Here is a 226,352-nt window from a genome sequence, read left to right as displayed (position 1 = left end):
TTTGTTCAGTTCGCTATTTTCCGCGCCCTGGTCGAACATCACCGCCACGACGGCAACGGCGCCTTGAGCGCTTTTATGTACCAGATGCATCTCCATCGCATAGTGCTTACCGTGAACGGTGTTTTCGCTCGGGGCATGAAAATGGAACTGCTGAAGGGTAAATGGCGTACCGTCAATCGTAACGGTATCCGCTGTTGTGGTCTTTAACCCCGCCTGGATAGTGTGACCATTGTTGATGAGCGTAATGGGGCCATCGATGTAGTGCGTATCCAGCGGTGAAAGGTGTGTCTTAAACGTGGTATCGATGTTAATAGGGGATTGATTCATACCATTTTGACAGGTTTTGTACTCCTCATTGAGCGCCCCCCAGTGTTCCGGCGAACCTTCGCCTTCATAGCTCCAGTGGGAAGCGAAAACCGTCACGGGCATCATGCTTAACGCCAGTAATGCCGCCTTGCCTAAAGTTGTTTTCATATCATTCGTCCAATGAATAAATTTATGATTTTATTGGTAACTACAATACGTTACCGCATCATCTTATTCTCATTGAGCGAATGATTTTGTACAGAAAACGCGAAAAGCGGTGGCCTGCGATGAGGCCACAGGGAGATTACTTTTTATAACCGGTGATCCGGCACCATTCCTCTTTCTCCACGACGGGATCGAGGTTAAAGAGATCAGCGTACGCTTCACAAACGCTTTCCGCCTGGCTGGCAAGGATGCCGGAAAGCCCCAGCAGACCGCCTGTAACCGGCAGCACGCTGATAAGCGGAGCCAGTTCGCGTAATGGGCCAGCCAGAATGTTTGCGACCACCACATCGGCTTTCATCGCCTCTGGCTGATCTTTAGGCAGATAGAGTTCCAGGCGTTCAGAAACCCCGTTACGCTCGGCATTATCGCGGCTGGCCTGAATGGCCTGCGGGTCGATATCAATACCGATAGCTTTCGCGGCGCCCAGCTTTAATGCCGCAATGGCCAGAATGCCTGAGCCGCAGCCAAAATCGATTATCGTTTTGCCCGCGAGATCGAGGCCATCCAGCCACTGCAGGCACATCGCCGTGGTGGGATGCGTACCGGTACCAAACGCCAGGCCCGGGTCGAGCATTACGTTAACGGCGTTTTCATCCGGCACATCGCGCCAGCTCGGGCAGATCCACAGGCGTTTACCGAAGCACATAGGGTGGAAGTTATCCATCCATTCGCGCTCCCAGTCCTTGTCTTCCAGTTGTTCGATTTTATGCACGAAACCGGCACCCAGCAGCGGATTCTGCTCCAGCACCGCGATCACTTCTTTCATATCGGTCTCGGCGTCAAACAGGCCGATAACGTCAGTATCGCCCCACAGACGGGTTTCGCCCGGCAGAGGTTCGAATACCGGCGTGTCGTGCGTATCCTGGAAAGTAATGGAAACGGAACCCGCTTCCATTAACGCATCGCTCAGCTCTTCCGCGTTCGCGCCGGTAGTGTTCAGTTTCAGTTGGATCCATGGCATGGCAAAACTCTTTATTTATCAGTAGTCAATATGGCGGCTTGCGGGGCGGAGGTACCGAACCGGTTTCCGACCAGGAAAGCCAATAAGCTTAACAGCAACGCGGGCACTATCGGATGGAAGCCCAGGTACTGCAGATTAAAAGTGGCGAGTATGGCATAGAGTACGCCGCCGGCGATCATCGCGCTCAACGCCCCTTTCGCGTTCGCGCGTTCCCAGTACAGGCCCAGCACCAGCGGCCATAAGAACACGGCCTCCAGGCCGCCGAACGCCAGCAGGTTGAGCCAGATAATCATCTCAGGCGGACGCCAGGCTGCCAGCAGCAGTAAAGCGCCCAGCAGCAAGGTGATCGTTGCCGACATCCGCTTCAACCGGGCTTCATTTGTTATCTGCGCGGGGCGCAGATTCAGATACAGATCTTTAATGATCGTAGCGGAACTTTGCAGCAGCTGGGCGTTGATCGTCGACATAATGGCGGCCATCGGTGCGGCGAGGAAGATCCCGGCGGCAAAGGGCGGCAATACTTTCACCATGAGCGTCGGGATGACCAGATCCGGCACCGTCAGATCCGGGATCACCGCCCGGCCTAACGCACCCGCAAGATGCATCCCAAACATCAGGATCGCCACCACGATGGTGCCAATGATAATTCCCCGGTGCACCGCTTTGCTGTCTTTATAGGAGATGCAGCGAACGGCGGTGTGCGGGAGGCCAATCACCCCGAAGCAGACCAGCACCCAGAAGGAGGTCATAAAGGTGGGGGAAAGAATGTCATCAGCCCCCTGCGGGGAAACCAGCTTAGGATCGATGGTTTGCAGGGTGTCTACCGCATTATGTAGCCCGCCAGCCGCATGAACGACGCCAACCAGCAGGACGATAGTGCCGACCAGCATCACCATTCCCTGGAGCGTGTCGTTGAGGACGCTGGCACGAAAACCGCCGAACGCGGTATAGAGCGCGATACTCACGCCAAAAATCAGCAGACCGGTTTCGTAGGGAATACCCGCTGCGGTTTCCAGCAACCGCGCCCCGCCGATGAACTGCACCGTCATTGCCCCAACAAACGCCACCAGAAGGCTCAGGCTCGCGAGCCAGACCAGCAGACGGCTTTGGTAGCGGGCAAAGAGCATATCGTTCAGGGTTACGGCATTATAGCGGCGCGCCAGAATGGCGAATTTTTTACCCAAAATCCCCAGCGAAAGCCAGATCGCCGGAAGTTGGATCATCGCCAGAAGCACCCAGCCGAGGCCATATTTATAGGCCGCGCCGGGGCCGCCTATAAACGAACTGGCGCTGATATAGGTAGCGGTAAGCGTCATGGCTAATACAATGCCGCCCATCGAGCGGCTGCCGAGGAAATATTCGTTCAGGAAGGAACCCGTTGTGCGCTTACGCATTGCATAGATGGAGAGAGCAAATACCACCAGCAGGTAGGCGATAAGCGGCAGTATGACTTCAAGCTGCATCGTCATCCTCCAGAGGAATATCGCGATAGATAACTTTTACCATCGCCCAGCACAGCAGAATAAACACCAGCGGTACCAGCAGGCAGGCCATTTCGAACCAGTGCGGCAGGCCGGTTAGGCCAATACCGACGCCCGGCAGATAGGCGGCAGCCAGCCAGGCCGCAAGGTAGAGAAGGGTTAGCCACAGCGCCCAGCGCGCCTCTTTATGGGCCTGAACAAAGCGTTTGTCCATTTTTTGTCCCTTGAGGATGAAGAAAGCGGGGATTGTACCGCATGGAAAAGAGGAGAGGAGAGAAAAAGAAAAAAGGCCGGATTATCCGGCCTTTTGCAGCGATGGCAGAATTACTTCTCCTGCAATCCGAGTTTTTTCTCCAGATAGTGGATATTGGTGCCACCATTCTGGAAATGCTCGTCGTTCATGATGCGAATCTGCAGATCAACGTTGGTTTTGATGCCATCGATAATCAGCTCCTGCAGCGCATTTTTCATGCGGGCAATCGCGACATCACGGTTTTCGCCATAGCAGATCAGCTTACCGATCATTGAGTCATAGTACGGAGGCACGGTGTAGCCCGCGTAGATATGAGACTCCCAGCGCACGCCAAAACCGCCTGGCGCGTGGAAGCGGGTAATTTTACCCGGGCTCGGCAGGAAGGTGTTCGGGTCTTCGGCGTTGATACGGCATTCCACCGCATGGCCTTTAACCACAACTTCTTCCTGCTTGATGGACAGCGGCTGGCCGGCTGCGATGCGCAGCTGCTCTTTAATCAGGTCGACGCCGGTGATCATTTCGGTTACCGGGTGTTCAACCTGAATACGGGTGTTCATTTCGATGAAATAGAACTCGCCGTTTTCGAACAGGAACTCAAAAGTACCCGCGCCGCGATAGCCGATATCGACGCACGCTTTGGAGCAACGCTCGCCGATATAGCGACGCAGTTCCGGCGTAATGCCCGGCGCTGGCGCCTCTTCGACCACTTTCTGGTGACGACGCTGCATGGAGCAGTCGCGCTCAGCCAGATAGATAGCGTTACCCTGACCGTCAGCCAGTACCTGGATCTCGATGTGACGAGGATTCTCCAGGTATTTCTCCATATACACCATGTCGTTGTTAAACGCGGCTTTGGCTTCCGCTTTGGTCATGGAGATGGATTGCGCCAGCTCAGCATCGCTGCGCACAACGCGCATACCGCGACCGCCGCCGCCGCCGGAGGCTTTGATAATCACCGGGTAGCCAATGCGTTTTGCATGGGCGCGGTTAACGTCCATATCTTCGCCCAGCGGGCCATCAGAGCCCGGTACGGTCGGAACGCCCGCTTTCTTCATCGCGGTGATAGCAGATACTTTGTCGCCCATCAGGCGGATTGTGTCAGCTTTCGGACCGATAAAGATAAAGCCGGAACGCTCAACCTGCTCAGCGAAGTTTGCGTTTTCGGACAGGAATCCGTAACCCGGGTGAATAGCCACCGCGCCGGTGATTTCAGCAGCGCTGATAATCGCCGGGATATTGAGGTAGCTTTTTACGGACGGAGCCGGGCCGATACAGACCGTCTCATCCGCTAACAATACGTGTTTTAAATCGCGATCCGCCGTTGAGTGCACAGCAACGGTCTTGATGCCCAGTTCTTTACAGGCACGCAGGATACGCAATGCAATCTCGCCGCGGTTGGCGATAACAATTTTATCCAGCATGTTCGCCTCGTTATTCGATGACGACCAGTGGCTCGTCAAATTCTACCGGTTGACCACTTTCGACCAGAATGGCTTTCACCACGCCGGATTTATCGGCTTCGATCTGGTTCATCATTTTCATGGCTTCAACGATGCACAGGGTATCGCCCGCGTTAACTTTCTGACCGATTTCGATGAAGGCTTTCGCGTCCGGGCTCGGGGTGCGGTAGAAAGTACCAACCATTGGGGAACGTACGATGTGGCCACTGATTTCCGCTGCCGCAGGGGCTTCCATTGCTGGCGTTGCCGCAGAGGCGACTGCGTTAGACAGAGCTGGCTGTTGCTGCATCATCGGTGCGGCGTAAGCCTGTTGCATCACCGGGAAACCTGCGTTTGGCGCGGCACGGCTGATGCGTACAGACTCTTCGCCTTCAGAAATTTCCAGTTCGGAGATGCCTGATTCTTCAACCAGCTCGATCAGTTTTTTAATCTTACGAATATCCATGAGTGGGTTCCGTACTCTTTGTTTAGTGTGATTGTGACAGGCGTGTTAGCACCGTCTGTAAAGCATATGAATTACTGCTGTTGCAAGACGCCGCGCTTCTTCAGAAGCCGACAGGTTAAGCCTCCGATGCTCGAAAGCAAAAAGCGAAACTTATCAGCCAATATGCGGCTATCTTCTGCCATTCTCGGGTAAAAAACAAAATATACCTTCGATGCGCGATTGTCACCTTTTCGGGATTCAAAAAGCCCGTCAGGAAAACCGAAGTCGCACATTATAACGATTTCGTAGCATTTGGCAGCTAAATACTGGTCTTATCAGGGAAGATTATCAACCGCTATCGTGTAAAGAGTGGCGGTTGATAAAAGAACTGCGGGAAACTGCACATATCCGGAATTAGCGCCACCACTGGCGGAACTTCTTGTATCGCCATGCTAAAAGCAGGATCGCCAGCAGCGCATAAATTAGCGGTTGGGGGGATAAAATCTTCACCGACCACAGGTAGTGAATGGGGGCAAGGATCGCGACAACATAGACGAAGTTATGCAATGTTTGCCAGCGACGACCCAATCTTCGCTGCATCGCTTGCGTTGACGTCGCCGCCAGCGCCAGCAAAATCAGCCAGCTGATTAACCCCAGCGTCAGATAAGGGCGGGTGAGGACTTCTGTACCCAATAGCGCCAGATTGTTAATCCCAAGTTCGAGCAGCGTATAGCTGGTCAAATGCAGCGTAGCCCAGGCAAAGCACCATAAACCAAGTAAGCGCCGGGTGCGTATCAATAACGGCTGTTTAGCGTAGCGCGCCAGCAGCGAAACAAGCAAGGTAGCCAGCAGGAATTTAAGAGCCATCCTACCGGTAAAGTGCTGGATATCCTTTGCCGGGTCGGCGCTGAAATACCCCTGATGTCCGGCCCAGAACAGCCAGACAACGGGTAAAAAGCCGGCCAGATGGAGAAGCACTTTCAGCCAGGTAATCTGCTTTACAGTCAGCCGCACTAGTAATTCTCCCGCAAATTCAGGCCCCGGTAGAGCGATGCTACTTCGTCAGCATAGCCGTTGAAGAGCAGTGTTGGCTGGCGTTTGACGTCAAGTACGCCGCCTGCGCCGATAAAGCGCTCAGTTGCCTGTGACCAGCGGGGGTGATCGACATGCGGATTGACGTTGGCGTAGAAGCCATACTCCTCAGGTCCGGCGAGGTTCCAGGTCGTGGGGGGACGTTCACGCGTCAGTTCGATACTGACGATAGACTTAATCCCTTTAAAACCGTACTTCCAGGGCACGGTGAGTCGGACCGGCGCACCGTTTTGCGGAGGCAGCGCTTTGCCATACACGCCTACGCTAAGCAGCGTCAGAGGATGCATGGCCTCGTCGAGCCGCAGTCCTTCGACATAGGGATACGCCAGCCCGCCGCCGATAAAACGGTCTTTTTGACCCGGCATCTGCTCAGGCGCATAAAGCGTTTTAAACGCGACGTAGCGCGCATTGCTGGTGGGCTCGACCAGCGATAACAATTTATGCAGCGGGAAGCCGACCCAGGGAATCACCATCGACCAGGCTTCGACGCAGCGCATCCGGTAAATTCGCTCTTCCAGCGGAAATCGGCTGGTCAGGTCGTCATGATCGAGCGTAAGGGGTTTTGCCACTTCGCCGCCAATCGTCAGCGTCCAGGGATCAGTGCGCAGGCTTCCGGCATTGGCCGCCGGATCGGCTTTATCCAGGCCGAACTCATAAAAGTTGTTGTAGCCTGACACCTTATCTTCCGGCGTGAGCGTGAGAGTGTTTTGCCATTGCGCCGGTTTATCGAACGTCAGCGCTTTACCTGCCGGTGCCGGCGGGCGGTCGTTGCCTTTAAACCAATCCAGCAGGTCAGCTTGGGCGGAGGGGGAGAGGGAAAGGGCGGTCGCGCTAATTCCCAGCATTTTCAGGACCTGGCGACGCTGCAGCATAAAAACGGATTCTGCCGTTACGTCGGCTTCCGTCAGTTTTTTGGATTTCATGGCATCCTCCGTCGTGCGTTTTTCTTAGCATGACGGAGGCGGAGCGTTATTGCGAATATGTCACGAAAAATTGCAGATTAGACGATTTTAACCAGCGTGCGCCCCTGAATCTTATTGGTCATGATCTTATCGGCGAATTCAGGGGCTTCGGCGAGGGAGATTTCCGTTGCGCTTTGCGCATAGAAGGATTCCGGCAGATCGCGCACCAGACGCTGCCAGGCCTCGGCCCGGCGCGCGGCTGGCGTCATTACCGAATCAACGCCCTGCAGACGCACGTTACGCAGAATAAACGGCATCACGGTCGTGGGCAGGGCAAAGCCGCCTGCCAGACCGCAGGCCGCCACACAGCCGCCGTAGTTCATCTGCGCCAGCAATTTTGCCAGCACCTTATCGCCAACGGTATCAACGGCACCGGCCCACTGCTGTTTTTCCAGCGGGCGGGTTTCGGCGAACTCATCGCGGCTAAGAATGCGCTGCGCGCCGAGGTTTTTAAGATATTCATGGGTGCTTTCGCGCCCGGAAACCGCCGCCACCTTGTACCCGAGATGATGCAGCAAAGCGACCGCGGTGCTGCCGACGCCGCCGCTGGCCCCGGTGACCACGACCTCGCCATCTTCCGGACGAACCCCGGCGTCTTCCAGTGCCATCACGCACAGCATCGCGGTGAAACCGGCGGTCCCAATGATCATGGCCTTACGACCATCCAGGCCTTGCGGCATCGCCACCAGCCAGTCGCCTTTAACGCAAGCGCGCTCCGCAAGGCCGCCCCAGTGGTTTTCACCCACGCCCCATCCTGTCAGCAGCACCTGCTGGCCGGCGTGGAAACGCGGATCCTCGCTACTGTGGACAAAACCGGCAAAATCGATGCCAGGAATCATCGGAAAGTTGCGGATAATTTTTCCTTTACCGGTGATGGCCAGCGCATCTTTATAGTTCAGGCTGGACCAGTGGATATCCACTGTCACATCGCCCTGCGGCAGCTGGCTGGCGTCAATGGTTTGCACCGAAGAGAGAGTTTTGCCATCCTGCTGTTCTAAGATTAAAGCCTGCATACGCCGGTCCTCATAGGTTGGATGATTGGAAAATTTTTTCTGCAGACTATACTCGCTAACGGCATTATTACACCGACGTAACGCAATAAATTGCCAGATGCGCCAGCTTTGATAGTATGCGTCGCTCTTTAGAAAGTTAGTGCTTACTTTAGTTTAGGCGCCAGCACAGGAGCCCGGATGTTTATCGGGTAGTCATTCACACGCGGAGTTAACACAGGGATGCGATTAACGACGAAATTCTCAGCGTTTGTCACGTTACTCACCAGCCTGACGATCTTTGTCACGCTGATTGGCGCTTCGCTGAGTTTTTATAACGGTATTCAGCTAAAAATGACCAACCGCGTTCAGGCGGTGGCGACCATGCTGGATAACCGTCTGGTCTCTATGTCTTTTGACCAGATTGAACCGCAGATGGATGAGCTGATGACGCCGATCGACGCGACGCGCGTTGACTTTCAGCTTAATGGCAAATCGGTCTATAGCCATTCCCGCACCGATAACTATCGTCCTTTAGGTAGCAGCAATCAGTTTCGCGATATCACGGTACCGTCGCTCAAGCAGCCCGGTATGGCAATCCATCTGGTGTACCTGGATCCGATGGCCAGTTACTTCCGTTCACTGCACATCACCGCGCCGCTCTCCATTGCCATTGGTTTTATGGTGCTGATTATCTTTTTTTCCGTGCGCTGGATCCGTCGCCAGCTGGCGGGCCAGGAGCTACTGGAACTTCGCACTGCGCGTATTCTAAATGGCGAACGCGGACCGCAGGTTCGAGGGTCGGTACACGAGTGGCCAGCGAATACCAGTAGCGCGCTGGATTTGCTGCTATCCGAACTTCAGTTCGCCAGCGATCAGCGAAGCCGCATGGATACCCTGATCCGTTCCTATGTCGCGCAGGATTCAAAAACCGGGCTGAGTAACCGATTATTTTTTGATAATCAGCTGTCGACGCTGCTTGAAGATCAGGAGAAAGTGGGGTCATACGGCATCGTAATGATGATCCGCCTGCCGGATTTCGACCTGCTGCGCGATAACTGGGGACGCGCAGCGACCGAAGAGCACTACTTTACGCTGATCAACATGCTTTCCACTTTTATTATGCGCTACCCTGGCGCACTGCTGGCTCGCTACCACCGCAGCGATTTTGCCGTCCTGCTTCCGCATCGCACGTTGAAAGAGGCGGACAGCATTGCCGGGTTACTCCTGAAAGCCATGGATGCCCTGCCGCCGACGCGAATTCTCGATCGTGACGATATGATGCATATCGGGATCTGCGCTTTCCGCAGCGGACAAACGGCGGCCCAGGTAATGGAGCATGCGGAAGCGGCCACGCGTAATGCGGTGCTGCAGGGCAGCAACAGCTGGGCCGTCTATGACGATTCTCTGCCGGAGAAAGGGCGTGGCAACGTGCGCTGGCGTACGCTTATCGAGCAAATGCTTAGCCGCGGCGGCCCGCGACTTTACCAGAAACCAGCCGTCACTCGTGATGGTCGCGTACATCATCGTGAGCTAATGTGCCGTCTTTATGATGGTAAGGAAGAGGTGATTGCGGCCGAATATATGCCGATGGTGCTGCAGTTTGGCCTGGCGGAGGAGTATGACCGTTTGCAAATTACGCGATTGCTGCCGTTTTTAGGCTTTTGGCCGGAAGAAAACCTTGCGCTGCAGGTGACGGTCGAGTCCTTGATCCGCCCTCGATTCCAGCGCTGGCTGCGCGATACTTTGATGCAATGCGAAAAATCGCACCGTCGACGTATTATTTTTGAACTTGCAGAGGCGGATGTTTGTCAATATATCGGCCGCCTGCAGCCGGTTATGCGGTTGGTTAACGCTTTAGGTATTCGAATTGCCGTGGTTCAGGCCGGTTTGACGCTGGTTGGAACCAGCTGGATCAAGCAGCTCGATGTTGAAGTGATTAAGCTGCATTCGGGGTTATCGCGCAATATAGAAAAACGCAGTGAAAATCAGCTGCTGGTGCAGAGCCTGGTAGAAGCCTGTAAAGGAATGCCGGTTCAGGTTTTCGCAACCGGCGTGCTTAGCCGAAGTGAGTGGCAGGTGCTGTCTCAATGCGGTGTTACCGGTGGTCAGGGGGAATTTTTTGCCGCCTCACAGCCACTTGACACAAATGTGAAAAAATATTCGCAAAGATACTCTGTTTGATCTGCCGTTTAGCGTGATTTCACGTAGAATAATGCGCGCCATAGTGATGGGGGTGTGCTTGTCTACCTGCCGGATTGTCGCAATGTAAATGCCAGTGAATGACCTTTGACAGGTTGCAGATTCAAGCGCGGAGCGCTGCTGAAGATTTCTGCGTTGGACGGACTCAGTCAAATTTGTAACAAAGGTAACGAACTGCACTAATTTTCACCGCAGCAGATGATTTTTGCGCCTTGTCGCTGCTGCGCGTGGTTGGTAAAGTAAGCGGATTTTGTTTTCCGCCCCAGCTTTCAGGATTATCCCTTAGTATGTTAAAAAAATTTCGTGGCATGTTTTCCAATGACCTGTCCATTGACCTGGGTACCGCGAATACCCTGATTTATGTAAAAGGACAAGGCATCGTATTGAATGAGCCTTCCGTTGTGGCCATTCGTCAGGATCGTGCCGGATCGCCGAAAAGCGTCGCCGCTGTGGGTCATGAAGCGAAGCAGATGCTTGGGCGTACACCGGGCAACATTGCAGCTATTCGCCCAATGAAAGACGGCGTCATCGCCGACTTCTTCGTTACCGAAAAAATGCTCCAGCACTTTATTAAACAGGTGCACAGCAATAGCTTTATGCGTCCGAGCCCGCGCGTGCTGGTTTGCGTGCCGGTTGGTGCGACCCAGGTTGAACGTCGCGCGATTCGTGAGTCCGCACAGGGCGCTGGCGCCCGTGAAGTCTTCCTGATTGAAGAGCCAATGGCGGCTGCGATCGGCGCAGGCCTGCCGGTCTCCGAAGCAACCGGTTCAATGGTTGTGGATATCGGCGGCGGTACCACTGAAGTGGCGGTCATCTCGCTGAACGGTGTGGTTTACTCCTCCTCCGTACGTATCGGCGGCGACCGTTTTGACGAAGCCGTCATTAATTATGTCCGTCGTAACTATGGCTCCCTGATCGGCGAAGCGACCGCAGAACGCATTAAGCACGAAATCGGTTCCGCTTATCCGGGTGATGAAGTTCGCGAAATCGAAGTTCGCGGGCGTAACCTTGCTGAAGGCGTGCCGCGCGGCTTTACGCTGAACTCTAACGAAATCCTCGAAGCGCTGCAGGAGCCGTTGACCGGCATCGTCAGCGCGGTGATGGTCGCGCTGGAACAGTGCCCGCCGGAACTGGCTTCCGATATCTCCGAACGCGGAATGGTTCTGACCGGCGGCGGTGCTCTGCTTCGCAACCTTGACCGTCTGTTAATGGAAGAGACAGGAATCCCTGTCGTAGTTGCAGAAGATCCACTGACCTGCGTCGCTCGTGGCGGCGGTAAGGCACTGGAAATGATCGATATGCACGGCGGCGACTTGTTCAGCGAAGAGTAGTCAGCCTGAGATCCGGGTAGCTGGCCTACGGCTGCCCCGATCTTAACTGACACGAGAATACGCATAGCCTATGAAGCCAATTTTTAGCCGTGGCCCGTCGCTACAGATTCGCCTTATTCTGGCGGTTTTGGTGGCGCTTGGCGTGATAATCGCCGACAGCCGCCTGGGTACGTTCAGCCAAATTCGAACGTACATGGATACAGCCGTCAGCCCTTTCTACTTTGTCTCTAATGGTCCCCGGGAATTGCTGGATAGCGTTTCGCAAACGCTGGCCACCCGCGATCAGCTCGAACTGGAAAATCGCGCGCTGCGTCAGGAGTTGCTGCTCAAGAACAGCGACTTACTGATGCTGGGTCAGTACAAACAGGAGAACGCGCGTCTGCGCGAGCTGCTGGGCTCTCCGCTGCGCCAGGACGAGCAAAAAATGGTGACCCAGGTCATCTCAACGGTTAACGACCCCTATAGCGATCAGGTGGTTATCGATAAAGGCAGCGTTAACGGCGTTTATGAAGGACAGCCGGTTATCAGCGATAAAGGCGTTGTGGGTCAGGTGGTCGCGGTCGCGAAGCTGACCAGCCGCGTGCTGCTGATTTGCGATGCCACGCATGCGTTACCGATTCAGGTACTGCGTAACGATATTCGCGTCATTGCCGCAGGCAACGGTTGTACTGACGATTTACAGCTCGAACATCTGCCGGCCAATACCGATATTCGCGTCGGCGACGTGCTGGTCACTTCGGGTCTCGGCGGCCGCTTCCCTGAAGGGTATCCGGTCGGGGTAGTTTCGTCCGTTAAGCTGGATACGCAGCGTGCGTATACGGTGATTCAGGCGCGTCCGACTGCCGGTCTGCAGCGCTTGCGTTATCTGCTGCTGCTGTGGGGAGCCGATCGCAACGGCGCGAATCCGATGACGCCGGAAGAGGTTCATCGCGTAGCGAATGAACGCCTGATGCAGATGATGCCGCAGGTTCTGCCTGCGCCGGATGCGATGGGGCCGCAGATGCCCGCCCCGGCAACCGGTATGCCGCAGCAGCCTCTGCCAGCAGGAGGGCAATAGTGGCAAGTTACCGTAGCCAGGGACGCTGGGTTATCTGGCTCTCGTTTCTTATCGCACTATTGCTGCAGATTATGCCCTGGCCGGCGGACATTAGCGTCTACCGGCCAAACTGGGTATTGCTTATCCTGTTGTACTGGATCCTCGCGCTACCCCACCGGGTTAACGTTGGCACAGGCTTTGTGATGGGCGCAATCCTCGATCTCATCAGCGGGTCGACGCTTGGCGTTCGCGCACTATCATTAAGTATTGTGGCTTATCTGGTTGCGCTGAAGTATCAACTGTTCCGCAACCTGGCGCTTTGGCAACAGGCGCTGGTGGTGGTCATGTTATCCCTCTCCGTGGATATCATTGTTTTCTGGGCAGAGTTTTTAGTGATCAACGTCTCTTTCCGTCCGGAAGTGTTCTGGAGTAGTGTAGTAAACGGTGTGCTCTGGCCATGGATTTTCCTGCTGATGCGTAAAGTGCGCCAGCAGTTTGCAGTGCAATAAGGTTGATATGACGACTCTGTATCTTGCTTCAGGTTCTCCGCGTCGGCAGGAACTGCTGACACAGCTTGGCCTCGCTTTTGAGCGCGTGGTTCCCGGTATTGAGGAACAGCGTCGCCCGCAGGAGAGCGCCCAGCAGTATGTGGTCCGGCTGGCGCGCGAAAAGGCCCTGGCTGGCGTCGCGCTGGCACCGCGCGATCTCCCGGTTTTAGGCGCGGATACCATTGTCATCCTTAACGGTGAAGTGCTGGAAAAACCGCGCGATGGCGGGCACGCCGCCGAGATGCTACGCATGCTTTCCGGAAAGACTCATCAGGTGATGACCGCCGTGGCGCTGGCTGATAAGCGGCAGACGCTGGATTGCCTGGTGGTCACGGAGGTCACTTTCCGCGTGCTCTCAGGGCAGGATATCGCCGATTATGTCGCCAGCGGCGAACCTTTAGATAAAGCAGGTGCATACGGTATTCAGGGGTTGGGTGGCTGTTTCGTCAGGAAGATAAATGGCAGCTATCACGCCGTCGTTGGCTTACCGCTGGTGGAAACGTATGAGTTGCTAAGTAACTTTAACTCACTGCGTGAAGAAAAGGGATAATGATGACTGCTGAATTATTAGTTAACGTAACGCCATCAGAAACGCGCGTCGCTTATATTGATGGCGGTATTCTTCAGGAAATTCATATTGAGCGTGAAGCGCGACGCGGAATAGTAGGCAATATCTACAAGGGTCGTGTCAGTCGGGTGCTGCCAGGAATGCAGGCGGCTTTTGTAGATATTGGTCTGGATAAGGCCGCGTTTCTGCACGCTTCCGATATTATGCCGCACACCGAGTGCGTGGCGGGCGAAGAGCAAAAACAGTTCGCCGTCCGCGATATCTCCGAGCTGGTGCGCCAGGGGCAGGATTTAATGGTGCAGGTGGTGAAAGACCCCCTCGGTACCAAAGGCGCCCGCCTGACCACCGATATCACCATACCCTCTCGCTATCTGGTCTTTATGCCCGGCGCTTCGCACGTCGGCGTCTCTCAGCGTATTGAAAGCGAAGCGGAACGTGAACGCCTGAAAAAAGTGGTCTCTGAATACTGTGACGAGCAGGGCGGATTCATTATCCGTACCGCGGCGGAAGGCGTTCATGAGCAGGAGATGGCTGCTGATGCCGCCTATCTCAAGCGCGTCTGGACAAAAGTGATGGAACGCAAAAAGCGCCAGCAGACCCGATATCAAATGTACGGCGAACTGGCGCTGGCGCAGCGCGTGCTGCGTGATTTCGCCGATGCGCATCTTGACCGGATTCGCGTTGACTCCCGTCTGACTTACGAATCGCTGCTGGAGTTTACCGCCGAATATATTCCGGAGATGACCAGCAAGCTGGAGCACTACAGCGGCCGTCAGCCGATTTTCGATCTCTTTGACGTGGAAAATGAAATCCAGCGCGCTCTGGAACGCAAAGTTGAACTGAAATCAGGCGGCTATCTGATCATTGACCAAACGGAAGCGATGACCACCGTTGATATCAACACCGGGGCATTCGTCGGTCACCGTAATCTTGACGATACTATCTTTAATACCAATATTGAGGCGACCCAGGCGATTGCCCGCCAGCTGCGGCTGCGCAATCTCGGTGGGATTATCATCATCGATTTCATTGATATGAATAATGAAGATCACCGCCGTCGGGTGCTGCACTCTCTTGAGCAGGCGCTGAGCAAAGACCGGGTTAAAACCAGCATCAACGGCTTCTCCCAGCTTGGGCTGGTAGAGATGACCCGCAAGCGTACTCGCGAAAGCGTGGAGCATGTGCTGTGTAATGAGTGCCCTACCTGCCACGGTCGCGGTACGGTGAAAACGGTGGAAACGGTGTGCTATGAAATCATGCGCGAAATCGTGCGCGTGCACCATGCCTACGATTCCGACCGGTTCCTGGTCTATGCTTCTCCTGCGGTAGCGGAAACGCTGAAAGGGGAAGAGTCGCACGCGCTGGCAGAAGTCGAGATCTTTGTCGGTAAGCAGGTCAAAGTGCAAATTGAACCGCTCTATAATCAAGAGCAGTTTGATGTAGTAATGATGTAATCATCCGTTTTGCTTGCTGATGTCGGGATAAAGAGGCGGGCAAAAGGATGACGCGTAACAGGCTGACAAGGAGAGATGCGTGAGGCGACTGCCCGGGATATTACTGCTCACCGTGGCAACATTGATTGTTGTCGTCGCACTGCTGGTGAGCGGTCTGCGTCTCGTTCTGCCGCAGTTAAACAGCTGGCGTCCGCAGGTGCTGGAAAAAGTCTCCGCGATGGCCGGCGTACCGGTCGATGCTTCAAATATTGTCGCCAGTTGGCAGACTTTTGGCCCGACGCTTGATGTCCGCGATGTTAAGGCCGGCCTGAATGATGGCGGCGAGCTTTCCGCTAAACGCGTCACCCTGGCGCTCGACGTCTGGCAAAGCCTGCTGCATATGCGCTGGCAGTTTCGCGATCTGACCTTCTGGCAGCTGCAGGTTCATACCAATACCCCCATTCAAACGAATAATAGCGGTGAAGGGCTGAAAACCGACCGTATCAGCGATCTTTTCCTCCGCCAGTTCGATCATTTTATTCTTCGCGATAGCCATCTGAGCTTTCTGACCATCTCCGGCCAGCGTGCGGAGCTCACCATTCCGCAGCTTACCTGGCTGAACGGTAAAAATCGCCATCGCGCGGAGGGGCAGCTTAGCCTCAGCAGCCTGACCGGCCAGCACGGCGTGATGCAGGTGCGAATGGACCTGCGCGATGAAGACGGCCTGCTCAATAAGGGGCGCGTCTGGCTTCAGGCGGATGATATCGACGTTAAGCCGTGGCTTGGGCGCTGGATGCAGGACAACATCGCCCTGCAGAGCGCGCGGTTTAGCCTGGAAGGCTGGATGACTATCGACAAAGGCGATGTCGCCAGCGGCGATGTATGGCTCAAAAAAGGCGGCGCCAGCTGGCAGGGCGATAAAGAGAAGCACCATCTGTCGGTTGATAATCTGACGGCGCACATCTATCGCGATAATCAAAGCTGGGGCTTTCACATCCCTGATACGCGCATCTCGATGGATGACAAACCCTGGCCGCGCGGCGCGCTGTCGATGGCGTGGATCCCGGCTCAGGATGTGGGCGGAAAAAATGGTCAACGCAGCGATGAGCTGCGCATTCGCGCCAGCAACCTTAACCTTAGCGGTTTGACCGGACTGCAGCCGATGGCGGATAAACTGGCTCCATCGCTGGGCGAAATCTGGCGTACGACGCAGCCTGACGGCAAAATCAATCTTCTGGCGCTGGATATTCCGTTGCAAATGGCGGAAAAAACGCGCTTCCGGGCGGACTGGAGCGACATGTCCTGGAAGCAGTGGAAGCTGCTGCCAGGGGCTGAGCATTTTTCCGGCAACATTGCCGGGAGCGTAGAAAACGGTACTCTGCATGCCAGCATGACGCAGGCGAAAATGCCCTATGAAACGGTCTTTCGTGCGCCGCTGGAGATCGCCAAAGGCGATGCAACCCTCAGTTGGGTGAAGAATGACAAGGGTTTTATGCTCGATGGTCGCGATATTGACGTACAGGCTACCGGCGTTCGTGCCCGCGGTGGGTTCCGCTATCTGCAACCGCAGGGCGACGAACCCTGGCTCGGTATTCTGGCCGGTATCAGTACCAACGATGGCGGACAGGCCTGGCGCTACTTCCCGGAAAATCTGATGGGCAAAGCGCTGGTGGATTACCTCAGCGGAGCCATTAAAGGCGGTCAGGCCACCGATGCTACGCTGGCCTATGGCGGTAACCCGCATCTTTTCCCGTACAAGCATAATGAGGGGCAATTCCAGGTCACGGTGCCGCTCAAGAACGCCACCTTTGCCTTTCAGCCTGACTGGCCCGCGCTTACCGGGCTTAATATCGACCTTAATTTTATCAATGATGGGCTATGGATGAAGGCCGATAAGGCGATGCTCGGCAACGTGACCGCCAGCAATCTTGATGCGGTGATTCCCGACTATTCGCGAGAAAAGCTGCTGATTGATGCCGACGTTAACGGCCCGGGTAAAGAGGTTGGCCCTTATTTTAACGAGACGCCGCTGAAAGAGACGCTGGGCGCGGCGCTGGATGAGCTCCAGCTGGACGGTAATGTTAGCGCTCGCTTACATCTTGATATCCCCCTGGATGGCGAGATGACCACCGCTAAAGGTGATGTCCGGTTGAACAATAACAGCTTGTTTATCAAGCCTATTGATACCACATTGCAGAACCTGAGCGGTAAATTCAGCTTTGTAAACGGCGACCTGAAAAGCGAACCGATGAGCGCGAGCTGGTTTAATCAGCCGCTGAATCTTGATTTCTCGACCACCGAAGGCGCGAAAGCATTTCTCGTGAACGTCGGGATGAACGCCAGCTGGCAGCCTGCGCGTACCGGTTTATTGCCGAAATCCCTGGATGGCACCCTGAGCGGCAGCGTGCCCTGGGACGGAAAAGTCGCGATTGAGCTTCCGTATCGCGGTAGCGCGGCCTATAAGGTTGACCTCAACGCTGACCTGAAGAGTGTAAGTAGTCACTTACCTGCGCCGTTAGATAAGCAGGCCGGGGAGCCGTTGCCGGTAAAAATTAAGGTTGATGGCGGCTTAAGCAGTTTTAATCTGGCCGGTTCCATGGGGGCGAAGAATCATATTAATAGCCGCTGGCTGCTGGGTCATAAGCTCACCCTGGACCGCGCTATTTTAACCACGGACAGTAAAGCCGTTTCTCCGCTTCCCGAGCAGCCAGGCGTGGAGCTGAATATGCCGCCGATGGATGGCGCGCAGTGGCTGGCGCTGTTCCAGGGCGGAGCGGCGAATGACGTCAGCAGTAATCTCGTCTTCCCGGAACAGGTCACGCTGCGAACGCCGGCGTTAACGATGGCGGGCCAGAGCTGGAATAACGTTAGCCTTGTCTCCCGGCCCGATGCCGGGGGAACGAAGATTGAAGCCCAGGGGCGTGAAGTCAACGCAACCCTGACGATGCGGAAGAACGCCCCGTGGCTGGCGGCCATTCGCTATCTCTACTACAACCCAACGGCGGCGAAAAGCCGCGGGACAGAAAAAAGCAGCGCCCCGCTGGCCGATACCAACATTGATTTCCACGGCTGGCCGGACCTTCAGCTTCGCTGCGCCGAGTGCTGGCTGTGGGGGCAAAAATATGGCCGTATCGAAGGGGATTTTGATATTCGCGGCGATACCCTGACGCTGGCGAACGGACTGGTCGATACCGGTTTTGGCCGTCTGACGACCGATGGCGTATGGGTGAGCGCGCCGGCGGGCGTACGAACCTCTTTGAAAGGTAAGCTGCACGGCAATAAAACCGACGATTTCGTGAACTTCTTCGGCGTCTCCACGCCGGTAAAAGGTTCGTCGTTTGATATCGATTATGACCTGCACTGGCGTGCGCCGCCGTGGCAGCCCGACGTTGCCTCGCTTAACGGGATCCTCAAAAGCCGTCTTGGAAAAGGCGAGTTTACCGACCTCAGCACCGGTCATGCCGGCCAGCTTCTGCGATTGTTGAGCGTTGACGCGCTGCTGCGCAAGCTGCGCTTCGACTTTAGCGATACGTTCAGCGAAGGGTTCTACTTTGATTCCATTCGCAGTACGGCGTGGATTAAAGACGGCGTTCTGCATACCGACGATACGCTGGTCGATGGTCTGGAAGCGGATATCGCCATGAAGGGGTCGGTGGATCTCGTGCGTCGTCAGCTGGATATGCAGGCCGTGGTCGCGCCGGAGATTTCTGCGACCGTGGGCGTCGCCGCGGCCTTTGCCGTTAACCCGATTATCGGCGCCGCGGTCTTTGCTGCCAGTAAGGTACTGGGGCCGCTGTGGAACAAGGTCTCTATTTTGCGCTATCGCATCACCGGTCCTATCGATCAGCCGCAAATTAACGAAGTGCTGCGCCAGGCGCGGAGCGACAAAAAGCAATGATTTGACGATTGTGCGTAATTACCGCACTCTCAATAGATAGCCTTTTTTATTTCCGCCCCTGAGGCGGCAACAAACGAGTAGCAAAACGATGAGTCTGAACCTGGTAAGTGAACAATTACTGTCGGCAAACGGCCTGAATCATCAGGATCTGTTTACCATTCTTGGCCAGCTGGCCGAGCGCCGTCTGGATTACGGCGATCTCTATTTTCAGTCGAGCTATCACGAGTCCTGGGTTCTTGAAGACAGCATCATTAAAGATGGTTCGTACAATATCGACCAGGGCGTTGGCGTCCGCGCGGTGAGCGGGGAAAAAACCGGCTTTGCCTATGCTGACCAGATTAGTCGACTGGCGCTGGAACAGAGCGCACAGGCGGCCCGCACCATTGTACGCGACCATGGGGATGGTAAAGTGCATACCCTTGGCGGGGTGGAGCATCGTTCCCTCTATACCAGCATCGATCCGCTGCAAAGTATGAGCCGGGAAGAGAAGCTGGATATTTTGCGCCGGGTGGATAAAACCGCCCGCGCGGCCGATAAGCGGGTGCAGGAAGTTTCCGCCAGCCTGACCGGCGTCTACGAGTTAATTCTTGTCGCCGCCACCGACGGCACGCTGGCGGCGGACGTTCGCCCGCTGGTTCGCCTTTCCGTCAGCGTGCTGGTGGAAGAGGATGGCAAACGCGAGCGCGGCGCCAGCGGCGGCGGCGGCCGCTTTGGCTACGACTATTTCCTGGACTCGCAGGATGGCGACGTTCGCGCGGATGTTTGGGCGAGAGAAGCCGTGCGTATGGCGCTGGTCAACCTGACCGCCGTCGCGGCGCCTGCCGGGATGCTGCCGGTTGTGCTGGGCGCGGGCTGGCCTGGCGTCCTGCTGCATGAAGCCGTCGGTCACGGCCTGGAAGGTGACTTTAACCGTCGCGGGACGTCGGTATTCAGCGGCCATATGGGCGAACTGGTGGCCTCTGAGCTGTGCACCGTAGTGGATGATGGCACCATTGCTCACCGTCGCGGCTCCCTTGCCATTGATGATGAAGGCACGCCGGGCCAGTATAACGTTTTGATCGAAAACGGCATTCTCAAAGGCTATATGCAGGACAAGCTCAACGCCAGGCTGATGGGCGTGGCGCCAACCGGTAACGGTCGTCGCGAATCCTACGCGCACCTGCCTATGCCGCGTATGACCAACACCTACATGCTGGCGGGGAAATCTACGCCGCAGGAGATTATCGAATCGGTCGATTACGGCATCTACGCGCCGAACTTCGGCGGCGGTCAGGTGGATATCACCTCCGGGAAATTTGTCTTCTCCACGTCTGAAGCCTACCTGATTGAAAAAGGTAAAGTGACCAAAGCGGTGAAGGGCGCGACGCTTATCGGTTCAGGTATTGAAGCGATGCAGCAGATTTCGATGGTGGGGAACGATCTGAAGCTGGACAGCGGCGTCGGCGTTTGCGGCAAAGAGGGCCAGAGCGTACCGGTTGGCGTCGGTCAGCCAACGCTCAAAGTGGATAAACTCACCGTCGGCGGTACCGCCTGATACTTCTCAATGCGCTTTCGCCCGCGGCGAAAGCGCAAATCACCTCCGCGGAGTCGCGATGAAAGCCGCGCGTCAGCAGCAGATAGTCGAACTACTCAACCAGCATCACACCTTAACCACCGAAGCGTTGTCCCATCTGCTGCAGGTCAGTATCGAGACCATTCGTCGCGATTTGAGCGAGCTGCAGAAGCAGGGGCGTCTTCAGCGTAGCCACGGGCAGGCGCGCGTTCTCCAGCGTAACAATCACAACGGCGAGAAGCCTTTTCATAGCCGCGTGAAAAGCCATTATGCCCATAAATCTGATATCGCGCGTACGGCGCTGGCGTGGATTGATGAAGGGATGACGATCGCGCTGGATGCCAGCTCAACCTGCTGGTTTCTGGCGCGTCAGCTACCGAATATGACCCTGACGGTATTTACCAATAGCCATCCGGTCTGCGTAGAGCTGGGCCGCCGTGAGCGGATCCAGCTGATCAGCGCCGGGGGCCAGCTCCTGCGTCAGTATGGTTATTACGTTAATCCGGCGCTGTTCTCTCAGGTTAAATCGCTGGAGATCGATCTGTTTATTTTTTCCTGCGAGGGGATCGATAACGATGGCGTACTCTGGGATTCCAGCGCCAATAATGCCGCCTACAAATCGCTGCTTCTGAAACGAGCGGCACAGTCGCTATTATTAATCGATAAGAGCAAATTTGATCGTTCCGGCGAGGTGCGTATCGGCAATCTCCGCGACGTAACGCAGATTATTTCCGATGCCGGGTCCGATAATCTGTTTTTACCCTCAGTGGCGGGCTCGGGCCGCTAGCGGGCAATCCCCCGGCCGTGCATCCCCTGGTAAATCTTCGCCACCCCGACGAAATACTCAGTCAGGTAATTAATGCATACCTGTACCTTCAGCGGCAGCTTATCTTTCTCGGTATACAGCGCGTATACCGGTCGCGGATCGGACTGGTAGCTCGGCAGCAGGATCTCCAGTTCGCCGCGGTTGATCTCTTCGATCGCCCACATCAGCGGAACGTAAGCCACGCCGACGCCTGCCGTCAGCCAGCGCACCAGCGTCATCGGATCGTTGGTGACGAATCTGCCCTGAGGGATCAGCTTGGTTGAAATCCCTTCCGGAGCGATGATTTCAAATTCGTTATCCGGCCGGACGCTGTATTCCAGCCACGAGTGGCTGGCGAGATCCGCCGGTTTTTCCGGACATCCGGCGTGCTGAAGGTAGCTTTTTGCCGCGCAGAGCACCATCGGCATGGAGCCCAGGCGGCGGGAAAAGAGGCTGGAATCCTGCAGCGCTCCCACGCGAATAACCACATCCAGGCCGTCCGCAATCAGGTCCGGTGCGGGAATGCCTGTGACCAGATTGATTGAGAGACCCGGATGCTCTTTGAGCATATCGGCGGTTATGCGAGCCAGGACATTCTGTGCCATAGTTGAAGAACAGCCGATGCGCAGCGTACCGATGGGCGTATTGTTAAACGCGTACAGCTGCTCATGGACATCCTGGACTTCGAACAGCATTCGCCGACAGCCTTGATAATATATTTTTCCCGCTTCTGTTAAGCCAAGGCTGCGCGTACTGCGGTTGAGTAGCTTAACCTGCAGTTCATCTTCCAGTTTGGCTACCGTCTGGCTGATGGAAGAAACGCTCATCTGGAGCTGGCGGGCCGCGGCGGTGAATGAACCTAATTCGACCACTCTGGCAAAAACGGACATGCGTTTTAATCGTTCCATTATTCACTCTGGCTTAAAAGTGATTTAGATCACACATTATAGATAAGACCGCAATTGTTACGTTACTATATAGTTAGCTTAATAATAAACGCATCGCGCATATCACCTGTACGCTTCTTATCAAGGTCATCATGAGTCTGTTTCCTGTCATTGTGATTTTCGGCTTGTCGTTTCCGCCGATCTTCTTTGAATTGCTATTGTCGCTAGCCCTCTTCTGGCTGGTGCACCGCCTGCTGGTTCCAACGGGCATCTATGATTTTGTCTGGCACCCGGCACTGTTTAATACCGCGCTATATTGCTGCCTGTTTTATCTGATATCACGTTTGTTCGTTTGAGGTTGATGTGAAAACACTAACAAGAAATATCCTCCGTACCGCAATCACTGTGATACTGGTTATCCTTGCATTTATGGCGATTTTTCGCGCATGGGTGTATTACACCGCCTCGCCCTGGACGCGCGATGCGCGTTTTAGTGCGGATATTGTGGCCATCGCTCCCGACGTCTCCGGCCTGATTTCGCAGGTGAATATCAAGGATAACCAACTGGTTAAGAAAGACCAGGTTTTGTTCGTCATTGACCAGCCGCGTTACCAGAAGGCGTTAGCCGAGGCTGAAGCCGATGTCTCCTACTATCAGACTCTGGCGCAGGAGAAGCGCGTCGAAGCCGGCCGTCGTAACCGCCTTGGCGTCCAGGCCATGTCCAGGGAAGAGATAGACCAGGCGAATAACGTTCTGCAAACCGTTGAGCATCAATTAGCCAAAGCGACGGCAAGTCGCGACCTGGCGAAGCTTGACCTTGAACGTACGGTGATTCGCGCCCCGGCCGACGGCTGGGTGACCAACCTGAACGTTTACCGCGGCGAGTTTATCACCCGAGGCTCCACCGCGGTTGCGCTGGTGAAGCAGAATACCTTCTATGTTATGGCCTATCTTGAAGAGACCAAGCTTGAGGGCGTACGCCCCGGCTTTCGTGCTGAAATCACCCCGCTGGGAAGCGTACACACCCTCAGGGGCACCGTCGACAGCATTGCTGCAGGCGTCACCAATGCCAGCAGCAGCAGCGATTCAAAGGGGCTAGCCTCTATTGATTCTAACCTTGAATGGGTACGTCTGGCACAGCGGGTGCCGGTACGTATTCGCCTCGATCAACAGCAGGGCAATCTCTGGCCTGCGGGTACCACCGCGACGGTGGTGATTACAGGTAAAGAGGATCGTGATACCCGCCAGGCAAACTTCTTCCAGAAACTGGCGATGCGCCTGCGTGAGTTTGGTTAATCGCCATGGGGATCTTCACCATCGAACTCCGGCATCTCCGCTTCGCCGTTAAGTTAGCCTGCGCGGTGGTGCTGGCGTTATTCGTCGGTTTTCATTTTCAGCTGGAAACGCCGCGCTGGGCGGTGCTTACCGCCGCCATCGTTGCTGCCGGCCCGGCGTTTGCCGCAGGCGGGGAGCCTTACTCCGGGGCGATCCGCTATCGCGGGATGCTGCGTATCGCCGGCACCTTTATCGGCTGTATCGCCGCGCTGGCGATCATCATCCTGATGATCCGCGCCCCGCTGCTGATGGTGCTGGTATGCTGCCTGTGGGCCGGATTCTGCACCTGGATCTCCTCGCTGGTGCGGGTTGAGAACTCCTATGCCTGGGGCCTGGCGGGCTATACCGCGCTTATCATTATTATCACTATTCATGAAGAGCCGATGCTGGCGCCGCAGTTCGCCGTTGAGCGATGCAGTGAGATTGTCATCGGTATCGTCAGCGCCATTGTGGCCGACCTGCTGTTTTCTCCGCGTTCGATTAAAAAAGAGATCGACCTTGAACTGGATAATCTGCTGATCGATCACTATCGCCTGATGCAGCTTTGCGTGGCGCATGGTGATAAAGATGACGTCGATAAGGCCTGGAGCGCGCTGGTGCGTCGTACCAACGGGCTGGAAGGGATGCGTGGCAACTTGATTATGGAGTCCTCGCGATGGGCAAAAGTGAATCAGCGGCTGAAGGCGATCAATACCCTCTCTCTGACCTTAATTACTCAGGCCTGTGAAACCTATTTGATCCAGAATACCCGGCCTGAGATGGTGACGGATGATTACCGCGAGCTGTTTGCGGAACCGGTCGAGACCGTGCAGGACGTGCACCGCCAGCTAAAGCGGATGCGCCGCTTCTTGACCTGGAAGGGAGAGCACAATACGCCGGTGACGATCTACAGCTGGGTAGGCGCTGCGACGCGCTATCTGCTTTTGAAGCGGGGCGTGGTTGGCAATACCAAAATCAGCCGTATTGAAGAGGAAGTACTGCAAGGCGAAGTGGTGGTGAAGGCGGAATCCGCCGAGCGGCACCATGCGATGGTCAACTTTTGGCGTACGTCTATCTCCTGTATCCTCGGTACGCTGTTCTGGCTGTGGACCGGCTGGACTTCAGGAAGCGGGGCGATGGTCATGATTGCGGTTGTCACGGCCTTAGCGATGCGTTTACCTAATCCGCGGATGGTGGCTATCGATTTCCTCTACGGCACGCTGGCGGCGTTACCGCTGGGGGCGCTGTTTTTCCTCGTGATTATGCCCGCGACGCAGCAAAGTATGCTGCTGCTGTGTATCAGCCTGGCGGTGATGGCCTTTTTTATCGGCATCGAAGTACAAAAGCGGCGGCTGGGCTCGCTGGGGGCGCTGGCCAGCACCATTAATATTCTGGTGCTCGACAATCCGATGAAGTTTGAATTCAACCAGTTTCTTGATAGTGCCCTGGGCCAGATCGTCGGATGCTTCCTTGCGCTGATGGTGATCCTGCTGGTTCGTGATAATTCGCAGGCCCGCACTGGCCGCGTGCTGCTCAACCAGTTTGTCTCGGCGGCGGTATCATCGCTGACCACCAATACGGCGCGACGTAAAGAGAACCATCTGCCGGCCCTGTATCGTCAGCTCTTTTTGTTGCTGAATAAATTCCCTGGCGATATCGCCCGCTTTCGTCTGGCGCTGACCCTGATTATCGCGCATCAGCGTCTGCGCGATGCGCCGGTACCGATAAATGACGATCTGTCGGCCTTTCACCGGCAGCTGCGACGTACCGCGGATCGCGTCATTTCAGCCAGTAGTGATGATAAGCGCCGCTACTATTTTGCCCGCTTGCTTGATGAACTGGATATCTACCAGCAAAAATTACAGCACTGGGAAGCCTCTCCGCAGGTGACCGAGCCGGTACGAAGGCTGGTGGAGATGCTGCATAAGTACCAGCATGTGTTAACCAACAGCTAGCCGCCAGAACCGACGCCGAAGCGTCGGTTTTTTTATCGCTATACTTAACGCTCAGAGTATGAATTCCGCCGTCAGAGTGGATCTACACGCCGGGATGACCGGGCTATGAAAAGTTGCAGGTGTGGACGGGATGCGGGCAATGACTACCTATACCTTTGATTTTGATGAAATAGCTGAGCAGCAGGATTTTTATCGTGAGTTTTCTCGTACCTTTGCTTTAGCGCGTGAAAAAGTGAATAACCTGGATTCTCTGTGGGAAGCCGTGACCGCCGGGCTGTTACCCTTACCGCTGGAGATTGAGTTTATTCATTTAAGCGATAATCAGCGGCGGCGTTTCGGCGCGTTAATTCTGCTCTTTGATGAGGCGGAAGAGGAGCTGGAAGGGGAGCTGCGTTTTAATGTGCGGCAGTCATAAAAAAGCCCCCGACGGAGCGGGGGCAAGTCGTCGGATAAGACGACGAGGGTTTATTTGTACAGCTCAGCCGTAGCGTGCCAGTTATCGCCGGTACGGGCTTCAATAATACGGTAGCTGCTGGCGCCTTCTTTCTCAGCTTTCGCCGCCAGTTCCTGACGCATATCCATCGGCGCGCTGCCTACCTGAGAAACGGAAACGGTGCCCATGGACTGCAGATTTTGCGCCTGTTCGGTGTTCACTTGATTAACGGCGGCGTTTGCGCCGAAAGAGAGAACGGAAGCCAGACCCAGGGATGCGATGATAATTGCGCTTTTCATAATTTTTTCTCCAACCTTAATATTTGCAGCGGCGGGAGGCTTAATGAACCTGGGGCCGCTGGAGAGATTCTGTTTCAGTTAATGACCGACAATCGTTAAATCTTATTTATAAAGTTCAGCCGTTGCGTGCCAGTGGTCACCGGTACGTGCTTCAATAATGCGGTATGAAGAAGCACCTTCTTCTTGTGCTTTTTTGTTCAGCATTTCGTGCATATCCATCGGGGAAGAACTTACCGCGCCGACGGAAACGGTGCCGATTGCCTGACGGCCTTGAGCCTGTTCGCTGTTGATAGAGTCAGCGGCGAAGGCGCCGAAAGACAGAACGGAAAGGATACTTAATGCTGCTACAGTGGTTTTGATTTTCATGATGTTCACCTCGTCGAATCTTTTTGTTGGGGGTCTTTGTTTCGTGACCCTCATCACAAAATCAAGTATACACTAATCACTGAAAATATTAATACCTTGCTAATTGTTTTTCATGTAAATAATTACAAAGAAATGTCTTTTTTATAACATATAAGAATTAGAAATGTCTTTTCTTCGCCATGTTTGGTCATTATGGCTAATAAAATCATAACGATAGGTGAATTTGATCTTTTGTGCGCTTAAGCCGGTTTCATCACGTAAATGAATGTATAGAAGCGGAAAAACACACAAAATGTTAAAGAAATGATAATTTTTTGAAGGGGTAGCCTCTGGCGCTAGCCAGAGGGAAGGGCATCAGAGTTCCTGCTCAAACAGGACGAGAATGGCGTCATGCAGCTCTTTAACGGTAAAACCTCTGGCCGGGGTGGTAAAGATAGTGTCATCACCCGCAATGCTGCCGAGAATACCTTCGGCTTTGCCAAGGGAGTCCAGAAGCCGGGCGATCAGCTGCGCTGCGCCTGGGCTGGTATGAATAACCACGACCGAATCGTTATAATCGATATCCAGCACCAGGTTTTTTAGCGGGCTGGAGGTCGTCGGGACGCCAAGCTCGGCGGGCAGGCAGTAAACCATTTCCATTTTGGCGTTACGCGTGCGTACGGCGCCAAACTTGGTGAGCATACGTGAGACTTTCGATTGGTTGATATTATCGAAGCCTTCCTCTTGCAGGGCCTGAACGATTTCACCTTGAGAGCTGAATTTCTCTTCTTTAAGCAGCGCTTTAAACGCTTTAACCAGTTCTTCTTGTTTTGCCGAACTACGCATAAGTCACCCAATTATGGTGGTAAAAACAACATCATTATGCATAAACATGCATTTTTATGCAAATAATCCGCAGGGGAGAAGCGTAAATAATGTTATGAAGGGCGCATATTTTAGCAAAAAACCCTAATAAGGAACATGCTTTCGTCACGGCGCGCAAATTGCCACAAAAGTAAACGAAATGTTATTAAATGATGTTGTTCTGCTCAATGCGCTGGGTGTATTGTAACCAACAGTCGATCCGGTACTACGCTTTGCTGGATGGTCAGTCTCAGGGAGGAAAATGCGAAGCTGCTGCATCGCTGCGCACGACCACGCATTCTTCAGCCATAATTATTGTAATTGTTCATCTTGTGAATTAAGGTCCAGGCGACGGAGTAACGAAAGACTATTTTAACCATAATAAGGAGTTTAGGATGAAAGTTGCAGTCCTCGGCGCCGCTGGTGGAATTGGCCAGGCGCTTGCCCTACTACTTAAGACCCAACTGCCTTCAGGTTCAGAACTCTCGTTGTACGACATTGCTCCGGTAACCCCGGGCGTGGCGGTTGATCTAAGCCATATCCCTACCGATGTAAAAATCAAAGGTTTTTCCGGCGAAGACGCCACCCCTGCGCTGGAAGGCGCTGATGTGGTGCTGATATCCGCGGGCGTAGCGCGTAAGCCCGGCATGGATCGCTCCGATTTATTCAACGTTAATGCCGGTATTGTGAAAAATCTGGTACAGCAAATCGCCAAAACCTGTCCGCAGGCCTGCGTCGGGGTGATTACCAACCCGGTGAACACCACCGTGGCAATTGCCGCAGAAGTGCTGAAAAAAGCCGGTGTTTACGATAAGAACAAGCTCTTTGGCGTCACAACGCTGGATATTATCCGCTCGAATACCTTTGTTGCCGAACTGAAAGGTAAATCTTCATCAGATGTCGAGGTTCCGGTGATTGGCGGCCATTCAGGCGTGACTATCCTTCCTTTATTGTCACAAATTCCGGGCGTCAGCTTCAGCGAGCAGGAAGTGGCCGATTTGACTAAGCGCATTCAAAACGCCGGTACTGAAGTTGTGGAAGCAAAAGCCGGTGGCGGCTCAGCAACGCTCTCGATGGGACAGGCCGCCGCGCGATTCGGTCTCTCCTTGGTTCGCGCCATGCAGGGAGAGAAAGGGGTAGTGGAATGCGCCTACGTTGAAGGTGATGGTCAATATGCCCGCTTCTTCTCACAGCCGCTGCTGTTAGGCAAAAATGGCGTAGAGCAGCGTCAGTCTATCGGCACACTGAGCGCGTTTGAGCAGCAGGCGCTGGAGGGGATGCTGGATACGCTGAAGAAAGATATCGCCCTTGGCGAAGACTTTGTGAATAAATAACGTTTCATGAAAAGAAAAGCCGGAGCCTGGGTTCCGGCTTTTTTATGCCTTTCTCCCGCCCCTGAATGACTCAACCTGCTGGTAAATCTGCTAAACTCCCCGCGTCTGGAAAAGATTTATCAGCAGTTTTTGGATGGTTATATCGGTTATGTCATTCTGTATCTGAAAAAAGATCATCAGGAGTCTGCGCAAATACTCAGCATGGCATCTGTCTGCAGCAGGCCCAGCGGTTGCTCTGGCAGGGCGGCGTTCTGGGGGATAAAGGCGAGTTTGCGCTGATGACGCTGGATAACGAGCTGCGGGAGCGCCAGTTTGCGTGGCCTGACCTGCGGTCGCTGCTGGCCATAACCGGGTTTCTGGCGACATTCCCGGCCGGGCCGCTATTTGCTGATTGAAAGGTGCTCCCCTTGCGGGGAGCCTGTTAATTGGTCGCCGGATATTCCTGGACGGCGATATGCAGCGTAATTTTTTTATCATCGCGCATAATCACCACCGGAATTTCCGAGCCCGGGCGAATCTCTGCGACCTGGTCCATGGTTTCCAGGGCGGAAACGGCGGGCTTGTCGTTAACGGAAATAATCACGTCGTTGGCGCGGATACCTGCCTGGGCGGCCGGGCCTTCCGGCGCAACATCATTCACCACAATCCCCTGCAGCTGATCGATACCGCCACCGCCCTGGGCATGCATCGGCGCAATTTCGCGGCCGCTGATCCCTATATAGCCGCGAATCACGCGGCCATCGCGGATCAGCTTATCCATAATCTTGGTTGCCAGCTGGAAGGGGATCGCAAAGCCGATGCCCTCCGGCGTTTCGCCGTCGTTGCTTTTATCAAATGACAGGGTGTTGATACCCATAAGCTCGCCCAGCGAGTTCACCAGCGCGCCGCCTGAGTTACCGTGGTTGATCGACGCGTCGGTCTGCAGGAAGTTCTGGCGTCCGGTGGGGTTCAGGCCGATACGGCCGGTGGCGCTGATAATGCCCTGGGTAATGGTTTGCCCGAGGTTGTACGGGTTGCCAATCGCCAGCACGACATCACCGATATGCGGCACGCGTTTCGGATTAATCGGAATGACCGGCAGGCCGCCGCTGGCGTTGATTTTTAATACCGCCAGATCGGTGAGAGTATCGGATCCGACCAGCAGCGCTTCAAAGACCCGGCCATCCTGCAGGGCAACAATAATCTGGTCGGCATCGTTGATAACGTGCTTATTGGTCAGGATATAGCCGCGCTGATCCATGATCACGCCGGAACCGAGCGTTAGCTGGTTATGGCTGGTGCTGTTGAGGGCGCGGTTATAGACGTTCACGACCGCTGGGGCGGCGCGGCGAACGGCGGAATTATAGCTGGCGGGAGATTCATCCGCGCTATCGTACTGCGTGGTCGGCGAAAGCTGCCACTGGCGCAGCGAAGGCATAACGGCCAGCAGCAGGCCGCCGACAATCAAACCGATAAGTATCGAACGTAAAAACTTTCCAGGCATGATGCAGATATCGTTGATGGATAGACAGGGGCAGCATAACACGTCTTGTCCGGACATCGCACTGCACGCGATGCCCGGAAGGCGAGTTAACGCAGCAGCAGATAGATGCTTTCGCTGCCGCGAATGACATTCAGCGCAATCACCGTCGGTTTGCTTTCGAGCACTTTGCGCAGTTCGGCAATGGAGCGCACGCGCTCGCGGTTGAGGCCAATAATGATATCGTCTTTGTGCAGGCCCGCCTGCGCGGCCGGGCTGCCTTTATCGACATTATCAATGACGATGCCTTTGGTTCCGTCTTTCATCTGACCGTCGCTTAACGATGCGCCCTGCAGGGCCGGTGCGATAAGCTCGGCGCTGGCGGAAGAAGAGGTGCTCTTGTCCAGAGTGACTTCCACTTCAACGGGTTTTCCTTCGCGCAAGAGTCCTAGCTTCACTTTGGTGCCCGGCTCGGTCGTGGCGATGCGTGAACGCAGTTCGGCGAAGCTGTTGAGCGGTTTACCGTTGAGGCTGACGATAACGTCGCCAGATTTAATTCCCGCTTTGGCCGATCCGGAGTTTGGCAGCACCTCGCTGACGAACGCGCCGCGCTGGACGTCAAGGTTCATCGCTTTGGCGATATCCGCGCTCATTTCCATACCTTTAATACCCAGCAGGCCGCGTTTGATTTCACCAAACTGAATAAGCTGCTGGGAGAGGATTTTCGCCATATTGCTGGGGATCGCGAAGCCAATGCCGACGCTGCCCCCGCCCGGGGCCAGAATAGCGGTATTGATACCAATCAGCTCGCCGTTGAGGTTCAGCAGCGCGCCGCCGGAGTTGCCGCGGTTGATTGAGGCATCAGTCTGGATAAAGTTCTCCAGCCCCTCAAGGTTCAGGCCGCTGCGGCCAAGGGCTGAAATAATCCCTGAAGTGGCGGTCTGGCCCAGGCCAAACGGGTTACCGACGGCGACGGCGAAGTCACCAACCCGCAGCTTGTCCGAGTCGGCGATCGCGATTTGTGTCAAATTACTGGGCTTGAGGATCTGCAGCAGTGCAATATCGCTCTGTTCGTCGCTGCCGACCAGTTTGGCATCGAACTCGCGACCATCGTTAAGCTGGACGCTGATTTTCTGCGCCTGATTAATCACGTGATTATTGGTCAGCACGTAGCCTTTTGCGGCGTCAATAATGACCCCTGAGCCCAGTCCTTCAAAAGGCTGCGCCTGCTCTTGCGGCGCGTTGTCGCCAAAGTACTTCTTCAGCTCTTCCGGCATATTTTGCGCGGGTGACGCGGTACCCTCAACCTGTACGCTCACCACCGCCGGCAACACTTTCTCCAGCATCGGCGCGAGGCTTGGCAACGCGCCCTGACCGGGAACCTGTGTCGGTAAAGACGCTGCTGCCGGAGGTAAGGCGGACAACGACAACCCAATGCTTAACGCTAACGCACTCAACAGCAAAGTCGGTTTATTCATTAGTTGCTGGCTCTCGTAACCTAAGGTGTATGGGAAACGTCCCGAATGGCCCGATGTTATTGAATTTTCGACCCGCTAACAACGTGGGCAATCGTTAAATTGTAGCCGGGATGGAAGGTAGAAACGGGCGCAGAGGGTGCGCCCGGAAAATATTTTTACTGTCGTTGCCGGTTTAATCGCGCTTTACACCGCCGCGCAGCAGACCGGATGCGCCTTCAGAGTAGTCGCGCGGCATCTGGACCGGGGCCTGATCGTTACCCGCTTCGGATTCTTCCAGACGATTACGGAACGGGTTGGCGTCCGCCATGCTGTCCGGCAGCAGGTTGTTGGAGCTTTTCGCCATATGCTGATACAGCTGGCGGTAATCATGCGCCATGTTATCCAGCAGCTCTGCGCTACGGGCAAAATGGCTCACCAGCTCTTCGCGGTACTCTTCCAGCTCTGCTTTATTCTTTTCCAGTTCGAACTGCAGCGCCTGCTGTTGGCGTAATTTGCGATTGCCAAAACGCATCGCGACGGCGCCGATAATGATGCCGACAACTAGCCCAATTAGCGCGTATTCCCAGGTCATGAACATCTCCCGTTGTTTTGTGGTTCCGTAGGGTGGCTGTGAGGCTCTCCGCCTGCGCCCGATAGTGCCACTATAACCGCTAATTCCACAGAAGTGGAATCCTGGCGTATCATCACGTAGTGTAGAGCGGCCTTTTTTTCGTCAATCGTGAGCTATGGCATTACGGTTTTCAAGGAATAACAATTAGATCATGCAAAGCCTGTCCCCAACATCGCGTTACCTTTCCTCTCTCAAGGAGGGGAGCCATCAACCTGACGACGTCCAGCGAGAAGCGGTCAGCCGCCTCGATACGATTTATCAAGAACTGCAGAATAAACCTTCGGTCGCGCCGCAAACCGGCGGCGGTCTGCGGGCCAAATTTGGCAAACTGCTGGGCAAGCGCGATCCCGTTACCGAAACGGTTGCCGTTCGCGGCCTCTATATGTGGGGCGGCGTCGGCAGAGGAAAAACCTGGTTGATGGATCTGTTCTATCAAAGTCTGCCGGGAGAACGTAAACAACGTCTGCACTTTCATCGCTTTATGCTGCGGGTTCATGAAGAGTTAACGACGCTGCAGGGGCACAGCGATCCGCTGGAAATCGTCGCGGATCGCTTTAAAGCTGAAACCGATGTGCTCTGCTTCGATGAGTTTTTCGTTTCTGATATTACCGATGCGATGCTGCTGGGCGGCCTGATGAAAGCGCTGTTTGCCCGCGGCATAACCCTGGTGGCGACGTCGAATATTCCGCCTGACGAGCTGTACCGCAACGGCCTTCAGCGCGCTCGTTTCCTGCCCGCCATCGACGCCATCAAACAGCATTGCGATGTGATGAATGTCGACGCCGGTATTGATTACCGCCTGCGCACGCTAACCCAGGCGCATTTGTGGCTGTCACCGCTGAACGCTGAGACGCAGCAGCAGATGGATAAACTGTGGCTGGCGCTGGCGGGGGCGAAGCGCGAGCAGATGCCAACGCTGGAGATCAACCATCGCCCGCTGCCGACGCTGGGCGTTGAGAACCAGACGCTGGCGGCTTCCTTCGCCACGCTGTGCGTGGATGCGCGTAGCCAGCACGACTATATTGCGCTCTCGCGTCTGTTTCATACCGTGATGCTCTTTGATGTGCCGGTGATGACCGGGCTGATGGAGAGCGAGGCGCGGCGCTTTATCGCCCTGGTCGATGAGTTCTATGAACGCCACGTCAAGCTGGTGGTCAGCGCGGTGGTGCCGCTGTATGAGATCTATCAGGGCGAGAGATTAAAGTTCGAGTTCCAGCGCTGTTTGTCGCGCCTGCAGGAGATGCAGAGCGAGGAGTATCTGAAGCGGGAACACCTGGCGGGGTAAAACCGGGGACAAATCACATAAAGGGGTCGATCTTTGACCCCGACTTCTCTATAATCTTGCGACCCCACGTTACGAGAAGGTTTTTTTCCCAAAACTTTCTATGTGCCGGCATAGGCTATTCGAAGGGGTAGGTTTGCTGGACAATGTCGTGTGAACCTCAACTGACTAAACGTTTGGGTGTTCACCAACGTGTAACTTATTTATTTGGGTAAGCTTTTAATGAAAACTTTTACAGCTAAACCAGAAACCGTAAAACGCGACTGGTATGTTGTTGACGCGACCGGTAAAACTCTGGGCCGTCTGGCTTCCGAACTGGCTCTGCGCCTGCGCGGCAAGCATAAAGCGGAATATACTCCGCACGTTGATACCGGTGATTACATCATCGTTCTGAACGCAGAAAAAGTTGCTGTAACCGGCAACAAGCGCGAAGACAAAATGTACTACCACCACACCGGCCACATCGGTGGTATCAAAGAAGCGACCTTTGAAGAGATGATTGCCCGCCGTCCTGAGCGTGTGATTGAAATCGCGGTTAAAGGCATGCTGCCAAAAGGCCCGCTGGGTCGTGCTATGTACCGTAAGCTGAAAGTTTACGCGGGTAACGAGCACAACCACGCGGCACAGCAACCGCAAGTTCTTGACATCTAATCGGGATTATAGGCAATGGCTGAAAATCAATACTACGGCACCGGTCGCCGCAAAAGTTCCGCAGCTCGCGTTTTCATCAAACCGGGCAACGGTAAAATCGTTATCAACCAGCGTTCTCTGGAACAGTACTTCGGTCGTGAAACTGCCCGCATGGTAGTTCGTCAGCCGCTGGAACTGGTCGACATGGTTGAGAAATTAGATCTGTACATCACCGTTAAAGGTGGTGGTATCTCTGGTCAGGCTGGTGCGATCCGTCACGGTATCACCCGCGCTCTGATGGAGTACGATGAGTCCCTGCGTGGCGAACTGCGTAAAGCTGGCTTCGTTACTCGTGATGCTCGTCAGGTTGAACGTAAGAAAGTCGGCCTGCGTAAAGCACGTCGTCGTCCGCAGTTCTCCAAACGTTAATTGTTTTCTGCTCACGCAGAACAATTTGCGAAAAAACCCGCTTCGGCGGGTTTTTTTATGGATAAACTTGCCATTTTCCCTCTACAAACGCCCCATTATTACCACTTTTTCAGCATTTCCAGAATCCCCTCACCACAACGTCTTCAAAATCTGGTAAACTATCATCCAATTTTCTGCCCAAATGCAGGTGATTGTTCATTTTTTGTTTGGATGACGAACGAAATGAAGTCACGCAAATGGGGTTTTTACATCTGGCTGGCCATGCGTGGTCGGCAGCAGTACAAAAATTCTGAATATACCTGGAGGTTTTCATGGCTGTCGCTGCCAACAAACGTTCGGTAATGACGCTGTTTTCTGGTCCTACTGACATCTATAGCCATCAGGTCCGCATCGTGCTGGCCGAAAAAGGTGTTAGTTTTGAGATAGAGCACGTGGAGAAGGATAACCCGCCTCAGGATCTGATTGACCTCAACCCGAATCAAAGCGTACCGACGCTTGTGGATCGTGAGCTCACTCTGTGGGAATCTCGCATCATTATGGAATACCTGGATGAGCGTTTCCCGCATCCGCCGCTAATGCCGGTTTACCCGGTGGCGCGTGGGGAAAGCCGTCTGTACATGCACCGTATCGAAAAAGACTGGTATTCGTTGATGAATACCATTCAGACCGGTACCGCTGCGCAGGCTGATACTGCGCGTAAGCAGCTGCGTGAAGAGCTGCAGGCGATTGCGCCAGTATTTACCCAGAAGCCCTACTTCCTGAGCGATGAGTTCAGCCTGGTAGACTGCTATCTGGCACCGCTGCTGTGGCGTCTGCCGGTTCTCGGCGTAGAGCTGGTCGGTACTGGCGCGAAAGAGCTTAAAGGCTATATGACTCGCGTGTTTGAGCGCGACTCTTTCCTCGCTTCTTTAACTGAAGCCGAACGTGAAATGCGTCTCGGGCGGGGCTAAATGATGGATGTATCACAGCTGACGCCGCGTCGCCCGTACCTGTTACGAGCGTTCTATGAGTGGCTGCTGGATAACCAGCTGACTCCGCATCTGGTCGTCGACGTCACTCTGCCGGGCGTAATGGTCCCGATGGAGTACGCTCGCGATGGGCAAATTGTTCTCAATATTGCCCCACGTGCTGTCGGTAACCTCGAGCTGGCCAACGACGAAGTGCGTTTTAACGCGCGCTTCGGCGGCGTGCCGCGCAATGTCTCCGTGCCGATGGCGGCCGTACTGGCGGTTTACGCGCGCGAGAATGGTGCGGGAACCATGTTCGAACCAGAAGCGGCCTATGATGAAGATGTCACTAGCCTGAACGATGGCGAAGAGCTGCCTGACAGCGAAACGGTCATGTCGGTGATCGATGGCGATAAGCCGGATAATCACGGCGACGATCCGGACGATACGCCGCCTCCTCGCGGCGGACGCCCGGCGCTACGCGTTGTGAAGTGATATCAATAACAGGCCCTGCGGGGCCTGATTCATATATGAATTCATATGTGATTCAGGCAGCATTCCCTATCCCGAGCGAAGCATGCCATCAACATGCTTCGCTTTTTTTATTTTATAACTTTACTGCTAGCGTTGAGTCTCTTCTCCGTCAGGACAAAGCGTGTTTCTGCGGCGGGCTGGGCCTGCACAGATTATTTTGCTGTGCCCTATGGTCATCCAGCACAAGAGATCGGGTATCTTAGATGAAATGTGAATGTGAATTCATATTTCTCTGGTTTCATTTGTTTGAATTTAATTAAGGTGTTTCTATGATAGATATGCATTCTTATTTTACTATTGATGCTGTTTATTTATAAAGAGCAGCTTAATTAACTGACCTGTGTTTTATTTAACTTACCTTCAGTTCTTTACTATCTTCTTGTAAATATTGAATGTTTTTGGTTTTTAAAATTTTGTGGTTATTTTTTCTTGAGATTAGTCGTTCAATTAAGTAGATTAGTCGGCGGTGAAAGGGAGCTCTTTCATCATTACTTCCAATAACTAATTCTTTTCTCGATAATTATTGCCGGGATGATTAGTTTAGTGCCGATGATTTAATTGGATAAAGGATGTGCCGATATTTTAACTTATATCGGTCGTACTATACATTAAGGAAAATTGATATGTTCTCTAAAAAGTCGCTTTCTGCGCTGTGCGTTTGCGCTGCTATTGTTTCTGCTGCGGGCGCCAATGCCGCCATGGATGCCAATCTTACGGTAAAAGGAACCTTTACCCCGGCAGCATGCACTCCGGAACTAAGCAATAGTGGCGTCGTTGATTATGGCTCCATGAGCAACTCAGTTCTTGAGAAGAAAAGTAGCGGTAACTCTTTAGTTCAGCTGGGTAAAAAAACCATTACTTTAACGGTAAGCTGCGATGCGGCGACCAGCGTGGGTATTATTGCGCAGGATAACCGCGCGAGTTCTAAAGTCACGCTTTCAGATTCGGCCTATATTGCAGACTATGTACCGGGTCAGAATATGTCGAGTTCTAATCCAGTATTTGGTCTCGGCACAGTTAACAACGTGAACATTGGTGCTTACACCGTTACGGCAGCGAGGAGTGGATCAACCGCCGATGGCGCAGCAGTGGATATGATACTGAAAGATACGGATAGAGAAGGTTCCGGATGGAGGAATGCGAACGCTGGCGGGTTATATTATCCTGATAGTACCCGTATCATTACCGTTGCTGAAATCGGCAAAACGACCCCAATGCTGTTTAAAGATTTAGTCATGCCGCTGGATATTGTTTCCGCCGTTCAGGATATTAGTATTTTGGGTTCTGGAACAAAAGTTGAGCTGGATGGTAATGCCACGCTGAGTCTTGTTTATCTTTAATATTTATATTCTGTTCTTCTGAAATTGGGTCCAATAAATATATTCATAAAATTTATTGGGCCTGTTAATAAGCACCATCTCATTTTAATAAATATCACAAATATGAAAAAAACGCTGCTGTTGTCGTTATTGATATTGACGACCCGGGCCTATGCCAGCGGCATGGTGCCTGAGACATCTGTCTTACTCGTTGATGAACAAAAAGGTGAGGTGTCGATGAACCTCACCAATTCCGATTCGCATCCGTCCCTGCTCTATACCAAAGTGGTTGATTTAGCCGATAGCGATAAATCTATCCGCTTAATTGTTACACAGCCGGTAGTACGCGTAGAGCAAGGGGACACACAAAAGATCCGCTTTATACTGCAAACCTCTAAACCGCTGCAGCATGAAGAGTTTAAACGGGTCACCTTTGAAGGAATTCCGCCGAAGGAAAAGGGAAAACTGAAAACAACGGTCACAATTCGTCAGGATTTACCGGTCATTATCCATCCGGCTGGCCTGGCGGAGGAACCCGAACCGTGGAAGCATCTGGTCTGGCGCAAAAAGGACGGACAACTGGAGATCAGTAATCCAAGCGACTATGTCGTCAGGATGACGGCCATGTTTAATACTTTGCCTTCAGGTTCTCCAGGCGAGTTATCGAAAACGTATCTCCTGCCGCATACCAGCGTCAGCGTAAAATTACCTGCTAAAGCGGGAGCGGATACGAAAGTCGAGTTTTACCCGGCAAGCCGCTATGGATATAAAGGAGAGCGCTATATCACCTCGTTGCAGTGACTATGTTCAAGGATGAACGGAATGCTCAGAAAAAAGCTGTTGGCCTGTCTTATCGGGTTGGGAAGCGCTCAACTGGCGGTAGCTGAAGAGGCCAACAAGAGCGCGATAGAATTTGATAGTGAAACCTTAACGTCTTTGGGTATCGATCCGCAAATTGCGCATTATTTCTCCTCAGAAGCCAAATTCCTGCCAGGAGCGACCTCGGTTATGCTGGGCATTAACGGCAAGGATAAGGGAAATATCGTCACCCACTTTGATGATGACGGCCAGCTGTGTTTCGATAAAGCGTTTATGGAACAGGCCGGTATTCGCCAATTGGGGATCGATAGCGAGGGCTGCTATGACTATTTACAGGCCCATCCTGAAACGATCCTAAAAGCGTCGCCCGGAAAAGGGCGAATCGATCTGATATTACCGCAGGAGCAGTTAGTCAGCCAAAGTACCGACCTCAGCGGATACGACACGAGCGGTACGGCTGGGGTGCTGAATTACACCTTTTTCGCTTCGCGCAACGATTATAACGGCGGTCATTCCGAGTATTCGCAGCTGATGCTGGACGGCGGTCTGAACGTGAATACCTGGCTGCTGCGTAGCCATCAGCTATTAAGCCGTGCGAATAATCAGTTTAACAGCGAAAATTCGCAGACCTACCTGCAGCGCACCTTTACACAGATAAAAAGCACCGTCAATGCTGGTGAAATAGGCATGAATAACCCTTTACTCGACGGCACCGAGCTGTACGGCATCTCCTTTATGCCGGAGAGCGCCCTTAACGATGCCGGGAGCGGCGTGCTGGTAACAGGGATCGCCAGTACCCCGCAGGCGCGGGTTGAGATCCGCCAGCAAGGGATTATGGTGTATTCCACTTTAGTGCCTGCCGGTCCCTTTACTTTAACGGATATCTCCCTGCGCAATGCTACCAGCGATCTGACGGTGACCGTTTTCGAGACCGATGGCAGCCAGCATAGTCAGGTGGTTCCCGCATCATTGTATCGCTCCGGGCTGGGGCCTGCGGGCGGATATCAACTTTCATTAGGCCGGGTTAGCGATGCATATAGCCAGCAGCCCTGGGGAGCCAGCCTGGCTGGCGGCTGGAAGCTCAACGCCAGGCATAATTTAACTAGCGGCGCGATCGTTGCCCAGAACTACCAGGCCTTAGGAATACGCGTTGATTCCGTATTGCCGCAGGAAATGTCGCTTTCTCTTCAGATTAACCAGGCGTTCGATCGCAATAATGCGCAGCAGGGCCAGAAGTATAATCTATCGACTTCTTATGCAACACAGTCCGGTTTTGGGCTGAATGCTTCGTTGAGCAAATACTCTGAAAAGTATCGTGAGTTTTCTCAGGCCATTGATAAGAGTTTTAGCGGCACCAATAAAATGGAGTACTCATTGGGTGCGAGCTGGGGACACCCTGTTATAGGTACGATGAGCGCCAGCTTCTATGATGTAACAGGGTTCGATAGCCAAAATAATTCTCGCTACGCGACGCTTAACTGGGGAAAGAGTTTTCGCGCATTTTCTGTATCGGCAAGCTGGCAGCGCCAGCTCAGCGGCGGAAGTATTGAGCAAAGCAATGATAATCTTTTTTACCTGAACCTGAATATTCCCTTCCAGCGGCATTCGGTCAACGCTTACGCGCGCAGTGAAAAAGGGCGGAAGAGATTCGGTACCTCGGTAACGGGCACTATCAGCGATGACACCAGTTATACCCTCGGAGCCGAACGTGACCAGACCGAGAGTCGGAACAGCTTCAGCGGCGGGATAAATCAGAATCTGCATTACACGCAGCTAAGCATGAATGTGAGTACCAACGGTTCGCAGAGCCATAGCTACTCCGGAACGCTGCGCGGGGGAATGGCCGCCCACCGTCATGGCGTGACTTTTACACCGTGGGCGATTCGCGACACCTTTGCCATTGCCAGCCTGGATAAGCCGGTTTCCGGAGTGCGCATCGAGACATCGCAGGGGCCGGTGTGGACTGACTTCAGCGGTCAGGCAGTCATTCCTTCCGTTTCGGCCTGGCGAGATGCAGCCGTTGAAATCAACACCGCGACTTTGCCAAAGAATATGGATATTGGCAATGGGCTCAGAATGCTCAAGCAAGGCAGAGGGGCCGTAGGCAAAATCCGCTTTTCTACCATCACGGAGCACCGGGTGCTGCTGGATGTCACGATGGGGAACGGTGAGCCGCTGCCGAAGGGGGTCGCCGTAACGGATTCAGCGGGCAATTATTTAACGACTTCCGTCGATGACGGCGTGCTTTTTTTGAACAACCTCACAGGGAGACAAACATTGGTGGCGAAACTGGAAAAGGGAAGTTGCCGCATCTCGCTAACGCTGCCTGAAGCGCCAGACACAGATGCGTTCTATGAAAATGCCAGCGGGGTATGTCAATGATTCGTCTATGGCTGGGCCTTAGCCTGCTGGCGTTTTCCGGCGCCCTTCTGGCCGAATGCGAATTAAATAGCACGCAGCGTTCGGTGGACTATCTGCCCGTTCGCCCGGCAGAGCGCCAGCAGGCGGGAGATAAGCCTGTGGCACTTCCGGATAAGCAGTTCGTCCTGTATGTACATTGTGATAAGCCACAACGTATTCGGCTTTTCTTCGACAGCGCCTATGCACAAAACGGCAGGTTCGCACTTGGCAATCATGGGGAAATGAATATTACCGCCGGGCAAGCGGTGGCTGACGATCGCGACGTGATGCTGGTCCCTGTACGGAGCGCCGGGGCACCGATTACGGCGGAAGCAGCAAAGCGATCCCGCATTGTTCTCAATCAAGGGATCGCATTTGTACAGGGGGAGGAGATTGAAGCCAGTCAGCTCTCTGTGGTTCTGAACGTGGCTTCGATGATGGAGAGCCAGGCGATTACGGATCGCGTAACATACCGCGGGAATCTGCAGATTAGGGTGGTAACCCCATGAGGTACATCTTTGTTATATTTGCATTTTTAGTCAGTCCTATCCTTTACGCCGGCGACAACCTTAGTATTGATTTTACCGTGACCGCAGAAGCGGCGGCGTGCACGCCAACGCTGAGCCAAAACGGCATCGTCGATTTCGGTGAGCGGCATGTCGGGTCGCTATCAACGTCCGCGTTTACCCAGCTAGGCGTGCGGGATATTACCTTAACGATTACCTGCGAATCCTCCACCGGGATCGCTATTACGGCGAGAGATGCGCGATCCAGTTCCGCTATCACGGGAAAAGATACCCACGGCCATGAGGGGGTGCTGTTTCACGTCAATGGCGGCGGATACATAAGCGATAAATCACGGCTTTTTGGTCTGGGTATGGCGATGGAAAATAAACCTATTGGCAGCTATGCGATGCAAATCGATTCCGCCAATACTATCGCGATTGACGATAAAAAAGTTGCCGTTGATATTGCCGGATCGGCCAGCAAAGAGGGACCGTGGGAAGTTTCCTCACTTTTACCGCTCCCAACGGGGCAGGACTATTTCTATACCTTTGTTAAAAAAGGCTCTTCGGTACCGCAGCCAATCACGGCGGCAACGGTGCCTCTGCAGATAAGCGCATCGGTGGGAAGCCATCTCAGGAGCGGGCAAAAGGTGACGTTGGACGGCGAGGCGGTGATCAGTATTGTCTATCTCTGAATGAATAAGCTTGCGGGCTCCGGGGCCCGCAAGCTTTTTACGTTACACTTCCAGATAGTTCAGGATCCCGTCAGCCGCTTTACGGCCTTCGGCAATCGCCGTCACTACCAGATCGGAACCGCGAACGATATCGCCACCGGCGAAGATTTTCGGGTTGCTGGTCTGGAAGGCGTTGTCGCTGCCTTCCGGCGCAATCACGCGACCCTGAGAATCGAGCTCAACGCTGTGCTTCGCCAGCCATTCCATACTGTGTGGACGGAAACCAAACGCCATGACCACGGCATCGGCGGGTACCACATGCTCAGAACCAGCCACGATTTCCGCGCGACGGCGGCCTTTCGCATCCGGCTGGCCCATCTCCGTACGCGCCATCTTCACGCCGCAGACTTTACCGTTGGCATTCACTTCAATGCCCAGCGGTTGAACGTTGAACTGGAATTCCACGCCTTCTTCACGCGCGTTTTTCACTTCGCGCTTCGATCCCGGCATGTTCTCCTCATCACGGCGATAGGCGCAGATGACGTGGGTGGCGTTCTGGCGAATCGAGGTACGCACGCAGTCCATTGCGGTGTCGCCACCGCCAAGAACCACGACGCGCTTGCCTTCCATGCTAACGTACGGTTCATCTGCCGTTTCACCAAAGCCCATGATCTGCTTGGTATTGGCGATGAGGAACGGCAGCGCATCAAAGACCCCGCTGGCGTCTTCGTTTTCCAGCCCGCCGCGCATAGACTGATAGGTCCCGACGCCGAGGAACACCGCATCGTAATCTTTCAGCAGATCGTCGAGCTGTACATCGCGGCCCACTTCGATATTCAGTTTGAACTCGATGCCCATACCGGTAAAGATCTCGCGACGACGGGTCATCACCTCTTTTTCCAGCTTAAAGGCCGGAATACCAAAGGTCAGCAGGCCGCCGATTTCCGGATGGCGATCGAAGACCACCGCCTTCACGCCGTTACGGGTCAATACGTCGGCGCACGCCAGGCCCGCCGGACCCGCGCCGATGATGGCGACGGTTTTACCGGTTTGTTTCACGCCGCTAAGGTCAGGACGCCAGCCCATTTCGAACGCTTTATCGTTGATATAGCGCTCAATATTACCGATGGTTACCGCGCCGAACTCATCGTTCAGCGTGCAGGAACCTTCGCACAGGCGGTCCTGCGGGCAAACGCGCCCGCACACTTCCGGTAGGGTATTGGTCTGATGCGACAGCTCCGCAGCTTCAAAAATACGCCCTTCGTTGGCCAGCTTCAGCCAGTTCGGGATGTAGTTATGAACCGGGCACTTCCATTCGCAGTACGGGTTGCCGCAGGACAGACAGCGGTCTGCCTGCGCTTTAGCCTGGCCTTCTGAAAACGGCTCGTAAATTTCCACAAATTCAATTTTACGGATCTTCAGCGCTTTCTTTGGCGGATCAACTCGCTGTAAGTCGATAAATTGATAGACATTCTGACTCATCTTAACCCCTTACTGCGCCTGCACCCGCAGCTCAGCTGCGGAACGACTACGGTGACCCAACAGTGCTTTAACATCGCTGGACTTCGGTTTAACCAGCGCAAACTTCGCTGAGAAGGCCGGCCAGTTGGCCAGAATCTCTTCACCGCGCTGCGAACCGGTGAGCTGCACGTGCTCGGTAATTAAACCGCGCAGGTGCTCTTCATGGATGGCCAGAGAGTCAACGTCCAGAACTTCTACCAGCTCAGGGTTCACGCGTTTGCGGAAGTCGCCGTCTTCATCCAGAACGTAACCAAAGCCGCCGGTCATGCCTGCGCCAAAGTTGACGCCGGTTTTGCCCAGCACGCAGACGATACCGCCGGTCATGTATTCACAGCCATTGTCGCCAATGCCTTCGACGACGGTGATCGCACCGGAGTTACGTACCGCGAAACGCTCGCCTGCACGACCCGCAGCATACAGACGACCGCCGGTCGCACCGTACAGACAGGTGTTGCCGATAATGCTGGCTTCATGGCTACGGAAGGCCGAGCCTACCGGAGGACGGATGGCGAGCAGGCCGCCGGCCATCCCTTTACCCACATAGTCGTTCGCGTCGCCGGTCAGATGCAGCTCAACGCCGCCGGCATTCCACACGCCGAAGCTCTGACCCGCGGTACCGCTAAAGTGGGCGATAATCGGATCGGCTGCCAGGCCCTGGTCACCGTGGGTCTGGGCGATATAGCCGGACAGCGATGCGCCAACGGAGCGGTCGGTGTTGCGGATATCGAACCAGAAAGTTTTGCTCTGCTTGCTGTCAACGTACGGTTTTGCCTGCTGCAGCAGCTGAGCATTGAGTACGCCATTGTCGAATGGCGGATTGTTCTCTGTGCAGTACAGCGCTTTGCCGGGATGCGGCTCCGCGGTTTCCAGCAGCTTGCTCAGATCCAGCTTCTGCTGTTTGGCGGTAAAACCGTCCAGCTCTTTCAGCAGGTCGGTACGGCCAATCAGATCCACCAGACGCTTCACGCCCAGCTGCGCCATCAGCTCGCGCGTTTCGCGGGCGATAAATTCAAAGTAGTTGGTGACCTTAAACGGCAGACCGTGATAGTGGTTCTTACGCAGTTTGTCATCCTGGGTTGCTACGCCGGTTGCGCAGTTGTTCAGGTGGCAAATACGCAGATATTTACAGCCCAGCGCGACCATCGGGCCGGTACCGAAGCCGAAGCTCTCAGCCCCGAGGATGGCCGCTTTGATGATATCAAGGCCGGTTTTCAGACCGCCGTCCACCTGCAGACGAATTTTGTGGCGCAGCCCGTTGGCAACCAGCGCCTGCTGGGTTTCCACCAGTCCCAGTTCCCACGGACAACCCGCATACTTCACGGAAGAGAGCGGGCTGGCGCCGGTGCCGCCGTCATAGCCGGCAATGGTGATCAAATCCGCATAGGCTTTTGCTACGCCGGTGGCGATAGTCCCGACGCCCGGTTCAGAAACCAGCTTCACGGAGATCATCGCCTTCGGGTTAACCTGCTTCAGGTCGAAAATCAGCTGAGCCAGATCCTCGATAGAGTAAATATCGTGGTGCGGCGGCGGGGAGATCAGCGTTACGCCGGGTACGGAATAGCGCAGCTTAGCGATATAGGGGGTGACTTTATCACCCGGCAGCTGGCCGCCTTCGCCGGGCTTCGCGCCCTGAGCGACTTTAATCTGGATAACGTCGGCGTTAACCAGGTAAGCCGGGGTCACGCCGAAGCGGCCGGAGGCGACCTGCTTGATGCGCGACACTTTATTGGTGCCATAGCGCGCCGGGTCTTCGCCGCCTTCGCCGGAGTTGGAGTTACCGCCGATGCTGTTCATTGCTTCCGCCAGCGCTTCGTGTGCCTCCGGGCTCAGCGCGCCGATAGACATCGCCGCGGTATCGAAGCGTTTGAACAGTTCGCTGGCCGGCTCAACGTCGTCCAGGTTCACCGTGGTTCCGTCCGGCGTTACGCACAGCAGATCGCGCAGCGTTGCCGCCGGGCGCTCGTTAACCAGCTTCGCGTACTGCTGGTAATCGCTGTATTCGCCGCTTTGTACCGCTTGTTGCAGCGTGCGCACCACGTCAGGGTTATAGGCGTGATATTCGCCGCCGTGGACGTATTTCAGCAGGCCGCCCTGATCCAGCGGTTTACGCGCCAGCCAGGCACGTTTCGACAGGTTCAGCAGATCCTGCTGGAAATCCTCGAAGCCCGCGCCACCGATACGGCTGACGACGCCCTGGAAGCACAGGTCGGACACTTCGCGATGCAGACCGACCGCCTCAAACAGCTTCGAGCAGCGATAGGAGGCAATGGTCGAAATCCCCATCTTCGACATGATCTTATACAGACCTTTGTTGATGCCGTTACGATAGTTCAGCATCACCGCGCGGTACGCTTTGTCGATGGCTTTGTTATCCACCAGCTTCGCCAGGGTTTCATAGGCGAGATACGGGTAGATAGCCGTCGCGCCGAAGCCGAGCAGCACGGCAAAGTGGTGCGGATCGCGGGCGCTGGCGGTTTCGACAATAATGTTGGCATCGCAGCGCAGGCTCTTATCGACCAGTCGGGTCTGGATCGCGCCTACCGCCATCGGGGCCGGTACCGGCAGGCGGTTTTTGGCGATGTTGCGGTCAGAGAGCACCAGCAGAACGGTACCGTTGCGCACCATTTGTTCGGCTTTATCGCACAGCGCCTTCACGGTTTCAGCCAGCGTAGTTTCGGTGGTATCAAAAGTGATATCCAGGACGTCGGCGCGATAGTGCTCCTCTTCCATGGTGGTCAGCTGTTTAAAATCGGAGTACAGCAGAATCGGCGACTTGAAGCTCAGGCGGTGCGCCTGGCCTTCCGCTTCGCAGAAGACGTTCATTTCACGGCCGATGCTGGTGGCCAGCGACATGACGTGCGCTTCGCGCAGCGGGTCGATCGGCGGGTTGGTCACCTGCGCGAACTGCTGGCGGAAGTAATCGTAAATGATACGCGGCTGGCTGGAGAGCACGGCAAATGGTGTATCGTCGCCCATTGAGCCGACCGCTTCCTGGCCGTTTTCACCCAGTACGCGCAGGACGGAGTCCAGCTCTTCGGCGCTGTAGTTGAACTGTTTCTGGTAGCTGGCGAGGGTATCATCATCCAGCTGGCGGCTACCGACTTCTTCATCCGGCAGCTCTTCGAACGGCACCAGACGACGGACGTTTTTCGCCATCCACTCTTTATACGGGTGACGGCTTTTCAGATCGTTGTCGGTTTCCGCGGAGTGCAGAATTCGCCCCTCGCGGGTATCGATAACCATCAGCTCGCCCGGGCCGACGCGGCCTTTTTCAACCACTTCATCCGGCTGGTAATCCCAGATACCGACTTCTGAGGCGCAGGTGATGAGCTTGTCTTTCGTGATCACATAGCGCGCCGGACGCAGGCCGTTACGGTCGAGGTTACAGGCGGCGAAACGACCATCGGACATCACGATGCCCGCCGGGCCGTCCCACGGTTCCATATGCATGGAGTTAAAGTCAAAGAACGAACGCAGCTCAGGATCCATGTCCGGGTTGTTCTGCCAGGCTGGCGGAACCAGCAGGCGCATAGCGCGGATAATGTCCATCCCGCCCGCCAGCAGCAGCTCCAGCATGTTATCCATTGAGCTGGAGTCAGAGCCGGTTTCATTGACGAACGGCGCGGCGTCGTGGAGATCCGGGATCAGCGGCGTCTGGAACTTATAGGTACGGGCGCGGGCCCACTGGCGGTTACCGGTGATGGTGTTGATCTCGCCGTTGTGCGCCAGATAGCGGAACGGCTGCGCCAGCGGCCAGCGCGGCACGGTGTTGGTGGAAAAGCGCTGGTGGAACAGGCAGATTGCCGACTCCAGGCGTAAGTCCGCGAGGTCCAGGTAGAAGCGCGGCAGATCCGCCGGCATACACAGACCTTTATAAATGTTGACCAGGTTCGACAGGCTGCAAACGTAGAAATCTTTATCTTCCTGCAGACGCTTTTCGATACGGCGACGCGCGATGAATAAACGGCGTTCCATATCGCGCGGACGCCAGCCAGCCGGGGCGTTGACAAAGATTTGCTCAATACGAGGCAGCGAGGAGAGGGCGATTTCACCGAGAACGCCTTCATTGGTCGGCACATCGCGCCAGCCGACGATAGACAGCGTTTCGCGTTGAAGTTCTTCTTCGACGATGCGGCGCGCCGCTTTGGCCAGTTCAGGATCCTTATTAAGGAACAGCATCCCAACGGCATAATTTTTGGCTAAACGCCAGCCGCGCTCTTCCGCAACAATTCGGAAGAAACGATCGGGTTTTTGTAGCAGCAAGCCACAACCGTCGCCGGTTTTTCCATCGGCAAGAATCGCGCCGCGGTGCTGCATTCGGGCCAGTGCGTGTATAGCGGTTCGCACTACCTTGTGGCTAGGTTCGCCTTCTATGTGGGCGATCAGGCCGAAACCACAGTTATCCCTCTCAAGGGATTTATCGTACAACATATCAGTGAACCTCCCCAGGCTCTACGGGACACCCTCCGATACCGATTGCGCACGGGCACAGAAAGAGCATGGCGACGGGGTTTACACCTCGCATTCGCCCTCTTTAAATCCTTTTCGCATCGGTACACAAGTTTGAGGACTTGCTGTTAAGAGGGAATCTCAATTACTGCATAAATATGATGAGCAGAGCACTCATCCAGAAAGCTTCCAGCGGATTCCCAACTTATCGGGAATCCACACATACGTCAAATGGCAATCTTATTTATACAAAAATGTGCTATACAATACCTAATTTAATGATTTTTAAGAAAATAATGGCATTTTAAATGCCAGGGAAACGTACCGGTCGTCATAATTGAGTGTGATCTGTCTCACTATATCGACGGCGAGACATTATCCTTCTGTGCTGAATTGTTTTTTCATTGCAGTTTTTTAAACTGGTTTTTGTTTGATTTTCGGTGACTGATACTGTTTTGTGCCATGGTAAAGATAATGGCAAATCAGCGGCTATATATAAGGAAAACTCATTACCATAAGGATGAATTAAATTGCAGTTATCTTGAGTGTTTATGCAATGAGATAGGCAGCCGCGTTGACGATTGATCCAGGTCATCGCCGTCGGTAGCTAAAAATGGCAGGCTTGGCCCCTTTCTTAAGGCCGGTCTATCAGATTATGCAGTTACAAAAATTAGTCAATATGTTTGGTGGGGATCTTATGCGCCGCTATGGTGAAAAGGTTCATAAACTGACGCTGCATGGTGGATTTAGCTGCCCAAATCGCGATGGCACTATTGGTCGCGGCGGCTGTACGTTCTGTAATGTGGCCTCTTTTGCCGATGAAGAGCAGCAGCACCGCTCGATTGCTGAACAGCTGGCCCATCAGGCGCAGCGGGTGAATCGCGCAAAGCGCTATCTGGCCTATTTCCAGGCTTATACCAGCACTTTTGCCGAGGTGCAGGTGCTGCGCGCCATGTATCAGCAGGCGGTCAGCCAGGCGAATATTGTCGGGCTATGCGTAGGGACTCGCCCGGACTGCGTCCCCGGCGCGGTACTGGATCTGCTGACTGAATATCGGGAGCAGGGGTATGAAGTCTGGCTCGAGCTGGGGTTACAGACCGCGCACGATAAAACGTTGCACCGAATCAATCGCGGCCACGATTTTGCCTGCTATCAGCGTACAACCCGTCTGGCACGCGCGCGCGGCCTCAAAGTGTGTAGCCACCTTATCGTGGGCCTGCCGGGCGAAGGCCAGCGTGAATGCCTGGAGACCTTAGCGCAGGTGGTAGAGACCGGCGTAGACGGCATTAAGCTGCATCCACTTCATATTGTGAAGGGCAGTATCATGGCCAGGGCGTGGCAGGCCGGCAGGTTAAACGGTATTGCGCTGGAAGCGTATACGGTCACCGCAGGAGAGATGATTCGCCATACTCCGCCAGAAGTGATTTATCACCGTATCTCCGCCAGCGCCCGACGCCCGACGTTGCTGGCGCCGCTGTGGTGTGAGAACCGTTGGACCGGGATGGTTGAGCTGGATAAATATCTCAATGAATACGGCGTGCAGGGGTCAGCCATCGGGCGTTGCTGGATCTCTCCGGCTGCCGCCGAATAACGTCTTTTCCGCCTGACGGCTCTCCACCGTCAGGCGCGTAACTACAATCCTTCCCGCATTTTTGGCACAACTTACAGCGTCTTGCTCAGAATTGAGTATTATTGTGCGAAGTTGTCGCGAAGGAATCCCTTATGAAGCAAATCCGTATGCTGGCGCAGTATTATGTTGACCTGATGATGAAGCTGGGTCTGGTGCGCTTTTCAATGCTGCTGGCCTTTGCGCTGGTGGTGCTGGCGATCGTTGTGCAGATGGCCGTGACGATGGTGCTGCACGGCCAGGTGGAAAGTATTGATGTGATCCGCTCCATCTTCTTTGGCTTGCTGATTACCCCGTGGGCGGTCTATTTCCTGTCGGTGGTGGTTGAGCAGTTGGAAGAGTCCCGGCAGCGCCTCTCGAGGCTGGTGGAGAAACTGGAGGAGATGCGCGAGCGCGATCTCAAGCTGAATGTGCAGCTTAAGGACAACATCGCCCAGCTTAATCAGGAAATCGGCGAACGTGAAAAGGCGGAAGCGGAACGTGAAACGACGCTTGAGCAGCTGAAAATTGAGATGAAAGAGCGTGAAGAGGCGCAAATTCAGCTGGAACAGCAATCCTCCTTCTTGCGCTCCTTCCTGGATGCCTCTCCGGACCTGGTTTTCTATCGTAATGAAGATAAAGAGTTTTCTGGCTGTAACCGCGCCATGGAACTGTTGACCGGTAAAAGTGAAAAGCAGCTTATTCATTTGAAGCCACAGGATGTCTACAGCGAAGAGGTGGCGGAGAAGGTGCTGGAGACGGATGAGAAAGTCTTCCGCCATAACGTATCGCTCACCTACGAGCAGTGGCTGGATTATCCGGACGGGCGCAAGGCCTGCTTTGAAATCCGCAAAGTGCCCTATTATGACCGCGTCGGTAAGCGGCGCGGCCTGATGGGGTTTGGCCGCGATATTACGGAGCGTAAGCGCTATCAGGACGCGCTGGAGCGGGCCAGCCGTGATAAGACCACCTTTATCTCAACGATCAGCCACGAGCTGCGTACGCCGCTTAACGGCATCGTAGGCCTTAGCCGAATCCTTCTGGATACCGATCTTACCGATGAACAGGAAAGATACCTGAAAACCATCCACGTCTCAGCGGTAACGCTGGGTAATATCTTCAATGATATTATTGAGATGGATAAGATGGAGCGGCGTAAAATTCAGCTGGATAACCAGCCGGTGGACTTTACCGGCTTCCTGGCCGACCTGGAAAACCTCTCCGGCCTGCAGGCGCAGCAGAAAGGCCTGCATTTTGTGCTGGACCCCACGCTTCCGCTGCCGCATAAAGTGATCACCGACGGAACGCGTTTGCGCCAAATCTTGTGGAATCTTATTAGTAATGCCGTGAAATTTACTCCGCAAGGAGGGTATGTGAACGTCCGCGTGCGCTACGACGAAGGAGATATCCTGCACTTTGAAGTAGAAGATTCAGGGATTGGCATCCCTGAAGCGGAACAGGATAAAATTTTCGCCATGTATTACCAGGTGAAAGATAGCCAGGGCGGCAAGCCAGCGACGGGTACCGGCATCGGCCTCGCCGTATCGCGGCGGCTGGCGCGGAATATGGGCGGTGATATTTGCGTTACCAGCCTCCCGGGTAAAGGCGCGACTTTTACGCTTACCGTACACGCTCCGGCCGTAGCTGAAGAGGTCGAGGACACGCTGGCGGAAGATGAAATGCCATTACCTGCGCTGAACGTGCTGCTGGTGGAAGATATTGAGCTCAACGTGATCGTGGCGCGCTCGGTACTGGAGAAGCTGGGCAACAGCGTGGATGTGGCGATGACCGGCAAGGCTGCGCTGGAGATGTTTGTACCCGGCGAGTACGATCTGGTTCTGCTTGATATTCAGCTGCCGGATATGACTGGACTCGATATTTCTCGTCAGCTGAAACAACGCTTTGCCGCCGATGAACTCCCGCCGCTGGTGGCGCTAACCGCTAACGTGCTGAAGAACAAAAATGAGTATCTGGATGCGGGAATGGATGATGTTCTTAGTAAGCCATTATCGGTTCCGGCATTAACCGCGATCATCAAAAAATTCTGGGATGCGCCGGAAGAAGAGGAGAATGCAATGCCATCTGTAGATAGCAATAAATCGGCTTCTGTACTGGATATTCCGATGCTTGAGCAGTATATCGAACTGGTAGGACCGAAGCTGATTAATGACGGTCTGGCCGTTTTTGAAAGAATGATGCCGGGCTACCTGGCGGTCCTGGAATCCAATTTAACCGCTCGCGACCAGAAAGGCATTGTCGATGAGGGTCATAAGATTAAAGGGGCTGCGGGCTCAATCGGTTTGCGCCATATCCAGCAGCTAGGGCAGCAGATTCAAACGCCGGATTTACCTGCGTGGTCGGATAACGTGGGTGAATGGGTTGAAGAGATGAAATCAGAGTGGCAAAACGATGTCGCGGTGCTGAAAGCGTGGGTCGCGGCGGCAGATAAAAAATGACCCCGGATAAACCGGGGTGCGCGAATACTGCGCCAACACCAGGGAACTGGTCGTTACGCCAGAATCATTTGAGTGATTTTTTTTACACGGCGCAACCTGAGGATTTGGCTTACTCGCTCATTAAGATAGCAAACCTTAAATAGTTTGTTACATGAAACAGTAAAATATGTGAAGCATAGCGAGTAATTCAAAATTTTTGACTGCTTTCATAAACTTGTACTAAGGGGCTGATGTGATGAAGAAAATTGGTGTGGTGCTGAGCGGCTGCGGCGTTTATGACGGAAGTGAAATTCATGAAGCCGTCATTACCCTGCTGGCAATAGCCCGCAGCGGCGCTCAGGCCATCTGCTATGCGCCAGATAAAGTGCAAACCGATGTTATCAATCACCTGACCGGAGAAGCGCAGGCGGAAAGCCGTAATGTGCTCGTGGAAGCGGCGCGTATCGCACGCGGAGAGATTCAGCCTTTGGCCAGTGCCCGGGCGGATGCGCTGGACGCGCTGATCGTGCCCGGCGGTTTTGGTGCCGCAAAGAACCTCAGCAGCTTTGCTTCGCAGGGGAGCGAATGTGAAGTCGATCGCGATCTCAAGGCGCTGGCGCTGGCGATGCATCAGGCGGGTAAACCGTTGGGCTTTATCTGTATCGCTCCGGCACTGTTGCCGAAAATATTTGCTATTCCGCTACGCGTGACTATTGGTACCGATCTTGATACTGCCGACGCGGTTGAGGAGATGGGGGCTGAACACGTGCCTTGCCCGGTCGACGATATTGTGGTGGATGAAGACAATAAAGTGGTGACGACCCCCGCGTATATGCTGGCGCAGAACATCGCCGAAGCGGCGAGCGGCATTGAAAAACTCGTTTCTCGCGTATTGGTGCTGACGGCATGACATTTCGCTTTTCGCCGTTGCGGTTGATTAAGCGCTTTGTGCTGAGGCTGCTGTTGGCTTTTGCGGTGCTATGGGGCGGCGGGATTGCCCTGTTTAGCTTCGTACCTGTTCCTTTTTCGGCGGTGATGCTGGAGCGGCAGGTCGGCGCCTGGCTTTCAGGAGATTTTCATTACCTCGCCCATTCCGACTGGGTGGACATGGATGAAATTTCGCCGTGGATGGGGCTGGCGGTTATTGCCGCAGAAGATCAGAAATTCCCGGAACACTGGGGATTTGACGTCACGGCAATTGAGAAGGCGCTGGCGCATAATGAACGCAATGAGAACCGCATTCGCGGCGCCTCAACCCTGTCGCAACAGACGGCAAAAAACCTGTTTCTGTGGGACGGCCGCAGCTGGCTGAGAAAAGGGCTGGAGGCGGGACTGACCGTCGGCATTGAGACGGTATGGAGTAAAAAGCGGATCCTCACGGTCTATCTCAATATTGCTGAATTTGGTGAGGGGACGTTTGGCGTTGAAGCCGCGTCGCAGCGCTATTTTCACAAACCGGCCAGTAAACTGACGGCTTCCGAAGCCGCGCTGCTCGCTGCGGTGCTGCCTAACCCAATACGCTTCCGCGCCGATGCGCCATCGGGTTATGTTCGCAGCCGTCAGGCGTGGATCCTGCGCCAGATGAGGCAGTTAGGTGGGGAAGGATTTATGCAGGCGAATAAGCTGCATCGATGATTTCACGACCGGTAATCCGGAAGGCACGCTGCCACCGGGGGAATGAAAGCTAATCCTCATCAAACCCGGCGTTGAACAGCGCGATAACCGCTGCCAGCGCCTCCACTTCCTGTGGGCCGTTGGCTTCAATCTCGATCTGACGCCCTTTAGCTGAATCGAGCATCAGCAGGGCAATCACGCTATTTGCTTCCGCTTCGGTACCTTCATCATTACGCAGCAGCACCTCGGCATCATAGTTCTGCATTAATTCAAACAGCTTCATCGCCGGGCGAGCGTGCATGCCCAGCTTATTGGTGATTTCAACGGTTTGCTTAACGGTCATGATTTGCGTTTTTCCAGCGTCCGATGACGAGACTGCACGTTCTTACCGCGCGAGCGGAAGTAGTCAGCCAGCTGTTCGGCGATGTAAACCGAACGGTGTTTACCACCGGTACAACCAATGGCCACCGTCAAATAGCTGCGGTTATTGGTCTCCAGCATAGGTAACCATAGCTCAAGATAGCTGCGGGTCTGGTAGATAAAATTGTGAACTTCCGTGTGCCGGTCAAGGAAGGCGGCGACGGGCTTATCGAGGCCGGTCATGGGACGCAGCTTCGGATCCCAGTGCGGGTTCGGCAGAAAGCGCACGTCAAAAACGTAGTCGGCATCGATAGGTATACCGTGCTTAAAGCCAAAGGATTCAAACACCATCGTCAGTTCGCGCTCGCGTTTACCTAATAAACGCGTGCGCAGCATTTCTGCCAGCTCATGCACTGACATTTCTGAGGTATCGACGATCAGGTCGGCGCGGGAACGCAGAGGCTCCAGCAGGTCGCTCTCTTCATCGATGGCGCTTTCCAGCGACAGGTTTTTACTGGACAGAGGATGTAAACGACGCGTGTCGCTGTAGCGGCGAATCAGGGTGTTACGATCGGCATCCAGGAACAGCAGCTGAGGTGAAAATTCTGCGGGCAGATTTTTCATCGCCTGCTCGAAGATTTCCGGCGACTCGGGCATGTTACGCACGTCAATACTGACGGCTGCCGAGATGTTTCTGTCGGCGAGCGAGCGCGCCAGCTCGGGCAACAGCACAACCGGCAGGTTATCGACGCAGTAAAAACCCATATCTTCCAGCGCTCGCAGGGCGACGGATTTCCCCGACCCTGAACGGCCGCTGACGATCATCAGTACCATGTACCGTTTCTCCTCAGTACGAAAAAGAGTAAGGTGCGACTTCCGTTACGCCTCATTATTACTTCCCGCTTCAGTAATGATTTCATACAGCTCTTCATCACTTTGCGCAGCGCGCAGGCGGCGGCAAATAGTTTTATCTGCCAGACGTTTCGCCACCAGCGAGAGCGTATGCAGATGCGTTTTAGTTTGATCGGCCGGGACAAGAAGGGCGAACAGCAGATCGACGGGTTGATTGTCGATAGCATCGAAGGCAATTGGGGTTTCCAACTGAACAAAAACGCCTACGGCCCGCAGCGTATCCTCTTCGAGTTTACCGTGTGGGATCGCAATGCCGTTGCCAATCCCGGTACTGCCCATTTTCTCACGGGTGAGGATCGCCTCGAAGACGATCTGGGGCGGTAAGCCTAACTGCTTTGCCGCCAGCTCGCTGATGATTTCCAGCGCGCGTTTTTTGCTCTGGCAGTGAACCTGGCTACGGGTACATTCCTGGTTAAGGACGTTGCTCAGTTGTAGAGCCGAATCGTTATTTATCATAATTTCACCTGAGCTCTCCTGGCCAACCGCCTGCGGGCGGTTGGCGTAGGCTATTGCCCGGACAATTAGTGTTGTTTCAGTTTATCTTTATGTTTTGTTAGCTGTCTTGCCAGCTTATCGATAAGACCATCGATCGCTGCATACATATCCTGCCCTTCCGCACTGGCATGGATTTCACCACCGTTGACATGCAGATTGGCGTCCGCTATTTGCGTCACCTTCTCCACTTTTAACACAATGTAGACCTGGTTGATCCTGTCGAAAAACTGCTCCAGTTTGCTGAACTTCGCGGTAACGAAATCGCGCATCGCGGGGGTTATTTCAACGTTGTGTCCTGTAATGTTGAGCTGCATAGTGTCTTCCTTATCGGTTGGGTCAAACCAGCTGCTTACGCTGATTTGACGGCGGAATGGATAAAGACTCTCGGTACTTAGCAACGGTTCGCCGCGCCACCATAATACCCTGATCGGATAGCAGGGTGGTGAGCTTACTGTCACTCAATGGTTTCGCGGGGTTTTCCGCGGCGATTAATTTCTTCACCAGCGCACGAATGGCCGTCGACGAAGCTTCGCCGCCGCCTTCGGTGTTCACATGGCTGGAGAAGAAATACTTCAGCTCAAAAATACCGCGCGGACTGTGCAGGTATTTTTGCGTAGTAACGCGTGAAATGGTGGATTCATGCATTTCGACGGCCTGAGCGATGTCCGCCAGCACCATCGGTTTCATAAACTCTTCACCTTGTTCAAAAAAAGCCTGCTGCTGTTCGACAATGCAGCGGCTGACGCGCAGAAGGGTGTCGTTGCGGCTCTCCAGGCTCTTGATAAGCCAGCGCGCTTCCTGCAGGTTGCTGCGGATAAACTGGCCGTCAGCGTCATTGCGCGTACTGTTACCCATGGCGGCATAGTGCTGGTTGATCTTCAGGCGCGGAAGGCTATCTGAATTGAGCTCAACGACCCAACGATCGTTCACTTTACGCACCAGAACGTCAGGAATGACGTATTCTGGTTCGCCAGTCTGGATTGACTGGCCCGGGCGCGGATCCAGCGATTGGATCAGATTTACCGCTTCCTTTAGCACGTCTTCTTTGAGGCGGGTCACGCGCATCAGGCTACGGAAGTCGTGATTGGCAAGCAGATCAAGGTGATCGCTGATGATCAGACGAGCTTCATCAATCCACGGCGTCTCTTTGGCAAACTGTGAAAGCTGAACCAGCAGGCAATCGCGTAAATCTTTTGCCGCCACGCCGACGGGATCGAAACGCTGAATGCGCTTGAGAACCGCTTCTACTTCTTCAAGCCCGATTTCATCATCGCCAATACTTTCCACGATGTCTTCGACTGGAACGGTCAGGTAGCCAGTATCATCAACGGCATCGACGATAGAGGTCGCGATGGCGCGATCGGTATCGGTGAAGGGCGTCAGTTCAACCTGCCACATCAGATAATCCTGCAGGCTTTGCGTGGTCTCGCCCTGGTAGACGGGCAGTTCATCATCCTGGTAATCAACGCCGTTGCCTGATGGCGTTCCGGCGGTGTAAATCTCATCCCAGCTGGCATCAAGCGGCAGCTCTTCGGGCATGTCTTTCTGCTCAAGGGCATCGACGGTATCCAGAGACTCACGATCTTCGGCCTCTTTGGTTTCTACCTCATCGTGAAGATCGGTTTGCTCCAGCAACGGGTTGCTGTCCAGCGCCTGCTGGAGTTCTTGCTGGAGTTCTAACGTGGACAGCTGCAGTAGACGAATCGCCTGCTGCAGTTGTGGCGTCATGGCAAGCTGTTGGCTTAGCCTTAATTGCAAACCTTGCTTCATATTCAGGGCCAATATCTCCGGCTAAAACGTCTGTAACCTCTACCCTATCAGAGTCTGAAGTCTTCCCCAAGATACACGCGCTTAACCTGCTCGTCTTCAAGGATTTGCTGTGGCGTACCGTGAGCTATCAGGTGGCCCTGGCTGACGATATAAGCACGCTCACACACGGCCAGCGTTTCCCGGACGTTATGGTCGGTTATCAGGACGCCAAGACCGCTGTCGCGCAGGTGTTCAATAATGCGTTTGATATCAATGACGGAGATGGGGTCCACGCCGGCAAAGGGTTCATCCAGCAGGATAAATTTCGGGTTAGCGGCCAGCGCGCGGGCGATCTCGACTCGGCGGCGTTCACCACCGGAGAGCGCCTGGCCGAGGCTATCGCGCAGATGCTCAATGTGAAACTCCTCCATCAGCTCTTTCGCCCGGTCTTCACGCTGCTCGTTGCTCAGGTCGTCGCGAATCTGCAGTACCGCCATCAGGTTATCGTAAACGCTCAGGCGGCGGAATATGGAGGCCTCCTGCGGCAAATAGCCGATTCCGCGACGCGCGCGCGCGTGCAGGGGCAGCAGGCTGATGTCTTCATCATCGATGATAATGTTGCCGGCGTCGCGCGGTACGATACCAACGACCATATAGAACGTGGTGGTTTTACCGGCACCGTTCGGACCGAGCAGACCAACAATCTCGCCCGAATTCACGGTCAGGCTGACGTCTTCTACAACGCGGCGGCCTTTATAGGCTTTAGCAAGATTCTTTGCAGTTAATGTTGCCATAACGAATTACTTACCCTTCTTTGACTGATCGCTACCCTTGTCCTGCAGCTGCGAAGGAACCAGAACCGTGGTGACGCGCCCGCCTTTATTGCTGAAGGCCTGCATTTTTTGCTCTTTCACCAGGTAAGTGATTTTGTCGCCCTGGATATTGCTATCGATCTGTTCCAGATGCGCATTGCCGGTCAGGACGACAAAGTCGTTTTGCAGTTCATAATGCATTTTCGACGCGCGGCCTTTTACCGGCTTACCGTTGTCCTGCATCTGGTAGAAGGTGGCCGGGTTACCGTAGCCATCAATAACCTCTTTGCCTTTCTCTCCACCCGGACGGGTCACAACAACTTTGTCGGCGTTGATTTTGATCGTTCCCTGAGTGACAACAACATTCCCCGTAAAGGTGACGACGTTGCCCTGCATATCCAGCGACTGCTGATCGGATTCAATGTGAATCGGCTGATCGGTATCACCTGTCTTTGCCTGTGCCGACAGGCTGGCGGCCAGTAAGGCGCTGGCGAGCGCAATCTTAAGGCTGAGTTTGTTTGTTCTGAATTTCATATGAGGTTCTAACCTTTTCAATCAGCTCGGCATTTTTACTGCGCAGGTTCCCGCGCATTTTCAGGCCGCTGGAATTAAATGTTGTTCCGTACAACGTCACCATGTCATCGGAGGTAACATCCTGCGTCACCAGGTTTATCTGGGCGTTATCCGTCGTAATTTTGCGCAGTTGAGAATCCGCCGTCAGCGCATTTACCTCAACATGCCCGTAAAGATACAGCATGCGGTCATTCGTCAACTTAGCTTTATCCGCTTTGATAGACCAGGTTGGTACTTTATTGGTATCAAAGGTGGTCATCACCGGTTTTGTGAACCACGAGAGCTGCTGTTCGGAAAAATACTCCACGTGTTCCGCGATGAGCCGGTAGTTAAGCGCCCCTTCGGGGCTATACACGACGGTATCGGTATGCTCGCTGGTATACGTTGGATCGTCAGGATTGATCGCTTGCTGGGTAGTATCGTCCGTACTCGCCAGGTTCAGGCCGATCAGGATCAGCGCGACCAGCGACAGTAAAATGATAACCCAACGTCTGGTTTTACTCATATAGATTGCCCTTTGGCCTCATCCAGCTTGCCCTGCGCCAATAGTAGCAAATCGCACACTTCGCGTACCGCTCCGCGACCCCCGTTGATACGAGTAACGTAATCCGCGCGCGGGAGCAGCAACGGATGCGCATCGGCTACCGCTATGCTTAAACCCACTTCCGCCATCACCGGCCAGTCGATCAGATCGTCGCCAATATAGGCGACTTCATCCGCGCTAACGGCCAGTTTATTGAGTAGTTCACGAAACGCCAGCAGCTTATCCGACTGCCCCTGGTAGAGATGCGTAATGCCCAGCGTTTGGCAGCGATCTTCCACCAGTTTAGCGTTTCGCCCGGTAATTATCGCCACTTCAATATCTGAAGTCAGGGCGCAGCGGATACCGTAGCCGTCGCGCACGTTAAACGCCTTCAGCTCTTCGCCGTTGTTACCCATATAGATAAGACCGTCGGACAAAACGCCGTCTACATCAAGTATCAATAAACGGATCTTCGCCGCCCGGTCAAGAAAGTCCTGGCTTACCGGCCCGTAGCAGGTCGCTATCAGGGCATCAGCATTATTCATTATTTTTTCCTTACTTACACTACGCCCGCGCGCAGGAGATCGTGCATATGTATCACACCTACCAGGCGGTCGCCATCGGCAACCAGCACGCAGGTGATATGACGGGACTGCATCAGGTTCAGCGCATCAACGGCCAGCGTGCCGGGACGGATGCGGATTCCGCCTCGCGTCATCACTTCGGCAATACTGGCGTTACGCATATCAATGCCGGTATCAAATACGCGGCGCAGATCGCCATCGGTGAAGATGCCGATGATATTCATTTCATCATCGCAAATGGCGGTCATGCCTAAATTTTTGCGCGTGATTTCCAGCAACGCATCGCGGAGCGTGGCCTCCAGGCCAACGTGCGGAATTTCATCGCCGGTGTGCATGATATCATTGACCCGCAGCAGTAGCTTACGGCCCAGAGCGCCGCCAGGGTGCGATAGCGCAAAATCTTCTGCGGTAAAACCGCGGGCTTCCAGCAGCGCTACGGCAAGGGCATCGCCCATGACCAGCGCGGCGGTAGTGCTTGACGTGGGGGCCAGCCCTAACGGGCAAGCCTCTTTGGGCACCTTCACGCACAGATGAATATCCGCCGCGCGCGCCATGCTGCTTTCCGGTCGGCTGGTGATACAAATCAGCGCCACCTGCTGGCGCTTAAGCACCGGAATCAGGGCGAGGATTTCATTTGACTCGCCCGAGTTGGATAGCGCGATCACCACGTCGCATGGAGTTACCATGCCTAAATCGCCGTGCGCAGCCTCTCCGGGATGAACGAAGAAAGATGACGTTCCGGTACTGGCGAAAGTGGCTGCCATTTTTCGCCCGATATGGCCGGATTTCCCCATTCCCATCACCACAACTTTACCGGTACAGCGGAAAATGGTCTCACAGGCACGGGTAAAATCTTCATTAATGTATTGATCGAGCTGGGCCAGACCTTCACGTTCAATGTCCAGAACCTCGCGGCCTGCCCGTTGAAAGTCAAAATCCGCTGGCAAATCTATTTGCGACATAATGTTATCCTGAATCATTCAACGAAGAGCGGCGCTGTCCAGTACAGCATCGCTAACCAAAGCACAAAACCACCCAGCAGCAGGGCACCGGCAAGGCGACCGGGCTGCTGCTTACGGCGCCAGCACAGCGCGGCGAAGATCAGGCTGACCAGCAGCATGACGCCATAATCGCGGGTAAAGGCCTCGGCGGCAAAGGTGCCTGGCGCAATCAGCGCGGGGAGCCCGAGGACCAGTACAATATTAAGAATATTAGCGCCAATGATATTGCCGATAGCGATGTCATTTTCGCCTTTTCGCGCTCCGGCGATGGCCGTGGCCAGCTCGGGCAGGCTGGTGCCGATAGCGACGACCGTTAAGCCGACGGTCAGTTCGCTGATAGCAAAAAAGTTTGCCAGCACCGTGGCGTTATCGACCACCATCCGCGTAGCCATCGGCATCACAATCATCGCGACGCCCAACCAGAGCAGTGCGACGGGAAGCGAGCCTTCTCGCGGCAGCTCCGCCAGCTGTTCACGGGTCAGGCTGTCGTTACCCTGGCGTTCCGCAAGGCGGGCAATTTTAAGGGTAAACAGCAGCCATAGTATGGCCAGCGCCAGCAAAAAAAGGCCGTCTATCCGCGTAAGCTGGCCGTCGTACAGCACGAATCCTGCCAGTAAACTGACCAGCAACATTAACGGCAATTCGCGGCGCAGGATATCAGAATGCACGGTAAAAGGTTGAAACAGCGCGGTGAGGCCGAGGATCAGCAGGATATTGGTGATATTCGATCCGAGAGCGGTGCCGATCGCCAGATCGGTTTGTCCATGCAGGGAAGCGGCGGCGGAAACAATCACTTCCGGCAAACTGGTACCGATGCTGACTACCGTCATGCCAATAATCAGGGGAGGGATCCCCAGCATACGGCAGAGTATTGAAGCGGCGTAGACCAGACGATCGGCGCTGTAGACAACCAGCAATAAACCAATAATTAACAGAGCCGTCGCTAAGAGCATCTAAAGTCCTTTCTTCAGGTATAATCGTCGCCTCGCTGGCCGTCCGTAGGCAGCGTAACGAATTCTTAATTTTGACTTTATGTGTGCCAAAAGTAAAACAAATGCCAGCTTTCGCTAACCCGGGCGGGTAAGATTCTGTAAAAATGTTGGGTTTGTGGTGAAAGAAAGCGCCATGCTTAGCCCGACGGGTGTCTAGTAAGGATGATTTTATGAGCCAGAGTTCGGCGAATCTAGTCGAAGTGCGCGGTATTCGCTTCTCAAGGGGCGATCGCGTGATCTTCGATGATATCTCGCTATCGGTACCCCGCGGCAAGATCACCGCGATAATGGGGCCATCAGGGATCGGCAAAACCACCCTGTTACGTCTCATCGGCGGTCAGATCCCGCCCGATAAAGGCGAGATCCTGTTTGATGGTGAAAACGTACCGCAGATGTCGCGTTCGCGCCTGTATACCGTCCGTAAGCGTATGAGCATGCTGTTTCAGTCCGGCGCGCTGTTCACCGATCTGAATGTGTTCGATAACGTCGCTTATCCGCTGCGCGAGCATACGCGTTTGCCGGAAGCGCTGCTGCACACCACGGTGATGATGAAGCTGGAAGCCGTCGGGCTACGCGGAGCCGCGAAGCTGATGCCTTCTGAGCTTTCCGGCGGCATGGCGCGCCGTGCCGCCCTGGCGAGGGCGATTGCGCTCGAACCTGATTTAATCATGTTCGATGAGCCCTTTGTCGGGCAGGACCCCATTACGATGGGGGTGCTGGTGAAGCTGATTTCTGAACTCAATAGCACCCTGGGTGTCACCTGTATCGTGGTTTCGCATGATGTGCCGGAGGTGCTCAGCATCGCGGACTTTGCATATATTGTGGCGGACAAAAAGGTCGTAGCGCATGGGAGCGCGCAGTCACTGCGTGAAAATGCCGATCCTCGGGTTCGTCAGTTCATTGATGGTATCGCCGACGGCCCGGTGCCGTTCCGCTATCCGGCGGGGGATTATCATCATGATTTATTGGGCAAAGGGAGTTAAGCGACTCATGTTGTTAAATGCGCTAGCCGCGCTTGGGCATCGCGGTATAAAAACTATCGCGACGTTCGGGCGTGCTGGATTAATGCTCTTCAACGCGGTTGTGGGCAAGCCTGAGTTTCGCAAGCATGCACCGCTGCTGGTGCGTCAGCTGTACAACGTTGGCGTGCTATCGATGCTGATCATCATTGTATCGGGGCTGTTTATCGGTATGGTGCTGGGTCTGCAGGGCTATCTGGTGTTGACCACCTATAGCGCCGAAACCAGTCTGGGCATGCTGGTGGCGCTGTCGCTGCTGCGTGAGCTGGGGCCGGTGGTCGCCGCGCTGCTGTTTGCCGGGCGTGCCGGCTCGGCGCTGACTGCTGAAATTGGCCTGATGCGCGCAACGGAGCAGCTCTCCAGTATGGAGATGATGGCGGTCGACCCGCTTCGCCGCGTCATCTCTCCGCGTTTCTGGGCGGGGGTGATTTCACTGCCGTTGTTAACGATTATTTTTGTGGCGGTCGGCGTATGGGGCGGCTCGCTGGTTGGTGTCAGCTGGAAGGGCATCGATGGCGGCTTCTTCTGGAGCGCGATGCAAAATGCCGTTGACTGGAGGATGGATCTGGTTAACTGCCTGATTAAGAGCCTGGTTTTCGCCATTACGGTAACATGGATCGCGTTATTTAACGGTTATGACGCTATCCCCACTTCCGCCGGGATTAGCCGGGCGACGACGCGTACCGTGGTGCATGCGTCGCTGGCGGTTCTGGGGCTGGATTTTGTGCTGACTGCGCTGATGTTTGGGAATTGAGTTCATGCAAACGAGAAAAAATGAAATCTGGGTAGGGGTGTTTTTACTGGTTGCGCTGCTGGCCGCGCTGTTTGTCTGCCTGAAGGCGGCAAACGTAACCTCTTTACGTACCGAACCGACTTATCGGCTCTATGCCACTTTCGACAATATCGGCGGTCTCAAAGCGCGCTCTCCGGTGCGGATTGGCGGCGTTGTCGTTGGACGCGTGGCGGATATTACGCTCGATCCTAAGACCTACCTGCCTCGCGTCGCGCTCGATATTGATGAGCGCTACAACCATATTCCGGATACCAGCTCGCTGGCGATCCGAACTTCCGGTCTGCTGGGCGAACAGTACCTGGCGATGAACATCGGGTTTGAAGATCCTGAGCTGGGAACCACTATCCTTAAAGATGGCGGTACCATTCAGGACACCAAATCCGCAATGGTGCTGGAAGATTTGATAGGCCAGTTCCTTTATAACAGTAAAGGTAGCGACAATAAGAATTCTGGCGATGAACAGGCTGCTGGAGAGAGTCATACTGACGCTACGCCGCCAGCCGGCGCGACGCACTAATTTCAGGAGAGTTAAGATATGTTTAAACGCTTACTAATGGTCGCCATGCTGGTGATTGCACCCTTGACTGCGGCCACCGCCGCGGATCAGTCCAATCCGTACAAGCTGATGGACGAAGCGGCGCAGAAAACCTTCGATCGCCTCAAGAACGAGCAGCCGAAGATTCAGGCCAACCCGAACTACCTGCGCGATATCGTCGATCAGGAGCTGCTGCCCTATGTTCAGGTGAAATACGCCGGCGCGCTGGTGTTAGGTCGTTATTACAAAGAAGCGACCCCGGCGCAGCGTGAAGCCTATTTTGCCGCCTTCCGCGAATATCTGAAGCAGGCCTATGGCCAGGCGCTGGCGATGTATCACGGTCAGACTTATCAGATTGCCCCTGAGCAGCCTTTGGGCAGCGCGACCATTGTTCCTATCCGCGTCACCATCCTTGATCCGAATGGCCGCCCGCCGGTGCGCCTGGATTTCCAGTGGCGTAAAAATACCCAGACCGGTAACTGGCAGGCGTACGACATGATTGCGGAAGGGGTGAGCATGATCACCACTAAACAAAACGAGTGGAGCGATTTGCTGCGTACTAAAGGCGTTGATGGTCTGACGGCGCAGCTGAAGGCAAGCTCCGCGCAGCCGATTACGCTGGAACAGAAAAAATAATGACCGGGCAGCTGAGCTGGGCTCGCGATGGTGAGACGCTGGCGCTGCGCGGAGAGCTGGACCAGGACCTTCTGGTCCCGCTGTGGGAAGCGCGCGCTCAGGCGACGGATGGCGTGTCTGCCATCGACCTGAGCGCCGTGACCCGCGTGGACACCGCCGGGCTGGCGCTATTAGTGCATTTTATCGCACTGATTCGTCGGCAGGGCGGGGAGGCTAAATTGACCGGGAAGAGTGAAAATCTGCAAACCCTGGTCAGGTTGTATAACCTTCCTGCTGATATGATCCCATAACTTTTTCAGTGCCTTAGTGCTGAAGCTATTCTGAAAGCCCCATCAAACTTTTCGATGGGGCTTTTTGCTTGTTTAAGACGGCGCCACTTTCCTCTAAGATGTTGGGCTGTTTTCACTATCAGATAAATGTAGCCCATGGAAAATCATGAAATTCAGACCGTGCTGATGAACGCACTCTCCCTCCAGGAAGTCCACGTCTCTGGCGATGGCAGTCACTTTCAGGTTATTGCTGTGGGTGAGATGTTCGACGGCATGAGTCGGGTCAAGAAGCAACAGGCTATCTATGCCCCGCTGATGGAATATATTGCCGATAACCGCATCCATGCTCTGTCGATTAAAGCGTTTACTCCTCAGGAGTGGGCGCGAGACCGCAAACTTAATGGCTTATAAGCTGTGGGGATGTTCCCCGCAGCGTATGTGAATTCTTAACAGAGAACAGAATCAATGGATAAATTCCGTGTTCAGGGGCCAACTCGTCTTCAGGGCGAGGTCACCATTTCCGGCGCGAAAAACGCCGCCCTGCCAATCCTCTTTGCCGCGCTATTAGCCGAAGAGCCGATTGAGATCCAAAACGTACCGAAGCTGAAAGACATCGATACCACCATGAAACTGCTGAGCCAGCTGGGCGCGAACGTTAAGCGCAACGGCTCCGTATGGATCGATGCCGGCCCGGTCGACGTTTTCTGTGCTCCGTACGACCTCGTCAAAACCATGCGCGCGTCTATTTGGGCGCTGGGACCGCTGGTGGCGCGTTTTGGCCAGGGGCAGGTTTCTCTTCCCGGCGGCTGCGCCATCGGCGCGCGCCCCGTTGATTTACACATTACCGGCCTTGAGCAACTGGGTGCGGAAATCAAGCTGGAAGAGGGTTATGTCAAGGCATCGGTTAATGGACGTCTGAAAGGCGCGCATATTGTGATGGATAAGGTCAGCGTTGGCGCTACCGTGACCATCATGAGCGCTGCGACGCTGGCGGAAGGTACGACCGTTATCGAAAACGCCGCGCGCGAGCCGGAAATTGTCGATACCGCGAACTTTCTCAACACGCTGGGTGCGAAGATCAAAGGTCAGGGTACCGATCGTATCACCATCGAAGGCGTAGTGCGCCTCGGCGGCGGCGTCTACCGCGTTCTGCCGGATCGTATTGAAACCGGGACCTTCCTGGTGGCTGCGGCGATTTCTGGCGGTAAGATCCTGTGCCGCAATGCCCAGCCGGATACCCTTGATGCGGTTCTGGCCAAGCTACGCGACGCCGGTGCGGATATCGAAACGGGCGAAGACTGGATTAGTCTGGACATGCACGGCAATCGTCCGAAGGCCGTCAACGTGCGTACTGCCCCACACCCAGGCTTCCCGACCGACATGCAGGCTCAGTTCACCTTGCTGAATCTGGTTGCCGAGGGCACCGGCGTGATCACCGAGACGATCTTCGAAAACCGTTTCATGCATATCCCGGAACTAATCCGTATGGGCGCGCATGCGGAAATCGAGAGCAACACGGCGATTTGCCACGGCGTGAAGCAGCTTTCTGGTGCCCAGGTAATGGCGACGGATCTGCGTGCCTCAGCCAGCCTGGTACTGGCGGGCTGTATTGCGGAAGGTACGACGATTGTCGATCGTATTTACCACATTGACCGCGGCTACGAACGTATCGAAGACAAGCTTCAGGCACTTGGTGCGAATATCGAACGCGTCAAAGGCGAATAAGCCATATAAGCCTGTAGCAGCAGCCCTCTGACGTTTGTCCGGGGGCTGTTGCCTGCAACCTCGCTTTACTTGTTGTTCTTCCTTGGACGCATCATTTGCGTTCTGTCGATAAACTGATGGGTATGGGGATCGTGATAGCGCGATGGCCATATTACCCACGGATCGGTTTCCAGCGCGTTAGCAATAATCAGCTCGCCCTTGGGCCAGGGCCGGGTCAGCGCATTGGCGAGCGTTGAAGAACTTAAACCATTACGCCGCGATTCAGCTGCCAGCGACGTCCCTTTTTTGCGTAATCCGGCAATAATATCCGCCGGATGCCAGTCGATGAACTTATCCATAAATTCTCCTGGTAATAAACATGGCTGGCGTCCTTAATGGACGACAAAATGACTATACCGCGGGTTCCAGTAATGTTCTAACAAGTTCTTTTAATGGATTTGATATTAGGAATATATCAAGGGATACGGCTGGATCTGGCGTTTTTGACGCTTACTGGAACTTTCCCGCGGTTTGCGCGGGAAAGCAAGAGGAGGGGTTAGTGATCGCGTTGTACAGCGATGTGGGCAAGACCGATTAGCGCTTCACGCCACGGAGAATCGGGAAGGACCTGAAGCGCGGCAATCGCTTTGTCAGCCTCTTCCTCCGCGCGTTTTTGGGTCCATTCCAGCGAGCCGCAGGTTGCCATCGTTTCCAGTACGGCGTCGAGAAGATGACGGCCATTACCCTGCTCAATCGCCCCGCGGATCATGGCGGACTGTTCTGCGTTGCCGTGTTGCATAGCATGCAGCAGCGGAAGGGTGGGTTTGCCTTCATTCAGATCGTCACCGACGTTTTTACCCAGACGCTCACCGTCTGAACTGTAGTCAAGCAGATCGTCGATCAGCTGGAAAGCGGTACCCAGATAGCGTCCGTAATCCTGTAACGCTTTCTCTTGTTCCGCGCTGCAGTCGGCCAGAATGCCGGAGCACTGGGCCGCGGCTTCAAACAAACGTGCGGTCTTGCTGTAAATGACCCGCATGTAGTTTTCTTCAGTGATATCCGGGTCGTTAACGTTCATCAGCTGCAGGACTTCCCCTTCGGCAATGACGTTAACGGCTTCTGACATCACTTCCAGCACTCTCAATGACCCAAGGCTGGTCATCATCTGAAAGGCGCGGGTGTAGATAAAATCACCGACCAGCACGCTAGCCGCATTGCCAAAAGCGGCGTTTGCGGTGGCTTTTCCCCGGCGCATATCAGACTCATCGACGACATCATCATGCAGCAGGGTGGCGGTATGGATAAATTCGATCAGCGCGGCAATGGCGACGTGAGCGTTTCCCTGATATCCAACGGCACGCGCGGCCAGTACGGCAATCATCGGGCGAATGCGTTTACCGCCTCCGCTAACAATGTAATAGCCTAACTGATTGATAAGCTGAACATCAGAGTCGAGTTGCTCAAGAATTGTCGCATTGACGCCCGCCATATCCTGCGCGGTTAACTCATTGATTTTTTCTAAATTCATCGCAAAAGCCGGGCCAAATGTCCTGTTACCGCGTATCCGAATGGGATCACAGAAGGATTAAGATAGAATTAAAAGAAGCTATGATTGTACTGAAAAATTGCCGTAGTTAAACGCTGGAGTGAAAGTTGTGTTTTTTTTCTGCGTTGATCGCTGATCGCTCTTGTCAAAGGCTCGCGTTTTGCGTAATATTCGCGCCCTATTGTGAATATTTATAGCGCACTCTGAATCATACGAAGAGGTGCGCGGAAGCGGAGTTTTATATGTACGCGGTTTTCCAAAGTGGTGGTAAACAACACCGAGTAAGCGAAGGTCAAACCATTCGCCTGGAAAAGCTGGACATCGCAACTGGCGAAGCTGTTGAGTTCGCAGAAGTGCTGATGATCGCAAACGGTGAAGAAATTAAAATCGGCGTTCCTTTCGTTGAGGGCGGCGTAATCAAAGCTGAAGTTGTTGCACACGGTCGTGGCGAGAAAGTTAAAATCGTTAAGTTTCGTCGTCGTAAACACTACCGTAAGCAGCAGGGCCATCGTCAGTGGTTCACTGATGTGAAAATTACTGGCATCAGCGCCTAAGACCTGAGGAGAGATTTAAATGGCACATAAAAAGGCTGGCGGCTCAACTCGTAACGGTCGCGATTCAGAAGCTAAACGCCTGGGCGTTAAGCGTTTCGGTGGCGAATCCGTTCTGGCGGGTAGCATCATCGTTCGTCAACGTGGTACCAAATTCCACGCTGGCACTAACGTAGGTTGCGGTCGTGACCACACTCTGTTTGCTAAAGCAGACGGTAAAGTGAAATTCGAAGTTAAAGGCCCGAACAACCGTAAATACATCAGCATCGTTGCTGAGTAAGTTTTTCGTGGTCCGGTAACGGATTAAAGCCCCGCAACGTGTTGCGGGGCTTTTTACATTGAAACCCCGGAAAATTTTCTGCAGGGAAAACGGGCATGAAGCAGCAGGCCGGCATCGGCATTATTTTAGCGCTCACCACGGCGATGTGCTGGGGTGCCCTGCCGATAGCAATGAAGCAGGTTCTTGAAGTGATGGAACCGCCGACGGTGGTGTTTTACCGCTTTTTGATGGCAAGTATTGGTCTTGGCGCTATCCTCGCCATGAAAAGAAAACTGCCCCCGCTGCGGATTTTTCGCAAGCCGCGGTGGTTGGTACTGCTGGTCATTGCGACAGCGGGTTTGTTCGGTAACTTCATTCTGTTTAGTTCTTCCTTACAATATCTCAGCCCCACCGCTTCCCAGGTGATTGGCCAGCTGTCTCCGGTCGGCATGATGGTGGCCAGCGTTTTTGTCCTTAAAGAGAAAATGCGCGGCACTCAGGTTGTGGGAGCGCTAATGCTGGTGAGCGGTCTGGTGATGTTTTTTAACACCAGCCTGATCGAGATTTTTACCCGCCTGACGGACTACACGTGGGGGGTAATTTTCGGCGTAGGGGCGGCGACGGTGTGGGTGTGCTACGGCGTCGCGCAAAAGGTGTTATTGCGCCGTCTGGCATCACAGCAAATCCTTTTTTTGCTGTACACTTTATGTACGATATCGCTATTGCCATTAGCGAAGCCTTCGCAGGTGCTGGCATTAAGCGACTGGCAGCTGGCCTGTCTGGTTTTTTGCGGGCTCAATACCCTGGTCGGCTACGGCGCCCTGGCGGAAGCGATGGCACGCTGGCAGGCGGCGCAGGTGAGCGCGTTGATTACCTTAACGCCGCTGTTTACGCTGTTGTTTTCAGATTTATTATCACTGGCCTGGCCCGACGTTTTCGCCAGACCGCTGTTGAACCTGATGGGTTATCTCGGTGCGTTTGTCGTGGTTGCGGGCGCGATGTATTCCGCCGTCGGTCATCGTCTTTGGGGACGATGGCGTAAGCGAGAAGCGGTTGTGCCGCTCCCCCGCTCAGGCGAATGATTTACGGAGAGTAAAATGAAGTTTGTTGATGAAGCAACGATCCTGGTCGTAGCAGGCGATGGCGGCAATGGTTGCGTTAGCTTCCGCCGCGAAAAATATATCCCGAGAGGCGGCCCGGACGGCGGTGACGGCGGTGATGGCGGTGACGTCTGGCTTGAGGCGGACGAAAACCTCAACACCCTGATCGACTACCGTTTTGAGAAGTCTTTCCGCGCTGAGCGCGGGCAGAACGGTCAGAGCCGTGACTGTACCGGTAAACGCGGTAAAGACGTAACGGTGAAGGTACCGGTAGGGACTCGCGTCATCGATCAGGGCACCGGCGAGACGATGGGTGATATGACCAAGCACGGTCAACGCCTGATGGTCGCCAAAGGCGGCTGGCACGGTCTGGGTAACACCCGTTTCAAATCGTCCGTTAACCGTACTCCACGTCAAAAGACGATGGGGACGCCGGGCGATAAACGCGATCTGCAGCTGGAGCTGATGCTGCTGGCGGACGTCGGCATGCTGGGAATGCCGAATGCGGGTAAATCGACCTTTATTCGTGCCGTTTCCGCCGCGAAGCCTAAAGTCGCTGACTATCCGTTTACTACGCTGGTGCCGAGCCTCGGCGTGGTGCGTATGGACAACGAGAAGAGCTTCGTGGTGGCGGATATCCCGGGGCTGATTGAAGGCGCCGCTGAAGGCGCGGGTCTCGGTATTCGCTTCCTGAAGCACCTGGAGCGCTGTCGCGTGCTGCTGCATCTTATCGATATCGAGCCGATTGATGGTTCCGATCCGGTGGAGAACGCGCGGATTATTATCGGTGAGCTGGAAAAATACAGTGAGAAACTGGCGTCTAAGCCGCGCTGGCTGGTCTTTAACAAGATTGACCTGATGGACAAAGCTGAGGCGGAAGCGAAAGCGAAAGCTATCGCGCAGGCGCTGGGCTGGGAAGATAAGTTCTACCTGATTTCGGCGGCCAGCCAGCAGGGCGTAAAAGACCTGTGCTGGGACGTGATGACCTTTATCATCGAAAACCCGATTGTGCATGCGGAAGAAGCGAAGCCTGCCGAAAAAGTCGAGTTTATGTGGGACGACTACCACCGCCAGCAGCTTGAAGAAGCTGAAGTGGAAGATGATGAAGACTGGGATGATGATTGGGACGAAGACGACGAAGAAGGCGTTGAATTCATCTACAAACGTTAATCCTGAACAAACGAAAAGGGCCGCCAATGATGCGGCCCTTTTGCTTTAGTTGTTCTGATAGAGGTCTTTGTATAATCGGCTTTCGAACCGCACCAGTGGAATGCGGCGATTACGCTGGTCGGCCGGAGGCACGGCGTAGCCAGACAGGTATTGCACGAACGCCATCTTCTGCCCGCTGGCCGTCGTGATGAAACCGGCCAGGTTATATACCCCCTGCAGTGAGCCCGTTTTCGCCGAGACTTTGCCATCGACACCTGCCTGATGCAGGCCTGCGCGGTACTGCAGAGAACCATCATGGCCGGCCAGAGGCAGCATCGAGATAAAGTTGAGTTCATTATCGTGCTGGGCGATGTACTGCAGCACCTGCATCATCGTCGCGGGTGCGATGAGGTTATGGCGCGACAGACCTGAGCCATCGGCAATGATGGTATTCCCGAGATCGACGCCGGCCTGCTGACGTAAGATCTGCCGTACCGCATCGGAACCGGCTCGCCAGGTCCCCGGTACGCTGAAGCGAGCGTGCCCAATGGTGCGGAATACCGTATCAGCGATCATGTTGTCCGATTTTTTCAACATAATACGCAGCAGATCGTGCAGCGGCGCAGATTGTGTACTTGCCAGGACGGTACCCGGATCGTTTGCCAGCGTCTGGCGCAGCAGCGTGCCACTCCAGGTGATGTCGGCGTCGGTCAGCTCAGCTTTCAGGATCGCACCGGCGTAGCTGGCGCCATCCTGAATGGCAAAAGCCAGCGGCAGCGGCTCGCTGCGCTGAGGCAGACAGCCGGTCAGGGTGTAACGGTTCAGATCGCCGGGAACCACGTCAAGCTCACAGTACTGTGCTTCAGAAGAGCCCCGGGGCAGCGTACGCACCTGGCTGAACATGGTCACCGGGTAGTAAGACGCCACGCGAATAAACGCCAGATCGCCCGGCTTTTGCGCGCTATAGAGCGAGATGGAGAAGCAGTTCCGATCGACAATCGCCGCCGCCGGTGGGGCGCTAAAGCACTGCGTCATATCGTTCCATGGCCAGCCCGGCGCTTTGTCATGGCTGGCGAAGATGGAGGTATCGATGAGCACATTACCTTCAATTCGCTGGACGCCTGCTTTCTTCAGCGTGGCCACCATATTACGAATATCCTGACGCCTGAGGGTAGGATCGCCGCCAAAGCGCGCAATGAGGTCGCCTTTCAGGACGCCGCCATCGAGGCTACCTTTCGTTTCCAGCGTCGTGGTGAAGCGGAAGTCCGGACCCAGCTGCAGCAGCGCAGCAAGTGCGGTTATCACTTTTTGGGTGCTGGCGGGGAGCGCCATCTGCTGGCTATGGTAGTCTATCTCCGGCGTAGGGGATCCCACCTTCTGCGCCATAAAGGCAAGGTTTGCGCCCGCAGGAAGCTGATTGATGTACTCGTCAATATTCGCCGCCTGAGCGCTAAGCGCTATACCGGCAGTCAATCCGATGATAAATCTGGAAAATCGCATAATCTCGCGCTAACAACCTGAAACCAGTCCGTCATACTACGGTGCATCGCCCTGTAAAGTAAACGATGACCCATAGTGAACTTCAGGGTAAAATACGTATCAAATTGAAAATTGCTGCTGGCCTGGGGATGACTTTCCGGGTCGGTTTTCTTTTGCTCCGGCCCTGCTCAAGTCTTGACCGGCTGCGGAGCGGCGTTGTCTGCTCCATGAAGGAATGAAAAAGAGGTATAACAAATGCAAGCTATTCCGATGACCTTACGTGGCGCTGAAAAACTGCGCGAAGAACTGGATTTCCTGAAGTCCGTACGTCGTCCTGAAATCATCGCAGCCATCGCTGAGGCCCGCGAGCACGGCGATCTGAAAGAAAATGCTGAGTATCATGCTGCCCGTGAACAGCAGGGCTTCTGTGAAGGTCGCATTAAGGATATCGAAGCGAAGCTGTCGAACGCGCAGGTCATCGATATCACCAAAATGCCCAACAATGGCCGGGTGATTTTTGGTTCGACGGTCAGCGTTCTGAATCTCGATACGGATGAAGAGCAAACTTATCGTATCGTCGGCGATGACGAGGCCGATTTTAAGCAAAATCTGATTTCTGTAAACTCACCGATTGCACGTGGTTTAATCGGCAAAGAGCAGGACGATGTGGTGGTTATCCGTACACCGGGCGGGGAAGTCGAATTCGAAATTCTCAAGGTTGAGTACCTTTAATTCGAATTTAACGCTACGATGTTGATGGATTGTAAAGAAAGGAAAAAGGCCGCGTAGCGGCCTTTTATCAGCGTCCGGAGCATGGCATTTTGCTCGTCTACCCGCAGAAAACCCTCGATTTACACAAAGTTGTGTCGATAACCAGGATATTCTTAGCGTGGCAGCGAGATTTTACGCTCTTTAGTCGGGCGGTACAGAACCAGCGTTTTACCGATGACCTGTACGTTACAGGCGCCGGTTTCGCGCACGATAGCTTCCACGATCAAGGTTTTAGTTTCGCGATCTTCCGAGGCGATCTTCACCTTGATAAGTTCATGGTGCTCTAACGCTTGTTCAATCTCGGCCAGTACCCCTTCGGTCAAACCATTGTTGCCAAGCATAACTACCGGCTTGAGCGGATGTGCCAGACCTTTCAGGTGCTGTTTTTGTTTAGTACTCAGATTCATCGTATTTTTTTGCTTACGTTGGGATTGAAAACGGTTCATTCTACCGCCATCTCCCATATATCGCCAAACTACCGCGTCGATTTTTACGTCGCGAAGTACGATGAACCCGAAATGGGAATGTTAAATGACAGGTAAAAAGCGTTCTGCCAGCTCAAGTCGTTGGCTTCAGGAACACTTTAGCGATAAATATGTTCAGCAGGCACAGAAAAAGGGGTTACGTTCCCGTGCCTGGTTTAAACTTGATGAAATACAGCAAAGTGACAAGATTTTTAAACCGGGGATGACGATAGTTGACCTCGGCGCTGCACCCGGTGGCTGGTCGCAATACGCGGTTACGCAGATCGGTAACAGCGGCCGCATCATTGCTTGCGATCTTTTACCTATGGATCCAATCGTTGGTGTGGACTTCCTTCAGGGCGACTTTCGTGATGAATTAGTCCTGAAAGCGTTACTTGAGCGTGTAGGTGACAGTAAAGTACAAGTTGTCATGTCCGATATGGCGCCAAATATGTGTGGAACACCGGCGGTGGATATTCCCCGGGCCATGTATCTGGTGGAACTGGCGCTTGGAATGGCTCGTGATGTATTAGCGCCAGGTGGTAGTTTTGTAGTGAAGGTGTTCCAGGGCGAAGGCTTCGATGAGTATCTAAGAGAGATTCGCTCCCTGTTTACGAAGGTCAAAGTTCGTAAGCCGGACTCTTCTCGCGCCCGTTCGCGTGAAGTGTATATTGTAGCGACCGGGCGTAAACCATAACCGGCAGATTTCAAACGAAAGTTTGAAAGACGCTGGATATAGAGTATCCTGACGCTGTTTTTAACACAGTTGTAATATGAGGTTAATCCCTTGAGTGACATGGCGAAAAACCTAATACTCTGGCTGGTCATTGCCGTTGTGCTGATGTCAGTATTCCAGAGCTTTGGGCCCAGCGAGTCGAATGGCCGCAAGGTGGATTATTCTACCTTCCTGCAGGAGGTCAATCAGGACCAGGTTCGCGAAGCGCGTATCAACGGACGTGAGATAAACGTTACCAAGAAAGATAGTAACCGTTACACGACCTACATCCCGGTGAACGATCCTAAGCTGCTTGATAACCTTCTGACTAAAAACGTCAAGGTGGTAGGTGAGCCGCCAGAAGAGCCGAGCCTGCTGGCTTCTATCTTCATCTCCTGGTTCCCGATGCTGCTTCTTATCGGCGTCTGGATCTTCTTTATGCGCCAGATGCAGGGCGGCGGTGGCAAAGGCGCCATGTCGTTCGGTAAGAGCAAGGCGCGTATGCTGACGGAAGACCAGATCAAAACCACTTTCGCTGACGTCGCCGGTTGTGATGAAGCGAAAGAAGAAGTTGGTGAGCTGGTTGAATACCTGCGCGAGCCGAGCCGTTTCCAGAAGCTGGGCGGTAAAATTCCGAAAGGCGTCCTGATGGTCGGCCCTCCGGGGACTGGTAAAACCTTGCTGGCAAAAGCCATCGCGGGCGAAGCAAAGGTACCGTTCTTTACGATTTCCGGTTCTGACTTCGTTGAAATGTTCGTCGGTGTGGGTGCATCCCGCGTGCGCGACATGTTTGAACAAGCCAAGAAAGCGGCTCCGTGCATCATCTTTATCGATGAAATCGACGCCGTGGGCCGTCAGCGTGGCGCTGGCCTGGGCGGTGGTCACGATGAACGTGAGCAGACGCTGAACCAGATGCTGGTAGAGATGGACGGCTTCGAGGGTAACGAAGGTATCATTGTTATCGCGGCAACCAACCGTCCGGACGTTCTTGACCCTGCGCTGCTGCGTCCAGGCCGCTTTGACCGTCAGGTTGTGGTAGGTCTGCCGGATGTCCGTGGTCGCGAACAGATTCTGAAAGTGCATATGCGTCGCGTACCGCTGGCGCCGGATATCGACGCGGCAATTATCGCCCGCGGTACGCCTGGCTTCTCCGGTGCTGACCTGGCAAACCTGGTGAACGAAGCTGCGCTGTTTGCCGCTCGTGGCAACAAGCGCGTTGTATCGATGGTTGAATTCGAGAAAGCGAAAGACAAAATCATGATGGGTGCGGAACGTCGCTCCATGGTGATGACGGAAGCGCAGAAAGAGTCCACCGCGTATCATGAAGCCGGTCACGCAATTATTGGTCGCCTGGTGCCGGAACACGATCCTGTGCACAAAGTGACGATTATTCCGCGCGGTCGCGCGCTGGGTGTCACCTTCTTCCTGCCTGAAGGCGACGCGATTAGCGCCAGCCGTCAGAAGCTGGAAAGCCAAATTTCTACCCTTTACGGCGGTCGTCTGGCGGAAGAGATTATCTACGGCGTAGAGCATGTTTCTACCGGTGCGTCGAACGACATTAAAGTCGCGACCAACCTGGCGCGTAACATGGTGACCCAGTGGGGCTTCTCTGACAAACTCGGCCCGCTGCTGTATGCCGAAGAAGAAGGTGAAGTATTCCTTGGCCGCAGCGTTGCGAAAGCGAAGCATATGTCCGATGAAACGGCGCGTATTATCGACCAGGAAGTGAAGTCACTGATTGAGCGTAACTACAATCGTGCACGCCAGCTTCTGAACGATAATATGGACATCCTGCACGCGATGAAAGATGCGCTCATGAAATATGAGACCATCGACGCCCCGCAGATTGATGACCTGATGGCTCGCCGCGATGTTCGCCCGCCAGCTGGCTGGGAAGAACCGGGCTCGTCCAACAATTCTGACAACAATGGCACGCCTCGTGCGCCTCGTCCGGTCGATGAACCGCGTACGCCGAATCCGGGCAATACGATGTCAGAACAGCTGGGCGACAAATAAGTTAGCCGTTATTGATGCTGTTGTACTTTTCTAAAACCCCTGAGCGTTTGCTCCGGGGTTTTTCTTTTTCAATCTTTCTCTGACTCAGGGATTTAGCGATGAAACTTGTAGCCCAGGGCTCAACCCTCGATCTCTCTCACCCACATGTGATGGGTATTCTTAACGTTACCCCGGATTCGTTCTCTGATGGCGGAACCCACAACACGCTGGTCGAAGCCGTGAAACATGCCAACCTGATGATCAATGCCGGGGCGACTATCATTGATATCGGTGGGGAATCGACGCGTCCGGGGGCGGCAGATGTCAGCGTCGAGGAGGAGCTGGCGCGAGTCATTCCGACGGTAGAAGCGATTGCCCAGCGCTTTGAAGTCTGGATTTCCGTTGATACCTCAAAGCCGGAGGTAATCCGCGAGTCAGCGCGAGTTGGCGCGCATATTATCAATGATATCCGCTCGCTGACCGAACCGGGAGCGCTGGAGGCAGCGGCCGAAACGGGCTTGCCGGTGTGCCTGATGCATATGCAGGGTCAGCCGAAGACAATGCAGGATGCCCCGAAGTACGCGGACGTGTTTGCTGACGTTGAGCGCTTTTTTATCGAACATATTGTGCGTTGCGAACGGGCCGGTATCGCAAAAGATAAATTGTTGCTCGACCCGGGATTTGGTTTCGGTAAAAATCTTTCTCATAATTATGAACTGCTTGCCCGACTTGGAGAGTTCCATCATTTTGGTCTTCCGCTGCTGGTCGGTATGTCGCGTAAGTCGATGGTAGGTCAGTTGCTGAATGTCGGGCCGAATGAACGCCTGAATGGCAGCCTGGCTTGCGCAGTCATTGCTGCAATGCAGGGCGCGCAGATTATTCGCGTCCATGATGTCAAAGAAACGGTAGAAGCGCTGCGCGTGGTGGAAGCTACCCTGGCCGCTAAGGAAAATAAACGTTATGAGTAACCGCAAATATTTTGGTACGGATGGTATTCGTGGCCGCGTAGGTGATGCGCCAATAACGCCAGAATTTGTATTAAAGCTGGGCTGGGCAGCAGGAAAGGTGCTGGCACGCCACGGCTCACGGAAGATTATTATTGGTAAAGATACCCGTATTTCAGGGTATATGCTGGAGTCCGCGCTGGAGGCTGGCCTGGCCGCCGCGGGATTATCTGCTTCTTTTACCGGCCCGATGCCAACGCCGGCAATTGCTTATCTGACGCGCGCCTTCCGCGCGGAAGCCGGGATAGTCATTTCCGCTTCACATAATCCGTTCTATGACAACGGCATCAAATTCTTCTCTATCGAAGGTACCAAGCTTCCGGATGAAGTAGAAGAAGCCATTGAAGCCGAAATGGAAAAAGAGCTGACCTGCGTCGATTCCGCTGAACTGGGTAAAGCCAGTCGTATCGTCGACGCCGCCGGTCGCTATATCGAGTTTTGCAAAGGCACCTTTCCGAACGAGCTGAGCCTCAATGCTTTAAAGGTGGTGGTCGACTGTGCTCACGGGGCGACTTATCACATTGCGCCGAATGTTTTCCGCGAGCTGGGCGCTCAGGTTATTGCGATGGGCTGTGAGCCTGATGGCCTCAACATCAATGAAGAGGTCGGGGCGACGGATGTTCGTGCCCTGCAGGCGCGCGTGCTGGCGGAAAAAGCTGACCTGGGTATAGCTTACGATGGCGATGGCGATCGGGTCATTATGGTGGACCACGAAGGCAACAAAGTCGATGGTGACCAGATCCTCTATATCATTGCCCGTGAGGGCCTGCGTCAGGGGCTGCTGCGGGGCGGCGCCGTTGGGACGCTCATGAGCAACATGGGCCTTGAACTGGCGCTTAAACAGCTGGGCATTCCATTCGTTCGCGCGAAGGTAGGCGACCGCTATGTGCTGGAGAAACTGCAGGAGAAAGGTTGGCGCATTGGCGCAGAAAACTCCGGACATGTGATCTTACTGGATAAAACCACGACGGGGGATGGGATTGTCGCCAGCCTGCAGGTGGTGGCGGCGATGGTGCGTAACCATATGAGCCTGCACGACCTGTGCAGCGGAATGAAAATGTTCCCGCAGCTTCTGGTTAACGTTCGCTTTACTGAAGGTAGCGGCAACCCGCTGGAACATGAGCACGTAAAAGCGGTAACGGCTGAAGTGGAAGCGGCGCTGGGCAATAGGGGGCGCGTACTGCTGCGTAAATCAGGCACAGAGCCGCTGATTCGCGTTATGGTGGAAGGCGAGCATGAAGAGCAGGTGCACGAGTTTGCCCACCGTATCGCCGATGCCGTCAAAAGCGTTTAATCTCGTTGTTAAGTGACTAAAAAGGCGACGTCTGCCGCCTTTTTAGTCGATAAAAAATCGCTTTTTGCTGTTTTTTTCCGCACTTGATACAATGCGCTGAAATTGCCCTTGCGAAGGTCATTCGCTTTGGTTAGTATTCACACCCGCTTCAGTGGGAAACGTTAAAACGTCCCGCTTTATTGGTCGAAGCACTTGGTATGCGGCAAATCCGCAAGGAACAGGTTGATTATGTACGAAGCTCTTTTAGTTGTTTTCCTTATTGTGGCAATTGGCCTTGTGGGTCTGATTATGCTGCAGCAAGGTAAAGGCGCTGATATGGGAGCCTCCTTCGGAGCAGGCGCTTCCGGCACTCTGTTTGGATCCAGCGGTTCAGGTAACTTCATGACCCGTATGACTGGCATCCTGGCTGCGCTGTTCTTCATCATCAGTCTGGCGCTGGGCAATATCAACAGCAACAAGACCAATAAAGGAAGTGAGTGGGATAATCTGAGCGCGCCGAAAACTGAGCAAACTCAGCCGACCGCGCCGGCGCAGCCGAGCAGCGACATCCCGCACTGATAAGCAGTATCCGTACCGAGGTGGTGGAATTGGTAGACACGCTACCTTGAGGTGGTAGTGCCCTAACGGGCTTGTGGGTTCGAGTCCCATCCTCGGTACCAATTTCCTGAAGAAAGACGCTGAAAAGCGTCTTTTTTTGTTTTTATTTCTCCCATACGTTGTTTATTTATAAACAACACTGCGCTGGTTTAGACCCCTGCAAAATCGCTAAAGTCGTCCTCATCAATTTTTAGACGAGGTACAGTGACGCCATGCGTACTTTTCAAATAGTTATCATTGTCAGCGTATTAGGCCTGGCTGGATGTAGCCGCCATTCATCTCCAGAAACGGTTGATACCCTGAACACTATCGTTGTACCGGTGATCGTGAATTCGGAACCCGCGCAGGCGTCGGCAAAGATAGTCAGCTGTTTTCAGGATAACAGCTTGCTAATCGGCAAGCTCAGCCAGTCGCTTAAAGACAACTATTTACAGGATGCGGATAATCGAGATGTCTTTAATAAAGATGGTGAAGCGTACCAGGTCTACGCTGCGTTAACCAAACTGGAGCAAATATCTTCAATGAATGATGTCTACCGTAAAGAGAACAATATCGCGGGTTTGCAGGAGATTAATAAATTGCTGAAGTCTGTCCCTTCGGTTGCATGAAATGGGGATTGCCGATCGGCAACCCCTGATTAAACGCTTAGAAGCGGAAATTGAAGCCTGCATAGGCGCCATCCGCAAGTTTATTATCGCGATGGTTATGCTTGCCTGTCATATTGATGTAGCGATAACCCGCTTCAATGTTCATAGACTTAATGATATTCACCCTGACACCGGCATTCGCTTCGAGGTAATCATTTACGCCGCTGGACATGGAATCAGGGGAATAATAAGACTCGCCGAACAGAGTAACGAAGTCGCCAAGCGGTAGCTGCGCGCCTCCTCCGAGCGCGATCGCGTAGCCCTCATCCCCATCTTTCGGATTCAGGTATAGCGCTTTTCCGCCAGCCGTTAACAGAAACGGGCCGAGGTTAAAATTGTAACCCAGCCCTAATCCCGCTGTATCACCATCATTATCGCTGTGCGCCCAGTTACCGCTAACGGTCATGCCGGGGTGTTCCGCGCCAAAGCTTGCCGACAGATTGGTAAACGCTGAACCGGCTTCGCCGTGGAGGTTGAGGGAGGCGAAGGTGGTACTGCTGGCGCAGAGAGTCGCGATTAGCAGGATAGGCTTTGCTGTAAACATGCGCATTTTCATATTCCTTCGGGTAAAAAAATGCCCGATACGATTGTTCGGGCAAAATTAACGGGTTTCTGGATTAAGCATTTTTTCGCTGTTACCCAGCGCCGATGCTATAAAGACGGCGCAGGTATCCGCATTCTGGCCAACCGATGAATGACGCTATCAAATAATTAATTTATCCAGCTGTCGATTGACACGGACTCCCAGCATAAAAGTATTTATCGTTCGCCGTTACCCTTTATCCGTTTAAATTTAAACGATAGCGGGAGACGGCAAAAGGAGCGGGGAAGGCGTTAAAATTTCTCAGGCAGAGATGCGATGCTTTGTAAATAACCGCCGCGGGCATACTCGATATAGGCCCCTTTTTTCAAGGCCGATAGCACATTGAGAACGCTGCTACGGGAGAGGTGTGTTCGGTCCTGAATGTATTCCAGAATCGATACCCGCAGCCGGGTTTCCTCTGGTAACAGGATCATTTCCATTAAATGATTGCGAATCACGGAGTAAGTACGCTGCTGTAAGACTAAATCGTCACGATACACCAAATAAGAGGTATGATAGGCCAGCAGTCTGGTGACCTCTTCCCACATGTTGTGCTGACCGAATAGCTGCATCGCGATGTCGCTGTCAATCCGCAATATCTCTGAGTCAATTTCGGCGCGTAGACCATGGCTACGACTCGGTTGTAGCATTTCAGCCACGCCAAACAAGTGCGGTTCATATACCGTGACCATCAGTAACCTGTCCGATGAACGAAAAATGGAAAGGCCGCCTTTCTTGAAAAGATAGAGCTGGATTTTTCCTTTATGTTCCCAGCTTAGCCTTTTGCGAGCGACAACATTCAGCGGAGTGGCATGCGGTTCCAGCATGGCCATTAAACGATCGATATGGGCCTGTGGCCTGACGGGAGGCTTAATATTCATCGTGATCCTCTCGGAATAAGTATAAAGGCGTTCACCAATTATAGGCTGTGATTATCAAAAGTTTCGATATCATCAGTTATAGCAATTAATTGGTTATCTTATTTAGGATTTATTGCGAGAGTAAAAAAGCCGGCGGGTTAAGGCCGGCTGGAACGTTTTTGCGGATTATTTATCGCGATTTTCCAGGTTTTCCACCTGCGGCAGGCCAGTGGCGGAAGAGGCGGTCAACAGTCCGGACTGCGCGTAGCCAAACAGCTTATCGCGAGTATCGGTAATATCCAGGTTGCGCATCGTCAACTGGCCGATACGATCCTCAGCGGAGAACATTGAGTCACCTTTTTCCATCGTCAGACGCTCTGCTTTATAGGTCAGATTATCAGAGACGGTATTCAGGATGGAGTAGTCGTTGCCGCGACGCAGTTCAAGCGTCACTTCGCCGGTAATTTGGCTTGCTACCCAGCGCTGCAGGCCGTCGCGCAGCATCAGCGCCTGGGAATCGAACCAGCGCCCTTGATACAGCAGACGACCCAGCTGACGACCGTGCGCGTGGTATTGCTCAATGGTATCTTCGTTATGAATACCGGTCAGCAGACGTTCATAGGCAATATGCAGCAGCGCCATGCCCGGTGCTTCATAAATGCCGCGGCTTTTCGCTTCGATGATACGGTTTTCGATCTGATCGCTCATACCCAGACCATGGCGTCCGCCGATGCGGTTAGCCTCCAGCATCATCTCAACATCATCGCTAAAGGTCTGTCCGTTCAGCGCAACCGGATGGCCCTGTTCAAAGCGAACGGTGACTTCTTCCGCAGGGATTTTGACGCTCTCATCCCAGAACTTGACGCCCATAATCGGGTTCACAATCTTGACGCTGGAGTTCAGGAATTCAAGATCTTTAGCTTCGTGCGTCGCGCCCAGCATATTGGAGTCAGTTGAGTAGGCTTTTTCAACGGACATTTTATAGTCAAACCCGCAGGAAATCATAAATTCTGACATCTCCTGGCGGCCGCCTAACTCGTCGATAAAGTCGCTATCCAACCACGGTTTGTAAATTTTCAGCTCAGCGTTTGTCAGCAGGCCGTAACGATAGAAACGTTCGATATCGTTGCCTTTATAGGTACTCCCGTCGCCCCAGATGTTAACGCCGTCTTCCTTCATTGCGGCGACCAGCATGGTACCGGTCACTGCGCGGCCCAGCGGCGTGGTATTAAAGTAGGTCAACCCGCCGGTGGTGTTATGAAATGCGCCGCACTGGATCGCGGCGATACCTTCCGCAACCAGCTGCTTACGACAGTCGATCAGACGAGCCCCTTCAGCACCATACTCTTTGGCACGACGAGGAATGGCCTCGTAATCGTCTTCGTCTGGCTGTCCCAGATTGGCGGTATATGCATAAGGGACTGCTCCCTTTTTACGCATCCACAGCAGCGCGGCGCTGGTATCCAGCCCACCAGAAAAAGCAATACCAATACGTTGGCCAACCGGGAGATGCTTGAGAATCGTCGTCATAAAATAAAACCCTGCTAGATAGACTGTGGTGAGTTTGACTCAATAATCTTTATTGCATGTTTATGCATTAATTGTGAGTTTTCATTTAATCATCTTTTGCTGGCGACAGGAAGAGGCTGAGCCGCTTTTTGCCAAAAAACCCAGAAATACCAGCATGAACCGAAACCTGGCAATGTGAAATTCATGTTGACAAAATATATGAAGTATCAATACAATTCACTACGATTTTATGTCCCGTCTCTCGGTACCAAATCCCAGCAGTATTTGCGTCTTTTACTCAAAACGAGTAAAATATGCCACGTTTCAGGCGCGGGGTGGAGCAGCCTGGTAGCTCGTCGGGCTCATAACCCGAAGGTCGTCGGTTCAAATCCGGCCCCCGCAACCACTTTCCCATTAAGTACTTTTTCAAATATACTGTGAGGACCGGGTCCTTCGTAGACGAATTTGAAAGAATTCTTCTGGAAAGTGTTCCAGATCGCAGTTGCGATCTCAGGGTTCAGTTATCTAAAGCCCCGATTTATCGGGGTTTTTTGTTATCTGACTTCAGAATAACTGGGCTATACGCCCTTTTTTTATGTCTTGGGGGTGGGTTTGTCCACATTAGAGCAAAAATTAACAGAGATGCTCACAGCGCCAGTTGAAGCGCTTGGCTTTGAGCTGGTCGGCATCGAATTTATTCGCGGTCGCACGTCCACACTGCGCATCTATATTGATAGTGAAGATGGCATCAATGTTGATGATTGTGCTGATGTGAGCCACCAGGTCAGTGCTGTTATGGACGTAGAAGACCCGATTACAGTCGCTTATAACCTGGAAGTTTCTTCTCCAGGTCTCGATCGTCCTATGTTTACCGCCGAGCACTATGAGCGTTTCATTGGCGAAGAAGTTTCGCTGGTTTTGCGCATGGCGGTACAGAACCGACGCAAATGGCAGGGCCTTATCAAAGCGGTAGACGGTGAGATGATCACGGTAACCGTCGAAGGCAAAGATGAAGTGTTCGCGCTGAGTAACATCCAGAAGGCGAACCTGGTTCCCCACTTTTAACAGTCTGGATTGAGGTGAAAGGCCCCGATGAACAAAGAAATTTTGGCTGTTGTTGAAGCCGTTTCCAACGAAAAGGCGCTGCCGCGTGAGAAAATTTTCGAAGCGTTGGAAAGTGCGCTAGCAACGGCTACCAAGAAAAAATATGAGCAAGAGATCGACGTTCGCGTAGAAATCGATCGTAAAAGCGGTGATTTCGACACATTCCGTCGCTGGCTGGTTGTTGAAGAAGTGACCCAGCCGACGCGCGAAATCACGCTGGAAGCTGCGCGTTTCGAAGATGAAAGCATGAATCCTGGCGATTACGTCGAAGACCAGATTGAATCTGTCACCTTTGACCGTATCACTACGCAGACCGCGAAGCAGGTTATCGTACAAAAAGTACGTGAAGCCGAACGCGCAATGGTCGTCGATCAGTTCCGTGAGCACGAAGGTGAAATCATCACGGGCGTAGTGAAGAAAGTGAACCGCGACAATATTACGCTGGATCTGGGCAACAACGCTGAAGCCGTGATCCTGCGCGAAGACATGCTGCCGCGTGAGAACTTCCGTCCGGGTGACCGTATCCGCGGCGTACTGTACGCAGTTCGTCCGGAAGCGCGCGGCGCGCAGCTGTTCGTGACTCGCTCCAAGCCGGAAATGCTGGTTGAACTGTTCCGCATTGAAGTTCCGGAAATCGGTGAAGAAGTTCTCGAAATTAAAGCGGCGGCTCGCGATCCTGGCTCTCGTGCCAAAATCGCGGTTAAAACCAACGACAAGCGCATCGATCCGGTTGGCGCCTGCGTCGGTATGCGCGGCGCGCGCGTTCAGGCAGTCTCGACTGAACTGGGCGGTGAGCGTATCGATATCGTGCTGTGGGACGATAACCCGGCGCAGTTTGTCATTAACGCCATGGCTCCGGCTGACGTCGCATCTATCGTGGTAGATGAAGACAAGCACACCATGGATATCGCAGTAGAAGCGGGCAACCTGGCGCAGGCCATTGGCCGTAACGGTCAGAACGTCCGTCTGGCGTCTCAGCTGAGCGGCTGGGAACTCAACGTCATGACCGTTGATGACCTCCAGGCTAAGCATCAGGCTGAAGCCCATGCAGCGATTGATACCTTCACTAAATATCTTGATATTGATGAAGATTTCGCCACGCTGCTGGTTGAAGAAGGTTTCGCCACTCTGGAAGAGCTGGCCTATGTGCCAATGAAAGAACTGCTGGAAATTGACGGTCTGGATGAAGCGACCGTTGAAGCACTTCGTGAGCGGGCGAAAAACGCGCTGACCACGCTGGCGCTGGCCAAAGAAGAGAGCCTGGGTGACAGCAAACCTGCCGACGATCTGTTGAATCTGGAAGGTTTGGATCGCGCTCTGGCATTCACCCTGGCCGCCCGTGGTGTTTGTACGCTGGAAGATCTCGCCGAGCAGGGCATTGATGATCTGGCTGATATCGAAGGCTTGACCGACGAGAAAGCCGGAGAACTTATCATGGCCGCTCGTAATATTTGTTGGTTCGGCGACGAAGCGTAATAAACTGTAGCAGGAAGGAACAGCATGACAGATGTGACCATTAAAGCGCTGGCCTCGGAGATTCAGACCTCTGTGGATCGCCTGATACAGCAATTTGCTGATGCAGGGATCCGCAAATCGGCTGATGATTCTGTGACCGCGCAAGAGAAGCAAACCTTGTTGACGCACCTGAACCGTGAACACGGCTCAGCGCCCGACAAGCTGACGCTGCAGCGCAAAACGCGCAGCACGTTAAATATTCCGGGTACCGGTGGAAAGAGTAAGTCGGTACAAATCGAAGTCCGCAAGAAACGCACCTTTGTGAAACGCGATCCGCAAGAGGCCGAACGCCTTGCCGCGGAAGAGCAGGCGCAGCGTGAAGCGGAAGAGCAAGCCCGTCGTGAGGCAGAAGAAGCTGCCAAACGCGAGGCGCAATTAAAAGCTGAACGTGAGGCCGCAGAACAAGCGAAACGTGAACTCGCCGATAAAGCGAAACGTGAAGCCGCGGAAAAAGACAAAGTGAGCAATCAACAAACCGACGATATGACCAAAACCGCCCAGGCTGAAAAGCAACGCCGCGAAAACGAAGCTGCGGAGCTGAAGCGCAAATCGGAAGAAGAAGCACGCCGCAAACTTGAAGAAGAAGCGCGCCGTGTAGCGGAAGAAGCACGCCGTATGGCTCAAGAAAATGAAAAGAACTGGACTGAAGCGCCAGAAACCCCTGAAGAGACCACTGACTATCACGTAACGACTTCTCAGCATGCGCGTCAGGCTGAAGACGATAACGATCGTGAAGTTGAAGGCGGTCGCGGCCGTGGACGTAATGCGAAAGCAGCGCGTCCGGCTAAGAAAGGTAACAAACACGCTGAATCGAAAGCCGATCGTGAAGAAGCCCGTGCGGCCGTTCGCGGCGGCAAAGGTGGCAAGCATCGTAAAGGTTCTGCTCTGCAGCAAGGTTTCCAGAAGCCGGCTCAGGCGGTTAACCGTGATGTTATCATCGGCGAAACCATCACCGTTGGCGATCTGGCCAACAAGATGGCCGTCAAGGGTTCTCAGGTCATCAAAGCGATGATGAAGCTGGGCGCTATGGCGACAATTAACCAGGTCATCGACCAGGAAACCGCGCAGCTGGTTGCCGAAGAGATGGGCCACAAAGTTATCCTGCGTCGTGAAAACGAGCTGGAAGAAGCGGTAATGAGCGACCGTGACACCGGCGCTGCGGCTGAACCGCGCGCACCGGTTGTGACCATCATGGGTCACGTTGACCACGGTAAAACCTCTCTGCTGGACTACATTCGTTCAACGAAAGTGGCCTCTGGCGAAGCGGGCGGCATTACCCAGCACATCGGTGCGTACCACGTTGAAACTGACAACGGTATGATCACTTTCCTGGATACCCCGGGTCACGCCGCGTTTACCTCTATGCGTGCTCGTGGTGCGCAGGCGACGGATATCGTGGTTCTGGTTGTAGCGGCAGACGATGGCGTGATGCCGCAGACTATCGAAGCTATCCAGCACGCGAAAGCGGCGCAGGTACCGCTGGTGGTTGCGGTGAACAAAATCGATAAGCCGGAAGCGGACCTGGATCGCGTTAAAAACGAGCTCTCTCAGTACGGCGTTATGCCGGAAGAGTGGGGTGGCGAAGCGCAGTTCATCCCTGTATCCGCTAAAGCCGGTACCGGTATTGACGATCTGCTGAATGCTATCCTGCTGCAGGCTGAAGTTCTGGAGCTGAAAGCGGTTCGCAACGGTATGGCGAGCGGCGCGGTTATCGAATCTTTCCTCGATAAAGGTCGTGGTCCGGTTGCCACCGTTCTGGTACGCGAAGGTACGCTGCATAAAGGCGACATCGTCCTGTGCGGTTTCGAATACGGTCGCGTTCGTGCGATGCGTAACGAACTCGGTCTGGAAGTGCTGGAAGCGGGTCCATCCATTCCAGTGGAAATCCTTGGCCTGTCAGGCGTACCGGCTGCCGGCGACGAAGTGACCGTCGTGCGTGACGAGAAGAAAGCGCGTGAAGTTGCGCTGTATCGTCAGGGCAAATTCCGTGAAGTTAAACTGGCTCGTCAGCAGAAATCTAAGCTGGAGAACATGTTCGCCAACATGACCGAAGGCGAAGTTCACGAAGTGAACATCGTCCTCAAAGCGGACGTGCAGGGGTCTGTGGAAGCGATCTCCGACTCCTTGCTGAAACTGTCTACCGACGAAGTGAAAGTGAAGATTATCGGTTCCGGCGTAGGTGGTATTACCGAAACCGACGCAACCCTGGCGGCCGCATCCAATGCGATTCTGGTTGGCTTCAACGTTCGTGCTGATGCATCCGCACGTAAAGTTATCGACGCGGAAAGCCTGGATCTGCGCTACTACTCCGTCATCTACCATCTGATCGACGAAGTGAAAGCAGCGATGAGCGGCATGCTGTCTCCGGAACTGAAACAGCAGATCATTGGTCTGGCTGAAGTCCGTGATGTGTTCAAATCGCCGAAATTCGGCGCCATCGCAGGCTGTATGGTTACCGAAGGTACGATCAAGCGTCATAACCCAATCCGCGTCCTGCGCGACAACGTGGTTATCTATGAAGGCGAGCTGGAATCCCTGCGCCGCTTCAAAGATGACGTTAACGAAGTTCGTAACGGTATGGAGTGTGGTATCGGCGTTAAGAACTACAACGACGTTCGCGTTGGCGATATGATCGAAGTGTTCGAAATCATCGAGATTCAACGTACCATCGATTAATCGTTTAGTAGGCCGGGGAAGCGCAGCGCCACCCGGTTATACAAAATTAAAGGGGGCCGCGTGGCCCCCTTATTTGTCTGGAGAATTTATTATGGCGAAAGAATTTGGTCGCCCGCAGCGCGTGGCTCAGGAGATGCAAAAAGAGATCGCAATCATCCTGCAGCGCGAAATTAAAGACCCGCGTCTGGGCATGATGACGACCGTTTCAGGCGTTGAAATGTCCCGCGACCTGGCCTATGCCAAAGTGTTTGTGACCTTCCTGAACGATAAAGACGAAGCCGCCGTGAAAGCGGGGATCAAGGCTTTGCAGGAAGCGTCTGGTTTTATCCGCTCGCTGCTAGGCAAAGCGATGCGCCTGCGTATCGTGCCGGAACTGACCTTCTTCTACGACAATTCATTAGTCGAAGGGATGCGCATGTCGAACCTGGTGACCAGCGTGGTAAAACATGACGATGAACGTCGTGTGAACCCGGACGACAGTAAGGAGGACTAATGAGTCGTCCTCGTCGTCGCGGTCGCGACGTGCACGGCGTACTGTTGCTGGATAAACCGCAGGGCGCATCCAGCAACGACGTGCTGCAGAAAGTTAAGCGGCTTTATAATGCTAATCGGGCAGGGCACACCGGGGCGCTGGATCCGCTGGCGACCGGTATGCTGCCGATTTGCCTCGGGGAAGCGACAAAGTTTTCCCAGTATCTGCTCGATTCTGACAAGCGCTACCGCGTGATTGCCAGGCTTGGCCAGCGCACCGATACCTCTGATGCCGATGGCCTGGTGGTGGAAGAGCGTCCGCTGACTTTTAGCCCGGAGCAGTTGGCGGCAGCGCTCGATGGCTTCCGTGGCAAAACCCAGCAGATACCGTCGATGTATTCGGCGCTGAAATACCAGGGGAAAAAGCTGTACGAATATGCCCGACAGGGGATTGAAGTACCGCGTGAATCCCGGCCGATTACGGTGTACGAGCTGCTGTTTATTCGCCATGAGGGGACTGAGCTTGAGCTGGAAATTCACTGCTCGAAAGGCACCTACATTCGCACGATTATTGATGACTTAGGCGAGAAACTCGGGTGCGGCGCGCACGTCATTTTCCTGCGTCGCCTGGCGGTCAGTAAATATCCCGTCGAACGGATGGTGACGCTGGAGCAGCTGCAGGCGCTTGTCGAACAAGCGCATGCGCAGGATATTCCCGCAGCCCAGCTGCTGGACCCGCTGCTGATGCCGATGGACAGCCCGGCTTCGGATTATCCGCTGGTGAATATTCCGGAAACCTCGGCCGTCTACTTTAAAAACGGTAACCCGGTGCGGACATCGGGCGCGCCGCTGCAGGGACTGGTTCGCGTTACTGAAGGCGCTGAAGAGAAGTTTCTTGGTATGGGTGAGATGGATGATGAAGGCCGCGTGGCGCCTCGTCGTCTGGTGGTTGAATACCCTGTCTGAGCGCTTTCCTTGCGATAAAAGGCTGCTGCGAGTAGAATATCGCCGCTTAACACTCGCCAACGTGTTTTAACATTTGCGAGCGTTATATCAGGGGTTGCTGAATTAGAGATCGGCACCCTTTCTTTCTTTTAATTTTGGAGTTCGAAAATGTCTCTAAGCGTTGAAGCTAAAGCAAAAATCGTTTCTGAGTTCGGTCGTGGCGAAAACGACAGCGGTTCTACTGAAGTTCAGGTTGCACTGCTGACTGCACAGATCAACCACCTGCAGGGTCACTTTGCAGAGCACAAAAAAGATCACCACAGCCGTCGTGGTCTGCTGCGCATGGTTTCTCAGCGTCGTAAACTGCTCGACTACCTGAAACGTAAAGATGTTGCACGTTACTCTGCGCTGATCGAGCGTCTGGGTCTGCGTCGCTAATTCTGCGAGTTTCAGAAGAAGGGGCCTCACGGCCCCTTTTTTCGACCGGGCGGCAGCAATTCATTAAAAACTCATGTATTGTTGCTATTAATGATCTTCATGCAGAGGTTCGCGCGGCTAATGAGAGGCTTGACTCGCAGGGGCGGGTAAAGGTTGTCATTAGTCGCGAGGATGCAGAAGATCGGGTCATACGATGTCTTATCGTGGATTTGACATCATCTATAGATATAAGGATAGAATTTTGCTTAATCCGATCGTTCGTAAATTCCAGTACGGCCAACATACCGTAACGCTGGAGACCGGCATGATGGCGCGCCAGGCAACTGCCGCCGTTATGGTTAGCATGGATGACACCGCGGTATTCGTTACCGTTGTGGGCCAGAAAAAAGCTAAGCCAGGCCAGGATTTCTTCCCGCTGACCGTTAACTATCAAGAGCGTACCTACGCTGCAGGTAAAATCCCGGGTGGTTTCTTCCGTCGTGAAGGCCGTCCGAGCGAAGGCGAAACCCTGATTGCGCGTCTGATTGACCGCCCGGTTCGCCCGCTGTTCCCGGAAGGCTTCGTTAACGAAGTTCAGGTTATTGCGACCGTCGTTTCCGTTAACCCACAGGTTAACCCGGATATCGTCGCGATGATCGGCGCTTCCGCAGCGCTGTCCCTGTCTGGTATTCCGTTCAACGGCCCAATTGGCGCCGCTCGCGTTGGTTATATTAATGATCAGTACGTGCTGAACCCGACCCAGGAAGAGCTGAAGTCCAGCAAACTGGATCTGGTTGTCGCGGGTACCGAAGCCGCAGTACTGATGGTTGAATCCGAAGCTGAACTGCTGAGCGAAGACCAGATGCTGGGCGCGGTCGTGTTTGGTCACGACCAGCAGCAGGTGGTTATTCAGAACATCAATGATCTGGTGAAAGAAGCCGGTAAGCCGCGCTGGGACTGGCAGCCGGAAGTGGTTGATGCGGCGCTGAACGCGCGCGTTGCCGCGCTGGCTGAATCTCGCCTGAGCGATGCTTACCGTATCACCGACAAACAGGAGCGCTATGCTCAGGTTGACGTGATCAAATCTGAAACTATCGCGACCCTGGTTGCGGAAGATGAAGCCCTGGACGCTAACGAACTGGGCGAAATCCTGCACGCAATCGAGAAAAACGTGGTGCGTAGCCGCGTACTGGCCGGTGAGCCGCGTATCGATGGTCGTGAAAAAGATATGATTCGTGGTCTGGACGTTCGTACCGGCGTTCTGCCGCGTACCCACGGTTCCGCACTGTTTACCCGTGGCGAAACTCAGGCGCTGGTTACCGCGACCCTGGGCACCGCACGCGACGCGCAGAACATCGATGAACTGATGGGCGAGCGCACGGATTCCTTCCTGTTCCACTATAACTTCCCTCCGTACTCCGTAGGCGAAACGGGAATGGTCGGTTCTCCGAAGCGTCGTGAAATCGGTCACGGTCGTCTGGCTAAGCGCGGCGTACTGGCCGTGATGCCGACTATCGAAGAGTTCCCGTACACCGTTCGCGTGGTTTCTGAAATCACCGAATCTAACGGCTCCTCCTCCATGGCTTCCGTTTGTGGCGCTTCTCTGGCGCTGATGGACGCAGGCGTGCCGGTGAAAGCCGCCGTTGCGGGTATCGCAATGGGTCTGGTGAAAGAAGGCGACAACTTCGTCGTACTGTCTGACATTCTGGGCGATGAAGATCACCTGGGCGATATGGACTTCAAAGTAGCGGGTTCCCGCGAAGGTATCTCTGCTCTGCAGATGGATATCAAAATTGAAGGTATCACCAAAGAGATCATGCAGGTTGCTCTGAACCAGGCTAAAGGTGCGCGTCTGCACATCCTGGGCGTGATGGAACAGGCCATTAACGCGCCGCGCGGCGATATCTCTGAATTCGCACCGCGTATCCACACGATCAAGATCAGTCCGGACAAAATCAAAGACGTTATCGGTAAGGGCGGTTCCGTTATTCGTGCGCTGACCGAAGAAACCGGCACCACTATCGAAATCGAAGATGACGGTACCGTGAAGATCGCGGCAACCGACGGCGACAAAGCGCAGCATGCGATTCGCCGTATCGAAGAGATCACCGCTGAGATCGAAGTTGGCCGTATCTATAACGGTAAAGTGACCCGTATCGTTGATTTTGGCGCGTTTGTTGCCATTGGCGGCGGTAAAGAAGGTCTGGTTCACATCTCTCAAATCGCCGACAAGCGCGTTGAGAAAGTGACCGACTATCTGCAGATGGGTCAGGAAGTGCCGGTTAAGGTTCTGGAAGTTGACCGTCAGGGCCGTGTCCGTCTGAGCATCAAAGAAGCAACTGAACAAACTCAGCCTGCGGCTGCGCCGGAAGCTCCGGCTGCCGAACAGCAGGGCGAGTAAGGTTGCCGTTTGCCCTCCGCATTGCGGAGGGCGCATTGCGGGCAGGACGCCCTGTTTGCAGCCGGGGAACTGGACGTTCATCCAATCGTTGTCTTCGGGAGTGGGAAATGAAGCCTTTTTTGCGCTGGTGTTTCGTGGCGACAGCTCTCACGCTGGCAGGATGCAGCAACTCTGCCTGGCGTAAGGACGCAGTCCTCGCGGTGCCATTGCAACCGACTTTGCAGCAGGAAGTGATTCTGGCGCGCATGGAACAAATTCTTGCCAGTCGGGCTTTAACCGATGACGAACGCGCACAGCTTTTATATGAGCGCGGAGTGTTGTATGATAGTCTCGGTCTGAGGGCATTAGCGCGAAATGATTTTTCACAAGCGCTGGCAATCCGACCGGATATGCCTGAAGTATTCAATTACTTAGGCATTTACTTAACGCAGGCAGGCAATTTTGATGCTGCCTATGAAGCGTTTGATTCTGTACTTGAGCTTGATCCAACTTACAACTACGCGCACTTAAATCGCGGTATCGCCCTGTATTACGGCGGTCGCGCTAAGTTAGCGCAAGATGATCTGCTGGCGTTTTATCAAGACGATCCCAATGATCCTTTCCGAAGCCTGTGGCTTTATCTCGCCGAGCGTCAGCTCGATGAGAAGCAGGCGCTTGAAGCACTGAGACAGCGCTTAAACAAGTCGGATAAAGAACAATGGGGATGGAACATTGTCGGGTTCTACCTTGGCGACATTAGCGAAAAAGAGCTAATGGACCGTCTGAAGGCAGACGCAACGGATAACACCTCGCTCGCTGAGCATCTCAGTGAAACCAACTTCTATTTAGGTAAGTACTACCTAAGTCTGGGGGACAAGGACAGCGCTACGGCACTGTTCAAACTGGCGGTCGCAAACAACGTTCATAACTACGTTGAGCACCGATACGCATTGTTGGAATTATCGCTCTTGGGCCAGGAGCAAGATGACCTGGCAGAATCGGACCAGCAATAGCTGACGAACACATCAGCCCTTTTTTGATTGCCATCACCTTTGCGGGTGAGGGCGTTGTTGTTCGTTAATACACCTACTTTGAGCCGGTTCACACTTTTCAATGAAAATTACCGAAAATTTTCACGATGAGTTATGTAGACTGGCCGCCATTAATTTTGAGGCACACGTACTACATGGCTGAATTCGAAACCACTTTTGCAGATCTGGGCCTGAAGGCTCCCATCCTTGAAGCGCTTAACGATCTGGGTTACGAAAAACCATCTCCGATCCAGGCTGAGTGCATTCCGCATCTGCTGGGCGGCCGCGACGTTCTGGGTATGGCCCAGACGGGTAGCGGTAAAACCGCAGCGTTCTCTTTACCGCTGCTGAACAACATCGATCCTGAGCTGAGAGCACCGCAGATTCTGGTGCTGGCGCCGACCCGCGAACTGGCGGTACAGGTTGCTGAAGCAATGACGGAATTCTCTAAACATATGCGCGGCGTAAACGTGGTTGCCCTGTACGGCGGCCAGCGTTATGACGTGCAGCTGCGCGCGCTGCGTCAGGGGCCGCAAATCGTTGTCGGTACCCCGGGTCGTCTGCTGGACCACCTGAAACGCGGTACGCTGGATCTCTCTAAGCTGAGCGGTCTGGTTCTGGATGAAGCTGACGAAATGCTGCGCATGGGCTTTATCGAAGACGTAGAAACCATTATGGCGCAGATCCCGGAGGGTCATCAGACCGCTCTGTTCTCTGCCACCATGCCGGAAGCCATTCGCCGTATTACCCGCCGCTTTATGAAAGAGCCGCAGGAAGTGCGCATCCAGTCGAGCGTAACGACTCGCCCGGACATCAGCCAGAGCTACTGGACTGCTTACGGTATGCGTAAAAACGAAGCGCTGGTGCGTTTCCTGGAAGCGGAAGATTTTGATGCGGCGATTATCTTCGTTCGTACCAAAAACGCGACCCTGGAAGTGGCCGAAGCGCTGGAGCGTAGCGGTTATAGCAGCGCTGCGCTGAACGGCGACATGAACCAGTCCCTGCGTGAGCAGACTCTGGAGCGTCTGAAAGACGGTCGTCTGGATATCCTGATTGCAACCGACGTTGCGGCCCGTGGCCTGGACGTTGAGCGTATCAGCCTGGTGGTTAACTACGATATCCCGATGGATTCCGAGTCTTACGTTCACCGTATCGGCCGTACCGGTCGTGCGGGTCGTGCTGGCCGCGCGCTGCTGTTCGTTGAGAACCGCGAGCGTCGTCTGCTGCGCAATATCGAACGTACGATGAAGCTGACCATTCCGGAAGTTGAACTGCCGAACGCAGAACTGCTGGGCAAACGCCGTCTGGAAAAATTCGCGGCGAAAGTTCAGCAGCAGCTGGAAAGCAGCGATCTGGATCAGTACCGTGCGCTGCTGGCGAAAATCCAGCCGTCTGCCGAAGGCGAAGAGCTGGACGTGGAAACGCTGGCCGCCGCGCTGCTGAAAATGGCTCAGGGCGAACGTCCGCTGATCCTGCCGCCGGATGCGCCTATGCGTCCTAAGCGCGAGTTCCGCGACCGTGACGATCGTTTCGAACGTCGCGGCGACCGTAACGACCGTGGCCCGCGCGGCGACCGTCCGGAACGCAGCGGCGAAGATCGTCCGAAGCGTGAGCGTCGTGACGTTGGCGATATGGAACTGTACCGTATTGAAGTGGGCCGTGATGACGGCGTTGAAGTTCGTCACATCGTTGGCGCAATTGCTAACGAAGGCGACATCAGCAGCCGTTACATCGGTAATATCAAGCTGTTTGGTTCTCACTCCACCATCGAACTGCCGAAAGGCATGCCGGGCGAAGTGCTGCAGCACTTTACGCGTACCCGCATCCTGAACAAGCCGATGAACATGCAGCTGCTGGGCGATGCTCAGCCGCGTCCTGAACGCAGCGGCGAACGTCATGGCGGCGGTGAGCGCCGTGAAGGCGGTCGTAGCTTCGGCGGCGGTGAACGTCGTGAAGGCCGTGGTTTCGGCGGTGAGCGTCGCGAAGGCGGCCGTGGTGAAGGTCGTCGTTTCAGCGGTGAACGTCGTGAAGGTGGCCGTGCGCCGCGCCGCGATGATGCTTCAGCTCCGCGTCGTGATGACTCCGCAGGTCGTCGTCGTTTCGGTGGCGATGCATAATTAGCGCTTTCCGCTAACGTAAAGTAAACGATACAGCCCCGATCTTCATGATTGGGGCTTTTTTTATTCCCTTTGTACTCGTGTACTGGTACAGTGCGTCGCGTTAATAACAAGAAAAGTATTTTCGACTGGAGATTTCGGCAAATGGCGACACTTACCACTACGGCAACCCGACCGTCCTTGTTTGGCGGCGTAGTGATTATTGGCGGGACGATTATTGGGGCGGGCATGTTCTCGCTGCCGGTTGTGATGTCCGGCGCGTGGTTCTTCTGGTCTCTGGCGGCGCTGGTTTTTACCTGGTTTTGTATGCTTCACTCCGGGTTAATGATCCTCGAAGCGAACCTGAATTACCGGATTGGCTCGAGCTTCGATACCATTACTAAAGATCTACTCGGCAAAGGCTGGAATCTGGTTAACGGCGTGTCGATCGCCTTTGTTCTTTATATTCTGACTTACGCCTATATCTCCGCCAGCGGCTCGATTCTGCACCATACGTTTAGCGAAATGTCGCTGAACGTACCGGCAAGGGCGGCAGGTTTTGGTTTTGCCCTGCTGGTGGCGTTTATCGTCTGGTTGAGCACCAAAGCGGTGAGCCGCATGACGGCCATTGTGCTGGGAGCTAAGGTCATTACCTTCTTTCTGACCTTTGGCAGCCTGTTGGGACACGTCCAGCCGAGCACCCTGTTTAACGTGGCTGAACAAAATGCCTCGTATATGCCCTATCTGCTGATGACGCTGCCGTTCTGCCTCGCGTCCTTCGGCTATCACGGCAACGTGCCGAGCCTGATGAAGTACTACGGCAAAGATCCGCGCACAATCGTTAAGTGCCTGGTTTACGGTACTCTGCTGGCGCTGGGCCTGTACGTGGTGTGGCTGCTGGTGACGATGGGCAATATCCCGCGCCCTGAGTTTATCGGTATTGCACAGAAGGGGGGCAACATAGATGTCCTGGTCCAGGCGCTCAGTGGGGTACTGAACAGCCGGAGTCTGGATCTGCTGTTAGTCATCTTTTCAAACTTTGCCGTTGCCAGTTCATTCCTTGGCGTGACGCTCGGTCTGTTTGATTATCTGGCGGATCTGTTCGGGTTCGATGACTCCGCGCTGGGACGCTTTAAAACCGCGCTTCTCACCTTTATTCCGCCGATGGCGGGTGGCCTGCTGTGGCCGAACGGATTCCTCTACGCGATCGGCTATGCGGGGCTGGCGGCGACGATCTGGGCGGCAATTGTACCGGCGCTGCTGGCTCGCGCGTCGCGCAAACGCTTTGGTAGCCCATTGTTTCGCGTTTGGGGTGGAAAACCGATGATTGCTTTGGTTCTGCTGTTCGGGCTGGGTAACGTTATCGTGCATTTCCTGTCGAGCTTTAACGTATTACCCACCTATCACTAATTGAAAATGCGGCAAAAATGCCGCATTTTTCACTATCCGAGAAGCTCTTCTTTCACCTGCATCGCCAAATCAAATGAATGCAGGCGCGCCTGATGATCGAAGATTTGGCCGTTGACCATGATTTCATCGGCCTGGGTTTCCCGCAGGATCGACTCCAGCCCGTGACGGATTTTCGCTTTATCGCCGACCAGCGACATGCTCAGCGCTTTTTGGACGCCGTACTGCTCTGAAGCGGACCACAGCTGATGCATATTTTGCACCGGCGGCGGCAGCTGTCCGGTCTCGCCGCGGCGCAGTTTGACGAACGCCTGCTGCATGGACGTAAACAGAAATTCCGCATCTCTGTCGCTGTCGGCGGCAATAATGTTAATGCATACCATCGCGTACGGCTTCGCTAACCGCTCTGACGGCTGGAAGTGGGTGCGGTAGAGGTGCAGGGCCTGAAAGAGCATATCCGGGGCGAAGTGCGAGGCGAAGGCAAACGGCAGCCCAAGCTGCGCCGCCAGCTGGGCGCTGTACAGGCTTGAGCCGAGCAGCCAGACCGGGATCTTCTCGCCATAGCCGGGAACCGGGCGCACGTGCGGATTAGGATCGCGGGCGTCGAACCAGTCCACCAGTTCCGCGACATCGCGCGGGAAGTTATCGACATCGCCGCTCATATGGCGACGCAGCGCGCGCATGGTTGGCTGATCGCTGCCCGGCGCGCGGCCAAGGCCGAGATCGATGCGTCCCGGGTAGAGCGTATTGAGCGTACCGAACTGCTCGGCAATCACCAGCGGCGAATGGTTCGGCAGCATCACGCCGCCGGAGCCCAGATGCAGAGTTGTGGTATTCGCGGCAAGGTAGCCAATCAGTACGGAAGTCGCCGCGCTGGCGATACCGACCATATTATGGTGCTCGGCCAGCCAGTAGCGGTGATAGCCGCGCTTTTCCGCCAGCTGCGCCAGGTCTAAAGAGTGGGAGAAGGCTTCCTTTGCGGAAGAACCTTGCGGGATCGGCGCCAGATCGAGCACCGAGAAAGAAACAGGTTTGTCAGTCATAAAGGCTCACTTTGCTACAGCATCGTCATCAGATTGAAGGTCTTCTTCCAGCCTGGCGCATCCAGGATACGCCAGCCAGAAAAGCTGCATCTTTAATAGTGCATTAAAAAGCAGCGATAGCCATTAACAAAGTGAGCGGTTAATCAGCTCTGCAATTCCAGCCCGGCCAGCCGTCGCCAGTAGCCGTTGCAGTCGCTGTTCGCCGTCAGCGGCAGCGGCGCCGCGCCGTTTTCATTCGCCCGGAAGGCGTCCAGCATAGCGAAGGTCTCGCTACCCAGCGGCGACAGGCGAACCATATCCACCAGCCCGGTCATGGTGCTTAGCTCATTCCCGAGGTTGTAGACGTAGCCGCTCATGGTCTGAATGCCGTTGAGGACGAACACCTGCTGGTTCTCCTGCGAAAGCACGTCGCGCCCGTTAGGGTATTTTATGCAGCAGGTTTCACACTCGTCTTTCGGCCGGTCTTCCGAGCGCGCGGTAAAGCAGCGGGCGGAGTAGGCCAGCGGCAGATGACCGTAGCTCAGGACCTCTACCTCAAACCGGTCGCGAATGCCCAGGTCGTCGCACTGGGTCAGCAAATTCGCCAGCCAGTCGCGGGAAAGTTCGACCGGCATACACCAGCGTACCATGCCCTGCTTGAGCAGGAGACGCAGGGTGACGGCGTTGTAGCAGTTAAGCGCGTGCCCGGCGACGAACGGCAGCTTACGTTCCGCGCACAGGTTAACGACGCCGAGATCGCTGGCTTCAATCAGAAATTCGCCGTTATCGACATAGCGCTTCAGTTCGCCCAGCTCCGAGGACGCCTGCACCAGCGCGAGGGTGGAAAGCACCACCTGTTTACCGCTTCCCGCCAGCGTTTTTGCCATGTCGATCCAGTCGCCGACTTTGGTGGCGCGACGTTTGCTGCATACCGCTTCGCCGAGGTAAATCGTGTCCGCGCTGCAGCTTGCCGCCTGCTGGTAAAAATCTTCCAGCGTCTCTTTTGGCCAGTAATAAAGCACCGGCCCTAATGAATATTTCATTGCTGTTCTCACTGCCATTTACGGTGATAGGCGCCAAGGGTGGTTTGCGTCCCTTCTGACATGGAACCGAGGGTCTCCATCCACGCGGACTGCGGTACGAAGTTTTGCGGATCGGCTTTGCAGCGATCGATCGCCTGACGCCAGACTTTCGCCACCTGGGTAACGTAGGCCGGGCTGCGCTGGCGCCCCTCGATTTTCACCGAGGCAATATTTGCCGCCATCAGTTCCGGCAGCAGCTCCAGGGTGTTCAGGCTGGTGGGCTCTTCCAGCGCGTGGTAGCGCTCGCCGTCGACCAGATAACGCCCTTTACAGAGGGTGGGATAGCCGGCGTTTTCACCGTCCCGATAGCGGTCAATCAGCACTTCGTTAAGGCGTGATTCCAGTCCCTGCGGCGTTTGCTGCCAACGCACGAAGCGCGCCGGCGAACAGGCGCCGACGGTATTCGGCGATTCGCCGGTCAGATAAGAGGAAAGGTAGCAGCGCCCTTCCGCCATAATGCACAGGCTACCGAAGGCAAAAACCTCCAGCGGCACCGGCGTGGCGCGCGCCAGCTGTTTGACCTGGTGAATCGACAGCACGCGCGGCAGCACCACGCGGGCGACGTCAAAATTGCGATGATAAAACTTTACCGCCTCTTCGTTGGTGGCTGAGGCCTGGACGGAAACGTGGCGCTCAATATGCGGATAACGCTCGGCGGCGTATTCCAGCATCGCGATATCGGCGAGGATCAGCGCGTCGGCGCCCAGCTGCGCCGCCATGTCGACCGCGCGCTGCCAGCGGGCATAACCATCAGGATGCGCGAAGGTGTTAATGGCAATATGCAGTTTGCGACGATGCTGGTGCACAAAGCTGACGGCTTCCTGCAGTTTCTTTTCGGTGAAATTAAGGCCGGCAAAGTGGCGGGCGTTGGTGTCATCTTTCAGCCCGATATAGACGGCATCGGCGCCGTTTTCGATGGCCGCCTTAAGCGCCGGAAGGTTACCGGCTGGGCAGAGCAGCTCCATAATTTTTCCTGAAAAACGCGGCCCGTCAGGGACGCTGGATGGTTAATGAGCTGGGATTTTAGTTAACCTTTTGGTGACAATTTTTGATTTGAGGCAGTTAAAAGCGTATTGGCGGGATCAATACCTGCGGCCCGGCATCGTGATTTTGTTGATTTACGCCGCTATGTCGTTTATTTGATATGGCACAATAGAGGAACTATTGCATTCATGGAGTAAAGCTTGTGTTGGATAAACTGCGTTCCAAACTGGTTCACTTTGGCCCGTCGATGATGAGCGTGCCGGTTAAGCTGGCGCCATTTGCCCTCAAGCGCCAGGTGCTGGAACAGGTATTAAGCTGGCAATTTCGCCAGGCGCTGGCGGATGGGGAACTGGAGTTTCTCGAGGGGCGCTGGTTAAGTATTCATGTGCGCGACATCGGCCTGCTGTGGTATACCTCGGTGGTTGATGGGCGTCTGGTGGTCAGCCCTGCGGCTGAAGCGGACGTCAGCTTCAGCGCCGACGCCAGCGACCTGCTGATGATCGCGGCGCGTAAGCAGGATCCGGATACGCTGTTCTTCCAGCGTCGCCTGGTTATCGAAGGCGATACCGAGCTGGGACTGTATGTAAAAAACCTGATGGATGCCATTGAGCTGGAGCAGATGCCAAAAGCGCTGCGTATTATGCTGCTGCAGCTGGCGGACTTTGTTGAAGCTGGCCTGAAAGGCCCGCAGAAACCTGAACAGACATCGGTAGGTGAGGCATGCTGATTCGAGTAGAGATTGGGATTGATGCGCCGGGTATCGATGCTCTATTGCGTCGTACCTTCGGCGGCGACGCGGAAGCGCAGCTGGTGCACAGCCTTCGTGAAGATGGCCTGATCACGCTGGGCGTGGTGGCGACGGATGACGAAGGTCAGGTCGTAGGCTACGTGGCCTTTAGCCCGGTCGCCGTCGAAGGCGAAGAGCTGCAGTGGGTTGGACTGGCTCCACTGGCGGTCGATGAAAGCTACCGCGGTCAGGGGATCGGGCGTCAGCTGGTCTATGAAGGGCTCGATTCCCTGAACGAGTTTGGCTATGCCGCCGTCGTGACGCTTGGCGATCCGGCGCTCTATGGCCGTCTGGGCTTTGAACCCGCGGCGCGTTTCGATCTGCGCTGCCGCTGGCCCGATAGCGCCGAGGCTTTCCAGGTGCATCGTCTGGCCGATGACGCGCTGAACGGCGTGAGCGGGCTGGTCGAATATAGCGACCACTTTAATCGCTTCTGAGACTTTCCAGCAGCGCCTCAAATGAACCGTCCCCGGCAACGAGGCGCTCTTTCTGGCGCTTCGTTAGCTGCTTAATACGATACTCAAGCCGCAACGCTAGTGAGCGTTCACCAACTTCCTGGCTGAAGGCCAGCTCAAGCTCGCCTTTTCCACGCAGCGCTTTCGCGCCCTTACCAGTCTGGTGCTGGCAAAAGCGGCGTGAAACATCGGTGGTAATCCCGGTATAAAGGCGATTATCGGCGGTACGAATCAGATAGAGAAACCAGCACACGGTACAGAGGTCACTATGTTAAGGTGTGAGCACCATAACATACTGGAGAGTAAAGATGGATACGCTCGCCGCGATCGGCCGCTGGCTGGGTAAGCAGCACGTTGTGACCTGGTGCGTCGCCCGCGATGATGAGCTGTGGTGTGCCAATGCTTTTTACATTTATGATCCGGAGAAGGTCGCATTTTATTTGCTCAGCGATGAAAAAACGCGCCACGGCCAAATGACCGGGGAAAGCGCCAACGTGGCCGGGACGGTCAACGGCCAGCCAAAGAGCGTGGCGCTGATCCGCGGCGTACAGTTCAAAGGTAAAATTCGCCGCCTGGCCGGGGAAGAAGAGGCGGCGATGCGTAAGCGCTACGTCAGCCGTTTTCCGGTGGCCCGCATGCTATCGGCGCCCGTCTGGGAGATTCGTCCCGATGAGATCAAGTTCACCGATAACACGCTGGGCTTTGGTAAAAAGCTGCACTGGCTGCGTGAATCAGGCGCCGAGCAGGCGTAAGGCTTCGCGATTAAAGGCCGGCAGGTCGTCCGGGGTTCTGCTGGTCACCAGCTGTTCGTTGTCGATAACCACTTCCTGGTCATAGAACTCGCCACCGGCGTTTTTCACGTCGACTACGATAGGCTTCACGGCCGTCAGCTTCCGCCCGCGAATCACATCGGCGCTAATCAACAGCTGCGGACCATGGCAGATGGCGAAGACCGGTTTGCCGCTGTTGACAAAATCGCGGGTGAAGGTGACAAAGCGTTCGTCGCCGCGCAGCGAGTCTGGTGAATATCCGCCCGGCAGCAGCAGGGCGTCGAAGTCGGCAGGGCTGACGTCATCAATGGCTTTATCGATAACGACTTCAGCTTCCCCTTTTTTCCCTTTTACCTTCTTCCCCGCTTGTTTTTCAATGGTCACCACCTTGTGTCCGGCCAGACGGTAGGCGTCCGCGGGTGAGGTGAACTCCGAGTCTTCAAAGTCGTCGGTAATTAAAACGGCTATCTTCTTACTCATTCTTCCTCCAGTGTTTCGGTGTGGAATGAGGCATTTCCCTGATGATGATGGATAATTACCTCGTAGAGTATTAAGTCTGGAACATGAGGCTGGGATCGCAACATAGAAAAATCTGCAAAGGAGTTTCGATGAGTCAGGTACTGTTAACGGGGGCAACCGGGTTAGTTGGTGGTCACTTACTTCGAATGCTACTCAACGCACCGGATATTAAGTCCATTGCTGCGCCCACGCGTCGGCCGCTGAGCGATATCTCCGGCGTATTTAACCCGCACGATCCGCAGCTCACGGATGCGCTGGCGCAGGTGGTCGATCCGGTCGATATTGTTTTCTGCTGCCTGGGGACCACCCGCCGGGAAGCGGGAAGCAAAGAGGCGTTTGTGCATGCCGATTATACGCTGGTCATTGATACCGCGCTGGTGGGGAAAAAGCTGGGCGCGCAGCATATGCTGGTGGTCAGCGCGATGGGGGCGAACGCGCATTCCCCCTTTTTCTATAATCGGGTAAAAGGCGAGATGGAAGAGGCGCTGATTGCGCAGCAGTGGCCGAGGTTGACGATTGCCCGTCCGTCAATGCTGGTAGGCGAGCGCGAAAAAAAACGCGCCGGCGAGACGCTCCTTGCGCCGCTTTTTAGCCTGCTGCCGGGAAACCTGAAATCGATAGACGCGCGGGACGTGGCAAGCGCGCTACTCGCGGAGGCGCTCTCGCCCACGCATGAAGGCGTCCGCATTCTCTCCTCGTCGCAGCTGCGCGAGAGGGCCGCGCGCGCGGGGGATTACTGATTTCCAAAGTTTCCCCGGAGGCGTAGTATTCATGTCCTCAATTTATCATGACACTCCCTGGGGAATGCTATGGCTGGTCAGTCTTCATCTCAGGCGGCAGCACCGTTTCAATGGTGGAAGCCCGCGCTGTTTTTTCTCGTCGTTATCGTTGGTCTGTGGTTCGTTAAATGGCAGCCCTATTACGGCAAAGCCTTTAACGCCGCTGAGACGCACAGTATCGGCAAATCCATTCTTGCAAATAGCGACGCGAATCCTTTCGCTGCGGCCTGGGATTACGCCCTGGTCTATTTCCTGGCGGTATGGAAAGCGGCGGTATTAGGCGTGCTGCTGGGATCGCTCATACAGGTGCTGATCCCGCGTGACTGGCTGCGGCGCACGTTAGGGCAATCGCGTTTTCGCGGTACGCTGCTGGGGACCGCGTTCTCTCTGCCGGGGATGATGTGCACCTGCTGCGCCGCGCCGGTGGCTGCGGGAATGCGTAAACAGCAGGTATCCATGGGCGGCGCGCTGGCATTCTGGCTGGGCAATCCGCTGCTCAACCCGGCGACGCTGGTGTTTATGGGCTTCGTGCTGGGCTGGAAGTTTGCGCTGATTCGCCTGCTGGCCGGACTGGTGACCGTACTGGTGGTCGCCACGCTGGTTCAGAAATGGGTGAAAGAAGCGGCGATGCAGCCGGTTCCCGTGCCTGAAATGTCGGTCACAACGGGGCAGGACGGCTTCTTCAGCCGCTGGCTGCGCGCGCTGTGGACGCTGTTCTGGAATACCATCCCGGTTTATATTCTGGCGGTTCTGGTGCTGGGCGCCGCGCGGGTGTGGCTATTCCCTCACGCCGATGGGGTGGTGGAGAATACGCTGTTCTGGGTGATTGCCATGGCGATTGCCGGCTGCCTGTTTGTGATACCGACGGCGGCGGAGATCCCGATTGTGCAGACCATGATGCTGGCAGGAATGGGCATGGCGCCCGCGCTGGCGCTGCTGATTACGCTGCCTGCTGTCAGCGTACCGTCACTGATTATGCTGCGGAAAGCGTTCCCGGCGAAGGCGCTGTGGCTGACCGGCGGGCTGGTGGCGCTGTGCGGCGCGGTGGTTGGGGGCGTCGCTTTACTCTGATGATCTTCCCGGAGGCGGCGCTGCGCGCCTGTCCGGGCTACCGGCCCACAGCCAACGGTGAACCCGTAGCCCGGCTCAGCGTAGCGCAGGCCGGGAGGCAGAGACGCTTACTTGATATACGTAAAGGCGGTGGTGACGCGAGACACGCCGCTCACCCGGCTGGCGATATCCGCCGCCGCGCGTCCTTCACGGTCGGTGACCAGACCCATCAGGAACACTTCACCGTTTTCGGTTGTCACCTTCACGTTGGAGGATTTCACCTGGTCGGTACCCAGCAGCTGGGAGCGGACTTTGGTGGTGATCCAGGTATCCGAAGACGCGGTCCCTAAGCCGATCGGCTGGCCCTGACGCACTTCGTTAAACACCTCCGTCGTACCTTCTACGCCCATAGCGATTTGCTTCGCGCGCGCGGAGAGATCGGACGTTGGGGACTGTCCGGTCAGCAGAACTTTGCCCTGGTAGGCGGTCACGTTGATGCGGGCCTGTTTCTTAATTTGTTCATCTTTCGACAGCGCGCTGTTAACGCGCAGCTCCAGCGTGCTGTCGTCCACCTGAGTACCTACCGTACGCGGGTCCGTCGCGGCTTTAGTGCCGACTGCTGCCGTTCCGACTACCGCGGCAGCAACGCATCCCTGAAGCAGTAGCGCAGACAGCAGAATGGCGAGGGGCGAGAGAGCCTTCATGTGTTCTCCTTAATCGTCCTGGTGTGGAAAAAGCGTGTTATCGATCAAATCGCACAGACAGTTGACGGTGAGCATGTGCATTTCCTGAATTCGCGCGCTGCGATGCGACGGAATGCGGATTTCGACGTCCTGCTGCCCTAACAGGCCAGCCAGTTCACCGCCGTCATAACCGGTTAACGCCACGATAGTCATATCGCGGGTGACCGCCGCTTCCACGGCTTTCACGATGTCCCGGCTGTTGCCGCGCGTAGAAATCGCCAGCAGCACATCGCCGGCGTGTCCCAATGCTCGCACCTGCTTAGCATAGATTTCGTCATGCAGGCGATCGTTGGCAATTGCGGTTAAGACCACATTATCGGTATTTAGTGCAATGGCGGGTAAACCAGGACGCTCTGTTTCAAAACGGTTAATCATACTGGCAGCAAAATGCTGTGCGTTGGCGGCGGAAGTACCATTACCACAACAGAGGATTTTGTTGCCGTTCAGCAGCGACTGAACGAGCGTCATCGCCGCACGTGAGATGGCGTCCGGGAGTGCTTCCGCTGCTGCAATTTGGGTTTGAATGCTTTCGGTGAAGCAGGCTTTGATTCTGTCGAGCACGGGATCCCTTAATTCGTTTACGCTATTCGCCAAAGGCGTTTTTTAGCCATTGGATGTCGTTTCCGGTGAAGGCTACCACATCGAAACGGCAATCCACAGTCTCAAAGCTCCCATTCTGTCGGCAGAGCCACAGACGCGCGGCTTTGAGCAGTCTTTGTTGCTTTTGCGGCGTGACGCTGGAGGCGGCATCGCCGTAGTTTGCGCTGCGACGATAGCGTACTTCGACAAAGATGGTGACGCTGCCGTCGCGCATGATGAGGTCTATCTCGCCGCCGCGCTCGCGGACGTTGGCGGCGATAAAACGCAGACCCTGGCTCTCCAGCCAGCGGCGCGCCTGGGTTTCCCAGGCATCGCCGGTCTGTTTACTTAGTTGGCCGCGACGATTTGCCCACCCTGGTATTTGAGCCATGACAGTTTCCTGTTGATCACGCAATCCTGCGTGGCCGTGAGATCGCCGGTATTGCCGTTCAGCTCAAAGCCGGGAACCTGGCGCATCTGCGAGAAATGGTTGGCCAGGGACCAGGCGTCGGCGCCCATGGCGTACAGGCGCGCCAGCGAGTAGTCGTTACGAACGGCGGCCAGCGCCTGCTGCTGCAGGGCAGGATTACTTCCCGCCAGCATCGGGATCTCGCTATATTGCAGACCTTCCATCTCCAGACGGAAGTCCGGTCCGGAAGTCCCCTGGGCGCTGCGGGAGCTGGCGTAGAGCGTTACGCCGCTCTGGCTGCCGTTACGCAGGGCGATCATCGGTTTGATGTAAGCGATTTGTTCCGGCGTGGCCAGGATATACGCGGCGTCGACGCCGCCGGTGCTGCTGACCGGCACATCGCTCGGGCTACCCAGAGCGCTGTCCTGCGCTGACGGCAGGGTTGAGACAGGCGTACCGCTTAGCGAAATACCGCTGTTGACGCTGCCGCGCAGCTCGGCGGTGGAGCCCAGGCGCTGTTGCAGGACGGTACCGCCCCCCAGCTTCAGCCACTCGTTGGCGAAGGCGGTAACCACCCGATCGCCCAGGGCGCCGCGAGGCACCAGCAGCAGCGGAGTCTGTTTACCCTGATCGTGAATGTGATGCGCCGCGTCGCGGGCTTCATCTTCCGGTGAGAGGGCGAAATAGCAGATATTGGCCCGGCTTTCGACTTTTTCCGGCTGATTGAGCGCCAGCACGTTCAGCGAGGTATTGCTCTTGATGACATCTTCGACATTATCTTTCAGCAGCGGACCGACGACGATGGTCGCGCCATCCTGCTGCACCTGGGTCAGCAGCTGGCTCATTGGCTGAGTCGTGGTGTCGTAGATTTTCAGTTCTGCGGAAGGGTTGGCTGGCGTTGCGGCGACTGCCTGAGCCTGCGGCGCTTCCGCTGGCTGGCTGGTGGCCTCCGGCGTCGAGGCTTGTACTGCCGCCGGCGCGGTGACCGGCGCCGCGGTTTGCGCCTGGTCGGCCGCTGGTGCCTGTACCGGGGGCTGAGCGTTATTGGTGGTCGTCAGGTCGGTGACCTCCGCCTGCGATGGGCTGACTACGGCGCTTTCGGCAACGTTCGCCGCCTGGGCGACCTGGGCGGGTACTGCGCTTCCTGCAACGGCAGGCGCGCCGTTCTTCGCCGCTTCAAAGCCCTGCTGGATCGTGCGGCCAAAAATCGCCGCCTGGCCGTTTAACGGCAGCAGCAGGGCGATTTTATTGGTCGATGCGGCCTGGTAGTTTTGCATATTCACTAGCTGCGTCGGCAGCATTTTCGCCCCCGGGTTTTGCGGGTAGCGAGTCTGCCAGTCTTTCACTCCCGCCTTGAGCATCGTCGGATCGCTGCGGTTATCAAACCACATGCGCTGCAGATCCAGCCAGCCCTGCAGGACGTTCTCATCGGCGTTAATGACCAGCGCGTTGGCCTGATCTTTGGTCATGGCGGTGAGCGCTTTCCAGGTCGCGTCGATGTTTTTCTGCTTTTGCGCAGGCAGGCTTAACAGAGACTGTTGGGCAATCAGGGCCCGCAGCAGGTGCAGCGAGGGTTGACCCTGGCTGGCGTCAATTTGCGCCTGCCAGTAGCGGGGCAGCTGGTTCTCCTCAAGGCTTGCCGGGTCGAGCTTGCTGAGCAGCGTCTGCGCGCCCTGGAAATCGTTCTGCGCCAGCTTCACTTCCACCGCCAGCAGCGACCTTTCGCGGCTTTGCGCACCGTTGAGATTAGACGGTAGCTGGTTGAACAGGTCGATCGCCTGCGGTTTCTTACCTTCCTTCAGCAGTGCACGAATGGCGAGTAATTGCCAGTTGGTCTTGCTATCATTCGTGCTTTGCTGCATCTGTTGCAGATAGTAACTGGAGTCTGCTTGGGCCGTACCCTGCAAATACGCCGTACTTTGATCCGGAGTATGGGTACCGCAGCCGGCAAAGATCAGCGCGGCCAGCAGTACGGGCAGACAACGCACGGGTTTAGAACGAAGAAATGTTGACGGTACCATATGTGTCCAGTGATATTTTTTTGGCTCAATGCTCAATATTAATTCGGCAATACGGACGAGACAATGAAACAACACGAATCAGCAGATAATTCTCAGGGACAGCTCTATATTGTGCCCACTCCGATAGGGAATCTGTCTGATATCACGCAACGCGCGCTGGAAGTGTTGCAAGCCGTTGATTTAGTTGCAGCGGAAGATACCCGCCATACCGGTTTGCTGCTGCAGCATTTTGCGATCAATGCCCGTTTATTCGCGCTTCATGACCACAACGAGCAGCAAAAGGCGGAAACGCTGGTCGCGAAGCTTAAAGCGGGGCAAAACATCGCGCTGGTTTCCGACGCCGGAACGCCGCTGATTAACGATCCCGGCTATCATCTGGTGCGCACCTGCCGTGAAGCTAATATCCGCGTGGTGCCTCTGCCCGGTCCTTGTGCGGCGATTGCGGCGCTGAGCGCGGCGGGTCTGCCTTCGGATCGCTTCTGCTATGAAGGCTTTCTGCCTGCCAAATCCAAAGGGCGTCGTGACACGCTGAAGGCGCTGGAAGAAGAGCCGCGGACGATTATTTTTTATGAGTCCACCCACCGCCTGCTGGAAAGCCTGGAGGATATCTGCGCTGTGCTGGGGGAGTCCCGCTACGTGGTGCTGGCGCGTGAGCTGACCAAAACCTGGGAATCGATTCACGGAGCGCCGATCGGCGAGCTGCTGGCATGGGTGAAAGAGGACGAAAATCGCCGTAAAGGCGAGATGGTGCTGATCGTAGAAGGTTTTAAAGCGCAGGAAGAGGCGCTGCCGGCGGTAGCGCTGCGTACGCTGGCCCTGCTGCAGGCTGAGCTGCCGCTGAAAAAAGCCGCCGCGTTGGCTGCGGAAATCCACGGCGTGAAGAAAAATGCCCTGTATAAGTATGCCCTGGAGCAGCAGGGGTAAGCAGAATGCCCGGGCGATTGCCCGGGCCAATACCTTATTTAGCGGGGGTTGCTTCGAATACAAGCATCTGTAATGGCTGCAACGTGACGACAATTGGGGCCTGGTATTTATCAGGGAATGTCGAATTGCTCCCGTAGATGCTTCTTAACGTGAAGTTTGAGGTTGCCCCATGCGGAAGCTCAAATGCTTTCGTCAGGTCAAGGTAGTATTGCTGCGGTTTATCCGATGGGTTACGTATCCCCAGGATAGCTTTTTCTTTGCTCCAGGATGCCCAACCATACACTTCCAGCGCAGTCGGATCGCCGCCTACCCAGTGGGTATCGACTAATATATCGGCGTTAGCGCGGGACCATTTTGCCGCCTGCGCCAGGATATCCCATTTCGCTTTATTGAGCATGGACGGTGTGATGTAAAGCTCTTGTAGCTGGGTGCCGGTAGCGAAATAGCTCCATACTTGATCGGCAAAGTCGCTATCCGTTTGTACCTTCTCAAGCCCGTAATAGGCGTTTTCAGCGCTAACTATGCCGTGGTACATCAGTGAGTTAAGTGGAAATAGCGGACCTTTTCGTACGATAGATCGCCAGGTTTCTGCATCCCGATAAGTCATCCATTGCTGTACTGGCGTGCCGGGACCGTAGAGATTAATGTCATCACCCTGACGCCAGATAGCGTCAGCATAGAACAACCATGAGGGGCTGGCGTTGGTCCCGGTGGTTAAATTAATAAACTGATTTGGGTTGGCGCTACGCATATTATGAAGTAGGGCAATTGACGCATCGAAGTCAGATGCGAACTCACTACCTTTAATATGTGAATTTGCGTTCCCCATACCATCCAGTTTAAATGAAGTGATATGCTCTTCTTTAATTAGATTAATAACCTGTGCATTAAAGTTTTTAAAATATTTAGGGCCGGAGAGCGCAAATTTTCCATCGACGGTTTCGAAGCCATATTCTTTAGCATGGGATACGCGAATATCCCGCGGCTTGTTATATCCGCCCCAGGGAGAAAGCCAGAGTCCGATTGAACTATGCAAGCTATCGGCTTTTTCTCTTACCTTACTGAATCCGTTGCTAAAAGCCGGACCAAATAACCATCTTCCGGTCCGATCATCCCAGCCATCATCTAACAGGAAGGCATCCAGCATTACACCGCGTCCGGTAATGAATTCCTTATTCCATTCATCCATACGCTGTAGAACTTCGGGTTCGGTATAGGTGGTAAAGAATCCAATATCCATCCAGCTGTTGTAGTGCAGATAGGGCTTATAGGGCCGCGGGCGAACCGCATCGATAAACTGGTTGACGCTTCGGCGTAGCTGATTGATTTCCGGGAATGTACCGAACCAGGTGGTATAGCTAACGGCGGTGCCTGGCTGTAAAGGAGTTTTTAGTTCAACATTAAGATTGGTGGTTGCTTCATAAGCCCAGGTGTTCACTACAGGTTTATTCGGCAATATAAAAAATGAATCAGCAATAATCGGTGAGCTATTTATTGAACCTTCTACCCACGGGGCTTGTGACTGTTTTCTGGTGGGGAAAAACGTGATTTTCGAGACCTCTTGTGCCTTCCCGAGGGCGGTAATCGTATAATCAATGCTGGCGTATTTATCTTTAACCAGATTCAGTTTTACCTCGACGTTAAAACCCGGATGAGCATAATCAATGATAATGGTGTTATCTTTCTTATCCACATGCTTTATTTTAAAGTCAGCGGCGTGAATGACCGTTTCATCCGGAAGAGTAAGAAAGAAAAGCTCTTCGGGTGAAAGCTGGTGCTGTGATTTAACGTCTTTAAGCGCCATCACAGAATTCGCATCGTTAAATGAAACGGCAAGGTATTCGCTATCCAGTGCATATTGGGCGGCGAAAGCCCCGTTGGAAATAAGCACAGCCAGTAACGAAACATTGAGCATTTTTTTCATGAGAAAAGTCCTTGTTTTCGTTTTTTTCAGAGGTAAGCAGCGTTAGCCTCCATTGGGTTAACGCTTTGGTAAGGGGAGGTGCTGGGGGCTGGCTACACTCAGGCTTCGGCGATTTGTAAAAGGCGGTTGGCCGACCCGCATACGGCGATCTTACTGCGTACCACCTCTTTCATCGCGTTCATGCCAACGCGCATGTAATAACGCGGATCGTTACCTTGCGGATTTTCGGCAAACCATTTTTTCACCGCAGCAGCAAAGGCGATTTTCAGTTCAGTAGCGACATTGACTTTGCACACACCCAGTTCGATGGTGCGGCGAACATACTCATCAGGCACATCGCTTGCGCCATGGAGTACCAGCGGAATATCCACCACTTCACGGATTTCCGCCAGACGCTGGAAGTCGATTTTGGGTTTTTTGGTGTAAAGGCCATGAGCCGTACCAATCGCTACGGCCAGGCTATCTACGCCCGTTAGCTCAATAAAACGTTTGGCTTCCTGCGGATCGGTCAAAAACGCGCTTTCCGCATCCACACTCATCTCGTCTTCTACTCCACCCAGGCGTCCGAGTTCAGCTTCTACGCTACAGTCGCGGGCATGGCAAAAATCCACCACCGATTTTACCAGTTTCACATTCTCTTCAAACGGGAAGTGGCTGCCGTCGATCATGGCGCTGCGTACGCCTGCGTTCACTTTCCGGCGAATATCTTCCAGCGATTCATGGTGATCGAGATGCAGAGCCAGCGGAATGCCGAAACTCGTGGAGTAGGCGCGGCATAGCGCGTAGATCTCCTCCAGCGCAATATGCTTAAAAGTACCCGGGGTTCCGGCGAGGATCACGGGTGATTGCATTTCGCTGCATACTTCCAGAATCGCCTGGATCGTTTCGGCGTTATGGATGTTGAACGCGGGTACCGCGTAGCCTTTTGCCTGGGCATCCTGCAGGAGATACTTGGTAGAAATAATGCTCATGATCGGATCCTCTTAAGCCAGCCATGGATGAATAACGACGCCCTGCACTACACGGTTAACCGTGCCGCTGGCGGAGGGGGTATCCGGCGTATTTCCTACGGCGATCGACTGCGTAAGGGCGAATACCTGGGCGTACATCAGGAAGCAGAAGGCCAGTTCTACATCACTGAAGTGACGCGCTGGCGGCAGAAGGATATGTGGACCAGCTTCAATAACGGCATCGCTCTCCGCGGCGATGGCCACCACACGCATGGCCTGCCGATCGCGCCGTAGTTCTGCCAGCAGGTCGAGATCGTATTGGCGGGTGTAAGGGTGGCTAGATATATACACCACAACCAGCGTTTCGTTATCGACCAGTGATTTTGGTCCATGGCGGAAACCGGTCGGTGAGTCATAGAACGCTGCCAGCTTACCCGCCGTTAGCTCCAGGACCTTTAACGCCGATTCACGCGCAGCGCCCTGTAACCCACCGCTGCCGAGATAAACGATCCGCTTCCAGGGCTCGTTGCCAAATACGCCGTGGCTGAAATCGCCGAGTGAGGTCAGTATTGCGTGGCAGCGATCGGCCACATCGCGGAATGTCTGGCTGTTAATAACTTCTGGCGCAAAGGCCGCCAGGCAGCTGGCCATCATTGTGGTAATACTGCTGGTCATCGCAAAGCCGCGATCGTGCGTTTCTGCTGGCATCAATAGCGCAAAGGCGTTCCCGTTCTCAAGAGCGTTTTGATAAAGGCTACCCGCTTCGTTGCAGGTAATTGAAAGGTGATAGCACTCCGGGACGAACTGGTTTGCCAGCTCAACGGCGGCTACGCTCTCCGGGCTGTTGCCGGAACGGGCGAAGGAGACCAGCAGTAGCGGATGCGCCGGGTTCAGGTAATCCATCGGATTGGTAACCAGATCGGTAGTTGGTACCGCGCTAATGTTTTTTGCGCTGTGATTAGCAAGCCATGGAGCGATGATTTCACCGATAAATGCCGAAGTGCCAGCTCCGGTCAGGATGATCCGTAGATCGTTTTTACGCAGCAGTGGCGTGAGAAAGTTGTCGATCGCCGGACGAATATTGTCGATGTTTTTCAGTGAGTGCATCCAACAGACAGGCTGCTGACGGATCTCTTCTTCTGTCCAGGTTCCGGTCGCCGCGGCAGCAGGGGTATAAATTTCTGACATAACGTAAGTCCTTATCTTGTGAACTCCACATCAGACGCTGGCAAATTGTCGCTATCTTTCGTTTTGTTTCACTTGTTCATGTGATCGATTGATTAAAATTTATAGGAAAGAAATCGAAAGTTCAATGATGCAAAATGAAATAAAACGAAATTTGTGATCGAGGGAGTGGGGGTTTTATATATGTAATTGATAAATTGATAATAAATCCCATGAAGGCAACGTGAGAGTTTTGTTTTACGAAAGGAAAAGAAAGTAAAGGCCTTGCGATCGTAAGTCGAAGGCCACTATGACGTTTAATGAAGGGCTATAGAGGGAAAACCTGGCCCTGAATCCATATCCGTTGTAAATGCAGTCCACCGTTAAGGGCGATGGCGCTGGCGCGTTTACCGGCCTTTAGCGAACCTAACTGATGGTCGATTCCCAGCAGACGGGCTGGATGTAGTGAAGCCATATGGATAGCATTCTCAGGGGAGATACCGGTGAGTTCGACCATATTACGAACCGCCACATCTACCGAAAGCGTACTGCCCGCCAGACTACCGGAAGCGGTCCGCACAATACCACCACGCATCTCTACCTTTTGGCCGCATAAGGTATAGCTCCCGTCAGGCATTCCCGCGGCCTGCATCGCATCGGTAATTAGTACTATCCGGTCTTGCGCGCAGCAGCAGCATAGCTTCATGGCAGCGGGGTGAACGTGATGTCCGTCGGCGATAAGTTCCAGCCATGCACGTGCGTCGGTTAACCCTGCGCCAACCATGCCCGGTTCCCTATGATGTAATCCCGTCATACCGTTATAGCAATGCACCAGCCCGTCCGCACCGGCATCAAAAGCGCTCCGGGTTTGCTCGCAGGTCGCCGCGCTATGCCCCAACATTACCCGCAGACCTCGATGCTTCAGATGGTTAATCGCCTGAAGTGCTCCGGTTTTTTCCGGTGCCAGCGCAACCACGCGCAGGGTATCGCGAGAAATGGCTATCATTTCATCCAGTTCTGCGAGATCCAGTTCGCGGAACCATTCCGCAGGATGAGCGCCTTTGTTCTGCGGCGTAAAATAAGGACCTTCCAGATAGCTTCCCAGCACCTGCGCTCCGGGACCTCCGGAATAGCAGCGTTGCGCTATACGTGCCAGCACTCGGTGTATCGCCTCTAACGGAGCCGTAACGGTGGTGGGGAGCCAGCCGGCAACCCCTTCACGTGCTTTGTGCATGGCTAGTTTATCAAGTACATCCGGAGCATCGTCCATCACATCGACTCCGGCGCCGCCGTGGACGTGAGTATCGATGTAAGCGGGAGCGAGTAGCTCAGCATCACGGAGCATGGTTCCCACGGAGATAGGCTCTATTGCCGTAATGACACCCTCTTCAATACGCAGTTGATGATCGTCCAGCCAGCCTTGTTCCGTCAGTAGACGTCTGGCGCGCAGAATTTGTGTCATATCCCTTCCTCGGCGGTGCTCTCTTCGCGACAGCGCCCTAGCTCGTCCACCAGACTGGTCAAGCCACGGTGCCCGCACTCCAGGGCCTGTATGCGAAACGCCTCGCCGCTGAGTTCATCGCGATCCAGCACCATTTCCAGCAATAGCTGCAGGTTGGTGCCGGTAATCACCTCACGGCCGGTTTTTTGCATCGCCAGTGTTGATGCAACGCGGAATGGCGTCCCGCCGAGCAGGTCGGTCAGGAATATGAGGCCTTCTTCGCCGTCCAGTTCTCCAACAGCCTGCTCAAGCTGCGAGGTAAGCAGCGCGGTGGTGGAAGTCTCAGGAAAATCGATAGCGATAAAGTGAGACTGCTCGCCGAGGATCTGCTTCATCGCTTTTTCCATGCCGCTGGCAAATCCGCCATGCCCCGTCAAAATGATACCTAACATCTCTGACCTCTTTTGCTTTACAGGAAGTGACAGAATTTACCGACGACGCCCAGAACCACGGTGATGCCAATAAGGCGCAGCGGACTCCAGCCTCTGCGTACCAGCCAGTACATGGTCAGGGTATAGACCAGCGGCAAAAATGCGGGCATCAATTTATCAATAACGTCGGCCTGCAGTTTAACCACCGCATCGCCGGCCTTGATTTCGAGCGTCGTATTCAGGCGAACATAGGTTGCCACCAGCGCCCCAATGACCGTCATCCCAACGATTGACGCCGCATGACCCACTTTCTTTGTGTTCGCTTTGATAAGCGGAATTGCTGCGACGCCCATTCGATATGCATAGTGCGCCAGACCAAAGCGTAGACCGAGATGGACGACGTTAAACAACACGATAAAGACTATTGCGCCAAGGATAGAGCCTTGCAGCGCCAGGCTGGCTCCTATCCCGCCGCAGATCGGCAACAGCGTCAGCCAGAACATGGCATCGCCAATCCCACCGAGCGGTGCGCCAACGGCGATTTTGGTGCTTTGGATGCTGTTGACATCCTGCTTGGAGCGTTCCATTGCCAGAATGATGCCAATAACAAACGTCACCAGGAAAGGATGGGTATTAAAGAATCCCATATGGCCTTTCATGGCTCGGGCCAAATCGCGTTTGTTGGTATGGATCTTTTTCAACGCGGGTAGCAGACCGTATAGCCAACCAGATGCCTGCATACGCTCATAGTTAAAAGAAGCCTGCAGCAGCATGGAACGCCAGGCCACGCGGTTAATGTCTTTTTTAGTGAGATCAGCGCTAATATTCTGATCTTCATAGACGTTTTCATTCACCCCGGTGAGCAGCGTTTCTTCATTTTCAGTCGTATTCGACAAAGTATGTTGGTTAGATGCCATCTTCGAATTCCTCTTTCTGTGCCGCTGGTTTAGTCGGTTCGGGAGATTTGCGCAGCAGATCGATCAGCGCCATTGCCAGCGCGGCCGCGGCGATAGCCAGGACCGGAAGCTTGAGCCAGGCCGCGGCAACGAAACCTATGATGAAATAAGGGATATAGACGTTTTTCAGCATGATTTTTAGCAGTACGGCAAAGCCGATAGCGGGCATGATGCCGCCTGCCACGCCCAGGCCGTCAATCAGACGTTCGGGCAGCACATCAATGGCGGTTTTCGCGTGTTCCGCTCCGAAGTAAATTGGCAGGAAAGCGCAAAGGAAGTAGAAAATGCCTAGCGCCAGCAGCGCCAGATAGTTAACCCGTTCAATACCTGCTGTATCGGCATTTGCGGCCATGCGATCGCAGCGGGACATCACGCCGGACATGACGGAGAACAGGAAGGTAATGCCCATTTGTACAGCGACGGCAAACGGTACGGCGACCCCTACAGCCACGTCAGGTTTCACGCCGGTGGTTATGGCAAAAGTTGTTCCCACAATAGTTCCGATAATGACGTTAGGCGGCTGAGCGCCAGCCAGCGGCGCCAGACCCATCCACACCAGTTCCAGCGTACCGCCGGTTAAAATACCGGTATGCAGATCGCCCAGAATCAGACCAACCAGCGGCCCAAGTACCACTGGACGGTGCATGTGTGTTAAACCGTTGAACATATCGAGGCCGGCAATAAAGGCGAGAATACCTAATGCAAAAGCCTGCAACAGACTAATTTCCATTGTGAATCCCTCAAAGTAGTTTAAAGAGATCCAAAGCAGGTTCTGTCGGGACACCCTGAACGAAGCATTCCACTCCGGCCGCTTTCAGACCGTTAAAGGCGCTGATATCGTTCGCGTCGACAGAAACCGTTTTGGCAATTTGTTTTTTACCTTCGGCGTAATGCATGTTTCCCACATTGATGCGTGTGACGGGCACACCGCCTTCGACCAGCTTGAGAAAATCAGTCGGTGTTCTGCATACCAGTAAAATTTTCTGCCGGTCGGCGGCGCGGTGAATGTTATCGATCGTTTTTTGCAGCGACCAGAAACGTACGGCAATCCCTTCGGCCAAAACCATTTCCATCAGATTCTGCTGCACGGTGTCTTCAGCGACTCCATCATTAGCGACCAGTACCAGATTTGCCCCCGCAAATCCGACCCACTGTACGCCTACCTGGCCATGGATGAGTCTTTCGTCAATACGACTCAGTACGATATTTGGCATAGCGTTTTCCTCTTAGTTGTTATCCGTTATGGAAGTAACGCCCTGACAGGCGGCATGGTACTGCTGCAGTATGTCCTGAATGTGGCTCATGATGAGTTCCCGCGGCGTGGCACTGAGATCTCCCTCGCGTACTTTTACGTACTGCAAAGGTAAATACTGGCTGATAAGCGGTAGCGGGATTGGCTCACCCGCCAGATTGCGAACCAATCTTTCGAATGCGTCATCAATCTGGCTGTCCGGCCAGTAATAACGAACGCGATCGGAATAGCTGTAGCCGCGGGCCAGACGACGTGCGTTGCCATCGCCGTGATAGTGGCTTTGCCAGTATTCCGGGCGATCGAGCATTACGCTCTCAAGTACGTGACGAAGGCCAGAGCAGGCTTTGGCCGGCAACAGCTCCTCCTCAATGGCTGCCAGCGAGAACAGCGCTTCGCGCAGGGCGAAAGTCAACGCCGGACCAACTTTCAGAATGGCGAAGTGATCTTTTACGAGCTGGCGCAAAGATTGCGGCGTCTGGTAATCCGTGGAGTGTGCTTCGAATACCAACGTGTCGTAAGCTTCAACCATTTTGCTCAGAGCGACGGCTTTTTGCGGTTGGTAATCTATGATGTGCGTATGATCGAACTCGACGCCGGGTTGCACAACCAGGGCAATGATGCGGGACCAGATGGCATCCAGACCCAGTTTTTCAAACGCATGGCGATGGGCTTTCAGCGTGGCGCGTGCCGCATCGGGTGTAGTGACCTCTAGCTCGGCTAATGTTTCGTGGGCACCGCCTGGTACAGGCACTTCGGTGCCAATGATGTAGACGAGATCCGATTCGCCGAACTGCTCCACGCAGGTTTCCTCGGCAATCTTTGCCAGACGTGCAGCACGTTCCGCGACGATAGCATCGGTTAGCGGAACCGGATCGCCCTGACAGGACATGCTGCAATCAAGATGGATTTTTTTAAATCCTGAAGCCACGTAGCTTTTGATCAAACCGTCAGCATTGGCCATCGCCTGCTCCGCTGGCAGATGCTGCCAACGATTTGGGCCGAGATGGTCGCCGCCCAGAATTAACTGCTCTTCGGGGAAATCAAGCGAGTTGGCCAGTTGGCAGACAAAGTGGCGAAAATCAGCTGGGGTCATTCCCGTATAACCGCCAAACTGATCAACCTGATTGGAGGTTGCCTCGATCAGCAGAGGAGTTCGGTTAGCATGTGCGTAGCGTATTGCAGACTCCAGAACCAGTGGATGCGCCGAACAAACGGCATATATACCGTTTGCTTTCCCCCGTTTATGCTGTTCCACCATAGTCGTCAGATGTTTCACTTTCCTCTCCAGGTTGGATTGTTATGATAATTATCTTTCGTTTTGTTTCATTTATACTGCATCATGGTGTTATAAAAATAAAACGAAAGATAATAGTTTTCCGATCTGTTTCACAAAAGAAACATAATGAAAGTGTTTTACGGCGAGTTTATGGGCTGAGATACCTGTCGCGGGGCTTGCATTCGGGTAAAAGAAAGGCGTTAATAAGGAAAACGAAATAAAACGAAAGAATTAGTTAAAGGATTTCTTATGAGCAACACAGACCATTCTGCAGATAAGCGGGTACCCGGTACCAGCGAAAGACGGGAGCAGATCATCCAGCGGTTGCGGCAGCATGGAAGCGTGCAGGTGAACGATCTTTCTGAATTGTTCGGCGTTTCTACGGTGACGATCCGTAACGATCTTGCGTTTCTCGAAAAGCAGGGGATCGCCGTTCGGGCTTATGGCGGTGCACTGATTTGCGACAGTAATATCCCCGGCGGAGAGCCTTCTGTTGAGGATAAAAGCTCGCTGAATACGGCGATAAAACGGCGTATCGCCGGAGCTGCTGTTGCGCTGATCGGGCCGGGGCATCGCGTTATTCTCGATTCCGGTACCACGACATATGAGATCGCCCGTCTGCTGCGCGAGCATACTGATGTTATTGCTATGACCAACGGTATGAATGTTGCTAATGCATTACTTGAAGCGGATGGTGTTGAGCTGTTGATGACCGGTGGGCACTTGCGCCGTCAATCGCTTTCGTTCTATGGCGACCAGGCAGAACAGTCGTTGCAAAATTACCACTTCGATATGCTGTTTCTCGGTGTTGATGCGATCGATCTGGAGCGGGGCGTCAGCACCCATAATGAAGACGAGGCCAGACTAAATCGTCGGATGTGTGAGGTTGCGGAGCGCATTATCGTGGTCACCGACTCGACAAAATTCAACCGTTCCAGCTTGCATAAGATCGTCGACACTCAGCGGATCGATACCATCATCGTTGATGATGGTATCCCGCCAGAAAGCCTGGAGGGGCTGCGTAAGAGCGGCGTTGAAGTCATTCTGGTGAATGCGTAAATATTGATACGCCGGGGGCGATGCTCATTCACCGCCGCCCGGCTTTTCTGCTAAGGATTATCACGTCACCGGCGCCGGGTTAAACACCGCCAGCTGATTGTGCAATCCCCACTGATCCGAGAAGGTCTTCTTGTGGCCGCTGGCGACATCAAGAATAAATTCAAACAGCTTCAGCCCTACCTCTTCGATGGTTTCTTCTCCAGTGGCGATGGTTCCCGCGTTGATATCCATTAAGTCATACCAGCGGTTTGCCAGCTCGGTACGCGTCGCCATTTTTATGACCGGCACGGCGACCAGGCCGTACGGCGTACCGCGACCGGTCGTAAAGACCTGCACCGTGATCCCGGAAGCCACCTGCTGAGTACCGCAGACAAAGTCGCTCGCCGGCGTCGCGGCGTAAATCAGCCCGCGTTTGGTCGGGCGCTGCCCCGGAGAGAGCACTTCGGCAATCGCGCTCTTCCCGGATTTAGCGATAGAGCCCAGCGCTTTCTCGACGACGTTCGCCAGGCCGCCTTTCTTGTTGCCGGGGGAGGGGTTGGCGCTGCGGTCGGTTTTGCCCATATCGAGATAGTTATCGTACCAGGCCATCTCCTCCAGCAGGCGTTTTCCGACTTCTTCGTTGATGGCGCGCGGCGTCAGCAAGTGGATCGCATCGCGCACTTCGGTGACTTCCGAGAACATAACGGTCGCCCCGCAGCGCACCAGCAGATCGGATGCGTAGCCCACCGCCGGGTTGGCGGTGACGCCAGAAAACGCATCGCTGCCGCCGCACTGCATACCGACAACCAGCTCGGAGGCCGGGCAGGCTTCACGCTGGCGCTGGTTCAGCTTCTCCAGGTGGTGCTCGGCGACCTGCAGAATGTCATCCACCATTGATTTAAAACCGACGTGCTTCTCATCCTGCAGGCTGACGATGCTGGCGCTATCCACGGGGATGCTTTTCACATCGTCGGTGCCTTCCAGCAGTCGCTCCGGCTGCAGTTTTTCGCAGCCAAGGCCAATCACCATCACTTCGCCGCCGAAGTTTGGATTGAGCGCCAGATTATGAATGGTGCGGATCGGGACGACCGCTGCCGGGGCGTTGATCGCCACGCCGCAGCCATACAGGTGGTTCAGACCCACAACGCCATCGACGTTGGGATACTTTGGCAGCAGATCGCGTTCGATAATTTTCACCACATAATCGACGACGCCCGCCACGCAGTGCACGCTGGTGCTAATGCCGAGCAGGTTTTTGGTTCCGACGCTCCCGTCGGCGTTGCGATAGCCTTCGAAGGTATAGCCTTCCAGCGGAGGCAGCGGCGCCGGGACTTTGGTCGCCAGCGGCAAAGTATGCAGCGGCGGCGCTTTTGGCAGTTCGACCAGCGATTCGTCAATCCAGCTGCCCTGTGGAATATCGCGTACTGCGTAGCCAATCACCTCGCCATAGCGGATAATTTCACCGTGGACGGGAATATCGACCAGCGCGACTTTATGGCCTTGCGGGATATGTTCAACGAGCGTGAGTCCGTCAGGGAAACGCGTTCCGGCCTTTAAACCGCGATCGTTAACAATAATCGCCACGTTATCCGTTTCGTCTACTTTTATATAAAATGCCGTTGGCGATTCCTGTCTAATTTCAATGTCAGCCATTGTCCAGTATTCTCCAGCAAGGTGCGAATAATAAAATAAAACGTTTATATCCGTCATATTTCAAGCTGCACGTGCGTTGGCTTTCCTCGCTCACCCCAGTCACATACTTTAGTAAGCTTCCGGGGATTCCCAGCGTTGCCGCCTTCATGCAACTCGAAATATTTAGGGTATATTCAATTTCTGATGTGCAGATTTGTGAAATAGAGAATGTCAGGTGTTTGAATCTGAAAATGTGATCTAAATCACCCATTGCTGCCAGGGAGAATACGCTAAAGAGGGAAATCGCTGGAACTGTGGGGTAGCGCCCACTGATTGCTGCATTTGCACAATAATAGAGATAATTAAACGCCATTTACAGGTTATGTGCACAGTGTTTAACGCTCGCAAGCTGATTATACTGAGTCATGCTTGCGATGCGTCGGATGAGTAAATCGATACCTGCTGATATTGATTTCTGAATAATGAAGAATCACGCCAAAATAAATAATAGAAGGTGTATTGTACCTGAGGAATATTAGATGAGTCTGGATGCAACGATAGAAAAGAAAAAAGGCGTGCCAACTCGATATTTAATCCTGCTGATCATTTTCATTGTTACCGCCGTTAACTATGCCGACCGGGCGACGTTCCCGAACGCTGGTACAGAGGTAGCGAAAGAGCTGCCGCTGAGCGCGGTCTCGATGAGCTATATCTTCTCCGCTTTCGGCTGGGCCTACCTGCTGATGCGGCTCTTCGGCGGCTGGCTGCTCGATAAATTTGGCTCGAAGAACGTCTACTCCTGTAGCCTGTTCTTCTGGTCGTTATTTACCTTCCTGCAAGGTTTTGTGGATATGTTTCCGCTGGCGTGGGCAAGGCTCTCAATGTTTTTTATGCGTTTTATGCTGGGCTTCTCAGAAACGCCTTTCTGCCCGGCAAACGCCCGTATCATGGCGGCCTGGTTTCCGACGAAAGAGCGCGGCACCGCCTCGGCGATTGTTAACTTCGCGCAGTATTTTTCCCTGGCACTGTTCTCGCCGCTGCTGGGATGGCTGACCTTTGCCTGGGGCTGGGAGCACGTCTTCACCGTGATGGGTTATGTGCTGACCGGCCTGTACGGCGGCGTCTTTAACGTATTTAGTAACGTCGCTTCCATTGTAACCCCGCTGGTTATCGGTTACCTGGTGAGCGAGCTGTACTCATTCAACGCAGCGCTGGTCTTCGCCGGATGCTCGGCCCTGATGGCGATGGTTTGCTATCTGTTTGTGGTCGGCGACATCAAACGCATGGAACTGCAGAAATCATTAACGGTTAAGTGACAAGGTATAAGTGATGAATAACGATATCTTCCCGAATAAATTTAAGGCGGCCCTGGCGGCGCATCAGGTTCAGATTGGCTGCTGGTCCGCGCTGGCGAGCCCAATTAGCACCGAAGTTTTAGGTCTGGCAGGTTTCGACTGGCTGGTACTGGACGGCGAACATGCGCCGAACGATATCTCCACCTTTATCCCGCAGCTGATGGCACTGAAAGGCAGCGCCAGCGCGCCGGTCGTCCGCGTACCGACCAACGAGCCAGTGATTATTAAGCGTCTACTGGATATCGGTTTTTATAACTTCCTGATTCCGTTTGTCGAAACGGAAGCACAGGCGATAAACGCCGTCGCCTCAACCCGCTATCCGCCAGAAGGCATTCGCGGTGTATCCGTCTCGCACCGCGCCAATATGTTTGGCACCGTGCCGGATTACTTCGCGCAGTCGAACAACAACATCACCATCCTCGTGCAAATCGAGAGCCAGCAGGGCGTGGATAACGTTGATGCGATAGCCGCCACGCCGGGCGTTGACGGTATTTTTGTCGGCCCAAGCGATCTGGCCGCTGCGCTGGGCCATCTGGGCAATGCTTCCCATCCGGAAGTGCAGAAAGCTATCCAGCACATTTTTGCCAGCGCGAAAAAGTGCGGTAAACCGAGCGGTATTCTGGCGCCGGTTGAAGCCGACGCGCGGCGCTATCTGGAATGGGGCGCGACCTTTGTTGCCGTCGGCAGCGACCTGGGCGTATTCCGCTCTGCCACGCAGAAGCTGGCTGACTCCTTTAAGAAATAACCACCACCGAAACTAGAGAGATAAAGACATGACAATGAAAGTTGGTTTTATTGGCCTCGGTATCATGGGTAAACCAATGAGTAAAAACCTCCTCAAGGCAGGTTACTCGTTGGTGGTTGCTGACCGTAACCCGGAAGCGATTGCCGAAGTGATTGCCGCAGGCGCAGAAACCGCCGCGTCAGCGAAAGCGATTGCCGAGCAGTGCGATGTGATAATCACCATGCTGCCGAACTCCCCGCACGTGAAAGAGGTGGCGTTGGGTGAAGGCGGCATTATTGAAGGCGCGAAGCCGGGCACCGTGCTGATCGATATGAGCTCCATTGCGCCGCTGGCGAGCCGTGAGATCAGTGAAGCGCTGAAAGCGAAAGGCGTCGATATGCTGGATGCGCCGGTCAGCGGCGGCGAACCGAAGGCCATCGACGGTACGCTGTCGGTGATGGTGGGCGGTGATAAAGCGATTTTCGACAAATATTACGATCTGCTGAAAGCGATGGCGGGTTCCGTGGTGCATACCGGCGAGATCGGCGCGGGCAACGTGACCAAGCTGGCCAACCAGGTGATCGTGGCGCTGAACATTGCGGCGATGTCCGAAGCGCTGACGCTGGCGACCAAAGCGGGCGTGAACCCGGATCTGGTATATCAGGCCATCCGCGGCGGGCTGGCCGGGAGTACCGTACTGGATGCCAAAGCGCCAATGGTGATGGACCGCAACTTCAAGCCGGGTTTCCGTATCGATCTGCATATCAAAGATCTGGCGAATGCGCTGGACACTTCTCACGGCGTGGGCGCCCAGCTGCCGCTGACCGCCGCGGTGATGGAGATGATGCAGGCGCTGCGCGCCGACGGTTTGGGTACCGCCGACCATAGCGCGCTTGCATGCTACTACGAAAAACTGGCGAAAGTGGAAGTCACTCGCTAACAAGAAGGGCGCGGATGTGCGCCCTGTAATTCTTGCCTTGCGCGGCACTGTCAGGCTACATAACTATGAAAATCGTAATCGCCCCAGACTCTTATAAAGAAAGCCTCTCGGCCATAGAGGTTGCTCAGGCTATAGAAAAAGGTTTTCGGGAAATTTTCCCCGATGCGCTCTACGTGAAGGTTCCTCTCGCCGATGGCGGGGAAGGTACCGTTGAGGCGATGATTGCCGCGACGCAGGGAACCGAAATGAGCGCCTGCGTGACGGGGCCGCTGGGTGTTCCGGTTGATGCCTGCTGGGGGCTTTCCGGCGATGGTAAAACCGCGTTTATCGAAATGGCTGCGGCCAGCGGGCTGGGGCTGGTGCCGCCCGCTCAGCGTAACCCGCTATTGACGACGTCGCGCGGTACCGGCGAGCTGATTTTGCAGGCGCTGGATCATGGGGCGAAAAATATCATCATTGGCATTGGCGGCAGCGCCACCAATGACGGCGGCGCGGGGATGGTTCAGGCGCTGGGCGCGCGTCTCTGCGATGCCAACGGCGTGGAGATTGGCAACGGCGGCGGTAGTCTGTGTAGCCTCAATTCGATAGATCTCTCCGGTCTTGATGCGCGACTGCATGATTGCGCTATTCGGGTCGCCTGCGATGTCACCAATCCGCTGACTGGCGATACTGGCGCATCAAGGATATTTGGTCCGCAGAAAGGGGCTACCGAAGCGATGATCCGCGAGCTGGACAGTAACCTGGCGCACTATGCGGACGTTATTAAGGCCGATCTGCATGTCGATGTGACGCAGGTTGCCGGCGCGGGCGCGGCGGGCGGCATGGGCGCAGCGCTGATGGCGTTCCTGAACGCTGAATTACGCAGCGGGATTGAAATCGTGACCCAGGCGCTGAATCTGGAAGAGCATATCCTCGATTGTTCGCTGGTGGTGACCGGTGAAGGCCGGCTGGATAGCCAGAGTATTAACGGTAAAGTGCCGGTTGGCGTGGCGAACGTGGCGAAAAAGTATCATAAGCCGGTAATTGGCATTGCCGGTAGTCTGACCCGGGATGTCGGCGTGGTTCACCAGTATGGGATTGATGCGGTGTTTAGCGTGCTGACCAGCGTAACGACGCTCGAAGAGGCGTTTCGCGGCGCGGCGGACAATATTTATCATGCGTCGCGTAATATTGCGGCGACATTGCAGGTTGGGATGGCGACGGAAGGATGACAACCGTCGGTAAACCCTCTATACTGCGCGCCGAAGCTGACCAGACAGTCGCCGCTTCGTCGTCGTCCTCTTCGGGGGAGACGGGCGGAGGGGAGGAAAGTCCGGGCTCCATAGGGCAGGGTGCCAGGTAACGCCTGGGGGGCGCAAGCCCACGACCAGTGCAACAGAGAGCAAACCGCCGATGGCCCACGCAAGTGGGATCAGGTAAGGGTGAAAGGGTGCGGTAAGAGCGCACCGCGCGTCTGGTAACAGTTCGCGGCACGGTAAACTCCACCCGGAGCAAGGCCAAATAGGGGTTCATAAGGTACGGCCCGTACTGAACCCGGGTAGGCTGCTTGAGCCAGTGAGCGATTGCTGGCCTAGATGAATGACTGTCCACGACAGAACCCGGCTTAACGGTCAGCTTCAACTTTTACAAAACCCCTGCCAGCGATGGCGGGGGTTTTTGCTTCATAAGGCAGGTTGAAACACAGGACAGATGAATGACCGTCCACGACGCTATACCCCAAAAGAAAGCGGCACGATGGGGGAAACAGGTCTGCCATCAACCGCATTATGACTCATGCGGTTATGCGTCCTTCTTGCTTATTCAATATATTTAAAATAAATGAATTCAATTATAGCATTCATGTTTGTTATGTATTTCCTGGTTTAACTACATTTATGCGAACTATTTTTTACATTTCGTCATCGGCTTATGAAAAATAATAGCCACCCATATCGGTGATAATTAATCAGGATGAAATAAAAAATGAAATTAATGACTCGCATTGCAGTGACAACCGTCCTCGCTACGGGCTTCTCAATGGCGGCACAGGCTGCGGATGTTAACGCTGCGCCAGCCCCGGCGCAGGATCCGATTGTCCAGCATTTAAAACTGACCCAGGATCAGGTAACGAAAATCAAAAGCCTGCACAAGCAGCTGGAAAAAAACGTTCAGCAGATATCCCAGAACGATATTAAAGACGGCGTATTATTTGATGTGATTGATTCCGGAAAATGGAATGAAAAAGCGGTCAAAGATCAGCTGGCGGCGTTTAGTAAAGTCGAACAGCAGGTCCGCTATTATCGCGTGAAGTACTATTTTGATGTGAATCAGGTCCTGACGCCAGAACAGCGTAAGCAGGTCCAAAAAGATTTAGCTCAGGAACTGAGTGAGTAAATCTATCGGCCCCGGCCGGGGCCGATATTGACGTCAGGCGACGTTTTCTTCTTCCTGGAGCCGTATCTCCGCTTCTGCGACGATCGCCTCCAGTTCGCTCAACATCTCTTCATAACCAAAGCTAACCGTTGTCATGGTTTCTGGCTGCGGCTGCGACGCTGCCAGCACCGCTTTTTTTGTTTTCTTCTTGCCCACTGACACACTCCCTTACTGCCGTTGTTACACAGGTAAATCTATCAGCAAAGCGCGCAGCGGCGTATCGGCAACGAGGGTAATGTTAGCTTCGTCACGAATAAACGCGCCATCGCCGCAGGTCAAAGCCTGTTTCTCTTCTTCCTGCACTCGCGCATGTACCGTGCCGTGAATCGACTGCAGGTAGGCGCGCGGGCCGTGGAGCTGCACGTTAAGCTGCTCGCCTTTCGCCAGATTGATATGGTGGATCCATACCTGCTGGCGCAGCTGGAGACTGTTCTGGCTGCCGTCCGGCGAAGCCAGCAGCTGCTGCGCTCCCTCGGCGATAGCGATTTTTTGCACCAGCGGGTTTTCATGCTGCGGGCAGGCGTCCAGCCACAGCTGGATTCGCGTCAGCGAGCGCTCTTTGCTCAGATTGTGCTCGCTGTAGCTCACGCCAGGCTGGGTGGAGATCAGCAGCGCTTCGCCAGCTTTCGCCTGGATGTGATTGCCATCGCTGTCGCGGTACTCCGCTTCACCTTCCAGAATCAGGTTCAGAATGTCGACTTTCGGATAGGTGCGCGGCTGGAACGACGCGCCGGGCGCCAGAACTTCCTGGTTGAGCACGCGCAGCGACGCGTAACCTAGCAATTTCGGGTCGAAGTAGTGGCCAAAGGAAAAGGTGTAGCGGGCCTGCAGCCAGCCGAAGTCGGCTTGACCGCACTGTTTGGCTGTTCGGGTTGTAATCATCTTCTTGACCTCTCTTTACACTAAATCAATGGTAAAGGTATGGACGCTCTATTGTTAGCCAGATATTCTGCCCGGTATGTTCAAATTTCCTGAATGAGAGAACGATGGCTAAAGAGAGAGCATTAACGCTGGAAGCGTTACGCGTTATGGATGCGATTGACCGGCGCGGAAGCTTTGCGGCGGCGGCTGATGAGCTTGGTCGGGTGCCTTCAGCGCTCAGCTATACCATGCAAAAGCTGGAAGAAGAGCTGGATGTCGTCCTGTTTGACCGTTCAGGTCATCGAACAAAATTCACCAACGTAGGCCGAATGCTGCTTGAGCGCGGGCGCGTTCTGCTGGAAGCGGCGGATAAGCTGACAACCGATGCCGAAGCGCTATCGCGCGGCTGGGAAACGCACCTGACCATCGTCACCGAGGCGCTGGTACCCACCACCGATCTGTTTCCGCTAATTGAAAAGCTCGCGACCAAATCGAACACCCAGCTGTCGATTATTACCGAAGTGCTGGCCGGGGCATGGGAGCGCCTTGAGCAGGGGCGGGCGGATATTGTCGTTGCGCCGGATATGCATTTTCGTTCCTCCTCGGAAATTAACTCCCGTAAGCTCTACTCGGTTATGAGCGTCTACGTTGCCGCCCCCGACCATCCCATTCACCTCGAGCCTGAGCCGCTTTCTGAAGTCACGCGCGTGAAGTATCGCGGCGTGGCGGTGGCGGACACCGCCCGCGAACGTCCGGTGCTGACGGTGCAGCTGCTTGATAAACAGCCGCGATTAACCGTGAGCTCGATCGAAGATAAACGCCAGGCGCTGCTGGCAGGGTTGGGCGTCGCCACGATGCCCTATCCGCTGGTTGAGCGGGATATTGCCGAAGGGCGCCTGCGGGTGGTCAGCCCGGAGTACAGCAACGAGATCGACATTATTATGGCCTGGCGCCGGGACAGCATGGGTGAGGCAAAATCATGGTGTCTGCGGGAAATCCCGAAGCTATTTATGACCAGATAAAACAAAATGCGCCCCTTTTTGACGAGGGGCGCATGGTCAGTAAGAGGTCGGTTTCGGGTCCGGCCCGAAGCGGTTATTGCCGGGAGTGCCGTTCTGGCAATTGAAGACCAGGATCACCAGCCAGCCGATCACGGGGATCAGCAGCAATAACAGCCACCATGCCGAGCGGTCGGTGTCGTGCAATCGACGAAACTGCACCGCCCACCACGGTAAGAATATCAGCACGCCATAGATGGTCGTCAGAATGCCTTCCCCTCCGGCGCGCTGCCATCCGAGCATTTTATCAATAATGCTGAGTACGCCGGTCAGGATGATGTTGACCAGAATAAACATCCAGTACTCTTTGCGCCGGGCGCGGCCGCCAAATCCAATGTAGTTTTTTAATACTTTAAGATACCAGTCCATTTTTACGCCTCGATTAACCGTCAATCACTTGTTTTTAAAGCGATCGAAATAAGAATAGACGTGAATGAAATGCTGGTAAATATTTGTTTTGTGAATTATTGGGCGCGGTAAATGGCGCCCAACGGATTAGCGGAAGCGAAGATCGCGGCCGTGCGGTTCGTTAAGATCCTGCTGCGGGCCGACGGAGATAATCCCGGTTGGGTTGATCGTCTTATGGCTACGGTAGTAATGGTTGCGAATATGGGCAAAATCCACCGTTTCCGCGATGCCCGGCATCTGGTAGATATCGCGCAGGAAGCCATAAAGATTGAGATAATCGCTGATGCGGCGTTTGTCGCATTTAAAGTGGGTCACATACACCGGGTCGAAACGAACCAGGGTGGTCCACAGACGAATATCGGCCTCCGTCAGCTGGTTACCGGTCAGGAAGCGGTGTTGGCCAAGGATTTGTTCCAGACGCTCCAGAGACGTAAATACCGCATCGACCGCTTCGTCATAGGCCTGCTGGCTGGTGGCGAATCCGGCTTTATAGACTCCATTGTTGACGTTGTCATAGATCCAGCCGTTCAGCTCATCAATTTGCGCGCGCAGCTCAGGCGGGTAGTAATCGCCAGCGCGGGCACCCAGTCCGTCAAACGCGGTATTCAACATGCGGATGATTTCCGCCGACTCATTGCTGACGATGGTTTGCTGCTTTTTGTCCCACAATACCGGCACCGTGACGCGCCCGCTGTAGTGGGGATCGGCATGCAGATAAAGCTGATAAAGAAATTCGTGCTGGTAGAGGGTATCGCCCGTCGCTGCCGGGAAGCTATCGTCGAAAGTCCAGCCGTTCTCGAACATCAGGGGGTTGACCACGGAGACGGAAATAAACGGCTCCAGTCCTTTCAGGCTACGCAGGATGAGAGTGCGATGCGCCCATGGGCAGGCCAGAGAAACGTACAGATGGTAACGGTCTTTTTCCGCAGCGAACCCGGCTTCGCCGCTTGGGCCCGGCGCGCCGTCGGCGGTTAGCCAGTTGCGAAAGGCGGACACAGAACGTTTAAATCGCCCTCCGGTGGATTTGGTGTCATACCAGGTATCGTGCCAGACGCCGTCAATTAATTGTCCCATCATTTCCTCCTTCAGATAGCAAAAGCGAGGAGAAGTCCCCTCGCTTTTTTATTTACTAGTATAGTGCGCTTACCACTTTTTATTCAGGACGCGGTCAATACTAAAGGCGCCTGGACCAGTGATAGCCAGCAGCAGGAAGCCGCCTGCGATGCTCAGGTTTTTCATGAACATCAGCGAGTTCACGCCCTCAGCAAAGTTGCTGTGGAACAGAAACGCGGTCAGCACGGTGAAGCCTGCGGTGAACAGCGCGGTGGTGCGGGTCAGGAAACCGAACAGAATCGCCAGACCGCCGCCGAATTCAAGCAGGATAACCAGCGGCAGCATAAACCCAGGGACGCCCATGGCTTCCATATATTGTTGAGTACCCGCATAACCGGTGATTTTTCCCCAACCTGCGGTGATAAACAGAATGGGCATCAGAATGCGCGCTACCAGTACACCAACATCTTCTAATTTTTTCATTTCTAACTCCAGAAAACCCAAAGGGCGGCGATTTTGTTTTTTGGTGCAATCCTGCGTAGTTACGCGGGCTTGCTGTCGATGGAGAGGATATTAGCGAGGATGAGATGTGATTGTTAGCAAGGAAAACTGTAGATCTTCTTCAAAGTTTCTGAGCAATCATTGATAAAGGACATGAATGTAAGAGGGGCTGTAGCGGGTCGTACAGGCGGTGCTGGGCAAAATGACGGCAGACGCTGAAAGGCGAAAGTGTTCTGCTGGTGAGCAAGAAAAGGGGAAAACCTGACGGGGACAGTGGGGCGAGAAGGATGCCGGGTGGCGGCTGGCGCCGGACCCGGTCATTAGCCTTAGCGCGACGTGGACTGACGCAGCAGATTGCGTGCCATCCGCCAGGTGCTCCAGATACCGAGGCTGCGCTTTGCCCAGCGCATCAAAAAGCGCGGATGGCGAACGGACCATATTGCCACGATGCCGCTGCCGACCATTGCCCATGAACGCAGATTGAGGAAGGTGTTCCAGCCGCGATCAATGGGCGCGGTCGCTTCAATCCAGTGGCGGTGGCTGGCGCTAAGGTCCAGCCGCTGCTGTTGGATCAGGCGCAGCAAAAGCGCTTTTTGTCGTTCGCGTTCCTGCTGTTCGCGGCTCATGGCTTATCGTCCTCCAGCAATGCGCGGTCGTTAGCCAGCTCCTGACGCGTGAAGCGCAGGAACGTTGAACGTCGGGCTTTGCGTAAGGTCCAGATACCGCCAATGAGCGCTGCCAGCAGCAGGATAGCGGTGGTGGCGATCATCACGTTAAGCCGATACTGCGCATCGACGGCCCAGATGATGAGCACCAGCATACTCATCAGCCCGAACGCGGCAAACAGCAGCGTCAGCCCGAGCATCAGGAATAGCTGGAAGAGATTGGCTTTCTCCTCTTCCAGCTCCACGACGACCAGGCGCAGGCGCGTTTCCACCATCTCGACCAGCAAAGTGACTATTCGCTGACCGATGCCGAAAACGCTTTGCCCGGGCCCTTGCGTACTTTTAGAGTTCGCCATAATTAACGACGCGTCAGCAGGACACCCAGTACCAGCCCGACGGCAGCACCAATTCCCACGCCGGTCCAGGGGTTTTCACGGACGTATTCATCTGCACGCGCAGCGGTTTCTCGCGTTTGCTTCAGGAGAGCATCGCTGGTTTCACCCAGGCGAACACGGCTTTCCTTCAGCGCGCTTTCAGCTTTACTGCGCAGTTTACCAATCTCTTCTTTCGACTTATCCGTGGAGGAGTTCAGCACTTCTTCCAGGGTATCAGCCAGCGTCTTCAGTTCCGCACGCAGGTCTTCTGCAACGTTATCTTTAGCCATGTTTATCTCCTGTTAAAGTGGTCCATATTGGTCTTGCTTAATCAATTAGTACTCGCGAGACTGCAGCTCTTTCAGTTCCTGCTGCGCTTCATCAAGTTTACGTTGACGCTTGCTGATTTTGTCAGCATCGCCTTTCTGTTCTGCTTCGCGCAGGTCGTTCCGACGTTCGGTAATTTCTTCCTGCTGTTGGGCGATTTTTTTCTGGTGATCGGCTTTGAGCTGGCTGTCGCTGCAGTGCGCTTTTACTTCGCTTAGCGCCTTTTTCAGACCGTCAATACGGTGCTGGTTATGATGCTTTTCTGCGTAGCTGATCTCCCGCTGGATATCCTGCTCTTTTTCCTGGCAAGGGGAGATGGCAAAGGCGCTGGCGCTTAGTGATGACAAAACCAGGATCAAAGCGATGCGGTGTTTCATGGATACGACCTTCCATTGTGTGGGGGAACATCTCAGGATATCCCCTATCCAGTTGAGTAACGTGAGTCTGGTGACGCCCGCAAACTTAATGATAGTAAGTAAACCGGGAAATCACCAAACAGGGTGAATATATTCGGAATTTTCGTGGATTACCCGAATCTGTGCGGCGTATCGCGCAGGCGCGAAATCCAGGCGGTAGGCGAATCATCGTCTTCCACTAAAGCGATAATATAACCATGCGGTAGAGCGCGGCCCAAAACTTCTTTTGCCGCAGCGCCCTGAGCGCTGGAGTCAAACTTGATAAGCAAACCGTCATTCTGCGGCGTAATGCTTTTAAAACGGATACCGTTAGCGTCGAGATGGTGCCAGACGGAAAAACCGTCCGGCATGCTGATACCCTGACTAACGGGACGAATAGCCAGCGTGGATTCCTGCTGTTGCACGGTGAGCCAGAGCCAGAACAGGCCGCACAGGAGTAGCGAACCGCCCAGCACCCAGCTTATCTGACGCAGAGAGGAGCGTGTCATCTCCATCGTTAGCCCCGGCTTCTGTATTTTTTCTTCCACAGGACAATCAGCGAACCTATCAGGCCAAACACCAGCAGCGCGACGGGCAGCAGCATCAGGCAGGACATCAGCTGATCTTCATACTTCAGGAATACCGGCGTTTTCCCCAGCAGGTATCCCAGCGAGGTCAGGATCAGAACCCACAGCAGCCCGCTCATCCAGTTAAAAAACTGGAAGCGTGCGCTGCTCAGGCCTGATAGCCCGGCGATGGTCGGCAGCAGCGTACGAACGAAAGCGATAAAGCGGCCAATCAGCAGTGCGGAAAGCCCGTGCTTATGGAACAGGTGATGCGCGCGCTGATGATAGTGCGAAGGGAGATGCGATAGCCAGTTTTGTACGATTCGCGTATTGCCCAGCCATCGGCCCTGAATATAGCTCAGCCAGCAGCCGAGACTTGCCGCCGCGGTGAGCAGCAGCAGCGTTTCCGGAAAGCCCATCGCGCCTTTGGCTATCAGGACGCCGACCAGCACAAGCAGGCTATCGCCGGGCAAAAAGGCGGCGGGCAGCAAACCGTTCTCAAGGAACAAAATCATAAATAAGACAAAGTACAGCATGCCAATCATGGAGGGATTAGCGAGAGTTTCGTAATCCTGAGCCCACAAGGCGTTCAATAATTGGGTTAATAGTTCCATTCACGATTCCTGGTACATCGGTTAACGGCACGTCTGAACGCGGTATATGCACGGCGACATAGCTTTTTATTAGATTATGGTCGCTACTGCGCTCTGAACGGTTCCCTGTTTAAAAGTGAAGTAAGCCAAAGCTTACTCTCAGAACGACAAAATGCATCTAATTGTAACAAACCCACTGACTTTACGTCATAGAAATTGCAGTTTGTTGCATTCTGATTTTGCTGATTGCGAAGGAGGGTGGCGAGTGTATTTACACAGGCTGACACTATATATGCTTTGCTTACCCTGAGGCTTTACGGGCAGCGGAGGAATCGCTGCCCTGCAGAAGGAGAACGTCTATTTTACGCCGTTGGCGGCCGTATCGAGATGAACCACGGGATTATCGGCAAACAGGTAGCGATCGGCATTGAATTCAAAGTCGTCGCTGGTTTCGTTGAACAACATCAGCTTGGTGTTTTCCAGATGCTGCCACATCGCCAGCTTAGCCGCATGCGGATCTTTGCGAATCAGCGCTTTAAGAATTTGGTCATGATCGTCGCACCAGTTATCGACGGTACGTGAGTCGATATGGTCGTGCAGTTTTTTCCAGTATGGGTTATGTACGCGCTGGGTCCACATTTTTTCTACGATAGCGGCTAACGCCGTATTTTGCGTCGCCAGCGCGACCTGGACATGGAACTGAAGATCCCATTCGGAATCGCGGAAGCACTTCTCTTTACGCGCTTTTTCCTGGATTTCCATCAGCTTCATGATGTCCTGCTTGGTCACCTGAGTCGCCGCGAATTCGGCAATATTGCTTTCTATCAGCTGGCGGGCCTGCAACAGCTCAAAAGGACCATAATTGGCAAATTCCAGCGATTCGTCGGCAATTTGCTGATGTTTTGGATGATTAGAGATGACGTGGATGCCGGAGCCTTTGCGGACCTCAACGTAGCCTTCAACTTCCAGCATAATGATGGCTTCGCGAACCACGGTACGACTTACGCTTTTTTCATCCGCGATAAACCGCTCTGCGGGTAGCTTATCGCCCACAAGGTAGACACCTTGTTCAATGCGCGTTTTAAGCTCAGCGGCAAGCTGCTGATACAGACGACGCGATTCAGTGATTTCCATATTCGCTCCCGGGAGATGGCGACAATATTGGATTTGTTATACCACTTTTACGCGCTTCTCACCATAAGAAGAGACGAAAAAGCCGCCTTAATCAAGGCGGCTTTCGGAGGGGATAACTCGCGCGTGTCTAGCTTTGCGTGGCGGGTTTACTCGTTTCCAGCGGTGTCGTGTCGTCATCCGCCGATTTATTTTTCAGCACGGTCCAGATAACTACGGCGCCCAGCACATCGAAAACCGCCAGCACGGCGAACAGCGGGCTAAAGCCGATAGTGTCCGCCAGCGCGCCAACCACCAGGGCAAACATCGTGCTCGCCAGCCAGGCGGCCATACCGGTCATGCCGTTCGCCGTCGCCACTTCGTTACGCCCAAACACGTCGGAAGAGAGGGTAATTAACGCACCGGACAGCGCCTGGTGAGCAAAGCCGCCGACGCACAGCAGGGCGATAGCGACAAACGGGCTGGTGAACAGACCGATCATCCCCGGGCCAATCATCAGCACCGCGCCCAGGGTGACGACCATTTTGCGCGAAACGATGAGGTTTACGCCAAACCAGCGCTGGAACAGCGGCGGCAGATAGCCCCCAACGATACAGCCAAGATCGGCAAACAGCATCGGCATCCACGCAAACATCGCGATTTCTTTCAGGTTAAAGCCGTAGACTTTAAACATGAACAGCGGGATCCAGGCGTTGAAGGTCCCCCACGCCGGCTCGGCAAGGAAACGCGGCAGGGCGATACCCCAGAACTGACGATTGCGCAGAATCTGCCACGGCGACATTTTCTTGCCGTTGTTGGTCTGATGCTGAGATTCCTGGCCGCCGATAATGTAGTCGCGTTCTTCTTCAGTTAATTTTTTCTGATCGCGCGGGTGTTTGTAGAAAATCAGCCACGCCATCGCCCAGGCAAAGCTCAGAACGCCGGAGATAATAAACGCCATCTGCCAGCTGTGCATCACGATGGCCCAAACCACCAGCGGTGGGGCAATCATGGCGCCGATCGAGGAGCCGACGTTGAAGTAGCCAACGGCGATGGAACGTTCTTTTGCCGGGAACCACTCGGAGCTGGCTTTCAGGCCCGCAGGGATCATTGCCGCTTCAGCGGCACCCACCGCGCCGCGCGCCAGCGCCAGACCGCCCCAGCTTCCCGCCAGCGCCGTAGAGCCGCAGAACACCGCCCAGGCGATGGCAAAGAAGGCATAGCCGATTTTAGTGCCTAAAACATCCAGCACGTAGCCGGCAACGGGTTGCATAACGGTATAGGCAGCGGAATAGGCCGCGATGATATAGGAATACTGTTGGGTGGAGATGTGTAACTCTTCCATCAGAGTCGGCGCAGCTGCCGCCACAGTGTTACGCGTCAGGTACCCCAGCACGGTACCTAACGTCACCAGTGCGATCATGTACCAACGTAACCCTTTAATTTTACGCATGTAAACCTCATCGTTTGTTATATATCCGCAGCGGGTGCGGCTATCTTCCAGCCCTGTAACTGAGGCGAAGAAGGTGAAACGGAGGGTTCAGGAGAGGAAACCTCGTATGGCCCGAACCTTGCCATTAACTGTTGTGTCTAATTCGGCGTCCATACCGGTAAATCCGACGTGATAGCTCGTCGGTAATGCATTCCGTCGGTTTATATGTTTCGACGGCAGCAAGATAACTTGTCATACAACTTCAAAAGTTGAGTGACGTCACAAAAGTGGGAAAGTTTGTGTGGGCATTCGTTCATGCGAAAAACGCCAGAGCTGGCGCGCTCTGGCGGGGCGTTTACTCCTTTGATGGTACTTTTTTTGTCATCGTTTATTGATCTAACTCACGAAAAATACTTCGGCCTGTGGAAATTGGTGTGATAACTTTGTCAGCATTATAGTCAATCATCTGATGGGCTCCCCAGGGGGCGAAGAGGACACGAAAATGACACCGTTTATGACCGAAGATTTTCTGCTTGATACCGAGTTTTCCCGCCGCCTGTACCACGATTACGCGAAAGACCAGCCGATTTTTGACTACCACTGCCACCTGCCGCCGCAGCAGATCGCGGAGAATTATCGGTTTAAGAATCTGTATGACATCTGGCTGAAAGGCGATCACTATAAATGGCGTGCGATGCGTACTAACGGCGTAGCCGAGCGTTTGTGCACCGGCGATGCTTCCGATCGCGAGAAATTTGATGCCTGGGCGGCCACCGTACCGCATACCATCGGTAACCCGTTATACCACTGGACGCATCTTGAGCTGCGCCGTCCTTTTGGTATTACAGGTAAGGTTCTCTCTCCGGCGACGGCGGATGAAATCTGGAATCAGTGCAACGATCTGCTGGCGCAGGAGAGCTTTTCCGCTCGTGGCATCATGCAACAGATGAACGTGAAAATGGTCGGCACTACCGACGATCCGGTCGATTCGCTGGAGCATCATGCCTCCGTCGCTAAAGACAGCTCCTTCTCCGTGAAAGTACTGCCGAGCTGGCGTCCGGACAAAGCCTTCAACATCGAACAGGCCACCTTCAACGACTACATGGCGAAGCTGGGCGAAGTGTCTGACACCGACATTCGCCGCTTTGCCGACCTCCAGTCCGCGCTGACCAAACGTCTGGATCACTTCGCCGCTCACGGTTGTAAAGTTTCTGACCACGCGCTGGACGTGGTGCTGTTCGCGGAAGCCAACGAAAGCGAACTGGATAGTATCCTGGCGCGCCGTCTGGCCGGTGAAACTCTCAGCGAGCGTGAAGTCGCGCAGTTCAAAACCGCGGTTCTGGTGTTCCTCGGCGCGGAATATGCCCGCCGCGGCTGGGTACAGCAGTATCACATCGGCGCGCTGCGCAATAACAACCTGCGTCAGTTTAAGCTGTTAGGGCCGGATGTGGGCTTTGACTCCATCAACGACCGTCCGATGGCGGAAGAGCTGTCCAAACTGCTCAGCAAACAGAACGAAGAAAATCTGCTGCCAAAAACGATCCTCTACTGCCTGAACCCGCGCGACAACGAAGTGCTGGGTACCATGATCGGTAACTTCCAGGGTGAAGGCATGCCGGGCAAGATGCAGTTCGGTTCCGGCTGGTGGTTCAACGATCAGAAAGACGGTATGGAACGTCAGATGACCCAGCTGGCGCAGCTTGGCCTGCTGAGCCGTTTTGTCGGGATGCTGACTGATAGCCGCAGCTTCCTCTCCTACACCCGTCATGAATACTTCCGCCGCATCCTGTGCCAGATGATTGGCCGCTGGGTTGAAGCGGGAGAAGCGCCGGCGGATATTCAGCTGCTGGGCGAGATGGTGAAAAACATTTGCTTTAACAATGCGCGTGACTACTTCGCCATTGAACTGAACTAAGACCAGAGGTCGGTTGATATGCAATACATTAAAATCCATTCGCACGATAACGTCGCGGTAGCGTTGGCGGATATGGCGGCAGGCACGGTAGTCACCATTGACGGCGATACGGTCACGTTGGCGCAGGATATTGCGCGCGGGCATAAGTTTACGCTGCGCGGCATTGCGAAGGGAGACAACGTCATTAAGTATGGTCTGCCGATAGGGCATGCGCTGGCGGATATTGCGCCGGGGGAACATATCCACTCCCATAATACGCGTACTAACTTAAGCGATCTCGACGCGTACAGCTATCAACCGGATCTGATCGAACCCGCCGCGCAGCCGGCGGATCGCGACATCCAGATTTATCGTCGCGCCAGCGGCGAAGTCGGGGTGCGCAACGAGCTGTGGATCCTGCCGACCGTCGGCTGCGTCAACGCCATGGCGCGCCAGATGCAGAACCGTTTTCTGAAGGAAACCAACGACGCGGAAGGTATCGACGGCGTTCATCTCTTCAGCCATACCTACGGCTGCTCACAGCTCGGTGACGATCACATCAACACCCGTACCATGCTGCAAAATATGGTGCGCCACCCGAACGCCGGGGCGGTACTGGTGGTCGGTCTGGGCTGCGAAAACAATCAGGTTGATGCCTTCCGCGAAACGCTGGGCGAGTTCGACCCTGACCGCGTCCACTTTATGATCTGCCAGCACCAGGATGACGAAGTGGAAGCCGGGCTGGAGCATCTGCGCCAGCTATATGAAGTGATGCGCCACGACAAGCGCGAGCCGGGTAAGCTGAGCGAACTGAAGTTTGGTCTTGAGTGCGGCGGCTCTGACGGTTTGTCCGGCATCACCGCAAACCCGATGCTGGGCCGCTTCTCGGATTATCTGATTGCCAACGGGGGCACCACCGTGCTGACCGAAGTACCGGAAATGTTCGGCGCTGAGCAGCTGCTGATGAGCCACTGTCGCGATGAAGAGACGTTTGGCAAGCTGGTGACGATGGTTAATGATTTCAAACAGTACTTTATCGCTCATGACCAGCCGATTTATGAGAATCCATCGCCGGGCAACAAAGCGGGCGGTATCACGACGCTGGAGGATAAGTCGCTGGGCTGCACGCAGAAAGCGGGCTCCAGCCAGGTGGTCGACGTCCTGCGCTACGGCGAGCGTCTAAAAGTGCGCGGCCTGAACCTGCTGAGCGCCCCGGGCAACGATGCGGTTGCGACCAGCGCCCTGGCCGGCGCGGGCTGCCATATGGTGCTCTTCAGCACCGGGCGCGGCACGCCGTACGGCGGTTTTGTGCCAACGGTGAAAATTGCCACCAACAGCGAACTGGCGGCGAAGAAAAAACACTGGATCGACTTCGATGCCGGTCAGCTGATTCACGGTAAAGCGATGCCGCAGCTGCTGGAGGAGTTTGTCGATACCATTGTGGCCTTCGCGAACGGTAAGCAGACCTGCAATGAGCGTAATGATTTCCGCGAGCTGGCGATATTCAAAAGCGGCGTCACCCTTTAATTACTCGTCATCTTTCGCACCACCGCTGTGTTGGCAGCATTTATCCACCCCGGTCACTTACTTTAGTAAGCTCCCGGGGATGTCTAAACTTGCCACCTTGCTGTGGCGCGAAATCTTTAGAGTAATAAAAGGGCGGTATTCCGGAAGCGGCGTTTCAGATAATGATGCGCCGTTTTGTTTTATAAGGACTTTTCATGACCGCGTATTGGCTTGCCCAGGGCGTTGGCGTTATCGCCTTTCTGATCGGTATTACCACTTTTTTCAATCGCGATGAGCGTCGCTTTAAGCTACAGCTGGCCGTCTACAGCGCCACCATTGGCGTACATTTCTTTTTGATGGGCGCCTGGCCGGCGGGAATGAGCGCCGAGCTGAATACCGTCCGCACCCTGATCTCCATGCGCACCCGCAGGCTGTGGGTGATGGCCCTGTTTATCGTGCTCACCCTGGTACTGGGGCTGGCAAAGCTGCAGCATGCTATGGAGCTGCTGCCAATTATTGGCACGCTGGCCAGCACCTGGGCGCTCTTTCGCTGCTCGGGGTTAACTGTCCGCTGCGTCATGTGGTGTTCGACCGCCTGCTGGGTAATCCACAACGCCTGGCTGGGTTCGATCGGCGGCACCCTGATTGAAGGCAGCTTCCTGTTGATGAACGGTCTGAATATCATCCGATTCCGGCGGATGCAAAAGCGCGGTATCGATCCGTTTAAAGCGGAAAAGGCGGGGCAGAAAGAGACCCCCTCCGCGCGTTAGCGGAGGGGAGAGGAGAGGAGAGATTAACTGCGCAGGGCGTTTTTCGCCAGCTGCTCGTCTTCAGCGATACAGGCGGCGGCGGTGAACAGCGCATCGGTCGAGGAGTTCAGCGCGGTTTCGCAGGAGTCCTGCAGAACGCCGATGATGAAGCCCACGGCGACCACCTGCATGGCGATATCGTTCGGGATACCAAACATATTACAGGCCAGCGGGATCAGCAGCAGCGACCCGCCCGCCACGCCGGAAGCGCCGCAGGCGCACAGCGAGGCGACCACGCTCAGGAGCAGCGCGGTCGGCAGATCGACCGGAACATTAAGCGTATGTACGGCTGCCAGGGTCAGAACCGTGATAGTAATCGCCGCGCCGGCCATGTTAATGGTCGCGCCCAGCGGAATAGAGACCGAATAGGTATCGCGATCCAGATTCAGCTTTTCGCACAGGGCCATATTCACCGGAATGTTGGCGGCGGAGCTGCGGGTAAAGAAGGCGTATACGCCGCTTTCGCGCAGGCAGGTCATCACCAGCGGATACGGGTTGCGGCGGATTTTCCAGAACACCAGAAGCGGGTTAATCACCAGCGCCACCAGCAGCATACAGCCAACCAGCACCAGCAGCAGCTGGGCGTAGCCCCACAGGGTTTCAAAACCGGTGGTCGCCAGCGTGGAAGCGACCAGGCCGAAGATACCCAGCGGCGCAAAGCGAATCACCACTTTAACGATAAAGGTGACCGCGTGGGACATGTCGTTAATCAGATTTTTGGTGGTTTCATTGCCGTGGCGCAGCGCGAACCCTAAACCGACAGCCCATACCAGAATCCCGATATAGTTGGCGTTCAGCAGCGCGTCAATGGGGTTAGAAACCATGCTCATCAGCAGCCCGCGCAGGACTTCGACGATACCCGACGGAGGGGTGATGCTCTCTGCCGCCGCGCTCAGGTGCAGCGTTGACGGAAAGAGGAAGCTAAACAGCACTGCGGTTAACGCGGCGGCAAAAGTCCCCAGCAGATAGAGGAACAGAATCGGGCGGATGCTGGTTTTTTGCCCCTGCTGATGGTTGGCGATGGAGGCCATGACCAGCATCAGTACCAGCACCGGCGCCACCGCTTTCAGCGCGCCGACGAACAGCGTACCCAGCAGTCCAACCGCCACGGCGGCCGGTTTTGAAACCGTCGCCAGCAGTACGCCGAGTACCAGACCAATTAAAATTTGTTTGACCAGACTGCCCTGAGCCAGTCGCCGTAGCAGGGTCGATCGGGGTGATGGGGTTGCCATAATTCATTCCTTCCAGTGATGTCGCTTTTCGTCCCGGCTACGTGTTATTTGTAACGTTTATGTCCGGATGTAAATAGATGTTTGCCTGGTTGAGTATACGGAAAGAACGCTGTTGGGGAAGGGTAAAATGCTGTTTATCGCGTTGGGATCTTATTTTTTAACTATGTATTAACTATTTTGTGACATGAGTAAGAATAATGCGCGGCGAACGTTGCCGACCGGGTGAAACGGGTCTTCACCCGGCCGTTTATTTCTTACTGCAGCTGTTTTTTCCGATCGTTCTGCTTATTGACCCAGGCGTTGATAAGCAGCGTCAACGTCAGAATACCACCGACCACGCCCAGCGAAATGCCGATGGGAATATGGTAAAAATCGACGATCAGCATTTTGATGCCGATAAACACCAGAATCACTGACAGGCCATACTTCAGCATGGAGAAGCGCTCCGCAACGCCCGCTAGCAGGAAATACATGGCGCGAAGGCCGAGAATCGCGAACAGGTTTGAGGTCAGCACGATAAACGGATCGGTGGTCACGGCGAAGATGGCGGGAATACTGTCGACGGCAAAGATAACGTCGCTCAGCTCAACCAGGATTAGCACCAGCAGCAGCGGCGTCGCGTAGAGTACGCCGTTTTGGCGGGTAAAGAAGCGCTCACCCTCGATTTTATCCGTCATGCGCAGATGATTACGGATCCAGCGCACCAGCGGTTTGTCGCCGATGCCGGAATCATCCTCTTTCGCCAGCGCCATCTTCACGCCGGTAAACAGCAGGAACGCGCCGAAGACGTAGAGCAGCCACTCGAACTGGGAAATCAGCCAGCTTCCGGCGAAGATCATGATCGTACGCAGTAAGATCGCGCCCAGTACGCCGTAGACCAGTACTCTGCGCTGTAGCGCAGGCGGAACGGCAAAGTAGCTGAACAGCATCAGCCAGACGAAGACGTTATCCACCGCCAGCGCTTTCTCGATCAGGTAGCCGGTGAGGAACGCCAGCGCTTGCGGGTCGGCCACGGCGCGACCTTCGGTCTGCACCAGATACCACCAGAAAGCGGCGTTAAACAGCAGCGAGAGGGTAACCCAGAGAATGGACCAGCCAGCGGCCTGCTTCATGGTCATGCTATGCGCACCACGCCGTCCCTGCAGCAGCAGATCGATAGCCAGCATGATGACCACGACCACTGCGAATCCGCCCCATAACAACGGTGTGCCGACAGTATTCATTACGATATTCCTTACATAAAAACAAAACGGCTGACGTCGGAAGACGGCAGCCGCTGCGCTTTTATGCATAGACCTCGCCTTCCGGCAAGGTCTCACTTACAACAAGAATCTGTTGCCCGGCGACCGGATGCGGTTTTTCACGCATCGTAATGACGATCGGCCGGCAAGGAAGTTACTCCCCTTTGCGCGTAACAAAGTATTACAGGTTATAAATGGCGTCAATGGAGGTCGACGGACCATTTACACAGCTTTACGCCACCGATTGACTATCCGCCGGGAAGACCACGCCGGTCTGGCGACGAATTTCGCTCAGCAGCTTCGCCGTGATGCGGCTCACTTCCAGACCCGGATGAACCACCTCGTTGGCTTCGACCAGACGAGCGAACTCCTCCGCTTCATACAGCATCGTATTGATATGCTGCGGCTGGGTGAGTTCCTGAGGCTTGCCGCCCCGCGGCACGAAGCAGACTTTCTGGCATTCGGAGATTTTTTCGATCACCAGCGCGCCGGCTTCGCCCTGAATTTCGCTGGGGATGGCGGAATCGCTGACCTTCGAATGGTGCAGGGTGACATCAAAATCTCCGTAGCTGAGAACGACCGTGCCCTGGCCATCGACGCCGCTCTCCAGCAGGCTGGCGGTTGCGTGCACCGCGCGAGGCTCGCCCCACAGCGCCACCGCGGAGGCCAGACAGTAAAAGCCGATGTCCATGATCGAGCCGTTAGAGAAGGCCGGATTAAAGGTGTTGGGATTTTCACCGTCGAGATAGCGCTGATAGCGGGAAGAGTACTGGCAGTAGTTAATAAAGGCTTTGCGCAGCTTGCCGATCTTGTCGAACGACTGTTTAAGCAGCAGGAAGTTTGGCAGGCTGGCGGTTTTGAACGCTTCGAAGAGCACCACGTTATTTTCCCGCGCCGTTTTGATCGCGGCTTCGACTTCCTGCAGGTTCGAGGCCAGCGGTTTTTCGCAAATCACGTGCTTTTTATGGCGCAGGAACAGGCGGGTTTGCGGGAAGTGCAGTGAGTTTGGGCTGGCGATATAGACCGCGTCAACGTCAGGGCTTTGCGCTAAATCTTCCAGCGAAGTGAACAGATGTTCGACGGGATAGTCGCTGGCGAAGGCCTGGGCTTGCTCAAGGCTGCGGGAGTAGATGGCGGTGAGTTTATATTTGCCGGTTTCATGGGCGGCATCGACAAACTGCTTGGTTATCCAGTTTGTGCCAACAACTGCGAAACGTATCATAAACGTTGACGAACTCCGTAAAAGGGACCTTTCGTCACTGTAGCACGCCATCATGACAAAACCAGTGCGCTATGGCGCAGAACGCTCTAACGAAAGCTGGGTCAGCCACAGGCGAGTATCAAACTCCAGCTGATGGTACTGCGGCTCCATATGGCAGCACAGCTGATAGAACGCTTTGTTGTGCTCTTTTTCTTTCAGGTGCGCCAGCTCGTGCACCACGATCATCCGCAGAAAATCCTCCGGCGCGTCGCGAAAGACGGTGGCGACGCGAATTTCGGCTTTGGCCTTCAGCTTGCCGCCCTGAACGCGGGAGATGGCGGTATGCAGGCCGAGCGCGTTGTTGAGGACGTGGATCTTGTTGTCGTACATCACCTTGTTAATAGGCGCCGCGCCGCGCAGATAGCGCGACTTCAGATCCTGGGTGTACTGGTACAGCGCTTTATCGTTGTTGATATCGTGACCCTGCGGATAGCGCTTTTTCAGCACCTCGCCGAGACGGTTCTGTTCGATTAACGTGGTGACCTGCGCCAGCAGGGATTCAGGGTAGCCCTGGAGATAGGTTAAAGTGCTCATGCAGCCTGTTTGGGTCATTCAGCGACAACTGACGGGGATTCTAGCACCCCGCGCGAGCAGGATGCCAGAAAGGCGGCGTTACTCGATCATTGCGTCTTCTACCGCCCGGTAGCTAAAGAAGTCAAACAGCGCCTCTTTACGATGCAGCATGCTATCCACGCAGGCCATGCCGACAAACGCGCCGGTAAACTCGCCGTAGCCGCTGTATTCATCGGAAAAGCGCGAGGTGTCGTAGACCGCGCCGATATTTTGGTATTTCTCGCCATTGACGGACCACGAGCACTGTATTTCCCGGCCGTTAATCGCCATTGCCAGATAGACTTCTCCCTCCGCAAGAAGGATTTTCTGCGGGTCGTCGTGACGCTCGCCGTTATCCATATAAATGATGGCCAGCTGCGCTGCACCGGCGGCTTCATCCCAGGTTTTATGCAAAAACAGATAGTTCATGTTGTCGTAGTAGAGCGTCAGGCCGGCGCTGTGCTGATAAATCTCCGGGCTGAAATCCATCTTCGTGACGATACTGGCGTATACCGAGGTGAGCTTTTTCGCCAGCAGGCTGACTTTATTGAGCGAGCTCAGCGACTCCTGACCGCGTAAGGCAAGGTAGCCCGCCTTACGCTCAAGGCTGGTAAAGCGCTGAAAGCGGATCCTCGGCGCATAGAAGGCGTTATCCAGCGTCTGCCCATCAAAATCATCCCTGTCTGGTTTAGCCGGAAACGGCTGAGAAGGCAGATTCGACTCTTCCACCTGGTACTGAGCGAGGTTCCCCCCGGCCGCCAGCCGCAGCCAGCCATCGTCGCTCCATACCATCTTTTGTATCGCCGTCTCGCGGCCCAGCGGGCATCGCAGCTCCTTGCGAAAGGGTCTGCTGCAAAGATGGGTTAACCAGACTTCGCCCGTCGGGGTTTCGACGTAGCTGCCGTGCCCGGCTTTTTGCAGATAGGTTTGCGGATTGAAGTAGTGTGGTTTGAGATGGCCTGCGTCGTGGCGCGCGTTAAAGTTCTCCGGCCAGGAGGTGACGATGGGGTTTTGCGGATCGCCTTCATAGGGGCCGGCGACCTGCGTTGCGCGCGCCATGGTGACCGCATGGCCGTAGCCAGTGCCGCCTTCGGCGACCATCAGGTAGTAATAGTCGCCGCGGCGCGTCAAATGCGGTGCTTCAATACAGCCGCGATCGGTACCGCCGCGCCAGATCCGCTGCGGATAGCCGACAACGCTTCGCGTTTGCGGCGAATACTCCACCAGGCAAATGGCGCCCGGTTTTTCGTAACCTTCGCGGGTTTCCCACTCCAGGGAAACGATCCATTTTTTACCGTCGCTGTCGTGCAGAATGGAGGCATCGAACCCGGCAGAGTGGAGATAAACCGGCTCACTCCACGGGCCAGTGATTTCACTGGCAGTAATAAGATAGTTATCTACATCGAAATAACGTGAATTCATTGAATTCATCACGCCATAAATAACGTAGAACAGCTTTTCCTCTTCACACCAGGTCAGGCTAGGTGCCCAAATGCCTTTGGCGGAGGGCAGCTTTTTTAAATCCGGATTATTATCATCGGTAAGAACGTGGGTAAGTAGTTGCCAATGTTTTAAATCCCTCGAATGATAAACCGGCAGGCCGGGAAACCATTCAAAGGAAGAGACCGCCACATAATAATCATCGCCGCGCCGACAGATACTGGGGTCAGGATTAAAACCTTTAAAAACAGGATTCTGAATCATCGTATTTACCCTTAATGCGCAAAATATAGCGATGATTGTAAATAGGCGATGGCGACGGGGATATATAGACTCTGGCTATTTATATAATAAACGTCTACTTATCCGGTGATGCGGCTCACAAAAACGCGTTATTTCTCCGCCTGACGCCCTACGGCATCGGTGCTTCTGACTTTGTGACGGAAGGCCAGCGGGGTGTCGTTCATCATCTCTTTAAACTTGAGGCAGAAGTAGGCGCTGTCGGTGAAGCCGGCGCTTTGCGAGATATCGCTAATCTTCAGGTCGGTGTTGGTCAGTAGATTGATAGCGATATTCAGTTTGCGCAGCAGCATAAATTTTTTGAAGCTGATGCCGAAGGCGGATTTAAAGGTGCGGGAAAACCAGGATTTCGACCACCGGCATCGGCGGGCGGCTTCTTCGGTTGTCATCTCAAAATTTTCATTTTCATCAATAGATTGCAGAAGTTCGATCAGCTCGCTCAGATAGCGGTGGTTAGTGCGTTCGGTAATGGGGACGGAATCTTTCAGGCTATTAAAGGCGTGCAGCAGTACGCTCTGCATCAGGGAGCGAAACAGCGAATCGGTAAAGTCGCTGAACTCGCCGCACCAGCTCAGCAGCAGCTCCAGGCGCTCGGCTTCCTCGCCGGAAAGATAAGCGACCGCGCCGCAGTGGGCGGCGGGGAGCGACAGGTCGTATCCCTCGAGCCACTCTTTTTCGAATTGCATAAGATAACGCTTGTGGCTGGCGGCGGCCGGGAGCGTCATTTCATGGATCAGTAAGGCGGGGACGAAAATCAGGGTATTGTTTTTTATCGTAAATTTTTCATCACCAATCGAATAGCTGCCTGCCGACTCTCGGAACCACATCAGTTCGTCCATCATATGAAAATGGGGGACTACGTTTATGCCATTGAAATCATTTATGTTATCTACCCGTAAGGTAAATAGCTCGCCGGCGCCCACGGGGATCTTTTCGAAAACGGGAGATTCATCACTCATCGGGTACACTCTTCTTATATTTAACAGGATGATTTATACATAATCGGTAAGCCCTAAGCAATAACGTACAGAGGACAAATATTAACGATCTTTCTGGCGGAGGCGCGATGAACACTGCCCGTATCAGTATTAAAGAAAAATTTAGCTATGGGTTAGGGGATACCGGCTGTAATTTAGTCTGGCAGACGGTGATGCTGTTTATGGCCTGGTTTTATACCGACGTATTTGGTTTAAGTCCGGCGCATATGGGGACCATGTTTCTCGCAGTCAGGGTATTAGATGCGGTCACCGATGTATTAATGGGGGCGGTGGCGGATCGTACCCGGACTAAATATGGGCAATTCCGCCCTTATATTTTATGGTTCGCGATTCCTTTTGGCGTACTTTGCTGCTTAACGTTTTATACGCCGGATTTCGGCTATACCGGTAAGCTGATTTACGCCTATGTTTCTTATACCTTATTATCGCTGGTCTATACGGCGATTAACGTTCCGTATTGCGCGATGATCAATAATATCTCTAACGATTCCCGCGAGCGTGTTTCGCTTCAGTCCTGGCGCTTTGCGCTCAGTACGCTCGGCGGTCTGATTGTCTCCCTGACCGCGCTGCCGCTGGTGGCCTGGCTGGGTCAGGGTAATGTGCAAAACGGCTATTTTTACACCATGATTGTGATGGGGTGCCTGAGCATCATTCTGTTCTTTATCTGCTTCGGCCTGACGAAAGAGCGCTACACCACGGATATTGCGGTCAATAATCAAAGCAGCATTCTTGATGATCTGAAAACCCTGCTTGCCAACAAGGACTGGCGCATTCTCTTCGCGCTCAACGTCGTTAACCTGATTGCGGTGCTGTTTAAAGGCGGGACCACTCTCTATTACGTCAACAACATTATGGGGCGGGCGGATCTGGGCAGCCTGCTGCTGACCACCACCCTGGCTTCCGGCGTGTTGGGGGCGATGCTCTCCCCGTTTATCTTTAAAAATATTGATAAAGTGAAAGGGTTTAAAATCTCGATGGCCATCGAGGCGGCGCTGCTGATAGGCATGTACTTCGTTCCGGCGGGGAACGTGGCCGCTATCTTTGCGCTGGTGATTATCATCAATATTATTCAGCTGGCCGCCACGCCGCTGCAGTGGAGCATGCTGTCCGATATCATCGATGCGGAAGAGAAACGCAGCGGCAAAAAACTCAGCGGGATCGTTTTTTCAACAAACCTGTTTGCCATCAAGCTGGGGATCGCCATCGGCGGCGCGCTGGTGGGCTATATGCTGGCATGGGGCGACTACGTTGGCGGCGCAGCGCAGCAAACCGACTCCGCGCTGCAGATGATCGCGTTGCTGTTCACCGTCTTCCCCGGGGTGCTGGTGGCGCTGCTGATTGTTATCATGAGTAAGTACAGCCTGGACGATAAACGCCTGTCGCGCCTGGCGCAGGACGACCTCCCGGCGTAACGGACTGTCGCCCGGCAGATGGAGATAATCGGCGCATCTCTATTCTACTGGGCGAAGTTTGCGTATAAACTCGCGGGTTTTAGAGTTCCGGAGGCACAAAGGCGATGAGCCAGGTAGAGTTAAACGGTGAGTTATTCACATTAGAGCGGTTCCCGCCAAATGCTGAAGAGGAAGCGCTTCAGGCGTGGGAAGCGGCGGATGAATATCTGCTGCAACAGGTGAATGATGTCGACGGCCTGACGCTCATTTTCAATGACAGCTTCGGCGCGCTGGGCTGCGCGCTGGCGGAACGCAACCCGGTCAGCATCAACGATTCCTACGTATCTGAGCTGGCGACCCGCTACAACCTGCGGATGAACGGCATTGATGAAGAGAGCGTACGTTTTCAGGATCCCCTGAGCGAACTGCCTGCCGCGCCGGCGCTGGTGCTCATTAAGGTTCCGAAGCAGCTGGCGCTGCTGGAGCAGCAGCTGCGCGCGCTGCGCGAGGTTGTCACGCCAGAAACCCGTATCATCGCCGCCGCGAAAGCGCGGGATGTCCACAATTCCACCCTGGCGCTGTTTGAGAAGATCCTCGGCACCACCACCACATCGCTGGCATGGAAAAAGGCGCGGCTGATTTTCTGTACCTTTACCGCTCCTGAGGTGGCCGATGCGCCGCAAACCTACAGCTGGCCGCTGGACGGTACACCGTGGACGATTCACAACCACGCCAACGTGTTCGCCCGCAGCGGCCTGGATATTGGCGCGCGCTTCTTCCTGGAGCATCTGCCGGCAAATATTGAAGGCGAGATCGCCGATCTCGGCTGCGGCAACGGCGTGATTGGCCTGAAAGCGCTGGCTTTAAACCCGGACGCCCGGGTGATGTTTACCGATGAGTCCTATATGGCGGTCGCTTCCAGCCGGCTGAACGTCGAAACTAACCTGCCGGATGACATCGAGCGCTGCGAGTTTGTGGTGAATAACGCGTTGTCTGATATTGAGCCGGACCGTTTCGCCGCGATCCTCTGTAACCCGCCGTTCCATCAGCAGCATGCGATCACCGATCATATTGCCTGGCAGATGTTTAACGATGCCCGCCGCAGCCTGAAGTACGGTGGCGAGCTGTACGTTGTTGGCAACCGCCACCTCGATTATTTCCGCAAGCTGAAGCGCGCGTTCGGTAACTGCACGACAATCGCCACCAATAATAAATTTGTGGTGTTGAAAGCGACAAAGGTGCGCAAGCAGCGCTAAGCCTTATCGGCTTCCCGGGTTTCCCCGGCTTGCGGCTGATGCCTTAGCCGGGCTACCGGCTGAGCGTTATCGGCTTTCCCGGTTTCCCCGGCTACCGGCCGGGTTTTCTTTCCCTAAATCGACAGCGCCAGCCGGGTGCCCTGAGCGATTGCCCGCCGGGCATCCAGCTCCATCGCCACGTCGCAGCCGCCAATCAAATGCACCGTTTTACCCGCCGCCTGCAGCGGATCGGCCAGCTCGCGGCGGGGATCCTGACCGGCGCAGATAACTACATGATCGACGTTAAGCACCTGAGATTCGCCGCCGATCGTCACATGTAAGCCGGCATCATCGATCCGTTGATAGCTGACGCCGGGGATCATTTGGACGCCGCGGGCCAGCAGGGTGGCGCGGTGGATCCAGCCGGTGGTTTTCCCCAGCCCGTCGCCGGGCTTGCTGGTTTTGCGCTGGAGCATCACGATCTGGCGCGGGCTTTTAGCCAGCTGCATCCCTTCCGGGCGTAATCCGCCCGCGCTCTGCAGGCTGGTATCGATCCCCCATTCCGCACAGAATTCGCCAATATTCTGGCTGGTGGCGACGCCGGACTGGCTGAGGTACATGGCGGTATCAAAGCCGATCCCGCCGCAGCCGATAATCGCCACCTTCTCGCCGACCGGCGCTTTATCACGCAGGACATCAAGATAGCTCAGCACCTTCGGATGATCGATCCCGACGATATCCGGCCTCCGCGAGGCGATCCCGGTGGCGAGGATAATCTCATCAAATGCCCGCAGATCGTCGGCCGTCACCCGGGTTTCAAGCCGCAGCGCGACGCCGGTAAGATCCAGCATCCGGCGGTAATAACGCAGAGTTTCATGGAACTCCTCTTTGCCGGGGATCTGTTTGGCGATAGTAAACTGGCCGCCAATCTCATGGTGCCCGTCAAAGAGCGTCACCTGATGCCCGCGCGAGGCGGCGTTCACGGCAAAGGCCAGGCCGGCAGGACCAGCGCCGACTACCGCCAGCCGCTTCGGTGCGGTCGCAGGCGCTATTGGCATCAGGGTTTCATGGCAGGCGCGCGGGTTGACCAGACACGAGGTGACTTTGCCGGCGAAGATCCGATCGAGGCAGGCCTGGTTGCAGCCAATACAGGTATTGATCTCATCCGCCCGCCCGCTCTGCGCTTTAGAGAGAAATTCGCTGTCGGCGAGGAAAGGGCGGGCCATCGAGACCATGTCGGCGTCTCCGCGGGCCAGGATCGCCTCCGCCACGGCGGGATCGTTAATCCGGTTGGTGGTGACCAGCGGGATCGACACCGCGCCTTTCAGCTTGCGGGTGACCCAGCTAAACGCGCCGCGTGGTACCGGAGTGGCGATAGTGGGAATGCGCGCCTCGTGCCAGCCAATGCCGGTATTGATAATCGTTGCCCCTGCGTCCTCAATGGCTTTTGCCAGCGCGGTGACTTCCGCGAGCGTGCTGCCGCCGCTGACCAGATCGAGCATCGACAGGCGGTAGATGATAATAAAGTCGCTGCCCGCGCGCTCCCGCACGGCTCTGACCACTTCAATGGCAAAACGCATACGCCGGGCGTAGTCGCCGCCCCACTGGTCGTCGCGCAGGTTGGTGCGCGCGGCAAGAAATTCGTTAATCAGATAGCCTTCCGAGCCCATCACTTCGACGCCGTCGTACCCGGCTTCCCGCGCCAGCTGGGCGCAGCGGGCAAAATCATCGATCAGCTGTAAGATCTCTTCGTGGCTCAGTTCGTGAGGCGTAAAGGGGTTGATCGGCGCCTGCAGCGCGGAAGGGGCCACCAGCTGCGGCTGGTAGCTGTAGCGCCCGGTATGCAGGATCTGCAGGGCGATTTTGCCGCCCTCCTCGTGTACCGCATCGGTGATATGGCGGTGATGAGCGAGATGGCTGGCGTCGTTAAGCACCGCGCCGCCCGCCATGGTGACGCCGGAAGGCGCCGGGGCAATCCCGCCGGTGACGATCAGCGCCACCCCGTGGCGGGCGCGCTCGGCGTAAAACGCCGCCAGCCGCTGTGCGCCGTCCGGCAGCTCCTCCAGACCAGTGTGCATCGAGCCCATCAACACGCGGTTTTTGAGCGTTGTGAACCCCAGATCAAGCGGGGCGAAAAGCGACGGGTAGCGGCTCATAATCTCTTCCAGTGTAAAATTATTGTTATGTGGTCGGATGAGTTACTAATTTAGCCGCCGCGGGCGAAAAGGGAAAAGGGGAGTGCGGCGATTGTGATGGGATTCAAAGAACGGCGGAAGGTTCTCCCTTACCCCGGCCCTCTCCCACCGGGAGAGGGAGAAGGACGGAATGGCGCCGGGGCCAGTTAAGCCCGGACGGTTTCCTCTCCTGTAGGGGAGAGGCTTAGGGTGAGGGGGCAACAGGGGCACGGCGCGTCAGACCCGGCGCCTGCCACATCGAGGTCGTTAATCCGCTGTCCACCAGACCGAGCTGCTCAGCGTACACCGACTGCCATTTGATCATCATCTCGTGATACAGCTCGCGATGCGCCTGATTGGGCGTAAATTCCCGGTGCCAGCTCACCAGCTTCTCACCCGTCGCCGCCATATCGCCGTACAGCCCGGCACCTGTGCCGGCGGCGATCGCGCAGCCCAGCGCCGTCGCCTCGCGGACCTCCGGCACCCGCACCGGGAGGCCGGTAACATCGCTGAGGATCTGGCTCCACAGCGCGCCTTTTGAGCCCCCGCCCGCAAAGACCAGGCTGTCAAACCGCACGCCGGAAAATTGCGAAATTTGTGCCAGATTACAGGCAGAGACAATCGCCGCGTTCTCTTCCAGCGCGCGGAAGAGGGTGGCCTTATTGCATTTTTCCGGGTCGATGGAGAGGTTAATAAACGACGGCGCGGCGTGGTACCACTGCTTAAAGTGCATGGCGTCAGAGAAGATCGGCATCACCCCGTGGGAACCCGCCGGCACGCGGCTGGCCATCTCTTCGAGCAGGCTGTAGGCGTCGACGCCGAGGCGCCCGGCAATCAGCTTCTCCTCCGCGCAGAACGCGTCGCGGAACCAGCGCATGGTCAGGCCGGTGAAGAAGCTGATGGACTCCGCCTGCGCCATGCCGGGAATAACGTGCGGGTTAACGCGAATATTCATCTCCGGGTCAGTTCGCACTTCCGGCAGATTAACCACCTGCTGCCAGAAAGTGCCGCCGAGCACCGCCGTCTGCCCGGCGCGCACCACGCCGAGGCCCAGGCAGCCGAGCTGGACGTCGCCGCCGCCCATCACCACCGGCGTGCCCGCGCGCAGCCCGCTTTGCGCCGCCGCCGCGTCGGTCACCGCTCCCAGTACGCTGCCGGTCTCTTTGACCGGCGAGAGAATATCGGCCCGCAGCCCGGCCATATCCAGCAGCGCCGGGCGCCAGTCGCGGCTGAAGAGATCGAGCATGCCGGTCGTTCCGGCGTTAGAAGGGTCAACCGCCAGTTCGCCGGAAAGCTTTGCCGCCAGCCAGTCGCTGATCATGGTGATGGTCGCCGCTTTGCGGTAGATATCCGGGCGATGATGGGCCAGCCACAGCAGGCGCGGCATAGCGCTCAGTGCCAGGGTCTGCCCGGACACGCCGTACACTTCGGATTCAAAACGGTCGTCGTGGATCTCTTTGAGCTCCGCCACCTCGCGGCTGGCGCGGGCGTCAACGTTGGCGCAGGCCCAGATGGCCTCGCCGTTGCGGTCGTAAAGCACGATGCCTTCACGCATCGAGCGGACTGAATATCGGCCGCAGAGAGATGGGCGGCGGCCAGCGCCTGACGGATACACTGACAGGCCAGCTGCCAGTTGGTGCCAAGGTCGAACTCCATCGAGCCGGGGACATTGTCCACGCTCAGGTGCTTCCATTCGGCCTGGCCGACCGCTATCTGGCGGCCCTGGAGATCGAATACGACCGCCCGAATGCTGCCGGTCCCGGCATCTAACGCTAACAGGTAACTCATGACATGCGCCTCGCTCGTGTTGCGCGGCGCAGGGCCGTTATGAGGCCAGCGTCAGCACCGCGCGTGCTGTTGTCTCTTCCGTTACCAGGCCATTAATTCGCTTGCCGATAAGGGCCGCGTAAATCGCCTGCGCTTTTTCTGTGCCCCCGGCGACGCCCACGATGGTCGGCAGCTGCGCCAGCTCATCAAGGGTGACGCCGAGCAGTTCCCGATGGATCTCCAGCCCTTCAACCGGTTTGCCGTCGGCCTGCAGGAAATAACCTAAAATGTCGCCGACTGCGCCTTTGCGGGCGTACATTAGCTGTTCGCCTTCGCTGATATAGCCGGAGCGCAGGATGGTGGCGTCCCGGCGCTGGTCAATGGCGCCGATACCTACCACCGCCGCATCCGCCGCCGTCGCGGCCAGGATCACGTCGCGGACGCTCGATTCCCGGCGCAGGATCTCCGCCACATCCGCCGATGACACCCTCAGCGGCGCGGGGATCATGCTGACGCTACAGGCGGCATCCAGCTGGCCAATGCCGGTCATATACGGGCCCACGCCGCCGGAAAGCGTCACCAGCCGAACCTGCTGGGAGCCGATAAACCCGCTCAGGTGCTGCAGGCAGCTCATGGTGGCTTCGCCAAAGCCCACCGCCAGCAGCTGTCCCGGCTCCAGCACGCCCATTAACGATTGCGCCGCGCCAATCCCCAGGCGGGTGTTCATCGGCGGGGTATTCAGCGCCGGCAGCACGCGGGCAATTTTCAGACCGAAGCGCTGCTGAAGTTCGGTTTCCAGCGCCAGGCAGCCCTCATAGCGCGAATTAATCTGGACGCGGATCACCCCCGACTGGCGGCCCTTCTCCAGCAGGCGGGAGATCTTTAACCGCGGCAGCCCTAAACGCTCGCCGATGTCGTTCTGCGTCAGGCCGTCGTGGTAGTAACACCACGCCACCCGCGCCACCAGCTCCTCCTCGGCTAACGCCAGACCGGCGTAGCGGCTCTCTTCCGTAATGCGTTTTTCGCTCATAAAGTGAACTCTTATAAAAATTTAGATCATATGTTCGTTATTGCGCGGTCGGAAAATGTGAGCCGACTGGCAAAACGGATCTTTCGTTGTCCGCTGGTTTTATTCAAACGATCGAAAGCATAAAACTGTGATCGTTGCACGGTTGTAAATATAGTTCACCGTCTACGCTTTTGAACATTATTAATTTAAAAAATCTTTTGTTCAAAATGAGGCGCGATGATGAAGCCACTGCTTGAAGCTCGCCAAATCGGCAAACAGTTCTCCGGCGTCACCGTGCTGAAGCAGATTGATTTCACGCTGCTTTCCGGCCAGGTGCACGCGCTGATGGGCGGTAACGGCGCCGGAAAATCGACGCTGATGAAGATTATTGCCGGGGTAGAGACCCCCGACAGCGGTGAGCTCATCCTCGGCGAACGTATATTTGCGCGCCTTACTCCCGCCCAGGCCCATCAGCAGGGCGTGTATCTGGTGCCGCAGGAACCGATGTTATTCCCCAATCTGACGGTGCGGGAAAATATTCTTTTTCGTCTGCCAAAGCGGGCGGATACCGAGACCCGCCTGCAGGAAAAGCTGCAGCAGCTTAGCTGCCAGCTTAACCTTGAGGCGGCGGCCAGCACCCTGGAAGTCGCCGACCAACAAATGGTGGAGATCCTGCGCGGGTTGATGCGCGATGCGCAGATCTTGATCCTCGATGAGCCCACCGCCTCATTAACGCCGGGGGAAACCGAACGTCTGTTCCGTCAGATCCGCTCTTTACAGGCGCTCGGCGTCGGGATCGTGTTTATCTCGCACAAACTGCCGGAGATCCGTCAGGTCGCCAGCCACGTCTCGGTAATGCGCGATGGCGCGGTGGTGCTGAGCGGAGAGACCGCGCAGTACGGCGACAATCAGCTGATCGGCGCGATGACGCCGGTCAGCCGCGATCGCGCGCTGAGCGACACGCAAAAGCTGTGGCTGGCGCTGCCGGGCAATCGCCGTACTCAGGCGCAGGATTTCCCGGTCCTTAGGGTAGAAGATCTGACCGGAGAAGGTTTTATCGATCTCAGCCTGGAGATCCGCGCCGGGGAGATCGTCGGCCTCGCCGGGCTGGTCGGATCCGGGCGCACTGAATTCGCCGAAACGCTCTACGGTCTGCGACTGGCGCGCGCCGGGCGGGTATGGCTGGAAAACCGCGATATCAGCCGCGACAGCACGCGCGCCAGGCTGGCCCGCGGGCTGGTCTATCTGCCGGAGGACAGGCAGGTTTCCGGGCTGTTTCTCGATGCGCCGGTGCGCTGGAACACGGTGATGTTTAACCAGCCGTCGCTGTGGCAGCAGAACAGGCGCGAAGCGGCGGTGGTGGAGCGGTATCACCGGGCGCTGGGGATCAAAATGGCCGATGGCGATCGCCCGGTGCGCACGCTCTCCGGCGGTAACCAGCAGAAGGTACTGCTGGCGCGCTGCCTGGAGGCTAACCCGCTGCTGCTGATCGTCGATGAGCCGACCCGCGGCGTGGACGTTTCCGCCCGCGCCGACATCTATCAGCTGCTGAAAAGCGTCGCCGCGCAGAACGTGGCGGTATTAATGATTTCCAGCGATCTCGACGAGTTCGTCGGCCTGGCTGACCGGGTGCTGGTGATGCATCAGGGAAGGCTGAGCGGCGAGCTGGCGCAGCAGGCGGTCAGCGTTGACCGGGTGATGACCCTGGCCTTCGGAGGACAGGCATGAAAACGTTATTAAAGAATCGTGAACTGAGCGCCTTTCTCGCCATCGTGGTGCTGTTTGCCGGGCTGGTGACGCTCAACCCGGCCTATTTCAGCTTACAGACCCTGGGCATGATCTTCGGCAGTTCGCAGATCCTCTGCCTGCTGGCGCTGGGGGCAACCCTGGTGATGCTGACCCGCAATATTGACGTTTCGGTGGGGTCCACCGTCGGCCTGAGCGCTATCGCGGTGGGGGTGGCGCTGAATAGCGGCTATGGCCTGATGACCGCCATCGCCTTCGCGCTGGCGATCGGCGCGCTGGCCGGCGCCTTTAACGGTCTGCTGGTGGTGGGGCTGCGGATACCGGCGATTGTCGCCACCCTCGGCACTCTCGGGCTTTATCGCGGAGTGATGCTGCTGTGGACCGGCGGCAAGTGGATTGAAGGCTTGCCGAATAGCCTGAAGGCGCTGTCGGAACCGGCGTTCATCGGCATTTCGCCGCTGGGTTGGCTGGTGCTGGCGCTGCTTCTGGTGGGCGGCGGGATACTGTCGCGCACCGCCTTTGGCCGTGATTTTTACGCCGTCGGCGATAACCTCGCCGCGGCCCGCCAGCTCGGGGTGGCGGTGAACCGCACGCGGATGCTGGCATTTACCCTTAACGGCATGCTGGCGGCTTGCGCCGGGATTGTGTTTGCCGCGCAGATTGGTTTTGTGCCCAATCAGACCGGCAGCGGCCTGGAGATGAAGGCCATCGCCGCCTGCGTGCTCGGCGGGATCTCGCTGTTTGGCGGTACCGGCACGCTGCTCGGCGCTTTTCTCGGCGCCTTCTTCCTCACGCAAATCGATACCGTGCTGGTGCTGTTCCGTCTCCCGGCGTGGTGGAACGACTTCATCGCCGGCCTGGTCCTGCTCGGCGTACTGGTGCTCGACGGGCGTCTGCGTCAGGCGCTGGCCCGCCATCAGCGGGCGCTGAAGTACAGCCGCTTTCAGCCCGGCAACAAAGGGGGCAAGCGCGTGGCCCCGTTTCCCGAACGCAAAAACAAAGAGGTGGCGTAAATGAAGCTCAACTGGGAAAGCGCGCTGCTGGCGTTACTTGTGCTGGAGATCCTGCTGTTTGGCGCCCTGAATCCGCGCATGCTGGATCTCAATATGCTGCTGTTCAGCACCAGCGACTTTATCTGCATTGGCATCGTGGCGCTGCCGCTGACGCTGGTAATTATCAGCGGCGGGATTGATATTTCGCTCGGTTCCACTATCGGCCTGTGCGCCATTGCGCTGGGGGTGATGATGCAGTCGGGCTGGCCCATGAGCCTCGCAATCCCCCTGACGCTGCTGCTCGGCCTGCTGTGCGGGTTGCTGAACGCGGCGCTGATTCATTACACCGGCATTAGCCCGCTGGTGATTACCCTCGGCACCCTGTACCTCTACGGCGGCGGCGCGCTGCTGCTATCGGGCATGGCCGGGGCGACCGGTTACGAAGGTATCGGCGGATTCCCGGATAGCTTTACCGCCTTCGCCAACCTGACCCTGTTTGGCCTGCCGATACCGCTGGTGCTGTTCGCCGTTATCACCTTTTTCTTCTGGCTGCTGGCCCACCGCGGGCGCTTTGGGCGGCATCTTTTTCTGCTCGGGCAGAATCCGCGCGCCGCGCGCTACGCCGCGCTTTCCGTGAACGGTATGCCGTATGTGCTGTATGGCCTGGTGGGCGTGGCGTCGGCGGTGGCGGCGCTGGTGATGGTCTCCTATTTCGGCTCGGCGCGCTCGGATTTAGGCCGCGACCTGCTGATGCCGGCGCTGACCGCCGCGGTGCTCGGCGGGGCCAATATCTACGGCGGTTCCGGCTCGATCGTCGGCACGGCGCTGGCCGCGCTGCTGGTGGGCTATTTACAACAAGGTTTGCAAATGGTCGGCATCCCCAACCAGGTGTCGAGCGCGCTGTCAGGGGCGCTGTTGGTTGTGGTGGTGATGGGGCGTTCGCTGAGCCTGCACCGTGAATGGGTGCGGATGAGCTGGCGGCGTCTTTTCTCGCGTAAAACAATCGGAGCATAAAATGAAAACAAAACTGATCGTGCTGGCGATGGCGCTGGGTATGGCATCGACCCAGGCGGCGGACCGCATCGCCTTTATTCCTAAGCTGGTCGGCGTCGGGTTCTTTACCAGCGGCGGCAACGGCGCGAAAGAGGCGGGCAAAGCGCTCGGCGTGGACGTCACCTACGACGGCCCGACCGAACCGAGCGTCTCCGGCCAGGTGCAGCTGATCAACAACTTCGTCAACTAGGGCTACAACGCGATTATCGTCTCCGCCGTATCGCCGGACGGCCTGTGCCCGGCGCTGAAGCGGGCGATGCAGCGCGGGGTCAAGGTCCTGACCTGGGATTCCGATACCAAACCGGAGTGCCGCAGCATCTATATCAACCAGGGGACGCCGCAGCAGCTCGGCGGCCTGCTGGTGGAGATGGCGGAAAAACAGGTGACGAAGCCTGGCGCCAAAGTGGCGTTTTTCTACTCCAGCCCGACGGTGACCGATCAGAACCAATGGGTGAAAGAGGCGAAGGCCAAAATCGAAAAAGCGCATCCGCAGTGGGAAGTGGTGACCACCCAGTTTGGCTATAACGACGCCACTAAATCGCTGCAAACCGCCGAGGGGATCTTAAAAGCGTACCCGGATCTCGACGCCATTATCGCTCCGGACGCCAACGCGCTTCCGGCGGCTGCCCAGGCGGCGGAAAACCTTAAGCGCCAGGGCGTGGCGATCGTCGGCTTTAGTACCCCGAACGTGATGCGCCCCTACGTGGAGCGCGGCACGGTAAAAGCCTTCGGCCTGTGGGACGTGGTGCAGCAGGGCAAGATCGCGGTTAACGTCGCCGATCGTCTGCTGAAAAAGGGCGATCTTAACGTCGGCGACAGCGTTGATGTGAAAGATCTCGGCGCCCTTAAAGTCGAGCCCAACAGCGTGCAGGGCTATCAGTATGAAGCGAAAGGCAACGGCATCGTGCTGCTGCCGGAGCGGGTGGTGTTCACCAAAGAGAATATCAATAACTACGATTTCTGATGGAGAATGAGATGGCTGATTTAGACGATATCAAAGAGGGAAAAAACTTCGGCTTAGACCGTCCGCAGCAGAATACGCTCTATACGCTGAAGGGCTGCGGGTCGCTGGAGTGGGGGATGCAGTCGCGGCTGGCGCGTATCTTCAACCCGCAGAGCAACCGTACGGTGATGCTGGCGTTCGACCACGGCTATTTTCAGGGGCCGACCACCGGGCTGGAGCGTATCGATCTCTCTATTGCACCGCTGTTCGAAGAGACCGACGTGCTGATGTGCACCCGCGGCGTACTGCGCAGTCAGGTGCCGGCGGCGACCAACAAACCGGTGGTGCTGCGCGCTTCCGGCGGCAACTCGATCCTCAGCGAACTTTCCAATGAGTGCGTGGCGGTGGCGATGGAGGACGCGCTGCGCCTGAACGTCTGCGCGGTGGCGGCGCAGGTCTATATCGGCAGCGAACATGAGCATCAGTCAATCAACAACATCATCAAGCTGGTGGACGCCGGCAACCGCTACGGTATGCCGGTGCTGGCGGTAACCGGGGTGGGTAAAGAGATGGCCCGCGACGCCCGCTACTTCTCGCTTGCCAGCCGCATTGCCGCCGAAATGGGGGCGCAGTTCGTGAAAACCTACTTTGTTGAGGAAGGCTTTGAGAAAGTGACCGCCAGTTGCCCGGTGCCGATCGTCATCGCCGGGGGCAAAAAGCTGCCGGAGCAGGAGGCGCTGGAGATGTGCTGGCGGGCGATCGACCAGGGGGCTTCCGGCGTCGATATGGGGCGCAATATCTTCCAGTCCAGCGCGCCGCGCGCGATGCTGAAGGCGGTGAAAAAAGTGGTGCATGAGAACTTAAGCGCCCGCGAGGCGTATCAGTTCTGGCAGGAGGAAAAACAGGGAGAGCTGCAATGAACGTAACGCTGGTGGAAATCAATATCAAACCGGAACGGGTCGACGAGTTTCTTGAGGTATTCCGCGCCAACCACGAAGGGGCGCTGCAGGAGCCGGGCAATCTGCGCTTTGACGTCCTGCAGGACCCGGAGGTGAAGACGCGCTTTTTTATCTATGAAGCCTATATCGACGATGACGCGGTGCTGGCGCACAAGAAAACCCCGCACTATCTGGCCTGCGTGGCGAAGCTGGAGGCGCTGATGTCGCAGCCGCGGCAGAAGCGCAGCTTTATCGGCCTGCTGCCCGAGGTGTAAGACGAACCCTCACCCCGGCGGGGTGAGGGGACATCGTAGCTACTTACGGAAAAACTCGTTATACAGCATGTACAGATGCGCCGCGCTCCAGGAGAAGTTTGGCGCCCCCTGCTGAGCACCGGTGAGCGGATTGTAGTTCTCCTGAATCGGGCCATCGGAGGTTAACCCCCGGGCGTGCCTGAAGAAGGCGTCCGCCAGCTGCAGCGCCTCTTCGCGGTGGCCATAGCGCTCCATCCCTTTCAGACCGAACCAGAACTGGTCCACCCACACGCGGCCGCGCCAGTAAATATCCGCGCCAAACGCCGGATTCGTTAATGCGGCGGTACCCAGCGGTACGAAAGTGTTGAACTCTTTGGCGTCCAGCATCACCGAAATGACGTCATCGGCATGCGCCTGAGTGGCCGCGCCGTTGAACAGCGGCGACCAGCCCTCCGGCCCTTTGCCGCGCTCGACGATCGGCCTACCGGCACAGCCGTTTGCCAGCGGCTGCGCTTCAATGCGAATGTCATAATAGAATTTGCTCTGCGGGTCGAACATGCAGGTGTTGATATAGTCGGCGAGCTTTTGCGCCAGCGCCCGGTAGCGTTTTGCCTCCTCCGGCTTGCCGAGAAGGGTCGCCATTTCCGCCAGATAGTGGTTGTCGCTGTACATGTAGCTGGCCTGATCGACCGACTCCTGCAGCAGCGAATAGCCGAGCAGATTGCCGCTTTTATCCCGGTTTTCAGCAAATTTCACCGTCCAGTCGCTGCGTTTGCCGCCGCCGGCGATGTATTTATCCAGCTGATCTTTATCGATAAAGCCGAAGACCGCCGCGTCGTCGCGCCCCGACTCCCAGGAGGCGGCCACCTGTGCCGGGATCTCCAGGCTGTCGTAATCGCCCTTCGCCGTCACCTGCTCGTAGGTTTTCAGGCCGGAAAGCGTCCGTTCTTTATCGCCCTTTTTCACGGTAAACAGCATCGCGCCATCGGCGGTGTTGTGCGCTTTATCGCGGGTCGCGCCGTACTCCGGTACGCCGTTGCCGTTGTGGTCGCGGTTGCGCAGCCACCAGTCATGGTAGGCCACCAGCTTCGGATACATCTCCGCCAGCCAGGCTTTATCTTTGGTGACGTTATAGACTTCCATCACCGACCAGGCCGCCAGGCTCGGTTTGGTATTTCGCTCGTTCCAGTTGCTGCCGTCGCCGCCGCGTTCCGGGCTCAGGTTCCAGGCGATCAGATCCGGAATGAACCCGGCATCCTGCGGCCGCACTTTATCGTCGGCGGCAATCTGCCAGGAGAAGACGGCGCGGATGTTCTCTTTCGCTATCTCCGGGTTGAAATGGGCCATGGCGTAGGCCTGCTTCCAGGTATCCCACGGCCAGGTCTGGTTGCCGGAGAACCAGCGCCCGGTTACCGATGGCGTGACGGTGTTGTGCTTAACGGCGCCGCCCGGCGCGCGCCAGTTACCGTTAAGGGTTTCGATCGCTTTTACCGCCACCCGGGTTTGCTGCGCCGTAGCATCAGGATTGGTCAGCCCCTTTTGCAGATAGCCGTTCCAGCGCGCCTCGGAAGCGCGCAGATAGTGCGCCGGTCGCGCCAGAATATCGCGGATTTGCGCTTTCTCAAGGCGCACCTGCTCGGCGTTAAGCAGGTGCGAGTAGGTGGTATAGAGCGTGGTCGAGCCGTTGATTTGCGCGCTGCTGGTGAATCGATGGCCGTCGATTTGGGTGACCGTCGGCAGGGAGCGATGGATCTGATACTGCGATTCGCCGGAGGTCATTAAATCCGATGCGGAACGGACTTTACCGAAGCTGACCGTCAGGCCGTCGTGGGTCGCGCTCAGGCGGCGCTGATAGTCCGGGAAGGCCTGGTCGATGGTTTGCGTTGACTGCGGTTTCCCCTCTTTGGCGGAGAGCTTCTCCAGCAGCTCGCCGTCCCAGACCAGCTTAAGCGGACCGCTGCTGGTGATTTTAGTCTCCAGTAAAGAGGTGTGCGCGCTGGCAAAGCGCAGGGTCATCTCGATCTGTACGCCGGGCGCGGAGAGCGTTTGCACCAGCGCCCCGGGCAGGCTCCAGGCCTGCATGGTGAAGGCGACTTTTTTGCCGTTCTGGTATACCGTCAGGCGATCGAAATGGGTCGCCATAAAGTTGATGTACTCCTCGGTGAGCAGCGCGGGTCCGGGAAATCCGCCCATGGTGGCCGGACCATCAGGCAGCAGATGCCCATGCCATGCGCCCAAATCGAAAAACGGGTTGAAGCGCTGGTGGTCATCGTTATCAAAATCCTGCATCGCCTGCGGCGCGCCGCTGCGGTTGATAACATTTTTAAAGTCATCCGCAGTGAGCGCGTGGGCGGAAAAGCTTATCAGCAGGGCGCAGGCCAGCGGCGTCAGAGTGGTGATGATTTTCACGGTATTGATATCCCTTTTTACCAGTAGAAATATTGCATCAGGAAAACCTGATCGCTCGGGTCGCCGGAGGCGTTTTTCATGTAGAAGCGGCTGTCCGCAGCGGTGGCAAAACGTCCGCCGCCGTACTCGTACCAGACGCCGAACTGCATAAACGAGGTGGTTTCCTCGGCAGCGCGATCCGGGCGGTGTTTGGCGTAGCTATAGGCGGTGGAGAGATACACGCCCTTGAGCGCTTCATACATGGCGCTGGCCATAAAGCCGGTCTCCGTTCCCGGCACGTCTTTTCCCCTGGCGCGCCCGGTATGATGCCAGGCGCGGGCGGCGAGGTTGGGAGTGAGAATACCGGTTAACAAGAGCTGACCGGTACCGTCGGTCAGCTCAAGACCGTTCATCCAGGTGACCTTTTCGGCAATATCGTACTGGACGTAGCCGTTGACCATCGCCGGATAGGTATATTTATCGTCGTAGCGGTCGTATTTGCCGAAATGGAGCCACGCTTTGCCTTCATCGTGGTGCCCGGCGGGCGTGGCGGTCACGCTGTAGCGAAAATCTCCCGCCAGGTTCTGCACCTTGAGCGCGTACATGATATCGCGGGTATTGGGGATCACGTAGCCGAGGTCGGGTGTGAAATCGCCCCACCACTGCAGATCGTCGAGCGATGAATCCTGGCGCAGGCTGAGCATAATCTCGGTGCTGCTATCGGTTTTATATCCGCCGTAGAGGCGGTTTATTCCGCCTTCGAATCCGCCCCAGCCGTGATCCGGTACCCAGGCATTCCCCTGACGATCGGCCTGGACCGTCCAGCCTTCGCCATAAATTAAGCCAAACCAGCTGCCGTGCTTTATTTCCAGCCCGCCTTCAATATAGGTGCCATCGCTATATTTATGTTTATCTTCGCCTTCTAAATCCATATATCCGCCGACCCCCAGTTCACCGTAAAAACGATAGGAAGTGGCGCTCAGTTCAGGCGTTTTCATGTCATCATGTTCCGCCGGGTGAGCAACATCAGCCGCTACGGCAGGTGTGCAGAAGGCCAGAGCGGCAAGCGCCCCGTAAATTAAGTTCTTCTTTTTCATCGCATTATTAAGAGATATTGTAATTTATTATTTTAGGGAAAATGGCTTATGACGCGTCGGAAGCCGGCGCCGCTTCAATTCTTTTTTCTTCTACCGTTAATCCCTTAACGTATTTACTGTATTTCCACCACGCAAATCCGAGGAAGATAACAATGCCACCGACGTTATAGAAAATAATGGTCAGAATATTGCCGCCGGTGGGAAAGGTTGAGGCGACGAAGCCGATGGCGAAAATAACAATCAGCATCGAGACCACCGTAATGCCGGTGGTGCGTGAGCCCATTTTAAAATCGCGCGGCAGATGATCGAGCCTGCGGCGCAGGTTGAGGTACGCCAGCATGATAAACAGCGGCGGCAGCATTGAGGCGGCGGCGGTCATGTTGATGATGGTGTTCATTAAATCCTGCACGGTGCTGGAGCCCATCATCGGGATAATCATCAGCGGAATTACAATCAGGAACTGGATCCACGCCGCGCGCGCCGGTACGCCGTTTTGATTGAGCTCGACGGTTTTTTTACCAAATATGCCGGCCGGGATTTCGGAGAAAAAGATTTTGACCGGCGTCGCGGTCCACATTAATAACGAACCAAACATGGCGGTGAAGGAGACCAGGCCGACAAAACGGTTGACCACGATTTCCGGCAGGCCAAACCAGACCGCCATGCCGTGGAAGACCTGAACCGATCCGCCGGTATATTTCAGCTCTTTGCTGCTGATAAACACGTTGATCAGCACCGAGGAAATGGAGTACAGCACGCCAATCACGATCCCGGCGAGGATGATGACCTTAACGAATGATTTCGATCCGCCTTTCACGTCATTGACGTACACCGCGACGGACTCCGCCCCGCCGGCCGCCATAAAAATCCAGGTGGTGATGCCGAGGAATGCCCAGTTGAAGTTCGGGATCATCGCATCCACGGTAATCGGATCCGCCGGCTGAATACCGCCCACCAGCGCGCTGCCGGAAAGCAGAATGTAGGAGAGCGTCAGCAGCAGCATTAACGACGAGGTCACCGAGGTAATAGGACCCAGCATTTTTGCGCCGTTGGTGGACACCCAGGTCGACAGGGCGAACAGCGCCATGCTCAACATCGTGGTGGCGACGGGGGTCAGAATGTACTCGTAGCCGAGGAAGGCGTAGGAGGCATACGCGATGACCCTCGGCAGCAGCGAGGTAAAAAAGAACAGATTCACAAACCAGTAGGTATAGGCGGTAATAAAAGCCCAACGTCCACCCAGCGAGCTTTTCACCCAGGCATAAACCCCCGCTTCGGAGTTTTTATTCAGCGAAACGAATTCCGCGATGATCAGACAGAAAGGAACGAAGTAGAGCAGGGTCGCGAGGAAGAACATCGGCGCCGATGCCAGCCCCAGCTCAATATTGTTATTGATCACGTTGTTAAAACTGAAGACGGCGGCGAAGGTCAGGGACAGCAGGCCGAACTTGCCGATGGTATTACGTTTGATATCAGACATAACACATCTCCACACATTGTCCTTCAGAGAATGGCCGAAGGGGATTGTGTTGTTTATAGGGTAGAGGTAGTTAAGTATTGTGGTTAATTTTAGTAAAATATTTAGTAAATAAAAGCGGTAAAAATGAATTGCTTTAACTCGATCACGAAAATGGTCGGGCGACAGAGCGTGGCTTGTGGGTAAAAAAATCCCGCCAGGGGATATGCCGCTGGCGGGAGCAACGGTGGCTTATTTCACCGTATTTGCCGCTGATTTCAGGGGGGTTTGTTGGTTCTTGCGCTGTTTTTTCTCAAAGCGGGTTATCCACCACCACGCGAGTCCGGAGAAGACTGCGGTCATAAAGACGTTAATGAAGAAGGCATTCACCAGATCGACCCCCGGCGGGAAAGCCGAGGCGGTCATGCTGACCAGGAAAATCACCATCAGCATCGACACCACGGCCATCCCAACCTTTCTTGAACCCATGCGGAAGTCGCGCGGCGTGTCGTCGTGTTTCCAGCGGAAAACAAAGTAGGCGGCCATGATAAACAGCGGCGGTAGCATCGCGGTACCCGCGGTCAGGTTGATAGCGGTGTTCATCATTTGCTGAACGCTGGCGGAGCCGAAACCGTTCACGATGAGCATCAGAAAGACGAAGACAAATTGCCACCAGGCGGCGCGCACCGGTACACCGTGGACGTTCAGCTCGGTGGTTTTTTTGCCATAGATGCCGGCAGGAATTTCAGAGAAGTGAATTTTTACCGGTGCGGCGGTCCACATCATCATGCTGCCGAAAATGGCGATAAACAGAATGATGCCGACGAAGCGGCCCATCAGCGCTTCTGAAATATGGAAATAGGCGCCGAGGCCGGTGAAGATTTCCACCATGCCGGCCGCATAGGTCAGATCTTCACGTGCCACAAAGACGTTGACCAGCAAAGAGCCCAGCGCGTACATGCCGCCAATCAGGATCCCGGCGGTGATGATGACTTTAATAAACGATTTCTGCCCACCTTTGGTGTCGTTCAGGTACGCGGCGACGGTTTCAGCCCCGCCTGCCGCCTGGAAAATCCAGCACATGATCCCCAGCGTCGCCCAGTTAATGGTAGGCGCCATGGCGTGCAGCGTAATCGGCTGCGCGGGGACATGGCCCGCGCCCAGCGCGGTAAAAGCGCCGACCACGTAAATCGCAAATAGCGCGAAGACGCCATACGCCACGCATTCGGAGATTTTCCCCAGCCAGGTCGCGCCTTTAGTGGAAATGTGGGTGGCCATGGCGAACAGGACGATAGAGATCAGCGACGTGACCATCGGCGAGAAAGGAATGGCGTAACCCATAATGGCGTACGAGGCGTAGGCCACCACGTTCGGCAGCAGCGACAGGAAAAAGAACAGATTCACAAACCAGTACAGGAACGAGCCGAGATAGGCCGCGCGGGTACCTAAAGGCTGCTTCAGCCAGGCGTACATACCTGATTCGGAATTCTTATTCGCTGACACGAATTCGGCGATGATAAACACAAACGGAATAAAATAGACCACCGTCGCAAACAGAAAGATAGGGGCAGAGCTGAGCCCTAACTCGATGTTGTTATTAACAATATTTCGTACGTTAAATACGGCGGCAAACGCCATCGACAGCAGGGCGAATTTACCTATTTTGGCTCGAACTGATTCGGACATAAGTCCTCCGAAAAATTATCTGGCCCGCATTGAGGGCTGGGACCGGGAAGGCCAGCGCGTCGATCCGCTGGCCTCATCTTGCTTCACGCGGGCTTACTTATTCAGGAAGTAGCCGTCTTCGATAGTTACTCTGAGCACCACCTTTTTGACCGGCGAGTCGCAGATAAAGCGATAGGCTTCATGGGTGTCGCAAATCACCATCTGACCTTCGTGAACCTGCACGGTTTCACCGATGCCTTTGAGATATTCACGGTCGGTTTCATCGCGATAGCAGGCCACGGTCTGCAGCTGCTCTTTGGCGGCAAACTCAATTTTTTGCTGACCCTGAAGGTAGTAATGCACCTCGAAATAGCGGCGGTTGCCAACGAACAGCGCATCCGTGGTGCTGTCGCTTGCCACGCGATAGGAGAGTGAATCGCCGATAGAGTGGGCCACCCCGGGCCGAATATTGTCGATGTTATTAATCGCTTCTACGCAGCGCTGCCATTTACGCCCACTGTAATAAATTTGCTTAAACTGTTCTAAGTTATCGAGAATTCTCATTTTTCAGCCTCGCTGTGTGAATTGGAGGAAAAGAAACCGGCGCCAAAGCTATGATTCGCCAGCGTCTGCGAGGAAGCGCTCCCGCCTTCCAGCGGCAGCAGCGTAAAGCCATAGTTGAACGGTTTGAGCCACACCCGCCAGCTATCCAGCACCTCGCTCCCCCAGGAGTTAGAGCCCAGGCCGAGCAGTTGGGCGTCGATATTCAGGGTGATGTCATCGCTGCGGTGCAGTTCGTTACAGTGCTGCGCGGCGTGCAGATTCTCCGCCGTATAGTGCCAGGCGCTGATGTTGAGCGGATCGCGCGGGACCACCATCAGACCGCTGCCGTGACGGTCGGTAAACGCGGCCCAGCGGACGTGCTGCCGGTTGCCGTTGTTCTGCGGGAACGGATAGTTCACGAACATGTCGTCCACGGTGGTGCGCCAGAGGTCAATGATGTTGCTCTGCTGGCTGTCGGCGTAGTTTTCGCCGGGACCGCGACCGTAGTAATCCACCTGTTCAAACTGAGCGTTAATGCCCAGCATAAAACCGATGCACGGCACGATGTGCGGATAGTCGCCGTAACGTTCGCCCGCAAGCTCAACGTTGATATGCCCCTGCGGGGTAATCTGCCAGCGATAGGTGCAGCGCATGCCGAAATCGAAAACCGGCGGGGCGATGATGCTGCGGGCGGTGATAATCACCGTATCGCCGCGCTGCTCGGCGCTGAATGCGCGCAGATGCTCCTGCATAATTTGCAGATGATTGGGCTGCCACAGCCCCTCGTATTCCTGCTTGTGGTTATCAATCATTGGCTTGAAGAAGTTAATCTTCGGCTCACGGGTCACCTGGTCTACGCCGTTCACCTGCCATTCGCTCAGTTTGCCGCTGACTTTCGAGAACACTACGCGGAAGTTGTGCCCGGTGATGCTGTAGCTCAGACGTTCATCGGCAATGCGCAGCGAGGTGGCGCTGGTGTTAATCAGCGGTGTTTTTGCTGCGGTCTGCTCTTTGAGCTGGAACTGGTAGACGGCGATTGGGTGGTTGGCTTCGCTGTATGGCGTACGGGAATCTTTGGTCACTATGATGTTGACGAAGGTTTCGCGATCGTCCAGCTCCGGCAGGTCGATAGTGATATCGCGGCCGCTGTTTGGCGCAAGATCGCGCACCTTAAGCTGCTGGCTGGCAAGCGTAGTCCCCTCGGCGCGCACTTCCACGCGCAGGGTGTAGTCATCCAGGGTCGAGAACCAGAACTTATTGTCGATGCGCAGCGCGCCGCGGGCGATGTCGGTCGCCTGAACTTTTACCGGGGCGATAACCTGCTTGTACTCTCTGAGCCCGGGTCCAGGCGTCTGATCGGAGAAAATCAGCCCGTCGAGGCAGAAGTTGTAGTTATTGGGATAGTCACCGTAGTCGCCGCCGAATTTGTACCACACCGCGCCGCTGTCGTCGGTGGCCTGGATTCCGTGATCGCACCACTCCCATACATAGTGGCCCTGAATACTGTCATGTTGATAGAACACGTTCTGATATTCGCTCAGCCCGCCGGGACCGTTGCCCATCGCATGGGCGTATTCGCAGATAATCCGCGGCTTGGCATGCGGATATTCCCCGAATTCGTTCATCAGCGGCACGCGGGTATACATGGTGGAGATGATATCCACCACCTCCGCGTCGCGATCCTCTTCGTAATGCACCAGCCGGGTATCATCGATTGCTTTCGCGGCGTGATACATCGCGCGAATGTTGCAGCCGTAGCCGGACTCGTTGCCCAGCGACCAGATGACGATCGACGGATGGTTTTTCTGCGCATGGACGTGGCGGACGATCCGCTCAACGTAAATATGCTCCCATTCTGGGTCATCGGTGATGGCGCTCAGGTTGCCGACGTTGGCGAAGCCGTGGGATTCGACATCGGTTTCCGCCATCACGAACAGGCCGTAAATGTCGCACATCTCATAGAAACGCGGGTCGTTGGGATAGTGGGCGGTACGTACCGAGTTGATATTGTGCTGCTTCATCAGCAGCAGATCTTTCTCAACGCGATCCATCCCCACGGCGCGGCCCTTCAGATGGTCGTTGTCGTGACGATTAACACCGTGCAGCATTACGTAGCGGTTATTGATGTAGAACAGGCCGTTGCGCACTTTGATATCGCGAAAGCCGACGCGCTGCGGAATGACTTCGATAATCTCTCCGACGTCGTTTTTCAGCGTCATCACCAGGTGATAGAGGTACGGGTTTTCCGCCGACCACTGCTGCGGCGCCTTCACGTCGATCGCAAAGTCGACGTTCAACTGCTCGCTGACGGTCAGGCGCTGCGTTGTGCCTTCATACAGCGCCTTTTCGCCGTCGAACAGCGCGTATTCCAGCGTCGCAGCGCCCGGCTGCGCATCGAGATTTTCCAGCACCAGCTGGCAGGAGAGCGTGGCGTCGATGTAGTCATCGTTAAAATCGGTGCGCAAAGTGAAGTCCTGGACGTGAAGCGGGTTTTTGCCCACCAGATACACGTCGCGGAAAATACCCGCCGACCACCACATATCCTGATCTTCTATATAGGTGGAGTCCGCCCACTGCATGACGCGCACGCAAAGCAGGTTGTCGCCGGTTTTTACCGCGTGACTAATATCAAACTCTGCCGTCAGGCGGCTGCCTTTGCTGAAACCGATGTACTGACCGTTAACGTACACTTCAAAATAAGTTTCGACGCCATCAAATTTAATCAGGGTCTGCTGGCCCTGCCAGCCCTCGCTGAGGGTAAAGATTCGCTGATAGGCGCCGGTAGGGTTGTCGGTCGGCACGTAGGGAACGTCAATCGGGAAGGGAAAGCCTTCGTCGGTGTACTGTAGCTGGCCGTGGCCTTCCATCTGCCACATTCCCGGTACGGTGATCGGTCCCCAGTCGCTCATGTACTGCGAGGTGAACGCTTCCGGCACCCGCAGCGGGTTGTTAAAGAAGCGGAAGTTCCACTGTCCGCTAAGGGACAAAAAGCGGCTGCTGATTTCACGGGCGAAGGTTCGCGCCTGGGCCTGCGAATCGTAAGAGAAGAAATAGGCGCGCGGAGGCAGCCGGTTTTCATGAGTGAGTTGAAGATTTTCCCAGCGATTCATATCGCCTCCCTGAACGGACTAAACGGATAGAAGTTATTTTAGTAAAACTTTTACTAAATAAAATCACCGGGAGCGATTTACTTTAACTCGATCACAAAATGAGCGTGACCGGGCGCCTGTGGTTGGCATCGGGAAGGGGACATTCCCGGAGGCGATGCTGCGCATCTGTCCGGGCTGCCGTTTGGCAGGCGGTGGTGAACCCGTAGCCCGGGCAAGGCGCGTCAAGCGCCGCCCCCGGGAGCCGGGCGCAGAGGATTCAGCGCCAGAAACGGGATTAGCGGGTGGTACCGCGCAGCTTAAGCACGCTGGGGACAAAGACGTTTAGCGGCAGCGCGCGGCCATCGCGGGCTTTCTCAACCAGCAGGTTGACGCCCTGGCTGCCCATCATTTCTGAATGAATGCGCACCGTGGAGAGCGGCGGAAAGGTAAAACGCGCGGTGGGGATATCGTTAACGCTAATGAGCGAGATATCTTCCGGGATCGAGAGACCGCGTTCATGAATGGCGCGCAGCACGCCGATGGCAATAGAGTCTGACGCGACGAACAGCGCGGTGGGGAAATCCGCCTTTGCCAGCATCGTTTTTGCCAGCTCATAGCCGGAGGAGCTGGAAAACCCGCCGCGCCAGATATCTTCTTCCGAAACCACTCCCTTCAGGCGGCCATATTCGACGAAGGCCACTTCGCGGATGTCGGCTTTACCCGGCTCATCCTGGCCACCAATAAAGCCGATACGTCGCGCACCCTGGGCGATAAAAAAGTTGATAACTTCTTTGGCGATGCGCACCAGATCGATGTCGACGGCGTCATAGCTGCTGCCGGGTTCATGGAAATCAATAAAGCAGACGTTGTCGGTTAACGCCGTGGCGGCGTCGCGAATCGCCCGCGAAGGCTGGCCGACAATCAGAACGCCGGTCACTTTTTTCAGCTCGGGTAGCGCGTTGTTAAAGTAGCAGTTGGTCAACTCGATACCGAGCTTTTCGCATTGCGTTTCGATGCCGTGGCGGATCGCCAGATAGTAAGGATCGTTGATTTCCAGATCCTGCTGGTAGCTGTAGATGGCCAGAATATGGTGGTGGCCGACGGTGTGAACCTGAGCCTTACGCGAGCTGGTACTTTTATATTCCAGCTTTTCCGCCACCTCAAGAATGCGATGTTTTGTCTCTTCTTTCACGTTCAGAGTGGGGTCGTCGTTTAAAACGCGGGAAACCGTCGCCAGTGAAACGCCTGCTTCGGTCGCGATATCTTTTAGTGTGGCCATTGTTTTCCTTATCTGACGTTGCCCCATCGACGCAAACCATTGTAAAGCAAGCGCGGGCAGCTGCATCTCTTTTCAGTAAATTTCCGCCGTATTATTCATCCCCGCCGCAGCGTTTCCAGCGCGCAAAAGAGTGATGAATCTAACATTCTTCGCACTATTATGCGGAAACCTCGCCGACATTTGTTATCTTTTACTAAAATTTTACTTGAGGGGTGCAAGATGGAAACGGTGCTTTATGCTGATTTTGCCAGACTGGAAATGCGTACGGGAAAAATTGTGGCGGTAAAACGACATGAGAATGCCGACAAGCTCTATATTGCCCGGATTGACGTTGGCGATCGCACGCTGCAGACGGTAACCAGCCTCGTGCCGTACTACAGCGAAGAAGAGCTGCTGGGAAAAACGGTCGTGGTCCTGTGTAATCTGGCGAAAGCCAAAATGCGCGGTGAAACCTCGGAGTGCATGCTGCTTTGCGCCGAAACCGACGATGGCAGCGAAAGCGTACTGCTTACGCCGGAAAGGGCGATGCCTGCTGGCGTGCGGGTGGTATAACGCAATGCCCTCTCCCTGTGAGGGAGAGGGCAGGTCACTACGCCTCTTCCACCGACACCCGCAGCGCCGCCAGCGCCAGGCGGGCCGCTTTTAGCACCTGTTCACACTGCTCAAGGGTCAGCGTCAGCGGCGGTTCTATGCGGATCGTCCTTGCGTTGTTGAGCGTTCCGGCTACCAGTACGCGCTGGCGGAACATCTCGCTGGCAAAGTCATAGCCGATTTCGTTATCGACAAACTCAATGGCCATCAGCATACCTTTGCCGCGCACGTCATTCACCAGATCCGGATATTCGCGGGCCAGCTGGCGGAAGCCGTCCAGCAGCATGTCGCCTTTCTGCTCCGCCTGCGCGGGCAGGTTTTGCGTCAGCAGCACATTGATGGTCGCCAGCGCCGCCGCGCAGGCCAGCGGGTTGCCGCCGAACGTGGTGGTATGCAGGAACGGGTTATCGAACAGCACCGAGAATACCTCTTCGGTGGCGACCGTTGCGCCAATCGGCATGACGCCGCCGCCCAGCGCTTTGGCAAGGCACAGAATGTCCGGCTGGACGTTTTCATGCTCGCAGGCGAACATCTTGCCGGTGCGCCCCATGCCGGTTTGCACTTCATCGAGGATCAGCAGCGCGCCAAACTCATCGCACAGCTTGCGCACCGCGGGCAGATAGCCCGGCGGCGGCAGAATCACCCCGCCTTCGCCCTGAATAGGCTCAAGGATCACCGCCGCGACGTCATCGCCGGTCTTTTTGCACTCGCTCAGCAGCGTGCGCATCGCATTGATATCGCCAAAAGGCACGTGACGGAATCCCGGCAGCAGCGGCATAAAAGGCTTACGGAAAGTCGATTTCGCGGTGGCCGAAAGCGCGCCCAGCGACTTACCGTGAAACGCGCCGCTGGTGGCGACGAAGGTAAACTTGCCGCGCGGAGACTGATAAGCCTTCGCCAGCTTTAACGCCGCTTCCACCGATTCGGTACCGCTGTTGCTAAAGAAGCTGTATTTCAGTTTGCCCGGCGTTAAGGCCGCCAGGGTTTTAGCCAGCATGGCCCGCAGCGGGTCCAGCAGTTCCTGACTATGAAGGGGTTGTTTAGCGAGCTGATTTTCGACGGCGGAAACGACAACTGGATTACGGTGCCCTACATTAAAAATCCCAAACCCACCCAGGCAGTCGATAAACTCCTGTCCCTGAGTGTCGACAAGCGTATTTAACCCTCCCGCTTGCCACTCTACGGCTCCGTAATCCCCGCCAGCAGTGACCGATTTTCGATACGCTAAAAACCCCGGGTTCACATGCTCTTTAAAGTATTCCCTGACCTCCTGGTTAAGTGATTTCATCTCCTCATGATCGAGCGTTCGCTTCTCAATGAGATTCAGTGCGTGTGCGCTGCAGGCCAGAGCCGATGCGCTGGAAGGTAATCTGTTCAAAATATGCTCCTGGGCGGGGCGTATCACATGATACTGAATTAAGTATTGCAGGGATTACGCCACTTCGGCGCGGGCCAGGAAAATCGGGATAAACGCAACGTGAAATTGCGGTTGAGCAAAATTTAATCTTATCGCGAAATTATTGGCATGTTTTACTCCTGAAGGCGTGAAACCATGCGCAGAAGGGGTCCCGCCGCGTGCTTCGCGGCGGTGCAGGCTGCCCGGCGATGGGGCAGAGGGCTAGTCGAGCTGGGAGATTTCCATTGCCGCGCGGTCAATGACGCCGACGATCTGCTTTAGCTGAGCTTCGGTTATTTCCTGCTGGTTAACCCTTAAATCCAGTACCGCCTTAAAATTCTCCAGCGCGCGCTTCATCTGCGGATTTTTACGCAGTTCACAGCCCACCATGCGCGCCTGCAGCCTGGTCTGAATATGCTCCAGCTGCTCCAGGTTTTCCGCGTGCAGCTGACTGCCTTCAGCGGTAATGGCGATTTTTTTGCGGCCGTTTTCGTCGGCCACGCTGATTAATCCCTGATCCTGAAGTAAATCGAGCGTCGGGTAGATGACGCCGGGGCTCGGGCTGTAGTTGCCCTGGGTCAGAGTTTCGATCTCTTTAATCAGTTCGTAACCGTGGCTGGCATTGCGGGTGAGGATGTCCAGAATCACCAGGCGCAGCTCGCCGTGACCAAAGAAGCGCTGCCGGCGTCCGCCGCCTCTGCGACCGTGCTCGCCGTGTTCGCTATGTTCCCCGTGGCGTCCGCGTGGGCCACGGCCTTCTTCGTGATGGTGTCTCATGTTTTGTTCCTGTGATTGTTTGATATATCTAATTTATATCTAAAATTAATAAAGTAGCAATACAGTAGTGAGTTTATTTTTTATTTAATTGATATTTAACGTTTTAATTTTGGTTTTTGGCTTTTGTGGCGTTTTTATATGACTATATCAAAAAATGCTTGCATTCTTTTTTAATGGCAATCATTATCATTTGCATGATTTTTAGATATATCTATTCCGTTCACCAAGGCGATGAAAGATGACAACGACCAGACACCCTAAATACCCGCAGCGCGTACGTAATGAACTGCGCTTCCGTGAGTTAACCGTATTGCGCGTCGAGCGTATCGGCAGCGCATTCCAGCGTGTCGTGCTGGGCGGAGAGGCACTGGAAGGCTTTGTTTCCCAGGGTTTTGACGACCACACCAAGCTCTTTTTCCCGGCCGCGGGCGCTGCGTTCACGCCGCCGGAGGTGACGGATGAAGGCATTAACTGGGGCGATGGCGTGCGTCCGGCGACCCGCGACTATACGCCGCTGTACGACGCCGGGCGTCATGAGCTGGCGTACGACTTTTTTATTCACGATGGCGGTATTGCCAGCAGCTGGGCGCTGGCGGCGAAAACGGGCGATAAGCTGGTGATCGGCGGGCCGCGCGGTTCGCTGGTGGTGCCGGAAGATTACGCCTGGCAGCTGTATGTGACCGATGAGTCAGGCATGCCCGCGCTGCGCCGCCGTCTGCTGGCATTGCAGCAGCTTCCGACGCGCCCGCAGGTCACGGCGATCGTCACCATTGGCGATGAGTCTTATCAAGATTACCTGACCGATCTCGATGGTTTTCATATCGAGTGGGTGGTGGGACATAACCCAGCCGCAGTGGCCGAACGGTTGGCACAGGTGGTGGTTCCGGCGGACGATTATTTTATCTGGCTGACCGGGGAAGGCGCGGTGGTGAAGTCGCTGCTGGCGCGCTTTGAAGGCGAAGAGATTGATCCGCAGCTGGTGCGTTCGCAGGCCTACTGGCACAGCAAATAAGCGCGTAGAAACCCCGGGTTGCGGCTGGTGCCTTACCCGGGCTACGAAAGAGTACTGCGCGGTGATTTTCCCGGAGGCGAGGCTGCGCATCTGTCCGGGCTACCGATCCACAGGCGGCTATAAACCCGTAGCCCGGGCAGGCGCTTTATGCCGCCCCTGGGAGCAGAGTGCGCAGAGGCATTATTTCCCCGTAGCCCTGCTAAGCGCAGCGCGAGCAGGGGAGATGCCAGGGAGGCTATTTCTGCGCCAGCGCTTTAAACACCATGGCCACCGCGTGGGCGCCGGGGTCCATATTGCCGCGCAGGCTATCGCTGTTCAGGTACGATGCGCGCCCGGCGCCCGCTTTGCTGGCGTGAAGCGTACGATCCGCGCCCGCCTGCGCCGCGGCGAAAGCCGCCTGCAGGTTATCCGGTTCGGCCAGCAGCGCCGTTAGCGCCGGCTGCAGGGCGTCAATCATGGTCCGGTCGCCTTCATCCGCACCGCCGTAAAACTTCATCTGCGCCAGCCCTGCGTTTAGCGCCTCGGCGACGCTTGCCCCCTGTTCCAGCTTCTGCCCGGCGGCGGTAAAGAAAATCGACATCAGCACGCCGCTGGAGCCGCCCATCACCACCGTCAGACGCTCGCCAATCAGGGCAAACAGCGTGGCGAGGTTAGCCAGCGGCAGCTGGCGACGCTGTAGCAAGTCGGCGATGTCGCGCGCGCCGGCGGCGAAGGTGGAGCCGGTATCGCCGTCGCCGACTTTGGCATCCAGCGCGTTGAGGTCTGCTTCAAGCTCGGACAGCGTGCCGGTCACACGTTCCACGTAGCCCGCAACTTCGCTGTTCTCCGAGGGCGCAAACTCCACCCGCGTACTGCGCAGCGATGATGGCATCACGCTGATCGCGCGCGGCTGTACCGGCGTCTGCCAGCCGGCGGTTTCTACCGCGGAAAGCAGCGCCTTCTCAATGCTCTCTTCCAGCACGATGGCGGTGAGGGAGAAGCCCTTCATATCCAGCGCGGTGACCAGCGACGCCGGGCCTATCAGCCAGTCGATACGCTGATGCAGCGGCGTATGCGCCAGCTCGCGGGTCAAAATCGCCATTTCGGCAACCGATACGCCGCCAAGATTATTGATCATCACCGCCAGGCGGCCGGTTTCCGGCAGGGCAGCGCTGAGCTTCTCTACCATCAGCGTAACGATTTCCGCGCTGTTCTGCGTGGCGATAACCGAAGCGCCCGGTTCGCCGTGGATCCCCATGCCCAGCTCGGCCTGGTCCGGATGATGGCGCGGAGTCGCTTCCGCGTCCTGCGGAAGATGGCAGCTGGAAAGGGCCAGGCCAAGGCTGAAGGTATGTCTGGCGGCATACTGCGCTTCGCGCAGCACGGTTGCCAGATTGTGGCCGCGTTCGGCGAAGTAGCCGGCCACTTTATGCACCAGAATCGTCCCGGCAATGCCGCGCGGATGTTTGTTATCCGGCAGCGAAATATCATCGCCAACGATCAGCATCTCGACGTTATAGCCCATACGGCGCGCTTTCTCCGCGGCGAGGCCGAAATTCAGACGATCGCCGGTATAGTTCTTGACGATCAGCAGGCATCCGGCATCGCCGGTCACGGCCTGGATGGCGGTCAGCACCGCATCGACGCTCGGCGAGGCAAACAGATCGCCGCAGACGGCGGCGGTCAGCATGCCTTTACCGACAAAGCCCGCGTGGGCCGGTTCGTGACCGGAACCGCCGCCGGAGATCACCGCCACGTTGTTTTTGTCGAGATCGCGACGCACCACCACGCGAATGGCGGGATCGCTCTCCAGCCGCGCCAGGTTATTCCACGGGCTGGCGATAATCGTTCCTTCAATCACTTCGTTGACGAGGTTGGCGCGCTGATTAAAAAAGAATTGAGACATAACGGATCCTGAAAGTTAAGCGAGTTCCCGGAGGGGACAGCCTCCGGGGCGGAAAGGTTAGGGCAGGTTAGCCGCGAATCACGCGTTTGCCGGGAATATCAAGGGTGACGCTCTCGCCATCTTGCAGCGTCAGAGCATCGCTCTGCTGGCAAAGCATCGCGATACCCGCCTGGCGGGCGATAATGGCGCCGTGAGAGAGCTCGCTGCCGGCCTGCAGGCAGATCCCCTTCACCTGCTCTGCGTTAAGCTGCAGGACGGTAGAAGGGAAGATATCGTCGGCAACGAGGATCGAAGGCGCGCTAAACTGCGGCAGCACTTCATCGCGCTCGTTAAGGTGACTCAGCGTGCGGTGCAAAATATCTTCAATATCAATATAGCGCGCCTGCAGGTAAGCATCGTCGAGATGGCGATATTGTTGGCTTAAATCGCTAAGCACCTGTAGCCAGGCCCACGCCGCGCTGCACTGCTCGTCGCGTATGATGTCGCACGCCGCTGCGTATAAATCAGGGTCATCGAGCAGGGTATGATGCCCGGAGAAGATCGCCGCGATGTCGGCGGAAAACGTCGCCTCTGCCAGAGTCGTCAGCGCGCTAAGGTCTTCCAGCGTCCGGTCGATGGCCCGTTTCAGCCGCAGCTGCTGCTGGCCGATGGCGGTGCTCGTTTCCCGCGAGACCCTGTCCTGCGGCTGGGGATAAAGCACGACCTTACCCTCAACGCGGTCGGCGCTGGCGGGCCGACGCGCGGGCGCCGCCTCCGTTGGCTCGCCGAAGTTCTCCGCCGCCAGCGCCTGGAACGCCGCCAGCGCGGCGTCGGCGTCCGGGCCGCGGGCAAGCAGCCTTAAGGTATCGTTCCGGCGCACCTGAAGCAGGGCGATTTGGTTGAGGCTGTCCGGCGTGACGCATTTACCCCCTTTCTCCAGCACCAGGTCGGCATTGAATCCCGCCAGCGCGGCGACCAGCTTTGACGCCGGACGAACGTGCAGGCCGTTGTGGTTTTGAATCACCACGGAAACCGAGCGCGCGTCGCGGTCGTCGACCGGCGCGGCGGCCAGCGAAGCGTGTTGCGGTTGCGATGGTAACCCCAGCTGTACGCGTTTTGCCTCCAGCGCGTTCATGGCGTCTTCGATCACCTTGTCGATGCCGGCTCCGGCGGCGGCGCTCACCGTCGCCGCCAGAGTCCCTTCCACCAGCGGCGCCGCGCACAGGCGAACCTTCGCCGCAATGGCCGGATCGAGGAGATCCAGCGCGGTTTCGGCGCTCAGCAGGGCGCTGCCGATATCCATCATCACCAGAATATGATCGGCGTCAGCGACGGACTCGATGGCTTCCATAACCTTAATGGGATCGGTGCCGATCGGACTGGCGGGATCGTCAATTCCGGCGGCGATCGCCAGCTTGCAGCCATCGTTCATTAACATCTGCCGGGCCAGTTCTCCGACACCTTCGCCCAGACGGGCGCTATGAGAAACAATAACCAGGTTTACCATCGCGTTTTCCTTACTCTTTGGCCGCTGCGGCCAGCATCTGAACCATCAACATCACCGAGGTCGCGCCCGGATCCTGGTGCCCGATGCTGCGTTCGCCCAGGTAGCTGGCCCGTCCTTTGCGAGCCTGCATGGCGATCGTGGCGTGGACGGCGGCTTGCGCCTGTTCGCAGGCCGCCTCAAGGGCGCCTGGTATCGACAGGTGCTGTTCGCTGGACTGGCGCAACGATTCCACCACCGGCAGCCAGACGTCGCACATGGTTTTATCGCCCGGCTCGGCTTTGCCGCGATTCACCACCCCTTCCGCGCCTTCGCGAAAGGTCTGATAGAGCTCCTCAAGGGTCAGGCTCTGGTGGGCCTGGGTCACCTGAGCGGCGCGGATAAAGAAGGTGCCGAACAGCGGGCCGCTGGCCCCGCCGACGTTGGAGAGCAGCGTCATCCCGGTATTTTTAAGAATAAAACCAATGTCTTTATCGGCAATCGACGGCAGCTTTTCCACCACCTTGCTGAAACCACGATGCATATTCAGGCCGTGGTCGGCATCGCCGATTTCCCGGTCCAGACCGGTCAAAAAATCGCTCTCTTTGGTGAAGATATCGCCGCAGCGATAGAGCCAGTCTACGATTTGCGTTCTGCTTAATGACATGTCGTTGCTCCTTATTTGCCCCAGTTCAGCGCCGGGGTGTGGACCGGGGCGTCCCATAATGCCAGCGTCTCTTCATCGGCTTTTAACAGAGTGATGGAAAAACCCACCATATCGAGAGAGGTACAGTAGCTGCCGATAAGGTTGCGCGCGATAACGATACCGGCCTCCTCGCAGCGCTGCGTCAGACGGTTATAGACGCCGTAGAGTTCGGACAGCGGCGTGGCGCCGAGGTTGTTGACCAACGCGATAACCCGATCGCCTTTTTGCAGCGCCTGCTTGGTCTGCGTTACCTCCTGCCACGCGCCTTTCACGTTGTCCCAGTGGCGCAGCGTGCGGCTATAGGCGCCGTTTTCCAGCAGGGTATCGAACATTTCGTCAACGGTGCGATCGAGAGAGGTGAAGCGGCGGCGGTCGATGCCCGGTTCGCCGTGAATGCCGACGCCGAACTCCATCTCATCGTCCTGCAGTTCGAATGAGGGTTGCCCGGCGGCCGGAACGGTGCAGGCGCCGAGCGCGATGCCGATAGAGTGGCCGAGGTTGTTGAGCTTGCGCCCCAGTTCGGCGCAGGCTTCCAGCGAGTCGCCGCGTTCGGCGGCCGCGCCCACCAGTTTTTCAATCAGCACGGTATTCGCCACGCCGCGCCGCCCGGCGGTATAGAGGCTGTCTTTCACCGCCACGTCGTCATCGACTACCACGGTGGTAACCTTGACGCCGCTTTCGTGCAGCAGCTCGGTGGCGGTTTCGAAGTTAAGAATATCGCCGGTGTAGTTTTTGATAATCAGCAGCACGCCTTCGCCGCCGTCGATGGTCATGGCGCACTCAAACATTTTATCCGGCGTCGGGGAGGTGAAAATTTCTCCCGGGCAGGCCCCGGAAAGCATGCCCTGGCCAATATAGCCGCAGTGCATCGGCTCGTGGCCGCTGCCGCCGCCGGAGAGCAGCGCCACTTTCCCGGCCACCGGCGCATCGGCGCGGGTGACGTAGACCGGATCCTGGTGCAGCGTCAGTTCAGGGTGGGCTTTTGCCAGGCCAGCCAGTTGTTCACTCAGGACATCTTCGACACGGTTAATCAGTTTTTTCATTGTTTATGCTCCGTCGGAGTTTCGATGCGGCCTCTCTGCTGACGGAGGCGGTCATCGTGTAGGGGTACCGCCTGACGATATACGATATCGGGCGATGTAGTGATTCTGGCTGAGTTGGCGGGAAAAAAAATCGCCATAAAATGAGTTTCATTACGAAACGTAATTATTAATTTTTGTTCCTTAATGAAACATTTTTGCGCAAGGAAAGGGAAAAATGCGATGTAAGGCGCCTCTTTCACCTCGCTTCAGCAGCGTGGAAAGCCCGCTCAGAGAAATAATTTTGCCCCTTCGTGCCGCCCGTGGTGGTGAAAAACGTCGACGATCGTCCGGCTGGTAACCTTCTTTTGCGCCAAAGGGGCGGATCGAGATCGCAATCCCATCGTTTCACATGAATTCATGTTCCAATATGAAACAATAAAATTTATGTCCTGTTTCATATCGGGACAAAAAGGGGAAAGATTTTTTTGCCCGCGGCTCGCCCTACAGTGATGGCATCGCTCAGGTAGCGCTTTCGTCCCCGCCTTTGATGTAAGGCCGGACGGAGAAACACCGGGGCTCATCATGTCAAAACATGCACTTATTTGAGGGTGAACGGAATGCTAAAAGTTATTCAATCTCCAGCCAAATATCTCCAGGGACCAGATGCATCCACGCTGTTTGGGCAATACGCCAAAAACCTGGCGGACAGCTTTTTCGTGATTGCCGATGACTTCGTGATGAAGCTGGCGGGAGAGAAAGTGCTGGAAGGTTTGCACAGCCACAACATCAGTTGCCATGCGGAACGCTTCAACGGCGAATGCAGCCACGTTGAGATCAATCGTCTGATCGCCATTCTGAAACAGCACGGCTGCCGCGGCGTGGTGGGCATCGGCGGCGGCAAGACGCTCGATACGGCGAAAGCCATTGGCTACTACCAGAAGCTACCGGTGGTGGTGATCCCGACGATCGCCTCCACCGATGCGCCAACCAGCGCGCTGTCGGTTATCTACACCGAAGCCGGCGAGTTTGAAGAGTATCTGATCTACCCGAAAAACCCGGACATGGTGGTGATGGATACGGCGATTATCGCTAAAGCGCCGGTACGCCTGCTGGTGGCCGGGATGGGGGATGCGCTTTCAACCTGGTTTGAAGCCAGGGCCTGTTATGACGCCAGAGCCACCAGCATGGCGGGCGGCCAGTCGACGGCAGCGGCGCTGAGCCTGGCGCGCCTGTGCTATGATACGCTGCTGGCGGAAGGCGAAAAAGCCCGCCTCGCTGCCCAGGCCGGCGTGGTGACCGATGCGCTGGAACGCATCGTTGAAGCGAATACCTACCTCAGCGGTATCGGCTTTGAAAGTAGCGGTCTGGCCGCCGCGCACGCCATTCACAACGGTTTCACCATCCTCGAAGAGTGCCACCATCTGTACCATGGCGAGAAAGTGGCGTTTGGTACCCTGGCGCAGCTGGTGCTGCAAAATAGCCCGATGGAAGAGATCGAAACGGTGCTGAACTTCTGCCATACCGTCGGGCTGCCGGTTACGCTGGCGCAAATGGGCGTTAAAGAGGGCATCGATGAGAAAATTCAGGCAGTCGCCAAAGCGACCTGCGCGGAAGGTGAAACCATTCATAACATGCCGTTCCCGGTCAGCGCGCAGAGCGTGCATGCGGCGATTCTGACCGCCGACCTGCTCGGACAGCAGTGGCTGGCGCGCTAATTTAGCGTCGACCTGCCCCGTCTCATTTAAGCGATGAGACGTTTTCTCCCCCTCTGGCGGTAGCCGCCGGAGGGGTTGTCGTTTATGAAACAGCGGATAGGGATATGACTGCGCAGACTCAGAGCTTTCCTTTGGTGATAACCCAGTCGTGGCATCGCTGCAGCAAGTTTATGCAGCGGGAAACCTGGCAGACGCCGCATCAGGCGCAGGGGCTGACGTTTGAATCGATTTGCCGGCGCAAGACCGCGCTGTTGACGATTGGTCAGGCGGCGCTGGAGGATGCCTGGGAGTTTATGGATAACCGCCCCTGCGCGCTGTTCATCCTCGATGAGTCCGCCTGTATTCTCAGCCGCTGCGGCGATCCACAGACCCTCGACCAGCTTGCGGCGCTGGGATTTCGTGACGGCAGCTACTGCGCGGAAAGCATTATCGGCAGCTGCGCGCTTTCGCTGGCCTCCATGCTCGGGCAGCCGGTCAAAACGACGGGCGAGGAGCATTTTAAACATGCGCTGCACGGATGGGCGTTTAGCTCCACGCCGGTGTTTGATAACCACGGGCGTCTGTTCGGTTCCATTTCCCTGTGCTGCCTGACGGAAGAACAGGCTTCGCCTGACCTCTCCCTGACCCTGGCTATCGCCCGGGAAGTCGGCAACTCGCTGCTCACTGATAGCCTGCTGGCCGAGTCGAATCGCCATCTTAACCAGATGTACGGTCTGCTGGAGAGCATGGATGACGGGGTGATGGCGTGGAACGAGCAGGGGATTTTGCAGTTTCTTAACGTGCAGGCGGCGACGCTGCTGCATCTTGATGCCCAGGCCAGCCAGGGGAAAAACATTAATGAGCTGGTGACGCTGCCGGCCCTGCTGCGTCGGGCCATTAAGCACGCGCGCGGGCTGAACCATGTGGAGGTCACCTTCGAAAGCCAGCATCAGTTTGTCGACGCCGTGATTACGCTCAAGCCAATCGTTGAAGAGCAGGGCAACAGTTTCATTCTGCTGCTACATCCCGTCGAGCAGATGCGCCAGTTGATGACCAGCCAGCTTGGCAAAGTGAGCCATACCTTTGAACAGATGTCGGCGGACGACCCGGAAACCCGGCGGCTGATTCACTTTGGTCGCCAGGCTGCGCGCGGCGCTTTCCCGGTGCTGCTGTGCGGTGAAGAGGGGGTGGGTAAGGAGCTGCTCAGCCAGGCGATTCACAATGAGAGCGAGCGGGGCGGCGGGCCGTATATCGCGGTCAACTGCCAGCTGTATGCCGACAGCGTCCTGGGCCAGGATTTTATGGGCAGCGCGCCGACGGACAATGAAAACGGCCGCCTTAGCCGTCTTGAGCTGGCCAACGGCGGGACGCTGTTTCTGGAAAAAATCGAATACCTGGCGCCGGAGCTGCAGTCCGCGCTGCTGCAGGTGATCAAGCAGGGGGTTTTAACCCGTCTGGATGCCCGCCGCTTGATTCCGGTAGACGTTAAAGTGATCGCCACCACCACCGTCGATCTTGCCAATCTGGTGGAGCAAAACCGCTTTAGCCGCCAGCTTTACTACGCGCTGCACTCCTTTGAAATCGTTATCCCATCGCTGCGCGCGCGGCGTAACAGTATTCCTTCGCTGGTGCACAATCGCCTTAAGAGCCTGGAAAAGCGCTTTTCCTCGCGGCTGAAAATGGATGAAGATGCGCTGGCACAGCTGGTGGCCTACTCCTGGCCGGGCAACGATTTTGAGTTGAACAGCGTGATTGAAAATATCGCCATTAGCAGCGATAACGGCCATATCCGGCTGAGTAATTTGCCGGAATATCTGTTTGCCGAGCGGCCGGGCGCCGATGCGGGCTCCTCGCTGCTGCCCGCCAGCCTGACCTTTAGCGCCATTGAGAAAGAAGCGATTATCCAGGCCGCCCGGGTGACCAGCGGGCGAGTGCAGGAGATGGCGCAGCTGCTGAATATTGGCCGCACCACGCTGTGGCGCAAGATGAAGCACTACGACATCGACGCCGGCCAGTTTAAGCGCGGACGTATGGAGTAGTTTCCTGTGGGGAATGGTACAAAATAGTCGAGCAGAAAAGCACCACGCAAGCGTTTAGCTGCGGTCTGAATCAAAGAAAGGCAACGATCTCTTTGATATCCCGGCGAAGATGGGTCCATAGTGTCATCATGTTCATTACGTGGTTAATTTTAAGGATAAGAGTATGCCAACAGCAATCGATAAAGCCCTGGATTTTATTGGTGGTATGAACACATCGTTGTCGGTGCCGAATACTATGGATGAAAGTACCGCTAAGGGAATTTTGAAGTATTTGCATGAACTGGGCGTACCGGCAAATCCTGCCGACGTCATGGCCCGGGGTGAAAAGGAGGGATGGGATGCCGGGTTCACGGAAAAAGTGGCCGGCTGGGCGGAAAAAATTGCCTCCGGTAACCGGATCGTCATTAAAAACCCGGAATTCTTCACCGTCTATATGCGCGAACAGCTGCAGGCGCTGGTGTAAGCCGCCTGTCGCGAATCTCACGTTATGCTGCGGCGCCCCGAGGGGGCCGCACAATGCAAAAGGGCCGACGATTTCTCGTCAGCCCTTGCTGTATCTGGTGGCCCCTGCTGGACTTGAACCAGCGACCAAGCGATTATGAGTCGCCTGCTCTAACCACTGAGCTAAGGGGCCGTGGCGAGGGATTATAAAGTAACTGTTCCCCGCAATCCAGCCTAAAAATCACGCCTGCTGTTTTTATAAACAACGCATTTTCAATCCTTTATAATTATCTTTTAGGCATTGAGCTGGGGAAAACATGATCAACGATATTCTGGCGCCGGACCTGCGGGTGGTCTTTTGCGGTATCAATCCGGGGAAGTCTTCCGCCCATACCGGTTTTCATTTCGCCCATCCGGGCAATCGTTTCTGGAAAGTGATTCACCAGGCCGGCTTTACCGACCGTCTTCTGAAACCCGAGGAGGAACTCCAGCTGCTGGATACTCGCTGCGGGATCACGATGCTCGTCGAACGCCCGACGGTGCAGGCCAGCGAGGTTGAGCTGCTGGAGCTCCGCGACGGTGGCCGTGAACTGGTCAGAAAAATGGAAGAGTATCAGCCGCGCGCGCTAGCGATCCTGGGTAAACAGGCCTTCGAGAAAGCGTTTCAGGTGCGCGGCGTAAAATGGGGCAAGCAGCAGGTGACCATTGGGGCAACGGAAGTGTGGGTGCTGCCGAATCCCAGCGGCCTCAACCGGGCGACGCTGGATAAACTGGTGGAGGCCTACCGGGAGCTTGACGAGGCGCTGGCCACGCGGGGGCTTTAATGCATTTCCGACGACAAAGAGGTTACGGCTTTCACCCCGGTCGTCGGTGGCTGGCTTAAGCCTGAGGCTTTAGTCAGCTTTTTCGCAATCGCTAATATTCCCTTTTTCTATCATGAATAAGAGGGCGTCAAAAGCGAAGTTGAGAAAGGCTTTACGGTCTTTCTCAAGGTGACGTAAAAGACATTCTTCTCTGTACGAGGACTTTTCCACTAGCCCGGTCAGGCAGAGCCAGAACAGCATCATGACGTCCGCGACGGGAGCATTTAATCCAAGCTCTTTTTTTTCGGCGGCGTCTGTGATTCGCTTTGCGATAATCTGGTGGATCTGTTCTCCAGTCATAGCGATATTTTTCAACGCTTTATTGTTTTTAGTTATTTTTTCAGAACAGGCGATCTTCCCGGCTACCGCGGAAAAGTAGGCAAGGCTTGTTTCATGGAGAGCCATCAGCGCCTGGCACAGCTCGCGATAAAACTCGCGAAATGAATTTTGCCGATTAGCGATTGGTATGAGCTCCTGATAGAAACGCGCCATTACCTCCAGGATAAGATGATCCAGAATATCCTTTTTATTGTCGAAATAGGTGTAAAGCGTGGTTTTACTAAAACCGGCTTCATGTGCGATCTCATCCATGGTGGTACTTTCTATTCCACGGCTTAGAAATAATGTATTAGCGGTGGTTAAAATAACCGTTCTATTAAAATCAGCCAGCTGAATTTTACGCTTGCTATTCATTTCATTTCCCTATGATTTTCCTGCAGTTTTAGGCGTAAATACGCCCGTGAACCAACCAATAGTACAATCGTAAAACGATGCGTCCAGCGATTTAATAGCACATAAATAATTAATAAGAATAAGACCTGGATATATTGATAGGTTTTATATTGAGATTTTAATATTTATTAAATAAATGGTTTCTGCTTAGACATAAAAAAAGCCAGTCATGTGACTGGCTTTTCAGGGGACGCGGCGATAATTAATCGTCGAGGAAGCTACGCAGCACTTCAGAACGGCTCGGATGGCGCAGTTTACGCAGCGCCTTCGCTTCAATCTGACGAATACGTTCGCGGGTTACGTCAAACTGTTTACCCACTTCTTCCAGCGTGTGATCGGTATTCATGTCGATACCAAAGCGCATACGCAGGACTTTCGCTTCACGGGCGGTCAGGCCAGCCAGAACGTCGTGGGTGGCGGCGCGCAGGCTCTCGGTGGTGGCAGAGTCCAGCGGCAGCTCGAGGGTGTTATCCTCGATAAAATCTCCCAGATGCGAATCTTCATCGTCGCCAATCGGCGTTTCCATGGAGATCGGCTCTTTGGCGATTTTCAGCACCTTACGGATTTTGTCTTCCGGCATCAGCATGCGTTCTGCCAGCTCTTCCGGCGTCGGCTCGCGGCCCATCTCCTGCAGCATCTGGCGGGAAATACGGTTGAGCTTGTTGATAGTCTCAATCATATGCACCGGAATACGGATGGTGCGCGCCTGGTCTGCGATAGAGCGGGTGATCGCCTGACGGATCCACCAGGTTGCGTAGGTGGAGAACTTGTAGCCGCGGCGGTATTCAAACTTATCAACCGCCTTCATCAGACCGATGTTGCCTTCCTGGATCAGATCGAGGAACTGCAGACCGCGGTTGGTGTATTTCTTGGCGATCGAGATAACCAGACGCAGGTTCGCTTCAACCATCTCTTTCTTCGCACGGCGCGCTTTCGCTTCACCGATGGACATACGACGGTTGATATCTTTTACCTGCTCGATGGTCAGGCCGGTCTCTTGTTCAATCTGCTGCAGTTTCATCAGGCCGCGCTGAACGTCTTCTTTGACGTCAAGCAGCTTCTCTGACCACGGCTTGTTCATGGCGATGGCCGCATTGAACCAGGTTTCGCTGGTTTCGTTGCCGGTGAACAGAGTGATGAAGTTTTTCTTCGGCATTTTGCACTGCTCAACGCACAGCTTCATGATGATACGTTCTTGAGTACGAACGCGATCCATCATGATACGCATGCTGTTAACCAGGTAATCGAACTGCTTCGGTACCAGACGGAACTGTTTGAACACTTCGGACAGCTTGAGGATCTCTTCCTGCGCTGCGGCGTGGCTACGACCTTTCGCTTTGATGGTGTCGCGGGTCAGTTCGTACTGCGTGCGCAGCTCGGCGAATTTCTCGCGCGCCAGCTCAGGGTCGATGCTGTTGTCGTCATCGCTGCTGTCGTCGTCTTCTTCTTCATCTTCGTCTTCGTCGTCATCCATCTCTTCCTGAGAGAGTTCAGAACCGACGTGAGTGGCTGTTGGCGCCAGATCTTCTTCAGCGTTCGGGTCGACAAAGCCGGTGATCAGATCGGACAGACGCGCTTCTTCCGCTTCAACGCGATCGTACTGCTCCAGCAGATAAGTGATCGCTTCAGGGTATTCAGCCACCGAGCACTGAACCTGGTTAATCCCGTCTTCGATACGTTTAGCGATGTCGATTTCGCCTTCGCGCGTCAGCAGTTCGACGGTACCCATTTCACGCATGTACATGCGCACCGGGTCGGTTGTGCGTCCGATTTCAGACTCCACGCTGGAGAGAACCTGCGCCGCAGCTTCTTCCGCATCTTCGTCAGTATTGTTGTTCGTTTCAGCAAGCAAAAGATCATCGGCATCCGGTGCTTCTTCCATCACCTGAATGCCCATGTCGTTGATCATTTGGATGATGTCTTCGATCTGGTCGGAGTCGACGATATCTTCCGGCAGATGGTCATTGACCTCGGCATAGGTCAGATAGCCTTGCTCCTTACCACGTTGGACAAGAAGCTTCAGCTGTGACTGCGGGTTTTGCTCCATAAGACGGTATCCACACTTAATTCGTTTGATTGGTGTAAGCAGGCGAACTGCCAACATTTAAAGCGAGGGCGTACTTATATTATTGCCGCTGCGCCTCGAGCGGCTGTCGGGGTCTTCCCGAACGATATTCGGCACTTAAGCCGTTCAATGCGTTATCTTTCAAGTTGTCTCTGCGTTTGCTACGTTCTCTCATCCTGGTCATGTACTTGTGCGCACTCCCGGGGATGCGTTCTCTTGCTGCCTTGATTCAACTTGAATGAGTTTTTCTTTCGTCTATTTTTTGGCCAGTTCCTGGCTGATAGTCCAGAGCTCCCGGCGCTCTTCACTGCTTAAACCGTGAGTGCGGTCGCGAGCTATCAACTCTTCTTGCCGCAGCTCCAGCAGTGAATCAAACATATGGTTGAGCGAGTCGGTGAAGGTTTTTTCAGCAATATCCTTATCTGCTATATCGTCCCACATCGACAGTTTTTCAAGGGTTGCGGCCTCATTTGTGCCGCGATACTGCTCTAACAGCAGCCCGGTGGTCAGGCCCGGCTGTGCCAAACAGGTTTTAACCAGTTCGTTGAACAACCCAAGCCCCGGCATTTTACGCGGGTCCAGCCCTTCCAGGGGCGGTACCAGCGGCGCCAGATCCGGGTTTTGTACCAGTAACCCTATCAGTATACGCATGGTCGTGCGTTTTAGCTGCGGAGCAGGGCGCTGGATGCCATTTTCAGACTGTTTTGGCATTAAACGTTCAAGCTGCGCATCATCTAAAATCCCCAGCTTATTGCCTAACTCCTGGCGCAGGTAAATGCGCAGCGTTTCACCCGGCACCTGCGTTATCAGCGGCAACGCTAAGGTACTCAGCTGCGCGCGGCCGTCCGGGGTGCTCAAATCCACCTGCGGTAGCAGGCTGTTGAACAAAAACGTGGAGAGCGGCTGAGCCTGCTCCATTCGCCCTTCAAATGCGGCTTTCCCTTCTTTGCGCACCAGCGTATCCGGATCTTCGCCATCCGGCAGAAACATAAAGCGCAGCTGGCGCCCGTCGGTCATATACGGCAGCGCCGTTTCCAGCGCGCGCCAGGCGGCATCGCGGCCGGCCCGGTCGCCGTCGTAGCAGCAAACCACCTGATTGGTGACCCGGAACAACAGCTGAATATGGTCAGCGGTCGTCGACGTCCCCAGCGATGCAACGGCATAGTTAATGCCGAACTGCGCCAGAGCCACCACGTCCATATAACCTTCGACCACCAGCAGGCGGGGCGGTTCAGCATTATCCTGCTGCGCTTCATAAAGACCGTACAGCTGGCGGCCTTTATGGAAAATATCGGTCTCCGGGGAGTTCAGGTACTTCGGCATGGCGTCACCCAGCACGCGACCACCAAAACCAATCACCCGGCCTCGCTTATCGCGGATGGGGAACATCACCCGTTCGCGGAAGCGGTCGTAACTGCGTCCCTGATCGTTAGTGACCAGCATGCCCGCATCAATCAGCGACTGGCGGTTTTCTTGATTACCGCCAAAACGTTTTAAAACGTTATCCCAACCGGGAGGGGCGTAGCCAATCGCGAAGCGCGTAATCACCTCGCTGCTTAAGCCGCGTTTTTCCAGATACTGGCGCGCGGGGCCGGCGGCGGGTTGCATCAGAGACTGTTGATAAAACGTGTTCAGACCATCCATCAGCTGATAGAGATTTTGCCGCTGATGGCGCTCAATCTGGCTGGGTCCGCTACCTGCTTCATACGGCACGTCTAGATTGTGCATGGCAGCCAGCTCTTCGACGGTTTCCACGAACTCGAGCTTGTCGTAGTTCATCAGGAAGTCGATAGCGTTGCCGTGCGCACCGCAGCCGAAGCAGTGGTAAAACTGTTTTTCACCGTTGACGGTGAAAGAGGGGGTTTTTTCGTTATGGAACGGACAGCACGCGTGAAAATTTTTGCCCTGCTTTTTCAGCTTTACCCGGGCATCGATCAGATCGACGATGTCGGTGCGCGCCAGCAGGTCATTGATAAATACTCGTGGGATTCGTCCAGCCATATGCCCCGTTTTATACACTTGAGCCTTCAGATTGCCTCTGCGTCGGCTGAGTTCGTTCACCCCTGCCACTTACTTGAGTAAGCGCCGGGACTCACTCCCTTGCTGCCTGAGAGCATCCTGTGGTGTAGTGTATATGCTAATGCATAAACGAAAATAAGCCGCGCATTCCTTTCGGAAGCACGGCCTTACAACTACAACTCGGTCTGAATTGAGAGCGTGGCTCCCAACAGATTAGTACAGACGAGTGCGGCGTGCGTTTTCGCGAGCCAGTTTCTTCGCGTGACGTTTCACTGCGGAAGCTTTAGCGCGTTTACGTTCGGTAGTCGGTTTTTCATAGAACTCACGACGACGAACTTCCGCCAGAACACCTGCTTTCTCGCATGAACGTTTGAAGCGACGCAGCGCTACGTCGAACGGCTCGTTTTCACGTACTTTAATTACCGGCATGTAACTCTCACCTTTGATAAATTCGGTTTGCCGCTGGCATCAGCGCCAGCTTATTTCAAAATGGTGCGGAATTTTACTGCAATTGCTGCTGCTTTGTAAAGCACCGACGCGATTTTTGAAAGGGACTTTTATAAGGACAGGGAGTATACACGAAGTGAACGCCAGGGGTGAGGAAAGTTTTACATCAACCCGCATTGGTCCTACACTGCGCGGTATTGAAACGAGGTAAAACTAGCCATGCGTGTACTGGGAATTGAAACATCCTGCGATGAAACCGGCATCGCCATTTATGACGACGAAAAAGGTCTGTTAGCCAACCAGCTGTATAGTCAGGTGAAATTGCACGCTGACTACGGCGGCGTGGTGCCCGAACTGGCCTCGCGCGACCACGTACGTAAAACCGTCCCCCTGATTCAGGCGGCGCTCAAGGAAGCCGGGCTGACGGCAAAGGATATCGATGCCGTTGCGTATACGGCGGGCCCAGGCCTGGTTGGCGCGCTGCTGGTCGGCGCAACGGTTGGCCGTTCGCTGGCGTTCGCCTGGAACGTGCCGGCGATCCCGGTACACCATATGGAAGGGCACCTGCTGGCGCCGATGCTGGAAGATAATCCGCCACAGTATCCTTTTGTCGCGCTGCTGGTTTCCGGCGGCCATACCCAGCTGATCAGCGTCACCGGCATTGGCCAGTATGAACTGCTGGGCGAATCGATTGACGACGCGGCGGGCGAAGCCTTCGATAAGACAGCGAAACTGCTGGGGCTGGATTATCCCGGCGGCCCGATGCTGTCGAAGATGGCCTCCCAGGGCACCGAAGGGCGCTTTGTCTTCCCGCGCCCGATGACCGATCGCCCCGGGCTGGATTTCAGCTTTTCTGGCCTCAAGACCTTTGCCGCGAACACCATTCGCAGCAACGGCGATGACGATCAAACCCGCGCCGATATCGCCCGCGCTTTCGAAGACGCGGTCGTGGATACGCTGATGATTAAGTGCCGCCGCGCGCTGGAACAAACCGGCTTTAAACGGCTGGTGATGGCGGGGGGTGTTAGCGCTAATCGTACGCTGCGCGCGAAGCTGGCGGAAATGATGCAAAAGCGCGGCGGGGAAGTCTTCTACGCCCGTCCTGAATTCTGTACCGATAACGGCGCGATGATTGCCTATGCGGGGATGGTTCGTCTGCGCTCCGGCGCTAAAGCGGAACTCGGCGTCACCGTTCGTCCGCGCTGGCCGCTGGCTGAACTCCCGGCGGCATAACGTCTGATGTTTCACAGGCCGACGTCCTGTCGGCCTGCCTTCCTGCTTATTCCATACTCTTACATAGCGAACAAATCGCCCCCTGGTGCTTGTGCGAATGCATCACGTCAGGACGTTCGTACTCTTCCCGGCAGCTCAGGCAGCGGTAAACGGTGATCGACGCGTTGCCCTGCGCATCGTAGCGCGGCTCGGCGATACCATCATCGCGCTGTTTAATGTAATAGCGCCCGCGGGTGGCGATCCCCATGACCGGCGTCATCACGAAAGCCACCGCCAGCGCAATCAGCGGCGAGAACGGCGCCAGCGTTTCGCCCAACAGGCCGAAGAAGGCGCTAATCGAAAGGCCTGCCGCGAGGGCAAAAGAGACCACGCCTACCGGGTTGACGTTATAGATCATCCCGCGGCGATACTCCGGCTGCGCCGGCGCCAGCTTCAGCACCCCTTTGTTGACGGTGATGTCGGTGGCGACCACCACCACCCAGGCGATGGCAAAGTTAGAATAGAAGCCGAGGATCCACGCCAGAGCGCTAAACATGTCGCCTTCCATCAGGGCAAGGGCAATCGCCAGGTTGACGATGACGAAAATAATCCGCCCCGGATAACGTTTAGTGGTGCGCGTCCAGGCGCTGGTCCACGCCAGCGAGCCGGAATAGGCGTTGGTGACGTTAATTTTAATCTGCGAGATAACCACCAGCACTACCGCGAGGGTGAGCGCCAGCCAGCCGGGGACCAGGTTATCGAAGACGCTGACGAACTGTTGCACCGGTTCGGTGTTGTGCACCGCCGGGAAGCGGGTCAGCAGATAGAAGCCGAGGAAAGCGCCGATAATCTGTTTAATCGCGCCTAATACGACCCAGCCCGGGCCGGCGGAGAACACCGCCAGCCACCAGCTTTTGCTGTTTTCCGCGGTCTTCGGCGGCATAAAGCGCAGATAGTCGATCTGCTCGCCAATCTGCATGATCAGCGACAGGCAGACCCCCGCGCCGAGCATAATGGCGGTTAAATCTACCGTTGAGGCGTTGTTTTTACCGGCGAAGTTCATAAAGCCGTCCACCAGATCCGGATCTTTGACGATAAGCCAGGCCACCGGAACCACCATCAGGACCAGCCACAGCGGCGTCGTCCAGACCTGAAGGCGAGTCAGCGCCTTCATGCCGTAGACCACTAGCGGCAAGACCATCAGCGTGGCGATGAGGTAGCCCATCCACAGCGGGATCCCCAGGCCCACGAGTAGCCCCTGCGCCATAATCGAGCCTTCAAGCGCGAAGAAGATAAAGGTAAATCCGGCGAAGATAATACTGGTGATCACCGAACCAAAGTAGCCGAAACCGGCGCTGCGGGTAATCAGGTCGAGGTCGATGTTATAGCGCGCGGCGGTAATCGCCAGCGGAATGCCAGTAAGAAAAATAACCAGCGCCGCCAGCAGGATCGCGTAAATCGCATTGGTGGTGCCCCAGGCCATGCCAATGCTGGCGCCGATAGAAAAGTCAGCCAGATAGGCGATGCCGCCCAATGCGGTCACCGCGACAACCCCCGGTCCCCAGCGGCGAAAGCTCAGCGGAGCATAGCGAAGGGTATAATCTTCCAGCGTTTCTTTTGAGCCGGAGGCACTGGTTTGCGCAGGTAAATCAGTTTTTATATCCAGTGATGACATAGTCATTCCTTAATGGTTAGGCATGACTGGAATTAGCAAACCTTATGCCACATCGCAGGGCAGGCGCTATCAGGGCTTTATGAAGGGGATGGCGAAAGAGAGGGCAGGGTATGCACCATCCCGACACCTCTGCGCCGGGATGGTGCAGGGGTTACTTGCCGAGCATGCCTTTGTCTTCGATAAAGGCGATGATATTTTGCAGGCCGTCGCCGCTTTTCAGGTTGGTGAAGCTCCACGGGCGTTCGCCGCGCATGCGCAGGGTATCGCGCTCCATCACTTCCAGAGACGCGCCCACGTACGGTGCAAGATCGGTTTTGTTGATCACCAGGAAGTCGGATTTGGTGATCCCCGGTCCGCCTTTGCGCGGGATCTTTTCCCCTTCCGCCACGTCGATCACGTAGATGGTGAGATCCGCCAGCTCCGGGCTGAAGGTGGCGCTCAGGTTATCGCCGCCGCTTTCCACAAAGATGAGATCGAGATTGCCGAATTTCTCGCTCAGCGCTTCCACCGCGGCAAGGTTCATTGACGCATCTTCCCGAATAGCGGTATGCGGGCAGCCGCCGGTTTCGACGCCGACAATTCTTTCAGGCTCCAGGGCGCCAGCCTCGGTGAGAATGCGCTGATCTTCTTTGGTGTAGATATCGTTGGTCACCACCGCCAGCTGCCAGGTGTCGCGCATGGCTTTGCAGAGGGCTTCCAGCAGCGCGGTTTTTCCGGAGCCGACCGGGCCGCCGACGCCGACGCGCAGCGGTTGCTTAATCATGTTCATACCTTCTCCTAAGAACGGAATAATCGGGAATACTGGGTTTCGTGCCGGGCGGAAGCGATAGCCGCAAGCGGCGTCGCCGAACCGATGGCGTCGTCCGGAGTCGCCAGGGCGCTGTCCATGTCCGCCGCGTAGCGGTCGCACAGGCGAAGAATCAACTGCTGGGCCGCCTGCTGGCCAAAGGGCACCAGCTTGACGCCAGCCATCACCGCGCTTTCAATCCAGCTATAGCCAAGGCTCAGGGCCAGGTCAGGAATGGCGATTTGCCAGCGTACGCCGAGCCACGCCATGCCGGTTAGCTGACTTTGCTGGCACAGCTTGCGCCACTCGGGTGGGCAGTCCGGCTGCCAGTCGGCCAGCAGCCGGGTGAAGGCCGCGCCGCGGTTGCGCTCTTCATCGCGCAGCTCGCGGGTTTCCCGGCAGGCGAGCAGATAAGCGGTCCAGCGCCGGGCGCAGGCCAGATCGCCCGCTTCGCAGGCCCGGTAGAGGCGGGCAAACAGCGGCAGGTCGACGGTAAAAAAGCTCTGCTCCATTTGGCGCAGCTGCCAGCGCTCAAAGGCGGCGGTATCCGCTACCCAGCCCGCTTCCACCGCCCACTCCAGCCCCTGGGACCAGCTGTAGCCGCCAACCGGGAGGCTGTTGCTGGCAAGCTGCATCAAGCGCAGACGTTTTTCCGGCGTCGGCATTTAGTGGCTGTGCTCACGATCGTGATGGTGGTGGTGGCCGTGCGATTCGCTGGCGTAGGCGCCGGCTTCTGGTTCAAACGGCAGATGCGCGAAATCCACGGCCAGGCCAAACTGGCGCAGCATATCGTCCAGGACGTGATCGTGATGATAGCGCAGCTCGCCCGGCATAATCTGTAGCGGCACGTGGCGATTGCCAAGGTGATAGCAGGCCTTCGCCAGCATAAAAGGATCGGCGCAGCGTACGACCGAAACGGCTTCATCAGCGGCGATCACTTCAATGAATTCGCTACCGTTTTCGTTACTGAGAATGTCGCCGCCGCGCAGCAGCAGACCGCGCGGCAGCAGCAGGCCCGCCTGACGGCCATCGTTAAGCGTGACTTTAATGCGGCTTTTTACCCGCACGTCAATCGGCAGGGTAACGCTGGCCGTGGCCTGCGCCGGGGTCTCCACCCGTTGGGTCAAATAAAGCATTTGCGCTCCTTAAAACAGGAAATAACGTTGCGCCATCGGTAACACATCCGCCGGTTCGCTGGTTATCAGTTCGCCGTCGATGCGCACCTCGTAGGTTTGCGAATCCACGGTAATATTGGGCAGCAGGCCGTTGTGGTGCATATCGGCTTTTTGTACCGCGCGGCAGCCTTTAACCACCGCCGTCGCGCTGTGCAGGTTCAGCCGTTCAGCGACGCCGTTTTCCGCCGCCGCCTGCGACAGGAAGGTCAAGCGGCAGCGGTGACGGGCGCTGCCCAGCGCGCCGAACATCGGGCGATAGTGCACCGGCTGCGGCGTCGGGATAGAGGCGTTGATGTCGCCCATCGGCGCCATGGCGATCATGCCGCCTTTAACGATCGTCGCCGGCTTCACGCCGAAGAACGCCGGGGACCACAGCACCAGATCCGCCAGTTTCCCCACTTCAATCGAACCGACTTCGTGGGCGATACCGTGTGTTAACGCCGGATTAATGGTGTACTTGGCGATATAGCGCTTCACACGGAAGTTGTCGTTATCGCCGCTCTCTTCCGCCAGCGGGCCGCGCTGGACCTTCATCCGGTGCGCCACCTGCCAGGTGCGCAACACCACTTCGCCGACGCGACCCATCGCCTGCGAATCAGACGAGGTGAGGGAGAAGGCGCCCAGATCGTGCAGGACGTCCTCCGCGGCGATGGTTTCCCGCCGAATGCGCGATTCGGCAAACGCCACGTCCTCGGCGATATCCGGGTCGAGGTGATGGCAAACCATCAGCATATCCAGATGTTCGTCAATGGTGTTGACGGTGTAGGGCAGCGTCGGATTGGTCGACGAGGGCAGAATATTGGGGTGTGCGCAGGCGGTAATAATATCCGGCGCATGGCCGCCGCCCGCGCCTTCGGTATGGAAAGTATGGATAGTGCGCCCGCCGATGGCCGCCAGGGTATCCTCAACGAATCCGGACTCATTGAGGGTGTCGCTGTGCAGCGCGACCTGCACGTCCATTTCGTCGGCCACGGTCAGCGCACAGTCGATTGCCGCCGGGGTCGCGCCCCAGTCTTCGTGAATTTTCAGGCCGATAACCCCGGCCGCGACCTGCTCACGCAGCGCATCCGGATTCGAACCATTGCCTTTACCCAGCAGGCCAATATTGACCGGCAGGCTGTCCGCGGCCTGCAGCATCCGCGAGATGTACCATGGCCCGGGCGTACAGGTCGTGGCGTTGGTGCCCGCCGCCGGGCCGGTCCCGCCGCCGATCATGGTGGTGACGCCGGAGACCAGCGCTTCTTCCGCCTGCTGCGGACAGATCCAGTGAATATGCGTATCGACGCCGCCGGCGGTGACGATCTTGCCTTCCGCCGCAATAATTTCCGTGGCCGCGCCGATCGGGATCGTGACGTTGGGCTGAATATCCGGGTTGCCGGCTTTGCCGATCGCGAAGATCCGCCCGTCTTTGACGCCGATATCGGCTTTGACGATCCCCCAGTAATCGACGATCAGGGCGTTGGTCAGCACCAGATCTACGCACCCGGCGGAAAGCATTTGTCCCTGTCCCATTCCGTCGCGGATCACTTTACCGCCGCCAAATTTGACCTCTTCGCCGTAGGTGGTCAAATCATCTTCGACTTCGATCCACAGCTCGGTGTCGGCCAGGCGAACTTTATCGCCGGTGGTGGGGCCGAACATGTCGGCATAGGCCTGACGTGAAATGTCACTCATCGTTTGCCTCCAGCGCGCCCATAACGTCTCCGCGGAAACCGTACACCGCGCGGGTTCCGGCCAGCGCCACCAGCTCCACCTCGCGCTTTTGGCCCGGTTCGAAGCGCACTGCGGTGCCGGCGGCGATATTCAGGCGATAGCCGGTCGCCTGCTGGCGATCGAACTTCAGCGCCGGGTTGACCTCGGCGAAGTGGTAATGCGAGCCGACCTGAATTGGCCGGTCGCCGTGATTTTCAACAATAATGCTGCAGGTTGCGCGGCCAGCGTTGAGGGCTATCTGTCCGGGCTTTATCTGATATTCTCCTGGAATCATCGCGCTACCTCAGATTATCGGGTTATGGACGGTGACCAGCTTCGAGCCGTCCGGGAAGGTGGCTTCGACCTGGATATCGGGGATCATTTCCGGCACGCCTTCCATGACCTGGTCGCGGCTCAGGACGTGGCGTCCCTCTTCCATCAGCTCGGCGACGCTTTTGCCGTCGCGCGCGCCTTCCATAATAAAGGCGCTAATCAGGGCCACGGATTCGGGATAGTTGAGCTTCAGGCCGCGGGCCAGGCGACGCTCCGCCACCAGCGCGGCGGTAAACAGCAACAGCTTGTCTTTTTCTCTGGGTGTCAGTTCCATAGCGTTCTCTTAAGTCAGCCAGATTCGGGGAAGTACCGGAGATTTGCCGGTCAGATGCGGGCGCATGAATTGCCAGATATCGCGCATCGCCCGCTGGCAACGCAGATTATCGTCACTTAGAAAGCGTACCGTCATCAGGCCGTCGGTGAGCGTCGCGCCGGCGTAGTTTGCCAGCGGCGTAAGTTTTTCGCGTACGCCTTCCAGCAGCGTTTCGTTCGCCGGGTAGAACAGCATCGTTCCCACCCACGGCTGCTGCGCGACGCAGGCCAGCTGTCCATCGGCCAGGCTCAGGCGCTCAATCAGCAGCGGAGAGCCGTCGACCCACACCTCCAGGCGATTGGCGAGCGCGCCGTGGCTAAAGGCTTCACCGATGACCGGCCGGCCAAGGCACAGCAGGTCCCACGCCAGCAGCGTGCTGGAGGCGGCGAGATGAAAGGCGGTAGACACAGCGGCGTTGGCGCCGGGAAAGAAGATCGCGTCCTGCGGCAGCCACTCGAGCGTTGAGTTTTCGGCCAGCGTCAGGGTTTGCTGAAGACGCGCCTGCGCGCCGCTGCTGCGATAGAACTTGCTGGCGCCGGGCATGGTGATCAGCGTATGGCAATCGGACTCAATCGTGGCGCTGATGGTGAGTTCATCGCCGCCGACGATACCGCCGGGCGGATGAAGCAGGTAGAGGTGGCAGGTCTCTTCTTCGGGATAAAACGGACGCTGAACGGTGAGGGGACCGACATGACGACGGGAGGCGAGCGTTGTTTTCCCGCCGAGAAGCTGAAAGCGGAGGTCCAGCGTGGCCTGCCAGCCTTTTTTATTCTGTGGTAACACCGTGCCGTGCAATGTCGCGCCCCTGCAAAATCAAGATAAAACTGCAGCGAAGAGTATTGATCGGGGGCCAATCATCCCGGTCATATGAAAAGCTTATGCCCGTCATACTTCGAGCCGCAGCCGCGTTGGTTCACCTTAATCACCTGGGACTCACTTGCTGCGAGTTGCGGCGCAGCAACGTTTATTTCTGCTCCGGCGTTTTTTTCTTCTTTTTGAGCCGGGTCCAGATGCGGGTTTCCTGACGACGCCACAGACGCTGTATGTTGTCGTGATGGCGCAGCAGAATCAGGCATGACAGCATCGAAACCGGGAAAGTGTACTGCGGTTTGAACCACCAGACATAGAACGGCGCAATCAGCGCGCTCACGATAGCTCCCAGCGAGGAGTAGCCGCTGAGCAGAATCGTCAGCAGCCAGGTTCCGGCCATCACGCCGGTGAGATCCCAGCCGATAGGGGCAATGGCGCCGAAAGCGGTGGCCACGCCTTTACCGCCGCGAAAGTTAAAAAATACCGGCCAGATATGGCCCACGCAGGCGGCGATCGCCACCAGGCCGAGCCAGAACGGCGTCAGGCCTAACGCCCACGCGCCCCAGACCGGCAGCATGCCTTTCAGTACGTCAAAAATAAGCACCGCTACGGCTGCGCCCTTGCCGCCAATTCGCAGGACGTTCGTCGCCCCCGGATTGCCGGAGCCGCTGTCGCGAGGGTCGGGAAGGCCAGCGAGGCGGCAAACGAGAATGGCGCTGGAGATTGAGCCGCAGAGGTAGGCGAGGATAACCAGTCCAGGCGCGATTGCACTCATCAGCTGTTCCATTTTGAAAGTGTCGTTTTATCCCCAGCGCACTGCGCGTTGTCCGCGCATTGGCTCGCCGGGACCCATAGCGACGCTATGCTCCTGGAGCCTTGCCGCGTCGCTGTCTTCCTGCAACGCAAATTATTTAGGGGATGTCTTTGCATCTGTGGATAATACGCATAATTGGCCGGAAGTGGTATCCGGTTTAGCCAAAAAGCAGGCAGGTCGTGATGGATATTGTATTTATAGAGCAACTTTCGGTAATCACCACAATTGGTGTTTACGACTGGGAACAGACCATCGAACAGAAGCTGGTGTTCGATATCGAAATGGCGTGGGATAACCGCAAAGCGGCGGCCAGCGATGATGTTACCGATTGTCTCAGCTATGCTGATATCAGCGAGCTGGTCATCAGGCACGTCGAAGGCGGGCGTTTTGCGCTGGTGGAGCGCGTGGCGGAAGAAATTGCCGACCTGCTGCTGGAAAAGTTTCAATCTCCATGGGTACGTATTAAAGTCAGCAAACCCGGGGCGGTAGCCCGGGCGGCTAACGTCGGCGTCATTATTGAACGTGGCCTTAATCTGAAACAAAACTTTTCAGGTCATACTCGTTAAACAAATTGCGTTTATACCGGTCATAGAATCCGGCCATCAGGCTATTTTCTTTGCCGTTTTGCCCTGTGACAGCGCTCGAAATCCTTGCGTACAACCTGTACGCTCACTTTTCTGCGCGCTGTCTGTGGCCAAATAAGCACGCCTGATAGCTCGGTTCTTCGTTCCTGGTTTTTTTCATTTTACTTTTTAAAGGGTTTAATTGGATGAGCGATATACACTCGCTGCTGATAGCGGCAATATTGGGTGTGGTTGAGGGTTTGACAGAATTTTTACCTGTCTCCAGTACTGGTCATATGATTATTGTCGGTCATCTGCTGGGTTTTGAAGGCGATACCGCGAATACGTTTGAAGTCGTCATTCAGCTTGGTTCCATTCTGGCCGTTGTGGTGATGTTCTGGCGCCGCCTGTTTGGTCTTATCGGCATTCATTTTGGCAAAAAACCCGAGCATGAAGGCCAGGGCAGCGGTCGCCTGTCGCTTATCCATATTCTTTTGGGGATGATCCCAGCGGTGGTGCTGGGGCTGATTTTCCACGATACCATCAAGTCGCTGTTTAACCCGATAAACGTGATGTATGCGCTGATTGTGGGCGGCGTGCTGCTGATCGCGGCGGAGGTGCTGAAGCCGAAACAGCCGCGCGCGGTGGGCATTGATGATATGACCTATCGTCAGGCGTTCGTCATCGGCTGCTTCCAGTGTCTGGCGCTGTGGCCGGGCTTCTCGCGTTCCGGGGCGACGATTTCCGGCGGGATGCTGATGGGCGTCAGCCGCTATGCGGCCTCTGAGTTCTCGTTCCTGCTGGCGGTGCCGATGATGATGGGCGCAACCGTACTGGATATGTACAAGAGCATTGGCTTCCTGAACGCCGGCGATATTCCGATGTTTGCCGTCGGTTTTATCACGGCGTTTATCGTCGCGCTGATTGCGATTAAAACCTTCCTGCAGCTGATTAAACGTATTTCGTTTATCCCGTTCGCCATCTATCGTTTTATCGTTGCGGCAGCGGTCTACGTGGTCTTCTTCTAAGCGCCCGCCCTCAGTCCCGCGGCTGAGGGCAACGCTTTTCTTTCCAGCGGGCGACGGCCTGAATTCGCCGACGCGTCAGCTCTTCACGAATTTCAACGCCCTGAAAACCTTCCGCCACCACCTCTTTTGTTGAGACCGACCGGGCAACGTCCCAGGCTTCCAGCAGCAGGCGACCCTGTGGATAATCGCAGGCTTCAAAGCCGGTGCGCCCGCGCACGTCGGCCTCGCTGGTTAACGCGATTTGCCTGACACGATGCGGCTTGCGCCAGGCGTCGATATTATCGAACAGCTTGACCAGCGTCTTCGGCTGCAGGATAGGCAGCGTATGAATCAGATCGTGAAATTCGGCGACCAGTTTTGCCAGGTCGCGCAGCTCGTTTGGCACCCGCAAACGGGCGCAGAGCTGCTCGACCAGCTTAACGCCAGCCGGACCGTGACCATGATGGCGTGGCCAGAGCGCTTTCGGCGTCAGTCCTTTCCCGAGGTCGTGGCATAGGGTGGCAAAACGGACATCCACTTCGGGCGAGAGCATCGCCGCCATGGTGATGGTCATCAGCGTATGCAGGCCAGTGTCGATTTCCGGGTGCCATTTAGCCGGAGCCGGTACGCCGTAAAGGGCGTCGACTTCCGGGAACAGCACCTTGAGCGCGCGGCAGTCGCGTAAGGTCTGGAAGAAGACCTGCGGGTTGCGGGTGGTAAGGGCGCTTTCCGTCTCTTTCCATACCCGCTCCGGCGTGAGATGCGCCAGCTCACCGGCATCGGCCATTGCGCGCATCAGCGCCATGGTTTCATCGGCGACACGAAACCCCAGATGCGCGTAGCGGGCGGCAAAACGCGCCACGCGCAGAACGCGTAGCGGGTCCTCGCTAAAGGCGGGCGAGACGTGGCGCAACAGGCGCTGGCGTAAATCAGCCTGGCCGCCGTAGGGATCGATAATCTGGCCGTCGGCGTCCTGGGCCAGCGCGTTGATCGTCAGATCGCGGCGCAGCAGGTCTTGCTCAAGGGTGACGTCAGCGGCGGCATAGCAGGTAAAGCCGGTGTAGCCGGAGCCGGACTTGCGCTCGGTGCGCGCCAGGGCATACTCTTCACGGCTTTGCGGATGAAGGAACACGGGAAAATCACGGCCTACCTGCTGGTAGCCCGCGTCGAGGAGTTGCTGAGGCGTGGCGCCAACCACGACCCAATCTTTGTCTTTAACCGGTAGCCTTAATAACGCATCTCGTACTGCACCACCGACCAGATAAACCTTCACGCCTCACTCTCCCGTCTTTATTTTCTTACGATGATACGTAAGTCTGGCAGAGAAGACGAATTAGTTCATCCAGCGGTCTTTGCGTTTGCGGCTCGGTACCAGGTGCGGCAACACCAGTCCGAGGATCAGGCCGACCCCCAGCACGCCGCCGCCGTACATAAACCACTGCATGATAATGGTGCGCTGTTTGTCATCAAGCTGCAGATTTGCGGCGTTTACCTTTTTCTGCGCGACAACCAGCTCATTTTTCAGCTTTTGGTTCTCTTCTTTCAGACCGTTTATCACGGTGTCGCTACCGGCGACTTTCTTCTGCATGTCCGCCGTGCGCTGGTTCCAGGTGGTGTCGATGTTGTTGAGTTTGTCGGTCAGGGTTTTGACCTGGTTTTCCAGATCCGGCACGCGGGTGCGCAGGCTGGGCTCGTTGCTCAGCTCTTTCAAGGGGATCCAGGCGGTACGGCCGCTGTTGTCGCGTACCTGAGCATAGTTCGTGCTGTCGTTGGTTTGCAGCACCGCGACTTCTTCACCGGCGTTGATGGTGCCCACGAGACGATAGTTATCGCCCGGACCGCTGCGCACCCAGGTATTCAGTTCATCTGAAACGTAACGTTTTTCTTCCGCGTGAACCGCCGTGGCGGCGCTCAGCGCCAGCAAAGTCAATGTAATAAGGCGTAATTTTGGCATCAGGTCATCGTTTGGTCATAAAAAGTTGAACGATAGTAGTGGCATCGCCGAAGCGACGCAAAGTTTTCCGCCACAATCAGAATCATCTATCAGGTGGCCCGGCAAAATGCGCATTGCATGGCGATTCGCCGCAAAATACTATTTACTGACAAGAAATATCGTTGTTAGTTCGCCGCAATTTCCCGGCACAGCATATAAGCGGAAGAATTCAGTCATGGCTCAAGAAATCGAATTAAAGTTTATCGTTGATCAGAATGGCGTTGACGCGCTGCGTCAGCACCTCAACGCGCTGGAGGCAAGGCATACGCCAGCGGGTCAATTGCTGAATATTTACTATGAAACGGCGGATAACTGGCTGCGCCGCCACGACATGGGGCTGCGCATTCGCGGCGACCAGGGGCGCTATGAAATGACGCTGAAAATTGCCGGGCGCGTCGTCGGCGGCCTGCATCAGCGTCCGGAATACAACATTCCGCTGGACACGCCGGAGCTGGCGCTGGAGAAACTGCCGGCTGAGGTCTGGCCGCAGGGGGAACTGCCGGCGGCGCTCGCACAGAACGTACAGCCGCTTTTCAGCACCGATTTTGAGCGGGAAAGATGGGTGGTCAAAGAAGGCGCCACCGAAATTGAAATCGCGCTTGACCGCGGCGAAGTTAAAGCCGGCGAGCATCAGGAACCGATTTGTGAACTGGAGCTGGAACTGCTGTCCGGTACTACGCAGGACATTCTGACCCTTGCCCGTCGCCTGCTGGATACCGGCGTACTGCGTCAGGGCAGCCTGAGCAAGGCGGCGCGCGGTTATCATCTGGCGCAGGGCAATGAAGAACGTCCGCTGACCGCGTTAACGATCCTTCGCGTCGCGCCGAAGGCCAGCGTTGAGCAGGGTCTGGAAGCGGCGCTGGAAAGCGCGCTGGCACACTGGCTGTATCATGATGAACTCCTCAATCGCGGCAATGCAAAAGCGAAAGCGGAGATTTTGCACGCTATCGCCCGCGTGCGGCACGCGCTGGTGCTGTTTGGCGGTATTGTCCCGCGCAAGGCCACCACGCTGCTGCGTGAGCGTCTGAGCGAAGCTGAGGCGGCGCTGGCGGAGGCCGAAACCGCCCAGGCGGCGCTTTTCAGCGTGGCGACCGTCAGAGCCAAGCTGACGCTCACCGATCTGCTGATAAACCGCGGCTGGCGTCCCTTCCTGAACGCAGCCGGAGAGCAGAAAATTGCCGGCTCGTTTAAACGCTTCGCGGATATTCAGCTCTCCAGAGCGGCGGCGGAGCTGAAAAACGCCTTCCGCCAGCCGTCCGCTGACGGTTATGTCGATCAGCTTCCGCGCCTGACCCGTGAAATTGACACCGTTCAGCTGCTATCCGGCGCTTATATCGACGCTGCCGCGCCGTGGCTGGAAAACTGGCAAGAAACCCGCCGGGCGATTGCGCATAACGACAGCAGCGTTATCGAATATTTTCGTCGCCAGGCGCTGGCCGCGGAGCCGTTCTGGTTGCATAGTGGAAAACGATAATTTCAGGCCAGGGAGCCCCTAAGATGCCGCTTTCTTCGCAATTACAGCAGCACTGGCAGACGGTCGCAGGCCGGCTACCAGCGGATTTTCCCGTATCGACGTTGAGCGATCGGGCGCAATCGGTCATGGCCTTTAGCGATTTCGTCGAACAGAGTCTGATCGCGCAGCCGCAGTGGCTGGCGGAGCTTGAAAGTGCCCCCCCCGAGGCGCAGGAGTGGCATCACTATGCCGACTGGCTGCAGGTTCGCCTGGCCGAGGTCAATGATGAAGCCGCGCTGATGCGTGAGCTGCGCCAGTTTCGCCGTCGGATCATGGTGCGTATCGCCTGGGCCCAGGCGCTATCGCTGGTCAGCGAAGAGAGCAGCCTGCAGCAGCTAAGCGCGCTGGCGGAGACCTTAATCGTCGCCGCGCGCGACTGGCTATACGCCGCCTGCTGCCGTGAATGGGGCACTCCGTGTAATGCTGAAGGTACGCCGCAGCCGCTGCTGATCCTCGGGATGGGCAAGCTCGGCGGCGGCGAGCTGAATTTCTCCTCCGACATCGATCTGATTTTCGCCTGGCCGGAGCATGGCGCCACGCGCGGCGGCCGTCGCGAGCTGGACAACGCCCAGTTTTTTACCCGCCTCGGGCAGCGCCTGATTAAGGTGCTGGATCAGCCCACCCAGGATGGCTTTGTCTACCGCGTGGATATGCGCCTGCGCCCGTTTGGCGACAGCGGCCCGCTGGTGCTGAGCTTTGCCGCGCTGGAGGATTATTACCAGGAGCAGGGGCGCGACTGGGAGCGCTACGCGATGGTGAAAGCGCGAATCATGGGCGATAACGATGGCGTTTACGCCAGCGAGCTGCGCGCCATGCTGCAGCCGTTTGTCTTCCGCCGCTATATTGATTTCAGCGTGATTCAGTCTCTGCGCAACATGAAGGGAATGATCGCCCGTGAGGTACGCCGTCGGGGACTGAAGGACAATATCAAGCTCGGCGCGGGCGGCATCCGCGAAGTGGAGTTTATTGTCCAGGTCTTCCAGCTGATTCGCGGCGGACGCGAACCGATGCTGCAGCAGCGGGCTTTGCTGCCGACGCTGGCCGCCATCGAAGAGCTGCACCTGCTGCCGGAAGGGGATGCGCAGAGGCTGCGCGAAGCCTATCTGTTTTTGCGTCGTCTGGAAAACCTGCTGCAAAGCATCAACGACGAGCAGACGCAAACCCTGCCGCAGGATGAACTTAATCGCGCCCGGCTGGCCTGGGGGATGGGGGCTGCCGACTGGGATACGCTCAGCGCGCGGCTGGCGGAGCAGATGGCTAACGTGCGGCGCGTGTTTAATGAGTTGATCGGCGACGATGAAACCCAGTCGCCGGATGAACAGCTTGAAGAGTACTGGCGCGAACTGTGGCAGGACGCGCTGCAGGAGGATGATACCAGCCCGGCGCTGGCGCATCTCGCCGACAGCGATCGCCGCAGCGTGCTGGCGCTGATCGCCGATTTTCGTAAAGAGCTGGACCGGCGCACGATTGGCCCGCGCGGCCGTCAGGTGCTTGACCAGCTCATGCCGCATCTGCTCAGCGAAATCTGCTCGCGCGCGGATGCCCCGGTGCCGCTGGCGCGCATTACGCCGCTGCTCACCGGGATTGTCACCCGCACAACCTATCTGGAGCTGCTGAGCGAATTCCCCGGCGCGCTAAAGCACCTGATTAGCCTGTGCGCGGCGTCGCCGATGGTCGCCAGCCAGCTGGCTCGCCATCCGCTGCTGCTGGACGAGCTGCTGGACCCGAATACGCTTTATCAACCGACGGCCACCGATGCCTATCGCGACGAACTTCGGCAGTATCTGCTGCGCGTACCGGAGGATGATGAAGAGCAGCAGCTGGAGGCGCTGCGCCAGTTTAAGCAGGCGCAGTTGCTGCATATCGCCGCGGCCGATATCGCCGGAACCCTGCCGGTGATGAAAGTGAGCGATCACTTAACCTGGCTGGCGGAGGCGATGATTGACGCGGTGGTCCAGCAGGCCTGGCTGCAGATGGTGGCCCGCTACGGGCAGCCGACGCACCTGCACGATCGCCAGGGGCGCGGTTTTGCGGTGGTTGGCTACGGTAAGCTGGGGGGCTGGGAGCTGGGCTACAGTTCCGATCTCGATCTGGTGTTCCTCCACGATTGTCCGATGGAGGTGATGACCGACGGCGAGCGCGAAATCGACGGTCGTCAGTTTTATCTGCGGCTGGCGCAGCGCATCATGCATCTTTTCAGCACGCGCACCTCGTCGGGCATTCTCTACGAAGTGGACGCTCGCTTACGTCCTTCTGGCGCGGCGGGCATGCTGGTGACCACCGCCGATGCCTTTGCTGATTATCAACAAAATGAGGCATGGACCTGGGAGCATCAGGCGCTGGTTCGCGCCCGCGTAGTGTACGGCGATCCTGAGCTACAGGCGCGCTTTGACGCCATTCGTCGGGATATTCTTACTACCCCGCGAGAAGGCGAAAAACTGCAGACCGAAGTGCGGGAAATGCGCGAAAAAATGCGCGCTCACCTGGGAAATAAGCATCACGATCGCTTTGATATTAAAGCCGATGCCGGGGGGATCACGGATATTGAATTTATTACCCAGTATCTGGTCCTACGCTATGCCAGTGATAAACCGAAGCTCACGCGCTGGTCCGATAACGTCCGTATTCTGGAACTGCTGGCGCAGAACGACATTATGGACGAGGCAGAGGCGAGGGCGTTAACTCACGCTTACACCACGCTGCGCGATGCGCTCCATCACCTGGCGCTGCAGGAGCAGCCGGGGAACGTGGCGCCAGAAGCGTTTAGCCAGGAGCGTGAACAGGTCAGCGCCAGCTGGCAGAAGTGGTTGATGGCTTAACTAAAAAACCGGGTGTGCTATTATCGCGCGCAAAGTTTGCGTCTCGCAGGAGAGAGGAATGAAAGTAACGCTGCCAGAGTTTGAACGTGCAGGAGTGTTGGTGGTTGGCGATGTGATGCTGGACCGCTACTGGTATGGTCCCACCAGCCGTATTTCGCCGGAAGCGCCGGTGCCGGTAGTGAAGGTGGAAAATATCGAAGAACGTCCTGGCGGCGCGGCAAACGTGGCGATGAACATTGCGTCGCTCGGCGCGACCTCTCGTCTGGTTGGCCTGACCGGGATTGACGATGCCGCCCGCGCGTTAAGCAAGGCGCTGGCCGACGTCAACGTGAAGTGCGACTTTGTGTCCGTCCCGACGCATCCGACGATTACCAAACTGCGCGTACTGTCGCGCAACCAGCAACTGATTCGTCTCGATTTTGAAGAGGGTTTCTCCGGCGTCGATCCGCAGCCGATGCACGAGCGCATTCAGCAGGCGCTGGGTTCCATTGGCGCGTTGGTACTGTCTGATTACGCCAAAGGTGCGCTGACCAGCGTTCAGACCATGATTAAGCTGGCTCGCGACGCGGGCGTTCCGGTGCTTATCGACCCGAAGGGCACGGATTTTGAACGCTATCGCGGCGCCACCCTGCTGACGCCTAACCTCTCAGAGTTTGAGGCGGTCGCGGGTAAATGTAAGGATGAAGAAGAGATCGTTGAGCGCGGGATGAAAATCATCGCCGATTTTGACCTCTCGGCGCTGCTGGTGACCCGTTCCGAGCAAGGGATGACGCTGCTGCAGCCGGGGCGACCGCCGCTGCATATGCCCACTCAGGCCCAGGAAGTCTATGATGTTACCGGCGCGGGTGACACGGTCATCGGCGTGCTGGCGGCGACGCTGGCCTCCGGCAACACTCTGGAAGAGGCCTGCTACTTTGCCAACGCGGCGGCGGGCGTCGTGGTCGGTAAACTCGGTACCTCTACCGTTTCGCCTATCGAACTGGAGAACGCGGTGCGCGGGCGCTCGGAGACGGGTTTTGGCGTGATGGGCGAAGAAGAGCTGAAGCAGGCGGTCGCCGCGGCGCGCAAGCGCGGCGAGAAAGTGGTGATGACCAACGGCGTGTTCGATATTTTACACGCGGGCCACGTTTCCTACCTGGCTAACGCCCGCAAGCTGGGCGATCGGCTGATCGTTGCGGTGAACAGCGACGCGTCAACCCGGCGTCTGAAAGGCGACTCTCGCCCGGTCAACCCGCTGGATCAGCGGATGATCGTGTTGGGCGCGCTGGAAGCCGTCGATTGGGTGGTCTCTTTTGAAGAGGATACCCCGCAGCGTCTGATTGCCGGAATTCTGCCGGATCTGCTGGTGAAAGGCGGCGACTATAAGCCGGAACAGATCGCCGGTAGCGAAGAAGTCTGGGCAAACGGCGGCGAGGTGCTGGTGCTCAACTTTGAAGATGGCTGCTCGACGACCAACATCATTAAGAAGATCCAGAAAGATAACAAACAGTAATGTTTTCTCTTCGCACCGTAGCGGCGGTATGGCCGGAATTATCGCGCTAACCGAGGCGTAACCGGCGATAACGCTGCAAAACAGGACAAAAGAGGCCCGCGATCGCCTAATCGCGGGCCTCTTTTTATTTAATGACGGCATAAATGATTTGGCTCAACAAATCACCACTTGAGGCGCATTTTTCGTACAAAAAAAGCTAAGGTAAGGATAAATACTGAAGTCAGTAAAAAGCATATGACCAATCAGAACACCAACGGCTGAAGGAGTATGCGTATGAAGAAAAACGATATGTATTTAATGAAGAATTTTGATTTTCTGGCCCAGAGCTTCGCCAGGATGAACGCACAAGGTCAGCCCGTCGATCTTCAGGCCATTGTTGGTAATATGGATGAAGCGCATCGCGAATGGTTTTGTCAACGCTATGAACTTTACTGCCGCCAGGCGAATAAAACCATGACGCCAGAAGCGGAGCTGGAGCACTAATCTACTCACCGCAGTACAGATACGACAACGGGCCTGACGGCCCGTTGCTTGTTTTACGGCTTCTCTTCGACGTCCGGCGCTGCCGGTGCGCTCGGCGAACGGTTTTCCAGATCGTTAAGACGCTGCTCCAGAAGCGCCAGCTTTTCACGCGTGCGCAACAGCACCTGCGTCTGCACGTCGAACTCTTCGCGGCTTACCAGGTCCAGACGAGTTAACTGCGACTGGAGCACCTGACGGATTTTTTTCTCCACGTCTTCCCCCAGATCGCGGAGCCCCTTCGGCATTGATTCATGAACCTGACGGGCGATTTGTTCAATTTTTTTCGGGTCAATCATGGTGGTTTCCTGCTCTGGTCGGTTATGCGCTCATTGTAGTGCGATCGTCGGCGCCTATAAACCATAAATGTTTGAAGCTTATGCATTGCCGACGATAGTCAATAGCGTTATAGTTGCTTTGCTTATTCTCAGGGCGGGGCGAAATTCCCCACCGGCGGTAAATCAACCATAGCGTTGAAAGCCCGCGAGCGCTTTCTGCAAGTGCAGAAAGGTCAGCAGATCCGGTGTAATTCCGGGGCCGACGGTTAGAGTCCGGATGGGAGAGAGTAACGGCTCAGTCGGGTTTGTACCCGCTTGCGTTGACTTTTGCCGCTAAACCGGCGCTCCTAAGACTGCCCTGATTCTGGTAACCATACAATTAATGAGGTTTTTTTTACCATGAATCAGACGCTACTTTCCTCTTTTGGTACCGCTTTTGAACGTGTAGAACGTGCTCTGGATGCACTGCGCGAAGGCCGCGGTGTGATGGTACTTGACGATGAAGACCGTGAAAACGAAGGCGATATGATTTTCGCCGCTGAAACCATGACCGTTGAGCAGATGGCACTGACCATTCGCCACGGCAGCGGCATTGTCTGCCTGTGCCTGACGGAAGATCGCCGTAAACAGCTCGACCTGCCAATGATGGTTGAGAACAACACCAGCGCCTACGGTACCGGTTTTACCGTGACCATCGAAGCCGCTGAAGGCGTGACCACCGGCGTTTCCGCCGCTGACCGCGTAACCACCGTGCGTGCGGCAATTGCCGATGGCGCGAAGCCGTCCGACCTGAACCGCCCTGGACACGTTTTCCCGCTGCGCGCGCAGCCGGGCGGCGTTCTGACCCGCGGCGGCCATACTGAAGCAACCATCGATCTGGTCACGTTGGCTGGCCTCAAACCGGCAGGTGTACTGTGTGAACTGACCAACGACGACGGCTCTATGGCGCGTGCGCCGCAGTGCATCGAGTTTGCTCAGCAGCACAATATGGAAGTGGTCACGATTGAAGATTTAGTGGCCTACCGTCGCGAACACGAACGTAAAGCCAGCTGATTGCCGTTGGTTGCTGAATAAAGCCTGCCTTTTGGTGGGCTTCATTGTTTTTAGCGTTTGTTTAGCCAATGCCCACCGTTTGCAAAACCACCAGGCTTAATCCCATCACTGACATCCCACACAGCACGCCATAGCTCGGGTTGCTTTGCGGATCGAGCTCTTTCGCCAGCGGCATAAGCTCATCGACCGACAGCGCAATCATGATACCGGCAACCGCGGCCATAATGGCGCCCATCATCACCGGGGATATCGCACTGCCCAGCACCAGCCAGGCCAGCACGCCGCCGAAGATTTCCGCCATCCCGGAAAGACCCGCCCAGAACACCGCTTTACTTCTGGAGCCCGTGGCGGCATAGACCGGGCCTGCTACCGCCAGCCCTTCCGGGATGTTATGTAGCGCAACGGCTAACGCGACCCCCATGCCCAGCTCGAGATTATTGCTGGCCGTCACGAAGGTCGCGATGCCCTCGGGGAAGTTATGCAGACTGATGCCTAAGGTCAGCAAAATCGCCGTACGCCGCAGGTTGCGCGGGCGGGAAATACCGGGAGACATCAGATCCTGCGGGTGGGCGTGAGGCAGCATGCGGTCAAGCGCAAAGTAGCCCAGAAGGCCGATAATAAACATGCCGTAGCCGAGCAGGGGAGACATGCCTTCGGTAGCCAGCGCGGCGGGCAGCATCTCCATCAACGAAATCAGCAGCATGATCCCGGCGGCGAATCCCAGCGAGAATCCCAGTAAGCGATTCGAGGGTTTCTGCCCGATAACGCCGAAAATGGCGCCAACAAAGGTAGCGCTCCCTGCCAGCAGGGTCAAAATGACGGGTGAGGACAACATTCACCTCCTTATGAAAATGATTCTTATTAAGAGTATCGTGATCCGTTGACGATCGCGAGCGTGCGGATTCACTCTTTACCGCCGCTTACATTCAAATTTTCTGACGATCATCATCATGCTTATCTGAGTTTATCCTCCATAGAAAGAGCGTAATGTAAATACATCAACTTTCTTAATAAAGGATATCACTATGTCCCGTACCCGCATGCCCGCGCTCTTTTTAGGTCACGGTAGCCCGATGAACGTGCTGGAAGATAACATCTATACTCGCGCCTGGCGGCATCTGGGCGAGACGCTGGCGCGCCCTAAAGCCATTGTGGTGATTTCCGCGCACTGGTTCACTCGCGGAACAGGGGTGACCGCGATGGAGGCGCCGAAAACGATTCATGATTTTGGCGGTTTTCCCCAGGCGCTTTACGATACGCATTATCCGGCGCCGGGTTCGCCTGAGCTGGCCCAGCGTCTGGTTGAGCTACTGGCGCCGGTGCCGGTAACGCTGGATAAAGAAGCCTGGGGCTTTGATCACGGTTCCTGGGGCGTGTTAATTAAAATGTATCCCGATGCCGATATTCCGATGGTACAGCTGAGTATTGATAGCACGAAGCCCGCGGCATGGCATTTCGAAATGGGGCGCAAGCTGGCTCAGCTGCGCGATGAGGGCATTATGCTGGTGGCAAGCGGCAACGTGGTGCATAACCTACGTACCGCGCGCTGGCACGGCGAAAATACACCTTATCCCTGGGCGGCGTCGTTTAATGACTACGTGAAGGCGAACCTGGACTGGAAAGGTCCCGTAGCGGAACATCCGCTGGTGAATTACCTGGCGCATGAAGGTGGATCGCTATCTAACCCGACAGCCGAACACTTCCTACCGCTGTTGTACGTACTGGGGGCCTGGGACGGCGAGGAGCCGATACATATTCCGGTTGACGGAATAGAAATGGGGTCGTTGAGTATGCTGTCAGTAGTGATTGGCGCTTGAGAAAAAACAAAACCCCGGCAGTGAGCGGTGCTGCCGGGGTTCAATGTTACTCGACGAAAATGTGCGGATAAAAGCGCGACAGGTCCTGAGTGATCAGCGCCCGGTCTTCGCGAATGCCAATCCCCGCAGGCTGATCGTTAATTAGCCAGCTGCCGATCAGCGTGTAGCTGTCGCCAAACTTCGGCAAGGGATAGAACTCCTGGACGATGGTGCCTTCTTCGCCGTACGGACCTTCTACCGCCTCCAGCACTTTACCGTTCTCCACGATAGAGACGTTAGCGCCTTCGCGGGAGAAGATCGGCTTGATAACGTACTTTTCCAACTCCGGATGCGCATCTTCGCTGAAATAAGCGGCCAGCAGGTTCGGATGGTTGGGGAACATCTCCCACAGCAGCGGCAGCAGCGCTTTGTTGGAGATAATGCTCTTCCACGCCGGCTCCAGCCAGCGCACGCCGGCATCTTCCAGCTTGGTGGAGAACACCTCGCGCAGCATGTACTCCCATGGATAGAGCTTGAACAGATTACCAATCACCTGGTCCTGCAGGTCGGTAAACTGACCTTTTTCGCCAAGACCGATATCTTCGATATAAAGGAATTCGGTTGCCACGCCCGCTTCTGCGGCGCAGTCCTGCAAATATTGCACGGTACCGCGGTCTTCAACGGTATCACGGCAGCAGGCCATATGCAGCAGCTGGAAGCCGAACTGCTCGCGCAGCTCGCCGAAGCGATCGATCAGCTTCTCCTGCAGGCTGTTGAACTGATCGCTGCCCGCCGGAAGTTGACCGGCGTTGAGCTGATCTTCCATCCAGATCCACTGGAAGAATGCCGCTTCATAGAGAGACGTTGGCGTATCGGCGTTATTCTCCAGCAGCTTCGGCTCACCCACGCCGTCCCACGCGAGATCGAGACGCGAATACAGCGAGGGCTGATGGGTTTTCCACGACTGGCGTACGAAGCCCCAGGTGTGTTTGGGGATGCGAAATTTGGCCATTAACTCATCGCTGGCGATGACTTTTTCCACCGCCTGCAGACACATCTGATGAAGCTCAGCGGTGACCTCTTCAAGCTTCTCAACCTGCGCCAGCGTCAGTTTGTAATAGGCTTCTTCGCTCCAGTACGGCTCGCCGTACATGGTGTGAAAGTTAAAGCCATATTCTGTCGCCTTTTCGCGCCAGTCCGGGCGCTCGGTAATGCTGATTCTTTCCATGTCGCTTAGCCGCCCATCGAGCGTGAAGAAGAGGAGCTTGCTGAGCTACGCTGCATGGTTGATTGCTTAGCGACCGAGTCGCCAAACCCGCCGCGCGTCACGGTGCTGGTGGTGGCTGGTTTTGGCGCCATCGCGGTTTTCGGCACGGTCATGGTACGGCCCGGCTGCGCTGCGCCGTAGCTCTTACCGCCCGCGTCGGTGTATTTACCATAGGCCGGGCTGGCCGGGTTTTTTGAGCTGAACAGCGGCTGCTGAGCGCCCATTCCGCCGCCCATCATCCGGCCCATCATGTAGCCAGCCATCAGCGGCATCCAGAAGCTGCCGCTGCTTTGCGCCTGTGCCTGGTTTTCCGGAGCCATGCCTGCCTGAGCCGGCGCCTGCTGACACTGACCTTCACCAAATTCGGCGACGCAATCTTCACGGGAGGCGTATTTCGGCGCGGTACGTTCTGCTTCTTTGAGCGCGTTGTTGTAAGCGGTGGTGCACTCTGCGGATTTGCTCGGGTTAGCGGCAGAGCAGTCATCGGCGTTTTGATAAAGAGAAACCGTTTCATCGCTTTGTTCACAGCCGGCGAGCATAAATACCGCCGTCACGGCGAGCGCAACGGGAGTTAAATGACGAGCGCTCCAGCTTTTGCGGAAGGAGGCGTGTTTAATATTTTTTGTCCGTTTCATGTTTGTCTTCCTGGACCCAGTGGTATGCGTTTTGTTAACGCTCAGGATAGAGGATGAGTGGTGGAAAATGAAGCGAATAGGGGCGGAAAGCGGGGGATCTTTACGTTGCCTTACGTTTAATGCTTCGCTTACCCGCGGGGTAAGCGAAGCGTGGAGTGCGCAAGCTTAATTACTGGCGGAACGGATTGCTGCCGCTGGTGCTGCGTGCGGACGCCGGTTTTGCCGCGGCGGTGTTGCTGTAGCCATCAGCGCTGGCATCCTGCTGCGGATTTTCCGGCGCGACGCTGTCCGGCGAGGTCGGAATCGCTTTACCCAGCGTGTTGTTCAGCGCAACCAGGTCCTGCTCGTTCAGCGTACCGAGCGCCGACTTGATGTTCAGCTCGTTAATCAGGTAGTTATAACGCGCGTTAGACAGCTGCTGTTTTGCGTTATACAGCGTGGTGGTCGCGTCCAGGACATCGACGATGGTACGCGTACCCACTGAATAACCGGCTTCCATGGCATCCAGTGAACTTTGGGCAGACACCACGGCCTGTTTGTAGGCATTGATGCTGCTGATGGATGCGTTCACGTTGTTAAAAGAGGAACGAACGGTCTGCACCACGCTACGATGCGCGCTTTCCAGCTGCTCGCTGGCGCCGACAAAGTTGTACTGCGCCTGTTTAACCTGGGAGTTCACCATCCCGCCCTGATACAGCGGCAGGGAGAAATTCAGGCCGATTTGGTTCTGCCCGATATCTCTGTCCTGCGTGGTGTTTTTAGAACCACTGTAGCTGTTATTAGATACGCTACTGGACGCGTTTAAATTCAGGGTCGGCAGGTGCCCATCCTGCGCCTGGCGAATTTGCTCGCGCGCCAGGTCCTGGCTGAGTCGGGCCTGCAGCAGCGACAGGTTGCGGTTTTCCGCTTCTTTCAACAGCGCGTTCACCGCCGATGGTTTAGTGGTTTTAAACCCATCAACGTTCAACGAGGCCAGCTCCGGATAGTAGTTGCCGGTCACCTGACGCAGCCCTTCTACGGCGTTATCGAGGTCGTTGCGCGCGGTGACTTCATTCGCCAGCACGGCATCGTACTGCGAACGGGCGTTCTGTACGTCAGTAATCGCCACCAGGCCAACGTTAAAGCGCTGGGTGGTCTGATCTAACTGGCGGTAAATAGCCTGTTTCTGCGCTTCGGTATAGGAGAGCGTATCGATAGCGGCCAGCACTTTAAAATAGGCCGTCGCGGTGTTCAGAATCAGCGTTTGCTGGTCCGTCTGATAGGTGACGTCCTGAATGCCGGCGTTCTTTTCCTGCAGCGTCAGCGCACGCCATTTCGACATATCAAACAGAACCTGCGTGAGCTGCAGCGATCCGCTGGTGACGTCGGAATTCTGGTCTTTAGCATCACGGAAGCCGCTGGTATAGGTATAATCTGCACCCAGACCGAGCTGTGGCAATAACGGGCTACGCGCTTCGTTGATCTTCTCGAATGCGGCATCACGATCGGCTGCTGATTTACGCAGATCAGGGTTGCTGACACGCGCCTGCTGATAAACCTGCAGCAGGTTTTCAGCCTGGCTCATGGCGCTGAAGCCAGTCAGGCCCAGGCCGATAAGGATGGGAAAGAGTTTCTTCATTTGCATTCCTTGTTGTGAAGCATTTAGCGCTACTCAAATTCTAAAAATAATCACTGATTGTATAGAGACTGTTACCGTAAAAAGTTGGCGTTATGTGCCATGGGGCGGTAATTTGCACCAATCTAGCATACGAGCCGTAAAACGGTAGCCACACCGCCTATAAATTCATAACTTCATGTTCTACAGGATATCGAAATGAGCGACGTCAATCAGCAGGGGATTACCTTCTCTAAAAACGATGTAGAAATTATTGCACGCGAAACGCTTTATCGCGGTTTTTTTTCGCTCGATTTATATCGTTTTCGCCATCGCCTGTTTAACGGTGGGATGAGCGGCGAAGTGACCCGTGAAATTTTTGAGCGCGGCCACGCCGCAGTCTTGCTACCCTTTGACCCGGTACGCGATGAAGTTGTGCTCGTCGAGCAGATCCGTATTGCGGCGTATGATACCAGCGCGAGCCCGTGGCTGCTCGAAATGGTCGCCGGTATGATAGAAGAAGGCGAATCTCCTGAAGATGTTGCCCGTCGTGAAGCGGTGGAAGAGGCCGGGCTTATTGTTGGCCGGGTTAAACCGGTCCTGAGCTACCTGGCCAGCCCCGGCGGCACCAGCGAAAGGCTGTCTATTATGGTGGGAGAAGTCGATGCAACGACGGCAAAAGGAATTCATGGACTGGCCGACGAAAATGAAGATATTCGCGTTCATGTGGTGAGCCGGGAACAGGCTTACAGATGGGTGGAAGAGGGGAAAATCGACAACGCAGCCTCTGTCATCGCGCTGCAATGGCTGCAACTGCATTATCACAATTTACGAAACGAGTGGACAAAATGAAGCGTTATACGCCTGACTTTCCTGAAATGATGCGCCTGTGTGAAACCAACTTTGCCCAGCTGCGCCGCCTGTTGCCGCGAACGGATGCAGCGGGAGAAAAGGTGAGTTACCAGGTGGGCAACGCGCAATACCGATTAACCATCGTCGAATCGACCCGCTACACTACGTTAGTGGCGATTGAACAGACGGCGCCGTCGGTGAGCTACTGGAGTCTGCCGTCAATGACGGTACGGCTCTATCACGATGCAATGGTCGCTGAAGTGTGTTCAAGTCAGCAGATCTTTCGCTTCAAAGCGCGGTATGATTATCCTAATAAAAAGTTGCATCAACGCGACGAAAAGCATCAAATTAATCAGTTTCTGGCCGATTGGCTGCGATACTGTTTTGCACATGGAGCGATGGCGATTCCGGTTTGTTAGCGTCGTGAAACCTAAGGACACCATTTGGAAAGCCTGTTAAACCTACCTTTGGCTGGTGAGGCCAGAGTCAGGATATTACAAATTACCGATACTCACCTGTTTGCTGAAAAACATGAAACGCTGTTAGGTATCAATACCTGGGAAAGCTATCAGGCCGTACTGGATGCGATCCATGCCTCACAGCGAGAGTGCGACCTGATCGTTGCTACAGGCGATTTGGCGCAAGATCACTCTGCCGCGGCCTACCAGCATTTTGCTGAAGGCATCGCGAGTTTTACTGCACCCTGCGTCTGGCTACCGGGTAATCATGATTTTCAACCGGCAATGTACAGCACGCTGCAGGAATCCGGCATCTCCCCCGCTAAACGCGTATTGCTGGGCGACCACTGGCAGGTATTGCTGATGGATAGCCAGGTGTTCGGTGTGCCGCACGGCGAGCTGAGCGATTTCCAGCTGGAATGGCTTGAGCAGAAGCTGACCGAAGTTCCGCAGCGGTATACGCTGCTGCTGTTGCACCATCATCCCATGCCGTCAGGCTGTAGTTGGCTGGATCAGCATAGCCTGCGCAATGCCGGGGCGCTTGATTGCGCGCTGGCCGCTTTTCCTCGCGTTAAGCATCTGCTCTGCGGCCATATTCATCAGGAGCTGGACCTTGACTGGAACGGACGGCGTATGATGGCCACGCCATCCACCTGCGTGCAGTTTAAGCCGCACTGCGCGAACTTCACGCTCGATACCGTCTCTCCAGGCTGGCGCTGGCTGGAACTGCATCCTGACGGAACATTGACCACTGAAGTTTGCCGCCTCGAAGGCGTGAAATTTCACCCGGATATCGCTTCAGAAGGATACTGATGTCTACGCTTCTCTATCTGCATGGTTTTAACAGCTCGCCTCGGTCGGCAAAAGCGACTGCGCTGAAAGCGTGGCTGGCGCAGACCTATCCTGACATCTCGATGGTGATACCGGAGCTCCCGGTTTATCCCGCGCAGGCGGCTGAGCATCTGGAGTCTATCGTGCTGGAGCATGGCGGTGAACCGCTGGGCGTTGTCGGGTCGTCGCTGGGGGGATATTACGCGACCTGGCTATCGCAGTGCTTTATGCTGCCCGCCGTGGTAGTGAACCCCGCGGTGCGCCCGTTTGAGCTGTTGAACAATTTCCTTGGCCCCAATGAGAATCCATACACGGGGCAGCAATATGTGCTAGAGTCTCGCCATATTTACGATCTCAAGGTCATGCAAATTGACCCGCTGGAAGCGCCGGATTTAATCTGGTTATTGCAGCAAACGGGTGATGAAGTGCTTGATTACCGCCAGGCCGTGGATTATTTCGCCTCCTGCCGACAAACGGTAGAGGAGGGCGGTAATCACGCATTTGTTGGCTTTGAAGATCATTTCACTCAGATTATCGATTTTCTGGGCCTGCGCTGAGCGGTTCGGAACGACCTACGAATACACACCATGACGCAATCTTCATATAACGCTGATGCCATTGAGGTACTCACCGGGCTAGAGCCGGTTCGCCGCCGTCCGGGAATGTACACTGATACCACACGTCCAAACCATCTTGGTCAGGAAGTTATTGATAACAGCGTGGATGAGGCCCTGGCCGGTCACGCGAAACGCGTGGAGGTGATTCTCCATGCCGATCAGTCGCTGGAAGTCATCGACGATGGACGCGGAATGCCGGTGGATATCCACCCTGAAGAGGGGGTTCCGGCAGTTGAACTGATTCTTTGCCGCCTGCACGCCGGGGGGAAATTCTCCAATAAGAACTACCAGTTCTCCGGCGGCCTGCATGGCGTAGGGATTTCGGTGGTCAACGCCTTATCGAAACGCGTTGAGGTGAACGTGCGCCGCGACGGCCAGGTCTACAGCATCGCGTTTGAAAACGGCGATAAAGTAGAAGATCTGCACGTGACCGGTACCTGCGGTAAGCGCAATACCGGTACCAGCGTGCACTTCTGGCCGGACGAAAGCTTTTTCGATAGCCCGCGTTTTTCCGTCTCGCGCCTTTCTCATTTATTAAAGGCCAAGGCCGTTCTCTGCCCGGGCGTAGAGATTGTTTTCCGCGATCTGGTTAACGATAGCGAACAGCGCTGGTGCTACGCCGATGGTCTGACCGACTATCTTAGCGAAGCGGTTAACGGCCTGCCGCTGCTGCCGGAAAAACCGTTCGTCGGCACCTTCTCCGGCGATACCGAAGCGGTTGACTGGGCGCTGCTATGGCTGCCGGAAGGCGGTGAACTGCTGACCGAAAGCTACGTTAACCTCATCCCGACGATGCAGGGCGGTACCCACGTTAACGGCCTGCGCCAGGGGCTGCTGGACGCCATGCGCGAGTTCTGCGAATACCGCAATATTCTGCCGCGCGGCGTGAAGCTGTCGGCGGAAGATATCTGGGAGCGCTGCGCCTACGTCCTGTCCGTGAAGATGCAGGACCCGCAGTTTGCCGGGCAAACGAAAGAGCGTCTCTCTTCACGTCAGTGCGCCGCATTTGTTTCCGGGGTGGTCAAAGATGCCTTCAGCCTGTGGCTGAACCAGAACGTTCAGTCGGCAGAGCTGCTGGCGGAAATGGCGATCTCCAGCGCCCAGCGTCGCCTGCGCGCGGCGAAGAAAGTGGTGCGTAAAAAGCTGACCAGCGGTCCGGCGCTGCCCGGTAAGCTGGCGGACTGTACCGCCCAGGATTTGAACCGAACCGAACTGTTCCTTGTGGAAGGGGATTCGGCGGGCGGATCGGCCAAGCAGGCGCGCGATCGCGAGTATCAGGCGATCATGCCGCTGAAGGGTAAAATCCTGAACACTTGGGAAGTCTCTTCCGATGAGGTGCTGGCTTCCCAGGAAGTGCATGATATTTCTGTCGCCATCGGTATCGATCCGGATAGCGACGACCTGAGCCAGCTGCGCTACGGCAAGATTTGTATTCTGGCGGATGCCGACTCCGATGGCCTGCACATCGCGACGCTGCTTTGCGCACTGTTCGTCAGGCACTTCCGCACGCTGGTTAAACAGGGTCACGTTTACGTGGCGCTGCCGCCCCTGTACCGTATCGACCTCGGCAAAGAGGTGTATTACGCGCTTACAGAAGAAGAGAAAACCGGCGTGCTGGAGCAGCTTAAGCGCAAAAAAGGCAAGCCGAACGTGCAGCGCTTTAAAGGGCTGGGCGAGATGAACCCGATGCAGCTGCGCGAGACCACGCTGGATCCGAATACCCGCCGTCTGGTACAGCTGATTATTAACGATGAAGACGAGCAGCAGACGACCGCCATGATGGATATGCTGTTAGCGAAGAAGCGTTCTGAAGATCGACGTAACTGGCTGCAGGAGAAGGGCGATCTGGCGGAGCTGGACGGATAATAAAAAATCGGCCGGGAAACCGGCCGATCTCTTTTGCTTGCTTAAATACCCGCTTCAAGAATACGAATATTCATTTCCAGTACGTCGCCTTTCACGGCTTCGCCGTAGGCTTTCATGTGCGGCGTCTGCAGGTGCGCTTCAAGATGCGCGACGCTTTCCCACTGCTCGACCATCACGATGGAATCTGGTGAAGTAGTCTGAAAACTGACGCCAGCGGCGTGATCCACTAGCGGCGCATAGCCGTGGCAGCCTTCTTCCTGAAGAACGGTCGGGGTAATTTTTGCGAACTGATCCAGCACCGCCTGACGATGATGTTGGCCCGGACGAGTACGAATTTCAGCGATCACTGTCAACATGGTTAACTCAACTCCTTCTGTATATTCTCATCATACTTCAAGCCGCCGCTAAAATGAGCCGCGCTTGTCGTCTTTTCATAACTCACTACAGTTAACCAAAAATTTCCGCCAGATGCTTGCGATATTCTGCCGTATAACGCGGAACATCGGGCATTTTGATCACATCGTTGGCGATGAAGGTGGGCAGGGCGCTCATCCCAAGGAACTGGTTGGCCTTATGAAATGGCAGGTACACGCCGTCGACGCCAACGCCGTGGAAGAACTGATCTTTCTCAGTGAACGCTTCCATCGGCGCGTTCCAGGTCAGGGACAGCATATATTTTTTCCCCTGAATCAGGCCGCCGGAACCATATTTCTTACTGGCGTCAGATCGGGTGCGGCCATCGCTGGCATACAGCGCGCCGTGACCTTCGGTAAAGACGTCATCAATGTACTTTTTCACCGTCCACGGCGCGCCCATCCACCAGCCCGGCATTTGCCAGATAACGGAATCGGCCCACAGGAAGTTTTGCACTTCGGTTTTCACGTCGTAGTCGCTATCGGCGCGGACCACTTTAACATCATGCCCGAGGTCGCGCAGATAGGTTTCCGCGACTTCAGTCAGGGTGTCGTTCAGCTGGCCGTTAGAGTGGCCGAACTTTTTTGCGCCATTAATAATCAGGATGTTGCTCATTTTTTATCCTCAACTTTTCAATTTTGTGGTTAATTTTACCCCGCCGTGCAGAGCGGTAAAATGAGCAAAATGTGCAAAGTCTTTTGCTTTTATAGCAATAATGCCGCTACCAGCGAATGCGCGCCTCGAATCCGCCGTCGCGGGCGTTGCCGAAACTTGCCGTCATCCCGTGCAGCGCGGCGATGCGTTTGACGATGGAGAGCCCGAGGCCGCTACCGGGCTGCTCCTGGCCTGGAGGACGATAAAAGCGCTCGCCGACGCGCGCCAGGGCCTCGGCGCTGATGCCCGGGCCGTTGTCGCGTACGCGGAATTCACCGGCATCCAGGGTGATGCCGACCTGGCTTCCGCCGGGGCTATAGCGCACCGCGTTATCTAAAAGATTGCGCACCAGTAGGCTTAGCAGAAGCGGCTGCCCGGTGCGCAAGATGTTCTTCGCGTTCAGGTGCAGGCGCAGCTCAAGTCCGGCCAGTTGCGCCGGGTGGTACATCTCCATGACCGCAGACTGTAGCAGTTCATCAATGGCGATCGTCTGAACATCATCCAGCTGCGCCAGCGAATCCAGGCGCGATAGGGTAAGTAGCTGGTCGACCAGGCGGGTTGCGCGATCGATACCCTGGTGGAGCTGCTCCAGCGCTTTATCCAGCCCTTGCGGATCGTCCAGCGAGAGCTGGGCCACTTCGGTCTGCACCTTCAGCGCCGCCAGCGGGCTGCGCAGTTCGTGGGCGGCATCGGAGGTGAAGCGACGCTCGCGGATCATGGTGTCATGCGTCCGGGTAAAGAGCTGATTTAGCGCGTCGACCAGCGGGCGAACTTCGCTGGGCACGTTCTCGCTATTTAGCGTTTCGGCGGAATCCGGCGCCCGGGTGCGCAGCGTGGTGGCCAGCTTTTTCAGCGGCGCCAGTTCCCGGCTTAACAGCACGATGAGCAGCAAAAACATCAGCGGCAGCGCAACCAGCCAGGGTGTAAGCTGGGAGGTGACGATATCCAGCGCCATCTCGCGGCGGTAATCCCACTCCTGGCCGACGACGATACGATGGCGCCCGTCGCGGGTGGTGAGCCACAGAAAGCGCCACTCGTCATCGTCGCCGCGCAGGTAGCCGTCGCTGAACCCCTCCCGGATGTTACCCCACAGGATATCCTGGCCATTTTCGCCATCGTTAAGCACCATTTTGCCGTCGGTGGTAAAGATAGCGAAAGCCAGCGCATCGTCGTCGAGATGGCCGTGTTTGACCTTTTTCTTTGTCCGCACCTGTGGCGCGAGGGTATGGAGCTCGTCGAAATTCATCGCGCTCAGGCGGCGGGCGAACAACAACTGCTGGGTATCGAACAGCTTATCCAGCTTATCGGTGGTCTGTTGCCAGGCCACAAAGCTGGCAATGCCCCAGGCGGCGCTGGTCAGCAGCAGGAAAAGCAGCGTCAGGCGGACGCGCAGGCTCAGTCTACCCAGCCGTTTCATGCGTCCCCCAGGGTATAGCCGATGCCGTGCACGGTGCGAATGAAGCCGCTGCCGAGCTTACGGCGCAGATGATGAACGTGTACTTCTACCGCGTTGCTGGAGACATCGTCATCCCAGCTATAGAGCTTTTCCTCAATCAGCTTACGCGGCAGCACGCGTCCGGCGTTGCGCATCAGGAGTTCCAGCAGAGCAAACTCCTTTGGCTTGAGCGGCAGGCTCTCGCCGTTCAGGGTGGTCGTGAGTCGGCCTGGATCGAGAACAACATTGCCGTGCCGCAGCTCGCTGCTGCTCTGGCCGTGGGCGCGACGCATCAGCGCTTCCAGACGCGCGGCGACTTCAACCAGCGCGAAAGGTTTGCAGAGATAGTCATCGGCGCCGAGGCGTAATCCTTCGACGCGCTGGTTAAGCGCGTCTCGGGCGGTGAGGATCAGTACCGGTTCGTGGCGGCCTTTGTCGCGCCATTCGCGCAGAATATCCAGTCCATCGATGCCGGGCAGGGTCAGGTCCAGAATAATGGCGTCGTAAGGGGCGTGGTACAGCTCGGTTTTCCCCTCTTCGCCGCGGGTAAACCAGTCGACGCTGAAGCCCAGCTTGGTCAGTCCGGTTTTGAGGCCGTCACCGATCAGTTTGTCGTCTTCCACCAGTAAAATGCGCATTTTCTGCTCCTGTGTCCCTTGGATATTCCCGCAGTAAAGCGCGTTGCGGCGCGCGCTGTACAGGAATAAAATTTATTTTTTCCGCTTAAGAAGTCGTTAAGTTTTGCCCGGTGTAATAGTGACGATATAAACACAAGGGGAGAACACATCATGAAGAAAATCGCCGCAATGACCGCTATCATCGCCTTAGTTTCCATGCCGGTACTGGCCGCTGAGCAGGGCGGGTTTTCCGGACCCGGCTCGACGCAAACCAGCCAGACGACCACGCAAAACGGCGGGTTCATTGGCCCGAACGGGAGCGTAACGACGGTCGCGAATGCGAAAACCCTGCGTGACGATACCTGGGTGACCCTGCGCGGTAAAATCGTGGAGCGTATTTCCGACGACCTGTATAAATTCCAGGACAGCTCCGGCACCGTGAACGTCGATATCGATCACAAGCGCTGGAACGGCGTGACCGTGACCCCGCAGGATACGGTAGAGATTCAGGGTGAAGTGGATAAAGACTGGAACTCAGTGGAAATCGACGTAAAGCAGATTCGTAAAATCACGCCATAATTTTCTTATCATCTTAAGCAAGATCGGTCAGGAACCGCACTCCTCGCTCTGTCAGAGTATGTTTCCAGGAGGATGCGATGAACGATACTCAGGTAAGCCCGGCCTTTGCCGGGCGTTTTCAGCAAGTGTGCTTGTACATTGAACGCCATCTGGACACGCCGCTGTCGCTGGAGACGCTTAGTGCGATAGCCCACAGCTCGCCGTATCATTTTCACCGGCAATTCAGCGCCTATAGCGGGGTACCGCTCTATCGCTATATCCAGTGGCTGCGTCTGCGTCGCGCCTGTTGGCGACTGGCGTTTAATCCACAGGAAAAGATTATCGATATTGCCCTTGATGCGGGGTTCCAGAATCCTGAGTCGTTCAGCCGTGCCTTCCGCAGCGCCTTCGCGCAAAGCCCCAGCCAGTTCCGCCAACAGCCGGACTGGCTGGAATGGCATCGACGTGTGCCGAAACATACGCTACAGGAGCAACACCCGATGGATGTTAAAATAATCCAGCTACCTACCACTCAGATCGCGAGGCTGCGGCATCGTGGCAACCCTGATTTAGTCAATGAGACCGCCGCGAAGTTTATCGCCTGGCGCAAGGTGAGCGGTCTGTCCCCGGTAGCCAGCTGCGCAACCTGGGGAATCTCCTGGGACGACCCCGCGGCCACGCCGGCTGACGATTTTCGTTTCGATATTGGCGGTACGGTCAGCCAGCCGGTGCCGGAAAACAGCTTTGGCGTGGTGAATGGCGAGATCCCCGGCGGACGTTGCGCAGTGGTGCGTCATCACGGCTCTCTGGACACGCTCGCGCAGAGCATCTGGTTTCTTTATCGCGACTGGCTGCCCGCATCGGGAGAGTCGCTGCGCGATTTCCCGGTTTTCTTTCGCTACCTCACTTTCGTGCATGAAGTCGGTGAGCATGAGCTGCAGACGGACGTTTATCTTCCGCTGAAATGAAGGATGTCCACTGAATTCCTCAACCAGCCTAACGCCCTGTGACTCAGGGCGTCAGATAGGGTATTATCGCCGGTAGTTTTGCCGTCCGAACGGCCGGTACGCAGATTGAGGATTCACGATTAATGAGCGATATGGCAGAGCGCCTTGCGCTGCATGAATTTACGGAAAACGCCTACCTGAACTACT

General features: G+C 55.7%; 216 protein-coding genes, 3 tRNA genes, 1 other RNA gene, 6 pseudogenes and 1 riboswitch (1 of these 227 running past the window's edge). Of the genes and pseudogenes, 111 read left to right on the top strand and 115 right to left on the bottom strand.

The window, feature by feature from the left end:
* From HMPREF1144_RS04155 to HMPREF1144_RS04115, 9 genes are all read right to left on the bottom strand, one after another.
* Positions 1-474: the 5' portion of a carbonic anhydrase gene (locus HMPREF1144_RS04155; protein ID WP_004854712.1), read on the bottom strand. Its footprint begins 267 nt before the window's first position; the window shows 474 of its 741 coding nt (coding positions 1-474); its start codon is at positions 472-474; the stop codon falls past the left edge of the window.
* Positions 475-610: 136 nt separating this feature from the next.
* Entirely contained in the window at positions 611-1,492 is an 882-nt protein-coding gene (gene prmA, locus HMPREF1144_RS04150; protein WP_009651893.1) for a 50S ribosomal protein L11 methyltransferase, read from the bottom strand.
* Positions 1,493-1,503: 11 nt separating this feature from the next.
* Positions 1,504-2,955, bottom strand: a complete 1,452-nt coding sequence (gene panF / locus HMPREF1144_RS04145; RefSeq protein ID WP_004854703.1) for a sodium/pantothenate symporter — start codon at positions 2,953-2,955, stop codon at positions 1,504-1,506.
* Positions 2,945-3,187, bottom strand: a complete 243-nt coding sequence (locus tag HMPREF1144_RS04140; RefSeq protein ID WP_004125848.1) for a YhdT family protein — start codon at positions 3,185-3,187, stop codon at positions 2,945-2,947. Before HMPREF1144_RS04140 ends, panF begins: the two co-directional genes overlap by 11 nt.
* Before the next feature lie 110 nt (positions 3,188-3,297).
* Positions 3,298-4,647, bottom strand: a complete 1,350-nt coding sequence (accC, locus tag HMPREF1144_RS04135) for an acetyl-CoA carboxylase biotin carboxylase subunit (RefSeq protein ID WP_004125846.1) — start codon at positions 4,645-4,647, stop codon at positions 3,298-3,300.
* 10 nt (positions 4,648-4,657) lie between these two features.
* Positions 4,658-5,131, bottom strand: a complete 474-nt coding sequence (gene accB, locus HMPREF1144_RS04130; protein WP_004125844.1) for an acetyl-CoA carboxylase biotin carboxyl carrier protein — start codon at positions 5,129-5,131, stop codon at positions 4,658-4,660.
* A gap of 393 nt (positions 5,132-5,524) precedes the next feature.
* Positions 5,525-6,124, bottom strand: coding sequence for a protein-methionine-sulfoxide reductase heme-binding subunit MsrQ (msrQ, locus tag HMPREF1144_RS04125; protein ID WP_009651843.1), 600 nt, complete (start codon positions 6,122-6,124; stop codon positions 5,525-5,527).
* Positions 6,124-7,125 (bottom strand): protein-methionine-sulfoxide reductase catalytic subunit MsrP, encoded by a 1,002-nt coding sequence (gene msrP, locus HMPREF1144_RS04120; protein ID WP_009651866.1) that lies wholly within the window; start codon positions 7,123-7,125, stop codon positions 6,124-6,126. The genes msrQ and msrP overlap by 1 nt, the downstream gene beginning before the upstream one ends.
* Positions 7,126-7,202: 77 nt before the next feature.
* Positions 7,203-8,177: an MDR family oxidoreductase gene (locus tag HMPREF1144_RS04115; RefSeq protein WP_009651912.1), complete on the bottom strand. Its 975-nt coding sequence runs from the start codon at positions 8,175-8,177 to the stop codon at positions 7,203-7,205.
* A gap of 219 nt (positions 8,178-8,396) precedes the next feature.
* Here HMPREF1144_RS04115 and csrD point away from each other — a divergent pair, with 219 nt between their 5' ends.
* From csrD to fucR, 9 genes are all read left to right on the top strand, one after another.
* Positions 8,397-10,337: an RNase E specificity factor CsrD gene (gene csrD, locus HMPREF1144_RS04110; RefSeq protein WP_004854683.1), complete on the top strand. Its 1,941-nt coding sequence runs from the start codon at positions 8,397-8,399 to the stop codon at positions 10,335-10,337.
* Positions 10,338-10,642: 305 nt separating this feature from the next.
* On the top strand, positions 10,643-11,686 hold the full coding sequence (gene mreB, locus HMPREF1144_RS04105) for a rod shape-determining protein MreB (RefSeq protein ID WP_002918653.1): 1,044 nt from the start codon (positions 10,643-10,645) through the stop codon (positions 11,684-11,686).
* 70 nt (positions 11,687-11,756) lie between these two features.
* Positions 11,757-12,743 carry a rod shape-determining protein MreC gene (gene mreC, locus HMPREF1144_RS04100; protein ID WP_004106252.1) on the top strand — a complete coding sequence of 329 codons (987 nt, stop codon included), beginning with the start codon at positions 11,757-11,759 and terminating at the stop codon, positions 12,741-12,743.
* Positions 12,743-13,231, top strand: coding sequence for a rod shape-determining protein MreD (mreD, locus tag HMPREF1144_RS04095; protein ID WP_004125830.1), 489 nt, complete (start codon positions 12,743-12,745; stop codon positions 13,229-13,231). The genes mreC and mreD overlap by 1 nt, the downstream gene beginning before the upstream one ends.
* Before the next feature lie 7 nt (positions 13,232-13,238).
* The gene (locus HMPREF1144_RS04090) at positions 13,239-13,820 is read left to right on the top strand and encodes a Maf family protein (protein WP_004854676.1); all 582 of its coding nucleotides are present in this window, start codon (positions 13,239-13,241) and stop codon (positions 13,818-13,820) included.
* A gap of 2 nt (positions 13,821-13,822) precedes the next feature.
* Positions 13,823-15,292: a ribonuclease G gene (gene rng / locus HMPREF1144_RS04085; RefSeq protein ID WP_004125826.1), complete on the top strand. Its 1,470-nt coding sequence runs from the start codon at positions 13,823-13,825 to the stop codon at positions 15,290-15,292.
* A gap of 79 nt (positions 15,293-15,371) precedes the next feature.
* Positions 15,372-19,169: an AsmA2 domain-containing protein YhdP gene (gene yhdP / locus HMPREF1144_RS04080; RefSeq protein WP_009651883.1), complete on the top strand. Its 3,798-nt coding sequence runs from the start codon at positions 15,372-15,374 to the stop codon at positions 19,167-19,169.
* A gap of 88 nt (positions 19,170-19,257) precedes the next feature.
* Complete coding sequence (tldD, locus tag HMPREF1144_RS04075; protein ID WP_004854666.1) at positions 19,258-20,703, top strand: metalloprotease TldD; 1,446 nt, start codon at positions 19,258-19,260, stop codon at positions 20,701-20,703.
* 58 nt (positions 20,704-20,761) lie between these two features.
* A complete protein-coding gene (gene fucR, locus HMPREF1144_RS04070) occupies positions 20,762-21,508 on the top strand; it encodes an L-fucose operon activator (protein WP_004854663.1) in 747 nt (248 codons plus the stop codon).
* On the opposite strand, the gene aaeR is transcribed toward fucR, so the two are convergent.
* Positions 21,505-22,434: an HTH-type transcriptional activator AaeR gene (aaeR, locus tag HMPREF1144_RS04065; RefSeq protein WP_004854659.1), complete on the bottom strand. Its 930-nt coding sequence runs from the start codon at positions 22,432-22,434 to the stop codon at positions 21,505-21,507. The two genes, fucR and aaeR, sit on opposite strands and share 4 nt — an antisense overlap.
* A gap of 131 nt (positions 22,435-22,565) precedes the next feature.
* Between aaeR and aaeX the strand changes: the two genes are divergently transcribed.
* The 4 genes from aaeX (at position 22,566) to HMPREF1144_RS04045 (ending at position 26,097) form a co-directional block, all read left to right on the top strand.
* Positions 22,566-22,769 carry a p-hydroxybenzoic acid efflux pump operon protein AaeX gene (gene aaeX / locus HMPREF1144_RS04060; RefSeq protein WP_009651846.1) on the top strand — a complete coding sequence of 68 codons (204 nt, stop codon included), beginning with the start codon at positions 22,566-22,568 and terminating at the stop codon, positions 22,767-22,769.
* Positions 22,770-22,776: 7 nt separating this feature from the next.
* The gene (gene aaeA, locus HMPREF1144_RS04055) at positions 22,777-23,709 is read left to right on the top strand and encodes a p-hydroxybenzoic acid efflux pump subunit AaeA (RefSeq protein ID WP_004854657.1); all 933 of its coding nucleotides are present in this window, start codon (positions 22,777-22,779) and stop codon (positions 23,707-23,709) included.
* A 5-nt stretch (positions 23,710-23,714) separates the two neighbouring features.
* Complete coding sequence (gene aaeB, locus HMPREF1144_RS04050; protein ID WP_004854655.1) at positions 23,715-25,682, top strand: p-hydroxybenzoic acid efflux pump subunit AaeB; 1,968 nt, start codon at positions 23,715-23,717, stop codon at positions 25,680-25,682.
* Between the two features lie 139 nt (positions 25,683-25,821).
* A complete protein-coding gene (locus tag HMPREF1144_RS04045; RefSeq protein ID WP_004854654.1) occupies positions 25,822-26,097 on the top strand; it encodes a barstar family protein in 276 nt (91 codons plus the stop codon).
* A gap of 50 nt (positions 26,098-26,147) precedes the next feature.
* Here the strand turns inward: HMPREF1144_RS04045 and yhcN-B are convergent, their stop codons facing one another.
* The 3 genes from yhcN-B to argR all read right to left on the bottom strand — a co-directional run bounded on the left by yhcN-B (position 26,148) and on the right by argR (position 27,605).
* Complete coding sequence (gene yhcN-B / locus HMPREF1144_RS04040; RefSeq protein ID WP_004854652.1) at positions 26,148-26,414, bottom strand: DUF1471 family stress response protein YhcN-B; 267 nt, start codon at positions 26,412-26,414, stop codon at positions 26,148-26,150.
* A 102-nt stretch (positions 26,415-26,516) separates the two neighbouring features.
* Positions 26,517-26,780, bottom strand: coding sequence for a peroxide/acid stress response protein YhcN (gene yhcN / locus HMPREF1144_RS04035; RefSeq protein WP_004106226.1), 264 nt, complete (start codon positions 26,778-26,780; stop codon positions 26,517-26,519).
* Positions 26,781-27,134: 354 nt separating this feature from the next.
* Positions 27,135-27,605 carry a transcriptional regulator ArgR gene (gene argR / locus HMPREF1144_RS04030; RefSeq protein ID WP_004106225.1) on the bottom strand — a complete coding sequence of 157 codons (471 nt, stop codon included), beginning with the start codon at positions 27,603-27,605 and terminating at the stop codon, positions 27,135-27,137.
* A 413-nt stretch (positions 27,606-28,018) separates the two neighbouring features.
* On the opposite strand from argR, the gene mdh reads away from it, so the two are divergent.
* The 3 genes and pseudogenes from mdh to HMPREF1144_RS30970 all read left to right on the top strand — a co-directional run.
* Positions 28,019-28,957, top strand: coding sequence for a malate dehydrogenase (mdh, locus tag HMPREF1144_RS04025; RefSeq protein ID WP_004854646.1), 939 nt, complete (start codon positions 28,019-28,021; stop codon positions 28,955-28,957).
* A gap of 105 nt (positions 28,958-29,062) precedes the next feature.
* A pseudogene (locus tag HMPREF1144_RS33450) lies at positions 29,063-29,158 on the top strand (GntR family transcriptional regulator); the annotation flags it as partial.
* Positions 29,158-29,352 (top strand): annotated as a pseudogene (locus HMPREF1144_RS30970) (hypothetical protein); the annotation flags it as partial. The pseudogenes HMPREF1144_RS33450 and HMPREF1144_RS30970, both read left to right, overlap by 1 nt.
* Before the next feature lie 26 nt (positions 29,353-29,378).
* Here the strand turns inward: HMPREF1144_RS30970 and degS are convergent.
* The 3 genes from degS to zapG form a co-directional block, all read right to left on the bottom strand.
* A complete protein-coding gene (gene degS / locus HMPREF1144_RS04020) occupies positions 29,379-30,440 on the bottom strand; it encodes an outer membrane-stress sensor serine endopeptidase DegS (RefSeq protein WP_009651894.1) in 1,062 nt (353 codons plus the stop codon).
* Positions 30,441-30,526: 86 nt separating this feature from the next.
* Entirely contained in the window at positions 30,527-31,894 is a 1,368-nt protein-coding gene (degQ, locus tag HMPREF1144_RS04015) for a serine endoprotease DegQ (protein ID WP_004854644.1), read from the bottom strand.
* Between the two features lie 172 nt (positions 31,895-32,066).
* Complete coding sequence (zapG, locus tag HMPREF1144_RS04010; protein ID WP_004854637.1) at positions 32,067-32,465, bottom strand: Z-ring associated protein ZapG; 399 nt, start codon at positions 32,463-32,465, stop codon at positions 32,067-32,069.
* A 190-nt stretch (positions 32,466-32,655) separates the two neighbouring features.
* On the opposite strand from zapG, the gene zapE reads away from it, so the two are divergent.
* The 11 genes from zapE (at position 32,656) to HMPREF1144_RS03960 (ending at position 42,065) form a co-directional block, all read left to right on the top strand.
* Positions 32,656-33,789 carry a cell division protein ZapE gene (gene zapE, locus HMPREF1144_RS04005; RefSeq protein WP_009651873.1) on the top strand — a complete coding sequence of 378 codons (1,134 nt, stop codon included), beginning with the start codon at positions 32,656-32,658 and terminating at the stop codon, positions 33,787-33,789.
* Between the two features lie 219 nt (positions 33,790-34,008).
* Positions 34,009-34,437, top strand: coding sequence for a 50S ribosomal protein L13 (gene rplM / locus HMPREF1144_RS04000; protein WP_004106200.1), 429 nt, complete (start codon positions 34,009-34,011; stop codon positions 34,435-34,437).
* Positions 34,438-34,452: 15 nt separating this feature from the next.
* Complete coding sequence (rpsI, locus tag HMPREF1144_RS03995) at positions 34,453-34,845, top strand: 30S ribosomal protein S9 (RefSeq protein WP_000829815.1); 393 nt, start codon at positions 34,453-34,455, stop codon at positions 34,843-34,845.
* A gap of 57 nt (positions 34,846-34,902) precedes the next feature.
* Complete coding sequence (locus HMPREF1144_RS33195) at positions 34,903-35,187, top strand: hypothetical protein (protein ID WP_148675905.1); 285 nt, start codon at positions 34,903-34,905, stop codon at positions 35,185-35,187.
* Entirely contained in the window at positions 35,157-35,795 is a 639-nt protein-coding gene (gene sspA, locus HMPREF1144_RS03990) for a stringent starvation protein SspA (RefSeq protein WP_004854619.1), read from the top strand. The genes HMPREF1144_RS33195 and sspA overlap by 31 nt, the downstream gene beginning before the upstream one ends.
* Positions 35,796-35,798: 3 nt before the next feature.
* Positions 35,799-36,287 carry a ClpXP protease specificity-enhancing factor gene (gene sspB, locus HMPREF1144_RS03985; RefSeq protein WP_032721901.1) on the top strand — a complete coding sequence of 163 codons (489 nt, stop codon included), beginning with the start codon at positions 35,799-35,801 and terminating at the stop codon, positions 36,285-36,287.
* Between the two features lie 662 nt (positions 36,288-36,949).
* Entirely contained in the window at positions 36,950-37,666 is a 717-nt protein-coding gene (locus tag HMPREF1144_RS03980) for a DUF1120 domain-containing protein (protein WP_004854615.1), read from the top strand.
* A gap of 102 nt (positions 37,667-37,768) precedes the next feature.
* The gene (locus HMPREF1144_RS03975) at positions 37,769-38,446 is read left to right on the top strand and encodes a fimbria/pilus chaperone family protein (protein WP_004854613.1); all 678 of its coding nucleotides are present in this window, start codon (positions 37,769-37,771) and stop codon (positions 38,444-38,446) included.
* Positions 38,447-38,467: 21 nt separating this feature from the next.
* Positions 38,468-40,846 carry a fimbrial biogenesis usher protein gene (locus tag HMPREF1144_RS03970; protein WP_009651854.1) on the top strand — a complete coding sequence of 793 codons (2,379 nt, stop codon included), beginning with the start codon at positions 38,468-38,470 and terminating at the stop codon, positions 40,844-40,846.
* Entirely contained in the window at positions 40,843-41,373 is a 531-nt protein-coding gene (locus HMPREF1144_RS03965) for a hypothetical protein (protein WP_004854610.1), read from the top strand. Before HMPREF1144_RS03970 ends, HMPREF1144_RS03965 begins: the two co-directional genes overlap by 4 nt.
* On the top strand, positions 41,370-42,065 hold the full coding sequence (locus tag HMPREF1144_RS03960) for a DUF1120 domain-containing protein (protein ID WP_009651880.1): 696 nt from the start codon (positions 41,370-41,372) through the stop codon (positions 42,063-42,065). Before HMPREF1144_RS03965 ends, HMPREF1144_RS03960 begins: the two co-directional genes overlap by 4 nt.
* A gap of 42 nt (positions 42,066-42,107) precedes the next feature.
* On the opposite strand, the gene gltD is transcribed toward HMPREF1144_RS03960, so the two are convergent.
* Entirely contained in the window at positions 42,108-43,526 is a 1,419-nt protein-coding gene (gene gltD / locus HMPREF1144_RS03955) for a glutamate synthase subunit GltD (RefSeq protein ID WP_004854608.1), read from the bottom strand.
* Between the two features lie 9 nt (positions 43,527-43,535).
* Complete coding sequence (gene gltB, locus HMPREF1144_RS03950; protein WP_004854607.1) at positions 43,536-47,996, bottom strand: glutamate synthase large subunit; 4,461 nt, start codon at positions 47,994-47,996, stop codon at positions 43,536-43,538.
* Between the two features lie 673 nt (positions 47,997-48,669).
* Between gltB and HMPREF1144_RS03945 the strand changes: the two genes are divergently transcribed.
* The 4 genes from HMPREF1144_RS03945 (at position 48,670) to mtgA (ending at position 53,690) form a co-directional block, all read left to right on the top strand.
* Positions 48,670-49,605: a TIGR01212 family radical SAM protein gene (locus tag HMPREF1144_RS03945; protein ID WP_042926968.1), complete on the top strand. Its 936-nt coding sequence runs from the start codon at positions 48,670-48,672 to the stop codon at positions 49,603-49,605.
* A gap of 131 nt (positions 49,606-49,736) precedes the next feature.
* A complete protein-coding gene (arcB, locus tag HMPREF1144_RS03940) occupies positions 49,737-52,076 on the top strand; it encodes an aerobic respiration two-component sensor histidine kinase ArcB (protein ID WP_004854603.1) in 2,340 nt (779 codons plus the stop codon).
* Positions 52,077-52,311: 235 nt separating this feature from the next.
* Positions 52,312-52,965 (top strand): isoprenoid biosynthesis glyoxalase ElbB, encoded by a 654-nt coding sequence (gene elbB, locus HMPREF1144_RS03935; RefSeq protein WP_004854602.1) that lies wholly within the window; start codon positions 52,312-52,314, stop codon positions 52,963-52,965.
* Entirely contained in the window at positions 52,962-53,690 is a 729-nt protein-coding gene (gene mtgA, locus HMPREF1144_RS03930) for a monofunctional biosynthetic peptidoglycan transglycosylase (protein ID WP_004854600.1), read from the top strand. Before elbB ends, mtgA begins: the two co-directional genes overlap by 4 nt.
* Positions 53,691-53,739: 49 nt before the next feature.
* Here mtgA and npr read toward each other — a convergent pair whose 3' ends face one another.
* From npr to HMPREF1144_RS03875, 11 genes are all read right to left on the bottom strand, one after another.
* Entirely contained in the window at positions 53,740-54,012 is a 273-nt protein-coding gene (gene npr / locus HMPREF1144_RS03925) for a PTS phosphocarrier protein NPr (RefSeq protein WP_004106170.1), read from the bottom strand.
* The gene (gene rapZ / locus HMPREF1144_RS03920) at positions 54,009-54,863 is read right to left on the bottom strand and encodes an RNase adapter RapZ (RefSeq protein WP_004106169.1); all 855 of its coding nucleotides are present in this window, start codon (positions 54,861-54,863) and stop codon (positions 54,009-54,011) included. The genes npr and rapZ overlap by 4 nt, the downstream gene beginning before the upstream one ends.
* Positions 54,864-54,908: 45 nt before the next feature.
* Positions 54,909-55,397 (bottom strand): PTS IIA-like nitrogen regulatory protein PtsN, encoded by a 489-nt coding sequence (gene ptsN / locus HMPREF1144_RS03915; RefSeq protein ID WP_004854593.1) that lies wholly within the window; start codon positions 55,395-55,397, stop codon positions 54,909-54,911.
* Between the two features lie 65 nt (positions 55,398-55,462).
* On the bottom strand, positions 55,463-55,750 hold the full coding sequence (gene hpf, locus HMPREF1144_RS03910) for a ribosome hibernation promoting factor (protein WP_004106167.1): 288 nt from the start codon (positions 55,748-55,750) through the stop codon (positions 55,463-55,465).
* Between the two features lie 22 nt (positions 55,751-55,772).
* Positions 55,773-57,206, bottom strand: coding sequence for an RNA polymerase factor sigma-54 (gene rpoN, locus HMPREF1144_RS03905; protein ID WP_004854591.1), 1,434 nt, complete (start codon positions 57,204-57,206; stop codon positions 55,773-55,775).
* Between the two features lie 47 nt (positions 57,207-57,253).
* Positions 57,254-57,979 carry an LPS export ABC transporter ATP-binding protein gene (lptB, locus tag HMPREF1144_RS03900; protein ID WP_004125705.1) on the bottom strand — a complete coding sequence of 242 codons (726 nt, stop codon included), beginning with the start codon at positions 57,977-57,979 and terminating at the stop codon, positions 57,254-57,256.
* A 6-nt stretch (positions 57,980-57,985) separates the two neighbouring features.
* Positions 57,986-58,531: a lipopolysaccharide ABC transporter substrate-binding protein LptA gene (gene lptA, locus HMPREF1144_RS03895; protein WP_004125703.1), complete on the bottom strand. Its 546-nt coding sequence runs from the start codon at positions 58,529-58,531 to the stop codon at positions 57,986-57,988.
* Positions 58,500-59,075 (bottom strand): LPS export ABC transporter periplasmic protein LptC, encoded by a 576-nt coding sequence (gene lptC, locus HMPREF1144_RS03890; protein WP_004854587.1) that lies wholly within the window; start codon positions 59,073-59,075, stop codon positions 58,500-58,502. The genes lptA and lptC overlap by 32 nt, the downstream gene beginning before the upstream one ends.
* Entirely contained in the window at positions 59,072-59,638 is a 567-nt protein-coding gene (kdsC, locus tag HMPREF1144_RS03885) for a 3-deoxy-manno-octulosonate-8-phosphatase KdsC (protein WP_004854584.1), read from the bottom strand. Before kdsC ends, lptC begins: the two co-directional genes overlap by 4 nt.
* Positions 59,639-59,652: 14 nt before the next feature.
* Positions 59,653-60,657, bottom strand: a complete 1,005-nt coding sequence (gene kdsD, locus HMPREF1144_RS03880) for an arabinose-5-phosphate isomerase KdsD (protein ID WP_161506166.1) — start codon at positions 60,655-60,657, stop codon at positions 59,653-59,655.
* Positions 60,654-61,631 (bottom strand): calcium/sodium antiporter, encoded by a 978-nt coding sequence (locus tag HMPREF1144_RS03875; protein WP_004854581.1) that lies wholly within the window; start codon positions 61,629-61,631, stop codon positions 60,654-60,656. The genes kdsD and HMPREF1144_RS03875 overlap by 4 nt, the downstream gene beginning before the upstream one ends.
* Positions 61,632-61,840: 209 nt before the next feature.
* Here HMPREF1144_RS03875 and mlaF point away from each other — a divergent pair, with 209 nt between their 5' ends.
* The 7 genes from mlaF (at position 61,841) to murA (ending at position 66,647) form a co-directional block, all read left to right on the top strand.
* Complete coding sequence (gene mlaF, locus HMPREF1144_RS03870) at positions 61,841-62,653, top strand: phospholipid ABC transporter ATP-binding protein MlaF (protein ID WP_004125691.1); 813 nt, start codon at positions 61,841-61,843, stop codon at positions 62,651-62,653.
* Between the two features lie 7 nt (positions 62,654-62,660).
* Positions 62,661-63,443, top strand: coding sequence for a lipid asymmetry maintenance ABC transporter permease subunit MlaE (gene mlaE, locus HMPREF1144_RS03865; protein WP_004125690.1), 783 nt, complete (start codon positions 62,661-62,663; stop codon positions 63,441-63,443).
* A 4-nt stretch (positions 63,444-63,447) separates the two neighbouring features.
* Positions 63,448-63,999: an outer membrane lipid asymmetry maintenance protein MlaD gene (gene mlaD, locus HMPREF1144_RS03860; protein ID WP_004854576.1), complete on the top strand. Its 552-nt coding sequence runs from the start codon at positions 63,448-63,450 to the stop codon at positions 63,997-63,999.
* Positions 64,000-64,017: 18 nt separating this feature from the next.
* Positions 64,018-64,653 (top strand): phospholipid-binding protein MlaC, encoded by a 636-nt coding sequence (mlaC, locus tag HMPREF1144_RS03855; protein WP_004125682.1) that lies wholly within the window; start codon positions 64,018-64,020, stop codon positions 64,651-64,653.
* Positions 64,653-64,943 carry a lipid asymmetry maintenance protein MlaB gene (gene mlaB / locus HMPREF1144_RS03850; RefSeq protein ID WP_004854573.1) on the top strand — a complete coding sequence of 97 codons (291 nt, stop codon included), beginning with the start codon at positions 64,653-64,655 and terminating at the stop codon, positions 64,941-64,943. Before mlaC ends, mlaB begins: the two co-directional genes overlap by 1 nt.
* A gap of 135 nt (positions 64,944-65,078) precedes the next feature.
* Positions 65,079-65,333: a BolA family iron metabolism protein IbaG gene (gene ibaG, locus HMPREF1144_RS03845; RefSeq protein WP_004106141.1), complete on the top strand. Its 255-nt coding sequence runs from the start codon at positions 65,079-65,081 to the stop codon at positions 65,331-65,333.
* A gap of 54 nt (positions 65,334-65,387) precedes the next feature.
* On the top strand, positions 65,388-66,647 hold the full coding sequence (gene murA / locus HMPREF1144_RS03840) for a UDP-N-acetylglucosamine 1-carboxyvinyltransferase (protein ID WP_009651898.1): 1,260 nt from the start codon (positions 65,388-65,390) through the stop codon (positions 66,645-66,647).
* Between the two features lie 65 nt (positions 66,648-66,712).
* On the opposite strand, the gene sfsB is transcribed toward murA, so the two are convergent.
* Together sfsB and ispB are read right to left on the bottom strand one after the other, a co-directional pair.
* Positions 66,713-66,985 (bottom strand): DNA-binding transcriptional regulator SfsB, encoded by a 273-nt coding sequence (gene sfsB / locus HMPREF1144_RS03835; protein ID WP_004854566.1) that lies wholly within the window; start codon positions 66,983-66,985, stop codon positions 66,713-66,715.
* A gap of 197 nt (positions 66,986-67,182) precedes the next feature.
* On the bottom strand, positions 67,183-68,154 hold the full coding sequence (gene ispB / locus HMPREF1144_RS03830; RefSeq protein WP_004854564.1) for an octaprenyl diphosphate synthase: 972 nt from the start codon (positions 68,152-68,154) through the stop codon (positions 67,183-67,185).
* Positions 68,155-68,414: 260 nt separating this feature from the next.
* Here ispB and rplU point away from each other — a divergent pair, with 260 nt between their 5' ends.
* The 4 genes from rplU (at position 68,415) to cgtA (ending at position 71,252) form a co-directional block, all read left to right on the top strand.
* Complete coding sequence (gene rplU / locus HMPREF1144_RS03825) at positions 68,415-68,726, top strand: 50S ribosomal protein L21 (RefSeq protein WP_004106123.1); 312 nt, start codon at positions 68,415-68,417, stop codon at positions 68,724-68,726.
* A 19-nt stretch (positions 68,727-68,745) separates the two neighbouring features.
* Positions 68,746-69,003, top strand: coding sequence for a 50S ribosomal protein L27 (gene rpmA / locus HMPREF1144_RS03820; protein ID WP_003861831.1), 258 nt, complete (start codon positions 68,746-68,748; stop codon positions 69,001-69,003).
* Between the two features lie 95 nt (positions 69,004-69,098).
* Complete coding sequence (locus HMPREF1144_RS03815; protein ID WP_004854558.1) at positions 69,099-70,064, top strand: DMT family transporter; 966 nt, start codon at positions 69,099-69,101, stop codon at positions 70,062-70,064.
* A 15-nt stretch (positions 70,065-70,079) separates the two neighbouring features.
* Complete coding sequence (gene cgtA / locus HMPREF1144_RS03810; RefSeq protein WP_004125676.1) at positions 70,080-71,252, top strand: Obg family GTPase CgtA; 1,173 nt, start codon at positions 70,080-70,082, stop codon at positions 71,250-71,252.
* A gap of 45 nt (positions 71,253-71,297) precedes the next feature.
* Here cgtA and dacB read toward each other — a convergent pair whose 3' ends face one another.
* Positions 71,298-72,731: a serine-type D-Ala-D-Ala carboxypeptidase gene (dacB, locus tag HMPREF1144_RS03805; protein ID WP_004854556.1), complete on the bottom strand. Its 1,434-nt coding sequence runs from the start codon at positions 72,729-72,731 to the stop codon at positions 71,298-71,300.
* Between the two features lie 234 nt (positions 72,732-72,965).
* Between dacB and greA the strand changes: the two genes are divergently transcribed.
* The gene (gene greA, locus HMPREF1144_RS03800; protein ID WP_004854554.1) at positions 72,966-73,442 is read left to right on the top strand and encodes a transcription elongation factor GreA; all 477 of its coding nucleotides are present in this window, start codon (positions 72,966-72,968) and stop codon (positions 73,440-73,442) included.
* 152 nt (positions 73,443-73,594) lie between these two features.
* Here greA and yhbY read toward each other — a convergent pair whose 3' ends face one another.
* Positions 73,595-73,888 carry a ribosome assembly RNA-binding protein YhbY gene (gene yhbY / locus HMPREF1144_RS03795; protein WP_004139797.1) on the bottom strand — a complete coding sequence of 98 codons (294 nt, stop codon included), beginning with the start codon at positions 73,886-73,888 and terminating at the stop codon, positions 73,595-73,597.
* A 124-nt stretch (positions 73,889-74,012) separates the two neighbouring features.
* Between yhbY and rlmE the strand changes: the two genes are divergently transcribed.
* The 7 genes from rlmE to HMPREF1144_RS03760 all read left to right on the top strand — a co-directional run bounded on the left by rlmE (position 74,013) and on the right by HMPREF1144_RS03760 (position 80,158).
* Entirely contained in the window at positions 74,013-74,642 is a 630-nt protein-coding gene (rlmE, locus tag HMPREF1144_RS03790; protein WP_004106110.1) for a 23S rRNA (uridine(2552)-2'-O)-methyltransferase RlmE, read from the top strand.
* 99 nt (positions 74,643-74,741) lie between these two features.
* Positions 74,742-76,676 carry an ATP-dependent zinc metalloprotease FtsH gene (gene ftsH / locus HMPREF1144_RS03785; RefSeq protein ID WP_004854549.1) on the top strand — a complete coding sequence of 645 codons (1,935 nt, stop codon included), beginning with the start codon at positions 74,742-74,744 and terminating at the stop codon, positions 76,674-76,676.
* Between the two features lie 98 nt (positions 76,677-76,774).
* Entirely contained in the window at positions 76,775-77,623 is an 849-nt protein-coding gene (gene folP / locus HMPREF1144_RS03780; RefSeq protein WP_004854548.1) for a dihydropteroate synthase, read from the top strand.
* Positions 77,616-78,953, top strand: a complete 1,338-nt coding sequence (glmM, locus tag HMPREF1144_RS03775; protein WP_004854546.1) for a phosphoglucosamine mutase — start codon at positions 77,616-77,618, stop codon at positions 78,951-78,953. The genes folP and glmM overlap by 8 nt, the downstream gene beginning before the upstream one ends.
* Positions 78,954-79,181: 228 nt before the next feature.
* Positions 79,182-79,511: a preprotein translocase subunit SecG gene (gene secG / locus HMPREF1144_RS03770; protein WP_004106103.1), complete on the top strand. Its 330-nt coding sequence runs from the start codon at positions 79,182-79,184 to the stop codon at positions 79,509-79,511.
* A gap of 14 nt (positions 79,512-79,525) precedes the next feature.
* Positions 79,526-79,612: transfer RNA gene (locus HMPREF1144_RS03765), tRNA-Leu, on the top strand.
* Between the two features lie 150 nt (positions 79,613-79,762).
* Positions 79,763-80,158, top strand: coding sequence for a hypothetical protein (locus tag HMPREF1144_RS03760; protein ID WP_009651908.1), 396 nt, complete (start codon positions 79,763-79,765; stop codon positions 80,156-80,158).
* Positions 80,159-80,195: 37 nt separating this feature from the next.
* Here HMPREF1144_RS03760 and HMPREF1144_RS03755 read toward each other — a convergent pair whose 3' ends face one another.
* The 3 genes from HMPREF1144_RS03755 to argG form a co-directional block, all read right to left on the bottom strand.
* The gene (locus HMPREF1144_RS03755) at positions 80,196-80,753 is read right to left on the bottom strand and encodes a YfaZ family outer membrane protein (protein WP_042926962.1); all 558 of its coding nucleotides are present in this window, start codon (positions 80,751-80,753) and stop codon (positions 80,196-80,198) included.
* 278 nt (positions 80,754-81,031) lie between these two features.
* Positions 81,032-81,661, bottom strand: a complete 630-nt coding sequence (locus HMPREF1144_RS03750) for a winged helix-turn-helix transcriptional regulator (protein ID WP_009651915.1) — start codon at positions 81,659-81,661, stop codon at positions 81,032-81,034.
* 165 nt (positions 81,662-81,826) lie between these two features.
* Complete coding sequence (gene argG, locus HMPREF1144_RS03745; protein WP_004854540.1) at positions 81,827-83,170, bottom strand: argininosuccinate synthase; 1,344 nt, start codon at positions 83,168-83,170, stop codon at positions 81,827-81,829.
* Positions 83,171-83,478: 308 nt separating this feature from the next.
* Here argG and HMPREF1144_RS03740 point away from each other — a divergent pair.
* From HMPREF1144_RS03740 to mtr, 12 genes are all read left to right on the top strand, one after another.
* Positions 83,479-83,555 (top strand) — tRNA-Met (locus HMPREF1144_RS03740).
* A gap of 206 nt (positions 83,556-83,761) precedes the next feature.
* Positions 83,762-84,214, top strand: coding sequence for a ribosome maturation factor RimP (gene rimP, locus HMPREF1144_RS03735; RefSeq protein ID WP_004125659.1), 453 nt, complete (start codon positions 83,762-83,764; stop codon positions 84,212-84,214).
* Positions 84,215-84,241: 27 nt separating this feature from the next.
* Positions 84,242-85,729: a transcription termination factor NusA gene (gene nusA, locus HMPREF1144_RS03730; RefSeq protein WP_004854539.1), complete on the top strand. Its 1,488-nt coding sequence runs from the start codon at positions 84,242-84,244 to the stop codon at positions 85,727-85,729.
* Between the two features lie 24 nt (positions 85,730-85,753).
* Positions 85,754-88,444, top strand: coding sequence for a translation initiation factor IF-2 (gene infB / locus HMPREF1144_RS03725; RefSeq protein WP_004854538.1), 2,691 nt, complete (start codon positions 85,754-85,756; stop codon positions 88,442-88,444).
* Positions 88,445-88,535: 91 nt separating this feature from the next.
* Positions 88,536-88,937 (top strand): 30S ribosome-binding factor RbfA, encoded by a 402-nt coding sequence (gene rbfA, locus HMPREF1144_RS03720; protein ID WP_004106092.1) that lies wholly within the window; start codon positions 88,536-88,538, stop codon positions 88,935-88,937.
* On the top strand, positions 88,937-89,881 hold the full coding sequence (gene truB, locus HMPREF1144_RS03715) for a tRNA pseudouridine(55) synthase TruB (RefSeq protein ID WP_004854537.1): 945 nt from the start codon (positions 88,937-88,939) through the stop codon (positions 89,879-89,881). The genes rbfA and truB overlap by 1 nt, the downstream gene beginning before the upstream one ends.
* Before the next feature lie 147 nt (positions 89,882-90,028).
* Positions 90,029-90,298 carry a 30S ribosomal protein S15 gene (gene rpsO, locus HMPREF1144_RS03710; protein ID WP_002918244.1) on the top strand — a complete coding sequence of 90 codons (270 nt, stop codon included), beginning with the start codon at positions 90,029-90,031 and terminating at the stop codon, positions 90,296-90,298.
* Between the two features lie 241 nt (positions 90,299-90,539).
* Positions 90,540-92,678 (top strand): polyribonucleotide nucleotidyltransferase, encoded by a 2,139-nt coding sequence (gene pnp / locus HMPREF1144_RS03705; protein ID WP_009651902.1) that lies wholly within the window; start codon positions 90,540-90,542, stop codon positions 92,676-92,678.
* Between the two features lie 107 nt (positions 92,679-92,785).
* Positions 92,786-93,670 carry a lipoprotein NlpI gene (nlpI, locus tag HMPREF1144_RS03700; protein WP_004854535.1) on the top strand — a complete coding sequence of 295 codons (885 nt, stop codon included), beginning with the start codon at positions 92,786-92,788 and terminating at the stop codon, positions 93,668-93,670.
* Between the two features lie 100 nt (positions 93,671-93,770).
* Positions 93,771-93,851 (top strand): protein YrbN, encoded by an 81-nt coding sequence (gene yrbN / locus HMPREF1144_RS32550; RefSeq protein ID WP_085954934.1) that lies wholly within the window; start codon positions 93,771-93,773, stop codon positions 93,849-93,851.
* Entirely contained in the window at positions 93,844-95,805 is a 1,962-nt protein-coding gene (locus tag HMPREF1144_RS03695) for a DEAD/DEAH family ATP-dependent RNA helicase (RefSeq protein WP_009651914.1), read from the top strand. The genes yrbN and HMPREF1144_RS03695 overlap by 8 nt, the downstream gene beginning before the upstream one ends.
* Positions 95,806-95,949: 144 nt before the next feature.
* Positions 95,950-97,194: a tryptophan permease gene (gene mtr, locus HMPREF1144_RS03690; protein WP_004854531.1), complete on the top strand. Its 1,245-nt coding sequence runs from the start codon at positions 95,950-95,952 to the stop codon at positions 97,192-97,194.
* A 32-nt stretch (positions 97,195-97,226) separates the two neighbouring features.
* On the opposite strand, the gene HMPREF1144_RS03685 is transcribed toward mtr, so the two are convergent.
* From HMPREF1144_RS03685 to ubiU, 3 genes are all read right to left on the bottom strand, one after another.
* Positions 97,227-98,234 carry a luciferase-like monooxygenase gene (locus HMPREF1144_RS03685; RefSeq protein ID WP_009651916.1) on the bottom strand — a complete coding sequence of 336 codons (1,008 nt, stop codon included), beginning with the start codon at positions 98,232-98,234 and terminating at the stop codon, positions 97,227-97,229.
* A 143-nt stretch (positions 98,235-98,377) separates the two neighbouring features.
* Positions 98,378-99,256 carry a U32 family peptidase gene (locus HMPREF1144_RS03680; protein WP_004854526.1) on the bottom strand — a complete coding sequence of 293 codons (879 nt, stop codon included), beginning with the start codon at positions 99,254-99,256 and terminating at the stop codon, positions 98,378-98,380.
* An 8-nt stretch (positions 99,257-99,264) separates the two neighbouring features.
* Positions 99,265-100,260 (bottom strand): ubiquinone anaerobic biosynthesis protein UbiU, encoded by a 996-nt coding sequence (ubiU, locus tag HMPREF1144_RS03675; RefSeq protein ID WP_004106058.1) that lies wholly within the window; start codon positions 100,258-100,260, stop codon positions 99,265-99,267.
* 221 nt (positions 100,261-100,481) lie between these two features.
* On the opposite strand from ubiU, the gene ubiT reads away from it, so the two are divergent.
* The gene (gene ubiT, locus HMPREF1144_RS03670; RefSeq protein WP_004854523.1) at positions 100,482-101,006 is read left to right on the top strand and encodes a ubiquinone anaerobic biosynthesis accessory factor UbiT; all 525 of its coding nucleotides are present in this window, start codon (positions 100,482-100,484) and stop codon (positions 101,004-101,006) included.
* Positions 101,000-101,503 carry a GNAT family N-acetyltransferase gene (locus HMPREF1144_RS03665; RefSeq protein WP_004125592.1) on the top strand — a complete coding sequence of 168 codons (504 nt, stop codon included), beginning with the start codon at positions 101,000-101,002 and terminating at the stop codon, positions 101,501-101,503. Before ubiT ends, HMPREF1144_RS03665 begins: the two co-directional genes overlap by 7 nt.
* On the opposite strand, the gene HMPREF1144_RS03660 is transcribed toward HMPREF1144_RS03665, so the two are convergent.
* Positions 101,490-101,774, bottom strand: a complete 285-nt coding sequence (locus HMPREF1144_RS03660) for a GIY-YIG nuclease family protein (protein WP_004854522.1) — start codon at positions 101,772-101,774, stop codon at positions 101,490-101,492. The genes HMPREF1144_RS03665 and HMPREF1144_RS03660 overlap by 14 nt on opposite strands.
* A gap of 55 nt (positions 101,775-101,829) precedes the next feature.
* Here HMPREF1144_RS03660 and HMPREF1144_RS03655 point away from each other — a divergent pair, with 55 nt between their 5' ends.
* Positions 101,830-102,273, top strand: a complete 444-nt coding sequence (locus tag HMPREF1144_RS03655) for a YhbP family protein (RefSeq protein ID WP_009651838.1) — start codon at positions 101,830-101,832, stop codon at positions 102,271-102,273.
* Here HMPREF1144_RS03655 and HMPREF1144_RS03650 read toward each other — a convergent pair.
* Complete coding sequence (locus tag HMPREF1144_RS03650; RefSeq protein ID WP_004854517.1) at positions 102,253-102,771, bottom strand: type 1 glutamine amidotransferase domain-containing protein; 519 nt, start codon at positions 102,769-102,771, stop codon at positions 102,253-102,255. The genes HMPREF1144_RS03655 and HMPREF1144_RS03650 overlap by 21 nt on opposite strands.
* A 128-nt stretch (positions 102,772-102,899) precedes the next feature.
* Here HMPREF1144_RS03650 and HMPREF1144_RS03645 point away from each other — a divergent pair, with 128 nt between their 5' ends.
* Positions 102,900-103,550: an NAD(P)H-binding protein gene (locus HMPREF1144_RS03645; protein ID WP_009651882.1), complete on the top strand. Its 651-nt coding sequence runs from the start codon at positions 102,900-102,902 to the stop codon at positions 103,548-103,550.
* A gap of 69 nt (positions 103,551-103,619) precedes the next feature.
* Complete coding sequence (locus tag HMPREF1144_RS03640; RefSeq protein WP_009651869.1) at positions 103,620-104,660, top strand: permease; 1,041 nt, start codon at positions 103,620-103,622, stop codon at positions 104,658-104,660.
* Positions 104,661-104,767: 107 nt separating this feature from the next.
* On the opposite strand, the gene dolP is transcribed toward HMPREF1144_RS03640, so the two are convergent.
* Genes dolP through HMPREF1144_RS03620 form a run of 4 tightly spaced genes read right to left on the bottom strand, consistent with a single transcriptional unit; the run spans position 104,768 to position 108,391 of the window.
* A complete protein-coding gene (gene dolP, locus HMPREF1144_RS03635; RefSeq protein WP_004125578.1) occupies positions 104,768-105,343 on the bottom strand; it encodes a division/outer membrane stress-associated lipid-binding lipoprotein in 576 nt (191 codons plus the stop codon).
* A gap of 9 nt (positions 105,344-105,352) precedes the next feature.
* On the bottom strand, positions 105,353-105,943 hold the full coding sequence (gene diaA, locus HMPREF1144_RS03630; protein WP_002918211.1) for a DnaA initiator-associating protein DiaA: 591 nt from the start codon (positions 105,941-105,943) through the stop codon (positions 105,353-105,355).
* Between the two features lie 22 nt (positions 105,944-105,965).
* A complete protein-coding gene (locus tag HMPREF1144_RS03625; protein ID WP_004854510.1) occupies positions 105,966-106,352 on the bottom strand; it encodes a YraN family protein in 387 nt (128 codons plus the stop codon).
* Entirely contained in the window at positions 106,310-108,391 is a 2,082-nt protein-coding gene (locus HMPREF1144_RS03620; protein WP_009651857.1) for a penicillin-binding protein activator, read from the bottom strand. Before HMPREF1144_RS03620 ends, HMPREF1144_RS03625 begins: the two co-directional genes overlap by 43 nt.
* Positions 108,392-108,454: 63 nt before the next feature.
* On the opposite strand from HMPREF1144_RS03620, the gene rsmI reads away from it, so the two are divergent.
* The gene (gene rsmI / locus HMPREF1144_RS03615; RefSeq protein WP_009651852.1) at positions 108,455-109,315 is read left to right on the top strand and encodes a 16S rRNA (cytidine(1402)-2'-O)-methyltransferase; all 861 of its coding nucleotides are present in this window, start codon (positions 108,455-108,457) and stop codon (positions 109,313-109,315) included.
* Between the two features lie 34 nt (positions 109,316-109,349).
* On the opposite strand, the gene HMPREF1144_RS03610 is transcribed toward rsmI, so the two are convergent.
* The 9 genes from HMPREF1144_RS03610 to kbaZ all read right to left on the bottom strand — a co-directional run bounded on the left by HMPREF1144_RS03610 (position 109,350) and on the right by kbaZ (position 118,709).
* Positions 109,350-111,239 (bottom strand): enterotoxin, encoded by a 1,890-nt coding sequence (locus tag HMPREF1144_RS03610; RefSeq protein WP_009651886.1) that lies wholly within the window; start codon positions 111,237-111,239, stop codon positions 109,350-109,352.
* Positions 111,240-111,337: 98 nt separating this feature from the next.
* Positions 111,338-112,210 carry a tagatose-bisphosphate aldolase subunit KbaY gene (gene kbaY / locus HMPREF1144_RS03605; protein WP_009651832.1) on the bottom strand — a complete coding sequence of 291 codons (873 nt, stop codon included), beginning with the start codon at positions 112,208-112,210 and terminating at the stop codon, positions 111,338-111,340.
* A 12-nt stretch (positions 112,211-112,222) separates the two neighbouring features.
* The gene (locus HMPREF1144_RS03600) at positions 112,223-113,377 is read right to left on the bottom strand and encodes an AgaS family sugar isomerase (protein ID WP_009651884.1); all 1,155 of its coding nucleotides are present in this window, start codon (positions 113,375-113,377) and stop codon (positions 112,223-112,225) included.
* Positions 113,378-113,681: 304 nt separating this feature from the next.
* Positions 113,682-114,815, bottom strand: a complete 1,134-nt coding sequence (gene nagA / locus HMPREF1144_RS03595; RefSeq protein ID WP_009651871.1) for an N-acetylglucosamine-6-phosphate deacetylase — start codon at positions 114,813-114,815, stop codon at positions 113,682-113,684.
* Positions 114,812-115,246 (bottom strand): PTS galactosamine/N-acetylgalactosamine transporter subunit IIA, encoded by a 435-nt coding sequence (gene agaF, locus HMPREF1144_RS03590; protein WP_004125557.1) that lies wholly within the window; start codon positions 115,244-115,246, stop codon positions 114,812-114,814. Before agaF ends, nagA begins: the two co-directional genes overlap by 4 nt.
* A 17-nt stretch (positions 115,247-115,263) precedes the next feature.
* Positions 115,264-116,142 (bottom strand): PTS N-acetylgalactosamine transporter subunit IID, encoded by an 879-nt coding sequence (gene agaE / locus HMPREF1144_RS03585; RefSeq protein ID WP_009651858.1) that lies wholly within the window; start codon positions 116,140-116,142, stop codon positions 115,264-115,266.
* Positions 116,132-116,911, bottom strand: coding sequence for a PTS N-acetylgalactosamine transporter subunit IIC (agaW, locus tag HMPREF1144_RS03580; RefSeq protein WP_009651887.1), 780 nt, complete (start codon positions 116,909-116,911; stop codon positions 116,132-116,134). The genes agaE and agaW overlap by 11 nt, the downstream gene beginning before the upstream one ends.
* A gap of 10 nt (positions 116,912-116,921) precedes the next feature.
* Positions 116,922-117,395, bottom strand: coding sequence for a PTS N-acetylgalactosamine transporter subunit IIB (agaV, locus tag HMPREF1144_RS03575; RefSeq protein ID WP_009651844.1), 474 nt, complete (start codon positions 117,393-117,395; stop codon positions 116,922-116,924).
* Positions 117,396-117,407: 12 nt separating this feature from the next.
* A complete protein-coding gene (kbaZ, locus tag HMPREF1144_RS03570; protein WP_042926955.1) occupies positions 117,408-118,709 on the bottom strand; it encodes a tagatose-bisphosphate aldolase subunit KbaZ in 1,302 nt (433 codons plus the stop codon).
* 249 nt (positions 118,710-118,958) lie between these two features.
* Between kbaZ and HMPREF1144_RS03565 the strand changes: the two genes are divergently transcribed.
* The gene (locus tag HMPREF1144_RS03565; protein ID WP_004125543.1) at positions 118,959-119,768 is read left to right on the top strand and encodes a DeoR family transcriptional regulator; all 810 of its coding nucleotides are present in this window, start codon (positions 118,959-118,961) and stop codon (positions 119,766-119,768) included.
* Positions 119,769-119,828: 60 nt separating this feature from the next.
* On the opposite strand, the gene garD is transcribed toward HMPREF1144_RS03565, so the two are convergent.
* The gene (gene garD, locus HMPREF1144_RS03560; protein ID WP_009651891.1) at positions 119,829-121,400 is read right to left on the bottom strand and encodes a galactarate dehydratase; all 1,572 of its coding nucleotides are present in this window, start codon (positions 121,398-121,400) and stop codon (positions 119,829-119,831) included.
* Between the two features lie 518 nt (positions 121,401-121,918).
* Between garD and HMPREF1144_RS03555 the strand changes: the two genes are divergently transcribed.
* From HMPREF1144_RS03555 to HMPREF1144_RS03535, 6 genes are all read left to right on the top strand, one after another.
* Complete coding sequence (locus HMPREF1144_RS03555) at positions 121,919-122,695, top strand: MFS transporter (protein WP_009651849.1); 777 nt, start codon at positions 121,919-121,921, stop codon at positions 122,693-122,695.
* Positions 122,696-122,708: 13 nt separating this feature from the next.
* Positions 122,709-123,479 carry a 2-dehydro-3-deoxyglucarate aldolase gene (gene garL / locus HMPREF1144_RS03550; RefSeq protein ID WP_009651885.1) on the top strand — a complete coding sequence of 257 codons (771 nt, stop codon included), beginning with the start codon at positions 122,709-122,711 and terminating at the stop codon, positions 123,477-123,479.
* A 28-nt stretch (positions 123,480-123,507) separates the two neighbouring features.
* The gene (gene garR, locus HMPREF1144_RS03545) at positions 123,508-124,398 is read left to right on the top strand and encodes a 2-hydroxy-3-oxopropionate reductase (protein WP_004105999.1); all 891 of its coding nucleotides are present in this window, start codon (positions 123,508-123,510) and stop codon (positions 124,396-124,398) included.
* A gap of 65 nt (positions 124,399-124,463) precedes the next feature.
* Positions 124,464-125,609 (top strand): glycerate 2-kinase, encoded by a 1,146-nt coding sequence (gene garK, locus HMPREF1144_RS03540; RefSeq protein ID WP_004854470.1) that lies wholly within the window; start codon positions 124,464-124,466, stop codon positions 125,607-125,609.
* A 32-nt stretch (positions 125,610-125,641) separates the two neighbouring features.
* Positions 125,642-126,020, top strand: an RNA gene (gene rnpB / locus HMPREF1144_RS30710) — RNase P RNA component class A.
* Between the two features lie 340 nt (positions 126,021-126,360).
* Complete coding sequence (locus HMPREF1144_RS03535) at positions 126,361-126,771, top strand: Spy/CpxP family protein refolding chaperone (RefSeq protein ID WP_004854468.1); 411 nt, start codon at positions 126,361-126,363, stop codon at positions 126,769-126,771.
* A gap of 33 nt (positions 126,772-126,804) precedes the next feature.
* Here the strand turns inward: HMPREF1144_RS03535 and HMPREF1144_RS33190 are convergent, their stop codons facing one another.
* Together HMPREF1144_RS33190 and HMPREF1144_RS03530 are read right to left on the bottom strand one after the other, a co-directional pair.
* Positions 126,805-126,966: a hypothetical protein gene (locus HMPREF1144_RS33190; RefSeq protein WP_009651863.1), complete on the bottom strand. Its 162-nt coding sequence runs from the start codon at positions 126,964-126,966 to the stop codon at positions 126,805-126,807.
* A 24-nt stretch (positions 126,967-126,990) separates the two neighbouring features.
* Positions 126,991-127,692 carry a pirin family protein gene (locus HMPREF1144_RS03530; RefSeq protein WP_004854464.1) on the bottom strand — a complete coding sequence of 234 codons (702 nt, stop codon included), beginning with the start codon at positions 127,690-127,692 and terminating at the stop codon, positions 126,991-126,993.
* 104 nt (positions 127,693-127,796) lie between these two features.
* On the opposite strand from HMPREF1144_RS03530, the gene HMPREF1144_RS03525 reads away from it, so the two are divergent.
* Entirely contained in the window at positions 127,797-128,693 is an 897-nt protein-coding gene (locus tag HMPREF1144_RS03525; RefSeq protein WP_004854463.1) for a LysR family transcriptional regulator, read from the top strand.
* Positions 128,694-128,729: 36 nt separating this feature from the next.
* Here the strand turns inward: HMPREF1144_RS03525 and HMPREF1144_RS03520 are convergent, their stop codons facing one another.
* The 11 genes from HMPREF1144_RS03520 to HMPREF1144_RS03470 form a co-directional block, all read right to left on the bottom strand.
* Positions 128,730-129,098: a DUF805 domain-containing protein gene (locus HMPREF1144_RS03520; RefSeq protein WP_004105984.1), complete on the bottom strand. Its 369-nt coding sequence runs from the start codon at positions 129,096-129,098 to the stop codon at positions 128,730-128,732.
* A 126-nt stretch (positions 129,099-129,224) separates the two neighbouring features.
* Positions 129,225-130,211: a glutathione S-transferase family protein gene (locus HMPREF1144_RS03515; RefSeq protein ID WP_004854460.1), complete on the bottom strand. Its 987-nt coding sequence runs from the start codon at positions 130,209-130,211 to the stop codon at positions 129,225-129,227.
* Between the two features lie 69 nt (positions 130,212-130,280).
* On the bottom strand, positions 130,281-130,673 hold the full coding sequence (locus HMPREF1144_RS03510; protein ID WP_004125512.1) for a DoxX family protein: 393 nt from the start codon (positions 130,671-130,673) through the stop codon (positions 130,281-130,283).
* A 344-nt stretch (positions 130,674-131,017) separates the two neighbouring features.
* Entirely contained in the window at positions 131,018-131,317 is a 300-nt protein-coding gene (locus HMPREF1144_RS03505) for a YqjK-like family protein (RefSeq protein ID WP_004854457.1), read from the bottom strand.
* Positions 131,314-131,712, bottom strand: a complete 399-nt coding sequence (locus HMPREF1144_RS03500) for a phage holin family protein (RefSeq protein ID WP_004854455.1) — start codon at positions 131,710-131,712, stop codon at positions 131,314-131,316. The genes HMPREF1144_RS03505 and HMPREF1144_RS03500 overlap by 4 nt, the downstream gene beginning before the upstream one ends.
* Before the next feature lie 2 nt (positions 131,713-131,714).
* Positions 131,715-132,020, bottom strand: a complete 306-nt coding sequence (locus HMPREF1144_RS03495) for a DUF883 family protein (protein ID WP_004854453.1) — start codon at positions 132,018-132,020, stop codon at positions 131,715-131,717.
* Positions 132,021-132,065: 45 nt separating this feature from the next.
* The gene (locus HMPREF1144_RS03490; RefSeq protein WP_004854452.1) at positions 132,066-132,434 is read right to left on the bottom strand and encodes a DUF1090 domain-containing protein; all 369 of its coding nucleotides are present in this window, start codon (positions 132,432-132,434) and stop codon (positions 132,066-132,068) included.
* A 149-nt stretch (positions 132,435-132,583) separates the two neighbouring features.
* A complete protein-coding gene (gene mzrA, locus HMPREF1144_RS03485) occupies positions 132,584-132,961 on the bottom strand; it encodes an EnvZ/OmpR regulon moderator MzrA (protein WP_161506366.1) in 378 nt (125 codons plus the stop codon).
* 8 nt (positions 132,962-132,969) lie between these two features.
* The gene (gene yqjA, locus HMPREF1144_RS03480) at positions 132,970-133,632 is read right to left on the bottom strand and encodes a DedA family general envelope maintenance protein YqjA (RefSeq protein WP_004125499.1); all 663 of its coding nucleotides are present in this window, start codon (positions 133,630-133,632) and stop codon (positions 132,970-132,972) included.
* Between the two features lie 336 nt (positions 133,633-133,968).
* Positions 133,969-134,745, bottom strand: coding sequence for a transcriptional regulator ExuR (gene exuR, locus HMPREF1144_RS03475; RefSeq protein WP_004854448.1), 777 nt, complete (start codon positions 134,743-134,745; stop codon positions 133,969-133,971).
* A gap of 127 nt (positions 134,746-134,872) precedes the next feature.
* Positions 134,873-136,174 (bottom strand): MFS transporter, encoded by a 1,302-nt coding sequence (locus tag HMPREF1144_RS03470; RefSeq protein ID WP_004854445.1) that lies wholly within the window; start codon positions 136,172-136,174, stop codon positions 134,873-134,875.
* A gap of 481 nt (positions 136,175-136,655) precedes the next feature.
* On the opposite strand from HMPREF1144_RS03470, the gene uxaC reads away from it, so the two are divergent.
* The 3 genes from uxaC to HMPREF1144_RS03455 all read left to right on the top strand — a co-directional run bounded on the left by uxaC (position 136,656) and on the right by HMPREF1144_RS03455 (position 140,323).
* Positions 136,656-138,068, top strand: coding sequence for a glucuronate isomerase (gene uxaC, locus HMPREF1144_RS03465; protein WP_009651890.1), 1,413 nt, complete (start codon positions 136,656-136,658; stop codon positions 138,066-138,068).
* Between the two features lie 18 nt (positions 138,069-138,086).
* Entirely contained in the window at positions 138,087-139,574 is a 1,488-nt protein-coding gene (locus HMPREF1144_RS03460; protein ID WP_004854441.1) for a UxaA family hydrolase, read from the top strand.
* A gap of 194 nt (positions 139,575-139,768) precedes the next feature.
* Complete coding sequence (locus HMPREF1144_RS03455) at positions 139,769-140,323, top strand: YgjV family protein (RefSeq protein WP_004854440.1); 555 nt, start codon at positions 139,769-139,771, stop codon at positions 140,321-140,323.
* Positions 140,324-140,346: 23 nt separating this feature from the next.
* Here HMPREF1144_RS03455 and sstT read toward each other — a convergent pair whose 3' ends face one another.
* The 6 genes from sstT to HMPREF1144_RS03425 form a co-directional block, all read right to left on the bottom strand.
* Positions 140,347-141,594, bottom strand: coding sequence for a serine/threonine transporter SstT (gene sstT, locus HMPREF1144_RS03450; protein ID WP_004854437.1), 1,248 nt, complete (start codon positions 141,592-141,594; stop codon positions 140,347-140,349).
* Positions 141,595-141,848: 254 nt separating this feature from the next.
* The gene (locus HMPREF1144_RS03445) at positions 141,849-142,817 is read right to left on the bottom strand and encodes a TerC family protein (RefSeq protein ID WP_004854436.1); all 969 of its coding nucleotides are present in this window, start codon (positions 142,815-142,817) and stop codon (positions 141,849-141,851) included.
* Positions 142,818-143,067: 250 nt separating this feature from the next.
* The gene (locus HMPREF1144_RS03440) at positions 143,068-144,057 is read right to left on the bottom strand and encodes a Gfo/Idh/MocA family protein (RefSeq protein WP_009651888.1); all 990 of its coding nucleotides are present in this window, start codon (positions 144,055-144,057) and stop codon (positions 143,068-143,070) included.
* A 69-nt stretch (positions 144,058-144,126) separates the two neighbouring features.
* Positions 144,127-144,630 carry a M48 family metallopeptidase gene (locus HMPREF1144_RS03435; protein ID WP_009651851.1) on the bottom strand — a complete coding sequence of 168 codons (504 nt, stop codon included), beginning with the start codon at positions 144,628-144,630 and terminating at the stop codon, positions 144,127-144,129.
* Positions 144,631-144,708: 78 nt separating this feature from the next.
* Entirely contained in the window at positions 144,709-146,352 is a 1,644-nt protein-coding gene (locus HMPREF1144_RS03430) for a glycoside hydrolase family 43 protein (protein WP_004854429.1), read from the bottom strand.
* 128 nt (positions 146,353-146,480) lie between these two features.
* Entirely contained in the window at positions 146,481-147,347 is an 867-nt protein-coding gene (locus tag HMPREF1144_RS03425; RefSeq protein ID WP_009651899.1) for a helix-turn-helix domain-containing protein, read from the bottom strand.
* A 107-nt stretch (positions 147,348-147,454) separates the two neighbouring features.
* Between HMPREF1144_RS03425 and HMPREF1144_RS03420 the strand changes: the two genes are divergently transcribed.
* Positions 147,455-148,798 (top strand): glycoside-pentoside-hexuronide (GPH):cation symporter, encoded by a 1,344-nt coding sequence (locus tag HMPREF1144_RS03420; protein ID WP_004854424.1) that lies wholly within the window; start codon positions 147,455-147,457, stop codon positions 148,796-148,798.
* 104 nt (positions 148,799-148,902) lie between these two features.
* Positions 148,903-150,033 carry a 23S rRNA (guanine(1835)-N(2))-methyltransferase RlmG gene (gene rlmG / locus HMPREF1144_RS03415; protein WP_004854423.1) on the top strand — a complete coding sequence of 377 codons (1,131 nt, stop codon included), beginning with the start codon at positions 148,903-148,905 and terminating at the stop codon, positions 150,031-150,033.
* Between the two features lie 113 nt (positions 150,034-150,146).
* Here rlmG and HMPREF1144_RS03410 read toward each other — a convergent pair whose 3' ends face one another.
* The 3 genes and pseudogenes from HMPREF1144_RS03410 to lsrR all read right to left on the bottom strand — a co-directional run bounded on the left by HMPREF1144_RS03410 (position 150,147) and on the right by lsrR (position 154,983).
* Positions 150,147-152,168 carry an NADPH-dependent 2,4-dienoyl-CoA reductase gene (locus HMPREF1144_RS03410; protein WP_009651911.1) on the bottom strand — a complete coding sequence of 674 codons (2,022 nt, stop codon included), beginning with the start codon at positions 152,166-152,168 and terminating at the stop codon, positions 150,147-150,149.
* Between the two features lie 223 nt (positions 152,169-152,391).
* Positions 152,392-153,974: pseudogene (gene lsrK / locus HMPREF1144_RS03405) on the bottom strand (autoinducer-2 kinase).
* Positions 153,975-154,011: 37 nt separating this feature from the next.
* On the bottom strand, positions 154,012-154,983 hold the full coding sequence (gene lsrR / locus HMPREF1144_RS03400) for a transcriptional regulator LsrR (protein WP_004105944.1): 972 nt from the start codon (positions 154,981-154,983) through the stop codon (positions 154,012-154,014).
* A 219-nt stretch (positions 154,984-155,202) separates the two neighbouring features.
* Between lsrR and lsrA the strand changes: the two genes are divergently transcribed.
* The 6 genes and pseudogenes from lsrA (at position 155,203) to lsrG (ending at position 160,909) form a co-directional block, all read left to right on the top strand.
* Positions 155,203-156,690 (top strand): autoinducer 2 ABC transporter ATP-binding protein LsrA, encoded by a 1,488-nt coding sequence (lsrA, locus tag HMPREF1144_RS03395; protein WP_042926977.1) that lies wholly within the window; start codon positions 155,203-155,205, stop codon positions 156,688-156,690.
* The gene (gene lsrC / locus HMPREF1144_RS03390) at positions 156,687-157,721 is read left to right on the top strand and encodes an autoinducer 2 ABC transporter permease LsrC (RefSeq protein WP_009651897.1); all 1,035 of its coding nucleotides are present in this window, start codon (positions 156,687-156,689) and stop codon (positions 157,719-157,721) included. Before lsrA ends, lsrC begins: the two co-directional genes overlap by 4 nt.
* Complete coding sequence (lsrD, locus tag HMPREF1144_RS03385) at positions 157,722-158,714, top strand: autoinducer 2 ABC transporter permease LsrD (protein ID WP_009651865.1); 993 nt, start codon at positions 157,722-157,724, stop codon at positions 158,712-158,714. It begins immediately after the preceding gene.
* Position 158,715: 1 nt separating this feature from the next.
* Positions 158,716-159,717, top strand: a pseudogene (lsrB, locus tag HMPREF1144_RS03380) (autoinducer 2 ABC transporter substrate-binding protein LsrB).
* Between the two features lie 11 nt (positions 159,718-159,728).
* Positions 159,729-160,616 carry a 3-hydroxy-5-phosphonooxypentane-2,4-dione thiolase gene (lsrF, locus tag HMPREF1144_RS03375; RefSeq protein WP_004105939.1) on the top strand — a complete coding sequence of 296 codons (888 nt, stop codon included), beginning with the start codon at positions 159,729-159,731 and terminating at the stop codon, positions 160,614-160,616.
* On the top strand, positions 160,613-160,909 hold the full coding sequence (lsrG, locus tag HMPREF1144_RS03370) for a (4S)-4-hydroxy-5-phosphonooxypentane-2,3-dione isomerase (protein WP_004854408.1): 297 nt from the start codon (positions 160,613-160,615) through the stop codon (positions 160,907-160,909). The genes lsrF and lsrG overlap by 4 nt, the downstream gene beginning before the upstream one ends.
* Before the next feature lie 39 nt (positions 160,910-160,948).
* On the opposite strand, the gene ygjK is transcribed toward lsrG, so the two are convergent.
* From ygjK to ebgR, 7 genes are all read right to left on the bottom strand, one after another.
* Positions 160,949-163,297, bottom strand: a complete 2,349-nt coding sequence (ygjK, locus tag HMPREF1144_RS03365) for an alpha-glucosidase (RefSeq protein ID WP_009651840.1) — start codon at positions 163,295-163,297, stop codon at positions 160,949-160,951.
* Positions 163,298-163,314: 17 nt separating this feature from the next.
* On the bottom strand, positions 163,315-164,373 hold the full coding sequence (ygjJ, locus tag HMPREF1144_RS03360; protein WP_004854405.1) for a protein YgjJ: 1,059 nt from the start codon (positions 164,371-164,373) through the stop codon (positions 163,315-163,317).
* 46 nt (positions 164,374-164,419) lie between these two features.
* Positions 164,420-165,853, bottom strand: coding sequence for an amino acid permease (locus HMPREF1144_RS03355; protein ID WP_004854403.1), 1,434 nt, complete (start codon positions 165,851-165,853; stop codon positions 164,420-164,422).
* A gap of 228 nt (positions 165,854-166,081) precedes the next feature.
* On the bottom strand, positions 166,082-167,515 hold the full coding sequence (locus HMPREF1144_RS03350) for an amino acid permease (RefSeq protein WP_009651868.1): 1,434 nt from the start codon (positions 167,513-167,515) through the stop codon (positions 166,082-166,084).
* A gap of 93 nt (positions 167,516-167,608) precedes the next feature.
* Positions 167,609-168,058: a beta-galactosidase subunit beta gene (locus HMPREF1144_RS03345; RefSeq protein ID WP_004854400.1), complete on the bottom strand. Its 450-nt coding sequence runs from the start codon at positions 168,056-168,058 to the stop codon at positions 167,609-167,611.
* Positions 168,055-171,147, bottom strand: coding sequence for a beta-galactosidase subunit alpha (ebgA, locus tag HMPREF1144_RS03340; RefSeq protein ID WP_009651906.1), 3,093 nt, complete (start codon positions 171,145-171,147; stop codon positions 168,055-168,057). Before ebgA ends, HMPREF1144_RS03345 begins: the two co-directional genes overlap by 4 nt.
* A gap of 274 nt (positions 171,148-171,421) precedes the next feature.
* A complete protein-coding gene (gene ebgR / locus HMPREF1144_RS03335; protein WP_004854397.1) occupies positions 171,422-172,405 on the bottom strand; it encodes a transcriptional regulator EbgR in 984 nt (327 codons plus the stop codon).
* A gap of 219 nt (positions 172,406-172,624) precedes the next feature.
* Here ebgR and HMPREF1144_RS03330 point away from each other — a divergent pair, with 219 nt between their 5' ends.
* A complete protein-coding gene (locus HMPREF1144_RS03330) occupies positions 172,625-172,957 on the top strand; it encodes a tRNA-binding protein (RefSeq protein WP_009651879.1) in 333 nt (110 codons plus the stop codon).
* Positions 172,958-172,994: 37 nt separating this feature from the next.
* On the opposite strand, the gene ygjG is transcribed toward HMPREF1144_RS03330, so the two are convergent.
* Complete coding sequence (gene ygjG, locus HMPREF1144_RS03325) at positions 172,995-174,374, bottom strand: putrescine aminotransferase (protein WP_009651909.1); 1,380 nt, start codon at positions 174,372-174,374, stop codon at positions 172,995-172,997.
* 240 nt (positions 174,375-174,614) lie between these two features.
* Positions 174,615-175,169: a PadR family transcriptional regulator gene (locus HMPREF1144_RS03320; RefSeq protein WP_004854392.1), complete on the bottom strand. Its 555-nt coding sequence runs from the start codon at positions 175,167-175,169 to the stop codon at positions 174,615-174,617.
* Positions 175,170-175,407: 238 nt separating this feature from the next.
* Here HMPREF1144_RS03320 and HMPREF1144_RS03315 point away from each other — a divergent pair, with 238 nt between their 5' ends.
* The gene (locus HMPREF1144_RS03315; RefSeq protein ID WP_009651892.1) at positions 175,408-176,181 is read left to right on the top strand and encodes a siderophore-interacting protein; all 774 of its coding nucleotides are present in this window, start codon (positions 175,408-175,410) and stop codon (positions 176,179-176,181) included.
* Between the two features lie 235 nt (positions 176,182-176,416).
* On the opposite strand, the gene HMPREF1144_RS03310 is transcribed toward HMPREF1144_RS03315, so the two are convergent.
* The 4 genes from HMPREF1144_RS03310 to dhaK form a co-directional block, all read right to left on the bottom strand.
* Entirely contained in the window at positions 176,417-178,066 is a 1,650-nt protein-coding gene (locus tag HMPREF1144_RS03310) for a glycerone kinase (protein WP_004854386.1), read from the bottom strand.
* A gap of 67 nt (positions 178,067-178,133) precedes the next feature.
* Positions 178,134-179,552 carry a dihydroxyacetone kinase phosphoryl donor subunit DhaM gene (dhaM, locus tag HMPREF1144_RS03305; RefSeq protein ID WP_009651878.1) on the bottom strand — a complete coding sequence of 473 codons (1,419 nt, stop codon included), beginning with the start codon at positions 179,550-179,552 and terminating at the stop codon, positions 178,134-178,136.
* Positions 179,553-179,562: 10 nt separating this feature from the next.
* On the bottom strand, positions 179,563-180,195 hold the full coding sequence (dhaL, locus tag HMPREF1144_RS03300) for a dihydroxyacetone kinase subunit DhaL (protein WP_004854381.1): 633 nt from the start codon (positions 180,193-180,195) through the stop codon (positions 179,563-179,565).
* A gap of 11 nt (positions 180,196-180,206) precedes the next feature.
* Positions 180,207-181,277, bottom strand: coding sequence for a dihydroxyacetone kinase subunit DhaK (dhaK, locus tag HMPREF1144_RS03295; RefSeq protein WP_009651831.1), 1,071 nt, complete (start codon positions 181,275-181,277; stop codon positions 180,207-180,209).
* Positions 181,278-181,873: 596 nt separating this feature from the next.
* On the opposite strand from dhaK, the gene HMPREF1144_RS03285 reads away from it, so the two are divergent.
* The 3 genes from HMPREF1144_RS03285 to HMPREF1144_RS03275 all read left to right on the top strand — a co-directional run bounded on the left by HMPREF1144_RS03285 (position 181,874) and on the right by HMPREF1144_RS03275 (position 185,452).
* Positions 181,874-182,971: a glycerol dehydrogenase gene (locus tag HMPREF1144_RS03285; RefSeq protein WP_009651847.1), complete on the top strand. Its 1,098-nt coding sequence runs from the start codon at positions 181,874-181,876 to the stop codon at positions 182,969-182,971.
* Positions 182,972-183,075: 104 nt separating this feature from the next.
* The gene (gene dhaR / locus HMPREF1144_RS03280) at positions 183,076-184,989 is read left to right on the top strand and encodes a dihydroxyacetone kinase operon transcriptional regulator DhaR (protein ID WP_042926946.1); all 1,914 of its coding nucleotides are present in this window, start codon (positions 183,076-183,078) and stop codon (positions 184,987-184,989) included.
* 139 nt (positions 184,990-185,128) lie between these two features.
* Positions 185,129-185,452: a DUF1889 family protein gene (locus HMPREF1144_RS03275; protein ID WP_071532228.1), complete on the top strand. Its 324-nt coding sequence runs from the start codon at positions 185,129-185,131 to the stop codon at positions 185,450-185,452.
* A 95-nt stretch (positions 185,453-185,547) separates the two neighbouring features.
* Here HMPREF1144_RS03275 and HMPREF1144_RS03270 read toward each other — a convergent pair.
* Positions 185,548-185,623: transfer RNA gene (locus HMPREF1144_RS03270), tRNA-Ile, on the bottom strand.
* Positions 185,624-185,747: 124 nt separating this feature from the next.
* Between HMPREF1144_RS03270 and mug the strand changes: the two genes are divergently transcribed.
* Entirely contained in the window at positions 185,748-186,254 is a 507-nt protein-coding gene (gene mug, locus HMPREF1144_RS03265; protein ID WP_009651862.1) for a G/U mismatch-specific DNA glycosylase, read from the top strand.
* Positions 186,255-186,323: 69 nt separating this feature from the next.
* Here the strand turns inward: mug and HMPREF1144_RS03260 are convergent, their stop codons facing one another.
* The 4 genes from HMPREF1144_RS03260 to rpsU all read right to left on the bottom strand — a co-directional run bounded on the left by HMPREF1144_RS03260 (position 186,324) and on the right by rpsU (position 191,538).
* A complete protein-coding gene (locus HMPREF1144_RS03260; RefSeq protein WP_009651901.1) occupies positions 186,324-186,986 on the bottom strand; it encodes a TetR/AcrR family transcriptional regulator in 663 nt (220 codons plus the stop codon).
* 241 nt (positions 186,987-187,227) lie between these two features.
* Positions 187,228-189,072, bottom strand: a complete 1,845-nt coding sequence (gene rpoD / locus HMPREF1144_RS03255; RefSeq protein WP_004854301.1) for an RNA polymerase sigma factor RpoD — start codon at positions 189,070-189,072, stop codon at positions 187,228-187,230.
* 273 nt (positions 189,073-189,345) lie between these two features.
* A complete protein-coding gene (dnaG, locus tag HMPREF1144_RS03250) occupies positions 189,346-191,091 on the bottom strand; it encodes a DNA primase (RefSeq protein WP_009651848.1) in 1,746 nt (581 codons plus the stop codon).
* A 231-nt stretch (positions 191,092-191,322) separates the two neighbouring features.
* Positions 191,323-191,538 carry a 30S ribosomal protein S21 gene (gene rpsU / locus HMPREF1144_RS03245; RefSeq protein ID WP_001144069.1) on the bottom strand — a complete coding sequence of 72 codons (216 nt, stop codon included), beginning with the start codon at positions 191,536-191,538 and terminating at the stop codon, positions 191,323-191,325.
* 237 nt (positions 191,539-191,775) lie between these two features.
* On the opposite strand from rpsU, the gene tsaD reads away from it, so the two are divergent.
* Complete coding sequence (tsaD, locus tag HMPREF1144_RS03240; protein WP_004854297.1) at positions 191,776-192,789, top strand: tRNA (adenosine(37)-N6)-threonylcarbamoyltransferase complex transferase subunit TsaD; 1,014 nt, start codon at positions 191,776-191,778, stop codon at positions 192,787-192,789.
* Between the two features lie 46 nt (positions 192,790-192,835).
* Here the strand turns inward: tsaD and HMPREF1144_RS03235 are convergent, their stop codons facing one another.
* The 8 genes from HMPREF1144_RS03235 to HMPREF1144_RS03200 all read right to left on the bottom strand — a co-directional run bounded on the left by HMPREF1144_RS03235 (position 192,836) and on the right by HMPREF1144_RS03200 (position 199,538).
* Entirely contained in the window at positions 192,836-194,443 is a 1,608-nt protein-coding gene (locus HMPREF1144_RS03235) for a purine-cytosine permease family protein (protein WP_004854296.1), read from the bottom strand.
* 151 nt (positions 194,444-194,594) lie between these two features.
* Complete coding sequence (gene ureG / locus HMPREF1144_RS03230; protein ID WP_004105899.1) at positions 194,595-195,212, bottom strand: urease accessory protein UreG; 618 nt, start codon at positions 195,210-195,212, stop codon at positions 194,595-194,597.
* 8 nt (positions 195,213-195,220) lie between these two features.
* Entirely contained in the window at positions 195,221-195,895 is a 675-nt protein-coding gene (locus tag HMPREF1144_RS03225; RefSeq protein WP_009651872.1) for an urease accessory protein UreF, read from the bottom strand.
* Positions 195,896-196,366, bottom strand: a complete 471-nt coding sequence (gene ureE / locus HMPREF1144_RS03220; RefSeq protein ID WP_004854292.1) for an urease accessory protein UreE — start codon at positions 196,364-196,366, stop codon at positions 195,896-195,898.
* 9 nt (positions 196,367-196,375) lie between these two features.
* A complete protein-coding gene (gene ureC, locus HMPREF1144_RS03215) occupies positions 196,376-198,079 on the bottom strand; it encodes an urease subunit alpha (RefSeq protein ID WP_004854289.1) in 1,704 nt (567 codons plus the stop codon).
* A complete protein-coding gene (locus HMPREF1144_RS03210) occupies positions 198,072-198,392 on the bottom strand; it encodes an urease subunit beta (protein WP_004854287.1) in 321 nt (106 codons plus the stop codon). The genes ureC and HMPREF1144_RS03210 overlap by 8 nt, the downstream gene beginning before the upstream one ends.
* A gap of 9 nt (positions 198,393-198,401) precedes the next feature.
* Entirely contained in the window at positions 198,402-198,704 is a 303-nt protein-coding gene (locus HMPREF1144_RS03205; RefSeq protein ID WP_004125356.1) for an urease subunit gamma, read from the bottom strand.
* Positions 198,705-198,713: 9 nt separating this feature from the next.
* Positions 198,714-199,538 (bottom strand): urease accessory protein UreD, encoded by an 825-nt coding sequence (locus HMPREF1144_RS03200; protein ID WP_004854284.1) that lies wholly within the window; start codon positions 199,536-199,538, stop codon positions 198,714-198,716.
* Between HMPREF1144_RS03200 and HMPREF1144_RS33445 the strand changes: the two are divergent.
* Positions 199,528-199,611 (top strand): annotated as a pseudogene (locus tag HMPREF1144_RS33445) (short-chain dehydrogenase); the annotation flags it as partial. The gene HMPREF1144_RS03200 and the pseudogene HMPREF1144_RS33445 overlap by 11 nt on opposite strands.
* Before the next feature lie 96 nt (positions 199,612-199,707).
* Here the strand turns inward: HMPREF1144_RS33445 and plsY are convergent.
* A complete protein-coding gene (gene plsY, locus HMPREF1144_RS03195) occupies positions 199,708-200,328 on the bottom strand; it encodes a glycerol-3-phosphate 1-O-acyltransferase PlsY (protein ID WP_004854283.1) in 621 nt (206 codons plus the stop codon).
* A 221-nt stretch (positions 200,329-200,549) separates the two neighbouring features.
* Between plsY and folB the strand changes: the two genes are divergently transcribed.
* Both folB and bacA read left to right on the top strand, forming a co-directional pair.
* Positions 200,550-200,933: a bifunctional dihydroneopterin aldolase/7,8-dihydroneopterin epimerase gene (gene folB, locus HMPREF1144_RS03190; RefSeq protein WP_004854280.1), complete on the top strand. Its 384-nt coding sequence runs from the start codon at positions 200,550-200,552 to the stop codon at positions 200,931-200,933.
* Positions 200,934-201,136: 203 nt separating this feature from the next.
* Positions 201,137-201,958, top strand: a complete 822-nt coding sequence (bacA, locus tag HMPREF1144_RS03185; RefSeq protein WP_004854277.1) for an undecaprenyl-diphosphate phosphatase — start codon at positions 201,137-201,139, stop codon at positions 201,956-201,958.
* A 10-nt stretch (positions 201,959-201,968) separates the two neighbouring features.
* Here bacA and HMPREF1144_RS03180 read toward each other — a convergent pair whose 3' ends face one another.
* Both HMPREF1144_RS03180 and HMPREF1144_RS03175 read right to left on the bottom strand, forming a co-directional pair.
* Positions 201,969-203,210: a multifunctional CCA addition/repair protein gene (locus HMPREF1144_RS03180; protein WP_009651910.1), complete on the bottom strand. Its 1,242-nt coding sequence runs from the start codon at positions 203,208-203,210 to the stop codon at positions 201,969-201,971.
* A 60-nt stretch (positions 203,211-203,270) separates the two neighbouring features.
* Positions 203,271-203,891 (bottom strand): TIGR04211 family SH3 domain-containing protein, encoded by a 621-nt coding sequence (locus HMPREF1144_RS03175; protein ID WP_004854274.1) that lies wholly within the window; start codon positions 203,889-203,891, stop codon positions 203,271-203,273.
* A 214-nt stretch (positions 203,892-204,105) separates the two neighbouring features.
* Here HMPREF1144_RS03175 and HMPREF1144_RS03170 point away from each other — a divergent pair, with 214 nt between their 5' ends.
* From HMPREF1144_RS03170 to glgS, 4 genes are all read left to right on the top strand, one after another.
* Positions 204,106-205,404: an inorganic triphosphatase gene (locus tag HMPREF1144_RS03170; protein WP_009651845.1), complete on the top strand. Its 1,299-nt coding sequence runs from the start codon at positions 204,106-204,108 to the stop codon at positions 205,402-205,404.
* 23 nt (positions 205,405-205,427) lie between these two features.
* Complete coding sequence (glnE, locus tag HMPREF1144_RS03165; RefSeq protein WP_009651874.1) at positions 205,428-208,262, top strand: bifunctional [glutamate--ammonia ligase]-adenylyl-L-tyrosine phosphorylase/[glutamate--ammonia-ligase] adenylyltransferase; 2,835 nt, start codon at positions 205,428-205,430, stop codon at positions 208,260-208,262.
* A 58-nt stretch (positions 208,263-208,320) separates the two neighbouring features.
* A complete protein-coding gene (gene hldE / locus HMPREF1144_RS03160) occupies positions 208,321-209,754 on the top strand; it encodes a bifunctional D-glycero-beta-D-manno-heptose-7-phosphate kinase/D-glycero-beta-D-manno-heptose 1-phosphate adenylyltransferase HldE (RefSeq protein ID WP_009651836.1) in 1,434 nt (477 codons plus the stop codon).
* 273 nt (positions 209,755-210,027) lie between these two features.
* Positions 210,028-210,237 carry a cell surface composition regulator GlgS gene (gene glgS / locus HMPREF1144_RS03155; RefSeq protein WP_004854266.1) on the top strand — a complete coding sequence of 70 codons (210 nt, stop codon included), beginning with the start codon at positions 210,028-210,030 and terminating at the stop codon, positions 210,235-210,237.
* Between the two features lie 53 nt (positions 210,238-210,290).
* Here the strand turns inward: glgS and ubiK are convergent, their stop codons facing one another.
* Positions 210,291-210,572, bottom strand: a complete 282-nt coding sequence (gene ubiK / locus HMPREF1144_RS03150; protein ID WP_004854265.1) for a ubiquinone biosynthesis accessory factor UbiK — start codon at positions 210,570-210,572, stop codon at positions 210,291-210,293.
* 120 nt (positions 210,573-210,692) lie between these two features.
* Positions 210,693-210,844, top strand: a riboswitch (FMN riboswitch).
* 106 nt (positions 210,845-210,950) lie between these two features.
* On the opposite strand from ubiK, the gene ribB reads away from it, so the two are divergent.
* The gene (gene ribB / locus HMPREF1144_RS03145; RefSeq protein ID WP_004854262.1) at positions 210,951-211,604 is read left to right on the top strand and encodes a 3,4-dihydroxy-2-butanone-4-phosphate synthase; all 654 of its coding nucleotides are present in this window, start codon (positions 210,951-210,953) and stop codon (positions 211,602-211,604) included.
* Between the two features lie 61 nt (positions 211,605-211,665).
* Here ribB and zupT read toward each other — a convergent pair whose 3' ends face one another.
* Positions 211,666-212,436: a zinc transporter ZupT gene (gene zupT, locus HMPREF1144_RS03140; RefSeq protein ID WP_032721895.1), complete on the bottom strand. Its 771-nt coding sequence runs from the start codon at positions 212,434-212,436 to the stop codon at positions 211,666-211,668.
* A gap of 193 nt (positions 212,437-212,629) precedes the next feature.
* Here zupT and ygiD point away from each other — a divergent pair, with 193 nt between their 5' ends.
* Complete coding sequence (ygiD, locus tag HMPREF1144_RS03135) at positions 212,630-213,421, top strand: 4,5-DOPA dioxygenase extradiol (protein WP_009651860.1); 792 nt, start codon at positions 212,630-212,632, stop codon at positions 213,419-213,421.
* Positions 213,422-213,467: 46 nt separating this feature from the next.
* Here ygiD and HMPREF1144_RS03130 read toward each other — a convergent pair whose 3' ends face one another.
* From HMPREF1144_RS03130 to tolC, 3 genes are all read right to left on the bottom strand, one after another.
* Positions 213,468-214,628: a glutathionylspermidine synthase family protein gene (locus HMPREF1144_RS03130; RefSeq protein ID WP_009651900.1), complete on the bottom strand. Its 1,161-nt coding sequence runs from the start codon at positions 214,626-214,628 to the stop codon at positions 213,468-213,470.
* Positions 214,629-214,633: 5 nt separating this feature from the next.
* Entirely contained in the window at positions 214,634-215,302 is a 669-nt protein-coding gene (locus HMPREF1144_RS03125) for a DUF1190 family protein (protein WP_004125303.1), read from the bottom strand.
* Between the two features lie 169 nt (positions 215,303-215,471).
* A complete protein-coding gene (gene tolC, locus HMPREF1144_RS03120) occupies positions 215,472-216,920 on the bottom strand; it encodes an outer membrane channel protein TolC (protein ID WP_004854252.1) in 1,449 nt (482 codons plus the stop codon).
* A 195-nt stretch (positions 216,921-217,115) separates the two neighbouring features.
* On the opposite strand from tolC, the gene nudF reads away from it, so the two are divergent.
* The 5 genes from nudF to parE are packed head-to-tail and all read left to right on the top strand — an operon-like array spanning position 217,116 to position 221,520.
* Positions 217,116-217,748 (top strand): ADP-ribose diphosphatase, encoded by a 633-nt coding sequence (nudF, locus tag HMPREF1144_RS03115; RefSeq protein ID WP_004854249.1) that lies wholly within the window; start codon positions 217,116-217,118, stop codon positions 217,746-217,748.
* Positions 217,745-218,167, top strand: coding sequence for a DUF1249 family protein (locus tag HMPREF1144_RS03110; protein WP_004854247.1), 423 nt, complete (start codon positions 217,745-217,747; stop codon positions 218,165-218,167). Before nudF ends, HMPREF1144_RS03110 begins: the two co-directional genes overlap by 4 nt.
* Before the next feature lie 24 nt (positions 218,168-218,191).
* Positions 218,192-219,019 (top strand): 3',5'-cyclic-AMP phosphodiesterase, encoded by an 828-nt coding sequence (gene cpdA, locus HMPREF1144_RS03105; RefSeq protein ID WP_004854245.1) that lies wholly within the window; start codon positions 218,192-218,194, stop codon positions 219,017-219,019.
* Positions 219,019-219,594, top strand: coding sequence for an esterase YqiA (gene yqiA, locus HMPREF1144_RS03100; protein WP_004854243.1), 576 nt, complete (start codon positions 219,019-219,021; stop codon positions 219,592-219,594). Before cpdA ends, yqiA begins: the two co-directional genes overlap by 1 nt.
* A gap of 30 nt (positions 219,595-219,624) precedes the next feature.
* Positions 219,625-221,520, top strand: coding sequence for a DNA topoisomerase IV subunit B (parE, locus tag HMPREF1144_RS03095; RefSeq protein WP_004854242.1), 1,896 nt, complete (start codon positions 219,625-219,627; stop codon positions 221,518-221,520).
* A gap of 41 nt (positions 221,521-221,561) precedes the next feature.
* On the opposite strand, the gene HMPREF1144_RS03090 is transcribed toward parE, so the two are convergent.
* The 4 genes from HMPREF1144_RS03090 to qseB all read right to left on the bottom strand — a co-directional run bounded on the left by HMPREF1144_RS03090 (position 221,562) and on the right by qseB (position 224,661).
* Positions 221,562-221,876, bottom strand: a complete 315-nt coding sequence (locus tag HMPREF1144_RS03090; RefSeq protein WP_004125281.1) for a putative quinol monooxygenase — start codon at positions 221,874-221,876, stop codon at positions 221,562-221,564.
* A gap of 91 nt (positions 221,877-221,967) precedes the next feature.
* Entirely contained in the window at positions 221,968-222,549 is a 582-nt protein-coding gene (locus tag HMPREF1144_RS03085; protein WP_004125278.1) for an NAD(P)H-dependent oxidoreductase, read from the bottom strand.
* A gap of 106 nt (positions 222,550-222,655) precedes the next feature.
* The gene (gene qseC / locus HMPREF1144_RS03080; protein WP_009651850.1) at positions 222,656-224,005 is read right to left on the bottom strand and encodes a quorum sensing histidine kinase QseC; all 1,350 of its coding nucleotides are present in this window, start codon (positions 224,003-224,005) and stop codon (positions 222,656-222,658) included.
* On the bottom strand, positions 224,002-224,661 hold the full coding sequence (gene qseB, locus HMPREF1144_RS03075; RefSeq protein WP_009651905.1) for a quorum sensing response regulator transcription factor QseB: 660 nt from the start codon (positions 224,659-224,661) through the stop codon (positions 224,002-224,004). The genes qseC and qseB overlap by 4 nt, the downstream gene beginning before the upstream one ends.
* Positions 224,662-224,811: 150 nt before the next feature.
* Between qseB and HMPREF1144_RS03070 the strand changes: the two genes are divergently transcribed.
* From HMPREF1144_RS03070 to HMPREF1144_RS33970, 3 genes and pseudogenes are all read left to right on the top strand, one after another.
* Positions 224,812-225,219 (top strand): YgiW/YdeI family stress tolerance OB fold protein, encoded by a 408-nt coding sequence (locus HMPREF1144_RS03070; RefSeq protein WP_004125269.1) that lies wholly within the window; start codon positions 224,812-224,814, stop codon positions 225,217-225,219.
* Positions 225,220-225,296: 77 nt separating this feature from the next.
* Positions 225,297-226,166, top strand: a complete 870-nt coding sequence (locus tag HMPREF1144_RS03065) for an AraC family transcriptional regulator (protein WP_009651841.1) — start codon at positions 225,297-225,299, stop codon at positions 226,164-226,166.
* 122 nt (positions 226,167-226,288) lie between these two features.
* Positions 226,289-226,352: pseudogene (locus HMPREF1144_RS33970) on the top strand (topoisomerase IV); the annotation flags it as partial.

The organism is Klebsiella sp. OBRC7, from assembly GCF_000293135.1.
Classification (GTDB): domain Bacteria; phylum Pseudomonadota; class Gammaproteobacteria; order Enterobacterales; family Enterobacteriaceae; genus Klebsiella; species Klebsiella michiganensis.
This window is presented reverse-complemented; position numbering and strand designations above follow the sequence as displayed.

What these genes read in the sequence shown, in the direction of transcription:
- prmA (WP_009651893.1), bottom strand. Translation starts at nt 1,492, where the DNA reads ATGCCATGGATCCAACTGAAACTGAACACTACCGGCGCGAACGCGGAA.
- panF (WP_004854703.1), bottom strand. Translation starts at nt 2,955, where the DNA reads ATGCAGCTTGAAGTCATACTGCCGCTTATCGCCTACCTGCTGGTGGTA.
- HMPREF1144_RS04140 (WP_004125848.1), bottom strand. Translation starts at nt 3,187, where the DNA reads ATGGACAAACGCTTTGTTCAGGCCCATAAAGAGGCGCGCTGGGCGCTG.
- accC (WP_004125846.1), bottom strand. Translation starts at nt 4,647, where the DNA reads ATGCTGGATAAAATTGTTATCGCCAACCGCGGCGAGATTGCATTGCGT.
- accB (WP_004125844.1), bottom strand. Translation starts at nt 5,131, where the DNA reads ATGGATATTCGTAAGATTAAAAAACTGATCGAGCTGGTTGAAGAATCA.
- msrP (WP_009651866.1), bottom strand. Translation starts at nt 7,125, where the DNA reads ATGAAATCCAAAAAACTGACGGAAGCCGACGTAACGGCAGAATCCGTT.
- HMPREF1144_RS04115 (WP_009651912.1), bottom strand. Translation starts at nt 8,177, where the DNA reads ATGCAGGCTTTAATCTTAGAACAGCAGGATGGCAAAACTCTCTCTTCG.
- csrD (WP_004854683.1), top strand. Translation starts at nt 8,397, where the DNA reads ATGCGATTAACGACGAAATTCTCAGCGTTTGTCACGTTACTCACCAGC.
- mreB (WP_002918653.1), top strand. Translation starts at nt 10,643, where the DNA reads ATGTTAAAAAAATTTCGTGGCATGTTTTCCAATGACCTGTCCATTGAC.
- mreC (WP_004106252.1), top strand. Translation starts at nt 11,757, where the DNA reads ATGAAGCCAATTTTTAGCCGTGGCCCGTCGCTACAGATTCGCCTTATT.
- HMPREF1144_RS04090 (WP_004854676.1), top strand. Translation starts at nt 13,239, where the DNA reads ATGACGACTCTGTATCTTGCTTCAGGTTCTCCGCGTCGGCAGGAACTG.
- rng (WP_004125826.1), top strand. Translation starts at nt 13,823, where the DNA reads ATGACTGCTGAATTATTAGTTAACGTAACGCCATCAGAAACGCGCGTC.
- tldD (WP_004854666.1), top strand. Translation starts at nt 19,258, where the DNA reads ATGAGTCTGAACCTGGTAAGTGAACAATTACTGTCGGCAAACGGCCTG.
- fucR (WP_004854663.1), top strand. Translation starts at nt 20,762, where the DNA reads ATGAAAGCCGCGCGTCAGCAGCAGATAGTCGAACTACTCAACCAGCAT.
- aaeR (WP_004854659.1), bottom strand. Translation starts at nt 22,434, where the DNA reads ATGGAACGATTAAAACGCATGTCCGTTTTTGCCAGAGTGGTCGAATTA.
- aaeX (WP_009651846.1), top strand. Translation starts at nt 22,566, where the DNA reads ATGAGTCTGTTTCCTGTCATTGTGATTTTCGGCTTGTCGTTTCCGCCG.
- aaeB (WP_004854655.1), top strand. Translation starts at nt 23,715, where the DNA reads ATGGGGATCTTCACCATCGAACTCCGGCATCTCCGCTTCGCCGTTAAG.
- HMPREF1144_RS04045 (WP_004854654.1), top strand. Translation starts at nt 25,822, where the DNA reads ATGACTACCTATACCTTTGATTTTGATGAAATAGCTGAGCAGCAGGAT.
- yhcN-B (WP_004854652.1), bottom strand. Translation starts at nt 26,414, where the DNA reads ATGAAAAGCGCAATTATCATCGCATCCCTGGGTCTGGCTTCCGTTCTC.
- yhcN (WP_004106226.1), bottom strand. Translation starts at nt 26,780, where the DNA reads ATGAAAATCAAAACCACTGTAGCAGCATTAAGTATCCTTTCCGTTCTG.
- argR (WP_004106225.1), bottom strand. Translation starts at nt 27,605, where the DNA reads ATGCGTAGTTCGGCAAAACAAGAAGAACTGGTTAAAGCGTTTAAAGCG.
- mdh (WP_004854646.1), top strand. Translation starts at nt 28,019, where the DNA reads ATGAAAGTTGCAGTCCTCGGCGCCGCTGGTGGAATTGGCCAGGCGCTT.
- degS (WP_009651894.1), bottom strand. Translation starts at nt 30,440, where the DNA reads ATGCCTGGAAAGTTTTTACGTTCGATACTTATCGGTTTGATTGTCGGC.
- degQ (WP_004854644.1), bottom strand. Translation starts at nt 31,894, where the DNA reads ATGAATAAACCGACTTTGCTGTTGAGTGCGTTAGCGTTAAGCATTGGG.
- zapG (WP_004854637.1), bottom strand. Translation starts at nt 32,465, where the DNA reads ATGACCTGGGAATACGCGCTAATTGGGCTAGTTGTCGGCATCATTATC.
- zapE (WP_009651873.1), top strand. Translation starts at nt 32,656, where the DNA reads ATGCAAAGCCTGTCCCCAACATCGCGTTACCTTTCCTCTCTCAAGGAG.
- rplM (WP_004106200.1), top strand. Translation starts at nt 34,009, where the DNA reads ATGAAAACTTTTACAGCTAAACCAGAAACCGTAAAACGCGACTGGTAT.
- rpsI (WP_000829815.1), top strand. Translation starts at nt 34,453, where the DNA reads ATGGCTGAAAATCAATACTACGGCACCGGTCGCCGCAAAAGTTCCGCA.
- HMPREF1144_RS33195 (WP_148675905.1), top strand. Translation starts at nt 34,903, where the DNA reads ATGGATAAACTTGCCATTTTCCCTCTACAAACGCCCCATTATTACCAC.
- sspA (WP_004854619.1), top strand. Translation starts at nt 35,157, where the DNA reads ATGGCTGTCGCTGCCAACAAACGTTCGGTAATGACGCTGTTTTCTGGT.
- sspB (WP_032721901.1), top strand. Translation starts at nt 35,799, where the DNA reads ATGGATGTATCACAGCTGACGCCGCGTCGCCCGTACCTGTTACGAGCG.
- HMPREF1144_RS03980 (WP_004854615.1), top strand. Translation starts at nt 36,950, where the DNA reads ATGTTCTCTAAAAAGTCGCTTTCTGCGCTGTGCGTTTGCGCTGCTATT.
- HMPREF1144_RS03975 (WP_004854613.1), top strand. Translation starts at nt 37,769, where the DNA reads ATGAAAAAAACGCTGCTGTTGTCGTTATTGATATTGACGACCCGGGCC.
- HMPREF1144_RS03970 (WP_009651854.1), top strand. Translation starts at nt 38,468, where the DNA reads ATGCTCAGAAAAAAGCTGTTGGCCTGTCTTATCGGGTTGGGAAGCGCT.
- HMPREF1144_RS03965 (WP_004854610.1), top strand. Translation starts at nt 40,843, where the DNA reads ATGATTCGTCTATGGCTGGGCCTTAGCCTGCTGGCGTTTTCCGGCGCC.
- HMPREF1144_RS03960 (WP_009651880.1), top strand. Translation starts at nt 41,370, where the DNA reads ATGAGGTACATCTTTGTTATATTTGCATTTTTAGTCAGTCCTATCCTT.
- gltD (WP_004854608.1), bottom strand. Translation starts at nt 43,526, where the DNA reads ATGAGTCAGAATGTCTATCAATTTATCGACTTACAGCGAGTTGATCCG.
- gltB (WP_004854607.1), bottom strand. Translation starts at nt 47,996, where the DNA reads ATGTTGTACGATAAATCCCTTGAGAGGGATAACTGTGGTTTCGGCCTG.
- HMPREF1144_RS03945 (WP_042926968.1), top strand. Translation starts at nt 48,670, where the DNA reads ATGCAGTTACAAAAATTAGTCAATATGTTTGGTGGGGATCTTATGCGC.
- arcB (WP_004854603.1), top strand. Translation starts at nt 49,737, where the DNA reads ATGAAGCAAATCCGTATGCTGGCGCAGTATTATGTTGACCTGATGATG.
- elbB (WP_004854602.1), top strand. Translation starts at nt 52,312, where the DNA reads ATGAAGAAAATTGGTGTGGTGCTGAGCGGCTGCGGCGTTTATGACGGA.
- mtgA (WP_004854600.1), top strand. Translation starts at nt 52,962, where the DNA reads ATGACATTTCGCTTTTCGCCGTTGCGGTTGATTAAGCGCTTTGTGCTG.
- npr (WP_004106170.1), bottom strand. Translation starts at nt 54,012, where the DNA reads ATGACCGTTAAGCAAACCGTTGAAATCACCAATAAGCTGGGCATGCAC.
- rapZ (WP_004106169.1), bottom strand. Translation starts at nt 54,863, where the DNA reads ATGGTACTGATGATCGTCAGCGGCCGTTCAGGGTCGGGGAAATCCGTC.
- ptsN (WP_004854593.1), bottom strand. Translation starts at nt 55,397, where the DNA reads ATGATAAATAACGATTCGGCTCTACAACTGAGCAACGTCCTTAACCAG.
- hpf (WP_004106167.1), bottom strand. Translation starts at nt 55,750, where the DNA reads ATGCAGCTCAACATTACAGGACACAACGTTGAAATAACCCCCGCGATG.
- rpoN (WP_004854591.1), bottom strand. Translation starts at nt 57,206, where the DNA reads ATGAAGCAAGGTTTGCAATTAAGGCTAAGCCAACAGCTTGCCATGACG.
- lptB (WP_004125705.1), bottom strand. Translation starts at nt 57,979, where the DNA reads ATGGCAACATTAACTGCAAAGAATCTTGCTAAAGCCTATAAAGGCCGC.
- lptA (WP_004125703.1), bottom strand. Translation starts at nt 58,531, where the DNA reads ATGAAATTCAGAACAAACAAACTCAGCCTTAAGATTGCGCTCGCCAGC.
- lptC (WP_004854587.1), bottom strand. Translation starts at nt 59,075, where the DNA reads ATGAGTAAAACCAGACGTTGGGTTATCATTTTACTGTCGCTGGTCGCG.
- kdsC (WP_004854584.1), bottom strand. Translation starts at nt 59,638, where the DNA reads ATGAATAATGCTGATGCCCTGATAGCGACCTGCTACGGGCCGGTAAGC.
- kdsD (WP_161506166.1), bottom strand. Translation starts at nt 60,657, where the DNA reads ATGATTCAGGATAACATTATGTCGCAAATAGATTTGCCAGCGGATTTT.
- HMPREF1144_RS03875 (WP_004854581.1), bottom strand. Translation starts at nt 61,631, where the DNA reads ATGCTCTTAGCGACGGCTCTGTTAATTATTGGTTTATTGCTGGTTGTC.
- mlaF (WP_004125691.1), top strand. Translation starts at nt 61,841, where the DNA reads ATGAGCCAGAGTTCGGCGAATCTAGTCGAAGTGCGCGGTATTCGCTTC.
- mlaE (WP_004125690.1), top strand. Translation starts at nt 62,661, where the DNA reads ATGTTGTTAAATGCGCTAGCCGCGCTTGGGCATCGCGGTATAAAAACT.
- mlaD (WP_004854576.1), top strand. Translation starts at nt 63,448, where the DNA reads ATGCAAACGAGAAAAAATGAAATCTGGGTAGGGGTGTTTTTACTGGTT.
- mlaC (WP_004125682.1), top strand. Translation starts at nt 64,018, where the DNA reads ATGTTTAAACGCTTACTAATGGTCGCCATGCTGGTGATTGCACCCTTG.
- mlaB (WP_004854573.1), top strand. Translation starts at nt 64,653, where the DNA reads ATGACCGGGCAGCTGAGCTGGGCTCGCGATGGTGAGACGCTGGCGCTG.
- ibaG (WP_004106141.1), top strand. Translation starts at nt 65,079, where the DNA reads ATGGAAAATCATGAAATTCAGACCGTGCTGATGAACGCACTCTCCCTC.
- murA (WP_009651898.1), top strand. Translation starts at nt 65,388, where the DNA reads ATGGATAAATTCCGTGTTCAGGGGCCAACTCGTCTTCAGGGCGAGGTC.
- sfsB (WP_004854566.1), bottom strand. Translation starts at nt 66,985, where the DNA reads ATGGATAAGTTCATCGACTGGCATCCGGCGGATATTATTGCCGGATTA.
- ispB (WP_004854564.1), bottom strand. Translation starts at nt 68,154, where the DNA reads ATGAATTTAGAAAAAATCAATGAGTTAACCGCGCAGGATATGGCGGGC.
- rplU (WP_004106123.1), top strand. Translation starts at nt 68,415, where the DNA reads ATGTACGCGGTTTTCCAAAGTGGTGGTAAACAACACCGAGTAAGCGAA.
- rpmA (WP_003861831.1), top strand. Translation starts at nt 68,746, where the DNA reads ATGGCACATAAAAAGGCTGGCGGCTCAACTCGTAACGGTCGCGATTCA.
- HMPREF1144_RS03815 (WP_004854558.1), top strand. Translation starts at nt 69,099, where the DNA reads ATGAAGCAGCAGGCCGGCATCGGCATTATTTTAGCGCTCACCACGGCG.
- cgtA (WP_004125676.1), top strand. Translation starts at nt 70,080, where the DNA reads ATGAAGTTTGTTGATGAAGCAACGATCCTGGTCGTAGCAGGCGATGGC.
- dacB (WP_004854556.1), bottom strand. Translation starts at nt 72,731, where the DNA reads ATGCGATTTTCCAGATTTATCATCGGATTGACTGCCGGTATAGCGCTT.
- greA (WP_004854554.1), top strand. Translation starts at nt 72,966, where the DNA reads ATGCAAGCTATTCCGATGACCTTACGTGGCGCTGAAAAACTGCGCGAA.
- yhbY (WP_004139797.1), bottom strand. Translation starts at nt 73,888, where the DNA reads ATGAATCTGAGTACTAAACAAAAACAGCACCTGAAAGGTCTGGCACAT.
- rlmE (WP_004106110.1), top strand. Translation starts at nt 74,013, where the DNA reads ATGACAGGTAAAAAGCGTTCTGCCAGCTCAAGTCGTTGGCTTCAGGAA.
- ftsH (WP_004854549.1), top strand. Translation starts at nt 74,742, where the DNA reads ATGGCGAAAAACCTAATACTCTGGCTGGTCATTGCCGTTGTGCTGATG.
- folP (WP_004854548.1), top strand. Translation starts at nt 76,775, where the DNA reads ATGAAACTTGTAGCCCAGGGCTCAACCCTCGATCTCTCTCACCCACAT.
- glmM (WP_004854546.1), top strand. Translation starts at nt 77,616, where the DNA reads ATGAGTAACCGCAAATATTTTGGTACGGATGGTATTCGTGGCCGCGTA.
- secG (WP_004106103.1), top strand. Translation starts at nt 79,182, where the DNA reads ATGTACGAAGCTCTTTTAGTTGTTTTCCTTATTGTGGCAATTGGCCTT.
- HMPREF1144_RS03760 (WP_009651908.1), top strand. Translation starts at nt 79,763, where the DNA reads ATGCGTACTTTTCAAATAGTTATCATTGTCAGCGTATTAGGCCTGGCT.
- HMPREF1144_RS03755 (WP_042926962.1), bottom strand. Translation starts at nt 80,753, where the DNA reads ATGAAAATGCGCATGTTTACAGCAAAGCCTATCCTGCTAATCGCGACT.
- HMPREF1144_RS03750 (WP_009651915.1), bottom strand. Translation starts at nt 81,661, where the DNA reads ATGAATATTAAGCCTCCCGTCAGGCCACAGGCCCATATCGATCGTTTA.
- argG (WP_004854540.1), bottom strand. Translation starts at nt 83,170, where the DNA reads ATGACGACGATTCTCAAGCATCTCCCGGTTGGCCAACGTATTGGTATT.
- nusA (WP_004854539.1), top strand. Translation starts at nt 84,242, where the DNA reads ATGAACAAAGAAATTTTGGCTGTTGTTGAAGCCGTTTCCAACGAAAAG.
- infB (WP_004854538.1), top strand. Translation starts at nt 85,754, where the DNA reads ATGACAGATGTGACCATTAAAGCGCTGGCCTCGGAGATTCAGACCTCT.
- rbfA (WP_004106092.1), top strand. Translation starts at nt 88,536, where the DNA reads ATGGCGAAAGAATTTGGTCGCCCGCAGCGCGTGGCTCAGGAGATGCAA.
- truB (WP_004854537.1), top strand. Translation starts at nt 88,937, where the DNA reads ATGAGTCGTCCTCGTCGTCGCGGTCGCGACGTGCACGGCGTACTGTTG.
- rpsO (WP_002918244.1), top strand. Translation starts at nt 90,029, where the DNA reads ATGTCTCTAAGCGTTGAAGCTAAAGCAAAAATCGTTTCTGAGTTCGGT.
- nlpI (WP_004854535.1), top strand. Translation starts at nt 92,786, where the DNA reads ATGAAGCCTTTTTTGCGCTGGTGTTTCGTGGCGACAGCTCTCACGCTG.
- yrbN (WP_085954934.1), top strand. Translation starts at nt 93,771, where the DNA reads ATGAAAATTACCGAAAATTTTCACGATGAGTTATGTAGACTGGCCGCC.
- HMPREF1144_RS03695 (WP_009651914.1), top strand. Translation starts at nt 93,844, where the DNA reads ATGGCTGAATTCGAAACCACTTTTGCAGATCTGGGCCTGAAGGCTCCC.
- mtr (WP_004854531.1), top strand. Translation starts at nt 95,950, where the DNA reads ATGGCGACACTTACCACTACGGCAACCCGACCGTCCTTGTTTGGCGGC.
- HMPREF1144_RS03685 (WP_009651916.1), bottom strand. Translation starts at nt 98,234, where the DNA reads ATGACTGACAAACCTGTTTCTTTCTCGGTGCTCGATCTGGCGCCGATC.
- HMPREF1144_RS03680 (WP_004854526.1), bottom strand. Translation starts at nt 99,256, where the DNA reads ATGAAATATTCATTAGGGCCGGTGCTTTATTACTGGCCAAAAGAGACG.
- ubiU (WP_004106058.1), bottom strand. Translation starts at nt 100,260, where the DNA reads ATGGAGCTGCTCTGCCCAGCCGGTAACCTTCCGGCGCTTAAGGCGGCC.
- HMPREF1144_RS03665 (WP_004125592.1), top strand. Translation starts at nt 101,000, where the DNA reads ATGCTGATTCGAGTAGAGATTGGGATTGATGCGCCGGGTATCGATGCT.
- HMPREF1144_RS03655 (WP_009651838.1), top strand. Translation starts at nt 101,830, where the DNA reads ATGGATACGCTCGCCGCGATCGGCCGCTGGCTGGGTAAGCAGCACGTT.
- HMPREF1144_RS03650 (WP_004854517.1), bottom strand. Translation starts at nt 102,771, where the DNA reads ATGAGTAAGAAGATAGCCGTTTTAATTACCGACGACTTTGAAGACTCG.
- HMPREF1144_RS03645 (WP_009651882.1), top strand. Translation starts at nt 102,900, where the DNA reads ATGAGTCAGGTACTGTTAACGGGGGCAACCGGGTTAGTTGGTGGTCAC.
- HMPREF1144_RS03640 (WP_009651869.1), top strand. Translation starts at nt 103,620, where the DNA reads ATGGCTGGTCAGTCTTCATCTCAGGCGGCAGCACCGTTTCAATGGTGG.
- dolP (WP_004125578.1), bottom strand. Translation starts at nt 105,343, where the DNA reads ATGAAGGCTCTCTCGCCCCTCGCCATTCTGCTGTCTGCGCTACTGCTT.
- HMPREF1144_RS03625 (WP_004854510.1), bottom strand. Translation starts at nt 106,352, where the DNA reads ATGGCTCAAATACCAGGGTGGGCAAATCGTCGCGGCCAACTAAGTAAA.
- HMPREF1144_RS03620 (WP_009651857.1), bottom strand. Translation starts at nt 108,391, where the DNA reads ATGGTACCGTCAACATTTCTTCGTTCTAAACCCGTGCGTTGTCTGCCC.
- rsmI (WP_009651852.1), top strand. Translation starts at nt 108,455, where the DNA reads ATGAAACAACACGAATCAGCAGATAATTCTCAGGGACAGCTCTATATT.
- HMPREF1144_RS03610 (WP_009651886.1), bottom strand. Translation starts at nt 111,239, where the DNA reads ATGAAAAAAATGCTCAATGTTTCGTTACTGGCTGTGCTTATTTCCAAC.
- kbaY (WP_009651832.1), bottom strand. Translation starts at nt 112,210, where the DNA reads ATGAGCATTATTTCTACCAAGTATCTCCTGCAGGATGCCCAGGCAAAA.
- HMPREF1144_RS03600 (WP_009651884.1), bottom strand. Translation starts at nt 113,377, where the DNA reads ATGTCAGAAATTTATACCCCTGCTGCCGCGGCGACCGGAACCTGGACA.
- nagA (WP_009651871.1), bottom strand. Translation starts at nt 114,815, where the DNA reads ATGACACAAATTCTGCGCGCCAGACGTCTACTGACGGAACAAGGCTGG.
- agaF (WP_004125557.1), bottom strand. Translation starts at nt 115,246, where the DNA reads ATGTTAGGTATCATTTTGACGGGGCATGGCGGATTTGCCAGCGGCATG.
- agaE (WP_009651858.1), bottom strand. Translation starts at nt 116,142, where the DNA reads ATGGCATCTAACCAACATACTTTGTCGAATACGACTGAAAATGAAGAA.
- agaW (WP_009651887.1), bottom strand. Translation starts at nt 116,911, where the DNA reads ATGGAAATTAGTCTGTTGCAGGCTTTTGCATTAGGTATTCTCGCCTTT.
- agaV (WP_009651844.1), bottom strand. Translation starts at nt 117,395, where the DNA reads ATGCCAAATATCGTACTGAGTCGTATTGACGAAAGACTCATCCATGGC.
- HMPREF1144_RS03565 (WP_004125543.1), top strand. Translation starts at nt 118,959, where the DNA reads ATGAGCAACACAGACCATTCTGCAGATAAGCGGGTACCCGGTACCAGC.
- garD (WP_009651891.1), bottom strand. Translation starts at nt 121,400, where the DNA reads ATGGCTGACATTGAAATTAGACAGGAATCGCCAACGGCATTTTATATA.
- HMPREF1144_RS03555 (WP_009651849.1), top strand. Translation starts at nt 121,919, where the DNA reads ATGAGTCTGGATGCAACGATAGAAAAGAAAAAAGGCGTGCCAACTCGA.
- garL (WP_009651885.1), top strand. Translation starts at nt 122,709, where the DNA reads ATGAATAACGATATCTTCCCGAATAAATTTAAGGCGGCCCTGGCGGCG.
- garR (WP_004105999.1), top strand. Translation starts at nt 123,508, where the DNA reads ATGACAATGAAAGTTGGTTTTATTGGCCTCGGTATCATGGGTAAACCA.
- garK (WP_004854470.1), top strand. Translation starts at nt 124,464, where the DNA reads ATGAAAATCGTAATCGCCCCAGACTCTTATAAAGAAAGCCTCTCGGCC.
- HMPREF1144_RS03535 (WP_004854468.1), top strand. Translation starts at nt 126,361, where the DNA reads ATGAAATTAATGACTCGCATTGCAGTGACAACCGTCCTCGCTACGGGC.
- HMPREF1144_RS03530 (WP_004854464.1), bottom strand. Translation starts at nt 127,692, where the DNA reads ATGATTACAACCCGAACAGCCAAACAGTGCGGTCAAGCCGACTTCGGC.
- HMPREF1144_RS03525 (WP_004854463.1), top strand. Translation starts at nt 127,797, where the DNA reads ATGGCTAAAGAGAGAGCATTAACGCTGGAAGCGTTACGCGTTATGGAT.
- HMPREF1144_RS03520 (WP_004105984.1), bottom strand. Translation starts at nt 129,098, where the DNA reads ATGGACTGGTATCTTAAAGTATTAAAAAACTACATTGGATTTGGCGGC.
- HMPREF1144_RS03515 (WP_004854460.1), bottom strand. Translation starts at nt 130,211, where the DNA reads ATGGGACAATTAATTGACGGCGTCTGGCACGATACCTGGTATGACACC.
- HMPREF1144_RS03510 (WP_004125512.1), bottom strand. Translation starts at nt 130,673, where the DNA reads ATGAAAAAATTAGAAGATGTTGGTGTACTGGTAGCGCGCATTCTGATG.
- HMPREF1144_RS03505 (WP_004854457.1), bottom strand. Translation starts at nt 131,317, where the DNA reads ATGAGCCGCGAACAGCAGGAACGCGAACGACAAAAAGCGCTTTTGCTG.
- HMPREF1144_RS03500 (WP_004854455.1), bottom strand. Translation starts at nt 131,712, where the DNA reads ATGGCGAACTCTAAAAGTACGCAAGGGCCCGGGCAAAGCGTTTTCGGC.
- HMPREF1144_RS03495 (WP_004854453.1), bottom strand. Translation starts at nt 132,020, where the DNA reads ATGGCTAAAGATAACGTTGCAGAAGACCTGCGTGCGGAACTGAAGACG.
- HMPREF1144_RS03490 (WP_004854452.1), bottom strand. Translation starts at nt 132,434, where the DNA reads ATGAAACACCGCATCGCTTTGATCCTGGTTTTGTCATCACTAAGCGCC.
- mzrA (WP_161506366.1), bottom strand. Translation starts at nt 132,961, where the DNA reads ATGACACGCTCCTCTCTGCGTCAGATAAGCTGGGTGCTGGGCGGTTCG.
- yqjA (WP_004125499.1), bottom strand. Translation starts at nt 133,632, where the DNA reads ATGGAACTATTAACCCAATTATTGAACGCCTTGTGGGCTCAGGATTAC.
- exuR (WP_004854448.1), bottom strand. Translation starts at nt 134,745, where the DNA reads ATGGAAATCACTGAATCGCGTCGTCTGTATCAGCAGCTTGCCGCTGAG.
- HMPREF1144_RS03470 (WP_004854445.1), bottom strand. Translation starts at nt 136,174, where the DNA reads ATGCGTAAAATTAAAGGGTTACGTTGGTACATGATCGCACTGGTGACG.
- uxaC (WP_009651890.1), top strand. Translation starts at nt 136,656, where the DNA reads ATGACACCGTTTATGACCGAAGATTTTCTGCTTGATACCGAGTTTTCC.
- HMPREF1144_RS03460 (WP_004854441.1), top strand. Translation starts at nt 138,087, where the DNA reads ATGCAATACATTAAAATCCATTCGCACGATAACGTCGCGGTAGCGTTG.
- HMPREF1144_RS03455 (WP_004854440.1), top strand. Translation starts at nt 139,769, where the DNA reads ATGACCGCGTATTGGCTTGCCCAGGGCGTTGGCGTTATCGCCTTTCTG.
- sstT (WP_004854437.1), bottom strand. Translation starts at nt 141,594, where the DNA reads ATGGCAACCCCATCACCCCGATCGACCCTGCTACGGCGACTGGCTCAG.
- HMPREF1144_RS03445 (WP_004854436.1), bottom strand. Translation starts at nt 142,817, where the DNA reads ATGAATACTGTCGGCACACCGTTGTTATGGGGCGGATTCGCAGTGGTC.
- HMPREF1144_RS03440 (WP_009651888.1), bottom strand. Translation starts at nt 144,057, where the DNA reads ATGATACGTTTCGCAGTTGTTGGCACAAACTGGATAACCAAGCAGTTT.
- HMPREF1144_RS03435 (WP_009651851.1), bottom strand. Translation starts at nt 144,630, where the DNA reads ATGAGCACTTTAACCTATCTCCAGGGCTACCCTGAATCCCTGCTGGCG.
- HMPREF1144_RS03430 (WP_004854429.1), bottom strand. Translation starts at nt 146,352, where the DNA reads ATGATTCAGAATCCTGTTTTTAAAGGTTTTAATCCTGACCCCAGTATC.
- HMPREF1144_RS03425 (WP_009651899.1), bottom strand. Translation starts at nt 147,347, where the DNA reads ATGAGTGATGAATCTCCCGTTTTCGAAAAGATCCCCGTGGGCGCCGGC.
- HMPREF1144_RS03420 (WP_004854424.1), top strand. Translation starts at nt 147,455, where the DNA reads ATGAACACTGCCCGTATCAGTATTAAAGAAAAATTTAGCTATGGGTTA.
- rlmG (WP_004854423.1), top strand. Translation starts at nt 148,903, where the DNA reads ATGAGCCAGGTAGAGTTAAACGGTGAGTTATTCACATTAGAGCGGTTC.
- HMPREF1144_RS03410 (WP_009651911.1), bottom strand. Translation starts at nt 152,168, where the DNA reads ATGAGCCGCTACCCGTCGCTTTTCGCCCCGCTTGATCTGGGGTTCACA.
- lsrR (WP_004105944.1), bottom strand. Translation starts at nt 154,983, where the DNA reads ATGAGCGAAAAACGCATTACGGAAGAGAGCCGCTACGCCGGTCTGGCG.
- lsrA (WP_042926977.1), top strand. Translation starts at nt 155,203, where the DNA reads ATGAAGCCACTGCTTGAAGCTCGCCAAATCGGCAAACAGTTCTCCGGC.
- lsrC (WP_009651897.1), top strand. Translation starts at nt 156,687, where the DNA reads ATGAAAACGTTATTAAAGAATCGTGAACTGAGCGCCTTTCTCGCCATC.
- lsrD (WP_009651865.1), top strand. Translation starts at nt 157,722, where the DNA reads ATGAAGCTCAACTGGGAAAGCGCGCTGCTGGCGTTACTTGTGCTGGAG.
- lsrF (WP_004105939.1), top strand. Translation starts at nt 159,729, where the DNA reads ATGGCTGATTTAGACGATATCAAAGAGGGAAAAAACTTCGGCTTAGAC.
- lsrG (WP_004854408.1), top strand. Translation starts at nt 160,613, where the DNA reads ATGAACGTAACGCTGGTGGAAATCAATATCAAACCGGAACGGGTCGAC.
- ygjJ (WP_004854405.1), bottom strand. Translation starts at nt 164,373, where the DNA reads ATGAAAAAGAAGAACTTAATTTACGGGGCGCTTGCCGCTCTGGCCTTC.
- HMPREF1144_RS03355 (WP_004854403.1), bottom strand. Translation starts at nt 165,853, where the DNA reads ATGTCTGATATCAAACGTAATACCATCGGCAAGTTCGGCCTGCTGTCC.
- HMPREF1144_RS03350 (WP_009651868.1), bottom strand. Translation starts at nt 167,515, where the DNA reads ATGTCCGAATCAGTTCGAGCCAAAATAGGTAAATTCGCCCTGCTGTCG.
- HMPREF1144_RS03345 (WP_004854400.1), bottom strand. Translation starts at nt 168,058, where the DNA reads ATGAGAATTCTCGATAACTTAGAACAGTTTAAGCAAATTTATTACAGT.
- ebgA (WP_009651906.1), bottom strand. Translation starts at nt 171,147, where the DNA reads ATGAATCGCTGGGAAAATCTTCAACTCACTCATGAAAACCGGCTGCCT.
- ebgR (WP_004854397.1), bottom strand. Translation starts at nt 172,405, where the DNA reads ATGGCCACACTAAAAGATATCGCGACCGAAGCAGGCGTTTCACTGGCG.
- HMPREF1144_RS03330 (WP_009651879.1), top strand. Translation starts at nt 172,625, where the DNA reads ATGGAAACGGTGCTTTATGCTGATTTTGCCAGACTGGAAATGCGTACG.
- HMPREF1144_RS03320 (WP_004854392.1), bottom strand. Translation starts at nt 175,169, where the DNA reads ATGAGACACCATCACGAAGAAGGCCGTGGCCCACGCGGACGCCACGGG.
- HMPREF1144_RS03315 (WP_009651892.1), top strand. Translation starts at nt 175,408, where the DNA reads ATGACAACGACCAGACACCCTAAATACCCGCAGCGCGTACGTAATGAA.
- HMPREF1144_RS03310 (WP_004854386.1), bottom strand. Translation starts at nt 178,066, where the DNA reads ATGTCTCAATTCTTTTTTAATCAGCGCGCCAACCTCGTCAACGAAGTG.
- dhaM (WP_009651878.1), bottom strand. Translation starts at nt 179,552, where the DNA reads ATGGTAAACCTGGTTATTGTTTCTCATAGCGCCCGTCTGGGCGAAGGT.
- dhaL (WP_004854381.1), bottom strand. Translation starts at nt 180,195, where the DNA reads ATGTCATTAAGCAGAACGCAAATCGTAGACTGGCTCTATCGCTGCGGC.
- dhaK (WP_009651831.1), bottom strand. Translation starts at nt 181,277, where the DNA reads ATGAAAAAACTGATTAACCGTGTCGAAGATGTCCTGAGTGAACAACTG.
- HMPREF1144_RS03285 (WP_009651847.1), top strand. Translation starts at nt 181,874, where the DNA reads ATGCTAAAAGTTATTCAATCTCCAGCCAAATATCTCCAGGGACCAGAT.
- dhaR (WP_042926946.1), top strand. Translation starts at nt 183,076, where the DNA reads ATGACTGCGCAGACTCAGAGCTTTCCTTTGGTGATAACCCAGTCGTGG.
- mug (WP_009651862.1), top strand. Translation starts at nt 185,748, where the DNA reads ATGATCAACGATATTCTGGCGCCGGACCTGCGGGTGGTCTTTTGCGGT.
- HMPREF1144_RS03260 (WP_009651901.1), bottom strand. Translation starts at nt 186,986, where the DNA reads ATGAATAGCAAGCGTAAAATTCAGCTGGCTGATTTTAATAGAACGGTT.
- rpoD (WP_004854301.1), bottom strand. Translation starts at nt 189,072, where the DNA reads ATGGAGCAAAACCCGCAGTCACAGCTGAAGCTTCTTGTCCAACGTGGT.
- dnaG (WP_009651848.1), bottom strand. Translation starts at nt 191,091, where the DNA reads ATGGCTGGACGAATCCCACGAGTATTTATCAATGACCTGCTGGCGCGC.
- rpsU (WP_001144069.1), bottom strand. Translation starts at nt 191,538, where the DNA reads ATGCCGGTAATTAAAGTACGTGAAAACGAGCCGTTCGACGTAGCGCTG.
- tsaD (WP_004854297.1), top strand. Translation starts at nt 191,776, where the DNA reads ATGCGTGTACTGGGAATTGAAACATCCTGCGATGAAACCGGCATCGCC.
- HMPREF1144_RS03235 (WP_004854296.1), bottom strand. Translation starts at nt 194,443, where the DNA reads ATGTCATCACTGGATATAAAAACTGATTTACCTGCGCAAACCAGTGCC.
- ureG (WP_004105899.1), bottom strand. Translation starts at nt 195,212, where the DNA reads ATGAACATGATTAAGCAACCGCTGCGCGTCGGCGTCGGCGGCCCGGTC.
- HMPREF1144_RS03225 (WP_009651872.1), bottom strand. Translation starts at nt 195,895, where the DNA reads ATGCCGACGCCGGAAAAACGTCTGCGCTTGATGCAGCTTGCCAGCAAC.
- ureE (WP_004854292.1), bottom strand. Translation starts at nt 196,366, where the DNA reads ATGCTTTATTTGACCCAACGGGTGGAGACCCCGGCGCAGGCCACGGCC.
- ureC (WP_004854289.1), bottom strand. Translation starts at nt 198,079, where the DNA reads ATGAGTGACATTTCACGTCAGGCCTATGCCGACATGTTCGGCCCCACC.
- HMPREF1144_RS03210 (WP_004854287.1), bottom strand. Translation starts at nt 198,392, where the DNA reads ATGATTCCAGGAGAATATCAGATAAAGCCCGGACAGATAGCCCTCAAC.
- HMPREF1144_RS03205 (WP_004125356.1), bottom strand. Translation starts at nt 198,704, where the DNA reads ATGGAACTGACACCCAGAGAAAAAGACAAGCTGTTGCTGTTTACCGCC.
- plsY (WP_004854283.1), bottom strand. Translation starts at nt 200,328, where the DNA reads ATGAGTGCAATCGCGCCTGGACTGGTTATCCTCGCCTACCTCTGCGGC.
- folB (WP_004854280.1), top strand. Translation starts at nt 200,550, where the DNA reads ATGGATATTGTATTTATAGAGCAACTTTCGGTAATCACCACAATTGGT.
- bacA (WP_004854277.1), top strand. Translation starts at nt 201,137, where the DNA reads ATGAGCGATATACACTCGCTGCTGATAGCGGCAATATTGGGTGTGGTT.
- HMPREF1144_RS03175 (WP_004854274.1), bottom strand. Translation starts at nt 203,891, where the DNA reads ATGCCAAAATTACGCCTTATTACATTGACTTTGCTGGCGCTGAGCGCC.
- HMPREF1144_RS03170 (WP_009651845.1), top strand. Translation starts at nt 204,106, where the DNA reads ATGGCTCAAGAAATCGAATTAAAGTTTATCGTTGATCAGAATGGCGTT.
- glnE (WP_009651874.1), top strand. Translation starts at nt 205,428, where the DNA reads ATGCCGCTTTCTTCGCAATTACAGCAGCACTGGCAGACGGTCGCAGGC.
- hldE (WP_009651836.1), top strand. Translation starts at nt 208,321, where the DNA reads ATGAAAGTAACGCTGCCAGAGTTTGAACGTGCAGGAGTGTTGGTGGTT.
- glgS (WP_004854266.1), top strand. Translation starts at nt 210,028, where the DNA reads ATGAAGAAAAACGATATGTATTTAATGAAGAATTTTGATTTTCTGGCC.
- ubiK (WP_004854265.1), bottom strand. Translation starts at nt 210,572, where the DNA reads ATGATTGACCCGAAAAAAATTGAACAAATCGCCCGTCAGGTTCATGAA.
- ribB (WP_004854262.1), top strand. Translation starts at nt 210,951, where the DNA reads ATGAATCAGACGCTACTTTCCTCTTTTGGTACCGCTTTTGAACGTGTA.
- ygiD (WP_009651860.1), top strand. Translation starts at nt 212,630, where the DNA reads ATGTCCCGTACCCGCATGCCCGCGCTCTTTTTAGGTCACGGTAGCCCG.
- HMPREF1144_RS03130 (WP_009651900.1), bottom strand. Translation starts at nt 214,628, where the DNA reads ATGGAAAGAATCAGCATTACCGAGCGCCCGGACTGGCGCGAAAAGGCG.
- HMPREF1144_RS03125 (WP_004125303.1), bottom strand. Translation starts at nt 215,302, where the DNA reads ATGAAACGGACAAAAAATATTAAACACGCCTCCTTCCGCAAAAGCTGG.
- tolC (WP_004854252.1), bottom strand. Translation starts at nt 216,920, where the DNA reads ATGAAGAAACTCTTTCCCATCCTTATCGGCCTGGGCCTGACTGGCTTC.
- nudF (WP_004854249.1), top strand. Translation starts at nt 217,116, where the DNA reads ATGAGCGACGTCAATCAGCAGGGGATTACCTTCTCTAAAAACGATGTA.
- HMPREF1144_RS03110 (WP_004854247.1), top strand. Translation starts at nt 217,745, where the DNA reads ATGAAGCGTTATACGCCTGACTTTCCTGAAATGATGCGCCTGTGTGAA.
- yqiA (WP_004854243.1), top strand. Translation starts at nt 219,019, where the DNA reads ATGTCTACGCTTCTCTATCTGCATGGTTTTAACAGCTCGCCTCGGTCG.
- parE (WP_004854242.1), top strand. Translation starts at nt 219,625, where the DNA reads ATGACGCAATCTTCATATAACGCTGATGCCATTGAGGTACTCACCGGG.
- HMPREF1144_RS03090 (WP_004125281.1), bottom strand. Translation starts at nt 221,876, where the DNA reads ATGTTGACAGTGATCGCTGAAATTCGTACTCGTCCGGGCCAACATCAT.
- HMPREF1144_RS03085 (WP_004125278.1), bottom strand. Translation starts at nt 222,549, where the DNA reads ATGAGCAACATCCTGATTATTAATGGCGCAAAAAAGTTCGGCCACTCT.
- qseC (WP_009651850.1), bottom strand. Translation starts at nt 224,005, where the DNA reads ATGAAACGGCTGGGTAGACTGAGCCTGCGCGTCCGCCTGACGCTGCTT.
- qseB (WP_009651905.1), bottom strand. Translation starts at nt 224,661, where the DNA reads ATGCGCATTTTACTGGTGGAAGACGACAAACTGATCGGTGACGGCCTC.
- HMPREF1144_RS03070 (WP_004125269.1), top strand. Translation starts at nt 224,812, where the DNA reads ATGAAGAAAATCGCCGCAATGACCGCTATCATCGCCTTAGTTTCCATG.
- HMPREF1144_RS03065 (WP_009651841.1), top strand. Translation starts at nt 225,297, where the DNA reads ATGAACGATACTCAGGTAAGCCCGGCCTTTGCCGGGCGTTTTCAGCAA.